At 70.7% G+C, this 227,385-nt stretch carries 209 protein-coding genes and 4 pseudogenes (1 of these 213 cut by a window edge); 94 read left to right on the top strand and 119 right to left on the bottom strand.

Annotation, left to right across the window (positions count from 1 at the left end; all coding sequences use genetic code 11):
* Positions 1–187: the 5' portion of a pectate lyase gene (locus tag ACZ6S4_RS01095; RefSeq protein ID WP_465472910.1), read on the bottom strand. 533 nt of this gene lie to the left of the window's left edge; the window shows 187 of its 720 coding nt (coding positions 1–187); the start codon lies at positions 185–187; its stop codon lies off the left edge, out of view.
* 421 nt (positions 188–608) lie between these two features.
* On the opposite strand from ACZ6S4_RS01095, the gene ACZ6S4_RS01090 reads away from it, so the two are divergent.
* Complete coding sequence (locus ACZ6S4_RS01090; RefSeq protein WP_465472909.1) at positions 609–1,052, top strand: hypothetical protein; 444 nt, start codon at positions 609–611, stop codon at positions 1,050–1,052.
* 334 nt (positions 1,053–1,386) lie between these two features.
* Positions 1,387–1,974: a GIY-YIG nuclease family protein gene (locus tag ACZ6S4_RS01085; protein ID WP_465472908.1), complete on the top strand. Its 588-nt coding sequence runs from the start codon at positions 1,387–1,389 to the stop codon at positions 1,972–1,974.
* Between the two features lie 91 nt (positions 1,975–2,065).
* Here ACZ6S4_RS01085 and ACZ6S4_RS01080 read toward each other — a convergent pair whose 3' ends face one another.
* Together ACZ6S4_RS01080 and ACZ6S4_RS01075 are read right to left on the bottom strand one after the other, a co-directional pair.
* On the bottom strand, positions 2,066–2,410 hold the full coding sequence (locus ACZ6S4_RS01080) for a GNAT family N-acetyltransferase (RefSeq protein WP_465472907.1): 345 nt from the start codon (positions 2,408–2,410) through the stop codon (positions 2,066–2,068).
* A 19-nt stretch (positions 2,411–2,429) separates the two neighbouring features.
* Positions 2,430–2,927, bottom strand: a complete 498-nt coding sequence (locus ACZ6S4_RS01075; RefSeq protein ID WP_465472906.1) for an NUDIX domain-containing protein — start codon at positions 2,925–2,927, stop codon at positions 2,430–2,432.
* A gap of 704 nt (positions 2,928–3,631) precedes the next feature.
* On the opposite strand from ACZ6S4_RS01075, the gene ACZ6S4_RS01070 reads away from it, so the two are divergent.
* The gene (locus ACZ6S4_RS01070; RefSeq protein WP_465472905.1) at positions 3,632–7,507 is read left to right on the top strand and encodes a ThuA domain-containing protein; all 3,876 of its coding nucleotides are present in this window, start codon (positions 3,632–3,634) and stop codon (positions 7,505–7,507) included.
* 281 nt (positions 7,508–7,788) lie between these two features.
* On the opposite strand, the gene ACZ6S4_RS01065 is transcribed toward ACZ6S4_RS01070, so the two are convergent.
* The 5 genes from ACZ6S4_RS01065 to ACZ6S4_RS01045 all read right to left on the bottom strand — a co-directional run bounded on the left by ACZ6S4_RS01065 (position 7,789) and on the right by ACZ6S4_RS01045 (position 11,347).
* Positions 7,789–8,832 (bottom strand): hypothetical protein, encoded by a 1,044-nt coding sequence (locus ACZ6S4_RS01065; protein WP_465472904.1) that lies wholly within the window; start codon positions 8,830–8,832, stop codon positions 7,789–7,791.
* 211 nt (positions 8,833–9,043) lie between these two features.
* The gene (locus ACZ6S4_RS01060; RefSeq protein ID WP_465472903.1) at positions 9,044–9,808 is read right to left on the bottom strand and encodes an ABC transporter permease; all 765 of its coding nucleotides are present in this window, start codon (positions 9,806–9,808) and stop codon (positions 9,044–9,046) included.
* Complete coding sequence (locus ACZ6S4_RS01055; RefSeq protein ID WP_465472902.1) at positions 9,805–10,620, bottom strand: ABC transporter ATP-binding protein; 816 nt, start codon at positions 10,618–10,620, stop codon at positions 9,805–9,807. The genes ACZ6S4_RS01060 and ACZ6S4_RS01055 overlap by 4 nt, the downstream gene beginning before the upstream one ends.
* Positions 10,617–10,997, bottom strand: a complete 381-nt coding sequence (locus tag ACZ6S4_RS01050) for a DUF1048 domain-containing protein (RefSeq protein WP_465472901.1) — start codon at positions 10,995–10,997, stop codon at positions 10,617–10,619. Before ACZ6S4_RS01050 ends, ACZ6S4_RS01055 begins: the two co-directional genes overlap by 4 nt.
* A gap of 2 nt (positions 10,998–10,999) precedes the next feature.
* Positions 11,000–11,347: a PadR family transcriptional regulator gene (locus tag ACZ6S4_RS01045; protein ID WP_465472900.1), complete on the bottom strand. Its 348-nt coding sequence runs from the start codon at positions 11,345–11,347 to the stop codon at positions 11,000–11,002.
* 189 nt (positions 11,348–11,536) lie between these two features.
* Here ACZ6S4_RS01045 and ACZ6S4_RS01040 point away from each other — a divergent pair, with 189 nt between their 5' ends.
* From ACZ6S4_RS01040 to ACZ6S4_RS01030, 3 genes are read left to right on the top strand one after another with little or no spacing between them, the layout of a single operon-like run.
* Positions 11,537–12,958 carry a glycoside hydrolase family 16 protein gene (locus ACZ6S4_RS01040; RefSeq protein WP_465472899.1) on the top strand — a complete coding sequence of 474 codons (1,422 nt, stop codon included), beginning with the start codon at positions 11,537–11,539 and terminating at the stop codon, positions 12,956–12,958.
* Positions 12,955–14,277 carry a glycoside hydrolase family 16 protein gene (locus ACZ6S4_RS01035; protein WP_465472898.1) on the top strand — a complete coding sequence of 441 codons (1,323 nt, stop codon included), beginning with the start codon at positions 12,955–12,957 and terminating at the stop codon, positions 14,275–14,277. The genes ACZ6S4_RS01040 and ACZ6S4_RS01035 overlap by 4 nt, the downstream gene beginning before the upstream one ends.
* Positions 14,278–14,304: 27 nt before the next feature.
* The gene (locus ACZ6S4_RS01030; RefSeq protein WP_465472897.1) at positions 14,305–20,343 is read left to right on the top strand and encodes an RHS repeat-associated core domain-containing protein; all 6,039 of its coding nucleotides are present in this window, start codon (positions 14,305–14,307) and stop codon (positions 20,341–20,343) included.
* 16 nt (positions 20,344–20,359) lie between these two features.
* On the opposite strand, the gene ACZ6S4_RS01025 is transcribed toward ACZ6S4_RS01030, so the two are convergent.
* A complete protein-coding gene (locus ACZ6S4_RS01025; protein WP_465472896.1) occupies positions 20,360–22,525 on the bottom strand; it encodes an AfsR/SARP family transcriptional regulator in 2,166 nt (721 codons plus the stop codon).
* 152 nt (positions 22,526–22,677) lie between these two features.
* Between ACZ6S4_RS01025 and ACZ6S4_RS01020 the strand changes: the two are divergent.
* A pseudogene (locus tag ACZ6S4_RS01020) lies at positions 22,678–23,878 on the top strand (ROK family transcriptional regulator).
* Between the two features lie 132 nt (positions 23,879–24,010).
* On the opposite strand, the gene ACZ6S4_RS01015 reads toward ACZ6S4_RS01020, so the two are convergent.
* Positions 24,011–24,367, bottom strand: a complete 357-nt coding sequence (locus tag ACZ6S4_RS01015) for a VOC family protein (protein WP_465472895.1) — start codon at positions 24,365–24,367, stop codon at positions 24,011–24,013.
* A 239-nt stretch (positions 24,368–24,606) separates the two neighbouring features.
* Entirely contained in the window at positions 24,607–25,227 is a 621-nt protein-coding gene (locus ACZ6S4_RS01010) for a GNAT family N-acetyltransferase (protein WP_465472894.1), read from the bottom strand.
* Between ACZ6S4_RS01010 and ACZ6S4_RS01005 the strand changes: the two genes are divergently transcribed.
* A complete protein-coding gene (locus tag ACZ6S4_RS01005; protein ID WP_465472893.1) occupies positions 25,214–25,753 on the top strand; it encodes a barstar family protein in 540 nt (179 codons plus the stop codon). The genes ACZ6S4_RS01010 and ACZ6S4_RS01005 overlap by 14 nt on opposite strands.
* A gap of 172 nt (positions 25,754–25,925) precedes the next feature.
* On the opposite strand, the gene ACZ6S4_RS01000 is transcribed toward ACZ6S4_RS01005, so the two are convergent.
* Both ACZ6S4_RS01000 and ACZ6S4_RS00995 read right to left on the bottom strand, forming a co-directional pair.
* Positions 25,926–26,657: an ANTAR domain-containing response regulator gene (locus ACZ6S4_RS01000; RefSeq protein ID WP_465472892.1), complete on the bottom strand. Its 732-nt coding sequence runs from the start codon at positions 26,655–26,657 to the stop codon at positions 25,926–25,928.
* Complete coding sequence (locus ACZ6S4_RS00995; protein ID WP_465472891.1) at positions 26,654–27,151, bottom strand: RNA polymerase sigma factor; 498 nt, start codon at positions 27,149–27,151, stop codon at positions 26,654–26,656. The genes ACZ6S4_RS01000 and ACZ6S4_RS00995 overlap by 4 nt, the downstream gene beginning before the upstream one ends.
* A 564-nt stretch (positions 27,152–27,715) precedes the next feature.
* On the opposite strand from ACZ6S4_RS00995, the gene ACZ6S4_RS00990 reads away from it, so the two are divergent.
* Complete coding sequence (locus tag ACZ6S4_RS00990; protein ID WP_465472890.1) at positions 27,716–27,967, top strand: barstar family protein; 252 nt, start codon at positions 27,716–27,718, stop codon at positions 27,965–27,967.
* Between the two features lie 152 nt (positions 27,968–28,119).
* Here ACZ6S4_RS00990 and ACZ6S4_RS00985 read toward each other — a convergent pair whose 3' ends face one another.
* Genes ACZ6S4_RS00985 through ACZ6S4_RS00975 form a run of 3 tightly spaced genes read right to left on the bottom strand, consistent with a single transcriptional unit; the run spans position 28,120 to position 31,058 of the window.
* Complete coding sequence (locus tag ACZ6S4_RS00985; RefSeq protein ID WP_465472889.1) at positions 28,120–28,737, bottom strand: YdcF family protein; 618 nt, start codon at positions 28,735–28,737, stop codon at positions 28,120–28,122.
* A gap of 9 nt (positions 28,738–28,746) precedes the next feature.
* Positions 28,747–30,696: a hypothetical protein gene (locus ACZ6S4_RS00980; RefSeq protein ID WP_465472888.1), complete on the bottom strand. Its 1,950-nt coding sequence runs from the start codon at positions 30,694–30,696 to the stop codon at positions 28,747–28,749.
* Between the two features lie 2 nt (positions 30,697–30,698).
* Entirely contained in the window at positions 30,699–31,058 is a 360-nt protein-coding gene (locus ACZ6S4_RS00975; protein WP_465472887.1) for a hypothetical protein, read from the bottom strand.
* 810 nt (positions 31,059–31,868) lie between these two features.
* On the opposite strand from ACZ6S4_RS00975, the gene ACZ6S4_RS00970 reads away from it, so the two are divergent.
* Both ACZ6S4_RS00970 and ACZ6S4_RS00965 read left to right on the top strand, forming a co-directional pair.
* The gene (locus ACZ6S4_RS00970) at positions 31,869–33,209 is read left to right on the top strand and encodes an ATP-binding protein (protein ID WP_465472886.1); all 1,341 of its coding nucleotides are present in this window, start codon (positions 31,869–31,871) and stop codon (positions 33,207–33,209) included.
* Entirely contained in the window at positions 33,206–34,345 is a 1,140-nt protein-coding gene (locus tag ACZ6S4_RS00965; protein ID WP_465472885.1) for a tetratricopeptide repeat protein, read from the top strand. Before ACZ6S4_RS00970 ends, ACZ6S4_RS00965 begins: the two co-directional genes overlap by 4 nt.
* Positions 34,346–34,476: 131 nt before the next feature.
* Here ACZ6S4_RS00965 and ACZ6S4_RS00960 read toward each other — a convergent pair whose 3' ends face one another.
* Entirely contained in the window at positions 34,477–39,816 is a 5,340-nt protein-coding gene (locus ACZ6S4_RS00960; protein WP_465472884.1) for an RHS repeat-associated core domain-containing protein, read from the bottom strand.
* 260 nt (positions 39,817–40,076) lie between these two features.
* Positions 40,077–41,270, bottom strand: a complete 1,194-nt coding sequence (locus tag ACZ6S4_RS00955; protein ID WP_465472883.1) for an MFS transporter — start codon at positions 41,268–41,270, stop codon at positions 40,077–40,079.
* A 92-nt stretch (positions 41,271–41,362) separates the two neighbouring features.
* Here ACZ6S4_RS00955 and ACZ6S4_RS00950 point away from each other — a divergent pair, with 92 nt between their 5' ends.
* Entirely contained in the window at positions 41,363–44,023 is a 2,661-nt protein-coding gene (locus ACZ6S4_RS00950) for a hypothetical protein (RefSeq protein WP_465472882.1), read from the top strand.
* A gap of 3 nt (positions 44,024–44,026) precedes the next feature.
* On the opposite strand, the gene ACZ6S4_RS00945 is transcribed toward ACZ6S4_RS00950, so the two are convergent.
* Entirely contained in the window at positions 44,027–44,356 is a 330-nt protein-coding gene (locus tag ACZ6S4_RS00945; protein ID WP_465472881.1) for a VOC family protein, read from the bottom strand.
* A gap of 52 nt (positions 44,357–44,408) precedes the next feature.
* Here ACZ6S4_RS00945 and ACZ6S4_RS00940 point away from each other — a divergent pair, with 52 nt between their 5' ends.
* Complete coding sequence (locus ACZ6S4_RS00940; RefSeq protein WP_465472880.1) at positions 44,409–44,915, top strand: TetR family transcriptional regulator; 507 nt, start codon at positions 44,409–44,411, stop codon at positions 44,913–44,915.
* Between the two features lie 52 nt (positions 44,916–44,967).
* Here the strand turns inward: ACZ6S4_RS00940 and ACZ6S4_RS00935 are convergent, their stop codons facing one another.
* Positions 44,968–46,980: a DUF4153 domain-containing protein gene (locus tag ACZ6S4_RS00935; protein ID WP_465472879.1), complete on the bottom strand. Its 2,013-nt coding sequence runs from the start codon at positions 46,978–46,980 to the stop codon at positions 44,968–44,970.
* A 142-nt stretch (positions 46,981–47,122) separates the two neighbouring features.
* Between ACZ6S4_RS00935 and ACZ6S4_RS00930 the strand changes: the two genes are divergently transcribed.
* Together ACZ6S4_RS00930 and ACZ6S4_RS00925 are read left to right on the top strand one after the other, a co-directional pair.
* The gene (locus ACZ6S4_RS00930) at positions 47,123–48,103 is read left to right on the top strand and encodes an MsnO8 family LLM class oxidoreductase (RefSeq protein ID WP_465472878.1); all 981 of its coding nucleotides are present in this window, start codon (positions 47,123–47,125) and stop codon (positions 48,101–48,103) included.
* A gap of 21 nt (positions 48,104–48,124) precedes the next feature.
* Positions 48,125–48,484: a TM2 domain-containing protein gene (locus tag ACZ6S4_RS00925; protein ID WP_465472877.1), complete on the top strand. Its 360-nt coding sequence runs from the start codon at positions 48,125–48,127 to the stop codon at positions 48,482–48,484.
* Here the strand turns inward: ACZ6S4_RS00925 and ACZ6S4_RS00920 are convergent.
* Both ACZ6S4_RS00920 and ACZ6S4_RS00915 read right to left on the bottom strand, forming a co-directional pair.
* Positions 48,462–50,102, bottom strand: coding sequence for a hypothetical protein (locus ACZ6S4_RS00920; RefSeq protein WP_465472876.1), 1,641 nt, complete (start codon positions 50,100–50,102; stop codon positions 48,462–48,464). The genes ACZ6S4_RS00925 and ACZ6S4_RS00920 overlap by 23 nt on opposite strands.
* A gap of 18 nt (positions 50,103–50,120) precedes the next feature.
* The gene (locus tag ACZ6S4_RS00915) at positions 50,121–50,324 is read right to left on the bottom strand and encodes a hypothetical protein (RefSeq protein ID WP_465472875.1); all 204 of its coding nucleotides are present in this window, start codon (positions 50,322–50,324) and stop codon (positions 50,121–50,123) included.
* Between the two features lie 73 nt (positions 50,325–50,397).
* Between ACZ6S4_RS00915 and ACZ6S4_RS00910 the strand changes: the two genes are divergently transcribed.
* On the top strand, positions 50,398–51,444 hold the full coding sequence (locus ACZ6S4_RS00910; RefSeq protein ID WP_465472874.1) for a flavin-containing monooxygenase: 1,047 nt from the start codon (positions 50,398–50,400) through the stop codon (positions 51,442–51,444).
* A 21-nt stretch (positions 51,445–51,465) separates the two neighbouring features.
* Here ACZ6S4_RS00910 and ACZ6S4_RS00905 read toward each other — a convergent pair whose 3' ends face one another.
* The gene (locus tag ACZ6S4_RS00905; RefSeq protein WP_465472873.1) at positions 51,466–51,600 is read right to left on the bottom strand and encodes a hypothetical protein; all 135 of its coding nucleotides are present in this window, start codon (positions 51,598–51,600) and stop codon (positions 51,466–51,468) included.
* Between the two features lie 321 nt (positions 51,601–51,921).
* On the opposite strand from ACZ6S4_RS00905, the gene ACZ6S4_RS00900 reads away from it, so the two are divergent.
* A complete protein-coding gene (locus ACZ6S4_RS00900; protein WP_465473479.1) occupies positions 51,922–52,500 on the top strand; it encodes a hypothetical protein in 579 nt (192 codons plus the stop codon).
* Positions 52,501–53,617: 1,117 nt separating this feature from the next.
* A complete protein-coding gene (locus tag ACZ6S4_RS00895; RefSeq protein ID WP_465472872.1) occupies positions 53,618–53,923 on the top strand; it encodes a hypothetical protein in 306 nt (101 codons plus the stop codon).
* Between the two features lie 12 nt (positions 53,924–53,935).
* Here the strand turns inward: ACZ6S4_RS00895 and ACZ6S4_RS00890 are convergent, their stop codons facing one another.
* Positions 53,936–55,252 carry a TolB family protein gene (locus ACZ6S4_RS00890; protein WP_465472871.1) on the bottom strand — a complete coding sequence of 439 codons (1,317 nt, stop codon included), beginning with the start codon at positions 55,250–55,252 and terminating at the stop codon, positions 53,936–53,938.
* A 997-nt stretch (positions 55,253–56,249) separates the two neighbouring features.
* On the opposite strand from ACZ6S4_RS00890, the gene cspE reads away from it, so the two are divergent.
* Together cspE and ACZ6S4_RS00880 are read left to right on the top strand one after the other, a co-directional pair.
* A complete protein-coding gene (gene cspE, locus ACZ6S4_RS00885; protein ID WP_184995226.1) occupies positions 56,250–56,453 on the top strand; it encodes a transcription antiterminator/RNA stability regulator CspE in 204 nt (67 codons plus the stop codon).
* A gap of 256 nt (positions 56,454–56,709) precedes the next feature.
* Complete coding sequence (locus tag ACZ6S4_RS00880; RefSeq protein ID WP_360823499.1) at positions 56,710–56,991, top strand: hypothetical protein; 282 nt, start codon at positions 56,710–56,712, stop codon at positions 56,989–56,991.
* Between the two features lie 163 nt (positions 56,992–57,154).
* Here the strand turns inward: ACZ6S4_RS00880 and ACZ6S4_RS00875 are convergent, their stop codons facing one another.
* The 3 genes from ACZ6S4_RS00875 to ACZ6S4_RS00865 all read right to left on the bottom strand — a co-directional run bounded on the left by ACZ6S4_RS00875 (position 57,155) and on the right by ACZ6S4_RS00865 (position 59,063).
* Positions 57,155–57,292, bottom strand: a complete 138-nt coding sequence (locus ACZ6S4_RS00875; RefSeq protein ID WP_465472870.1) for a hypothetical protein — start codon at positions 57,290–57,292, stop codon at positions 57,155–57,157.
* A gap of 73 nt (positions 57,293–57,365) precedes the next feature.
* Positions 57,366–57,803: an ATP-binding protein gene (locus ACZ6S4_RS00870; protein WP_465472869.1), complete on the bottom strand. Its 438-nt coding sequence runs from the start codon at positions 57,801–57,803 to the stop codon at positions 57,366–57,368.
* Positions 57,804–58,928: 1,125 nt separating this feature from the next.
* The gene (locus ACZ6S4_RS00865; RefSeq protein WP_465472868.1) at positions 58,929–59,063 is read right to left on the bottom strand and encodes a hypothetical protein; all 135 of its coding nucleotides are present in this window, start codon (positions 59,061–59,063) and stop codon (positions 58,929–58,931) included.
* Positions 59,064–59,281: 218 nt separating this feature from the next.
* On the opposite strand from ACZ6S4_RS00865, the gene ACZ6S4_RS00860 reads away from it, so the two are divergent.
* Entirely contained in the window at positions 59,282–59,455 is a 174-nt protein-coding gene (locus ACZ6S4_RS00860; protein WP_433728255.1) for a hypothetical protein, read from the top strand.
* 42 nt (positions 59,456–59,497) lie between these two features.
* Here the strand turns inward: ACZ6S4_RS00860 and ACZ6S4_RS00855 are convergent, their stop codons facing one another.
* Both ACZ6S4_RS00855 and ACZ6S4_RS00850 read right to left on the bottom strand, forming a co-directional pair.
* Entirely contained in the window at positions 59,498–60,841 is a 1,344-nt protein-coding gene (locus tag ACZ6S4_RS00855; protein ID WP_465472867.1) for a ricin-type beta-trefoil lectin domain protein, read from the bottom strand.
* 30 nt (positions 60,842–60,871) lie between these two features.
* Positions 60,872–64,426, bottom strand: coding sequence for a ThuA domain-containing protein (locus ACZ6S4_RS00850; RefSeq protein ID WP_465472866.1), 3,555 nt, complete (start codon positions 64,424–64,426; stop codon positions 60,872–60,874).
* Positions 64,427–64,728: 302 nt separating this feature from the next.
* Between ACZ6S4_RS00850 and ACZ6S4_RS00845 the strand changes: the two genes are divergently transcribed.
* From ACZ6S4_RS00845 to ACZ6S4_RS00825, 5 genes are read left to right on the top strand one after another with little or no spacing between them, the layout of a single operon-like run.
* Positions 64,729–66,237 carry a sugar ABC transporter ATP-binding protein gene (locus ACZ6S4_RS00845; RefSeq protein ID WP_465472865.1) on the top strand — a complete coding sequence of 503 codons (1,509 nt, stop codon included), beginning with the start codon at positions 64,729–64,731 and terminating at the stop codon, positions 66,235–66,237.
* The gene (locus tag ACZ6S4_RS00840; RefSeq protein ID WP_465472864.1) at positions 66,237–67,211 is read left to right on the top strand and encodes an ABC transporter permease; all 975 of its coding nucleotides are present in this window, start codon (positions 66,237–66,239) and stop codon (positions 67,209–67,211) included. Before ACZ6S4_RS00845 ends, ACZ6S4_RS00840 begins: the two co-directional genes overlap by 1 nt.
* A 2-nt stretch (positions 67,212–67,213) precedes the next feature.
* Positions 67,214–68,188 (top strand): ABC transporter permease, encoded by a 975-nt coding sequence (locus tag ACZ6S4_RS00835; RefSeq protein WP_465472863.1) that lies wholly within the window; start codon positions 67,214–67,216, stop codon positions 68,186–68,188.
* Complete coding sequence (locus tag ACZ6S4_RS00830; protein WP_465472862.1) at positions 68,185–69,369, top strand: substrate-binding domain-containing protein; 1,185 nt, start codon at positions 68,185–68,187, stop codon at positions 69,367–69,369. Before ACZ6S4_RS00835 ends, ACZ6S4_RS00830 begins: the two co-directional genes overlap by 4 nt.
* 4 nt (positions 69,370–69,373) lie before the next feature.
* Positions 69,374–70,270, top strand: a complete 897-nt coding sequence (locus ACZ6S4_RS00825; protein ID WP_465472861.1) for a sugar phosphate isomerase/epimerase family protein — start codon at positions 69,374–69,376, stop codon at positions 70,268–70,270.
* A 118-nt stretch (positions 70,271–70,388) separates the two neighbouring features.
* On the opposite strand, the gene ACZ6S4_RS00820 is transcribed toward ACZ6S4_RS00825, so the two are convergent.
* The 6 genes from ACZ6S4_RS00820 to ACZ6S4_RS00795 all read right to left on the bottom strand — a co-directional run bounded on the left by ACZ6S4_RS00820 (position 70,389) and on the right by ACZ6S4_RS00795 (position 77,899).
* Positions 70,389–70,583, bottom strand: a complete 195-nt coding sequence (locus ACZ6S4_RS00820; RefSeq protein ID WP_465472860.1) for a hypothetical protein — start codon at positions 70,581–70,583, stop codon at positions 70,389–70,391.
* A gap of 344 nt (positions 70,584–70,927) precedes the next feature.
* Positions 70,928–71,797, bottom strand: a complete 870-nt coding sequence (locus ACZ6S4_RS00815; RefSeq protein WP_465473478.1) for a carbohydrate ABC transporter permease — start codon at positions 71,795–71,797, stop codon at positions 70,928–70,930.
* A 35-nt stretch (positions 71,798–71,832) separates the two neighbouring features.
* Complete coding sequence (locus tag ACZ6S4_RS00810) at positions 71,833–72,891, bottom strand: ABC transporter ATP-binding protein (RefSeq protein ID WP_465472859.1); 1,059 nt, start codon at positions 72,889–72,891, stop codon at positions 71,833–71,835.
* On the bottom strand, positions 72,888–74,213 hold the full coding sequence (locus ACZ6S4_RS00805) for an ABC transporter substrate-binding protein (protein ID WP_465472858.1): 1,326 nt from the start codon (positions 74,211–74,213) through the stop codon (positions 72,888–72,890). Before ACZ6S4_RS00805 ends, ACZ6S4_RS00810 begins: the two co-directional genes overlap by 4 nt.
* Positions 74,213–75,067, bottom strand: coding sequence for a carbohydrate ABC transporter permease (locus ACZ6S4_RS00800; protein WP_465472857.1), 855 nt, complete (start codon positions 75,065–75,067; stop codon positions 74,213–74,215). The genes ACZ6S4_RS00805 and ACZ6S4_RS00800 overlap by 1 nt, the downstream gene beginning before the upstream one ends.
* A gap of 21 nt (positions 75,068–75,088) precedes the next feature.
* Positions 75,089–77,899 (bottom strand): WD40/YVTN/BNR-like repeat-containing protein, encoded by a 2,811-nt coding sequence (locus ACZ6S4_RS00795; protein ID WP_465472856.1) that lies wholly within the window; start codon positions 77,897–77,899, stop codon positions 75,089–75,091.
* A 251-nt stretch (positions 77,900–78,150) separates the two neighbouring features.
* On the opposite strand from ACZ6S4_RS00795, the gene ACZ6S4_RS00790 reads away from it, so the two are divergent.
* Together ACZ6S4_RS00790 and ACZ6S4_RS00785 are read left to right on the top strand one after the other, a co-directional pair.
* Complete coding sequence (locus ACZ6S4_RS00790; protein ID WP_465472855.1) at positions 78,151–78,693, top strand: RNA polymerase sigma factor; 543 nt, start codon at positions 78,151–78,153, stop codon at positions 78,691–78,693.
* Positions 78,690–79,667, top strand: a complete 978-nt coding sequence (locus ACZ6S4_RS00785) for a hypothetical protein (RefSeq protein WP_465472854.1) — start codon at positions 78,690–78,692, stop codon at positions 79,665–79,667. Before ACZ6S4_RS00790 ends, ACZ6S4_RS00785 begins: the two co-directional genes overlap by 4 nt.
* A 29-nt stretch (positions 79,668–79,696) precedes the next feature.
* Here the strand turns inward: ACZ6S4_RS00785 and ACZ6S4_RS00780 are convergent, their stop codons facing one another.
* From ACZ6S4_RS00780 to ACZ6S4_RS00720, 13 genes are all read right to left on the bottom strand, one after another.
* Complete coding sequence (locus ACZ6S4_RS00780; RefSeq protein ID WP_465472853.1) at positions 79,697–80,959, bottom strand: outer membrane protein assembly factor BamB family protein; 1,263 nt, start codon at positions 80,957–80,959, stop codon at positions 79,697–79,699.
* A 117-nt stretch (positions 80,960–81,076) separates the two neighbouring features.
* Entirely contained in the window at positions 81,077–81,553 is a 477-nt protein-coding gene (locus tag ACZ6S4_RS00775) for a hypothetical protein (protein WP_465472852.1), read from the bottom strand.
* A gap of 49 nt (positions 81,554–81,602) precedes the next feature.
* The gene (locus tag ACZ6S4_RS00770) at positions 81,603–83,177 is read right to left on the bottom strand and encodes an FMN-binding glutamate synthase family protein (RefSeq protein ID WP_465472851.1); all 1,575 of its coding nucleotides are present in this window, start codon (positions 83,175–83,177) and stop codon (positions 81,603–81,605) included.
* Between the two features lie 58 nt (positions 83,178–83,235).
* On the bottom strand, positions 83,236–84,351 hold the full coding sequence (locus ACZ6S4_RS00765; RefSeq protein ID WP_465472850.1) for a GTP-binding protein: 1,116 nt from the start codon (positions 84,349–84,351) through the stop codon (positions 83,236–83,238).
* Between the two features lie 21 nt (positions 84,352–84,372).
* Complete coding sequence (locus tag ACZ6S4_RS00760; protein ID WP_465472849.1) at positions 84,373–85,230, bottom strand: anchored repeat-type ABC transporter permease subunit; 858 nt, start codon at positions 85,228–85,230, stop codon at positions 84,373–84,375.
* 1 nt (position 85,231) lies between these two features.
* Positions 85,232–85,960 carry an anchored repeat-type ABC transporter ATP-binding subunit gene (locus ACZ6S4_RS00755; RefSeq protein WP_465472848.1) on the bottom strand — a complete coding sequence of 243 codons (729 nt, stop codon included), beginning with the start codon at positions 85,958–85,960 and terminating at the stop codon, positions 85,232–85,234.
* Positions 85,957–86,856, bottom strand: coding sequence for a choice-of-anchor M domain-containing protein (locus ACZ6S4_RS00750; protein WP_465472847.1), 900 nt, complete (start codon positions 86,854–86,856; stop codon positions 85,957–85,959). The genes ACZ6S4_RS00755 and ACZ6S4_RS00750 overlap by 4 nt, the downstream gene beginning before the upstream one ends.
* 11 nt (positions 86,857–86,867) lie before the next feature.
* Positions 86,868–88,400 (bottom strand): anchored repeat ABC transporter, substrate-binding protein, encoded by a 1,533-nt coding sequence (locus ACZ6S4_RS00745; RefSeq protein ID WP_465472846.1) that lies wholly within the window; start codon positions 88,398–88,400, stop codon positions 86,868–86,870.
* Positions 88,401–88,465: 65 nt separating this feature from the next.
* Complete coding sequence (locus tag ACZ6S4_RS00740) at positions 88,466–89,104, bottom strand: choice-of-anchor M domain-containing protein (RefSeq protein WP_465472845.1); 639 nt, start codon at positions 89,102–89,104, stop codon at positions 88,466–88,468.
* Positions 89,101–89,751 (bottom strand): choice-of-anchor M domain-containing protein, encoded by a 651-nt coding sequence (locus ACZ6S4_RS00735; protein WP_465472844.1) that lies wholly within the window; start codon positions 89,749–89,751, stop codon positions 89,101–89,103. Before ACZ6S4_RS00735 ends, ACZ6S4_RS00740 begins: the two co-directional genes overlap by 4 nt.
* A gap of 68 nt (positions 89,752–89,819) precedes the next feature.
* The gene (locus ACZ6S4_RS00730; protein ID WP_465472843.1) at positions 89,820–91,316 is read right to left on the bottom strand and encodes a TIGR03773 family transporter-associated surface protein; all 1,497 of its coding nucleotides are present in this window, start codon (positions 91,314–91,316) and stop codon (positions 89,820–89,822) included.
* A complete protein-coding gene (locus ACZ6S4_RS00725; RefSeq protein ID WP_465472842.1) occupies positions 91,313–92,371 on the bottom strand; it encodes a WxL protein peptidoglycan domain-containing protein in 1,059 nt (352 codons plus the stop codon). Before ACZ6S4_RS00725 ends, ACZ6S4_RS00730 begins: the two co-directional genes overlap by 4 nt.
* Before the next feature lie 70 nt (positions 92,372–92,441).
* Positions 92,442–93,911, bottom strand: coding sequence for a choice-of-anchor M domain-containing protein (locus ACZ6S4_RS00720; RefSeq protein WP_465472841.1), 1,470 nt, complete (start codon positions 93,909–93,911; stop codon positions 92,442–92,444).
* Positions 93,912–94,097: 186 nt separating this feature from the next.
* On the opposite strand from ACZ6S4_RS00720, the gene ACZ6S4_RS00715 reads away from it, so the two are divergent.
* From ACZ6S4_RS00715 to ACZ6S4_RS00695, 5 genes are read left to right on the top strand one after another with little or no spacing between them, the layout of a single operon-like run.
* Positions 94,098–94,649 carry an RNA polymerase sigma factor gene (locus ACZ6S4_RS00715; protein WP_465472840.1) on the top strand — a complete coding sequence of 184 codons (552 nt, stop codon included), beginning with the start codon at positions 94,098–94,100 and terminating at the stop codon, positions 94,647–94,649.
* Positions 94,646–95,524 (top strand): zf-HC2 domain-containing protein, encoded by an 879-nt coding sequence (locus tag ACZ6S4_RS00710; RefSeq protein ID WP_465472839.1) that lies wholly within the window; start codon positions 94,646–94,648, stop codon positions 95,522–95,524. The genes ACZ6S4_RS00715 and ACZ6S4_RS00710 overlap by 4 nt, the downstream gene beginning before the upstream one ends.
* Positions 95,521–96,216: a hypothetical protein gene (locus ACZ6S4_RS00705; RefSeq protein WP_465472838.1), complete on the top strand. Its 696-nt coding sequence runs from the start codon at positions 95,521–95,523 to the stop codon at positions 96,214–96,216. The genes ACZ6S4_RS00710 and ACZ6S4_RS00705 overlap by 4 nt, the downstream gene beginning before the upstream one ends.
* Positions 96,213–97,028, top strand: a complete 816-nt coding sequence (locus ACZ6S4_RS00700) for a hypothetical protein (protein ID WP_465472837.1) — start codon at positions 96,213–96,215, stop codon at positions 97,026–97,028. The genes ACZ6S4_RS00705 and ACZ6S4_RS00700 overlap by 4 nt, the downstream gene beginning before the upstream one ends.
* Before the next feature lie 45 nt (positions 97,029–97,073).
* Entirely contained in the window at positions 97,074–98,015 is a 942-nt protein-coding gene (locus tag ACZ6S4_RS00695) for an ABC transporter ATP-binding protein (RefSeq protein ID WP_465472836.1), read from the top strand.
* On the opposite strand, the gene ACZ6S4_RS00690 is transcribed toward ACZ6S4_RS00695, so the two are convergent.
* Both ACZ6S4_RS00690 and ACZ6S4_RS00685 read right to left on the bottom strand, forming a co-directional pair.
* Positions 98,003–99,661 carry an esterase/lipase family protein gene (locus ACZ6S4_RS00690; protein ID WP_465472835.1) on the bottom strand — a complete coding sequence of 553 codons (1,659 nt, stop codon included), beginning with the start codon at positions 99,659–99,661 and terminating at the stop codon, positions 98,003–98,005. The two genes, ACZ6S4_RS00695 and ACZ6S4_RS00690, sit on opposite strands and share 13 nt — an antisense overlap.
* Complete coding sequence (locus tag ACZ6S4_RS00685) at positions 99,658–100,077, bottom strand: hypothetical protein (protein ID WP_465472834.1); 420 nt, start codon at positions 100,075–100,077, stop codon at positions 99,658–99,660. Before ACZ6S4_RS00685 ends, ACZ6S4_RS00690 begins: the two co-directional genes overlap by 4 nt.
* A gap of 287 nt (positions 100,078–100,364) precedes the next feature.
* On the opposite strand from ACZ6S4_RS00685, the gene ACZ6S4_RS00680 reads away from it, so the two are divergent.
* Positions 100,365–100,499, top strand: coding sequence for a hypothetical protein (locus ACZ6S4_RS00680; RefSeq protein ID WP_465472833.1), 135 nt, complete (start codon positions 100,365–100,367; stop codon positions 100,497–100,499).
* Positions 100,500–100,531: 32 nt separating this feature from the next.
* Here the strand turns inward: ACZ6S4_RS00680 and ACZ6S4_RS00675 are convergent, their stop codons facing one another.
* Both ACZ6S4_RS00675 and ACZ6S4_RS00670 read right to left on the bottom strand, forming a co-directional pair.
* A complete protein-coding gene (locus ACZ6S4_RS00675; protein ID WP_465472832.1) occupies positions 100,532–101,242 on the bottom strand; it encodes a cation efflux transmembrane domain-containing protein in 711 nt (236 codons plus the stop codon).
* Positions 101,242–101,571, bottom strand: a complete 330-nt coding sequence (locus tag ACZ6S4_RS00670; protein WP_465472831.1) for an ArsR/SmtB family transcription factor — start codon at positions 101,569–101,571, stop codon at positions 101,242–101,244. Before ACZ6S4_RS00670 ends, ACZ6S4_RS00675 begins: the two co-directional genes overlap by 1 nt.
* 50 nt (positions 101,572–101,621) lie before the next feature.
* Here ACZ6S4_RS00670 and ACZ6S4_RS00665 point away from each other — a divergent pair, with 50 nt between their 5' ends.
* Complete coding sequence (locus tag ACZ6S4_RS00665) at positions 101,622–102,857, top strand: alpha/beta fold hydrolase (RefSeq protein WP_465472830.1); 1,236 nt, start codon at positions 101,622–101,624, stop codon at positions 102,855–102,857.
* Between the two features lie 114 nt (positions 102,858–102,971).
* Here the strand turns inward: ACZ6S4_RS00665 and ACZ6S4_RS00660 are convergent, their stop codons facing one another.
* Positions 102,972–104,057 carry an LCP family protein gene (locus ACZ6S4_RS00660; RefSeq protein WP_465472829.1) on the bottom strand — a complete coding sequence of 362 codons (1,086 nt, stop codon included), beginning with the start codon at positions 104,055–104,057 and terminating at the stop codon, positions 102,972–102,974.
* Positions 104,058–104,060: 3 nt separating this feature from the next.
* The gene (locus tag ACZ6S4_RS00655; protein ID WP_465472828.1) at positions 104,061–104,627 is read right to left on the bottom strand and encodes a polysaccharide deacetylase family protein; all 567 of its coding nucleotides are present in this window, start codon (positions 104,625–104,627) and stop codon (positions 104,061–104,063) included.
* Between the two features lie 328 nt (positions 104,628–104,955).
* On the opposite strand from ACZ6S4_RS00655, the gene ACZ6S4_RS00650 reads away from it, so the two are divergent.
* Positions 104,956–105,618, top strand: a complete 663-nt coding sequence (locus ACZ6S4_RS00650) for a DUF7919 family protein (RefSeq protein ID WP_465472827.1) — start codon at positions 104,956–104,958, stop codon at positions 105,616–105,618.
* Here ACZ6S4_RS00650 and ACZ6S4_RS00645 read toward each other — a convergent pair.
* The gene (locus ACZ6S4_RS00645; protein WP_465472826.1) at positions 105,611–106,528 is read right to left on the bottom strand and encodes a LysR family transcriptional regulator; all 918 of its coding nucleotides are present in this window, start codon (positions 106,526–106,528) and stop codon (positions 105,611–105,613) included. The two genes, ACZ6S4_RS00650 and ACZ6S4_RS00645, sit on opposite strands and share 8 nt — an antisense overlap.
* Before the next feature lie 162 nt (positions 106,529–106,690).
* Here ACZ6S4_RS00645 and ACZ6S4_RS00640 point away from each other — a divergent pair, with 162 nt between their 5' ends.
* Genes ACZ6S4_RS00640 through ACZ6S4_RS00630 form a run of 3 tightly spaced genes read left to right on the top strand, consistent with a single transcriptional unit; the run spans position 106,691 to position 108,322 of the window.
* Positions 106,691–107,392 carry an SDR family NAD(P)-dependent oxidoreductase gene (locus ACZ6S4_RS00640; protein WP_465472825.1) on the top strand — a complete coding sequence of 234 codons (702 nt, stop codon included), beginning with the start codon at positions 106,691–106,693 and terminating at the stop codon, positions 107,390–107,392.
* Between the two features lies 1 nt (position 107,393).
* The gene (locus tag ACZ6S4_RS00635; protein ID WP_465472824.1) at positions 107,394–107,768 is read left to right on the top strand and encodes an SgcJ/EcaC family oxidoreductase; all 375 of its coding nucleotides are present in this window, start codon (positions 107,394–107,396) and stop codon (positions 107,766–107,768) included.
* Complete coding sequence (locus tag ACZ6S4_RS00630; protein WP_465472823.1) at positions 107,765–108,322, top strand: NADPH-dependent FMN reductase; 558 nt, start codon at positions 107,765–107,767, stop codon at positions 108,320–108,322. The genes ACZ6S4_RS00635 and ACZ6S4_RS00630 overlap by 4 nt, the downstream gene beginning before the upstream one ends.
* Here the strand turns inward: ACZ6S4_RS00630 and ACZ6S4_RS00625 are convergent.
* Positions 108,220–108,765, bottom strand: coding sequence for an ATP-binding cassette domain-containing protein (locus ACZ6S4_RS00625; RefSeq protein ID WP_465472822.1), 546 nt, complete (start codon positions 108,763–108,765; stop codon positions 108,220–108,222). The genes ACZ6S4_RS00630 and ACZ6S4_RS00625 overlap by 103 nt on opposite strands.
* A 182-nt stretch (positions 108,766–108,947) precedes the next feature.
* A complete protein-coding gene (locus tag ACZ6S4_RS00620; RefSeq protein WP_465472821.1) occupies positions 108,948–109,292 on the bottom strand; it encodes a putative quinol monooxygenase in 345 nt (114 codons plus the stop codon).
* 189 nt (positions 109,293–109,481) lie between these two features.
* Between ACZ6S4_RS00620 and ACZ6S4_RS00615 the strand changes: the two genes are divergently transcribed.
* Both ACZ6S4_RS00615 and ACZ6S4_RS00610 read left to right on the top strand, forming a co-directional pair.
* Positions 109,482–111,089, top strand: coding sequence for a cellulase family glycosylhydrolase (locus ACZ6S4_RS00615; RefSeq protein ID WP_465472820.1), 1,608 nt, complete (start codon positions 109,482–109,484; stop codon positions 111,087–111,089).
* 364 nt (positions 111,090–111,453) lie between these two features.
* Entirely contained in the window at positions 111,454–111,762 is a 309-nt protein-coding gene (locus ACZ6S4_RS00610; RefSeq protein ID WP_465472819.1) for an STAS domain-containing protein, read from the top strand.
* A gap of 194 nt (positions 111,763–111,956) precedes the next feature.
* Here the strand turns inward: ACZ6S4_RS00610 and ACZ6S4_RS00605 are convergent, their stop codons facing one another.
* Positions 111,957–112,208 (bottom strand): hypothetical protein, encoded by a 252-nt coding sequence (locus tag ACZ6S4_RS00605; protein ID WP_465472818.1) that lies wholly within the window; start codon positions 112,206–112,208, stop codon positions 111,957–111,959.
* Positions 112,209–112,335: 127 nt separating this feature from the next.
* Here ACZ6S4_RS00605 and ACZ6S4_RS00600 point away from each other — a divergent pair, with 127 nt between their 5' ends.
* Positions 112,336–113,241 carry a DUF5996 family protein gene (locus ACZ6S4_RS00600; RefSeq protein ID WP_465472817.1) on the top strand — a complete coding sequence of 302 codons (906 nt, stop codon included), beginning with the start codon at positions 112,336–112,338 and terminating at the stop codon, positions 113,239–113,241.
* 28 nt (positions 113,242–113,269) lie between these two features.
* Here ACZ6S4_RS00600 and ACZ6S4_RS00595 read toward each other — a convergent pair whose 3' ends face one another.
* A complete protein-coding gene (locus tag ACZ6S4_RS00595) occupies positions 113,270–114,565 on the bottom strand; it encodes an MFS transporter (RefSeq protein WP_465472816.1) in 1,296 nt (431 codons plus the stop codon).
* Between the two features lie 127 nt (positions 114,566–114,692).
* On the opposite strand from ACZ6S4_RS00595, the gene ACZ6S4_RS00590 reads away from it, so the two are divergent.
* The 4 genes and pseudogenes from ACZ6S4_RS00590 to ACZ6S4_RS00575 all read left to right on the top strand — a co-directional run bounded on the left by ACZ6S4_RS00590 (position 114,693) and on the right by ACZ6S4_RS00575 (position 117,099).
* Entirely contained in the window at positions 114,693–115,637 is a 945-nt protein-coding gene (locus ACZ6S4_RS00590) for a LysR family transcriptional regulator (protein ID WP_465472815.1), read from the top strand.
* Positions 115,616–115,972: an SAM-dependent methyltransferase gene (locus tag ACZ6S4_RS00585; protein ID WP_465472814.1), complete on the top strand. Its 357-nt coding sequence runs from the start codon at positions 115,616–115,618 to the stop codon at positions 115,970–115,972. Before ACZ6S4_RS00590 ends, ACZ6S4_RS00585 begins: the two co-directional genes overlap by 22 nt.
* Positions 115,918–116,184, top strand: a pseudogene (locus ACZ6S4_RS00580) (PadR family transcriptional regulator); the annotation flags it as partial. The gene ACZ6S4_RS00585 and the pseudogene ACZ6S4_RS00580, both read left to right, overlap by 55 nt.
* Positions 116,185–116,511: 327 nt before the next feature.
* A complete protein-coding gene (locus ACZ6S4_RS00575) occupies positions 116,512–117,099 on the top strand; it encodes a hypothetical protein (protein ID WP_465472813.1) in 588 nt (195 codons plus the stop codon).
* Between the two features lie 3 nt (positions 117,100–117,102).
* Here ACZ6S4_RS00575 and ACZ6S4_RS00570 read toward each other — a convergent pair whose 3' ends face one another.
* Entirely contained in the window at positions 117,103–118,149 is a 1,047-nt protein-coding gene (locus tag ACZ6S4_RS00570; RefSeq protein WP_465472812.1) for a DUF5937 family protein, read from the bottom strand.
* 99 nt (positions 118,150–118,248) lie between these two features.
* Between ACZ6S4_RS00570 and ACZ6S4_RS00565 the strand changes: the two genes are divergently transcribed.
* Together ACZ6S4_RS00565 and ACZ6S4_RS00560 are read left to right on the top strand one after the other, a co-directional pair.
* Positions 118,249–119,358, top strand: a complete 1,110-nt coding sequence (locus tag ACZ6S4_RS00565; protein WP_465472811.1) for an MFS transporter — start codon at positions 118,249–118,251, stop codon at positions 119,356–119,358.
* A 299-nt stretch (positions 119,359–119,657) separates the two neighbouring features.
* A complete protein-coding gene (locus tag ACZ6S4_RS00560) occupies positions 119,658–120,398 on the top strand; it encodes a hypothetical protein (RefSeq protein ID WP_465472810.1) in 741 nt (246 codons plus the stop codon).
* Positions 120,399–120,402: 4 nt separating this feature from the next.
* On the opposite strand, the gene ACZ6S4_RS00555 is transcribed toward ACZ6S4_RS00560, so the two are convergent.
* Genes ACZ6S4_RS00555 through ACZ6S4_RS00535 form a run of 5 tightly spaced genes read right to left on the bottom strand, consistent with a single transcriptional unit; the run spans position 120,403 to position 124,668 of the window.
* Positions 120,403–121,047: a nucleoside/nucleotide kinase family protein gene (locus ACZ6S4_RS00555; protein ID WP_465472809.1), complete on the bottom strand. Its 645-nt coding sequence runs from the start codon at positions 121,045–121,047 to the stop codon at positions 120,403–120,405.
* The gene (locus ACZ6S4_RS00550; protein ID WP_465472808.1) at positions 121,044–121,913 is read right to left on the bottom strand and encodes a sugar phosphate isomerase/epimerase family protein; all 870 of its coding nucleotides are present in this window, start codon (positions 121,911–121,913) and stop codon (positions 121,044–121,046) included. The genes ACZ6S4_RS00555 and ACZ6S4_RS00550 overlap by 4 nt, the downstream gene beginning before the upstream one ends.
* A gap of 18 nt (positions 121,914–121,931) precedes the next feature.
* Positions 121,932–122,675 (bottom strand): ATP-binding cassette domain-containing protein, encoded by a 744-nt coding sequence (locus tag ACZ6S4_RS00545; RefSeq protein WP_465472807.1) that lies wholly within the window; start codon positions 122,673–122,675, stop codon positions 121,932–121,934.
* Positions 122,672–123,652 (bottom strand): ABC transporter permease, encoded by a 981-nt coding sequence (locus ACZ6S4_RS00540; protein ID WP_465472806.1) that lies wholly within the window; start codon positions 123,650–123,652, stop codon positions 122,672–122,674. Before ACZ6S4_RS00540 ends, ACZ6S4_RS00545 begins: the two co-directional genes overlap by 4 nt.
* Complete coding sequence (locus ACZ6S4_RS00535) at positions 123,649–124,668, bottom strand: substrate-binding domain-containing protein (RefSeq protein ID WP_465472805.1); 1,020 nt, start codon at positions 124,666–124,668, stop codon at positions 123,649–123,651. The genes ACZ6S4_RS00540 and ACZ6S4_RS00535 overlap by 4 nt, the downstream gene beginning before the upstream one ends.
* Before the next feature lie 132 nt (positions 124,669–124,800).
* Here ACZ6S4_RS00535 and ACZ6S4_RS00530 point away from each other — a divergent pair, with 132 nt between their 5' ends.
* The 6 genes from ACZ6S4_RS00530 (at position 124,801) to ACZ6S4_RS00505 (ending at position 134,338) form a co-directional block, all read left to right on the top strand.
* The gene (locus ACZ6S4_RS00530; RefSeq protein WP_465472804.1) at positions 124,801–125,997 is read left to right on the top strand and encodes an ROK family protein; all 1,197 of its coding nucleotides are present in this window, start codon (positions 124,801–124,803) and stop codon (positions 125,995–125,997) included.
* Between the two features lie 526 nt (positions 125,998–126,523).
* On the top strand, positions 126,524–128,782 hold the full coding sequence (locus ACZ6S4_RS00525) for a galactose-binding domain-containing protein (protein WP_465472803.1): 2,259 nt from the start codon (positions 126,524–126,526) through the stop codon (positions 128,780–128,782).
* A gap of 318 nt (positions 128,783–129,100) precedes the next feature.
* Positions 129,101–131,374 carry an ATP-binding protein gene (locus ACZ6S4_RS00520; protein WP_465472802.1) on the top strand — a complete coding sequence of 758 codons (2,274 nt, stop codon included), beginning with the start codon at positions 129,101–129,103 and terminating at the stop codon, positions 131,372–131,374.
* A 38-nt stretch (positions 131,375–131,412) separates the two neighbouring features.
* Positions 131,413–131,829, top strand: coding sequence for a LuxR C-terminal-related transcriptional regulator (locus ACZ6S4_RS00515; RefSeq protein ID WP_465472801.1), 417 nt, complete (start codon positions 131,413–131,415; stop codon positions 131,827–131,829).
* A gap of 164 nt (positions 131,830–131,993) precedes the next feature.
* Complete coding sequence (locus ACZ6S4_RS00510; RefSeq protein WP_465472800.1) at positions 131,994–133,220, top strand: epoxide hydrolase family protein; 1,227 nt, start codon at positions 131,994–131,996, stop codon at positions 133,218–133,220.
* A 98-nt stretch (positions 133,221–133,318) separates the two neighbouring features.
* The gene (locus ACZ6S4_RS00505; protein WP_465472799.1) at positions 133,319–134,338 is read left to right on the top strand and encodes a redoxin domain-containing protein; all 1,020 of its coding nucleotides are present in this window, start codon (positions 133,319–133,321) and stop codon (positions 134,336–134,338) included.
* A 463-nt stretch (positions 134,339–134,801) separates the two neighbouring features.
* Here ACZ6S4_RS00505 and ACZ6S4_RS00500 read toward each other — a convergent pair whose 3' ends face one another.
* The 5 genes from ACZ6S4_RS00500 to ACZ6S4_RS00480 all read right to left on the bottom strand — a co-directional run bounded on the left by ACZ6S4_RS00500 (position 134,802) and on the right by ACZ6S4_RS00480 (position 142,188).
* Positions 134,802–135,197, bottom strand: coding sequence for an ATP-binding protein (locus ACZ6S4_RS00500; protein WP_465472798.1), 396 nt, complete (start codon positions 135,195–135,197; stop codon positions 134,802–134,804).
* A 55-nt stretch (positions 135,198–135,252) separates the two neighbouring features.
* On the bottom strand, positions 135,253–136,485 hold the full coding sequence (locus tag ACZ6S4_RS00495) for an MFS transporter (protein ID WP_465472797.1): 1,233 nt from the start codon (positions 136,483–136,485) through the stop codon (positions 135,253–135,255).
* 339 nt (positions 136,486–136,824) lie between these two features.
* Positions 136,825–138,426, bottom strand: coding sequence for an ATP-binding cassette domain-containing protein (locus ACZ6S4_RS00490; RefSeq protein WP_465472796.1), 1,602 nt, complete (start codon positions 138,424–138,426; stop codon positions 136,825–136,827).
* Positions 138,407–139,351, bottom strand: a complete 945-nt coding sequence (locus tag ACZ6S4_RS00485; RefSeq protein ID WP_465472795.1) for an ABC transporter substrate-binding protein — start codon at positions 139,349–139,351, stop codon at positions 138,407–138,409. The genes ACZ6S4_RS00490 and ACZ6S4_RS00485 overlap by 20 nt, the downstream gene beginning before the upstream one ends.
* Positions 139,352–139,404: 53 nt before the next feature.
* Positions 139,405–142,188, bottom strand: coding sequence for an ATP-binding protein (locus tag ACZ6S4_RS00480; protein WP_465472794.1), 2,784 nt, complete (start codon positions 142,186–142,188; stop codon positions 139,405–139,407).
* Between the two features lie 216 nt (positions 142,189–142,404).
* Between ACZ6S4_RS00480 and ACZ6S4_RS00475 the strand changes: the two genes are divergently transcribed.
* From ACZ6S4_RS00475 to ACZ6S4_RS00465, 3 genes are all read left to right on the top strand, one after another.
* On the top strand, positions 142,405–142,557 hold the full coding sequence (locus ACZ6S4_RS00475; RefSeq protein ID WP_465472793.1) for a hypothetical protein: 153 nt from the start codon (positions 142,405–142,407) through the stop codon (positions 142,555–142,557).
* A gap of 41 nt (positions 142,558–142,598) precedes the next feature.
* The gene (locus ACZ6S4_RS00470; protein WP_465472792.1) at positions 142,599–144,302 is read left to right on the top strand and encodes a cholesterol oxidase substrate-binding domain-containing protein; all 1,704 of its coding nucleotides are present in this window, start codon (positions 142,599–142,601) and stop codon (positions 144,300–144,302) included.
* A gap of 88 nt (positions 144,303–144,390) precedes the next feature.
* Entirely contained in the window at positions 144,391–144,795 is a 405-nt protein-coding gene (locus ACZ6S4_RS00465; RefSeq protein ID WP_465472791.1) for a hypothetical protein, read from the top strand.
* 2 nt (positions 144,796–144,797) lie between these two features.
* On the opposite strand, the gene ACZ6S4_RS00460 is transcribed toward ACZ6S4_RS00465, so the two are convergent.
* The 6 genes from ACZ6S4_RS00460 to ACZ6S4_RS00435 all read right to left on the bottom strand — a co-directional run bounded on the left by ACZ6S4_RS00460 (position 144,798) and on the right by ACZ6S4_RS00435 (position 154,817).
* The gene (locus ACZ6S4_RS00460; RefSeq protein WP_465472790.1) at positions 144,798–146,522 is read right to left on the bottom strand and encodes an ABC transporter ATP-binding protein; all 1,725 of its coding nucleotides are present in this window, start codon (positions 146,520–146,522) and stop codon (positions 144,798–144,800) included.
* Positions 146,523–146,555: 33 nt separating this feature from the next.
* On the bottom strand, positions 146,556–147,275 hold the full coding sequence (locus ACZ6S4_RS00455) for a sulfotransferase-like domain-containing protein (protein ID WP_465472789.1): 720 nt from the start codon (positions 147,273–147,275) through the stop codon (positions 146,556–146,558).
* The gene (locus tag ACZ6S4_RS00450; protein ID WP_465472788.1) at positions 147,275–147,478 is read right to left on the bottom strand and encodes an MbtH family protein; all 204 of its coding nucleotides are present in this window, start codon (positions 147,476–147,478) and stop codon (positions 147,275–147,277) included. The genes ACZ6S4_RS00455 and ACZ6S4_RS00450 overlap by 1 nt, the downstream gene beginning before the upstream one ends.
* Positions 147,475–153,441: an amino acid adenylation domain-containing protein gene (locus ACZ6S4_RS00445; RefSeq protein WP_465472787.1), complete on the bottom strand. Its 5,967-nt coding sequence runs from the start codon at positions 153,439–153,441 to the stop codon at positions 147,475–147,477. The genes ACZ6S4_RS00450 and ACZ6S4_RS00445 overlap by 4 nt, the downstream gene beginning before the upstream one ends.
* 187 nt (positions 153,442–153,628) lie before the next feature.
* Positions 153,629–154,462 (bottom strand): metallophosphoesterase family protein, encoded by an 834-nt coding sequence (locus tag ACZ6S4_RS00440; protein WP_465472786.1) that lies wholly within the window; start codon positions 154,460–154,462, stop codon positions 153,629–153,631.
* A 13-nt stretch (positions 154,463–154,475) separates the two neighbouring features.
* The gene (locus ACZ6S4_RS00435; protein ID WP_465472785.1) at positions 154,476–154,817 is read right to left on the bottom strand and encodes a winged helix-turn-helix transcriptional regulator; all 342 of its coding nucleotides are present in this window, start codon (positions 154,815–154,817) and stop codon (positions 154,476–154,478) included.
* Between the two features lie 139 nt (positions 154,818–154,956).
* Between ACZ6S4_RS00435 and ACZ6S4_RS00430 the strand changes: the two genes are divergently transcribed.
* The 3 genes from ACZ6S4_RS00430 (at position 154,957) to ACZ6S4_RS00420 (ending at position 157,106) form a co-directional block, all read left to right on the top strand.
* Positions 154,957–155,814, top strand: a complete 858-nt coding sequence (locus tag ACZ6S4_RS00430) for an NAD(P)-dependent oxidoreductase (RefSeq protein WP_465472784.1) — start codon at positions 154,957–154,959, stop codon at positions 155,812–155,814.
* Positions 155,811–156,683 carry an NAD(P)-dependent oxidoreductase gene (locus ACZ6S4_RS00425; protein ID WP_465472783.1) on the top strand — a complete coding sequence of 291 codons (873 nt, stop codon included), beginning with the start codon at positions 155,811–155,813 and terminating at the stop codon, positions 156,681–156,683. The genes ACZ6S4_RS00430 and ACZ6S4_RS00425 overlap by 4 nt, the downstream gene beginning before the upstream one ends.
* Positions 156,684–156,752: 69 nt before the next feature.
* Positions 156,753–157,106, top strand: a complete 354-nt coding sequence (locus ACZ6S4_RS00420; RefSeq protein ID WP_465472782.1) for a hypothetical protein — start codon at positions 156,753–156,755, stop codon at positions 157,104–157,106.
* A 19-nt stretch (positions 157,107–157,125) separates the two neighbouring features.
* On the opposite strand, the gene ACZ6S4_RS00415 is transcribed toward ACZ6S4_RS00420, so the two are convergent.
* A complete protein-coding gene (locus tag ACZ6S4_RS00415; RefSeq protein ID WP_465472781.1) occupies positions 157,126–157,287 on the bottom strand; it encodes a hypothetical protein in 162 nt (53 codons plus the stop codon).
* A complete protein-coding gene (locus ACZ6S4_RS00410) occupies positions 157,284–157,463 on the bottom strand; it encodes a hypothetical protein (RefSeq protein ID WP_465472780.1) in 180 nt (59 codons plus the stop codon). The genes ACZ6S4_RS00415 and ACZ6S4_RS00410 overlap by 4 nt, the downstream gene beginning before the upstream one ends.
* A gap of 571 nt (positions 157,464–158,034) precedes the next feature.
* On the opposite strand from ACZ6S4_RS00410, the gene ACZ6S4_RS00405 reads away from it, so the two are divergent.
* Together ACZ6S4_RS00405 and ACZ6S4_RS00400 are read left to right on the top strand one after the other, a co-directional pair.
* The gene (locus tag ACZ6S4_RS00405; RefSeq protein WP_465472779.1) at positions 158,035–158,580 is read left to right on the top strand and encodes a YybH family protein; all 546 of its coding nucleotides are present in this window, start codon (positions 158,035–158,037) and stop codon (positions 158,578–158,580) included.
* A gap of 114 nt (positions 158,581–158,694) precedes the next feature.
* Positions 158,695–160,689: a sensor histidine kinase gene (locus ACZ6S4_RS00400; RefSeq protein WP_465472778.1), complete on the top strand. Its 1,995-nt coding sequence runs from the start codon at positions 158,695–158,697 to the stop codon at positions 160,687–160,689.
* A 24-nt stretch (positions 160,690–160,713) separates the two neighbouring features.
* Here the strand turns inward: ACZ6S4_RS00400 and ACZ6S4_RS00395 are convergent, their stop codons facing one another.
* Both ACZ6S4_RS00395 and ACZ6S4_RS00390 read right to left on the bottom strand, forming a co-directional pair.
* Positions 160,714–161,400, bottom strand: a complete 687-nt coding sequence (locus tag ACZ6S4_RS00395) for a FadR/GntR family transcriptional regulator (RefSeq protein ID WP_465472777.1) — start codon at positions 161,398–161,400, stop codon at positions 160,714–160,716.
* Between the two features lie 9 nt (positions 161,401–161,409).
* The gene (locus ACZ6S4_RS00390; RefSeq protein WP_465472776.1) at positions 161,410–162,591 is read right to left on the bottom strand and encodes an MFS transporter; all 1,182 of its coding nucleotides are present in this window, start codon (positions 162,589–162,591) and stop codon (positions 161,410–161,412) included.
* A gap of 184 nt (positions 162,592–162,775) precedes the next feature.
* Here ACZ6S4_RS00390 and lon point away from each other — a divergent pair, with 184 nt between their 5' ends.
* The 3 genes from lon (at position 162,776) to ACZ6S4_RS00375 (ending at position 167,368) form a co-directional block, all read left to right on the top strand.
* Positions 162,776–165,028: an endopeptidase La gene (lon, locus tag ACZ6S4_RS00385; protein ID WP_465473477.1), complete on the top strand. Its 2,253-nt coding sequence runs from the start codon at positions 162,776–162,778 to the stop codon at positions 165,026–165,028.
* A 77-nt stretch (positions 165,029–165,105) separates the two neighbouring features.
* A complete protein-coding gene (locus ACZ6S4_RS00380) occupies positions 165,106–165,906 on the top strand; it encodes an Fpg/Nei family DNA glycosylase (RefSeq protein ID WP_465472775.1) in 801 nt (266 codons plus the stop codon).
* Between the two features lie 25 nt (positions 165,907–165,931).
* Positions 165,932–167,368 (top strand): MFS transporter, encoded by a 1,437-nt coding sequence (locus ACZ6S4_RS00375; RefSeq protein WP_465473476.1) that lies wholly within the window; start codon positions 165,932–165,934, stop codon positions 167,366–167,368.
* Between the two features lie 6 nt (positions 167,369–167,374).
* On the opposite strand, the gene ACZ6S4_RS00370 is transcribed toward ACZ6S4_RS00375, so the two are convergent.
* From ACZ6S4_RS00370 to ACZ6S4_RS00355, 4 genes are all read right to left on the bottom strand, one after another.
* Positions 167,375–168,586 carry a PQQ-dependent sugar dehydrogenase gene (locus ACZ6S4_RS00370; protein WP_465472774.1) on the bottom strand — a complete coding sequence of 404 codons (1,212 nt, stop codon included), beginning with the start codon at positions 168,584–168,586 and terminating at the stop codon, positions 167,375–167,377.
* Positions 168,544–168,867: a hypothetical protein gene (locus ACZ6S4_RS00365; RefSeq protein ID WP_465472773.1), complete on the bottom strand. Its 324-nt coding sequence runs from the start codon at positions 168,865–168,867 to the stop codon at positions 168,544–168,546. The genes ACZ6S4_RS00370 and ACZ6S4_RS00365 overlap by 43 nt, the downstream gene beginning before the upstream one ends.
* A gap of 52 nt (positions 168,868–168,919) precedes the next feature.
* The gene (locus ACZ6S4_RS00360; RefSeq protein WP_465472772.1) at positions 168,920–170,269 is read right to left on the bottom strand and encodes an MFS transporter; all 1,350 of its coding nucleotides are present in this window, start codon (positions 170,267–170,269) and stop codon (positions 168,920–168,922) included.
* An 80-nt stretch (positions 170,270–170,349) separates the two neighbouring features.
* On the bottom strand, positions 170,350–170,973 hold the full coding sequence (locus tag ACZ6S4_RS00355) for a TetR/AcrR family transcriptional regulator (protein WP_465472771.1): 624 nt from the start codon (positions 170,971–170,973) through the stop codon (positions 170,350–170,352).
* Positions 170,974–171,036: 63 nt separating this feature from the next.
* Between ACZ6S4_RS00355 and ACZ6S4_RS00350 the strand changes: the two genes are divergently transcribed.
* Positions 171,037–171,849: a class I SAM-dependent methyltransferase gene (locus ACZ6S4_RS00350; RefSeq protein ID WP_465472770.1), complete on the top strand. Its 813-nt coding sequence runs from the start codon at positions 171,037–171,039 to the stop codon at positions 171,847–171,849.
* A 67-nt stretch (positions 171,850–171,916) separates the two neighbouring features.
* Positions 171,917–172,045: a hypothetical protein gene (locus ACZ6S4_RS00345; RefSeq protein WP_465472769.1), complete on the top strand. Its 129-nt coding sequence runs from the start codon at positions 171,917–171,919 to the stop codon at positions 172,043–172,045.
* A 181-nt stretch (positions 172,046–172,226) separates the two neighbouring features.
* Here the strand turns inward: ACZ6S4_RS00345 and ACZ6S4_RS00340 are convergent, their stop codons facing one another.
* A complete protein-coding gene (locus ACZ6S4_RS00340; protein ID WP_465472768.1) occupies positions 172,227–172,901 on the bottom strand; it encodes a LysR family transcriptional regulator in 675 nt (224 codons plus the stop codon).
* Between ACZ6S4_RS00340 and ACZ6S4_RS00335 the strand changes: the two genes are divergently transcribed.
* A complete protein-coding gene (locus ACZ6S4_RS00335; RefSeq protein WP_465473505.1) occupies positions 172,889–173,134 on the top strand; it encodes a hypothetical protein in 246 nt (81 codons plus the stop codon). The two genes, ACZ6S4_RS00340 and ACZ6S4_RS00335, sit on opposite strands and share 13 nt — an antisense overlap.
* The gene (locus ACZ6S4_RS00330) at positions 173,098–173,409 is read left to right on the top strand and encodes an SDR family NAD(P)-dependent oxidoreductase (RefSeq protein WP_465473475.1); all 312 of its coding nucleotides are present in this window, start codon (positions 173,098–173,100) and stop codon (positions 173,407–173,409) included. The genes ACZ6S4_RS00335 and ACZ6S4_RS00330 overlap by 37 nt, the downstream gene beginning before the upstream one ends.
* Here the strand turns inward: ACZ6S4_RS00330 and ACZ6S4_RS00325 are convergent.
* Positions 173,311–174,174, bottom strand: a complete 864-nt coding sequence (locus ACZ6S4_RS00325; RefSeq protein WP_465472767.1) for a CE1 family esterase — start codon at positions 174,172–174,174, stop codon at positions 173,311–173,313. The genes ACZ6S4_RS00330 and ACZ6S4_RS00325 overlap by 99 nt on opposite strands.
* An 81-nt stretch (positions 174,175–174,255) precedes the next feature.
* On the opposite strand from ACZ6S4_RS00325, the gene ACZ6S4_RS00320 reads away from it, so the two are divergent.
* Genes ACZ6S4_RS00320 through ACZ6S4_RS00305 form a run of 4 tightly spaced genes read left to right on the top strand, consistent with a single transcriptional unit; the run spans position 174,256 to position 177,582 of the window.
* Entirely contained in the window at positions 174,256–174,840 is a 585-nt protein-coding gene (locus tag ACZ6S4_RS00320; protein ID WP_465472766.1) for a TetR/AcrR family transcriptional regulator, read from the top strand.
* Complete coding sequence (locus ACZ6S4_RS00315; protein ID WP_465472765.1) at positions 174,837–175,856, top strand: NADPH:quinone reductase; 1,020 nt, start codon at positions 174,837–174,839, stop codon at positions 175,854–175,856. Before ACZ6S4_RS00320 ends, ACZ6S4_RS00315 begins: the two co-directional genes overlap by 4 nt.
* A gap of 6 nt (positions 175,857–175,862) precedes the next feature.
* Positions 175,863–176,339 carry an SRPBCC family protein gene (locus tag ACZ6S4_RS00310; RefSeq protein ID WP_465472764.1) on the top strand — a complete coding sequence of 159 codons (477 nt, stop codon included), beginning with the start codon at positions 175,863–175,865 and terminating at the stop codon, positions 176,337–176,339.
* On the top strand, positions 176,332–177,582 hold the full coding sequence (locus tag ACZ6S4_RS00305; RefSeq protein ID WP_465472763.1) for an endo-1,4-beta-xylanase: 1,251 nt from the start codon (positions 176,332–176,334) through the stop codon (positions 177,580–177,582). The genes ACZ6S4_RS00310 and ACZ6S4_RS00305 overlap by 8 nt, the downstream gene beginning before the upstream one ends.
* A 5-nt stretch (positions 177,583–177,587) precedes the next feature.
* Here the strand turns inward: ACZ6S4_RS00305 and ACZ6S4_RS00300 are convergent, their stop codons facing one another.
* Positions 177,588–178,493, bottom strand: coding sequence for an aminoglycoside phosphotransferase family protein (locus tag ACZ6S4_RS00300; protein ID WP_465472762.1), 906 nt, complete (start codon positions 178,491–178,493; stop codon positions 177,588–177,590).
* A gap of 22 nt (positions 178,494–178,515) precedes the next feature.
* Between ACZ6S4_RS00300 and ACZ6S4_RS00295 the strand changes: the two genes are divergently transcribed.
* Positions 178,516–178,749: a hypothetical protein gene (locus ACZ6S4_RS00295; RefSeq protein WP_465472761.1), complete on the top strand. Its 234-nt coding sequence runs from the start codon at positions 178,516–178,518 to the stop codon at positions 178,747–178,749.
* Positions 178,750–178,762: 13 nt separating this feature from the next.
* Here the strand turns inward: ACZ6S4_RS00295 and ACZ6S4_RS00290 are convergent, their stop codons facing one another.
* A complete protein-coding gene (locus ACZ6S4_RS00290; RefSeq protein ID WP_465472760.1) occupies positions 178,763–179,002 on the bottom strand; it encodes a helix-turn-helix domain-containing protein in 240 nt (79 codons plus the stop codon).
* Positions 179,002–179,580, bottom strand: coding sequence for a DUF2975 domain-containing protein (locus ACZ6S4_RS00285; protein WP_465472759.1), 579 nt, complete (start codon positions 179,578–179,580; stop codon positions 179,002–179,004). Before ACZ6S4_RS00285 ends, ACZ6S4_RS00290 begins: the two co-directional genes overlap by 1 nt.
* Before the next feature lie 143 nt (positions 179,581–179,723).
* On the opposite strand from ACZ6S4_RS00285, the gene ACZ6S4_RS00280 reads away from it, so the two are divergent.
* Both ACZ6S4_RS00280 and ACZ6S4_RS00275 read left to right on the top strand, forming a co-directional pair.
* The gene (locus ACZ6S4_RS00280) at positions 179,724–180,401 is read left to right on the top strand and encodes a DUF4253 domain-containing protein (protein WP_465472758.1); all 678 of its coding nucleotides are present in this window, start codon (positions 179,724–179,726) and stop codon (positions 180,399–180,401) included.
* A 128-nt stretch (positions 180,402–180,529) separates the two neighbouring features.
* Positions 180,530–181,120: a dihydrofolate reductase family protein gene (locus ACZ6S4_RS00275; protein WP_465472757.1), complete on the top strand. Its 591-nt coding sequence runs from the start codon at positions 180,530–180,532 to the stop codon at positions 181,118–181,120.
* A 261-nt stretch (positions 181,121–181,381) separates the two neighbouring features.
* Here the strand turns inward: ACZ6S4_RS00275 and ACZ6S4_RS00270 are convergent, their stop codons facing one another.
* Both ACZ6S4_RS00270 and ACZ6S4_RS00265 read right to left on the bottom strand, forming a co-directional pair.
* Positions 181,382–181,975 (bottom strand): hypothetical protein, encoded by a 594-nt coding sequence (locus ACZ6S4_RS00270; protein WP_465472756.1) that lies wholly within the window; start codon positions 181,973–181,975, stop codon positions 181,382–181,384.
* Between the two features lie 162 nt (positions 181,976–182,137).
* Positions 182,138–182,303, bottom strand: a pseudogene (locus ACZ6S4_RS00265) (response regulator); the annotation flags it as partial.
* 240 nt (positions 182,304–182,543) lie between these two features.
* Between ACZ6S4_RS00265 and ACZ6S4_RS00260 the strand changes: the two are divergent.
* Positions 182,544–182,864, top strand: coding sequence for a hypothetical protein (locus ACZ6S4_RS00260; protein WP_465472755.1), 321 nt, complete (start codon positions 182,544–182,546; stop codon positions 182,862–182,864).
* Here ACZ6S4_RS00260 and ACZ6S4_RS00255 read toward each other — a convergent pair.
* From ACZ6S4_RS00255 to ACZ6S4_RS00245, 3 genes are read right to left on the bottom strand one after another with little or no spacing between them, the layout of a single operon-like run.
* A complete protein-coding gene (locus tag ACZ6S4_RS00255) occupies positions 182,858–183,511 on the bottom strand; it encodes a response regulator (protein ID WP_465472754.1) in 654 nt (217 codons plus the stop codon). The genes ACZ6S4_RS00260 and ACZ6S4_RS00255 overlap by 7 nt on opposite strands.
* Positions 183,508–184,575 (bottom strand): sensor histidine kinase, encoded by a 1,068-nt coding sequence (locus ACZ6S4_RS00250; RefSeq protein ID WP_465472753.1) that lies wholly within the window; start codon positions 184,573–184,575, stop codon positions 183,508–183,510. The genes ACZ6S4_RS00255 and ACZ6S4_RS00250 overlap by 4 nt, the downstream gene beginning before the upstream one ends.
* Entirely contained in the window at positions 184,572–184,943 is a 372-nt protein-coding gene (locus tag ACZ6S4_RS00245; protein WP_465472752.1) for a hypothetical protein, read from the bottom strand. Before ACZ6S4_RS00245 ends, ACZ6S4_RS00250 begins: the two co-directional genes overlap by 4 nt.
* A gap of 89 nt (positions 184,944–185,032) precedes the next feature.
* On the opposite strand from ACZ6S4_RS00245, the gene ACZ6S4_RS00240 reads away from it, so the two are divergent.
* Positions 185,033–185,878: a PHP domain-containing protein gene (locus tag ACZ6S4_RS00240; protein WP_465472751.1), complete on the top strand. Its 846-nt coding sequence runs from the start codon at positions 185,033–185,035 to the stop codon at positions 185,876–185,878.
* Between the two features lie 22 nt (positions 185,879–185,900).
* On the opposite strand, the pseudogene ACZ6S4_RS00235 reads toward ACZ6S4_RS00240, so the two are convergent.
* The 4 genes and pseudogenes from ACZ6S4_RS00235 to ACZ6S4_RS00220 form a co-directional block, all read right to left on the bottom strand.
* A pseudogene (locus ACZ6S4_RS00235) lies at positions 185,901–186,728 on the bottom strand (SDR family NAD(P)-dependent oxidoreductase); the annotation flags it as partial.
* 52 nt (positions 186,729–186,780) lie between these two features.
* On the bottom strand, positions 186,781–187,524 hold the full coding sequence (locus tag ACZ6S4_RS00230) for an SDR family NAD(P)-dependent oxidoreductase (protein WP_465472750.1): 744 nt from the start codon (positions 187,522–187,524) through the stop codon (positions 186,781–186,783).
* Between the two features lie 50 nt (positions 187,525–187,574).
* Entirely contained in the window at positions 187,575–188,057 is a 483-nt protein-coding gene (locus ACZ6S4_RS00225) for a hypothetical protein (protein WP_465472749.1), read from the bottom strand.
* 14 nt (positions 188,058–188,071) lie between these two features.
* On the bottom strand, positions 188,072–188,977 hold the full coding sequence (locus tag ACZ6S4_RS00220; RefSeq protein ID WP_465472748.1) for an NAD-dependent epimerase/dehydratase family protein: 906 nt from the start codon (positions 188,975–188,977) through the stop codon (positions 188,072–188,074).
* Between the two features lie 127 nt (positions 188,978–189,104).
* Between ACZ6S4_RS00220 and ACZ6S4_RS00215 the strand changes: the two genes are divergently transcribed.
* The gene (locus ACZ6S4_RS00215) at positions 189,105–189,854 is read left to right on the top strand and encodes an SDR family oxidoreductase (protein ID WP_465472747.1); all 750 of its coding nucleotides are present in this window, start codon (positions 189,105–189,107) and stop codon (positions 189,852–189,854) included.
* A 144-nt stretch (positions 189,855–189,998) separates the two neighbouring features.
* Here the strand turns inward: ACZ6S4_RS00215 and ACZ6S4_RS00210 are convergent, their stop codons facing one another.
* Positions 189,999–190,883 (bottom strand): sigma-70 family RNA polymerase sigma factor, encoded by an 885-nt coding sequence (locus tag ACZ6S4_RS00210; RefSeq protein WP_465472746.1) that lies wholly within the window; start codon positions 190,881–190,883, stop codon positions 189,999–190,001.
* A gap of 372 nt (positions 190,884–191,255) precedes the next feature.
* Between ACZ6S4_RS00210 and ACZ6S4_RS00205 the strand changes: the two genes are divergently transcribed.
* Positions 191,256–193,967, top strand: a complete 2,712-nt coding sequence (locus ACZ6S4_RS00205) for a tetratricopeptide repeat protein (RefSeq protein WP_465472745.1) — start codon at positions 191,256–191,258, stop codon at positions 193,965–193,967.
* 52 nt (positions 193,968–194,019) lie between these two features.
* Here the strand turns inward: ACZ6S4_RS00205 and ACZ6S4_RS00200 are convergent, their stop codons facing one another.
* Positions 194,020–195,333, bottom strand: coding sequence for an endo-1,4-beta-xylanase (locus ACZ6S4_RS00200; protein WP_465472744.1), 1,314 nt, complete (start codon positions 195,331–195,333; stop codon positions 194,020–194,022).
* Between the two features lie 99 nt (positions 195,334–195,432).
* Between ACZ6S4_RS00200 and ACZ6S4_RS00195 the strand changes: the two genes are divergently transcribed.
* Positions 195,433–196,602: a PQQ-binding-like beta-propeller repeat protein gene (locus ACZ6S4_RS00195; protein WP_465472743.1), complete on the top strand. Its 1,170-nt coding sequence runs from the start codon at positions 195,433–195,435 to the stop codon at positions 196,600–196,602.
* Between the two features lies 1 nt (position 196,603).
* Here the strand turns inward: ACZ6S4_RS00195 and ACZ6S4_RS00190 are convergent, their stop codons facing one another.
* Together ACZ6S4_RS00190 and ACZ6S4_RS00185 are read right to left on the bottom strand one after the other, a co-directional pair.
* Positions 196,604–197,527: a hypothetical protein gene (locus ACZ6S4_RS00190; protein WP_465472742.1), complete on the bottom strand. Its 924-nt coding sequence runs from the start codon at positions 197,525–197,527 to the stop codon at positions 196,604–196,606.
* 76 nt (positions 197,528–197,603) lie between these two features.
* Entirely contained in the window at positions 197,604–198,332 is a 729-nt protein-coding gene (locus tag ACZ6S4_RS00185) for a DUF5984 family protein (protein WP_465472741.1), read from the bottom strand.
* 101 nt (positions 198,333–198,433) lie between these two features.
* Between ACZ6S4_RS00185 and ACZ6S4_RS00180 the strand changes: the two genes are divergently transcribed.
* Entirely contained in the window at positions 198,434–198,955 is a 522-nt protein-coding gene (locus tag ACZ6S4_RS00180) for a 2'-5' RNA ligase family protein (protein ID WP_465472740.1), read from the top strand.
* Positions 198,956–198,981: 26 nt separating this feature from the next.
* Positions 198,982–199,467: a DinB family protein gene (locus tag ACZ6S4_RS00175; RefSeq protein ID WP_465472739.1), complete on the top strand. Its 486-nt coding sequence runs from the start codon at positions 198,982–198,984 to the stop codon at positions 199,465–199,467.
* Between the two features lie 270 nt (positions 199,468–199,737).
* On the opposite strand, the gene ACZ6S4_RS00170 is transcribed toward ACZ6S4_RS00175, so the two are convergent.
* From ACZ6S4_RS00170 to ACZ6S4_RS00155, 4 genes are read right to left on the bottom strand one after another with little or no spacing between them, the layout of a single operon-like run.
* Positions 199,738–200,136: a hypothetical protein gene (locus tag ACZ6S4_RS00170; protein WP_465472738.1), complete on the bottom strand. Its 399-nt coding sequence runs from the start codon at positions 200,134–200,136 to the stop codon at positions 199,738–199,740.
* A complete protein-coding gene (locus tag ACZ6S4_RS00165; protein ID WP_465472737.1) occupies positions 200,126–203,062 on the bottom strand; it encodes an AfsR/SARP family transcriptional regulator in 2,937 nt (978 codons plus the stop codon). The genes ACZ6S4_RS00170 and ACZ6S4_RS00165 overlap by 11 nt, the downstream gene beginning before the upstream one ends.
* A 9-nt stretch (positions 203,063–203,071) precedes the next feature.
* Complete coding sequence (locus ACZ6S4_RS00160) at positions 203,072–203,479, bottom strand: VOC family protein (RefSeq protein ID WP_465472736.1); 408 nt, start codon at positions 203,477–203,479, stop codon at positions 203,072–203,074.
* Entirely contained in the window at positions 203,476–203,964 is a 489-nt protein-coding gene (locus ACZ6S4_RS00155; protein WP_465472735.1) for a nucleoside deaminase, read from the bottom strand. The genes ACZ6S4_RS00160 and ACZ6S4_RS00155 overlap by 4 nt, the downstream gene beginning before the upstream one ends.
* Before the next feature lie 96 nt (positions 203,965–204,060).
* Between ACZ6S4_RS00155 and ACZ6S4_RS00150 the strand changes: the two genes are divergently transcribed.
* Complete coding sequence (locus ACZ6S4_RS00150) at positions 204,061–204,714, top strand: TetR/AcrR family transcriptional regulator (protein WP_465472734.1); 654 nt, start codon at positions 204,061–204,063, stop codon at positions 204,712–204,714.
* A 33-nt stretch (positions 204,715–204,747) separates the two neighbouring features.
* Here ACZ6S4_RS00150 and ACZ6S4_RS00145 read toward each other — a convergent pair whose 3' ends face one another.
* The gene (locus tag ACZ6S4_RS00145; RefSeq protein WP_465472733.1) at positions 204,748–205,623 is read right to left on the bottom strand and encodes a hypothetical protein; all 876 of its coding nucleotides are present in this window, start codon (positions 205,621–205,623) and stop codon (positions 204,748–204,750) included.
* A 10-nt stretch (positions 205,624–205,633) separates the two neighbouring features.
* Positions 205,634–206,134 (bottom strand): RNA polymerase sigma factor, encoded by a 501-nt coding sequence (locus ACZ6S4_RS00140; RefSeq protein ID WP_465472732.1) that lies wholly within the window; start codon positions 206,132–206,134, stop codon positions 205,634–205,636.
* A gap of 190 nt (positions 206,135–206,324) precedes the next feature.
* Here ACZ6S4_RS00140 and ACZ6S4_RS00135 point away from each other — a divergent pair, with 190 nt between their 5' ends.
* Positions 206,325–206,930, top strand: coding sequence for a response regulator transcription factor (locus ACZ6S4_RS00135; RefSeq protein WP_465472731.1), 606 nt, complete (start codon positions 206,325–206,327; stop codon positions 206,928–206,930).
* Positions 206,931–206,939: 9 nt separating this feature from the next.
* Here the strand turns inward: ACZ6S4_RS00135 and ACZ6S4_RS00130 are convergent, their stop codons facing one another.
* From ACZ6S4_RS00130 to ACZ6S4_RS00120, 3 genes are read right to left on the bottom strand one after another with little or no spacing between them, the layout of a single operon-like run.
* Positions 206,940–207,326, bottom strand: a complete 387-nt coding sequence (locus ACZ6S4_RS00130; RefSeq protein WP_465472730.1) for a histidine kinase — start codon at positions 207,324–207,326, stop codon at positions 206,940–206,942.
* Entirely contained in the window at positions 207,251–207,844 is a 594-nt protein-coding gene (locus ACZ6S4_RS00125) for a hypothetical protein (RefSeq protein WP_465472729.1), read from the bottom strand. The genes ACZ6S4_RS00130 and ACZ6S4_RS00125 overlap by 76 nt, the downstream gene beginning before the upstream one ends.
* A gap of 38 nt (positions 207,845–207,882) precedes the next feature.
* On the bottom strand, positions 207,883–208,044 hold the full coding sequence (locus tag ACZ6S4_RS00120; RefSeq protein ID WP_465472728.1) for a hypothetical protein: 162 nt from the start codon (positions 208,042–208,044) through the stop codon (positions 207,883–207,885).
* A gap of 119 nt (positions 208,045–208,163) precedes the next feature.
* On the opposite strand from ACZ6S4_RS00120, the gene ACZ6S4_RS00115 reads away from it, so the two are divergent.
* Both ACZ6S4_RS00115 and ACZ6S4_RS00110 read left to right on the top strand, forming a co-directional pair.
* Positions 208,164–209,327 carry an epoxide hydrolase family protein gene (locus tag ACZ6S4_RS00115; protein ID WP_465472727.1) on the top strand — a complete coding sequence of 388 codons (1,164 nt, stop codon included), beginning with the start codon at positions 208,164–208,166 and terminating at the stop codon, positions 209,325–209,327.
* A 46-nt stretch (positions 209,328–209,373) separates the two neighbouring features.
* Entirely contained in the window at positions 209,374–209,964 is a 591-nt protein-coding gene (locus tag ACZ6S4_RS00110) for a TIGR03086 family metal-binding protein (protein WP_465472726.1), read from the top strand.
* Positions 209,965–210,008: 44 nt separating this feature from the next.
* Here ACZ6S4_RS00110 and ACZ6S4_RS00105 read toward each other — a convergent pair whose 3' ends face one another.
* The 8 genes from ACZ6S4_RS00105 to ACZ6S4_RS00070 all read right to left on the bottom strand — a co-directional run bounded on the left by ACZ6S4_RS00105 (position 210,009) and on the right by ACZ6S4_RS00070 (position 218,287).
* Positions 210,009–211,046, bottom strand: coding sequence for a HAMP domain-containing sensor histidine kinase (locus ACZ6S4_RS00105; RefSeq protein ID WP_465472725.1), 1,038 nt, complete (start codon positions 211,044–211,046; stop codon positions 210,009–210,011).
* A gap of 20 nt (positions 211,047–211,066) precedes the next feature.
* Complete coding sequence (locus tag ACZ6S4_RS00100; protein WP_465472724.1) at positions 211,067–211,735, bottom strand: response regulator transcription factor; 669 nt, start codon at positions 211,733–211,735, stop codon at positions 211,067–211,069.
* A 34-nt stretch (positions 211,736–211,769) separates the two neighbouring features.
* Positions 211,770–213,515: a serine hydrolase domain-containing protein gene (locus tag ACZ6S4_RS00095; RefSeq protein WP_465472723.1), complete on the bottom strand. Its 1,746-nt coding sequence runs from the start codon at positions 213,513–213,515 to the stop codon at positions 211,770–211,772.
* 120 nt (positions 213,516–213,635) lie between these two features.
* Positions 213,636–214,199, bottom strand: coding sequence for a TetR family transcriptional regulator (locus tag ACZ6S4_RS00090; protein WP_465472722.1), 564 nt, complete (start codon positions 214,197–214,199; stop codon positions 213,636–213,638).
* 150 nt (positions 214,200–214,349) lie between these two features.
* Positions 214,350–214,688, bottom strand: coding sequence for a DUF4387 domain-containing protein (locus ACZ6S4_RS00085; protein ID WP_465472721.1), 339 nt, complete (start codon positions 214,686–214,688; stop codon positions 214,350–214,352).
* Positions 214,681–216,060: an acyclic terpene utilization AtuA family protein gene (locus tag ACZ6S4_RS00080; protein ID WP_465472720.1), complete on the bottom strand. Its 1,380-nt coding sequence runs from the start codon at positions 216,058–216,060 to the stop codon at positions 214,681–214,683. Before ACZ6S4_RS00080 ends, ACZ6S4_RS00085 begins: the two co-directional genes overlap by 8 nt.
* Before the next feature lie 5 nt (positions 216,061–216,065).
* Positions 216,066–217,007 (bottom strand): NAD(P)-dependent oxidoreductase, encoded by a 942-nt coding sequence (locus tag ACZ6S4_RS00075; protein ID WP_465472719.1) that lies wholly within the window; start codon positions 217,005–217,007, stop codon positions 216,066–216,068.
* 11 nt (positions 217,008–217,018) lie between these two features.
* Positions 217,019–218,287, bottom strand: a complete 1,269-nt coding sequence (locus ACZ6S4_RS00070) for an MFS transporter (RefSeq protein ID WP_465472718.1) — start codon at positions 218,285–218,287, stop codon at positions 217,019–217,021.
* A gap of 95 nt (positions 218,288–218,382) precedes the next feature.
* Between ACZ6S4_RS00070 and ACZ6S4_RS00065 the strand changes: the two genes are divergently transcribed.
* The 7 genes from ACZ6S4_RS00065 to ACZ6S4_RS00035 all read left to right on the top strand — a co-directional run bounded on the left by ACZ6S4_RS00065 (position 218,383) and on the right by ACZ6S4_RS00035 (position 227,272).
* Positions 218,383–219,072: a GntR family transcriptional regulator gene (locus ACZ6S4_RS00065; RefSeq protein WP_465472717.1), complete on the top strand. Its 690-nt coding sequence runs from the start codon at positions 218,383–218,385 to the stop codon at positions 219,070–219,072.
* Entirely contained in the window at positions 219,069–220,163 is a 1,095-nt protein-coding gene (locus tag ACZ6S4_RS00060) for a tartrate dehydrogenase (protein WP_465472716.1), read from the top strand. The genes ACZ6S4_RS00065 and ACZ6S4_RS00060 overlap by 4 nt, the downstream gene beginning before the upstream one ends.
* A 234-nt stretch (positions 220,164–220,397) precedes the next feature.
* Complete coding sequence (locus ACZ6S4_RS00055) at positions 220,398–221,237, top strand: MEDS domain-containing protein (RefSeq protein ID WP_465472715.1); 840 nt, start codon at positions 220,398–220,400, stop codon at positions 221,235–221,237.
* Positions 221,234–222,190, top strand: a complete 957-nt coding sequence (locus ACZ6S4_RS00050; RefSeq protein WP_465472714.1) for an anti-sigma factor RsbA family regulatory protein — start codon at positions 221,234–221,236, stop codon at positions 222,188–222,190. The genes ACZ6S4_RS00055 and ACZ6S4_RS00050 overlap by 4 nt, the downstream gene beginning before the upstream one ends.
* A 665-nt stretch (positions 222,191–222,855) precedes the next feature.
* On the top strand, positions 222,856–224,355 hold the full coding sequence (locus ACZ6S4_RS00045) for a S8 family serine peptidase (RefSeq protein ID WP_465472713.1): 1,500 nt from the start codon (positions 222,856–222,858) through the stop codon (positions 224,353–224,355).
* Positions 224,356–224,422: 67 nt separating this feature from the next.
* Positions 224,423–226,018, top strand: a complete 1,596-nt coding sequence (locus ACZ6S4_RS00040; protein WP_465472712.1) for a tetratricopeptide repeat-containing diguanylate cyclase — start codon at positions 224,423–224,425, stop codon at positions 226,016–226,018.
* Positions 226,019–226,090: 72 nt separating this feature from the next.
* Positions 226,091–227,272 carry a S8 family peptidase gene (locus ACZ6S4_RS00035; RefSeq protein ID WP_465472711.1) on the top strand — a complete coding sequence of 394 codons (1,182 nt, stop codon included), beginning with the start codon at positions 226,091–226,093 and terminating at the stop codon, positions 227,270–227,272.
* Positions 227,273–227,385 lie beyond the last annotated feature (113 nt).

Genomic DNA, 227,385 nt, shown 5'->3' with positions numbered 1-227,385 from the left:
GGCCGCCGCTGCCGAGTGCGCCGGAGCCGATGTAGCGCTTGCCGCCGCCGTCGAAGGTGCCGGTGACCTTGATTGACGCGGTGACCTGCACATCCGTCGCGGCTGACGCCAGGCCTACCGTCGCAACAGAGCCGGCCATGGCCGCGGCCAGAACTGCGGCACCGATGAGCACGCGTGGTCTTTTCATGGGGACCTTTCGTGGAGCCTCCACCTTCGATGAAGGCGGGACGGAACCGTCGTCATCGCAGCTCGCGGGTTCGTGCGGATGATGCCGACGGTCTGGAGGAGGACATCTCCAACCTGACATGCTCATCGATACGCGTCAATGAATATGGTTTGCAGCTTTGTTGCAGGATTGCGATGGTTGGCTGCCCTCGCGCACCCGGCAATCTGTAGTGGTCAACAGGGCGCGGGAGGTTGCCCGACGAAGGCAACTGATGTCGACGAGGGGCGCGACCTGACCCGCCTCGGCTGTCTTCAGCGGTCGGCGGGCTGGGGTCCTTCTGCACGTTGAGGAACCGGCGACAGCCGGGCCCGCCACGTAGAGATTCAGCTGGTTCGCGTTCTGGATCTCCCGCTGATCTACTTCTCGTACGGGCAGCTCGTACATGGACTACCGGGAGTCCGGTTTCTGGGTCCGTGACTACCAGGCAGAAGTGTGGCTCTACCTGCTGGCGCGAGAGGCCGAACGGATCTCCACACCCCCGGCATGGCTCAGTGCTGCCTGTGCTGACTGGGAGACGCAAGCCACGGCCGGCTTCATGGGATGTGTGTCATCCCGCCTGGACAATCATCTCGGCACTGAATCCGAGCGTGTCGCGGTTGTGATCGACCTGTCCGAGCGGGTCCTCCGGCAGCTGCGCGAGTGGTCGCCGGCCGTCCCGAAGGCCCTTGTCAATTCCTTCGGCACGGGAGGCGAGGAGGAGTCGTTTCACTCCGACCTGCCTACCGGGCCATTGCTGGCATGCGGTTACGCCTTCATCCGCCTGCTCCGGGGAGAGTTCCCGCCTGGTCATGCCGGATGGGCATCGGAACCTTCGCACCATAAGTGACTCCCCGCATGGGCCGTTCCCCGCGATCAGAGGCCGGTCAGCGACTCGACGAGTCCGACGCCGAGTAGAAGACAGCTCGGCCACCATTGCCGGCCATCAGCTCGCCGATGGTGACCCGGTCCGGCTACGACACCGGTACGACAATCGGCCGGAGCACCCGCGGACGTGTTCCTGCTGAAGAAGCTGAAGCCGACCTCGCGAAACCGCAGGAAGCGGACCATGAGTTGCGATTGGCAACGGCGACTTCGAGGTCGTGGCCAGATCGACCAGCAGGCTGTGTAGTCGCCGGCAGTCGGCTCGGACGATGCCGCCCGGGACGCCTAGCATCTCGGTGATGACCACTTCCGGAACACGACCCGACGACGTTCCGACCGAACCCGCACGATCCGAGGAGGCCCTCCGGCTGCTGTCCGACGTACCGCTCGGACTCGACGTCGCCGTCAAGCGACTCGGCCGCGGCAGCGGCGTATACGCCTGGTGGGCGGCGCCATCCATCTTTCCCGATCTCCCAGGTCCGCCGAACGGGGCCGCCCCGTCGCTGCGGCTGTTGTATATCGGCCGAGCCACCAGCCTGCGGGGCCGGATCCTGCGCAACCATCTTCGGCGTTCGGGCAGCTCTACCCTGCGCCGTACCCTTGCCGGGCTTCTCGTCTCGGAGAGCTACTCGACGACTTGGACCGACCGTGTTGTCCTCGTCCCGGCGGACGAGGCACGGCTGACCGCCTGGATGTCCGCGCATCTGCAGTTGACCTGGGCCGAGTGCCCGGAGCCGGCAACCATCGAGTCCGAACTGGTCCGGCGCCTGCACCCGCCACTCAACGTATCCGGAGTCGACCCCGAACACGTTCAGGCGGCCGTGGTCGTCGCCAAGGACAGATACAACACCTCGGCCCGTCCGGGCGAGTCCTCGCAGACGCCGTAAGCAGTCGCCTGATGCGCGGGCATATACCAACGCGCGCTCATGCCGATGGCAGTGTGCGCTCCGAGAGCTTGATCGGCTGTCGGCGCACGGTTCAGCAGGTACAGCGCGAAGGGCTCATCGTTGATGGGAATGTCTTCGCTGTGCCGAAATCCGAGCCGCTCCATGACCCGAGTTCATCGAAGGCGAATGCAAGACCCGCTCGGCCGATCTCGGTGGCGTAGCCCTGTCCCCAGAACCTGCGGTGCAGCGCCCAGCCGAGTTCCAGCCGCTCTCGGCCGTCGACATGCTTGCGCGACAAGCCTCCGCGCGTCCAAAGGCCGTACCACTCGGTCACCGCGGGATCGGCGTACAGGGCCAGCAGGTCATCGGCGTGCCTGACGTCGATCGGTTCGAGGCGAAGCCGAGCGGTCCGGCGGATCTGCGCGCGTGCCGTCACGCCTCTCAGGACTTCGTCGCTAAGGGCTGATCCCCTGTACAGCGCGGCCGTCCTCGAGATACCGCACCCGTTTTGTCTTCCAGGCGGCGCGTACCCGACGTCGGACCGGTCCGCTGAGCAGAGGCAGCGCCGTGTCGATCGGCAGGATCCGGCTTTCGGCGATCTCGACCGGCTGGATGACCACCGTGTCCAGGACGGCATCGTCGAAGACACCGCAGTCGAAAAGGAACCGCATACCACCCGGACGGTCGGGCCGTGGGCGCAGGAAGTCCACGCATACAAGCCGCCCCGTGGTGACGTCGAGGCCGCACTCTTCCCTGGTCTCGCGGCGACACGCCTGCCAGGGTGACTCGCCGATCTCGACGATCCCACCCGGGATCGTCCAACCGCCCTTGTACGTCGGCTTCAGGATCAGCAATCGGCCCTTGCGGCCCCGTACCAGAGCTCCGGCAGAGGCCGGGATGGTCGGGAGTGCGAACGTCAGCTCGGGTAGCTCACCAGCGTTGACGTCGCTCATGGCGATCATGCTAGAGCCGGCGCGACCGATCGGCCATCCGCCGGGCTTGAGCTGACGACTCGCTGAAGCCGGCCGAAGGTCAACTCGCGCGGTCAGCCGCGAGCTCACCTCAGCTCGCGCCGGCCGCCGTGACTGGCCAGGCGCATGCAGAGGCTCGGGAAGCGCTTTCCAGCAGCATGGTGGAAATCGTGCCCGAACGGGTCAATGTGGCGCGCGCCCGTGCCGCACCCCCGTCTGCCGACTACGGATCATCGACAGACCCGCCATGACCAGGAAATCCTCTCCGGATCGCTCCTTCGATGACCGCCGCGCGCTCCCCGATCAGGGCGAACTGCGGCAGGTGGATTTCACGGCGATCGATGAAACCGTTGATGGACGATGACGAATCTGTTAACTTTTTCCCACCTCGATGGGAAAGCGCTCTCTCGCGAGATCGAGGTCAAGGAAGACGACGGCACTGCACCCCGACCAGTCGCCGTCAACAGCCGCCGACGTTCACCCGACCCCCACCCCATCCCCCAGCACGGCGCCGCGCGACCTTCCCCGAGGCGCGACGTGCCGACGACTCTCCACCGCCGGGACAGACGCGGCACCGCCATGCGCGTCCCGGGACCTGCCCGCGGGGGTCGCCCACCGCGGCCCACGTTCGAGACGTGATCGGCGCACGTCTCGGTTGCTTCCTCACGAGAGGTACCCAACCGATCATGATTCGCAGAGTGCTGCTCATCGTCGCCCTTGTCCTGGCCGGGATGGGCGTCAACGTCGCCCCGGCATTCGCCGCCGACTTCTCGGTGCTGATCTTCAGCAAGACCGCGGGGTTCCGGCATGACGCGATCCCCGCAGGGATCACCGCGATCCAGCAACTGGGCACGCAGAACAACTTCACGGTCGAGGCGACCGAGGACGCCGCCCAGTTCACCGACACGAACCTGGCCAGGTTCAAAGCCGTCATCTGGCTGTCCACGACTGCCGACGTGCTCAACGCGACCCAGCAGGCCGCGTTCGAGCGCTACATCCGCGCCGGCGGCGGCTATGTCGGCGTGCATGCCGCTTCCGACACCGAATACGACTGGCCCTGGTACGGCAACCTCGTCGGCGCCTACTTCGCCGGCCACCCCGCGATCCAGCCGGTCACCGTCCGCATCGAGGACACCGCCCACCCGTCCAACGCGGGTATCCCGGTGAACTGGAACCGTACCGACGAGCTGTACAACTACCGCACCAACCCCCGCTCACAGGTGCACGTCCTCGCCAATCTCAACGAGGCCACGTACACCGGCGGCACCATGAACGGCGACCACCCGATCTCGTGGTGCCGGGCCTACGACGGCGGCCGCTCCTGGTACACCGGCCTCGGTCACACCCAGGAGAGCTACACCGAAGCCAACTTCCGCACCCACCTGCTCGGTGGCATCAAGTACGCCGCGCAGAACCTCGGCAACTGCTCGGTGCAGGCCCCCGCCGGCACGTTCAGCCAGGTGAACCTGGCCAAGGGCGTGGCGGAGACCGGTGAGCCGATGGGCCTCACCGTGCTGCCCAACCGGGGTGTGCTGCACACCTCGCGGAACGGCGTCATCCGGTACACCGACGTCAACGGCAACACCAAGGTCGCCCTGACGCTGCCGGTCTACAGCCACGACGAGGAGGGTCTGCAGAGCATCAAGGCCGATCCGAACTTCGCCAGCAACCACTGGGTGTACGTCTACTACGCGCCACCGCTCAGCACGCCGGGCGGCGACGCTCCGTCGACCGGCACGGCGGCGCAGTTCGCCCCGTTCAACGGCTCCAACAAGCTGGCCCGGCTCACCGTACGGGACGACAACACGATCGACCCGGCCTCGCTGGTGACGATCCTCGACGTGCCGACCAGCCGCGGGCTGTGCTGCCATGTCGGCGGTGACATCGACTTCGACGCCGCCGGCAACCTGTACCTGTCCACCGGTGACGACTCCAACCCGTTCGACTCGGCCGGCATGGCGCCGCTCGACGAGCGGGCCGACCGCAACCCCGCCTACGACGCGCAGCGCACCTCGGCCAACAGCAACGACCTGCGCGGCAAGGTGCTGCGGATCAAGCCTGGGGCGACGGGCGGCTACACCGTCCCGGCCGGCAACATGTTCGCCCCGGGCACGGCGAACACCAGGCCCGAGGTGTACGCCATGGGCTTCCGTAACCCGTTCCGGATGAGCGTCGACAAGGCCACCGGGGTCGTCTACCTCGGTGACTACGGCCCTGACGCGGGCTCGGCCGACCCGCAGCGCGGGCCGGCGGGCACCGTATCGTTCGAGCGGATCACCCAGCCGGGCTTCTACGGCTGGCCGTACTGCTCCAACTACAACACCCCCTACCAGGAGTTCACGTTCCCCAGCGGGCCGTCGTCCGGTCCGTACGACTGTGCCGGTGGGCCGACGAACAACTCGCGGAACAACAGCGGCATCACCAAACTGCCGCCGTCGCAGGCGGCCTGGCTGCCCTACGGCGGGCAGGGGCCCTGGCGGCCCGAGCTGGGTGGGGGAGGACCCATGGGTGGTCCGGTCTACAACTTCAACCCGGCCCTGGCCTCTGATGTGAAGTTCCCGGCTTCCTACAACGGGAAGGTCTTCCTCGGCGAGTTCACCAGCCGCTGGATCAAGGCGGTCACCTTGAACGCCAACGGTACGGCCGGCGCGATCGAGCCGATCCCGTGGTCCGGTACCGCGATCATGGACATGGAGTTCGGCCCTGACGGCGCCCTGTACGTGCTCGACTACGGCACCACCTGGTTCGGCGGCGACGACAACTCGGCTCTCTACCGGATCGAGTACAACACCGGCGGCAACCGGGCACCGATCGCGCAGATCGGCGCCACCCCGTCCTCCGGCGCGGCGCCGCTGGCCGTGCAGTTCAGCTCGGCGGGCAGCAACGACCCGGACGGCGACCCGATCACGTACGCCTGGGACTTCACCAGCAACGGCAGCACCGACTCCACGGCGGCCAACCCGACGTTCACCTACCCGGCGAACGGCGAATACACCGCGACGCTGACGGTACGCGACAGCGGCGGCAGAACTTCGACGGCCAGTACCGTCGTCGGGGTCGGCCGACCATCCATCCAATTGATCACGCCGGCTGACGGATCGGTGTACCAGCCCGGTGACCTGGTGCCGTTCGAGGTGCGGGTCACCGATCCGATCGCCGGCACCATCGACTGCGACCGGGTCGTGCTGAACTACGTCCTCGGCCACGACAGTCACGGTCACCCGATCACCAGCAAGACTGGCTGCACCGGGTCGATCCAGACCACGGTGGACGGTGAGCACGACGCCGGCGCGAACATCTTCGGGGTGCTCGCCGCCGTGTACACCCCGGTCAGCGGGGCCGCGGTCCAGGACCAGCACGTGCTGCAGCCGCGGACCCGGCAGGCCGAGCACTTCAGCACCATGAACGGGGTCCAGGTCGCCGCCAAGGCCAGCGCCCACGGCGGCAACGCCATCGGGTACATCGAGAACGGCGACTGGATCTCGTTCACGCCGTACAACCTGGCCGGCGTCACCGGCATCAAGGCGCGGGTCGCCTCGGCCGGCGTCGGCGGCACGCTGACCGTGCGGGCCGACTCACCGACCGGCCCGGTGGCCGGCACGGTGCAGGTCGCCCCGACCGGCGGCTGGGAGACGTGGGCCGACGTCACGGGGACGATCAACCCACCGGCCGGTACGCGCGAGCTGTACCTGGTGTTCACCGGCGGCGCCGGATCGCTGTTCGACATCGACGACTTCACGTTCACCTCCGGTGGCACCACGCAACCGCCGTCGGGGAACCTGGCGTTGAACAAGCCGGTGACGGCGTCGAGCACGGAGTCCGGCACCTTCCCGGCCTCGGCCGCGGTGGACGGTTCGCTGACCACCAGGTGGGCGAGCACCGCCGGCGATCCGCAATGGATCCAGGTGGACCTCGGCCAGTTGACCTCCGTCGACCGGGTCAAGCTGACCTGGGAAGCGGCCTACGGCTCCGCGTACCAGATCCAGACGTCGGCGAACGGGACCACCTGGACCACGGTCCGGACGGTCACCGGTGGCGACGGTGGGGTGGACGACAACACCGCGCTGGGCGCCACGGGTCGCTACGTGCGGATCAACGGTACGGCCCGCGCCACCGCCTGGGGATATTCGCTGTTCGAGTTCGAGGTCTACGGTGGCGGCACCACGCAACCGCCGCCGGGGAACCTGGCGATGAACAAGCCGGCGACCGCGTCGAGCACAGAGGCGGTCGCCTACCCGGCCTCCGCCGCGGTGGACGGCTCGCTGACCAGCAGGTGGGCGAGTGCCTTCGCCGATCCGCAGTGGATCCAGGTGGATCTCGGTCAGTCGTACCCCATCAATCGGGTCAAGCTGACCTGGGAGGGGGCGTACGGCTCCGCGTACCAGATCCAGACGTCGGCCAACGGCACGACCTGGACCACGGTCCGGACGATCACCGGCGGTGACGGCGCCGTGGACGACAACACCGCGCTGGCCGCCGCCGGCCGCTATGTGCGGATCAACGGCACCACCCGCGCCACGGCCTGGGGCTACTCGCTGTTCGAGTTCGAGGTCTACAGCTGATCGGGTAGGCCGCGCACGATGGGGCGGGGGGGGGGGGGGGGGGGGGGGGGGGCGGGGGGGGGCGCGGGGCCGCGCCCCCCCCCCCCCCCCCCGGGCGACCTCCCCCCCCCCCCCCCCCGACACCTCCACACCCACCCCCACACCCCCCGCTGCCGCTTGTGTTCGCTTCCTGTGACCCGCCGCTGTCTACACCGGGCCGGGCCCCCCGCCCGCGGCCGGCCTCGCCCCCCCCCCCCCCCCCCCGCCCCCTGGTCCGTCCCGGCCATCGCCGGCTCAGCGCACTAGAAGGTGAACTTCGCGCCGGCCGCGGACAGGCCGTCCGACGAGCCCACCAACGCCTGATCCGGCGCCTCGGGCAAGCCCCGCGGCGCCGCCTCGATCTGGCCGGTGGACAGTCGCGCGACCCGCACGTCGGCGAAGTCCGCGTCGCCGACCAGGTCGAACAGCCGCACCACCAGGGCGTCGTCGCCCTGCCAGAACACGGGCTCAGCGCGCCGGTCCGGCGACAGCGGGATCCGGCCGAGCTCGGGCCCGGTCGTTGCGCGCCGCGGGTCGAAGACCCGGAATATCTGGTCCGACCCGTCCTGCGTGCAGCTCAGCACCTTGCCGCCGTTGCTGGGCGGGGCCGTGCGCGGCAGTGTCTCGCAGGGATCGCCGGCCGGCAGGGGGTGCCAGCTGAGCATCCTGCCGTCCCGGTGCACCACGGCCACGCCCGCCTGCTCCTCGGCGCCCGCCCCGTCCGTGCCGACCAGCAGGGTGTCGTCGCCGGCCCAGCTCGCCCAGTGCCCGTACCGGTCGCCGATCCGGAGCTTCCGGCGTTGCATCGTGCCTGCGCGCACGTCGACGAGGACGAGCTCGGTGAAGCCGTGCTCGGACTTCAGGCCGTCGGTCGGGGTTTCGAACACCGGCAGCGCCAGCCAGTTGCCGTCCGGCGACCACACCGGGATGACCGCGTCACCGGCGATCTCGTGGTACTTGTCCGGACCGACGCCCGAGGTCGGCGTGATCCGCAACAGGCTCGTGACCCCGTCCCGCGTGGCCACGTCGGTGTAGAGCCGCAGATCCGGCGACACCGAGGCGACGGCGCCGCCGTCCACCTGCCGGTACCGCCCCGCCGCCGGATCGATCACGTACCACTTCTGGCCGGCCGCGTAGGCGGTGACCAGGCGTGGGCCCGCGGGACCCGCGGGGAGCTCCGCGACCGGACCCGCGACGGGGTCGCGCAGCTGCACCACCGAGATCGGTACGCCGACGCCGGCCACCAGGAGCAACACCACGGACAGGCCGATCCGCCGCCGGCGCCGGGTCTCCGCGATCGGATCCATACCTACCTCCACACCCACAGACGCCGTTTCGAGCCGAATCGTTGCAGGGATGATCCACCCGTCGGCTCGCTCCACGAAATCGAAGGATGGCGGCGGCCTACAGCGTGCCGGCCGGGCCGTCGCCGAGGCCGGGGTCAAGAGAGCCGACCCGTGGCGCGAGATGACGATGGCGCCGCGTCCATTCGGATGCGGCGCTGTCGTCGTGCGGTCGCTAGCTGATCTTCTTGCGGTAGATCGCTGTCGCCGAGGCGTAGGCGATCACGAGGATGCCGGCGCACCACGCGAGGGCGATCCAGATGTCGTTGCCGACGGGTTGCTGGGCGAACAGCAGGCGGACGGTGTCCACGATGGACGTCACTGGCTGGTTCTCGGCGAACCAGGCGACCGGGGCGGGCATCGAGTCGGTGGGGACGAAGGCTGAGCTGATGAACGGTAGGAAGATCAGCGGGTAGCTGAATCCGCTCGCGCCGTCGATGGTCTTGGCGGACAGTCCCGCGATCACGGCGATCCAGGTGAGGGCGAGGGTGAACAGGATCAGGATGCCGGCGACCGCGAGCCAGTCGACCACGGAGGCGCCGGTGCGGAACCCCATGATCAGCGCGACGCCGGTGACGATCGCGATCGAGACCAGGTTGGCGACGAGCGAGGTCAGGACATGCGCCCACAGTACGGAGGGTCGTGGGATCGGCATCGACTGGAAGCGCTCGAAGATGCCGCCCTGCATGTCCAGGAAGAGGCGGTACGCGGTGTAGGCGATGCCGGATGCGATCGTGATGAGCAGGATGCCGGGGAGCATGTAGTTGATGTACGACTCGTCGGAACCGGTGTTGATGGCGCCGCCCAGCACGTACACGAACAGCAGCATCAGCGCGACCGGGGTGACCGCCGTGGTGATGATGGTGTCCGGGCTGCGGAGGATGTGACGCAGTGAGCGGCCGGTCAGGGTTCCGGTGTCGCTGAGGACGTGGGTGGTCATCGGGATTCCTCTCCTGCGGACACGGTGTGGCCGGCGGTGTCGGAGTCACCCGTGTCGCCGACAAGGGTGAGGAAGACGTCCTCGAGGGTCGGCTGCTTCTCGACGTACTCGACCTTGGCGGACGGCAGCAGCTGCTTCAGTTCGGCGAGGGTGCCGTTCTGGATGATCGTGCCTTTGTGCAGGATCGCGATGCGGTCGGCGAGTTGCTCGGCCTCGTCGAGGTACTGCGTGGTCAGCAGGATGGTCGTGCCGCCCTCGGCGAGCTGCTTGACCGTCTGCCACACCTCGATGCGGGCCTGCGGGTCGAGCCCGGTGGTCGGCTCGTCGAGGAAGACGATCGGCGGGTTGCCGATCAGGCTCATCGCGATGTCGAGTCGCCGGCGCATGCCGCCCGAGTACGTCGCCGCCCGGCGGTGGCCGGCATCGGTGAGCGAGAAGCGGGCGAGCATCTCGTCGGCGATCGTCCCGGGGTTCTTCAGGTGGCGGAGCTTCGCGACCAGTACGAGGTTCTCCCGGCCGGTGAGCACTTCATCGACTGCGGCGAACTGGCCGGTCAGGCTGATCGATCCGCGTACGTCGGCCGGAGCCGAGGAGACGTCGAAGCCGTGCACGGTCGCGGTGCCGGTGTTGGCCTTCAGCAGCGTCGACAGGATCCGTACCAGCGTGGTCTTCCCGGCGCCGTTCGAGCCGAGCAGAGCGAAGATGCTCCCCGCGGCCACGTCGAAGTCGACGCCCCGCAGCACTTCGAGGTCCTTGTAGGACTTCGTGATGGCCCGCACCCTGATCGCGGGTTCGCGCGTCGTGGTGGTCATGCGCTCTTCTCCTCGCCGTTGTCACCGGCGGCGGCGTCGATCGCGGTCCGGAGGCGCTCGCGTTCCTTGTCTATCCACTGCTTGCCGGAGTACGCCTGCAGGAACGTCTCGGCGAATTCGACCGGGTCGTCGCCGACGATCGCGCGGACCGGGGTGCCGTCGGCGACCGCACGCTCCCAGAGGTCGGCGAAGTCGCCGAACATCGTGATCAGCGTGTCGCCGTCCAGGATTCCGCCCTGGTACATGAAGTACCGATGAAGTGCCTTGGCCGCGGTGCGATAGGGCTCCGGCAGAGCCTCGATCCGGGCCATGTGCTGCTTGTACTGCTTCTTCTGCTCGAGCGACCCGACGAGCGTCTCGATCCACTTCGCGGCCATGCTCATGCTCCTTCGTCGTGGTGGTTGTCGGTGTGGCGCAGTTGTTCGATGCGTTCCGCGAGGACGGTCCAGGTCCGCCAGAACTCGGTGAGCTGGTCTCGGCCCTTGGCGTTGAGCGAGTACACCTTCCGCGGGGGCCCTTTCTCGGAGGGCACCTTCTCCACGTCCACCAATCCGCGCTGCTCGACGCGGACGAGCAGGGCGTAGATGGTGCCTTCGGCGATGTCTGAGAAACCCTGGTCGCGCAGCCACGCGGTGATCTCGTAGCCGTACGCGGATTTGCGGGCCAGGATCGCCAGGACGATGCCCTCGAGCGTGCCCTTCAGCAGCTCCGTCATCTGGTTGCTCACGGGATGTCCTCCTCGCCTATTCAGTGTCACTGACTACCGGTAGACAGTAACACTAGGTACCGGTACCTAGCAATGCTGAATACCAAGGACTTCAGGCGGCCACCGCCCCCGCTATACGCGGGCGTGTAGGCCGGCGTGTAGCGACTGCCGAGACACTCTGCGCGGCATGCATCCGCGGGGAGGACAGTCGTGAATATTCCGAGGTGGCGTACGGGTTTTGCCGCCCTTGCGGCGGTGATGGTCGGTATGACGGCAGGCGGCATCGCCGCAACGGCCGCGGTCCGGCAGACGACCGGCGACGGGACCGGAACGGTGGTCAACACCTGCGGCAATCCGGTGCTGGACCGGGACCTGACCGGCTGGGGCCGGCACGGCACCGGCGCGGCACCGTCGCGGGTCGCGGTCGCCGGGCACGTGGTGGCGGACTTCGCGTTCGCCCAGCCGGGCAGCAACGGCGTGAACCCGGAGCTGTACCTGCCGCAGAAGGGGGTGTCGCCGGGCGAGCGCTGGACGTTCGCGATGGACACCTGGGTCAGCGGCGCGGCGGCCGCGACCACGGTCGCCATGCAGGTCGACTGGTACACGGCGGCGGGGGATTATCTGGGTCACACCGAGGGCACGCCGGTGCCGGTGCCGGTCAGCGCCGAGGAGCGGTGGACCCGGGTGGCCGGGGACTTCACGGTCCCGGCGAACGCGGCGCGCGCGAACGTGACGGCCCAGCTGACCGCGCCGGCCGGGATGACCTGGACGTCGACGGCCTGTGACTACCGCCCGGCGGGTGGTCCGGAACAACCCACGACCACCCCGTCCACGACAACCCCGCCGACGACCACCCCGCCGACGACCACCCCACCTACGACCACCCCACCAACGACCGAGCCGCCGGCCGAGGGGGACACGGCGGCCGGACGGTTCGGGTGGGGGGCACCACTGCCGGCCTCCGACGAGTTCGATTACGGCAGCGCCGCCGACCCGGCGGTGCCCGATCAGACGAAGTGGAGCCTGGCCGGCGGAGGTGTCGGCGGCTGCGGCAAGGGCCACGTCGGCAACGGGCGGCGCTGTGACAAGAACACCCGGGTGCTCGGCGGGATCGCCCGGATGACCGGCGAGGCCACCGGCGACACCGGCTGGCTGGGCAGCAAAGTGGCCCAGAGGTACGGCCGCTGGGAGGTCCGCGCCCGCTCCCAGGCGACGAGCAGCGCCAACAGCAGCCGCCAGTACCACCCGGTGCTGATCACCTGGCCCAAGGACCACCCGTGGCCGGAGGGCGCCGAGTACGACTACCTGGAGAACAGCGCGCCGGGTGAGGACTGCGCCGGGGCGTTCCTGCACTACCCGAACCACGAGCCGCGCCGGCAGGAGCACGCGTCGAAGTGCGGCGTCGACCTGACCAGGTGGCACAACTTCGGCTTCGAGTGGACACCGCAGCACCTCAAGGGCTATATCGACGGGGTCGAGTGGTTCAGCTACAACCGCGACTGCGTGCAGTGCGCGCCGGGCCGGATGCGCCAGACCATCCAGCTCGACAACTTCTTCGGCGCCGACCTGCAACCCGCGGTGTTCGAGATCGACTTCGCCCGGGTCTACGCCATCGCGGGCGTCTCGCAATGAGCCGCCGGGGATGGACCTCCGCGATCGCCGTACTCGCCGCCCTGCCGGCGCTCGGCCTGGCGGTGGCGAACAACGTCACCACCGGCAGCAACGTGTCGACCTGCAACAACCCGGTGCTGAACAAGAGCCTGGCCGAGTGGGGCGCGATCCGCGGCCCGGCTCCGGTCCGGCAGGCGATCACCGATCACGCCGCCGCGCGGTCCGCCTTCGCGCAACGCTCGTCGGCGGTGCTCAACCCCTCCTTCTACCTGCCGCAGCAGCCGGTGCGGGCGGGGGAACGGTGGACTCTCGCGTACGACGTGCAGACGACCCAGGCCGGCCGCGCCCGCGTGGAGGTGGACTGGTACTCCACCCCTGAGGGCGACAACAGCGGTTACCTGGGGCACGTCAACGGCGCCTGGACCACGCTGCCGGGCGGGGCCGGGTGGATCCGGGTGGCCGAGGAGTTCACCGCACCCGCCGGGGCGGCCCGGGCCAACGTGCTCGCCGACGCCGAGTTCACCACGACCGGCGCCACGCTGCTGGCCACGGCCTGCGACTACCGTCCCGGCGCGGTCGCGGGCCCGGCCACCCCGGCGCCCACCCCGACCACCCCGGCGCCGGAGCAGCCCACCACCGCGGCCCTGCGTCACGACTGGGGCGCCGCCCTGTCGGGCTCGGACGAGTTCGACGTCTCCGGTGCCGTCGACACGCAGCGCTGGCAGCTGCCCACCGGCGACGAAGGCGGTACCTCCGGCTGTGCGGCCGGCCCCGGTGGAAACGGCCGCCGCTGCGCGAAGAACGCGTCCGTCTCCGGCGGTGTGCTGACGCTCTCCGGCGAGGAGAACGGCGACACCGGGTGGATCCGGCACCGCACCGACCGCCGGTACGGCCGCTGGGAGATCCGCGCCCGTTCCCGCAACGCCGGCGACTCCGGTGCCACCTACCGGGTCCGGCACGCCGTGAGCCCGTCGTCCGGCAACGTGGCCACCGACGGCGACTACGGCTGGGTCGAGTACGCCAACCCCGAGACCACCTGCCTGGGCGCGTTGCTGCGGTACCCGGCCAGCCCCACCGGCGACGTCGTGTACCGGGAGCGCTGCCCGGTCGACGTGACCGAATGGCACCACTACGCGTTCGAGTGGACGGCCGCCGGCCTGGCCGGCTACGTCGACGGCGCCGAGTGGTTCCGCGTCGCCGATGGCGCCGGCCCCGGGGGGCGCCTGAACGTGCAGGCCATGCCGTCCGGCGCCCTCATCGCCCAACTGGAGAACACCACCGGCGACGACGGGCTTCGCCCGGCCGCGCTGGAGATCGACTGGATCCGCCTGTACGCCTGATCGGCACCGTTACTCCGGAGGCCCGCTGTGTCCGACCGTGAAACGCCGCCCACGTCCGAGACCCGCATCTGGTCGTACGTCAACGAGCGGTACAGCTCATTCGTACGACGGCTCGCTCTTCTCCTGGTCCTGATCCTTGCGGCCGAAGGCCTGCAAGGAGTCATCGCCGAGCCGGCCGCGGCCGCACCGCCGCCGCCTCCGCCCGCGCCGGTGTGTCCCGCGAACCGGCCCGATCCGGTGTCGGCGATGGTCGCCGCCCGGCTCTGCGGCAAGCGCGTCGCCGTCGCCGCGCAGACCACCGGGTCGGTGCGGGTGTTCGCGAACCCGGCCGGCACGTTCACCCGCGAGCAGTCTCTGCGCGCGGCCGGGTCCACGCGTGCGCGCGCCGCGCAGCAGAGCCGGCACTCGTGGAGCATGGTCGATTCGGCGACGCCGAACACCTCGGTCTACAACGGATCGCAGGACGCCGAGATCGGCAGCCCCAACAGCGGTACGAACCGGCGCCGCTCGTTCTTCAACCTCAGCCTCGACGGCCTGGCCGGCCAGCAGGTCGTCGCCGCCACCTGGAACCTGCGGCAGACCTCGACGGCCGGCTGCGACACGCGGCCGTTCGAGGTGTACCGGACCAACTGGATGACGTCGTCGTGGACGTGGGCGTACCAGGAGAACCCGGCGAACGTGGTCTGGACCAACAACTACGGCGGGTTCGACCCGCTGGTCGCGACCGTTTCCGGCGCCTGCGCGGCCGGGCCGGTGCCGGTGGACGTCACCCGGGCGGTGCAGTTCGCGGTGGGGCAGAAGTGGACGTCGGTCTCGTTCGGGCTGCGCACCCCGGCGGCGTCCGAGAACGACCCCACGTACCACCGCGAGTTCGCCAACGACCCCACCCTGACCGTCACTTACGGCACGGTGCCGTCGGTGTCCGCGCCGTCGACCGTGCCCACCACCGCCTGCCTCACCGGCGCGTCACGGCCGGCCATCGCGTCGCTGACGCCGACCCTGCGCGCCACGGTGACCGGCACGGCCGGCGCGCCGGTGCGGGCCCGGTTCGCCTGGCAGAAGACCGACGGTACGGGGGCCGGGGAGCTCACCACCGAGCCGGGCGCGTCCGGGTCGATGTTCGCGGCCACCGTGCCGCAGGGCCGGCTCGCCGAGGGCGTCGCCTATGCGTGGCGTGCCCGCGGGGACAGTGACGCCGGTGCGGGGCCGTGGGGTCCGTGGTGCGAGTTCACCGCGGACGGCGGCGCGCCCGGTGTGCCGTTCGTGTCCTCGCCGCAGTATCCGGCCGACGACCAGTGGCGCGGCGGTGTGGGGCAGCCCGGATTGTTCACCTTCACTCCCGCATCCGGCACCACCGATCTGGTCGCGTTCGTGTACTCGCTGGACACCGACACCACCTCCACGACGCTGGCCGCCACCGGCGCCGCCACGGTGAGCATCACGCCCACCCAGGAAGGGGCGCGGACCCTCACGGTGCGCGCCAAGGACCAGGCGGGGAACCTGTCCGCGCCGCACACCTACCGGTTCAACGTCGGGCGGGCGGGCCTGATCGAGCCGCAGCCGGGGGCCGTCGCGGTCAAGCGGATGCGGATCGCGGTGACCGGTGAGCCGGGCTACACCAAGGCCACCTTCCGGTACCGGCGCGGGCCGGGTGCCCCGGAGGCGGATATTCCGCTGGTCAATCTGCGCACCGCGGCGGACGGGCCGGTGACCGCGCCGCAGCCCTTGGCCGGGCTGGGCGGATATGCGGTGTGGAACGCGCGGGACACCCTCGGGGCGGTCGGCGGCGTGGTCGAGGTCCGGGCGCGCATGGTCACCGATACCGGGAACAGCTACGACACGGCCTGGGTGCGGGTCACGGTCGACCCGAACGGCGACGGAGCGGCCGACTCCGAGATCGGTCCGGGATCGGTGAACCTGCTGACCGGCGACCACACGGTCACCGAGACGGACACCGACGACGCGGGGCTGACCGTCAGCCGGACCGCCTCGTCGCGGGAGCCCCGGGACGGCTGGGTGCCGCAGGGGGAGCGGCTCAGCGTCAACCAGCGCCAGGTCGGCACCGATGTTGCCGGGTTCACCGGCCGGTCGGCGACGATCGCCCGCAGCACCGCGCGCGGGCACGACAGCGGCGACTCGCTGCTGGTGACGCCGGCGTCGAGCGGCAGCAGCACCGACACCTACGCCGACGTGGGCGGCGACACCGGTGGGCTGCGGCTCGGGATGCAGGCCGGCCGGGCGTACCGGATCACGGGTTGGATCTTCGTGCCCGCGGCGACGGGGCTGAACCCGGCGGGGGCGCACGGGCTGCGGCTGGTGCCGTGGGTGCGGACGCCGGGCGGCGGCTATCAGGCGGTGCCGAGCGCGCCGGCGGCCTACGTCGACGGGTGGCAGGAACTGTCGGTCGACGTGAGCGTGCCCGCGGATGCGACCGAGGCGTTCGTGCGGTTGTACAACGGGTTCGCGACCGGCTCCGGCAAGCAGGTGTTCTTCGACGACCTCTCCGTCACCGAGATCGTGGCGCCGTTCGGCCCGCAGTGGCGCGGCGGCACCGCGGACGGCGAGTCGGACGTCGACTGGACGACGCTGGCGTTCCCGGAGAAGAACCTGGCCAAGGTGAGCCTGCTGGACGGCAGCTGGATCACGTTCTCGCAGCACGCCGACGGGACGTTCACGCCGGAGCCGGGCCAGGAGGGGCTGACGCTGGCCCGGGTGACCGATGACGCGTACCGGCTGACCGAGACCGACGGCACGGTCGCCGAGTTCACCCGGCAGGGCGACGTGCTGGCGGTCAGCGCCACCTGGACGCCGGACGCGAATTCCACGTCGCGGACGGTCTACACCGTCGGCAACGGCCGTGCGCTGATCAAACGGGTGATCAACCCGGCCGCGCCGGGCGTCGGCGACTGCGCTGCCACCACTCCCGCGGTCGGCTGCGACGTTCTGGAGTTCGACTACGCCACCGCGACGACCGCCACGGCGTCGGCACCGGGCGACGTGGCCGACCGGGTCCGGGCGGTGAAGTTGTGGAACTTCGACGGCACGGCGATGGTCGCGACCGACATCGCGCGGTACCGCTACGACGCACAGGGGCGGCTGCGCGAGGCCTGGGACCCGCGGGTCAGCCCGGCGCTGAAGAAGACCTACGAGTACGACGGGGACGGACGGCTGACCACGCTCACGCCGCCGGGGCTTCAGCCGTACCGGTTCGACTACGGTGGCGGCTCGGCGGCAGACCCGAACCAGGGCCGTCTGCTGCGGGTGCGCCGGCCGGCGCTGGTGCCGGGATCGCGGGACCAGGTGGACGGGGAGACGACGGTCAGCGTCGTCTACGACGTGCCGCTGACCCGGGCGGCCGGCGGGCCGCACGACATGGACCGGGCCTCGGTCGCCCGGTGGGCGCAGGCGGAGCTGCCCACGGATGCCACCGCGGTGTTCGGTACGCAGGACTCACCGTCGGACGGGTACCGCTTCGCCACGGTGCACTACCTGAACGCCTCGGGCCAGCAGGTCAACGAGGCGACACCGGGCGGGCACATCGACACCACCGAACACGACCGGTTCGGCAACGTGGTCCGCTCGCTGGAGTCGACGAACCGGATGGTGGCCCTCGGTGAGCTGGCCGGGGCCGGGGAGCTGAACCTGCCGGCCGACACCGGCGAGCGGGCCCGGCTGCTGTCGACGACCACCCGGTACAGCGCCGACGGCGTCGACGAGCTGGAGACGCTGGGCCCGGTCACCGTGATGGCACTGGCCGAGGAGCTGCGGGACCCGACCGGGGCCCGGCCGACGCTGGCGGCCGGCACGCAGGTGGTGGCCCGGGCGCACACCGTCAACACGTATGACGAGGGCAAGCCGGACGGGGCGACCTACCACCTGCTGACGACATCACGACAGGGCGCGCAGATCACGCCGGGGCGGCCGGACGCGGACGTGACGGTCGACCGGACCGGGTACGGCGCGGAGAAGGGCGGCACGTCGGGCTGGAAGCTGCGCAAGGCCACCAAGAACGTGGACGACGCGGGCGGGCTGGCGCTGACCACGTACAGCGCCTTCGACGAGACCGGCCGGCTGACCGGCACCTGGGGTGTCGGGGCGACCGGCGACGACGTGCGGACCAAGCGCAACGTCTACTACACGGCCGGCGCCAACGAGGCCGATGCGGCGTGCGGCAACAAGCCGCAGTGGGCGGGCAGGCTGTGCACCCGCCGGGCCGCGGGCACGGTCACCGGGCACGACCCGGACCGGATGAGCAGCGTGCTGCCGGTCACGCGGATCGAGGGCTACCACCGCTTCGGCGGGGAGTCGGTCGTGACCGAGACCGCGGGCGGCACGACCCGCCGCACCACCACGACGTACGAGGCCGACGGGCGGGTGCGGTCGGAGTCGGTCACCGGTGACGACGGCACGAAGGCGGTGCCGACGGTCACCACCGAGTACGACCCGAACACCGGCGAGGAGCTGCGCACCCGGACGGCGGACGCGGTGATCCTCGACGAGCAGGACACCCTCGGACGGCCGCTGACCTACGTCGACGCGGACGGGGCGGTGACCCGGACCCAGCACGACCGGCACGGCCGGATCGTCAAGGTCACCGACCCGTCGGGGGAGCGGACCTTCGCGTACGACCGCAGCATCGAACCGCGCGACCTGCTCACCTCGCTGTACGACTCAGGGGCGGGCACGTTCACCGCCCGGTACAGCCCGGACGGGCAGCTCGTGGAGCAGACGTACCCCGGCGGTCTGGTCCGGCGGGACACGCTGGACGCGTCGTTCAACCCGGTGGGGCGTTCCTACACCCGGCCGGACGGGGCGGCGGTGTACGCCGAGACGGTCGTGGAGAACTCGCGGTCGCAGTGGACGTCGCACACGTACACAGGTGGGTTCAAGGCGTACGCGTACGACGGGGCCGGGCGGTTGTTGCGGACCCGGCAGCAGGACCCGACGGGGGGGTGCACGACGCGTGGCTACACCTATGACGACCGTACGAACCGGACGGCCAAGCGGACCTGGGACAACTGCACCGGTGAGGGTACGGCGGAGACGGTGACCCACACGGTGGACTCGGCCGACCGGTTGGTCGACGCGGGTTACACCTATGACGAGCTCGGGCGGACTCTCACCACGGCGAGCGGACTGAAGCTCGACCACCACGTCAACGACATGGTGGCGGCCCAGACTCTCGGCGACGACCGCAAGCGCTGGACGCTGGACCCGGCGATGCGCGTGCGGGCCACCGCCACGGACAAGCGTGTCGACGGCACGTGGCAGGCGACCGGCACCAGCGTCAACCACTACGGCGCCGACGGCGACGAACCGGCCTGGATCGGCGAACCGGGCGCGGTCACCACCCGGCTGATCTCCGGGCCGGACGGCGACCTGGCCACCATCGCCGGTGATGGTCAGGTGGAGCTTCAGCTGGCCGGCCTGTCGGGCAGCGTCGTCGCCACCGTGAACACCGACCTCACCACGCCCGAGCTGTTCGACTACGACGAGTACGGCCTGCCGGCCGCCGGCCAGAGCCGCGAGCGGTACGGATGGCTGGGCGCGAAGCAGCGTTCCAGCGACACGCTCGACGACACCGTGCTGATGGGTGCGCGGGTCTACGCGCCGGGACTGGGCCGCTTCCTGACGGTCGACCCGGTCGAGGGCGGATCGGCCAACGCCTACGACTACGTCATCGGTGACCCGGTCAACAAGCTCGACCTGGACGGGCGGGCCTTCTGGATCCCGCTGATCGTGGCGTGCCTGAGGTTCTGCAAGTACATCGCCCGCGGCGCTCGCTTCGTGGCCCGCCAGGCACCCAAGGTCGTGCGCTTCGTGCGCCGCCAGGCTCCCAAGGTCAAGCGCTTCGTGGCCCGCCAGGCGACCAAGGCCAAGAACTACGTCAAGAAGCAATTCACCAAGAAGAACCTGCGCTACAAGCTCATGCTGCGGGCGGTGAGCCTGACCCTGGTGAGCGACGTGGCGCAGGGGAAGCGAGGGGCCCGACGGTCGAACAAGTCCCGGCCGAAGTACGTCAAGAAGAAGTCGAACAAGGTGTACCGCCCGCCCCTGCGGCGCTGACGCCCAGCTCACGGCATCAGGCAGGCCTTAGGCCCTGATGTGCTCGACCGGCGACCCGACGTCTCATCACGACGTCGGGTCGCCGGCGGCCGCGTACGTCGAAGTACTTCTCCATCCGCTGCACCAGGTCGAACGCCGCCTCGTCGTCGCCGGCCTCGCCCGCCTGCCGGATCAGCGCCTGCACCGCCGCCTGCTCCGCGTCGAACCAGGCGAGTGGGTCATCGCTCAGGTCGGCAAGTACATGATCGACGTCCGGCCGGGGCTTACGGCCGGGGACCGCGGCGAAGCACGGCCCGGGCAACCCGTCCGACAGCCGCTCCGCGATCGCGAGCCACCCGCCCATGCCCCGTCCGAGGGCGTTCCGGAACGCTTCCGGCGTCTCCTCCGCCCGGGCCCGGCCCTGCGCGAACAGCCGCACCAGATCATGGAAGCGGTACCGCGCCTGCCCGGCGACGTCGATCCCCACCGGCGTCAGCAGATGCGTGTCGACGAGGGTGTCGAGGTCGTCCTGACCCGGCTCCGACAGCAGGCCGGCCAGCCAGGCCGGGAAGTCCGGCACGTCGAACACGCCGAGCAGCCGGAACAGCCGGCGGGCCGAGGGCGCCAGAGCGTCGTAGCTCAAGGTCAGCGACGCGCGTACCTGAAGGTCGCCGATGTGCAGCCGGTCGAGCCGGCCCTGCTCGTCGCGCAGCAGCCCGACCAGGTGCGACAGCGTCCACTGCGGACGCGATGTCAGCCGCGCGCCCGCGATGCGCACCGCCAGCGGCAGGCCGTCGCAGAGCCGGACCACGTCCGCGGCGGCGTCCGGGTCGCGGTCGACCCGGGTGTCGGGCAGGATCCGGGCCAGCAACCGGACGCCCTCGTCGCCGCGCAGCACGTCGAGCCGGGTCCAGCGGACACCCGCGATGCCGGGCAGCCACCGGCGGCTGGTGAGCAACACGGCGCACCCGGCGGTGCCCGGCAGCAGCGCCTGGACCTGCTGCTCGGATCCCGCGTTGTCGAGCACCACGAGCACCCGGCGCCCGGCCAGCATGCTGCGATACAGCTCGCCGCGCTCGGCGGGATCCAGCGGCACCGCGGAACCCGGCACGCCGAGGGCGCGCAGGAACCGGCCGAGGACCTCGGTGGCGGTGTGCGGGGATGGGCCGGTGCCGGCCAGATCGGCGTACATCTGCCCGTCGGGGTAAGCCGGTGCGATGCCGTGCGCGAGGCGGACGGCGAGCGTGGTCTTCCCGACGCCGGCCATGCCGGTGATGCCGGCGACGGTGAGTGCGGTCGGCTCGGTGCCCGGCGACAGCACCTTGTGCAGCTGCCGCAGTTCTTCCTCACGGCCGGTGAAGTCGGCGACGGCGGGCGGTAGGTGCGCGGGCACGACGCGGGACACCGGGACCCGGGCCTGCTCGGCAGGATCGTCGGACAGCATGCGCCGATGAAGCTCCTGAAGCTCGTGTCCGGGGGCGACACCCAACTCGGTGCGCAGCGTTGCCTGCAGAGAGGCGTATGCGGCCAGCGCCCGCGCCCGGGCCCCGCTGCCGTGCAGTGCCCGCAGATAGTGGCCCCAGAGGCGTTCCCGCAGCGGATGCTCGGCGACGGCAGCCGCCAGGTTGGTGGCCAGCGCGGCGTGTTCGCCGAGTGCCAGGCGTGCCTGGGCGTGGTCCTCCAGCGCGGTCAGGCGGGCCTCGGCCATCCGGGCCGCTTCCGCGGCGAACCACTCCAGCTCGCTCAGGTCCTCCATCGGCGGGCCGCGCCACAGGGCGAGCGCCTGGCCGAGCCGGTCGGCGGCCCGCACCGGCCGGTCGTCCTGAAGAGCGCGGCGGCCCTCGGCGGCCAGAGCGGCGAAGAGCATCACGTCACAGTCACCTTCGGCGACATCGAGCCGGTAGCCGCTTGTGGCCCGCGTGAGCCGCCGGCCGCCGGCCCCGCCGGCCGCATCGAGTGCGCGGCGCAGAGCCGAGACGTACGAATGCAGGTTGGCGCGCGCCGACGCGGGAGGGTCCGCACCCCACAACGCCTCGATCAGCTCGGTGGTGCGCACCATGCGGCCGGCCCGCAGCAGCAGCACGGCCAGCAGCGCGCGTTGCTTGCGGCGGCCCACCGTGACGAGCTCACCGCCAGGGCGGCGCAGTTCGAGACGGCCCAGCAGACGAAAGCGCAGGGAGAGCTTCGCGTCCACTGTATACATTCGGCCTTCTTCGCACTCTGTCGGCTCGTGACGGGGCACACAACCGCCAATCGCCGCGACCGCCGGCGACCTGTAAGCGACCATGACATGCGCACCGCCCAGGCCCGGCTGGACGGCAGGTTCCTGCCACGCCTGACCTGGCCGGATCGTCGATCCGTCACTGCCCAACGACGTCTCGCCGGCGATCGCCGGCGCCGGGTCGCCAAGACGGTCCGGGCCGCCCCGGTCTGCTCCGTGCACTCAACGAGCAGGCCGCACTCCGGGCGCTGCTCGCCGAGGGGGACCGTGACGCGCGCCCGGATCGCGCAGCTCACCGGCCTGTCCAAGGTCACCGCTTCGAGCCTGATCGAGAGGCTGGAGGCACGCGGCCTGGTGACGAGCGTGGGCACCACCGACGGCTCGCGCGGCCCCAACGCCGTGACCTATTCCCTGGTCCCGGACGTCTGCTACGCCGTAGGCCTCGAGGTCGGCCCTGACCGGATCGTGGCCGCGACTGTGGACATGACCGGGCGCGTCGCGGGCCGTGTCGAGCTCGAGGTCGTTCCGGACGATCCGGTCGCGGTGGTCTGCCTCGCCGTGCAGACCACTGTCGAGGAAGCCGGCGTGCCGCTGGACCGGGCCCGGCAGATCGTCGTCGGTGTTCCCGGCCTGGTCGACCCGGTCACGCGCGACCTGCGGTTCTCCTGCATACCCTATGTGCCCGCCTGGGCCGGCCGGTGGCGTTCGAGAACGACGCGAACGCTGCCGCGCTCGCCGAGGCGCGGCTGGACGCGGCCGCCGGCGTCGCGAACTATCTGCTGGTCTCCCTGGCCGTGGGATCGGCCTGGCCCTGGTGATGGACGGTGTCCTCTGTCGCGGTGCCACCGGTGCCGCCGGTGAGCTGGGGTTCCTGCCCGTGCCCGGGGCGCCCGTGGAGATGACCACCACGAGGGACGGCTCCCTGGGTGGCTCGTTCCAATTGCTGGTGGGCGCCGCGAACGTCCTGAAGATCGCGCGTGACGCCGGCAGCGCCGCCGATGCCGTACGCCGGGCCTCGGCGATGGGCCCGGACGGGGCGCCGGTTCTCGAGGAACTGGCCCGGCGGGTGGCCCTGGGCATCGGCGGACCCAGCGCCGTGCTCGACCCGGCACTGGTAAACCTCGCCGGCGACGTGGGTCGAGCCGGCGGCGAGACCCTGGCCCGACCAGTGGAACTGGCGGTTGCCCGTATGGTCCCGGTCGTGCCCAAGGTGGTGACCACGGCGGTGCGTACCGTCCCGTGCTGCACGGAGCGTTGCTTTCCGGCCTGGACATGGTGCACCAGAAGGTGCTGGGCCTGGACGGTAATTCGTCCATCCTTGTCGATTCGCCCTGACCGGCGCGGCGCATCGCGCCGGAGATGAGGGCGTCCGACCGAGATGTAGGAGAGCGGGCCCATCTTCCGCTGAGCCGGCCGTGCAGCAAGTTCGAAGAGCGTGACCGGAGTGGCGTGAATAATTCTGGGGCCCTATGCCCAGCAAAGACAGAACGGGTGACCGACCGGGTCCGCGTATACTCGATAATCCGGACCCTGATGCGGCAACCGAGATGCGCCGATCTTGAGAGCTTCTGCCTCGGCCTGTTCGATGTCCTCAACCATCACATCAATGTGGAACTGCTGGGGACGTTCAGGATCAGGCCATTGCGGTTCTCTGAAGTCTGGCACGCGCTGGAAGGCCACACGGTGACGATCTGCGCCGTCCCTGATCACAACCCATTCGTCGTCCTCCCGCTCTACCTGCATGCCGAGCAACTGCGTGTAGAAGCTGGCCAGCGCTCGGGGGTCGGGGCAATCAATCACCACATGCTCGTAACGTCCGATCATGAGGTACGTCATACCCGCCGGTTGCCGAAGTTCAACCTCCAATACTCCGCCCGAGGCGTCGACGCCCACCGTAGCGACATCGGGCTCCAACGTCGACGCCCGTCGGAGTCTCACCGTCCTGTACGCCTGCTCGGCGACAGCTTCGCGCAGGCGGCGGTGCCATGCTGACTGCCCAGAATCCGCAACTGCCGATGAGAGTGCACCCGATAATGCCGATCGTTGAGCCGAGGGCACGGGTGCTAGTAATTCAGGTTTCGTGTCATGACCCGCTCCACGATTTGAGCATCGTTGGGATGCGGTTGGTATTCATCGGTGCCGCGAAATCCGTGACGCAAGTACAAGTGCTTCGCCGCGATGTTGCCTTCCGCCACCCAGAGATCAACCCGCTTGTGGCGGTTCTCCCGCGCCCACGTCAAGACTTCGCCGATGAGTAGACCACCCACACCGCGCCGGCGCCATTCCGGAGCTGTCCACATGCTGTACAGCTCAACCGCCCCGTTCCGATCTTCGGGGATCCAGGCGCCCACCATCCCTGCGGTGTCGCCGGCCACCACCTTCAGCCCCTTGCTCGGATCGAGCCAGTCGCGCCAGTCCTTCTCGTGGTAGCTCCGTTCCTTCTCGAGCGAGGAGGCGAAGGCGTACGGGGCCTCGGCAAGTGCGGCCAGTCTGGCCGTGCGCCACGCTTGCCAATCGTCCGGATTGAGGCGGCGTACGGGCACGTCCATGTTGTTGATCCCTTCGGTCGATGCGCCGACGTTAAGAGCCACACCGACGCACTGCAACCGACTATCGGCAACACCGAACGCCCCTGCACGGCTTGGCCAGAGGGTGGTGGATAGTACGGGCATGGCGGTCTTCACGGAGGAAGAAGAGGAACGAGGGCGCATCGACTGGGAGGTGCTCCACGACGGCGGCGTGGGCGCATTCCAGGCGGCGAAGGCGTTCGACGGCGCTATCCGTGACTTGCGCGATCGTGGTTATGGTGTCGCGGAGGTGTCGGGCCGGACGTCATCAGCCCGACCCGTCGGCGCCCAGTCGCATCCGGCACCGGCTGATGCGCACTATCAGCCGGCCCCGTTTCTGACAGACCTGCTCAGCCAGGTCTCGATGCGCTACTGCGGATGGTCGGCCAAGAACCTCGATGCGTTCTGTGACACGCTCCGCTACATCGACTTCGCCGGGGTGACCGGGTGGGTCCTTGCCCTGCGGGACTTTGACCGGTTCTTCGAAGCCGATGCCCGATGGGCGGCCGGTGCGATCGACGTGATCGCGCAAGTTTCACGTGAGCACTTGATGCGCGGCTATCGGCTCTTAACGCTTCTGCACGCCGAGGGCCAAGCTGTAGACCTTGGAAAGATCGGCGGGTTCAAGGTGTGGTGGCAGTAGCGGCGGTGTCCCACTCACATGCCGCCGAGCGTGCGCCGGCGGGTGGACGGCGTCACGCCGTGTCACGCCGATCGGGTCGACCGAGCGTCCGCTCGTGCCGAGAAGAGTGCGTCACGACAGCTCGGCGTCGGCGGAACCCGACCTTGGAGATTGTGACTCACGGAATGCTGCATCACTGCTGGGATGAGTCAGTCCCAGCGTTCTGGTCGGCGAATATCCGCTCGGCCACTTCGCGCATGGTGATCCGGTGGTCCATCGCGGTCCGCTGCATCCACTTGAACGCCTCCGGTTCGGTCATTTGGTACTTCGTCATCAGTTCGCCCTTGGCCCGTTCCACCGACTTGCGGGTTTCCAGCCGGTCTACCAGCGCCTCTACCTCGAACTCCAACGCGGCCATCTCCGAGAACCGAGACAACGCGATCTCGATCGCCGGCAGCAGGTCGGACTTCTGAAACGGCTTCACGAGATATGCCATCGCGCCGGCCGCCCGAGCCCGCTCTACGATCTCCCGCTGGGAGAACGCGGTCAGGATCACTACCGGCGCGATCCTTGCCGTGGCGATCCGCTCGGCCGCAGCCAATCCATCCATGATCGGCATCTTGATGTCGAGGATGACCAGGTCGGGTGCGAGGTCCTCCGCCAGCCGCACCGCAGTCTCGCCGTCACCGGCCTCACCGACGACGTCGTAGCCGGCTTCGACGAGCATTTCGGCGAGGTTGAGCCGGACCAGCGCCTCGTCCTCGGCGATGAGAACCCGCCTGCGCTCGGCGCCCGCCCGCGTGTCGGTCCCGTACCCGGCGAACAATTGACGCCGACCATCCGCGAGATCGATGACATCGGCGATACTCGCCTGGATGGACTCATCCGCTCGGCGGAGCAGGGCGTCGAGCTCGTCGTCGTTCATGACGAGCCACCTCCCCCCTTGGTGGCGAGTCTGCGCTTCAGAGTCTGTCGCGCCTGGTACAGATTCGATCGTACGGCGTCGACGGATAGCCCGGTGAGGTTCGCGATCTCCTTCGGCTCGTAACCGTCGTAGCACCAGGCCATCACCTCACGCTGCCGTGGTGACAATGCGGCGAGCGCGTCGAGCACCAGTTCCTCCTCGTCCTTGAGGCGCATCTCCTGGAACGCTGGCCGCGGGAGCCACGCCGGCGAGGAAATCGCGCGCTGCCATTCGCCCACACGGCGTTCGCACTGGTGAACGTGGTAGCGCAACGACGTTACGCGGACCCAGGCGCGCGGCGAGTCGATCGCCTTCCAGTGCCGCACCGCCTCAAGGAACGCCTCCTGGGCCGCGTCCCAACTCTCCTCCCAAGTGGCACCCTGCTTGCGGAGGAAGAGCAGCACACGGGTGAACTCGGCGTCATAGAAGGCACGGAATCCAGGTGGTTCACTCACGCGTACGCTCCTGATCGGCAGACCGCCTCGCTGCGTAGATGACGGTCGCCAACTCAATCACCGCGCCGGCGAGACCGCAGACCGCGGCCACCACAAGCATCGTCGCCTCCGCCATGATTCTCCATTCCCTGTCCAGGTGCCGTCGACAACGGAGAGGGAGACGAACTCATGATCGTGAAACGTCGGTCCAACCGGCGGTATCTCGCAGTCGCGACGTAAGCCAAGCGGAGGATGCCCAGCAGACCCAGCGCGAGATCACCCGCCACAGCGCCGCGCAACATCCCTGCCGCCGGCCGCGCGTGCCGGCTCACCACCAGCCGCCAGCACGGCCGTCGCCGCTCACGCCTATCCCGCATCCAGGATCAGACCGGCGAGCTTCGCAGCCTGCGACCAGCCACGACGCTCAGCGTGCGCGAGATACGTGGACGTCCGAAACGGACAAGTGGCTGAGCGCCACACTCATCTGCCGCCGACAGCGTGTGACCGTGGGCAGGAGCCGCTCGCGTGGCCGATAGCATCCTCGGGTGCGAGTAGTCCTTGATGGCAACCGGGTAAAGTCCGAGCGTGACTTGCGCCGCGCGCTGGCGACCTTTGCTTGAATTCGGCCCCTACTACGGCGCGAACCTGGACGCGTTGTGGGATCGGCTGAGTGCCGACGTTGAGCGGCCTGTCCACCTGCATTGGGCAGCATCCGGCACCAGCCGCGCCGCGATGGGCCCGCTGGCGTTTGACCGCATCGAACGGATTCTCCAGAAGACCGTCGAACAGGACGCTGCCTTCAAACGGGCCGATCGCTTCACGTACGAACTCGGGTAGCGTCCCAGCACTGGTCAACGCACTCTCATGCCGCCGATAAAGCGCGGCACCGGCTGACGCTCGCCTGTCTCGTTCGCATGAGGGGCCTGTAGGTGGCCGGCCCGAGTATCAGAACGCCGAGGCTGGGGGCGATCGTGGCCTCCTGAGCGGGCTCAGAAGTAGGAGCGCTTGCCGAGGATCTGTGCGGCGCGCCAGATGTGCCGGGCCCGCCGTTCCGCCGTCTCGATTCTCGGCTCCGGGTCGTCGGGCAGGCCGGTCAAGATGATGCGGCTGACCAGCGTAACCAGCGGGCTTTCTCGGCCGGGCCGCTGCTCCGGGACGACCACGCCGACGTAGCCGCGGCGCAGGGTGCGCGGCGCGATGATCGTCATCATCCGGTTCAGGTGGTGCTGCTGCGCGACGATCGCGACCGGCCGGTCGTCGCCGAAGAAACCCTCGATTTCCGTACGAAGGAAGTTCGTTACCGTGTCGATGGATCGGCACTCTGCAGCGATGGACTCGCCCGGCACACCCTGCCGGACCAGCTCGGCTTTCATCATCTCCGCCTCGGGCAGCCCGTCTCGACGGTCGACCGGCGTCTTGTAGCCGGAGCACACGACGCGCCCGCGTGCCGGGCCGGCCACCTCGTCGAAGAGTTGACGGGCCACGGTGAGCCGGTCAAGTGCCTGCTCAGGCAGCCCGAAGCCGGTTGCGTCGCGACCCCGGCCGGGCACTAAGACGTGCGCGACGTCCCGCAGCTCCGCCGTCCCGGGAAGGATCTCCAAACCCATCCCGCCACGCTAGCGCCCGCGGTTGTACATCGCTGCCAGGCAGGCGCGCAGACGATCATGCCGGAAGATGTAGTGGTTGCCGTTCTTCCGCAACACGCCTGAGTAGTGACATACCTGCAGAAACGTTGGGAACGCCCACGGTAGCCGGTCGCGTAGGTAGAGCCAAAGATGTGCGATCTTGAACGGTGCCCACTGATTCCAGAAGAACACCGCGGCCGCGACCCCGACCGGCAGCGCGGTCAGGCTCCAGAAGGCCCTCGGCGGGTGGAACATCGGCGCGAAGATCAGGTAGCCGCTCCCGAGGGTGATAGTGGCCAGGGCCATCATGCCGATGCCGGAGCGCCGGTCGTTGTTGATCACCTTGAGCGGGTCGGCAGTGCGGGCGCCGGTGCCCGCGTCCACCTTCGGCAAGGACCGCAGGACCCGCGCCGAAAGCCGTCCGCCGCCGTATCCGACGGTGAGGCCGAGCAAGGCGGCGACCAATACCCAGCCGATGAACGGCCGCATGGTCAGACCCAGCCACCAGTCGGCGGCGTTCGTCGGCCACCACACCGCTCCGGTCGCGAGGTAGCAGGTCGCGGCGAGTCCGGCACCCATGACGAGCTTGCGGGTGTGGTCCTGAAGATCACCGTCTTTCTGTCCTTTGCCCGCAGTGAACAAGTAACCGATACGGGTGGGGTCGTCCGGTGCTTTCCACCGTCCGACTGAATAGCCACGCGCGTATGCGAAGCCGAACAGCACGCCGGTCAGCAGAAAAAGCGCGACCGTGGCGGGTGGCAACACCCCGCCGAGCAGCGCTGCGGTCACCCCGAGAAGCACGCTGCCGGCCAGCCCGAGGCGATACATCGGCGCGAACTGGCGAAGCTGCCAAAACGCGATGGCTTCGGTCGACTTCCGGGAGCCGAGGAACCCGAGCCAATGCTCCGCCTCCGCCGGAATGAAGCCGTCGGACGGCGCGTCGTCGCCGTCCGGTCGAGCGGCGACCCGGGTGAAGATGGCGGTGATCGTTCGTTGCAACAGATGCTGCTCGACATCTCCGGGCGTCCGCAGCTCGAGCAGATCGGTGACCCGGCCGGTGTATTCGTCCTCGACCGCATACACGGTCTTGGCCAGCCAGGCGTTCAACGGCTTTGACAGCGCCGTACGCGCGGCGGGGGCAGCGGCCAGTCCGCTGGAGAGCGCCTCCCAATTCGGCCGGGCCAGCGGCGGCACCTTGAGCAGCAAGAACCGGCCTACCTCGTCCGCGCCGACCGGGTCGAGTTCGATGACTGCGGCGTCGGGAACGGCGTTGTCGAAGTACCGCGAATTGGCCGGCGTCCGAACACCGGTGAGCACCGCCCGCTTGCCCGCGGTGAACTGCCGGAGCGCCTCCGACGCCAGGCGTTGTGTGCTGGGGCCGACCTCGTCGAAGCCGTCGAAGATGGGGACCAGTCGCCCCTCGACGATATCCTGGAGCGCCCTGAGGTGCTCCGTGTCGTGTAGGCCGTATTCGTCGCGCAGCATTCCGGAGATCCAGACCGCGAGCCGCTGCCGGGTCGGCATCCAGGAGCGCAGTCGGAGCAGCACGGATGGGCAGTTCTCGGCGTCCAGGCGGTGCATCAGCGAGTACGCGAGCGTCGTCTTGCCGGACTGTGAGTCACCGAAGATCACCAGGCGGCCACCACCGCAGATGTGCCGGGCCAAGTCGGCTTCTTCGGCCAGCCCCCCTTCTTCATCGCCGAGCTGGTGCCATGGCACCAGCATCTGCCCCCAGTCGACCAGAGCCCGAAGTTCGTTGTCGGCGTAAGCACGGAACTTCTTGGTGAGCGACGCCGCGATCTCGGCTTCGTCGGGCACCCGCTGCGACGGCGGATAGAAGTACTGACGAATACCACCGTGGACGATGCCCGAGATGGCGATTCCGCCGTCGCTGGCCGTCGCGTTCCCCGACTGCTCGACGGAGGATCGCGGGTCGTTCACCGTCAGCCGAGATGCTCGATGCCGGTGTTGGCCACCGACTCCGGTCCATCGGCCCGGGCGTCACCGGATCGGATGACGCTGGCGGGACCCGCCGAATTGCCACCACGGACGCCGGTGTTCGCACCGCCGCCACCGGCTGCCGTCGCGTTCCCCGAGTCCTCGACCCAGGCGGCGACCGACGGCGGCGATGAGGGCAGCAGGTGCGGGCCGAAGAGAGCCACCAGCGCGACGACAACGCCGATCGTGCTGGCCAGCTTGTCAGCCTGGTCGAGGCCGACGATGGCAAAGTAGACAATGAGACCGGCCAGCAATGCGGCGAAAACGATGCGACCGGCCAGGATGACGAGACTACGGCGGGACATAGGTACGAAGTCTACTAACCGTCGTCAACAGAAAGTGATCATGTAATCACCCGATCTTTCGGCGCTGATCGTCACACATCGACTCGCGATTGGGGAGAGCAGCGGCGCCCGGGCTCGCCGCACTCCAAGCGTGGATCGGGACCGGATTGGCTCTCGGACGCGTTACAGCTGGGCCGACATCGGAAAACCCGTCGGCTGGCGGCCGGAGGCGCTCGCCCGCCGAAGTGCCGTCCCCACTCTTTCGGATGAATTAGCCCCCGCTTTCGCTGTCGCGCAACCAAGTCACGCAGCGTTACGGCGGCACCTGGAGCACTCACCCGCGTCGGTTACGAATGACCCTTCAACAGGGAATGCGGTTCTTGTTCTGCCGGGTATGGTCCACGTGTTTCCGCTGGTCAGACGACTGTCCGCTGGCCATTCCGTAGAAGGCTCCCGATATCTGGGAGCTTTTCTGCTCCTATGGTAAGGACCGTGTGTCACATACGTCGTACGTCGGAGATTCTGGCAGGGCATCTGATCTGGTCGGGCTTAATTGCCACGAGCCCGCTGAGTCCGCGCCGCCTTCCCGCCACCGGATGGGTGCTGACGAGGGGCCCGAGGGCGCTCTCGGTCGCTTTCTCGCTGTGCATGTGGCCGCCTCGGCAAGGGTATTCACGACGGTGAATCACCAATACTAGGGTGGCTGGTACGACAGCCGCCGAGCGTGACCTCCGACCCTCCGGGATCGCGGCCGGCCAGCTTCCCAGCGGGCGGGTGAACCACTGATCACTTGCTGGCCGGAGCCGGGCCTTCCCGTATCCTGCTCGGGCCATGAGCGACGACGCCCTGATCACCAGCCTCACCGCCGCCCTCGACGCGCGGCCCGACGACCTGACGCTGCGCTTGCATGTCGCCGGGGTGCTCATCGGCCTGGGCCGGGCCGCCGACGCGGTGCCGCACGTCGGGCTGGTGCTCGCGCGGGATCCCGGTAACCAGGCCGCGCAGGAGCTCATGCGGAGCGCCCTCACGGCGACCGCGCCGGGCGCGGGGACACCCGTCGGGAAGCCGGGGCATGAGCCGGTCGTCCCGCCGGCGGCCACGACTGCCGATCCGGGTACGCACCAGGACGGGACGCCTCCCGCGCAGGACGACCCGCTGGTGGCGTATGAGCACGAGCTGTCCGATGTCGTGCCGCCCCGCTATGTCACCGCGGAGAAACCGTCCGGCGTCCCGCCCGTGCCCAATCCCGCAGGTGACCTGCCGGAACCGGTCCGGGGAGATGGCGACCGGCAGTTCGACGTCGAGTCGTCGAAGGTGCGGCTGGCCGATGTCGGCGGCATGGACGCCGTCAAGGAACGCCTCGAGCTCTCCTTCCTGGGCCCGCTGCGCGACCCGGAACTGCGCAAGCTGTACGGCAAGAGCCTGCGTGGCGGCCTGATGCTGTACGGCCCGCCCGGCTGCGGCAAGACGTTCCTGGCGCGTGCCGTCGCCGGTGAGATGGGCGCCCGGTTCATGTCGTTGTCCATCGTCGATGTCCTGGACATGTGGATCGGCAACTCCGAGCGCAACCTGCACGAGCTGTTCCAGACGGCGCGGCGCAACGCCCCGTGCGTGCTCTTCCTCGACGAGGTCGACGCCCTCGGCCAGAAGCGGTCCCAGACCCACTCCAGCGCGATGCGTACCGTGGGCAACCAACTGCTCGCCGAGCTGGACGGCATCGACGCCGACAACGAGGGGGTGTTCGTGCTCGCCGCGACGAACACGCCCTGGCAGGTCGACCCGGCGTTGCGCCGGCCCGGCCGGCTCGACCGGATGGTGCTGGTGCTGCCGCCGGACGCGGCCGCCCGGGACGCGATCATCCAGCTCAGCCTGCGCGACCGCCCGATCGCCGGCATCGACCTGCCCAGGATCGTCGCGGCGACCGAGGACTTCTCCGGCGCCGATCTGACCCACCTGTGCGAGACCGCGGCCGAGTACGCGATGGCCGACTCGATGCGCAGCGGCAAGATCCGGATGATCGGGCAGCCCGACTTCGACCGGGCCCTGGGCGAGGTCCGGCCGTCCACCGGCCCGTGGTTCGCCACGGCCCGCAACGTCGCGATGTTCAGCAACGAAGGCGGCGCCTACGACGACCTCGTCACGTACCTCAAGGCACGGAAGCTGCTGCGGTGACCGCACCGACGCCGCTCGAGGAGATGGCGTCCCGAGTCCGGCACCTGCTGGCCGTGGGTCGCCCGGACGACGCCGCGCCACTGGTCGAGCGGCACCTCGCCGAGCACCCGGACGACGTGGTCGCGCTCGTCCTGCTGAGCGTGTGCCGGCACGCCACCGGGCGCCACGACGAGGCCATCTCGGTGGCCGCCCACGCTGCCGGACTGGCGCCGGAGTTCCCGCTCGCCCACCGGCAGCTCGCCGCCCTGCTGATGGAGACCGGGCGCGTCCGTGAGAGCCTCGCCGCGGCGCACACGGCACGCGAACTCGACCCCGAGGATCACCGCAACGAGCTCGTGATGGTGTACGCGCTGCTCGCGGCCGGTGGCACCGGCAACATCGCGGCCGCCGACCGGGCCGCGGTACGGGCGCGGCAGCTCGCGCCGGAGGACCCGATGGTGTACGTCGCCGAGGGTGACGTACAGCGCCGCATGGCCCGGTTCGGCGCGGCCCGGACGGCGTACGAGCGCGCCTTGGCCCTGGCCCCCGATGACCCGGTCGCGTTGTCCTCGCTGGCGGAGCTGGACGCCGGCCGCGGGTACGCGCTGAGAGCATCACCGTTGCTGGCCGCGTCACTGGCTGCCGCGCCGACCGACGAGTCCGTCGTGCGTACGGCCACCCGCAGCGCCCGGGCGGCGCTCTGGCTGATCACCGACCTCGCCAGCCTGATCCTGGTGGCCACCTCGCTGGCCGCGATGGCACTGCGGTCACAGGTGGACGGCCCGGCCGGCGTCGGGGCGGCCGTGGTGACGGCCGGAAGCGGTATCGCCGGCGCGGCGGCGTACCTGCGGTGGCGGCTGCGGGCGCTGTCCGGCCCGGCCCGTGTGCTGATCCGCCAGAACCTGCGCCGGCCGACGTTCGCGGCGGCCGCGCTCCGGGTGGTGGTGACAGCGGTGGCCGCGGTCCTGTTCGCGATCGACCCCGATCCCGCCGGGGCCGGCGGTGTCAAGGTGTTCGCCATGCCGGCGACCTCTCTGCCGTTCATCCTGCTGGTGCTGCGGGCCCGCAACTGGTTCGCCCGCGAGGTGTCCTGGCTGGTCCGCCGGGGTTGGTTCAGGATGGCCGCGGGCCGCCGGGAAACCGCACCGTCGGACTGACCTGACGACCGTGCCTTGCCGGCTCCGCGCCGACGATGTCGCGGGTGAAACAACGCGTCATCCGACTTGTCCGCCCGACCGGTGGCGCGGCCCGGATGCCCGGGGACCGCGCCACCGTGTCGCGGGAGCCCTCAGCCGGAGAGTGCCCAGGTCGCCGCGGCACCGACCCCGAGGACCAGGGCGATCTCGGGAGCGAAGAAGACGGCTGCCGCCACGCCCACCACGCCGACCGCGGCCAGGCCTACTTGGCCCGGTGTAATCCCGGCGGGCTGCTGGCTGGGCCGGTCCCCGGGCCGGTCCGTCGGCGCGGGCGGCCGGGACGCTCTGGGCGACGGCACCTTGGGATCGTAGATCCGCCGGTGGTAGATCATGCCCTTGGCGTTCGCTGCCACGGACGGCTTGCCCGCCGCCCCCGTGGCCGCCATGCTGTTCCACCAGGGATAGGAGAAGATCAACAGAGTGCCTCTCCCGTCTCTCTGACTGGCCGGGGCGATGTCGGGACCCTTCTGCACGTTGGGGAACCCGGCGACCGCGAGGCCCGCCACGTAGCGGTTCAGCTGGTTCGCGTTCTGGATCTCCCGCCTCGGATTGTCGTACGAGATGCTTTCCTGCTGGTAGGACCCGGGCTTGACCTCCCACACGTAGGTCAGTTGCTCACCCGCCTTGACGACGATGTCCGGATAGCCGTTTGCGGGCACTCCCGCGCCCGGCAGATAGTTCACGGTCGGGACCTTGATCCGGCCGATCCTGCCGGGGAAGTTCTGGCGGCCCTCGACGTCCCCGTAGACGTTCTCCCTGCCGTATCTCTGGTCGAGTTGCACCAGCGCGAGCTTCAGGGCGGGGTCGTGGTCATGCTCGTACTTGGCGCCGGAGGGGTCGCGGAGAATGGTGGGGCGGCCGTCGACGTAGCTGTACGTGCTGATCGCGGGCGTTCTCGGGGACGCCGTGACCGGGTCCTTGCCGCCGAAGCGGCCGGTGTCCGGGTCGTAGGTGCGGGCCGGGAAGGAATACCTGTCGCCGAGCTGCGAGTCCCGGTACCCGCCGGTGAAGCCCAGCTTGTTCTCCGAGCCGGGCACGGTGAGCGCGTCCGCCGTGCCGTTGTCGCGCGGATTGCCGTACGGGTCGTAGTCGTACGCCGCCAGCGTGGAGCCCGCGGACGAGATGACGTTGCCCACCCCGCCCAGGAAGTCGAGCGCGTACGAGTCGGCGTGGCCGCTGCGCATCGTGGCCACCGGCAGCTCGCCCGGTCCGAAGAGATAGCCGCGGGAGTTGGTGCTGGTGCCGCCGTAGTTGATCGTGTCGAGCGCGAGCTGCGGTACGTCGTTGTTGATGTCGTAGCGCCAGCTGCGGCTGGTGATGTCGTCGTCGGAGCCGGAGGTCGCGCTCAGCCGCAGCCCCTGGGCGTCGTAGTCGAAGCTGACCTGCTTGCCGCCGACGGTGGCTGTCGCCATGGTGTGGTCCAGGTTGTACGTGAACCGGCTGCCGCCCGAGCGGGTCATGTTGCCGCGCCCGTCGTACTCGAACGCCACGGTGCTGCTGCCGGTGGTGGCCGACAGGAGCTGGTCCGCCGGGTCGTACGCGTAGGTGGTGGTGCCGGTGCCGGCGGTGCCGGTCAGCGTCTGCGACGTGCGGTTGCCGACCGCGTCATAGGCGTACCTGACCGTGTCGGAGGAGACGGCGCTGCAGCTGCTGACGTTGTAGCAGGCTGCGGTGACCCGGTTCAGCGGATCGTAGGAGTAGCCGACGGCCTGCGAGTCCGTACCCCGGGTGGTGGTGACGGTTGTCGGGTTGCCCACCGGGTCGCGGACCATCCGGTAGCGGGCCACCACGGCGCTGCCCGCGGCCGTTCTCAGGTCGGTCAGGCGGCCGGCCCGGTCGTAGGTGCGGGTGGTCTCGGCGCCCGGCATGGTGGTCCGGGTCTGCTGCCCGGCCACGTCGTAGCCGAAGGTCCAGCTCGTGGAGCCGTCGGCGGTGAGGCCGGTCATCCGGTTGTCGGCGTCGAACGTGGCGGTCAGCTTCGTGCCGTCCGGCCAGGTGCGCGACGTGACGTTGCCGTCGCCGTCGTAGCCGTAGGTGAAGCTGCCGTCGTCGCGTCCGGCCCGGGTCAGGCGCCCGTTCGCGTCGTACGCCATGGTCCGTATCCCGGCCGGATCGGCCATGCCGGTCATCCGGCTCTCGGCGTCGTAGCCGTAGGCGTAGATCAGGCCGCCCGAGCGCTGGTCCTGCCCGACGTGCCGGTTGAGGATGTCGTACGTGTTGACGATGCTGCGCTCGGCGGCGGAGGAGGACCCGGGCGCGGTGTAGCGGACCAGGTTGCTCTCCGCGTCGTACGCGTAGGCGCCGACCCGTCCGTTGCCGTCGGTGACCGAGGCGACCCGTCCGAGCTCGTCGTACGTGTACTCCCCGAGGTGCCCGTTGGGGTCGGTGCGCCGCACGAGGTGCCCCGCCACGTCGTACGCGTACCTGGTCGTGGCCCCGCCGGGGGCCACCACGGTGGTCAGCCGGTCCGCCTGGTCGTAGGTGTAGCCGGTGGCGTTGCCGTTGCGATCGGTGTTGCTGACGACCCGGTTGTTCGCGTCGTAGCCGAACCTCATCGGCGCGCCGAGCGGGTCGACGGCCGAGGTCAGGTTACCCGCCGGGTCATAGGTGTACCGGGCCGTGTAGTCGTCCGGGCTGGCGCCGGAGGCGTTGCCACGGGCCTCGACGGCGGTGACCACGCGGCCGTCGTCGTCGTACGTCCAGGTGGTCCGGCCGCCGGTCGCGGAGGTCCGCGCGGTCGGGTTGCCGGCGGCGTCGTACTCGGTGCGCTGCGCGCCGCCGCGCGGGGCGGTCACGACCGTCGGCTGGCCGTCCTTGTCGATGGCCACCGAGGTGGTCCCGCCGAGCGGGTCGACGGTGGAGACGGCGTTGTGGTTGTTGTCGAAGCGGGTGGTGGTGACCTTGCCGAACGCGTCGGTGCTGGTCGTCGCCCGGTTCAGCTCGTCGAAGCCGGTGTCCTGGGTGACGAACCCGCCGCCGGGGTACGGGTGCCGGACGCGTACCTGGTTGCTGTTGAAGTCGTACGTGTACGTGGTCGTGAACGGCGCCGGGTTGGCTCCGCTGATGTTGCCGCGCGGCGACACGACCCTCGCCAGATTGCCCCGCGAGTCGTAGCCCATGGTGGTCTTCCCGCCGGCGGCGTCGGTGACCGCCGAGCGCCGGCCGGCCGCCGTGTACGCGTACGTGGTGCGGTTGCCCTGCGGGTCGATCACCGCGGCGGTGCGGCCGAGAACGTCGAGATACTCGTACGTGGTCTCGCCGCCCTCGGGATTCGCCGAGCGCGACAGTTGCCCGAGCGCGTCGTAGTCGGTGACCCAGGGGTTTTGCTTGCCCGGGTCGAAGGACTGCCGCCGCCGGTCCAGCGCGTCGTAGACGTACCGGGTGGTGTAGTCGGCGGGGTCCGCTCCCGCCGCCGTGCCGCGCGGGTCGGTCTCCTCGACCGGGCGCCCCGATCCGTCGTACCGGTAGGCGGTTTTGTACCCGAGCGGCGACGTGCGCGAGGTGAGGTTGCCGGCCGCGTCGTAGGCCATGGTGGTCTTCTTGCCACGCGGGTCGCTGACCGCGGTGGTCAGGCCGCGGTCGTCCACCGAGATGACCGTCGCCTTGCCGGCCGGTGTGGTGATCTTGGTGAGTTCGTCGAACGCGGTGTAGCCGAAGGTCGATGTCTGGCCGAGCCCGTCGGTGTGTGCGGTCAGGTTGTTGTGCGGGTCGAAGGTGTTGCTGACCGTGTAGCCGAGCGGCTCGGGCGCGGTCATCCTCGTCAGGTTGCCGGCCGCGTCGAAGCCGGAGACCAGCTGGTTGCCCTTGGCGTCGACCAGCAGCGTCGGGTCGACCTGCCCGTTGTAACGCTTGTTGGTGGTGTCCCCGTTGCCGTTCTGGCTGTACACCAGCACGTTGCCGCGGTATCCGTCGTAGAAGTTCACGCCGTCCGGGTCGACGGTGCGCGCCTCCTGCTTGGCGGCGTCCCACGAGAAGGTCGTCAGTTTCCCGTACGCGTCGGCCTGGCTCGCCACCCGCCCGTTCGCGTACGCGGTGGTGACCTGGGTGCGCCCGGCGGGGTCGATCACCTCGGTCAGCAGTGCCCCGGAATAGGTGTAACGCCAGACGCTGCCCATCGCGTCGGTGACCGAGGTGAGCTGCTGGTTCGTGTAGCCGTACTCGGCGAGGCGGCCGTCGGGCAGCGTGATGCGGCGGATCAGACCGTCGGTGCCGAGAGCCACGGTGACCACCCGCCCGGCGGCGTCGGTGATCGTCCACGCCGTCGACGTGTAGCTGACGGTCGTGCCGTTGCCGCGCGGATCCTTGACGGAGGTGAGCCGCCCGGACCCGTCGAAGGCGTAGGTGATCTGTTCCGGGGTGACCAGCTTCCAGCCGCTGCCGGACGCGCTCAGCGTCGAGCGGATCGCGGGCGGCCGCTTGTAGGAGCCATCACTGTTGCGCTGATAGACGACTTGGGCGCCGTCGTCGGCGCGTACGGTCACGGCGGTCTGGCCGGAGGCGGGCGGGATCACGCGTACGTCGTAGCTCCAGGCCCAGCCGGCCCCCAGCGACCCGGCCCCGGTGGTGCCGGACGAGTAGCGCCGCACCGCCTGGAACGGCACGCCGAATCCGGCCATCCGCAGGTCGCTGTAGCCCAGGGTGAAGGTGCCCGTGCCGGTGTTCACCCCGGAACCGCGAACCGCCTGGGCGCCGTCGGACGGCGCGAGGGCATTGCCGCAGGAGCAGCCCGCGGCCTGCGCGGCGGGCAGGGCCGGCGGCAGGGCGGTCGTCCGCGCCTTCGCGGTGCCCGACCGGCCGGAGACGATCCTGGTCCCGGATTTCGTGGTGACGGTGACGGCGACGGAGTAGTCGCGCGCGTCGGTGAGCGTCCAGCCGTCCGCCGCGCCGAACGTCCGGCAGAACTGCCGCGGCGTGGTGCAGCGGGTCAGATCGCCCGCGGGGATCGACGCCGACTCCTGCGCAGTGCCGGTTGTCGAGTCGTAGACGGTCGCCCGCCAGGTCTGCCAGCTGTCGATGTCGGACGCGTCGGCCTCGAAGTAGAGCACGAGCGACGTGTCGGCCATCGCATAGCCGGACCGCAGCAGCAGGTCGTAGGCGCCGGGCCCGCTGGCCGACGCGGCCTTGCTCGCCGACTTCGCCGTCGTCTGCCGTTCGGCCGCCGAGAGGCGCCGGGGCTGGCCGGCCGCGTCGAATCCCGGCGGTACGGGAGGAGGCCGATTACCCAACGGCAGGCCGTGGTCGGGACGGGAGGACGAGGGCAGCGCCCGCTCGACCGGACCGGGCCCGGGCGGCACGGCTTGTGTTGTCCTTGTGATGGGCTCGGGTGCCGGCGCGGCGGTAGCCGGCGCTACGAACAGGAACGGGACCGTCAGCAGCGCGACGGTCGCCGAAAGCAGCCAGACGGATCTGCGCCCGGCATCGGTCATGGACATCGGCTTCACTCCCTGGAGACGACTTTCGATAGAAATCAGTCGATGCTCTCCATGCGGGGATGCGAAGTCCACGTGGGTGGCCTGAACCGGCCAGTCATTTCGTCGGACAGTGCGGGGTCGGCTTCGGCGACGGCGCGGGAGACGATCAGCGCGCCGACCATCTGGGGGAACAGTGGGCGAACTTCCCGTCATCCAGCGCCACGTTCGGTCAGCCGCGTGAACCCGGCCCGGATCGTCAGCCCGCCTCGGGCAGGGCGGCTCTACGGCCGGCTGACGTCCGGCCGCTGACGGGTCAGGTTCACATAAAGGGGTACGGCCGTGATCAGCGTCCCGACGCCCGCCGTGATGTAGGCGGCGCGGTAGCCGACCTGCTCCACCACGAATCCCGCCAGCAGCACTCCGAGCAGGAAGGCTCCGGTGCCCGCCCCCTCGAACAGGGCGAACACCGTGCCCCGGATCCGGTCGGGGGTGCGGCGCTGGAGCTGGGAATGGACCGCCACCAGCAGCATGCCGCTGCCGAAGCCGCCGACGGTCATCAACGGCGGCACCGCGGCGAACCACGGCGACAGCGGTACGGCGACCATGCCCGCACCCATGACGATGCGGCCGGCGAACAGCGCGCGCGGTTCCGTGGCCGCGGACAGCCGCCGGCCCCCCAGCCATCCGCCCAGCACCAAGCCGGTCGCCCAGCCCGCGTTCATGAGGTTGTAGCCGAGCACCCCGGCGCCGAAGTCGTCGGCGAGGATGGGCTCCGCGACCATGGCGAAGCTCGTGGTGACGTACGCGGCCACGGACGACGCCAGCACGAGGTGGATGCCGGGCGTCGCGCGGATGTGCCGGGCGGCCTCGGTGAGCCATCGGTTGCGGTGCGGCTGATGGTGGCGGCGGGTGTGGCGGCGCAGGGGAACCCACAGTACGAGTGCGGCCGAGATCAGGAATGAGATCGCGTTGCAGGCGTACACGAGCTGGGGGTCGCCGAAGGCCAGCAGCGGGATCGCCAGGATCGGCCCGGCGGCCCGGCCCAGGTTGGCCGCGGCGGCGAGCAGCCCGTTGGCCCACGACAACCGGTCCTCGCCGACCAGCTCCGGCACGGCCGCCGCGGAGGCCGGCAGGAACGGCGCCTCCGCCAGGGCGGCCAGCGCGGCGAGCGCCACGATGGCCGGTGCCGGCCAGCCCAGTGCCAGCAGCGCGAAGCAGAGCGCGGCCAGGCAGTCCGAGGCGATCATGACCCGCCGGCGGCCGAGCGTGTCCGCGAGCACCCCGGCGAAGGGCAGGAACACGCTGCTCACCGCGGTGGTGCTGATCAGGACCGCGGTGATCCACAGCGCGGAGCCGGTCAGCGCGTACACCTCGTACACGATCGCCGCGGAGGCGGCGCCGGTGCCGATCATGGACGCCAGACGGGCGCCGGCGAGCCGGCGCACCGGCCAGATCGGACGGTCCGCGGAGGTCATCCGGTCACCGCGGGCGGTCCGATCATCCGAACACTTTACGTGATCGGGACTGCGCCGATCCGCTACGCTGATCCGGCTGACGAGGGAGGAATGTGGATCTCGAACGCCTGTTCGCCGTGTCCTCGGGGCCGGCCATCACCTCCAACGCCGTGTTCACCAACCGCGTGGCCGAGCTGGCCGCCTTCCGGTCGGCCGTGCAGCGCGTCGCCGCCCTGCGCCGCGGATCCAGCCGCCTGACCGAGGACCTGAGCCGCGGCCGCGACAACGTCCTCGCCTTCTACGGCATGGGCGGCATCGGCAAGAGCACTCTCTCCCGGGAGCTGCAACGCCGCTTCGACGAGGGTGAGGTTCCGGTGGCCGAGCGGCGGGTCAGCGCCCGCGCCGACTTCGCCGATCTGTCCACGTTCGACCCCGAGGTCATGCTGCTGCGCCTGCGCGGCTGCCTGGGCGGGCTCACCGGCGAGTTGCCCGCCTTCGACCTGGCCTTCTCCGCGTACTGGGAACGCAAGCACCCGGGCCAGCCGCTCGCCGAGTTCCTCGATCGGCGCTCCGCGATCGGTGCCCTCGAGGACAAGGCGAAGCTGTCGGACACCATCCAGTCCGGGCTCGACGCGTTCCTGGGCGGCACCGGCCTGGTCGGCGCGGCCTGGCGGCTCGGGACGCTGGTCAAGGACGGCGTCGCGGCCCGCCTCGCGAAGGCCGCCGTGCTGCGCGACTGCCCTTTCTTCGAGCCGCTGATGACCGAGACGCAGCCCGACCGGGCCCGGCAGTTCCTGCCCGCGCTGCTCGCCTGGGACCTCGAGCGGTTCCAGCGCCGGGACGACGCCGACGTGGCGATCTTCCTGGACACCTGGGAGACGGTGCAGGCCCAGCGCCGCGAGCCCGGCGGGGTGGAGGACGCGCTGAGCCGCCTCGTCTACCTCATGCCGAACGTGCTGTTCGTCGTCACCGGCCGCTCGCAGCTCAGCTGGGCCGACCCCGAGCGCGCCGTGGACCTCAAGTACGCCGGCCCGCAGTGCTGGCCCGGGCTCGACCTGCGCGGCGGCGCCCCCGACCAGCGCCTGCTGGGCGCCCTGTCACGCGAGGACTGCGAGCGCTACCTGCGCCAGCGGCTCGTCGTCGAGAGCGGCCCGGCCATCCCCGGGCCGATCCGCGAGCGCATCATCGCGGGCTCGGAGGGCCTGCCGCTCTACCTCGACCTGTCCGCGGAGCACTTCGACTCGCTGTCCGGGCGCGGTACCCCGCAACCCGAGGACTTCGGATCCAGCCTTCCGCACCTGGTCACCCGCGTGATCCGCGATCTGGACGGCGCGGAGCGCCAGCTCCTGCGGGCCGCCGCGCTGGTGACGGGGTTCAACCGTGACCTGCTGCACGCGGCCGTGCCGGAGCACCGCGACGCGGCCATCCATCGCTTCACCGCCCGGCACTTCGTCCGCGAGGAGCGGGTGGGCTGGCTGCGGCACTCCATGCACGACACGCTGCGGGCGTCGGTGCGCGAGTACGACTCCGTGTCGGGTGACCCCTGGTCGGCGCAGGAATGGCGGGAGGCGGCCGAGCGGATCGTCGAATTCTTCCGCCGGGAGATCGCCGAGGACGTGGCGGGCGGCACCACCGCGTACCGCAGCCGCCTGGTCGAGGCCTTTCTGGACGCCGCGCAGCTCGCCCTCGAGTTCAGCCTGCCCGCCGACTGGCTGCTGAACGTCGCGAAGACCGTGTGCGCCCTGGGCCAGTGGCAGGTGCTCCAGCGCCTGGAGTCGCTGCCACAGGCTCCCGGCTCGGCCGGCAACCCCGTCGTTCTCGGGTGCCGGGCGGCGTACCGGCGGGACGTGGCCGGACTGGACGAGGCACTGGAGCTGCTCGACCGGGCCCTCGCCGAGCCGGCGCCGACCCCGGACACCACGCTGTGGCTGGAGCTGGAACGCGCCGAGGTGCTGATGCGCCTGGACCGCAACGCCGAGGCGCAGACGATCCTGGAGCGGCTGGCCCGCCGCTCGGACCTCTTCGGCCGGCGGGCCCGGCACTGGCGCGCCATCCTCGACGAGCGGGCCGGACGCTTCCCCGCCGTGCTGGGGTGGGCTGCCGGCGAGGACGGCGACACCCCGGATGACCGGCGCGCGGTCGCGAGCATGACCGGGTTCGTCCGGCTCGCCAACGCCGAGTTCGAACGCGCCGCCGAGCAGTTCGCGGTCGCGGTGCAGGCCGCCCGCGAGGGACGGCTCCCACCAGCGGAGGCGCTCATGCGCGAGCATCTGGCGTGGGCGACGGCCTGGTTCGACCCGGCGGCGGCCCGCGGGCTTGCCGCGGAGGCCCTGGAGCTCAACCGGCACATCGGCAGCCCCATCGGGACCGCCCGCTCGCTCGCGGCGCGCGCGCTGGCCGGCGTCGGCTCCGAGCCGCCGGCCGACGTGCTGGCGCGCACCCGGGAGAGCCTGCGGCTCATCGAGCGCACCGGCTATCGCGCCGACGCCCTGCACCCGCTGCTCGTGGAGCTTCTGCTGCACTGTGTGACCGGGGACGCCGCGGCCGCCGCCGCGGTGCGGGGGCGCATGCTCACCCTGATCGCGGACAACGAGACCCACGTGCACCTGCGCGATGTCACCGCGTGGTGGACGGGCGAGCCCGGCCCCGCCACGACCGTGGCCTGGCTGGACGGCGAGGAGAACGCCCGCCGCCGCTGGTCCGCCGTGCTCATGGAGCGCCGGGACACCTACGCCCGTGATGGGTCGGCTGTCTCGGCCCGGCCCCGGGAATGATGCTTACGCCTCGACCTGATCGAAGACGTACGCAACGTTGCCGGCCGGATCGTGGAAGCCGGCCACCGACCCTCCGGGGATCGGCCGGGGAGCCATAACGACCTTGATCTGCGGCCGTTCGGCGAAGAACGCCGGCACGCTGTCGACCTTGTACATCGGACCGGCGGGATCACCGCCTGCGACGACCATGATCTGCGCTTTCCGGTCGGGCAGGTGGAAAGCCACGGTGTTCTCGCCCTCTCGCCAGGCCTCATCGAGGCCGAGCGTGTCGCGGTAGAAGGGCAGGGCCGTGGCCAGGTCGGGGACTGGGGCAAGGAGGAAGGTCAGCTGCATGACGGCTCCATAACCGGGTTACGCTATTACCGAGCCTGACTATAGTCAGGTCGTGCGAAGTTGGATACCAGTCCCGGGAACGACCAAGGCGCGCCTCGTCGAGCAGGCACTGGCCGAATTCGGAGCGCGAGGCTTCGCCGCCGTCGGGGTCACCGAGATCGCCCGCGGGGCCGATGTCACGATCGGCTCGCTGTACCACCATTTCGGCAGCAAGGCCGGCCTGTACACCCTGATCCGCGAGGATGTCGAGCAACGCGTGCTCGACCGTATGGAGGGTGCCGCCGCGATACGCCCGGACGAGCTCGGCGGCGTCCTGCTCGTGGGCTTCGACTATCTCGTACGGGCCGGGTTCGCGCGGCTGCTCGCCGAGCCGCATCCCGAACGGTCCGCCGACCCGATCGAAGCGTTCCTCGCCGCGCTGGCTGACCGCGACGGGGCCCCCGTCAGCCGGATTCTCATCGCGGCCTGGCGCGCCGCCCTCGACGCGGCAGCCGACGCGGTGGGGCACGGCCGGGACTCCGCATCCGTACGCCGCGCCCTTCATCAGCTGATCCGCTGACCAGCGGGGTCACCGAGGGCGGAGCTCCGGTGCGGAACCGGAGCTCCATCACTCATCGGCGTTTCTTGGGCAGGTCGAACTGGTCGGCGGCGCGGCAGTCCTTCTGGCTTCCGATCGCGGCGGGCCCCAGTTCGGCGAGGGCTTCGCGGGCCCGTTGCCGGCCGAGGTTCCAGGCGTACCAGGGGTCGGCGTCCTCCAGGTCTTCGGCGATCCAGCTGAGCGTGCACCGCCGTACCGGATCGGGCAGTTTGGTCAGAGCCGGGGTCGCGTCGGCGGACAGAGCCCGCAGGTACCAGGCGTCGATCTTGCCGGAGCCTTCGTAGCGGGCCGCGTTGCGGCTGGCCACATAGCCCTCGGGATTGAGGGCGGCGAGACCGAGCAGCATCAGCACGGCGAGACCGACGGTGGCTCCGGGGATCCAGCGGCCCTGCCACTTGAGTCCGGCGACCGCGATCAGCATGAAGATCACGCCGAGCAGCAGCTCGGAGGCCATCACGAAGATCCGCTCACCGGTGAAGCTGTAGACCCGCTGGTACTCCCACATCCGCGACAGCGCGGACGCGACGATGATGACGCTCAGGGCGCAGAGCAGACCCAGCAGTACGCGGAGCAGCACCCGTTCCACCGGCTGGTCCCGTTTCGCCCAGCGGGCCAGGCTCGCGATCAGCGCAAGGGACAACAGCGTGACCGCGACCAGCTGCCAGAAGCCGCTCCGGGCGTACTGCGAGTAGCTGAGCCCGGCCGTCTCCAGCACGTGCCGGCTTCCCCCGAACAGCACGGTGAACTGCACGGCGACGAAACCGCCGAAGAGCAGCACGAGCGCGGCGCCGGCCGGCGCCCACTCGATCAGGCCGAATCTGCCCTTGCCCTCGGTGTCCAGGCTGGACGTCGCCGGCGGTGCGGCCAGCGTGTAGATCCCGGAGACGGCGAGCAGGCCACCGGCCGCGGCCAGGAAGATCCACTGGAAGATCGAGCCGATGCTGAGATCGGGGATGGCGTCGTCCAGCAGCTGGGAGAACGCGACGTCGGCGGACGACAGCAGCGCGCCGAAGACGAGCAGCACCACAGCGGTGAGGGTGACCGAGAAGACTATTCGCCGGGCGATTCCCGGGTTGCGGCCCGCTTTCAGGTGCCTGCGGACCCACGGGATGCCGGCGAGTGCGGCGTACGGGGCAGCCACCAGGCTGAACAGGATCGACCTGATCCGGCGGCCGCCGACGATCGCCAGCGCGGTGCAGCCGATCGCGCCCAGCACGCTGAACGTCACCAGCCACCACGCATTGCGGAACGCCGGGATGAGCAGCAGGGCAAGCGCTGCCACGGCCCAGCCGGAGCGGAGCAGCCGCTCCCGGCGCGGCAGACCGGCGGATCTCCGGACGGCGAACGCGACTCCCAGGGTCAGCGCCAGCCAGCCGAGGAACCAGCCGATGCCCACCCGGTCCAGCGGCAGGAAGAGCAGGAAGCCGAGGGCGCCGGCGAGCACGCCGGCCGGGACCGCCCAGCCCTGGGATTCCTTCGGTCCGGGCCAGTGCTTTTTGCGGAACGTCTGCCACGCGGTCGGCGGCCGCTCGTACGTGCCGAGCGGGCGCGGCGGGTACCGGGGCGTGTGGGTCTGCGGACGCTGAGGAGCCGGTGGCAGAACCTTCGTCGGCGGGGCGGCCGGAGGTGCCGTGGCCGGGCTCTTGGCGGCTGCCGGAGCGGCCGCAGCCGGGGTGGTGATGGCTGGGGTGGTGACGGCCGGCGCTGCCGCGGGTTTGTCGGGTTGGCCGGCCGGTTCGGTGGCGGCCGGTTTGGTGGCGGCCGGTTCGGTGGCGGCCGGTTCGGTGGCGGCCGGGACCGGCGCCTCCACGGGAACCATCGGCACGAAGATCGCGTATCCCCGCGTACCGGGCGGGACCAGAACCGGGATCGCCCATGCCGGTTCCCCTTCGGCCCCCGGCCAGACCAGCGGCGGGATCGCCTCGGTGGGCGGCATGACCAGCAGCTGGGGTGCCGGCGGCGGCCCCTCGGGGGCGGCCTTCGCCGCCTTCGAGGGATCAGGTTGTTTCGGTGGCAGATCCGCCACTGCGCCCTCCTGGGTTGATCGGTTCGGCCCGCGGCGGGCCGATCGCGCGGCATTTCGTACGTTGGAACGGGTCCGTATCGCCGCGACGACGGGAGAGTAGCGTGCGGGAACAAGAATCGCCCGCACGGACGCTGGCACCGGTGTGATCAACGCCGACGTTCGACTCTCGCTGCTGGACCGGTCACGCACCCGTAGCGGCGAAACAGACGGTGCGGCGCTCCGGGGCACCGTCACTCGCGCGACGCGGGCCGAGCACCTCGGCTATCACCGCTTCTGGGTCGCTGAGCACCACGGGGTCCCCGGGATCGCGGGCGCCGCCCCGGCACCGCTGCTGACCGCCGTCGCCGGCGCCACGACGGTGATCCGGCTCGGCTCGGCCGGTGTCATGCTGCCGCACCACCAGCCGCTCGTCGTCGCCGAGCAGTTCGCCACGGTGTCCGCCTTCGCCCCGGGCCGCGTCGACCTGGGGCTGGGCCGCTCGCCCGGGTTCACCGCGCCGGTGCGCCGGGCCCTGCGGCAGACCGACGGCGACTTCGCGGCCGACCTGGCCGAGCTGCGGGACTTCCTCACCGGTACGGCGGAGATCACCTTGCACCCGCAGCCGGAAGAACCCATCCCGCTGTACGTGCTGGCCACCGGAACCGGCCTGCGGATCGCGGCACGACTGGGCCTCCCGGTGATCGTGGGCGGCCCGCTGCTCGGCGCGGACGGTGCCCAGGCGCTGGCCGACTACCGGCGTACCTTCGAACCCTCCGCCCAGCAACCCGAGCCGTGGCTGGCGATCAGTCTGGACGTGCTGGTCGCCGACACCGACACGGAAGCCGCCGACCTGCTGCTGCCCGAGGCGTGGGCGATGGCCCGCAGCCGTACGACCGGAGTGTTCCCGCCACTCGAACCGGTGGCTGCCGCCCGCGCCGCCGCCCGGACACCGCGCCAGCAGCAGTACGTCGACCAGATCACCGCCGCGGCGATCACCGGCACACCCGACCGGGTGGAACGCAACCTCACCGAGTTGCTCGACCGCACCGGAGCCGCCGAACTGGTCGCCACCGGCAGCACCTTCGACCGCGACGCTCTGCACGCCTCGGACGCCGCCCTGGCCACGATGTTCTCCCGCCCCTGATCCCGGACTATCGTTGCGCCGATGAGTTCGAGCGCGCCGCTACCCGGATCCGGCCCGGTCGCCCTTCCTGGCTGGCAGCGGTACACCGTGCTGATGGCCGAGGCGGACTACCGGTCGGTCAAGAAGGACCCCCGGGTGGCGTACGCGTTGTGGTGCGTGGGCGGCATTCTCGGCGGGCACCGTTTCTACCTGGGCGACACCGGCCGGTCCATAGCGATGCTGTTCACCTTCGGCGGGCTGGGCGTGTGGACGCTGCTCGACGTGTTCTTCGTGGGACGCCGGGTGCGGGCGGTCAACCGGTCACGCCGGTCAGCCATCATGGCCCGGTACGGCATCGTCGAGGATCTGTCCGATGCCCTCAGGACCGGGCGTCCCAGCTGACCTCACGCGGGCCGTCGAATCGTCCCTCCGTCACTGACATCAGCACCTCCGTGCGCACCGACGTGCCGCACGCCGGGCAGGCGCCGATCAGTGTGGCCGCGTAACCGTCCTCGAACTCGCGTACCCGGTCCTCGTCGCGATACGTCCACGCGGGTGAACCCTGCACCCGCGCCGATGTGCCGCAATCCGGGCACGGCACGTGCAGCAACGCGTCCGCCGGCTGGAGGTGCGGGCCGACGGCAGCCGATCCGTGCAGCCGGAGGACGACGGCGCGGCCCCGGTGAAAGCGCACGCGTAGCAGGTCGGGACCCTCGGTCAGCAGGCGACTCAGCGGTCTCGGCGGCAGCGGGTCCAGACCGGCGCGAATCTGCCGGGCCGTGAACAGGTGGGCCAGGCGCAGCAGATCCGAGCCGAGGTCGACGGCCAGCGCGCGCCGCAGGTCGCCCTCGATGGCTGCGTGCAGCAGGTCGGCGGCCGGCCCGGTGCCGAACCAGTCGTGCTCGATGATCCACTCCGCGGCGGTGTGGTCGTCCGGTGCCGCCAGCCACGCCGCCAGGCCATCCGATTCCACGGCACTGTCTGATTCCAAGACACTGTGCGCCCAACCCAGGACGGCGCGGAGAAGCCGCGCTTGCTGCACCGGGTCCAGGCCGTCCGCCGGATCTTCCAAGGGGTACGCGGACCGCTCCCAGCGCGGCAGCCGGCCCAGAATGCCGAGCAGTTCGCCGTCCGTCGCGCTGCGGTGCAGACAGTGCAGTGGCTCCAACAGTTCGGGTGCGTATTCGAGCAGGTGGGGGAACTCGGCCAGGTTCGCCAGGTGCGCCTCGTCGTCGACGACCAGGATCCGGGAGGCGACCGCCGCAACGACCCCAGGGCTGTCGATCAGGCGCAGGCGCCGGGCCGCCGTACGCCCCACCCAGCCGTCGTCGGCAAGGTATCCCAGGAGCGCCCGGAACACATCGTCGGTCAGTGGTCGTGCGACCAGCGCCTGTACGTACTGCTCCCGGACCTCACGTACCGTCTCGACGCGCGCCGCGGCGACGAACGCCGGCGTGTCCCGCCACTGCGACTTCCGGACGGCGGCCCGCCGTACCTCCGCGCTCACGTCGGTCAGCGCCCGGTGGGCGTCCTCCGGGCCGAACCGGGAACTTCCGCGCAGCGCCTCGAGCCGGACGGTCGGCGAGGGGTCGCCGAGGAAGCGGCGGTTGAGCTCCACGGGACGGTCGAAGGGAGAAACCGCCCGCAGCGCCCGCAAACGGAGCCGTTTCTCGCTGCTCGTCTCCAGCTCGCGGCGCACCGGCTCGGCGTCGGGGCCGAGGAAGTACAGCAGCCGGCCGACGCGGTCGTCGTCCTCGGCCAAGTCGGTGACAGCCCGGCCGATCCGTTGGTCGGCCGGGGCATGCCGGCGCAGGACGGCGGCCAGGGCGCCCGCCGCGGCGTCGCTCACGTTGTCCCAGCGCTCGGCCACGCCACCCACCGTCTGCACCTCGGCACCGTCGTGCAGCGCCAGGTCGAGCAGCTTGCCGATGACCTCGGGCCCACCGTCGCGCGCGGCTCTCCCGACGGCCAGCAACCGGATCATGTCATCCGGGTCGTCCAGGTCTTCGGCGAGCGACACCCCACGACGATAGGCCCTTCACAGCTGCGGTATCACCCGCAGGACGGTGCCGGTCGCGGTATCGATGACCACCAGGAGCCCGCCACCGCGGGCGTACCGCGGGTCGCTCAGCAGAACCTCCGCCAGCGGCCCGTCGACTTTCACCTCGGCGTCACGCAAGGACGGGCGACGGAGCTCGGCCGCTTTCGCCCGCGCGATGGCGATGAGATCGGCATCCGTCACAGGTCCAGTCTAGTTGCGTGCCCGAAGCGGAATCTGAAACTTGTGCGGCGGAAGCCGGTCGTACGCTTGCTTCATGATCACGACCGTGGCGGTCATCGGGGGCGGTCAGTCCGGCCTGTCGGCGGCTTATCACCTGCGGCGGCGCGGCATCGACTTCGTCGTGTTCGACGCCGAGGAGCGGCCGGGCGGCGCTTGGCAGCACCGGTGGGAGTCGCTGCGGATGGCCACCGTCAACGGCATCTTCGACCTGCCCGGCTTTCCGAGGCCGCCGCTCGACCCCGACGAGCCGAGCCGCACCGCCGTGCCGCGCTACTTCGCCGACTTCGAGCGGGCCGCCGGCCTGGCCATCGAGCGGCCGGTCCGGGTCACCGCCGTACGCCGGGCCGACGCCGACCCGGACGGCGACCTGATCGTCGAGACCAGCACCGGCGTCCGGCAGGTGCGCGCGGTCATCAATGCGACCGGCACCTGGACGAACCCGGTCCGCCCGCACTATCCGGGCCAGGAGACCTTCGCCGGCCTTCAGATGCACACCCACGACTACGTGTCGGCGACTCGTTTCGCGGGCCTGCGGGTGGCGGTCGTCGGCGGCGGGATCTCGGCGGTCCAGCAGCTGGAGGAGATCTCCCGGGTGGCGACAACCTTCTGGTACACGCGCCGGGAGCCGGTCTTCCGCGACGGCGCGTTCGAGCCGGAGGTGACCGGCCGCGAGGTGATCGGCAAGGTTATCGCCGACGTCGAGGCGGGCCGGCCGACCGGCAGTGTCGTCTCCTACACCGGCCTGCTGTGGACGCCCTACGCGCTGGCGGCCAAGGAGCGTGGGGCCCTGGAGCGCCGCCCGATGTTCACCGAGATCAAACCCTATGGGGTACGCGAGGCCGACGGCTCCTTCACCTCGGTTAACGCCATCCTCTGGGCCACCGGCTTCAAGGCTGCCCTGGCGCACCTGGACCCCCTGAACCTGCGCAACGAGCGGGGCGGGATCCGTCTGGTCGGCACCCAGGTCGCCGGCGAACCCCGCGTACACCTGATCGGTTTCGGCCCTTCGCAATCCACCGTCGGCGCCAACCGGGCCGGGCGGGCCGCGGTCGCCGCCCTCAGCCGACGCCTGAGCGGCTGACGAGGGCGGCCGAACCGGGAGTCACTCGGGTTTGGTGTCGTCGCCGGCCTCGGACGCGGGCCGTAGGCGCTGGTGCGCGAGCGGGCTGGCCCGGGTGAGCACGTCGATCTGTGCCGGGTTGGAGAGCGCGACCACGGAGTCGATGAACGTCTGCATGGTGACGTTCTCGCTCTTGATGAGGTGCGCGCCCGGGTCGTTCAGCCACGGGTGGTCGGTGAGGTTCTGGGCGATGACCGGTGCGAGCCGTTCGGCGACGTCGTGCCATCCATAGACACTGGTTGATAGATCGACACGGAGATGTCATTCTGGTTGGGAGCGCTCCCAGCTGCTTGCGGCCGGGCAGGCGCAGCTTCGGCCCAGGACGTTGCCGGTCGTTCCGGGTGCAAGTCTCAGCGCGCCGCAGGGCCCGGCCTGACACGCCGAATCCTCCCGGTTCGGTCTGCCAGCCCACCAGCACGGCGACGAGGAGAAGTGATCATGGGTTTCCGGGGCTTCGCGAGTTGGTACCGAAACCGCTTCGTGTGGGTGGCGGTGGTCCTGCTGATTTCGTTCGGTGCCGTCATCTTCACAAGATCGGCCGGTCGCGAGGCAGAGCCGGAAGGGCTGCAGGCGCAGATTGTGGCCCGGATGCGAACCACCCTTGAGCAGTCGAAGCCCGAGCAGCACAACCACACCGGGCATGGTGGCCAGCAGGTCGCAACCGACGCGAACGCGAAACCGGAAGTCGTCTGCGGAGTCCGCGTCTACGGCTACGAGCCGGCCGAGGTCACCGCGCTCGCCGACGTCCGGACGGTCTACGGTTTCCACCTCTGTGGGGTCGCCGAAAAGAAGCGCGCGTGGGATGGGGCGGTGAAGCTCGCCGGTCCGGTGATCGTGGACATGTCCACCCAGCCGGCGGGCATCCAGGTGGTCGAGGCGACCGAGAGCGTCAGGTACATCGACCGGCTGCGGCAGATGTTCCCGGCAAAGTATGCGGAACTGGCGACCAAGGAGGCCCTGCCCGACTCGGAACTGGCCGACCTGCGCCGCCGATACGACGACGCAGCCGATCTCTGACCACGCCGCGCGGACGACACGGAATTCGCACCCAGAGCGCCACTGAGGCTGCGTCATCTGCCCTCGGGGCAGCCGTCGCCGGCGGCCGCGCCGCCTTCGGAGGAGTCCGCGAGCGCCGTCGGGCCGTCGGCGGTGCTCCTCGGCGGCGACGATGCCGGGACGGCGCTCGACGAGCGACTGCTTCCTTGGGCGCTCACCGGATGGCCGGCTGGTGGCGGTCAAGATGTTGCGGGCCGAGCACGCCTGGGACGCGGAGTTCCGGGGGCGCTTCCGCAGCGAGGTCAACCGGGCCCGCGAGGTACCCGGCTTCTGCACGGCGGCGGTGCTCGACGGCGGTGTGGTGGTGGCTTACGCGGCGACCGGGCGTACCCGTTCCGGGCGGATTCCCCGGCACGCTGGCCAAGGATCCGGCCGAGCGGCCGTCCGCCCATCAGCTGCTCGACCTGCTGCTGGAGGCGGAGACCGGGGGAGCGCTCGCCCAGCGGCCGGAGCTGCTCACGGCCGCCGAGGCGGCACAGCACACGGGCCGGGTGCGGCCTTCCGGCGTACGGGAACCGGCCGCGGCCGTTCATCGGCGGGTGAGCCGCCTGGTCGCCGTGTCCGCGGCAGCGACGGTCGTGTGTGCCGGCATCGGGATCGCGTTGTCGCGCGATCGACTGGATGAGGCGCTGGCGTCGTTCAGGTCCAGCTCGTCGCCGTCGGCGTCGCGGCCCGTGGCGTCGGCCGCGCCCAGGTCGATGGTGGCCGTCCCGGGGAAGGCCCGGATCCAAGGGCCGGGGCCGTCCGACCATCTCGACCGGCGCGAGCGCGTTCCAGGTCGGGCAGACGCACCGGACCGGCATCACCGTGCGCGACGGTACGGCCCAGGTGACGGTCGATGGCACGCCCGGTCGATCTCCGGTCGCCGGTGGTGGGTCGGCCGGCACGCTTCACCGATCCGACGACCGGCTCCAGCCAGTCGATCGTGGAGCTCTACTCGTACGATCCGGTCGCGCACCACGCTGACCAGGATCGGCAACCGCTGACCCGGTTCCGTCGAGGAGCCTCTGGGGCAATCGGAGATCTGGGGCGCCCCCATGACGCATCATGGCGACGTCGCAACGAACGGAGAATGGCAGTGAGCACCGATGACAACACTTACGTACGCGATCAGAATGCCCGGGTCGATCCGATCTTCACTCTCGGGATGATGACCGTCGCGGGTCTGCGAGAAATTCTCGCCGACCTGCCGGAGGATGCCGTTGTGGTCGTCGCGAGGGACGGAACGGATGGGCATGACTGTTCGCCGCTGGCCGATGTGGAAGAGGGCTGGTACTTCCCGGCAGCCGGCGACTCCGCTCCGCTCGGGCGCGACGCCGACGGCAATGTCCACGAGCCCGGCCCTGGTGACTTGTACGCCGTGCTGCTCCGTCCCGCCCGCTGAACGGCATCGAAATCAGCGCGGAACACCGCCCGAGTAGCTGCGGAGGTACACCGCCTCGATGCCGCGGGCGGGTTCGGGCAGGAGGTTCGTCGCCGTCGACACGAAGGCGACGCGCCGGCCGTGCGCATCGATCGCGGGGTCGTTGCTGTCGCTGTCGGCCTGTCCGCCCGTGGCCGGCACGCTCGCCCGAGTGCTGCGCCCGGTGCGCAGATCACGGATGAACACGTCGGCGAGCTCATTGGTGTCGCCCGCCACGATGGTGGGGTCCGGCGACACGAAGGCGGCGTAGCGTCCGGTCGCGCTGAGTGCCGCCTGGCCGCTGCCCATGCTCAGCTGCTCACCGGTACGCGAAACGCTCACCCGGCGGGTGGTGCCGAGCCGGCGGTCCCGCAGGAACACGTCCGGAACGTCGTTGACGTCCCCCGGGACCAGGTTCGACCCACTCGACGTGAACAGGACGTACCGGCCACCGGCGCTGACCCCGCCGACGTTGCTCTCCCCGTTGGCCGGTACGCCGTCGCTCGACCTGCTGACCATCGTGGTCGTACGGGTCCGCAGGTCACGCAGGTAGATCTCCCATTGCCCGGTTACGCCGTCGGTGGCGAGGTTGCCGGAATGCGAGGTGAAGGCCACGTACCGGCCGTCGGCGCTGACAGCCGGCTCGTAGCTCTCAGCGTCGCCGGGGTGGCCCTCGCTGGACACGCTGACCTGCTCGATGCGCGCGGTGTCGCGGCGCCAGACGAAGACGTCGGAGGTGTCGTTCGTGTCGCCGGGCAGAACGGGGTTGCGACTGGTGAACGCGATCACGCGGCCGTCGCGGCTGATCGACGGGTTGTCCGCGTACGGCGCGTAGGGCGCGCCTCCGCCGGCCGGCGGAATCCGTACCGTGTCGCCGGTCCGCCGGTCGTGCAGATAGATGTTGCCCGTCGGGTTGGGATCGCCGGCGATCACGTTCGTGGCCAAGGACACGAAGGCGATGTAGCGACCGTCGCCGCTGATGGTGGGCTGGTAGGTCGCTCCGTCGAGTTGCGTGCCGGTGTCGGACAGGCTGACCCGGCTGATGACGCCCGTGCGGACGTCGCGGACGAACACGTCCCAGGCTCCGTTGGTGTCCCGGCGGACCAGGTCGGACGCGGCTGATGTGAACGCCACGTAGCGGCCGTCCGCGGAGATGGCCGGCTCGTTGCTGAAGTTGTCGGGTGCTCCTCCGGCCAGAGAAGTGCTGACCCGGATCGTCGTCGCCTGGGGGATGGCTGACGCCGGCGTGCCCCAGGCGCCGGCGATGAGCGAAACGACTGCGGTAGCGGCAGCAGTGGCACGAGAGCCCATGGTCATATCCCTCTGTCCGAGGACGCGGCGACCTTCCCTTGGAGACTGTCCACCCTGTGCCACCGATGGGGCAACAGCCGATGGGCGGTGGTTGCGCACACCGAGACGGTCATCGATTCCGTGCCGAAGCGGGCGCCCGGCGCCGAGAAAATCTATGTCCAGATCACTAGACAAGCTCGGTGGACCTGGCTAACGTTGTGCGGGTTGACAGCAGAGATCGCCGAAGACGCAGACGATCTGACCGAGCGTTAAGCAGGGCCCGGATGTTCTCGCGGCTCGCTCGGCCCGGCGGTGAGTTCGTGTCACCGCAACCTTGAGTAAGGCAAGGGCACGGCAAGACCCCGGCGTAAGTCCAGGTCGGGGCACATCAGGCGGGGCCGAGGCTGGTTCAGGGTTCCGCTTGGCAGAGCGTCCGTCGCACGTGTGCGGGGCCACGAAGTCGCGTGGGGCTTCGACACCGGCGGACAGCACGACACCAGTGGAAGTGAGAAGCAGAGGAAAGGGAGGGCCGAACACCGTTGGATCGCCCGCCACCAGCCCGTCATTTCAGCTGGGGTGGACACCGCAGTCTCCATCGAACGAGAGGTGGTCTCCGGTCACGCTTATGCGATCCTCGCACCCGAAACCGTCATTGGCGGTAGGTGCGGATACGACAAGCCGACGTACCTGTCGGTAGATGGTGTTTCTGACCTGTAGCCCTGGGCCCCGGCGCTTTCGCGCCGGGGCCCTCGTCATGTCTCCGTTCCGCTCGGCAGGTGGGCATCGCCGTTACTCCCGCTACCAGCCGCCCACCGGCTGCTCGGACATCGACAGAAGATCATGTGCTACGGTTGCCGAGTTGCAGTTTTGATTTCCGTAGACGTTTTCCGGCGCCTGATGGGTTATCCAAAACCCTTCGGGCGCTTTTCGTTTTGGGTGTCGGTTTCGACGCAGGTAATCAACGCGGCGGCGTCAGAGTCCGCACAGTGCGGCCTCTACAGCCTGCGAAGGAGCAGATATGACTACAGGTACCGTGAAGTGGTTCAACGCCGACAAGGGCTTCGGCTTCATCACCCCGGACGACGGCGGCGCTGACGTCTTCGCCCACTTCTCCGCCATCGCGACGAGCGGCTACCGCAGCCTCGACGAGAACCAGAAGGTGGAGTTCGACATCACCCAGGGCCAGAAGGGCCCGCAGGCGGAGAACATCCGCCCGCTCTGACCCGTGCTCTGCGAACGGCGGCCCTGTGGTTCAGCGGGCCGCCGTTCGACGTTTGACGCTTCCGGCACAGCATCATGCCCGGCGTCCGAAGGATCGGCCCGTGGGCGCTCGGGTCCCCGGGTTGACTGACGGCTCACCCGGGCGCGCGTCCAGCCGGTAACAGGCGGACGCAGACATCGAATCTTGTTGGCTTGACTGACTGCCAGGCCGCACGGACCGTGGGTGCACGGCGTTTTCCCCCCGAAGGTTGATGACTATGACGACGACGTACTCAGGCCCTGCGAGGCTGACCCTGGCTGACGGCGCGTGCATTTCCGGCATGGCCTCCCTCAGCACCAACCAGCGCGGAGGACTCGACGGATGGGGCGGCACGTTCCGTCCGGACGAGATCACCACAGACCTTCGCGACGCGGTCGAAGGGCTGCAACTGGAACTGCCCTACGATCGGGTGGGGACAGTCGCCGTCACCGGCATGCGCAAGCTGCTCGCCACGCAGCTGTTGATTTCGCTGGCCGGACGGGGTCCGGCACCGTTCTGACAGTGCGACGCACGGCATCAGCCGCGGTGATGCGCCGGCGCTGGTCATCCGTACGGTGACCGACGCTTCCCTCCGGTTGAGGTAACGTCGTCCCGTCGGGACAGTCATTCTGATTCCGGCATCGCTGCTCCGCGGGCGACCGTCGGCAGGTCCGCCTGGAGCCTCATCCGGCGTCCGTCGCAGCCGCCCGCACCCTCGTCGCGCGGGCATGCCGGCTCCAGAGCCTCGCCCGGGCGAACTCGAGCTCGTCGGCCCGCAGGGCGACCTCGAGGAACGAGGCCGGGGCCTGCCGCTGGTGCACAGGGTCTCGACCGCGTGGGGCGTCGTGCCGACGCGTCACGGCAAGGTGGTACGGGCGACGGTGATGTGAGGGGTCACGCCGCGGGGGAGTGACCGTGCTCGGTCAGCGGTATTTCCATCATCAGTTCGACCCGTGTGCCGTGCTTCGATGAGATCAACCGGACTGCTGTGCACACCGAGAAGGCCAGCCAGAGTCCGCGCCCGTCCACGGCTGCGGCAGCCGGCCGCGGCGCGTGGTGGCGATCGACCCGGTCGGGCAGGCCCGGTCCTTCGTCACTGATGAGGCAGGTGACACTGCGGCCGACCAGGCTCAGGCGCACAGTTCCGCGGCCACCACCGTGCTCGATGGCGTTGCCGAGCATCTCGCCGACAGCCAGCGTCAGGTCACACGTACGCTCTCGGGACATGTCGGTCCGGGACAGCCAGCCGGCCACCGCCCGCCGCACCGAGGTGAGGGCGTCAAGGTCAAAACCTGAGTGGTACGAAGCCAGCGGTGCGGGTCGCGTCCTCACTCGTCGTCCGACGCTGTCGCACAGTGCTGATGACGCATGGGACCTCCTCAACGTACCTGACGGTGCGCCACCGGGGTCCAGAGCGGCCGAGCTGTGCGGAACAGGCTCGATACCCGAAGACTACGCCGAGACTTGCACCACCGCCCGGCGTGAAGGCGCGGGTGTAGGTGAGCGTTCGCGGCGATCGTGAGGAGGGCTTACGGTGTCTTCATGGATGCCGCTGGAGACACCGATTGTGCCCGGTGCGGTGGCCCGGTGGTCGTCGCCGATGAGTCGAGCCATCCGTGCGGCGTCTGTGTACAGCATGGCCGGTGTGCAGCTTGCGGTGTGCGGCTGTGGCGGCTGCTGGATGGGTTGCGCGTGCCGGTGACCGGCTCGCGTGGCCGATGGACGGCCGCTGCCGTCGGCATCGGGCATGCGGTCTCCCGTTTGTCCCACCGCGCGGACCGTGCGACGCGTCCCGGCGTCCGCCCGGGTCAACGTGTGGACCGCCGCCGGCCGTGACCGGTGCATCGATCATCTGAGGCAGGCCACGCGTGGGCCGAGGTGGCAATCGCGGTGGCCGCGTCGCGGCACCGTCCGGACGTAGCTGCGTGCGGACCGGCGAGGCCGGCGGTGTGAGCCGGTGCGGTCGCCGTCCTCGGCCTTCCACCGGAAAGTGACAACCCGCGCCGGGAGACGCGCGGCCGCGTCGATTGCGCGTAGGGGTCGGTCATGGATCGGTGGGCCGGTTCACCGGCGAGCCGGCGCCCACCGGGCGTGCTGCCCTGACCTGATCACCGAGCCCGGCACCGCCCAGGAGCTGACCCACAACGCGGGCAACGGTCGCCGCGTTCTTCGCGATCCTGTTCACCGGCCGATACCCCCGGCCGATCTTCGACTTCAACCTGATCCTCGGCCCGAACCGGTGGGCGGTTCATGGCCTCTCGCGCTCACGCCCGTACCGTGCAGGTCAGCGCCGGGCACCTGTCACTGATCACTCAGCCGGGGCCTGTCAGCGACCTCATCATCAGGCGGCACGCGCCACGGACTGACCGCCGGCCGTTCCGCATTCGACCACCCGCCGGGCCGTTGAGGGCCCGGCGGGTGTCCGCCGCATCCGGACTACGGAGCGACCGTGCCGCGTCAGCGCTTGGTGGACAAGATGTTCGAGGAGTGCCCGTTCTGCTCGTCGCGCTTCAGGCGCTTCGCCGTCTGCTTCTCCTTGATCGTCTTGCCCTTCTTCTTGACGTTCGCCTTGGTCGTCGAGTCCTTGGACATGATCGAACCTCCTGGAACAGGTCGGTGAACGTGCAGCGTGGTACCCGCGCTGACCCTACGCTGTTTCCGCTGCTGCCAGCGGTGGCAGTACATCGCCTCGTCAGACCATCGACCGCAGCCCGGGACGACCCGAAGCAGGCGTAGTCTTGGTGCTGTCGCTCCAGACCTCGGCGGCTCCGATCCAACGCCGGCGGACGCGACCCTGGGAAGAGCAGACAATGATCATCTCCAAAGCCCTCGTGCTCAGCATTCTCCGCGAGCGCGGGCAGAACGACCGAGCGAACTTCGTCGACCGCGAGCTACCCGAACGCATCGACTCCGCGCAGCACGGGGGACTGCTGGCCACGCTGCACCTCGATCCGAGCAAGCTGGCGGCCGCAGATCCGGCGTGACGAGGCGGCCCCGGCATCGCCGGGACCGCCACTCGGTGAACGCTAGGCTGCGGCCCAGCGTTGGTTGGCGCCGCTATGACAGTTCCAGACGATGACCGCGGAGCCGTTCGCGGTGCCGGCGCCGTTGACGTCCAGGCACAACCCGTTCTGACCGTTGCTGATCGTGCCGTTGCTGGTGCGGTTCCACTGCTGGTTGGTGCCGCCGTTGCAGTCCCAGATCTGCACCCGGGTGCCGGCTGCGGCGTTCGCGGGCACGTCCAGGCACTTGCCCATCACCCGCAGAGTCTGCCCGTTCTGGGTGAACTGCTGGTTGGGGTTGGTGTGGCAGTCCCAGATCTGCGTCTGTGCACCGTTGGCCGTGCTCGCCCCGCTGACGTCCAGGCACCGGCCGGAACCCTCGTTACGCAGCCGGTTGCCCGTCGGGTTCGGCGGGGCAGTGGTCGGATCCGGCGAGGGACCGGTGCCTTGGAACTGCGCGAAGAACCGCCACACCTCTGCCTTGGTCCAGGTCCGGACGCCGTCCTCACAGCCGGAGCACCCGTCGACCGGACCCGGCCCGTGGCCACTGTCGTAGGCGGCCCACTGCACCGGGTATCCCGCCCGGCAGGCGTAGAGCGTGGTGACGTGCTGCCCGCTGCCCTGTGACGGTTCGCGGGGGCTCTGCGCGGAGCAGCCGTTGTTCCGGACGAACGTGTCACGCAGTGCACGTCCCTGGGAGATGTTGAGGACGTTGTCCGAGATGCCGTGCAGGCCGAAGTACGCGATCGGCTGCGTGCCGCCGCTACAGCCGCTCAGCTGCGCGCCGGAGTAGACCGCGACCGCGCGGAAGACGTTGGCCCGGGCGCACGCGAGGGCATAGCTCATGCCGCCGCCGTAGCTGAACCCGAGGGCGAAGCGCTGCGTCGTGTCGACACAGAGGGCATCGTCGATCCGCCGGATCATGTCGTCGACGAAAGTGACGTCCTGCCCACCGGAGTTGGCCCAGCCGTTGCCGTTGCCCTGCGGCGCGACCAGGATCGCGCTGTTGTTCGACTGCTCCTGCATGCCGTAGTAGGACCAGGTGCTGCCGCTGGTCCCGCCCGAGGCGACGTCGTTCATGGTGCCGCCCCGCCAGTGGAAGGCGAAGATCAACCGGTACTGGTTGTTGCTGTTGTAGTTGGCGGGGACCCGCAGGATGAAGCTGCGATTCTGGCCGCCGCTCTGAATCGTGTGCGTGCCGCTGTTCAATCCGGGGGCCTTGCCGCACCCGGCCGTCGCCGCGAGGGCGACGGTATCGGCGGCCGCGGCCGCCAGCCGGATTCCGGCGGCCCCCGCGCCGGCGAGAACCAGGGTCGCGGCGACGGCTATCGGCGTACGCCATCTGTGCCGATTGTTGCCCTGTCGCATTGCTGCGTCCTTTCCTTTTGATGAGATGGGCTATGCGGCGGTGAATCGCCACTGCTGATTGGTGCCGCTGTGGCAGCTCCATTGCAGAAGGCGTGCGCCGTCCGTCGTGGCCGCGCCGTTGACGTCGATGCACAGTCCGCTGGGGACGCTCTTGACGGTGTACACGCCCGCGGTACCGGTCGCTGTCACGAGGAACTTCTGCTGGTTGCTGTTGTTGCACGTGAACTGCTGCAGGAACGCGCCCTGAGCGGTGGAGCCGCCGATGAGGTCGAGGCACTTGTTGCTGTGTCCCGCCTTGAGGTAGACGGCACCGCCACCGGCGTCGACGGCTTGCCACTTCTGGTTGTTGCCGCCGGTCGCCGCCCACTGGACGATCTGGGCCCCGTCGGCGGTGGACGCGGCGCTGACGTCGATGAGCTTGCTGCTGTGCTGGGCCGTGACGGTCCAGGTGCGGCCGGCCACCCCGCCCGGGTCGGGCGCACCGGTCCCCACGCCGCTGCCGCCGAAGGTGAACGAGTCGACGTCGAACAGGCTGGTGGTGGAGCCTTTGAAGACCATGTACAGGGTGTGGGATCCGGCCAGGGCGGTGGTGGTGACCGCCGCCGTGGACTGGTAGTTGTCCCAGCCGCCCGTGTTGGGCACCGGCGTGGTGGCCAGCAGCGTGCCGGTCGGTGAGCCGGCGCGCAGCTCGATCGATCCGCCGCTGTTCGGTGACGACAGCCGGTAGCTGACGCTGGTGATGCCGGACAGGCTCATCGGGCCGAACGCCACCCAGTCGTTGTTGGAGACGTCGCCGATCCGCTTGCCGCTCTCCGCTGCGGCCTGCTCGACGACCCGTACGCCGGACTGGCTGCTGTAGTACTCCGCCTGCTTGTGTTTGGGCTGCAGGACTGCCTGGGCGTAACCGGTGAGCGGGCTCGCGCCACCGGCACCGCCGTCGTCGGTGTAGCGGGCCCGCAGGACGTAGTACAGGTTGGCGCCGTCGGGGTGCCCGCCGAGCAGGTCCGTGGCGATGGTCCCTGAGCAGCCCGGATAGTCGGTCGTCTCGTGCTGGTGGTCGTCGTGGCCCAAGGCCGGGTTGACCAGGACCTTGGTGCAGTCGACGGGTGCGCCGCCCGGATCGGACACGGTGACCGTGTACGGGACCCGGTCGCCGAAGTTGAGCATCCCGCCGTTGGCCGGCACGGTGATCGTGACCACCGGTGCGGTGTTCCCGACCGTGATCTGCACGTTCGCGAAGGACGCCTTGCCGGTGTTGTCGGTGACCCTCAGCTGAGCGGCGTAGTTGCCGTTGGCGGTGTAGACGTGGGACGGTCCGGCCGCCGTGGAGGTGGTGCCGTCGCCGAAGGTCCACAGGTAGCTGAGGGTGTTGCCGGGATCGGGATCGGTCGTGCCGGCGCTGCTGAACTGCACCGTCAGGGGCGCGTTTCCGCTGGTGGGCGTCCCTGTCGCCTTGGCGATCGGGGACCGCCCGCCCTGGATGTAGTCGATCCGGTAGAGGCCGGAGTCGTTGTTGCCGCCACCGAAGTTCGAGCCCCACTCCAGCACGTACAGCGAGCCGTCCGGGCCGAACTCCAGGTCCATCGGCTTGATGAAGTTGCCCGCGGGCAGGAACGGGTTGGTCCGGGTGACCGCCGAGGCGGAGTCGAAGTGCACTTCCTTGATGTAGTTGCGGGTCCATTCGTAGAAGAAGTGGACACCGTCGTAGTACGGCGGGAACTTCGTCGCCGACGGGTTGGCGGCGTTGTAGCGGTAGACCGGTCCGCCCATCGGGCCCGACCCGCCCGAGCCGAGCTCCGGGAACGTCGGTGAGGTGCCGTAGCCGTACCACATGTTCGGGGCGACGACCGGCTTGAGACTGGTCAGGCCGGTGTTGTTGGGCGAGTTGTTGACCGGTGCCGCGCAGTTGAACTTCGCGCCGACGACGCCGGTGTCCGGGTTGAACGGCGCGTACGGCTGGTTGTTGCCGTGGCAGAACGGCCAGCCGTAGTTGCCCGGCGCCTTGATGACGTTGAGCTCGACGAGCCCCTCGGGGCCGCGGTTGGTGGTGCCGCCACTGCGGTCGGGCCCGTAGTCGGCCAGGTAGACGTGGCCGTTGGCCGGGTCGATCGAGAAGCGGAACGGGTTGCGGAAGCCCATCGCGTAGATCTCGGGCCGGGTCTGTGCCGTGCCCTGCGGATAGAGGTTGCCGGTCGGGACGGTGTATCCGCCACCGGCCGAGGGCCGGATCCGCAGCAGCTTGCCCCGCAGGTCGTTGGTGTTGCCCGCGGTACGCGCGGCGTCGAGGTTGGCCTTGCCCGAGCGCCAGTCCAGCGGCGCCCAGCCCTGCCAGTTGGGGTCGAGGTTGGGCGGCGTGTCGTCACCGGTTCCGATGTAGAGGTTCCCGTCCGGCCCGAACTCGAGGTAGCCACCGGTGTGCCCCGGTTCCGGGAAGGTGCGGTCCCGGTACGCCGGGATGTCGATGATCGTCACCTGGCTGGACAGGTTCAAGGTGTCGCCGGTGAGCGTGAAGCGGGAGACCCGGTTGACGTCTGTCGTACTGGCGGCCGGCGAGTGGTACAGGTACACGTAGCCGTTGCTGGCGAAGTTCGGGTCCAGGGCCAGTCCGGTGAGGCCGTCCTCGCCGCCGGTGTAGACGCTCAGCGTGCCGGCGGTGACGGTGCTGTTGGTGGCCGGCCGGAAGATCTTCACCTGGCCGGCGCGCTGGACGTAGAGCACCCGCCCGTCGGGGGCGACCGCGAGCGCCATCGGGTCGGCGGTGTTGTCGTCGAGCGTGCGCTTCTCGAAGTTGCTCCAGACGGTGCCGCCGCAGTCACCGGGCTCGGTGCCGGCCGCCCACTTGACGCCGCCCAGGACGTGGTTGCGGAAGGCGGTCTCGCTGTACGACGCGATCGCGTGACCCATGCCGGTGGCCCAGACCCGGCCGCCGGCGGTGTTGCGGCACCAGGAGATCGGGTGATCGGGCCCCATCGCCCGCGGGCCCGGGTTGTACGTCCGCTCGTCGGCGGTGACCAGGACGTGGACGTCGCCGCGCGGGTTGCGGTCGAAGTTGTACCACTCCTCGCCGCGGTTCCAGCGGTCCGGCAGGCCGGCCGTCGACGGGTGGTTCTTGTCGGCGACGACGGCGGTGCCCGGCAGCACGCCGGGGGAGTGCTCCGGCATGTGCGCGCCGGCGTTGACCGTCTGGTCCCACCACGGGTATTCGGCCTCGATGCCCATGTCCACGGCGTTGTGGACGGCGACGATGCCCTTGCCGGCGGCCAGGAATCCCTCCACCGCCTGCCGCTGGGCCGACGTGGTCCACACCATGCCGGAGGTCTGGAACATGACGAGCACGTCGAAGGTGGCCAGGTTGGCCGGGGTGAAGGCGGTGGAGTCCTCGGTGTGCACCACTTCGAAGTTGTTGGCGGCAGCCTGTTCGGTGAACATGGCGACGCCCGCGGGGATCGAGTCGTGGCGGTAGCCGGTGGTCTTGGTGAACAGCAGAGCGCGGAACGCTGGGGCCGCTGACGCCGGTGGAACGGCGACCGCGAACGACAACAGCAGACCCGCTATCGCCCCGATGATCAATGTGCTGCGACGCATGCCGTCTCCTGTACTGGCGGGGGAAGGGGCTGACGACCACGGGCACGCGGCGCCGTCCCTCGGACGGTCCGGGCGTTGCCGGGCGTACCGAAGGCGTGCGTGTGCCGGTCAGGTCGTCATGCCGTCCGCCGCGACGGGCTCGGCCAGCATGCGTTCAGCCATTGCTGAAAGTCAATACGACTACAGCTGGACCAATTCCATTACACATTTTTGTGGGCTGATTTTGTCGAAAGGAACATCTACGCTGTCGACCAATTCCACTATTGATCCATTCTGCTGACCAAGCATCGTTGGGGCCGCTGATGTCTGACGCTCTGCCGTCGCCGCTGCTCGCACTGAAGGGCATCGGTAAATCGTTCCTGGGCGTGCGCGTCCTCGACGGGGTGGACCTCGATGTCGTACCGGGCGAGGTGCATGCCGTCGTCGGCGAGAACGGCGCCGGCAAATCCACGCTCATGAAGATCGTGTCCGGCGGGTACGCGCCCGACGAGGGCACGATCGAGCTCGCCGGCGCGCCAAGACGGTTCAGCGGCCCGCGCGACGCCCAGCGGGCCGGGATCGGCATCGTGCACCAGGAGTTCAACCTGCTGCCGGAGCGCACCGTCGCCGAGAACGTGTATCTGGGCCACGAACCCGTGCGCCGCGGGCTCGTCGACCGCCGGGCCATGCGGGAGCGCACCGCCGAGCTGCTGGCCTCGATCCGGGAGAGCTCGCTGCGGCCCGGGTCCCGGGTGGGTCGTCTCGGCGTGGCCCGGCAGCAGATCGTCGAGATCGTCAAGGCGCTCGCCCTCGACGCGCGGCTGCTCATCATGGACGAGCCCACCGCCGCCCTGGCCGACAACGAGGTGGAGCGGCTCTACGCGCTCGTCCGGCGGCTGCAGCAGCGGAGGATCGGCGTGCTGTACGTCTCGCACCGCCTCAAAGAAGTCTTCGACCTGGCCGACCGGATCACCGTGCTCAAGGACGGCGGCCTGGTGACCACCGTGAAGGCCGCGGAGACCGACCCCGACCGGCTGGTACGGCACATGGTCGGCCGCGACCTGTCCAGCTACTACCCCGACCGGGCCGCGCCGGACGAGCCCGGTCCGGTAAGGCTCGCCGTCCGCAACGGGGGCAACCGCAAGCTGCGGGACGTCGATCTGCGGTTGCGGGCCGGTGAGGTGCTCGGCGTCGGTGGCCTGCAGGGCTCGGGGCGCTCGGCGCTGGCTCGCGCTGTGTTCGGCGCCGCGCCGTTCACCACCGGCGAGGTCACGCTCGACGGCCGACCGGTCCGGTTGCGCTCGCCCCGCGCCGCGATGCGCGCCGGCATCGCCTACGTGACCGAGGACCGCAAGGGCGAGGGCATCGTCGCCGGGGCGTCGGTGCTCGACAACGCACTGCTGGCCGGGCGTGCTGTGCTGCCCACCTGGCGGGGCCGCGCCGCCCGTACCGCCCGGGTCCGCGACCTGCTGGCCGCCGTCGACGTGCGGGCCGCCACGGAGGACCAGGAGATCCGCTTCCTGTCCGGCGGCAACCAGCAGAAGGTCGTCCTGGCCCGGTGGCTGGCCCTCGGGCCCGGGATCCTGCTGTTCGACGAGCCGACCCGGGGCATCGATGTGGGCGCCAGGTCGGCGATCCACGACCTCGTCCGCCGCCTGGCCCGCGACGGTGCGGCCGTACTCATGATTTCGTCGGAGCTGCCCGAGCTGCTCGGGATGAGCGACCGGATCATCGTGCTGCGCGACGGCCGGATCGCCGGCGAGCTGCCCGCGGGCGCGACCGAGGAGGACGTCCTCACCCTCGCCCTCGGCGCTGTGCCGGCGGCGGCCTGATGAGCACCGCGCTGACCCTGCCGGCCCGGCGGACCGCGCCCGGCGTCTTCATCGCCCTGGCCCTCACCCTGGCGGTCGGCTGGCTGGTCGTCACCATCGACGGCGGCCAGCTGTTCAGCCAGCCGACGACGGTGAGCCTGTTGCACGTCGCCGCCGGTCTCGGGCTCGTCGCCGTCGGCCAGACCGTGGTCATCATCGGCGGCTCGCTCGACCTGTCCGTGGCGTACGTGGTCAGCCTCAGCACCCTGGTCGCGGCGGAGGCCATGGCCGGCAGCAACGCGGGCCTGCTGCCGGGTATCGCGCTGGCGCTCGGGGTCAGCGCCGCGATCGGGTTGCTCAACGGCGTGCTCGTCACCAAGGCGAGGATCAACGCGTTCATCGCGACCGTGGGCGTCGCGCTGCTGCTGAAGGGCTACCTCGACAACGGCTACGACGGCCCGGCGGGCCGCACCGCGCCGGTTCTCGTGCAGAGCCTCGGATACCAGCGCATCGGCCCGGTGCCCGTGTCGTTCCTGCTCCTGCTGGCCGTCGCCGCCGCGACCTGGGTCGTCCTCACCCGTACGCGCTTCGGTCACCATCTGATCGCCGTCGGCGGTGACCCGCAGGTCGCCCGGCTCTCCGGCGTCCGCAACGACCGGGTGCTGATCACCGCCCACGTGCTGTGCTCGCTCTGCGCCGGTCTGGCCGGCATCTATCTCGCCGGCCGGCTCGGCTCGGGCGCGCCGCGGGTGGGCACCGAGGGACTGTACGACCTGGAGTCGATCGCCGCGGTGGTCCTCGGCGGCACCGCCCTGGCCGGGGGAAGCGGTGGCGTGGCCGGCACCGTCGGTGGTGTGCTGCTGCTGGCCAGCATCGACGCCATCCTCAACCAGCTCGAGGTCGACGCCTTCGTCAAGCAGGTGATCCGCGGCGTGATCATCATCGCGGCCGTCGCCGTCTACGCCCGGCGGGCCCTGCGCAAGGCGGCGTCGTAGCCATGCGGCTGGCTGAACGGAGCCGGCTACGCCTCGGTGGCCTCGTACCCATCCTGGTGCTCCTCGCGGTGTTGCTGGTGCTGCTCGGCATCCGCCAACCCGACTTCCTCTCCCCGCCGTCGCTGATGTCGTTCCTCGGCCGTTCCGCGCCGCTCATCCTGCTCGCCGCGGGTCAGTACTTCGTGATCGTGGCGGGCGAGTTCGACCTGTCCGTCGGCTCTCTGGTCACCGCGCAGGTCGTCGTGGCCGCCCGGCTCATCGACAGCGCTCCGTCGCGTACCTGGCCGGTGATCCTGCTGCTCCTGGCGTTCGGCGCAGCTGTCGGTTTCGTCAACGGCCTCATCACCACACGGCTGCGGGTGTCCTCCTTCATCACAACCCTGGGTATGTACCTGATCCTCGTCGGCGCCGTCTACCTGTGGTCCGACGGCGCCCCGAAGGGCGGGCTCTCCGAGGAGTTCCGCCGGTTCGGCCGGCGCGCGTTCGAGGACGTGTTCCTGGTGGGTCGCTTCCCGTACGCGTTGCTGATCCTGCTGGCCGTGGCCGCGCTGGCCGTGCTGCTGACCCGTTCCGACTTCGGGCGGACCCTGGTCGCGGCCGGCGGCAACCCGCGGACCGCCGAGCTGAGCGGGGTACGGGTCCGGCACGCCAAGACCCTGGCGTTCGTGCTGAGCGGACTGGCCGCCGCGGTCGCCGCGATCCTCATCGGCGGGTACAGCGGTGTCTCCTTCCAGGCCGGCGCCGGTCTGGAGTTCGGCGCCATCACCGCGGTGGTCCTCGGCGGCGTCGCCCTGGGTGGAGGCCGCGGTTCGGTCGTCGGCGCGATGCTCGGTGCGCTGACCCTCGAGACGCTCTTCACGCTGATGAATTTCTACGGCGTCTCCGGCGCCCTCAGATCGACGGTCCAGGGCGCGATCATCCTGCTCGCCGTGGCCGTCTCGGCCATGCGTTCCGTTCCAGCTAAGGGGATCCAGTGAGACGTTCCACAGCCGCCGTGGCGATCGGTGCCGTGCTGGCGCTCGCCGGTTGCGCGACCGACGAGCCCACCGCCGTTGCCTCGGGCGCCGCGTCGCAAGCAGCCGGGCCCGGTACCGGGGCACAGTCGAAGTTCTTCGTTCAGGCCGACTACGACAAGGAGCTCGCCCTGCTCGGCGCCACCCCGACCGGGCCCGCCGGCAAGCCGTGGGAGCAGGTGCTCGACCCGAGCATGGTGGAGACCGCCAAGTTCAAGAAGCCGGGACCGTACAAGATCTGCTTCTCGAACGCGGGCCTGAACAACCCGTGGCGCCAGGTCGGCTTCAAGACCATGCAGGCCGAGGTGGAGACGCACGGGCGCCTCATCGAGCAGTTCGTCCACGTCGACGCCGAGGGCAAGGACCAGAAGCAGATCGCGGACATCAACGACCTGCTGGGCAAGGGGTGCGACGCGCTCATCGTGTCGCCGAACACCACCGCCACCCTGACCCCGGCCGTCGAGGCCGCCTGCGCCAAGGGTTTGCCGGTCATCGTCTTCGACCGCGGCGTCGACTCGACCTGCCCGGTGACCTTCATCAACCCGATCGGCGGCTACGGGTTCGGCCACGTCGCGGCCGACTTCATCAGCAAGCGGATGAAGCCGGGCGGCAAGGTGCTCGCGCTGCGCATTCTGCCCGGCGTCGACGTGCTGGAGACGCGCTGGTCCGCCGCCAAGGTCGCCTTCGACAAGGCCGGCGTCGACGTGATCGGCGTCGAGTTCACCGACGGCGACCCGGCCAAGACCAAGAAGATCGTCAACGACTACATCCAGCGGTACGGCACGATCGACGGGGTCTGGATGGACGCGGGAGCGGTCGCGGTCGCCGCGGTCGAAGCGTTCGTCGACGAGGGCCGGCCGGTGCCGCCGATCAACGGCGAGGACCAGCTCGACTTCCTTGAGACGTGGAAGGACAAGAACCTCACCGCCATCGCGCCCACCTATCCGACCTATCAGTGGCGTACGCCGATCATCGCCGCGTTGCGCGTCCTCAACGGCGAACCGGTGTCCAGCCCGTGGAAGCTGCCGCAGCCGACCATCACCCAGGACAACCTGGGCCGGTACATCGATGCGGACATGCCTCCGCTGCACTACGCCGTGTGCGGCTGCACGGACCTGCCCGGCTACCCGCAGCGCTGGAAGTAGCCGGTTGTACGCCATCGGTGTCAACCCGTGGGTGTGGGCCTCGCCGGTCGACGACGAGGCCCTGGCCGAGCTCGTGCCCCGGATCGCCGCGTTCGGCTTCGACGCGATCGAGCTGCCGCTCGAGCAACCGGGTGACTGGGACCCGGTCCGCACCCGCGACCTGCTGGCGGCGCACCACCTGACCGCGGCCGGCGTCTGCGCGGTGACCCCGCCCGGGCGTGAGCTGGTGGCGGCGCCGGCCGCCGTGGTCACGGCGACCGTGGCGTATCTGAAGACCTGCGTGGACAACGCCGCCGTCCTCGGGGCGCCCTGCGTCGGTGGCCCGGTGTACGCATCGGTGGGGAGGACCTGGCGCATGTCCCCGGCGGACCGGACGGCTTGTTACGCGGACTTCCGCGAGGCCTTGGCGCCGGTCGCCGACTACGCCGGCGAGCGGGGCGTGAGCATCGGCGTGGAGGCGCTCAACCGCTACGAGACCAGCGTCGTCAACACCGTGACGCAGGCGCTCGAACTGATCGACGGGCTGCCCGCGAACGTGGGCCTGATGATCGACACCTATCACATGAACATCGAGGAGTCCGACCCGTACGTGATCCTCGGCGTCGCCGGGCCCCACATCAAGCACGTCCAGGTCAGCGGCACGGATCGCGGAGCACCCGGCAGAGACCACTTCGACTGGTCCCGCTTCTTCAGTGCCCTGCGCGCGACCGGATACCGGGGCGCGGTGTGCATCGAGTCGTTCACCGCGCTGAATGATGCGATCGCCACCGCCGCGTCGATCTGGCGCCCGCTGGCCCTCTCGCCGGACCGGCTGGCCCTGGACGGCCTGATGTACCTGCGATCGGTCGACCGGCGCATGGATCGACAGCCATCACTTGACGTGAACGGAAACTCACATTAACGTTTGCGAAGACATCATACGTCATACGCTCTCGTGGGGCGGTTCCTGGGCGGTCACGCCGACCCGTCTGGTGATTGCTCCGCGAGAGCCAACTTGCCCGCCGGCACCGGGCCCCGACTCAAGCAGGCGCGACGCGGACCACCGCGACGGTCTGGGCGAGGTCCCGATCGCCGCAGGCGGCGGGCCGGGTGGCCAGGTTGCCCCGTACGGTCACCTTCTCGCCCGGGCTCAGTGCCGCAGCCTTCGGCCCGGTCAGTGCCCACCGGCGCCGGCCGACCACCAGCATGGTGCAGTCACCCGAGCGCTCGACCACGCCCGTGAGCGTCCGGGTGCCCCAGGGCAGCGGGCCCGGCACGTCACCGGAGGGCGCCGGGGGAGCCGCCGGTGTCCCGGGCCGCGACCGCGGCGGTGTGCTCCGCGGCGCAGCGCCGGTGGACTCCGGAGCAGCAGGTTCGGACGACGGAGCCATGTGGGGAGTGGCCGGCGCAGACGAGGAACCGGCACTCGGCTGCGCACCAGGCAGGTCGTCCGAGGGCCCGGCCGAACTGCAGGCTGCGGTCTGCCACAGCAGACCGATCACGCTCACGACAACTGTTGCCCTGCGCATCATGGGAGGCACCTCCAGTGCTGGGACGCGACCCGCCCGCGGCCCGTTCCTCACAAGCGGTAGAAGGCACGGTAACGCCGGATCAGCCGCCATTGGACCACCACCGCCGCCACCGTCAGCAGGATCATCACCAGGGTCGCGGCCGCCGCGTAGCCATAGCGCAGATACTCGAAGCCGTTGCGGTAGACGAACAGCGACAGGTACGTGGTGGCGTACGGCGGTGGTCCGCCGTCGGTGACCACGAGCGCCGGCACGAAGGTGAAGTGCAGACTCTGCACGGCGTCGCGTACCAGCAGAAGCCCCAGCACCGGTGCCATCAACGGCAGGGTGACCCGGCGGAACACGTCCCAGCCGGTGGCGTCCTCCAGGGCCGCCATCTCGTAGACGTCGCGGGGCAGCGCCCGGCGCGCGGCCAGCAGCACCACGAACGTCTCGCCCATCGTGAACAGGCTCATCGCGATGATCGCGGCCCGGGCATCGGCCGGGTCGGTGAGCCACTGCGGCGGTGTGCGCCCCAGCATGGTCAGGCCGTTCTCGCCACCGCTGCGCAGGACCTGGTTGATCGGGCCGTAGAGCGGATTGAGCAGCCACAGCCACAGCAGTCCGTAGGCGATCTCCGGCACGGCGGTCGGCAGCATCGCCGCGCTGCGGGCGCTGCCCACCCCGAGCGCCCGGCGGTGCAGCAACAGCGCCAGGCCGAGCGCGAAAAGCACCCGCAACGGTACGGCGACCAGCGCGAACACCACCGAGTTGGTCAGGGCCACCCGGAAGATCGGGTCGTGGATCAGCTCGCTGAAGTTGCCGAACCCGGCCCACCTCGGCGGACGCAGCAGGTCGTACTCGGTGAAGGCCAGCGCCAGCGTGATCACGGCGGGCAGCAGGATCAGAGCCAAGAGACCGATCAGGTACGGCGTCAGCATCATCACCAGCTGACGGCGTGAACGCGAGTCCGGTCTCATGACGGGCTGTACCGCAGTCCACTGTCGGCGTGGAAGACGTGCACGTCCGCCCAGCGCACGTCCGCCCGTACCGCCGCGCCCCGGGCCGGCCGCCGATCAGCCGGCACCCTCGCGACGAGCCGTTGGCCACCGGTCAGAACGAGGTACGCGTACGCGTCCTCACCGACCACCTCGACCCGGTCCACGACGGCGGCGTTCCCGCCGGCCTCGTCGGCGGCGCCGTGCAGCGTGACGGCCCCCGGCCGGAACCCGATCTCCAGCTCCTCCGCTCCGGCCGGCCCGGGCGGGGCGCTGCCGGAGGGGGTGAACGGTCCCGACGCGGGGAGCAGGTTCATCGCCGGCGAGCCGACGAATCGGGCGACGAACGCGCTGGCCGGGCGGTGCCAGATCCGGTCGGGGGTGTCGATCTGCTCGATCCGGCCGTCGCGCAGCACGGCGATCCGGTCGGCGAGCACCAGCGCCTCGGTCTGGTCATGGGTGACGTGGACCATGGTCGCGCCCAGCCGGTCGTGCAGGGCGCGCAGCTCGGTGCGCATCTCGGTGCGCAGTGCGAGGTCGAGGTTGGACAGCGGCTCGTCGAGCAGGAACAGGTCCGGTTCGCGCACCAGCGCCCGGGCCAGCGCGACGCGTTGCCGCTCGCCGCCGGAGAGCTGCCCGGGCCGCCGCTCCAGCAGGGCCGCGCAGCCGACCGATTCGGCTGCCGCCCGGGCCCGTTGCCGGGCGACCACGCGCGGGGTGTCGCGTACCTCCAGGCCGAAGGCGATGTTGTCGGCCACGCTCAGGTGCGGGAACAGCGCGTAGGACTGGAAGACCATCGACACGTTGCGCCGGCCGGGGCGCTCGGTGGTGACGTCGCGCCCGGCGATGTGCACGCGCCCGGCGGTGACCGGTTCCAGGCCGGCCACCACCCGCAGCACCGTCGACTTGCCGGCCCCCGACGGCCCGAGCACCACCAGCAGTTCGCCGTGGGCCACGGTCAGGTCGATGCCGCGCAGCACCGGGGTGCGCCCGTACGCGGCCGAGACGCCCTCCAGCAGCAGCCCGGGATCGCTCACCCGTGCTCGCCGCGGGCGAACAACGGCCGGGTCTGCTCATCGAGATCACGGATCACGTCGTCGAGTTTGTCACCCCGGTACAGGGCGTTCTCCAGGATGCCGCCGGTGGCGTCCTCGATCTCCGGCCAGGTCGAGACGGTGGGCAGCGCCCGCACGGTCGGGATGGCGTCGAGGAAGACCTTGGCGCTGCGCGGCGGCTGGGCCGGGCCGAGGAACGCCGCCGAGGTCGACACCGCGATGTGCGAGGGCACGGTACGCCCGGTAGCCGCGATGATCTTCTGCCCCTCCGCGGCGATGGCGAACTCGAGGAACCTCCAGGCGGCGTCCTTGTTCTTCGACCCCCTGGTCATGCAGTACGCGTCGGAGTGCAGCACGCCGACCTGCTTGCGGTAGACCGGCAGCGGGGCGACGTCCCACTCGAAGTCGGTGATCGTGCGGAACGTGGTGGTGGCCCGGCGCGAGCTCAGCACCATGGCGAGGCGGCCGTTGGCGAACCGCGACTCGTCGTCCTCGGCCTCCACGTCCTCGTCGGTGGGCACCACGCCGTACGCCAGCCGCAGGTCGACGAGATTCTTGAGGGCTTCGCGAGCGGCCGGGGTGTCCAGGGTGAGCCGGGTCGGCCGGGCCGGGTCGTCGACGATCTCACCACCGTTGGACCAGACGAACGGGGCGAGCCGAATGATCGACGGCTCCACGCCGAGGCCGTACAGGGCGGGCCGCTGGGCGGCACCCTCGCTCTCCGTTCCCTTGATCACCCGGCCGGCGGGGTCCCGGGTCATCGCGGTCGCCGTGGTGATCATGTCGTTCCAGGTCCAGCCGGCTTTCGGCTCGGCCACGCCGTACTTCTGGAACAGGGTGCGGTTGTAGTAGACCGCGAGGCTGGAGACGTTCTGCGGCAGGCACAACTGCTTGCCGCCCCACTTGAAGGCGTCCATCGCCACCGGGTAGTAGTCGCCCGGGTCGATCGCCGGCGAGTCGGCGATCCGGCCGTCCAGCGGCTCGACGACGTCCTTGGCGGCGAACTGGCCGTAGAAGCGGTAATTCATCAGGAACACGTCCGGCGGGGCGCCGCCGGCCACCGAGGTGGCCAGCCGGGCCAGCAGATCCTTGCGGTCGCTGGCCTCCACCAGCTGCACGTCGGCGCCGGGCCGGGCCTTCTCGTACGCGTCGACGAGCGTCCGGTAGGCGGCCAGTTCCTCGGGGGCGCCGAAGACCAGCAACCGCACCGGCGCGCCGGCCGACGACGTGGACCCGGAGCCACAGCCCGTACCGGCGAGCATGGTGCACAGCAGCAGCGCCAGCAGCGCCTTGAGTCTCATCATCAGGTCCGTTCCGTCGGATCGTCGTGACGCAGGAATCGCCGCTGAGCCAGCACGAAGACGGCCAGCGCCGGTGCCGTGGCGAGCACCGCCCCGGCCAGGAAGACCGGGAAGTTGGTCGGGTCCAGCACCGACAGTGAGCGCAGCGCCAGCGGCAGGGTGAACAGGTCGCGGTCGTAGACGTAGACCAGGGGGTCGAGGAAGTTGGACCAGGTCAGCACGAACGTCAGGGCAGCGAGCCCGGCGGTCACCGGGCGGACCAGCGGCAGCGCGACCCGCCACCAGATCCGCACCGGCGAGAGGTCCTCGATGAGGCAGGCGTCGTAGAGCTCGCCCGGCAGCGCCCGGAAGGCCAGGTAGTACACCAGCACGTAGAGCGGCGAGGTGCCGAGCAGAGCCGGGGCGATCAGCGGCACCAGGGTGTCGGTGAGCCCGAGCAGCCGGAAGATCGCGAAGCGGGGCACGAGCAGGGCGGTGGCCGGCACCATCAGCGCGACGAGCGAGGCGGCCACGACGGTGGCGGTGACGCGGGGAGCCAGCCGGGCGAGGGCGAAGCCCGCCAGGGCCGCGACCAGCACGCTCAGCGGCACCGCGACGGCCGCCACCAGGACCGAGTTGAGCGAGGCGCGCAGCAGGCCGCCGAGCGCGGCGGCCTGCTGGTAACCGGCGGTGGACACCGGATCGGGCACCAGCTGCGGTGTCGGCGACGGCGGCAGCCCGGGCTGCGTGAACGATCCGGAGATCAGCAGCAGCAGCGGCGGGACGAAGACCAGGACGACGAAGACCGCGCCGAGGGTGCGCCAGGCGCGGCCGGCTGCCGCGGGCAGCGGTGAGGGGCCGCGCTTGCGGCCCCTCACCAGGTTGTCTCCGATGGCCGGCTACCGGAGCGACAACTGCCAGGCGCCGAGGCCGTGCGAGGCCGCGTACAGCACCCGCTCACCCGGTACCACGGTCAGTCCGGCGACCTCGACGTTCGGCATGCCGGTGGCCGCCTTGGCCCAGGTCGTACCGTCCCTGACCAGCCGCAGGACGCCGAAGTCGGAGGAGGCGTACAGGTCGCCGGTGACGTCGTCGCGGACCAGGTCCGTGATCGGCTGGTCGCCGAAGTTGTACGACCGGTCGGTCCAGGTCGCGGCGCCGGTGGCCGGCACCCGCACCTCGAACGCGTGCCCGGGCGTGGCCGGGGTGTTCGAGGAGAACCCGCTGTAGGAGACCCACGCCCGGGCCGGGTCGGCCGGGTCGATGTGGATGCTGGTGACGAACCGGTTCGGGGTGGTGGCGGTGTCGATCCGGGTCCAGGTGACCGCCGAGGCCGGCTCGGCGTCGACGTTGCGGCTCACGAACACCCGGCCGGTGCTGGTCGCGGCGTACGCGGTCGAGGAGTCCGAAGCCACCCGCTGGACCACCGAGACGGCGCCGCCGGCCCGGTCGCCGAGGGTCGCGGCGGTCAGCTGGGTGGTGCCCAGCGGCTCCCAGTCGCCGCACACCTCGTCGAAGGTGCCGGTCCAGCTGTTGCAGATCTCGTTGGCCTCTTCGATGCTCCGGTCGCCGAGGCCGAAGGTCTTGGTGCGGTACACGGTGCGCGCGGTGCCGGCGAACATCGTGCCGCTGACCTTCGGGTCGTTGATGACCGGGGCGTAGAACAGCGTGCCGGGCTGGCCGAAGATCGGGTCGGAGATGGTGATCCAGCTGCCGATGTCGCCGTTGTTGAAGTTCACCTCGGGCGAGGCGTCGAAGAAGGTGTGGAACCGGAACTCGGGCCGGCCCACGTCGAAGCCGGACGCGCCGCCGTCACCGATCATCGTGTTGACCCAGCGCTTGCGCTGACCCTTGTTCTCCCACGTGCCGTTGTCCTGGGTGCCGCCCTGCAACAGCTTGGGGTCGTGCGGGCTGGTCGACAGGCTGATGAACTGCAGCGTGGTCATGCCCTTGTTGATGCCGGTCAGCTTGGCCGGGATCTTCGACAGCATCTGCCGGCAGCGCTCCAGCTCGGCGGCTGTGGTGAACTCCCGGTCGGGGTTGTCGCACCAGCTCGACCGGTTGACGAAGGTGCCGCTGGAGCGCATCACGCCGCCGTCGTTGGCCTCGAAGAACTGGTACGGATTACGCGGGTGGGTGATCAGCGCGTGCTGGTCGGGGTGCAGGCCGTTGGGGTGCAGCTCGTCGGTGCCGTCGAAGGTCATGTCGGTGCCGCTGACCCCGGCGTCGGTGGACAGCACGACCGCCCGCTTGTGGGCGATGGTCTCGCCGTAGACGTACGAGCCGCCGGTGTAGACGATGTCCGGGTGCCCGGCCGGGGTGTGCACGAACAGGTCGTACCAGCACTGCCCGGTGCACTGGTTGTAGGTGGCGTAACCCGGGTCGGCCGGGTTCGAGCTGGTCAGGTCGGCGAAGGCCGGGGTGCCGGTGGCCACGTCGTCGCTGCGGAACAGCCGCGAGTACGGGGTGCCGGTGTTGCCCTCGTGCACGTACATCCGGGTCTTGCCGCCGGGCAGCGCGGCCACGTCGATCGCCGCGCGGGTCTGGATCACGGCCGCGTTCAGCGAGGGCTTGATCTGGGTCCAGGTCGCGCCGGCGTCGGGGGAGCGCCAGACACCGCGGGCGTAGGAGGAGGCGTAGACGACGTCGGAGTCACGCGGGTCCAGCTTGACGTGACGCACGCCGCGCGGCGAGCAGGTCGCGGTGTTGGCGAACTCCGCGGCGCTGCCGGTGCACTGGGCCGGGTCGGTCGAGCCGTTGTGGATGAACCTCCAGCTCGTGCCGCCGTCGGTGGACTTGTAGAGGCCCCACTTGGCGGCGTCCGGCACCGGCCGGGTCACCCCGGTGCAGCAGGAGCTCGACATGCCGCGCAGGGCGGTGGTGGTGGCCACGTACAGCGTCTTCGGATCGCCCGGCTTGATGGTGATCTCGCCGATGCCCTTGCCGTCCAGGGCGTCCTTGCCCAGCGGGCCCTTCCAGGTCACGCCGCCGTTGGTCGACTTGTACAGGCCGACGCCGGCGACGCAGCCGGAGCCGCAGATGTTCGCCTCGCCGGTGCCGGCGTAGACGGTCAGCCCGGTGCGGTCGTTGCGGTCGATGCGGACCGAACCGGCGGCGTTGATACCCAGCGGCCCGCCCAGGTAGAACCACTTGGGCTCGGCGGCCAGCACGTTCAGGGTGGCCCAGACGCCGCCACCGGCCGGGGTGACATAGGCCCGGCAGAGCAGGTTGTTGCAGTCCGGGGCGATGTCGATGGAGGTGACCCGGCCGCCCGCCACGTACTCGTTCGGCACGTAGTTGAACGAGTTGCGGAACTCGGTGAACGGGTACAGCGCCTCGCTGGGGCCGACGTTGGTCCACTTCCGGGCGGCGGCGCCGCGCAGGTTGCCGACAGCGCGCTTCTCAGCGGCCGCGTACGCCGCCTTCGACCTGTCCATCTGCTCGACGGAGATGGTGGCGGCCGGGTAGGCCCGTTCCAGGAACTCCTGCTGCCCGGCGACGCCGGGACCGTCCGGCGCCATGCCGTCGTTGCCCGGCACGGCCTGCAGCAGCTTCTGGTTGTGGGCGCCGAGCGCGCCGGGCATCTCGCCGCCGACGGCCACGGGAACCGGTACCTCGGCACCGGCGAAGTGGATCCCGGCGGCGCCGGTGGTCGCAAGAAGGGCGAGAACGGCAAGGCCTATGGAGAGCTGGCGAGGTCGGCGTTTCACGGGGTCCTCCGCACAAGAAGGCAACACTGCAGCACGGAGCCCTGATTGACTACCGTCGCTGGCAGCGGTCCAGGTTGGAATATCGCAGAGGGCCCACCCGTGGGCAATGCCCGACGGGAGAATGGAACCAGGCATGGGGATATTCGCATGTGTCCGATACGTTGCTCACCGGACACTTGCCTGAACACTCTTTCCGGTTCCGGCGAAGTAAGGGTGTGATGCACCCTGTGGAACAACCGGGCACCACGGGCTTGGATGCCGACGCTCACCTCGTCGAGCGGGACTTCACGGCGATCTTCGACCGGCACTATCGCACCATCTACGCGTACGTGGCGCGGCGGCTCGGCCCCGATCTGGCCGAGGACGTGGCGTCGGAGACGTTCCTGACCGCGTTCGATCGTCGGCATGCCTTCGATCCGGCCCGCGGTGACGCGCGGCCCTGGCTGTTCGGGATCGCCTCGAACCTGGTTGCCCGGCACGTCCGGGCCGAGTTGCGGCGCTACCGGGCGCTCGCCCGGGCCGGCGGGCAGCAGGCCGGCGAGGCCGACGGCCACGCCGACGCGGTCGCGGGACGGCTCGACGCGGCGGCCGTGCGGGGCCGGCTCGCCGAGGCCCTGCGGCGGCTGCCGGAACCGGTACGGGCCGTCCTGCTGCTGGTCGCCTGGGCCGGGCTCACCCAGCAGGAGGCCGCCGAGGCGCTGGGCATACCCGCGGGCACGGCCAGGTCCCGGCTGCACCGGGCACGACAGGACATGCGGCAGGCGCTGGGCGCCGAGATCGAGGTGGACGAATGATGGACGAGATCAGCATCCTGCGGGAGACCTTCGGCCCCGACCCGGAGCCGTCCCCGGCGGCCGAGCAGCGCGCCCGGAACGCCTTGCGGACCCGGATGGCCCCCCGGACCCGGGCCTCGTGGCGTCTGCGGGTCCCGATGGTCGTCGGTGTCGCCACGGCGGCGGCCGTCGTCGCGGCGGTCGCGATCGGCAACGCCGGTGGCGGGACCAGGGTGACGCCGCCGACCTCGGAGCAGCGGCCGGGCCACACCCAGGCGGTCGCGACCGTGCCGTACCTGCGCCCGGTCAACGCGGCACAGGTGCTGGAGAACGCGGCGTGGACGGTGGAGCAGGAGAAGTGGACCGATCCGGCCCCGACCCGGTTCATGTACGTCGAGACCCAGGAGATGCGCAACCCGCCGGCGTACGAGCAGAAGGCGCCGAACGGGGCGCTGCTGCCCGGCAAGGCCGAATACCGCAAGGTCCAGATGTGGAACCGGATCGACGGCCAGGTGCAGGCGTCGATGCGCAAGGGCAAGCTGGACGTGCTGCGGCAGGGCCAGGACGGTACGTATTTCGCCTTCGTCCCCTGGTCGCAGATCGTCAAGCTGACCACGCCCGAGGCGATCGCCGCGTACCTGAAGCATCCCGAGGGCGGGGTGATGGCGAGGCCCGACGCCCTGGCCGGCCAGTACGTGCTGCCGCCCGAGGTCAAAGCGGCCATCTTCCGCTACCTCGCCCAGCAGCCGGGCATGAAGGTGAACCCGGACGCGGTCAACCTCGACGGGCGTCCGGCGATCGGGCTCGGCCGGTTGGTGGAGGGTTATCTGTCGCAGGAGCTGCTGTTCGACAAGCAGACGTACACGCTGATCGGCGAGCGTCTGATCGCGGTCGAAGACGAGCGCGGCACCGGCGACGGGCGCAAGGGTGACCTGTACCGACAGGTGATCTATCGCAAGACGGCCATCGTCGACCGCCCGGGCGAGACCGGGTAGGCCCGAGCGCTCGGCCGGCTGCGCCGGGTTCAGCCGACGTCGGTGACGGTCAGCCGGCCGTCCGTCGTACCGCAGATCAGGGTGTCCGCGACGGCCGTGCAGCCCTGCGGGCCGACGGCCTCGACGATGCCGCGCAGCTGCAACCCGCCGGTCGCCAGGTCGATCCGGCCGGCCGCGGCCCGGCGCCCGTCCGGGGCCACCGGGCGCAGGTAGTACCCCGGGACGGAGCGGACGGCGTCCCGCACGGCGGTGCCCGCGCCGAGGGACAGCACGACGGTGCCCGTGGCGGTGTCGATCAGCGCATACCCGCTGTGGTCGCCGCTGGCGGCCAGCACCCGGTTCTGCCCGATGACCGGTACGGCGTCGACGAAGCCGGCCGCACGCCAGCGGGCGGCGCCGGTGTCCGGGTCAAGCCCGACAGTCGCGGTGCCGTCGGTGAAGCACAGCACGACGCCGCACGCGCGGGCCGCCGGCCCGGTCACGATCTCGTCGGTCGCTGACTGCGCGTACCGCCAGCGCTGCCGCAGGCTGTCCAGGTCGTACGCGGTAACCACCGCCCGGTCGGTCTCCATCCGGTTGACGAACAGCAGGCCGGACTCGGCCACCAGGCCGTTGCGGACGGGTACGCCGCTGCCGTTCTCCACGCGGCCCTGGGACAGCAGAGCTCCGTCGCTCAGGCGCAGCACCTGGACCCGGCCGTCCGGGGTGGCGGCCACGATCCGCTGCCGTTCGGGACCGACGACCGCCCAGGTCTCGTCACCCTCGATCGCCCGCGACCAGATCCGGCTGCCGTCGGCCATCCGTACCAGGACCAGCGTCCGGTCCGGCTGCCTGAGCAGCGCGGTCCCGGGCGTGGCGGACACGATGTCGCCGGGCAGCCGCCACATCTCTGCCCCCGTACGCGGATCGAGCGCGACCGTCCCCTGCAGCAGGATCGGGACCAGCACCGCACCGGGCACCCGGGCCGTCATCCGGCCGCGCGGCCGCGGCAGCCCTTTCGACCAGCGGACCGCCCCGCTGCCCAGCTCGTACGCCGTGACCTGGGAGCCCACGTTGATGGACTGGACGAACACCGTGTCGCGGGCCGCGTCGGCCAGGCTGGTCGGACTGAAGGCGACGCTCCACCGGGGCCCGATCACGGCGGACCCGGAGACAGCCGAGCCGGTGAGCGTCGCCGCACAGAGCACGACCACGGCGGCCGCCGCCCAGCGCACGACGACGCGGTGATCAAGAACGCGTCGTGCCGGCGCCCTCGCGGCGGAGCCGGGATCACCCAGCTCGATGATGGTCATGACGATCTCATTCCCTCATCCAACACCCCGGCGTTCACGCACCGGTACCCGTCGACCGCACGGTTGGGCAGTATGCGCCACGGCCGGCGCGTGAGAGCAGCGCCGGCCGTCGTCGGATCACACCGAGCGGCGTTGCTCGTGGGCGTCGGTGGGGTCACTCTCCAGCGGTGCGTCGGTGGGATCGTCGCTGCGGTCGACCACGGGCATGTGCTGTTCGATGACGTCGGCCTCGGCGGCCTCCATCGGTACGGCGTCAAGGTCGAGGTTCGCCGTGCTCATCGTCGGTGATTCGTCGGTCGAGCCGGCTGCCGCGGCGCCGGCGGCAGCTTTCGGGCGTCGGTTCCGCGGCCGGCGCGGCTTGTCACTGGTGGCCGCCGGGGCTGGTCGCTCGATGGGGGCCACCTCGGCCGGCGGCACGGCTACGCCGGCCTCGGGCTGAGGCAGAACCTGTGGTTTCTGCTCGGCTGACGGCCCGCCGGGGCGGGCGCTCACTGTACGGACGGCGGCGGCGATCCGTTCGTACTGCTCTCGCCCGGCGCGCGCACCCAGCACGTACCCCGTGGCCAAGCCGGCGGCCAGTTTGACGATTCTCATGTGAAGGTTCTCCATCTACTCGGTCGTGGGTCATGATCAGGCCTGTGGCTCATGGCATCGCCGAGCGTGACGGCGGGGCGGTGCCGCCCTGCGGTTCGCTCACGTGCATGAGTGCGGCGATGGCTGACCGGTCCGCCTCCGACGGCAGACCCCAGCCGGGCTCATAGCCGTACACCTGGTCCAGGCCGGTGGCCGCGGTGCGGCCGTCGAGAATCTCCACGGAGCCGGTATCGATCAGCCCGGGATGTTCGACGCCGCACGCTTCGGCGACCTTGAGCAGGTCGCGGCGCAGGGTCTTGATGTAGTTGGCCGCGCGCACGCTCTTGAGCGCGGGGTCCAGTCCTCGGGTGAGCCAGGGGTTCTGGGTGGCGACACCGGTCGGGCACGTGTCGGTGTGGCACTTCTGCGCCTGGATGCAGCCGATCGCCAGCATGGCCTCCCGAGCCACGTTGACCATGTCGCAGCCGAGCGCGAACGCGACCACGGCGTTGTCGGGCAGCCCGAGCTTGCCGGCGCCGATGAACACCACCTGCTCGTGCAGGCCGCGCTGGGCGAACATGGCGTACACCCGGGCGAAGCCGACCTGGAACGGCAGTGACACCGTGTCGGTGAAGATCAGCGGCGCCGCACCGGTGCCGCCCTCACCGCCGTCGATGGTCACGAAGTCGACGCCGCGCCCGGTCGTCGCCATCAGCGAGGTGAGCTCGTCCCAGAAGTCGAGGTCGCCGACCGCCGACTTGATGCCGACCGGCAGGCCGGTTTCCGAAGCCAACAGTTCCACCCAGTCGAGCAGGCTGTCGGTGTCGGCGAACTCGGCGTGCCGCGACGGGCTCACGCAGTCGACGCCCTGGGTGATGCCGCGGGTGGCGGCGATCTTCGCCGACACCTTCGCGGCCGGCAGCAGCCCGCCGAGGCTGGGCTTGGCGCCCTGGCTGAGCTTGATCTCCAGGGCGCGCACCGGGGCGCCGGCCACCAGATCCTTGAGCCGCCGCAGGTCGAAGCGGCCGTGCTCGTCGCGGCAGCCGAAGTACGCGGTGCCGATCTGGAAGACGAGATCGCCGCCGTGCCGGTGGTACGGCGACAGCCCGCCCTCGCCGGTGTTCTGCAGGCAGCCGGCCAGCGCCGCGCCCTTGTTCAGCGCTTCGATCGCGTTGCCGGACAGCGCGCCGTAGCTCATGCCGGAGATGTTGACGACCGAGGGCGGCCGGAACGCCCGCGCTCGGCCGCGGGCTGCGCCGAGGACCTTGGCGCACGGTACGGACGCCTCGTACCCGGCCGTCGGCGCCGACTGGGGCACCGCCCGCCCGAACGTGCGGTGCTTGATGATCGGATACCCAGGGGTGTATTCGATGTCGTTGTCGGTCCCGAAGCCGAAGTAGTTGTTCTCCTTCTTCGCCGACGCGTAGACCCAGCGCCGCTGATCGCGGGTGAACGGCCGCTCCTCGTTGTTGCCGGCCACCACGTACTGCCGCAGCTCGGGACCGATGGCCTCGATGAGGTACCGGCCGTGGCCGATGACCGGGAAGTTGCGCAGCAGGGCGTGGTCGCGCTGCAGCAGGTCACGGACGGCGACCGCCGCCAACGCTGACACTGCGGCCGCCGCGGCGCCGATGCCCACCTTCATGCCGGATCATGTTGCCTCCAGCACGGATGCTAAACAGCCACTGGCCAACCACTCGTGGTCAGGAGTGTCCGGTTCCCGTCCGGGTCGGCATCGGATAGGCGCGGCCGAACGGATCCGGTAGTTCCCGCCAGGCGTCCGGTCCGCGGGAGAGCTCCTCGTCGGTGAGCAGGCATCGGGTGATGGTCCGGTGCAGGCGTACCGGGTCGAGGTCGATGCCGATGAAGGCGAGGCTGTGGTGCCGGTCGCCGTAGTAGGGGTCCCAGTCGACGGCGGCCGCGAGGCGGCGCTCGGCGTCGACGGTGTCCCAGTGCTCATCGGGCACGTCTGCGAGCCATCCGCCGGCCGGGCCGAGGCTCAGGCCGCCGGCGGATTCCCAGGTCATGACGAGGTCGGGGCGGCTGGCGAGCCAGACGTGCCCGCGGGAGCGCAGCACCCGGCCGGTGATCTCGTCCAGGGCGTCATGCAGCCGTCCGGGGTGCAGGGGCCGGCGCGCGCGGAAGACGCAGGCGGTCACGCCGTGCTCGGGGAGGGGTTCGTGGACTCCCACGGCGTACCCGCGCAGGCCCCGGGTGAGCGGCGCGACGGGTTCGAGCCGTTCGGTCACCGGCAGGCGCGCATCCTCGAGGTTGCGATGCTGCGACCACGGCGCGATCCGGCGCAGGAGCACGCGCAGTTGCTCGGTCTCCCACGCGTCGTCACCGTCGGCCTGTCCGATGAGCAGGACGGTGTCGGCCTGTTCCAGTTGCCGGGCCACCAGGTCGCCGATGCTGCGTCCGTCGGCGGGGTCCTGGTGCGGGTCGATCGCGTGCAGGACTGTCTCATCGGTGAGGCCGTCCAGCAGGAGGTCGGCGGGCACCACGGTGGTCACCTGCACTGTTCCCGGTCCGGGGCGCGCCCGCCGGGCGGTGCGGATCTGGTCCGGTTCGATCGACTCCGGCAGGATGACGAGCAGGCCGGGTCCGTCGTCACGGGACGATTCGGCGTACAGATCGGCCAGCAGGGCGGCGGCGGGGTCGCCGCCGGCCGGAATCTCGCCGCGATCGCATCTGCTCAGCACTCCGGGCCGGATGGCCCGGTAGTGCAGCAGCCGCAGGCCGGGGTGGTCGGCCAGCAGCGTCCGGGCCGCTTCGGCGGTCGCGTGCGGCCAGAAGCCGCACAGCATGGCAACGAGCACGGTTACTCCTCAGTGCCGGCGTCAGGTGCGTGAAAGGGACAGGCGGGCGAGCACACCGTGGCGTGGTGCCACGAGGTTGGCGACGAGGAAGGCCGCGGTCAGAGTGAGCACGATGGTGCCGCCGACCGGCAGGTCCCAGGACCACGAGAGGTAGAGGCCGATCACGGCGCAGCCGGCGCCGATGGCCGGGGCCAGCATCATCATCGCGCTCAGCCGGTCGGTGAGCAGCCGGGCGGTCGCCGCCGGGGTGATCAGCAGGGCGAGGACCAGGATGTTGCCGATGGTCTGCACGGCCATCACCACCGCCAGGGTGACGAGCACGTAGAGCAGCAGGTCCAGCCAGAAGACGCGCAAGCCGAGGGCGCGGGCCATCTCCCGGTCCAGGGTGACGGCGACGAACTCCTTGTGCAGGAGCAACACGGCGAACAGCACGGCGATGGTGGTGCCGCCGACGACGTACAGGTCGCGGTCGGGGATGCCGGTGATGGAGCCGAACAGGAACTGCTGCAGCGATCCGGCGTAGCCGGGCGCCCGCGAGATGATCACGATGCCGAGGGCGAACGCGGCGACGAAGAAGATCCCGATGACGGAGTCCTCCTTGAGCCGCCGGTTCTGGGCGAACACGGTGACCAGCAGGGCGGTGACCACGCCGGCGACGGTGCCGCCGACGACCAGGCTGCCGGAGAACAGGAACGCGATGGCGAGCCCGGGAAACACCGCGTGGGCGACGGCGTCGCCGATGAAGGCCATGCCGCGCAGCACGACGTAGCAGCCGACGACACCGCACATGATCGCGGCGAGGGTGGCGATGATCAGCGCCTTGGGCAGGAAGGCCAGATCCGGATTGGCCAGGTCGGCGAGGAACTGCAGTGGGGACACGTCACGCTCCGGCCGGCGTCAGGGAGAGGGCTTTGAGCAGGTGGCTACCGGGGCCGACCTCGAAGGTCTCCATCCAGACGGCCGGGTCCTTGAGGTCAGCCGCGGGGCCGGTGGCGATGACGGTGCGGTTGAGCAGGATCAGCGTGTCGCAGGTGTACGCGGCAGCGGCCAGGTCATGGGTGGCCATCACCACGGCCCGCTCCTTCGCCAAGGTGGTGAACAGCTCGGTGAGGTTCTCCTGGGCCGGCATGTCGAGACCGGTGAACGGTTCGTCGAGCAGCAGCACCGGCGGTGACACCACGAGGGCGCGAGCCACGAGCACCCGCTGGCGCTGGCCCCCGGAGAGCTCGCCGACCGGACGTTTGCGCAGGTCGGTTAGTTGTACCCGGTCGAGGGCGGCCCAGACGGCCTGCCAGTGGGCCACGCTCGGGCGGCGGAACAGGCCGATCCGCCGGACCAGGCCGCTGAGCACGGCGTCCTCCACGCTGGCGGGAAAGTCCCAGCTGAATTCGTGACGCTGGGGGACGTAGCCGGCACCGGAGCTGATCACCGTTCCGCCGCGCAGCGGGATCAGCCCGAGAGCAGCGCGGATCAGGGTGGTCTTGCCGGCGCCGTTGGGGCCGAGCAGCGCGGCGAACTCGCCGGTGTCCACACGCAGGTTCACGTCCCGCAGTACGGGCCGGCCACCGAGGTCGGCGTTGACCGCGATCATCTCCAGAGCGGCGGTCATCGGCCGGCCTCGCGTTCGGCGCGACGGCGCACGGTGGCCTGCCGCCAGATCAGCACCGCGATGAGCAGAGCGGCCAGTAGGCCTCCAGCGGCCAGGGCTGGGAGGTAGCCCGTACCCGAGGAGGTTTCGCCGGCCGCCGGTGCCGCGGCCGGGGCCGAGCCGGACGGCAGTGGGGCGGTGAAGGCGGCGTTCAGCGCCTTGTCCGGGTCGGTGGCGTCGCCGACGGCCAGGCGCAGGACGGTGCTGCCGCTGACGGTGGAGCCGTCGGCCAGATCGGCGGAGATGTCGACGGCGACCAGGTACGTGCCGGGTTGGCTGAAGACCCAGTTGGCGTGGGTGTGGGTGTTGGTCTCCACCCAGATCGGCTGTGGGTACGGCTGGGCCGAACTCCAGAGGACCTGCGGGGCGCCGAGATTGCCGGCCTGCAGGAAGACGGTGACGTCGCCGGGTCCCTGCACGCCGCGCAAGGACATGGTGACACCGCGGTCTATCGCGTCGAGGACGCCGGGATCCTGGGTGTTCCAGCCGATCCAGACGACGCCCTGCTTCTCGGTCTGCGGGACGACGTGCACCTCGGCGCCAGGCCGGGCGCCGAGGAACGCGTAGGCCTGGTCGTCCGGGACCGGCTGGCGGGCGGTGTCACGCACCCGCAGGACGGTGTCGGCCGGTTCCCGCCACACCGAGGGGACGGCGTGGTCGTCGTGGATCTGGATGGTCCACTTGCCGTCGCGGTAGCGGGGACCGATGTCGACGTGGCCGGTCTCCAGGACGGCCCGGCCGATGGCCTGGCCCTGGTTCGCGTCAAGCGTCTGGTCCGGGCCGCTGCTCGGTGGGGGCACCGTCGGCGTGGTGGCGAGCAGGGCGGCGGTGACCGCCGTGGCGATGTGGGTCAGCAAGAGAGGTTTCCTCAGGTCAGGCAGCGGTGGAGGGAGTCGGCGTTGAAGCGCATCATCGCCACGTAGGTGGTCACCCGGTCGTCGAAGGCGTCGCCGTAGATGTCGCAGACCCGCACGTCGTTCTCGCGCGCCACCTCGACCAGCGTCGATGGGTGGGCACGCAGGTTCGGTTCCAGGAAGACCGCTCTGACGTGCAGGTTGCGCAGCGTCTCGGTGAGCCGGCGACGGTCGGCCAGGCTCGGCTCGACCGCCGGGTTTCCGGTGACGAAACCGGCGACCGGGATGCCGTACGCCTTCGCCAGGTAGGCGAAGGCGTCATGGGTGGTCACCAGATGCCGGTTCGCCGCCGGCACCGCGTCGATCCGCTGCTGGACGTACGTGTCGAGGGCGCTGAGCTCGGTCAGGTACCGATCGGCATTGGCCCGGAAGTCGGCGGTGCCCCGCGGGTCGGCGGCGATCAGGCTGTCGCGGATCAGTTCGGTGTAGGCCTGGGCGTTGCGGACGTCCTGCCACAGGTGGGGGTCGATCTCACCGTGCACGTGCCGGCCGAGGACGGCCTGCGGCAGTTGATGGATCTGGGTGCCGGGCCGGCCGAGGAACCGGAAGCCGGGCCCGGCGGGCACCTCACGCAGGGCTTTGGCCGGGACTTCGATCACCGTACGGGTGGGATCGTGCCGCTGTCCGCCGTGCTCTTCGTCGGCCAGCAGAACGATCTCTCCGGTGTCGATGTCGGTGGTGACGTCGGTGTGGCCGTCGCGCAGCACGGTGGCACCGGCGATGACCGAGTGCGGGTCGACGCCCACCGCGAACGTGAGGGTTTGTGCAGCGATCCGTACCGGTCTGCTGTCGGTGGTCACTGCCAGTTCGGCTCGTAGCGTCAGCCGATAGACCCCAGGTTCGGTGAACGCCCAGCTCATATGGGTATGGGCGGCCGGCGGCAGGTTCATGGTGTCGTCGCGGTAGCCGTTGGTGGGGTCGAAGCCGTCGCCGGAGTCCAGGAAGGTGTCCGGATTTCCGAACGACTCGGTGAGGTACGCGATCATCCGGCCGGGTCCCGTGACGTTCGTCGCGGAGAGGTGGATGTCGGAGGAGCGGGTGACGCCATGGCGTTCACCGCCGCCCTGGGCGCGCAGGCCGAGCCAGACGGTGTCCAGGGAGACGTCCTCGACCAACGGGATGATCTCGGCGGCGTACTTGGTGGCCCCCTCGGCCAGCGAGATCTGCTCGACGCCGTCGGGCAGGTTGGCGTCCAGCGCCTTGATCACGCTCTGCGCCTCCAGCAGCAGGTAGTTGCTGAAGGCGACGTCGGCGTAGACGATGTTGCGCACGTCGCGCAGGGTGGGCTCGTAGGCGTGCGCGTCGGCGTTGTCGGGGACGATCGCGTCGACCAGCACCCGGTCGCCGCCGACGTTGCGGACCAGGTCGGCGAGGAGGCCGGTGGTGGTGACGACCTGGACGCGGTGATCGGCGTCGGTGAGGGCGGGCGGCGCCGCGCATCCGGCGAGGGCGAGGGCGGCCAGCAGCGCTACCGGCTTTCGGGTCATCAGTATTCTCCCAGGTGGGCCCGCTCCAATTTCGGTGGAGCGGGCCCACCCTGCTCACGGCAGCGTTACGGCAGGACGGTGAAGGTGAAGGCCTGCACTCCGGTGGTGATGGTCGCTCCGGTGGACAGCAGCTTGCCGGTCACCTCGAAGTTGACGGTGTAGGTGCCGGCCTGGGTGAAGCCCCAGCTGGCGTGGGCGTGCGCGTTGTAGGTGACGGTCCGGGTGTCCGGCAGGCCGTCGCTGGAGTCGAACAGCCTTGTCGGGGTGCCGGACGAGACGGTGTAGACGCTGACGTGCCCGGGGCCGCTGAAGCTGTTCAGCCGGAACGTCACGGAGTTCGCCTGGAAGACGCCGGAGGGAACCTCCGTGGTGTTCCAGCCGGCCCAGAGCAGCCCGCTGGTGTTGCCCTGCGGCAGCACCCAGGCGGTACCACCCGCGCTGCCGAGGAACGACCACGCGCTGCCGGCCGGCACGGTGATCTTCGCGGCCGCCGGCACCTGGAGGACCACGTCGGCGGGGGCGTGTTCGACCAGAGCTCCGCTGGTGCTGTCGCCGACGTTCAGGGTCAGCGTGCCGGGGGCGGTGTAGTCGACGTCGAGGACGTCGACGTGGCCGCTGGTCAGCGTGGTGGCCGCGTACGCCGGGGATCCGGCCGCCACCACCAGGGCGCAGGAGAGCACGGTTGCGGTCAGGATGCGCTTCACGGCTGCACCACGACCTTGTAGACGGCCGCGCCGGAGGTCACGGTGGTGCCGTCGGTCAGCGTTCCGGTGGCCTTGACCTTGATGAAGTAGACGCCGGCCTTCGAGAACGCCCAGCTGGCGTGCAGGTGCGAACCGGCATCGAGGGCCACCGCGTCGGGCAGGCCGTCAGCGCTGTTCACCAGAACGTCCGGATTGCCGACCGCGTCCTCGGTGAAGACCGCGAGACGGCCGGGGCCGTTGACCTTCTGCACCGCCAGAGTGACTGTGTCGCCGGCGAAGACGCCGGCTTCGATCTCCTCGGTGGCGATGCCGGGCCAGAGCAGCTCCTCGTTCTGGATCTCGGGGAGGATCCACGTCGGGGCCCCGGCGGTGCCGAGGAAGCCGAAGGCGGGATTGTCGGGGACGGTGGTCCGGGCGGCCCTCTTGACGAGGAAGACGACGTCGTCGACCTCGCGTTCCACGTCGGGTTCGACGGTCTCGTCGTGGACGCCGATCTCCAGGGCGCCGTCCTCGTAGGTGAGGTCGACGATGTCGACGTGGCCGGCGCTCAGCACCACGGTGTCGGCGGCCTGGGCGGGCAGGGCGGTGCCCAGCAGGGCAGCGGCGAGGAAGCCGCTGCCGAGCAGCAGTCGAAGCGGTTGACGCAAGGGAGTCTCCTCAAACTTGTCCGGAACCGATGAACCGGATACCCAAACCTTAATGGTTTTCATTTTCATTAGGAAGGGTCTGGAGTGGACACGTGACGAGCCTCGCCACGTCGGCGCCGGGTGAGCAGGACGATGGCCGTTCCCGCGGCGAGCAGTAGTACTCCGCCGGCGGCGATGGTCGTGATGTTCGCGCCGGTCCGGGCCAGCAGGCCGCCTCCGCCGTTCTGGCCGGCGGACCCCTTGCCGGCGGCGCTGTCCGTCCCGTTCCCGGCGCCGGCGTCCGTCGAGTCGCCGACCGCGAGGGTGAGCGTCCTGGTGTCGGACACTGTCTTGCCGGCGGTTGTGGTGGCGGTCATGTCGAACGTCAGCTGGTAGGTGCCGGCTCTGGTGAAGGCCCAGTTGCCGTGTGCGTGGGTGTTCGGCGCGATGCCGAGTCGCTGCGGCAGGGACTTGTCCGAGTCGAAGATCACCTCGGGGGTGCCGAACGAGCCGGTGCGGAAGAGCTTGAACTTGCCGGGTCCGCTGACCTTCTTGAGGCGCCAGTTGACAGTGCCTCTGGTGCCCTTGACCAACGACTCGTGCTGGGTGTTCCACCCGGGCCAGACGATGCCGGACTGCTGGGACTGGGGTAGCAGGTACACCTTGTCGCCCGCCCTGCCCAGGAACGCGTATCCAGGGCCGGCCGGCACGTCGATCCGGGCCTTGTCGGTGACCTTGAGCGTGACGTCGGTCAGTTCGCGCCAGGTAGGGGGAGTCGTTGTGTCGTCCTTGAGGCGGATCCGTAAAGCACCGCCACTGAGCTGCGGTCCCATGTCGACGTGCCCGTCGGAGATCACGCGCCGTCCGCTCGCCGGCGTGGTGGCGGCCGCGGCGGCTGTCGGAGGGGTCGGGGCGGCGGCGCGAGCGGGTGTGGTGATCCGGGGTACCGCGGTGGCCTGAGGTGCGGCAAGCGGCCGGGCAGGAACCGAGACGGCGTAGACGGCCTCGTCCTCGAGCGTTCGCGAACCGGCGCGCGCGGTGGCGCGCAACGTCACGCGGTACTCACCGGTGGCGTCGAACAACCAGACCACGCCGCCCAGCCGCTTCTCGGCGGGCAATCGTGCGCTGGTCCGGCCATCGCTGTCGAGCAGCAGGGTGGGGCGTCCCCACTCGGACAGGGTGTAGGCCGCGAAGGACCCGGGCCCGTCGACTGTGAGCAGGTCCAGCGTCACCGCGCCGCCGGCGACGTCGTCGGCGTCGATCGCGGTGGTGTCGAACGTGGAGAACGGTGAGCCGTCCTGCAGGGACCACACCGGTGCGCCAGGCCGGCCGAGAAAGGCGAAGGCGGGATCGTCGGGGACCACGCCGACGGGGGAGCCGGAGGCGGTGAACCGCACTGACTGCGGGTCGGTGACGGCTCGGCTCTCACTCCGGAAGCTCATCCGGAGCTTGCCCGACTCCACCGACAGCGCGACGAGGTCGGCGCCCTCGGCCTGTGGTGCACCGGGCGCCGCGACAGCCGGCGCACCGGCGGTCAGCGCGACCGCGAGCGTAGCCGCGGCGACGGCGACGGTCCTGCGGATCATGTGCTGCCTTCCTTCTCCAGGGTTGAGGTCTTTTCCGCTGAGCTCGCTTGGTCGCGGCCGCGCTGTTCGGCGGCGGCGAGGGCGTTCCGCATCCGGCGCGTCCGGCGGCGCCGGGTGTGCAGCCAGGCGGTGAGCAGCGCGGCGACAAGCGTCAACAGGGCCAGTTGCGGCCACGGCACCAGCCAGAAGGTCCGGGTGGAGTGTGCGCGGACGGGGGCGGGATCGATCGCTCGCCCGTCGACCGGCCCAGGCGTGATGTCCACGCTCAGGCGCTCGCGGAACAGCGGCGGCACCGCGTCGAGGGCAGTGGTGACGCGCAGGGTGCCGCCGGGCAGGATCTCCGGGATCGCGGCCGCTGCGGTGGTCCGGCCGCCGAGCCCGAACGGCCCCTCGACCCGTACGGCGGGGCGCCCCTCCAGGCGTACGTTGCCGGTGTTGCCGATAGTGAACGTGGCGGTGACGCGCGGCAGCCGCAGCGGGTGCCACGACGTCGCGGCATTGATCTCGACGTCGGTGATGCTGAGCGCGGGCTGCAGGGGCCCGGTGACGCGCAGGTAGACGCGGGCACCGACGCGATGGTCCACGGAGACCTGGTTGCCGTCGGTGGCGTCGGCGAGGATCGAGGCGACCACTCCGGCCGCGTGGTCGCCCGGTGTGGCGTTCGCCGGCACGGTCACGGTGAACGGCACGACGATCCGCGACGACGCCGGCAGCGTGAGCCGCTCCCGCGCGACCTTGATCCAGCTTCCGGCATCGGTGGCTCGGGCGTTGCCGGCGCGCAGGTCGAAGCCGCCCGTCGCGGTCGTGTAGGCGTCGTTCGGGTAGAGGCGCAGGGTGAGCGGGCGCTTCGAGTGGTTGGTGACCGCGACGTGGTCGGTGATGCCGGCGCCGGGGTCCAGTTTGTAGTTCAGGGCCGGTCGTCCGTCCGGTCCCTTCGGGCCGGACGGAGCGACGGACCAGGTCAAGGAGTCGTCTCCTGGGGCGGCCCGGGCGGGCGCCGGGAAGGCAACGAGGGCTGCGACGGCCAGCAGGGCCGCGGTGGTACGCGTACGCATGAGGGGTCTTTCGCCTCGGTCGCGGGACGGCGCACGGCCGCCCCGCGACGTCGTGGGATCGCGGCCGGGCTCAGATGGCCGTCAGGGTCAGGGTGCCGGTGTAGCTGCCGGCTGCCGTGTCGGTCGGCACGCTGAGCTTCAACGTCGCGTCGAGCTGGGCGGTGCCCAGGCCCTTGCCGCTCGACGCCGTGGCCAGCACTGCACTGCCGCCCAGCCCGGTGTGCGGCTGCACGGTTCCGTACGGGTGCGAAACCGGTCCGGCCACCACACCCTGTTCGCTGCCTTGCGTGGTGATGCCGGGTGTCCAGCCGAGGTAGCCGCCCGTGAAGGTGGTGCCCTCGTCGCTGCGGAATCCGTCGGCGACCTGGCCGGACGCGGTCCAGCCGGGCCGTGACGCGCGGGTGTCGGTCACCGTGACGGGCCCGAGAGCGCCGGTGCTCTCCCATCGGTCACCGGCCGGGGACAGCGCGGCGGCGGGCAGGGCAACGGTACGGTTCCCGGGATCGACACTGATCACGAGTGCACCCTCGGATGCGTTGATGGTGGCGGTCACCGATTTGGCGGTGCTGCTGCCCTCGGCCGGGAATGCCACCCACAACCAGACCTCGGCGCTGCTGGCCGCGACCGTCTGGCCGTCATAGAGCCTGGCGATGTACTGACTGCCGTTGAGGGCCCGCGTCGCGGTGAAGCTGTACGACGCACCGGTCTCGCCCTCGACCGGCGAGAAGTCGTCCGCGCCGGGCTTCTTGCTGAACCACTGGTACTTCGTCAGCGCGCCCTGCGGTGACTGCACCGCCTGCAGCGTGACGGCATCGCCGGGCTGGTACTCGCCGTCCGACATGCCGGTGATGCTCAACGCGAGGTCGCCGCCGCCGGACTGGAGGTCACCGACCACGAACTTGTAGTCCACCGGGCCGGTGGACAACGTCGTGCCGTTGGCGAGGGTGGCATCGGCCTGGAACTTCAGCATGTAGGTGCCGGTCGCGGAGAACACCCAGCCGGCGTGCGCGTGGGTGTGCACCGGAACGTCCAGGCGATCGGGCAGGCCGTCGTTGCTGCGGAACTTGATATTGGGCGTACCGAGAGAGTTGGTGTCGAACAGCGTCACGTCGCCGGGGCCGTCCACGCCGACCAGGCTGAGCGACACCTTGTCACCGGCGAACACTCCCGAGCCGAGGGTGGTGGTGTTCCAGCCCGGCCACAGCAGGTTCGAATCCTGGACCTGCGGGAGCATCCAGATCTTGCTGCCCGGTTGACCAAGGAAACTGAACGCCGGCAGATCGGGCACGGTCGTCTCGGCAGCGGGCAGCACCTGGAACGTCACGTCGGCCGGGTCGCGTACCGCCGCGGGGCTCACGGTGTCGTCCTTGACCTTGAGCTTCAACGCACCGTTCTCGTAGTGCACGTCCACCGCGTCGGTGTGGCCCTTGCTCAGCACCACCGGGTCCGCGGCGAGCGCGGGGGAGGCAGGGAAGAGGGTGGCCGTGGCCAGGGTGAGACCGGCGATGGTGGACGCGACCCGTACGGAGGGTCTCTTCATGCACCGCTTCCTTTCTGGACGATTGCGCTTAATGAAAACGATTCTCATTTGCTAGAGGAAGCTAGCACGCGGTCGTCCGTACATGAAAACGATGTCGCTTTTCATCTTGATGCGGTGCCGCGGCCCGGACCCGTCTGAACCTTTCGCCACGGCGGCTGCTACCCACCTGGAGGAGGGGGTGAGCGGATGGAACCGGCCAGTGACGACGCTTTGCTGCGGTCGATCGCGGCCGGTGACGCCGCCGCGCTGTCCCGGCTCTACCAGCGGCACTCCGGCGCGCTCTTCGGCTATCTGCACCGGCTGGCCGGCGACCGGATGACCGCCGAGGAGATCCTGCAGGACACGATGCTCGCGGTCTGGCGGTCGGCCGGCGCCTTCGAGGGGCGGGCGAAGGTGACGACGTGGCTGTTCGGCGTCGCCCGCCGCCAGGCGCACAACCGGTTACGCGGCCGGTCCGCGCCCGAGCCCGCCGGCGCCGACCTGCCCGACCCGCCCGATCAGGGTGCCGGCCCGGAGGACCTCGCGATCGCGGCGGCCGGCGGGACCTCGGTGGCCGCCGCCATCAACCTGCTCCCCGCCCATCACCGGGACGTGATCGCGCTGGTGTTCGTGGCCGGCCTGCCGCTCGCCGACGTCGCCGAGGTGCTCGCGATCCCGGTCGGCACGGTCAAGAGCCGGCTGCATCACGCCCGGGCCGCCGTCGCCGCGGCGCTCACCGCTCAGGAGGTGCCCGAATGAAGGACCTGTTGCCCGCGTACGCCGCCGGCTCACTCTCCGGACCGGACCGCGACCGGGTCCGCGCGCATCTCGCCGGCTGCCCGCGCTGCCGCGCCGACCTGGCCTCCTGGCAGGCCCTCGCGGTGGCCGCCGCGCCGATCGCGACGCCGCCGGACCCGGCGTTGCTGGTGCGGACGGTGCTGAGCCGCAGCGCCATCGAACCCGGCATCCGCCGGCCCCCGCGGCGGATGCGGCACCTCGTCGCGCTGGTCGCGGCCGAGGCGCGGCTGATCCGGCCGGCCGCGCCGATCGCCTCGGCACTGGTGATGGCCCTCGGCGCGGGACTCGTGCTGCTGCGGACCACGGCCGGTGCGGACCTGATGCTCTCCCTGATCGCGCCGATCGTCGCCGCCGCGGGGGTCGCGGGCACCTACCGTTCCCGCCGCGATCCGGCCGCCGAGCTGCTCGCCGCCACACCCACGTCCGGCCGCCTGCTGCTGCTCATCCGCATCGCGCTGGTGTTCGGCTACGACCTGGTGCTCGCTCTGGGCGCGTCCGCGCTGCTGACCGCCACCGGCGCGGCGGGCGCGGACGGCCTGAACGAGCTCGTCGGCGCCTGGCTCGGGCCGATGGCGCTGCTGTCCTCGGTCAGCCTGGTGATCGCCGTCTTCCTCGGGCCGGACGCGGCGCTGGGCACGGCCGTCGGGTTGTGGGCGGTGCGGGTGCTGGCGGGTGGCGTGCTGGTCCCCGACGACTGGCCGGCCGGGGCCATCATGGAGGTCTGGTCGACGACCGCGCCGGTGCTCCTGGCCAGCGCTGCCCTCGCGACAGTCGCGGTGGCGATGTCCGGCCGCGGTGAACCTCACGGCGGCCGACGCGCTACCCACCCGATGTGAGACCACTGACCCTCTGGCGGTACGAGATGCGCCGGGCGGGCTGGGCAGCCTTCCTCGGCCCGCCCATCGCCCTCGTCCTCGGCATCGCGGCCGCGCTCGCGAATCCGCAACCGAGCGACCCGGCCACCGCCCGCATCCTGCTCGGCGCGCTGGAGATGGCGGTACCGCTCGCTGCCGCGGTCGCCTGTTCCTCCCTCGTCGGCCGGGATCCGGCCCGTGAGCTCCAGCTCGCCTCGCCGACGCCGTACCGTGTCACGCTGTTGCGCCGGATGATCGTGACGCTCGGCTGGACCGCGGCGGTCGCCGCCCCGGCGGCGGTCGTTCTGATCGCGACCGGCTGGTGGGCCCGCTGGCCGGAGAACCACGGCGCGTTCGCCGGCCAGCTCACCTGGCTGGCGCCGACCCTGGGCCTGAGCGGGCTGGCCTTCGCCGCGGGCGCCGTCTTCCGCAGCCCGGGCGCGGCCGGCGCTCTGGTCACCTCGGTGTGGGCGATCCAGCAGTTCTTCGCCGGCTCGGCGCAGGCGCACCTGCCGGGCCGGCTGCTCTACCTGTTCGCGACCACCCGGGGCGCGGCGCCCGGCGACTGGACCGCGAACCGCCTGACGTTGCTCGGCGCGGGCGCCGCGCTCATCGTGTTCGCCCTGCTCCTGCTGGGCCGCTCGGAACGCCTCATCGGCGAGGAGGACGAATGACCACCTTTGTTGCCAGCCTGCGGTACGAGTTCTGGATGCAGGTCCGCAAGCGGACGGTGTGGATCGTGCCGGCCCTGATCCTGGTGCTGTTCGTGCTGATCGGGGGCAGCCTGCTGCGGGACCTGTTCGATCCGGGCGAACGGCCGGTTGATCCGCGGACCGCCGTGGTCGGCCTGGCCGTCCAGCTCCACGCGCTGCTGTCGATCGGGTTCGGCTGCCTGCTCGCCGACCGGCTGATCCGCGACGACCGGCTGCGGGTGGCGTCGATCCTGGAGGCGACGCCCGCCTCGCCGAAGGCGCGTCTGCTCGGCAAGTACGTGGGCGCCGGCGCCGCGACGGCCATCCCGATCTCGGTGGCGTACTTCGGCTTCGCCGCGGCGTACGCGGTGGACACCGGGCAGCCCCGGGCGCTGGGCTGGGCACTGGCCGCCTTCGCGGCGGTGTTCGTTCCCGGCCTGCTGCTCGTGGCCGCGTTCGCGCTGGCCGCGCCGCTGGTCATGCCGGCGCCGCTGTTCCGTGTCCTGTTCGTCGGCTACTGGCTGTGGGGCAACCTGGTCTCGCCGGACATGATGCCGACGCTCGCGCGGACCGTGATCCACCCCCTGGGCGGCTATCCGCTCGCCGCGCTGTTCGACTTCCACGGCATCGACGGGCAGGAGACGTGGGCCGGCCCGATACCCGGCGCGACGCTCAACGCCCTGCGGCCCGACCCGACGCCGGCGCTGGCCTGGCTGTCCATCGCCCTGCTGTTGATCATCGCCGCCGCCGTGCTAGCGGGCGGCCACGCCCTGCGCGCGCGCCGCATCCGATAACGAGCCCCCGTCCGACAACGACAACGACAACGACAAGGAACTCCCATGCGAATCGAGATCTCCGGCCTGACGAAGACGTACCGCGGTGGGGTGGCCGCCATCGACGGCCTCGACCTGGCCGTGCCCACCGGGATGTTCGGCCTGCTCGGCGCGAACGGCGCCGGCAAGACCACGCTGATGCGCATCCTGGCCGGCATCGTCCGTCCGACGTCCGGCCGGGTCACCGTGGGCGAGCACGACCTCGGCACGGGCGCGGGGCGGACCGCTGTACAGCGCGACCTCGGCTACCTGCCGCAGGACCTCGGCGTCTACCCCGACCTGACCGCCCGGCAGTTCCTCGACTACGTGGCGCTGCTCAAAGGCATGGACGACCGGACCGCCCGGCGCCGGCGGGTCGGCGAGCTGCTGGAGGTGGTGGCGCTGACCGAGCACGCGGACCGGCGGCTGCGCGGCTTCTCCGGCGGCATGCGGCAGCGGGTCGGCATCGCCCAGGCCCTGCTCGCCGACCCGCAGCTGCTGATCGTGGACGAGCCGACCGCGGGCCTCGACCCGGAGGAGCGGATCCGGTTCCGCACGCTGCTGTCCCAGTTCGCCGGCCGGCGCACGGTCCTGCTGAGCACGCACATCGTCGACGACATCGGGCAGACCTGCCGGGAGGTGGCGGTGCTCGCCAAGGGGCGGCTCATCTTCCGGGGCACGGTCGAGGAGCTGACCCGCCGCGCCGAGGGGCAGGTCTGGTCGGTCGTCACGGACGGGCCGGCCCCGACCGAGGGGACGGTGGTGTCCGCGCTGCCGCACGACGACGGCATGCGCTACCGGATCGTGGCACCGTCCGCGCCGAGCCCCGGGGCACGTCCCCTGGAGCCCGGTCTGGAGGACGGCTACCTCGCGGTGGCTGCCGGTCGCGGTAACGCCGCGCGGCAGCCGGCGCCGCCAGAACGCCGGCCGTGCCCGGATGGGCCGGTCGACCCGGGTCACGGCTGGTAGCCCTCGCCGGTCCATCGGTAGATCTGGCTGGTGATCGTGCCGCCGGCGCAGTCGGGCTCGCAGTCGTTGGCGAATTTCTCGATCTCCAGGGTGCCGTCGCCGTTCGCATCCTTGTGCTCGGCGTAGTAGAACGGCCCTCTGTAGTCGTCCTCCGGCGGCAACGTGGTGAAGTTGTCGAAGCCGCCGGTTTTCGGCTGCAGCACGATGACACCGTTGTAGCGGCCGGGGTTGTAGTCGAGGAAGAAGTGGCCGGCTTTGTCAGGCGCGGGTTCGGCGATCGACAGCTCGTACCAGTCCCCGCCGAAGTGATGCCAGCGGACCTTGCCGGAGCGGTCGGTGACCACGATGTTGGCCTCCCGCACCTCCTCACCGGCCGACAGCGTGGTGATCAGGTTGACCTGACCCCAGCTCGGATGCGGGAACGACACATGGTCGGTGATCCGGCACGCCGACTCGCAGGCGCCCTGGCGGCGCAGGTCCGCCGGAGTCGGCAACGGCGCCGGGTCGTACCGGTGCAGTTCCTCGGCGGCCGCGCCCAGGATCTCCGCGGAATGTTCCAGCAGGGTGGCCTCGTGGATGTGGAAGCAGGACCCGGTCAGCCCGAGCCATACGGGAATGTCGGTGTTGCTGTCGAGCCGCATGCCGACGGTCTCCAGCAGGGTGTTGGCACGTACCTTCAGGGCAGCCGCGGTGAGCCGGCACTCGGCGACCTTCTGCGGGTGGTCCCCGGAAGTGGCGGATCCGCGGCCGACGACCAGGTCACCCAGGTCGACGGTGCCGGTATCGAGCCAGAACAATCCGGCGACGCCGGACACGACGGCGCTGCTGGTCAACGTTTCGACGCGTACGCCCGCCGGCCACTTCGACAGTTCGCGCAACTCGGCGCTGCCCGGCACGAAGGCTCGTGAGGTGGCCAGGAACTCCTGCGCGGCCCGCAGCCAGACACACGGCTCCAGTGCGGCGAAACGCTTGTCGGCACACGCCGTCAGCGTCAGGTACAGCAGATCCCGCAGGGTCCTCGACCGGCGGTCCAGCTTGGCGGCCGCGTCCACACCGTCGCGCACTGCGGTGCCGAGTGCGGAGAGCCAGGATCCCTCGTACGGTGTGCCGACCGTGATCACGAGCCCGGTCGCCTTGCGCCGCGCGGTCGACCCCGGCGCATCGGTCAACGCCCACCGTGCGATGAGCCCGCCCATCGAATGCCCGACCACCACGGCAGGGTGTCCCGTATAGGCCTGGTCCTTCGCCACGCAGTCACTGACTCGCAGAAACGCCTCTCCGCCCCCGCCGGCGTCGGTGAACCAGCGACGGGCGGTCTTCGAGTAGTCGACGGTGTAGACGGCTGCGCCCGGCAAGGCCTGAAGGTTGCCGAGAATGCTCCGCTTCACGGTGGGCCGGTCCAGTGACCGCGCCGTGTAGACGGTCGGCTTCGACCACATGCCCGCGTTGCTGATGAATCCATGGACCAGGATGATCGGCGTGTACTTGCCGTCGGCGTGCGGCCGCGCCGCGGAAACTCCGTCGACCAGCGCCGCCTTCTTCACCGGCGCACAGTCCGCCGGCGCGGCCAGGGCCGGCGCAGGAGCCAACCCACCCGGCACCATCACCACCAGCGCGGCGACGGCCGCGAGCAGCCGGCGCCTCACGGCACCACCTTCGCGTACGTGCCGGAGATCCGCCACGCGCCGTCCTCGAAGACCATGACCACCGAGAACTGGCGTGCTGTCCCGCCGCCCGGTGCGGTGGCCGCGGCGTCCATCGAAGCGATCGCCCCGGTCCGATGCCAGGTGCTCCGGTCCGGCTCCACCACGGCGCCGGCCGGCAAGGCCTTGGTGAGATCCAGCCCTTCCGCCCGCAACGAACCGGACAGCGCGCTTTCGTCATTCGCGGCGAAAGCGGCCGGTAACGCCCGGATCAACGCCGCCGCGTCTTGCTGATCCTGCGCTTCGGTCCGGCTTGCGCCGGGTGCCGGCGGCTCCGGATCGTGGTCGTCCTTGACGAACCACCACAATCCACCGCCGGCGAGGAGCGGCACGGCCACCGCCGCGAGGGCGACGCGCAATCTCGTACCCGTCATGCGATGACGCTAGCCGGGTAACCGGCGTCGCCGACTGGGCGAGAACGGCCGTGTCATCCAGCCGATCGGGCGACCCCCATCGAGCGCCCAGCCGGGCGTACGAGCGGCTGCCTACAACGCGCCGGTGACCGATGCCGCGTCTGTGGCCTTGTCTGACAGCGAGCGGCGGGCCTGCGCCGAGGCGGCTGTCGTGGTCTACGCGGACCGGGGCCTCAGGCGACCGGCTCTCCTACCTGCCGATCGGCAGATTCGAGTACCTGGACCGCGTGTGAGTGACCACCGCCGCCGGACCCGGCCACGGCGCGGTGATGTGTGACGCCGTCGAGGAGCTGAGCCGCGGTGGTGACTCTCGGCTGCGGACCGCCGCGGGCAAGCTGCGTCACCTCGTCCAGGCGACGGCGCCATGACGAGGCCAACATGACCTCGATCGACCAGTAAGTTACCGCTCGCCGGTGCAGCAGCCGTCGTCGCAGGTCTCGGCCTTGCCTGCTGCGGTGGCGGCCGGCGGGCCGGGTGCGCAGCAGGCGTCACCGCGCCAGGCTTCGCGGCCTTCCTTGACGGCGACGGCGGCGATGGCCAGCGCGGCGACGGGGTCGGCCCAGCTCCAGCCGAACAGGCTGTTGAGCAGGAGTCCGGCGAGCAGGACCGCGGACAGGTAGGTGCAGAGCAGGGTCTGCTTGGAGTCGGCGACCGCGGTGCGGGAGCCGAGTTCCCGTCCGGCGCGGCGCTGGGCGTAGGACAGGCCGGGCATGACCGCGAGCGAGACGGCGGCAAGGGCGATGCCCACGGTGGAGTGCTCGGCCTCGGCGCCGCCCAGCAGGGATCGCGCCGATTCGACGGTGACGTAGGCGGCGAGGGCGAAGAACGAGATCGCGATGATCCGCAGTGCGGTCTTCTCCCGGGCTTCGGGGTCGTGGCCGGCGAACTGCCAGGCGACCGCGGCGGCGGAGGAGACCTCGATGACCGAGTCGAGGCCGAAGCCGATCAGCGCGGTGGAGTCCGCGGCTCGGCCGGCACTGATCGCGATGACGGCCTCGATCACGTTGTAGGTGATCGTGGCGGCGACCAGCAACCGGATCCGGCGGGCCAGCACGCCTCGGCGCAGCGGGTCCGGACCGGCGGGGGTGATCGGCAGCAGGGGGAGGCTCATCAGCAGCAGTCCTCGTCGGCGGCGTCGGGGCAGGCGGCCGGGTCGACGGCCAGGACCAGGCCGAGCAGGTCGTCCAGGGCGTGCCGGATGCGGGTGTCGGCGAGTTCGTAGCGGGTGCGCCGGCCTTCGGGGGCGGCGACGACCAGGCCACAGCCGCGCAGGCAGGCGAGATGGTTGGACAGGTTCTGCCGGGTAGCCCCGAGCAGGACGGCCAACTCGGCCGGATAGCCGGGGCCGTCGCGCAGCGCGAGCAGCAGCCGGGCCCGGGTCGGATCCGACAGGGCGTGGCCGAAGCGGGCGAGGACTTCGCCGTGCGTCACCGTCTCCATGGCGCCGACCATACAGCTATCGCTGTATTCAGCAGAAGATGTATCAAGCGATGTCGTACGATCTTGGCGTGCTGCTGATCGACCATGTCATCACCGTCCCGCTCGACCACGATCGTCCGGACGGGCGAACTATCGAGGTGTACGCGCGGGAGATCGTGGCCGCGGACGGGCGCGATCTGCCGTATCTCATCTACCTCCAGGGCGGACCGGGCCACGAGGCGCCGCGACCGTCGTCCCGACCGATGTCGCCGTCCTGGCTCGAGCGGGCACTGCGGAGTTTCCGGGTCGTCATGCTTGACCAGCGGGGCACCGGACGTTCCACGCCCTATGGTGCTCCCGGCCCGGACGCGGCAGCCGACGCCGAACGGCTGATCCTTTTCCGGGCCGATGCGATCGTGCGGGACGCCGAATGTCTGCGGGAGCATCTGGGCGCCCGGCAGTGGAGTCTGCTCGGCCAGTCCTTCGGGGGATATTGCTCGCTGCGTTATCTGTGCGAGGCACCGGACAGTCTCCGCGAGGTGTTCTTCACCGGTGGCCTGCCGCCGGTCGGGCGTCCGGTCGACGAGATCTACTCGGCCACCTTCGACACGATGCGCATGCTGAACCGTCGATACCACCGCAGGTTCCCGCAGGACGCCGCCCGGCTTCGAGAGCTGCTCGACCGCTGCGACGCGGGTGAGGTACGGGCTCCCGACGGTGCCCCGATCTCCCGGCGCCTGATCCGCACCATCGGCCACCACCTGGGCATGGACGGCGGCGCGGACAAGGTCCATCACGTGCTCGAGCTGGACTTCGCCTCTTCCGCGTTCCGGCACGATGTCGCCGCGATGCTGCCGTTCGAATCCCGCAACCCGCTGTACGCGATCCTGCACGAGTCGAGTTATGCCGACGGCGGGGCTACGCGGTGGTCGGCCGAACGGGTTCAACCCGACGACTTCGCCGGCGAGTCCCTCTTGCTCACCGCCGAACACCTCTACTCCTGGCATTTCGAGGACATGCCGAGCCTGCGGCCGTACCGCGATGTCGCCGCGGCCATCGCGGAGCATGAGTGGCCACGTCTCTACGACGCCGAGCTGCTGGCTCAGGTCGACGTGCCGTGCGCTGCCGTGATCTACGCGGACGACCCGTACGTCCTCCGGCAGTTCTCGGAAGAGACGGCCGACCTCTTGCCCGGCATGCACCGGTGGCTCACCGATGAGTACTTGCACAACGGGCTGCGCACCGACGGCAGCCGCGTGCTCGACAGACTGATCACGCTGACCCGGGATCTTCCTGGAGGTCGATGACGACCTTGCCGTGCACGTGCCGCCCCGGCTTTTAGCTCGACCGCGGCGCGGATCTGGTCGACCGGGATCGGCGCGAATCGACGGAACATGACCGGATCGTCCTCGGCCAGCCGTTCAGCGACCGTGCCGTACGTCGTTGGGTGGGTGCTCACGCACGTAGTCATCAAGCCGCCCGCCGCGCAGCGCGGCGAACAGTTCTCGGCAGCGCGCTGAGTCGGGCACCATCACCGAGCCGATTCCGGGTACGTCCCGGTTCTCCGCGATCGGCAGCGTCATGAACGTGAGGTCGTTGGCGCGCAGGTGGCGAAGCGTGAACGCGAGGCGTTGCACCGGCATCCGCCGGTCCACGGTCAGCATGCCGGCCGCGGTACGTACCAGCCGGTCCAGTTTCCGCGGGTCGGTGAGCAGGTTCTGGTCGGCCGCCTTCTCGGCCACCGCCCGCAGGTATTGCTGGTGTCGCCGGGACCGGTCGAGGTCGTCGCTGGGCAGGCCGCGGCGCTGACGTACGTAGTACTCGGCGAGTTTGCCGTCGAGGTGCACTTTGCCCGCGGGGAATGCGACGCAGCGCCGGGACCGGCCCTGCGGGTCGGTGCACGGTGCCGACGGGTACGGGCTGTCCTCGGGCAGAAAGCGGTAGGAGTCGACGCTCTTCTTGTCGATGGTGACGTCGACGCCACCGACCAGATCAGTGATCTTGCGGATGCCGGCGAAGTCCACGATGACCGGCCAGTCGATGGTGATACCGCCGAATCGGTTGAGTGTTCGGACGAGCCGGGGCGTGCCACCCCAGGCGAAGGCCGCGTTGACCTTGTTCCGGGATCCGCGCTCGCCGTCGGCTGTGGCGATCGGCAGGTACGTGTCGCGCGGGATGGAGATCACGTAGGCCCGGCCGGTCGACGCGGGGATGTGGACGAGGATGACGACGTCGCTGCGCCCGTCACCCGGTTCGCCTTTGGTGCGGCTGTCCGAACCGATGAGCAGCAGGTTCAACGGTCCCCGTACCTTGGGCGGCTCGGTCCGAGCGCCCGCGGAGGGGGCCGGTGCGGGAGGCAGCAGGTCGGCCCGGTCGACTGCGTCCTCGTAGCGGCCGGACAGCGTTCGCAGCCCGGCGACGCCGGCTACCGACCCGGTGACGAGCACGGCGAGAACTACGGCGAGCACCAACACCCAGCGGCGTCGCGGGAAACGGCTTCCGGCCATCGCTCACACCCCCACGAATCGGTAGCCGGTGTCGATGAGTACGGGCAGGACGCTGCGCAGCGCACGTACGGTCTGCGACCGGTCGCCGCCGCCGTCATGGGTGAGCACGATCGACCGGTTGCCGACCTGGTCCAGGATCTTCGCCCGGATCCGGGCAGCACCGGGGTTGTCCCAGTCACGCGGGTCGACGTCCCACGCGATCGAGGTCTGCCCGAGCGTCGCGCACACCTCGAAGACCGTGCGCGACCAACTTCCGTACGGGGCCCGGAAAAGCGCGGGTATCCGGCCGACTGTCGTGGCCACGGTGTCCACGGCCCGGCCCACCTCGGTCCGTACGCGTCCGGCGGGCAACCGGCTGAGGTCCGCGTGCGACCAGGTGTGAGTACCGACTGCGTGTCCGTCGTCGACGATGGACCGCACCAGGCCGGGATGAGCGGACGCCCGCTGTCCGATCACGAAGAAGGTGGCCTTGACGTGGTGCTTCCGCAGGAGTCGGAGTACCTGCGGTGTGTACGCCGGATCCGGGCCGTCATCGAAGGTGAGCGCCACGACGCGCGAGCCCTTGTCCACTGACCTGACCGGTACGACGTACCGGGGCTTCTTCTGAACCGGAGTGCGAGGCAGTCCCGTCGCGGAGGGTGATGGTGGTTTCGGCGAGGGCCGGACCGCGACCGGAGGGAGCGCGGGCGGTTCCGGCTGCGGCTCGGCGCAGGCGCTGAGCAGGGACAGACCGCCGAGGGCGAGAAACACCCGCCTGCCTCCGGTCATCCGTTGTTGCGTCATCGACATCACCTCCGGCCCGCGCGGTCGCCGCAGTGGGAGCGACGGTTCGTTCGCGGCGTATCGAAGTGTGCTGACGCGATGTCAGGAACTGATGAGGGCTCTAATATCCGGGGTGGTGGAATACTTCGACCTGACGCCGTACGAGTATCTGAGTTCCGCACTGCCCGCGACCGCGGTCGGCTGGCTCGGCAGTGAACACGGCGTGCAGGGCGGCACCGCGAACCCACTGACTGCCGCCGAGCTCAGGATGCTCCGGGCTGCTTCACCGCGCGTCGGCAAGGTGACCATGGGCTGGCACGCGTGTGAGTTCTGCGAAAACGCCGAAGGCAACGGCGAGTACCGGTACTACCTGCCGGACGGTCGCATCTTCGCCGCGCCGACCCTGTTCCTGCATTACGCCGAGCAACACGGTTACCGGCCGCCGGCGCAGTTGCTGGACGCCTTGGCCGACCCGGCGCCGCTGCACTGGGATCGGCGCGCGGACCACCTGTGCCGGGTGCTGCTCGATGAGAACGCCGACATCGCAGTACGCGCGGAAGCAGCTGTCGGACTGGCGTGCTGGGACGACCGCCGGGCCTATGAGGCGCTGTGGATTTCCATGCGGGACGAGGACCTGCTCGACTGCGCGGGCGACGAGATCGGGCGCTCGCTGACAGCCTTCTCCGGACGCGCGTACGCGAAGGACCTGACCGCCGTGACCCTGCACACGATGGTGCAGTTCGGCATCGAGAAGGCAGCGCAGGACGACTATCGAGTCTTCCTGCGAACGTTCAGCTGACGCGGTACGGGTCGTCCGGTGGCACCCAGGCGCCGGGCCTGTCGAGGCCGCACCCGTCCACCGAGCGGGTCAGCGCCGCGACGAGCGCTCGCACCGCGGGTCGCTGCTCGGTGCGGCGGGAGACCAGCGACCACGTCCAGTACGGCGCCGGCCGCGTGATCGGGCGGGCGACCAGGTCGGCCGGCACCGGGGTGGTCTGGCCCTTCGGGCAGTTCACCACCGGCCGGCGCAGGCGGCGTACGTGGTCGAAGAACGCCGGACCGGTGATGCCGCCGTCCGAGATGGCCACCGTCCGGGCGCCGGTCTCCTCGGCCAGCGATTCGGCCCAGCGGTTCCACGACGACCAGCTGACCTCGTCGGCGTCGATGAGCACCACGGTGTCGCGGGCGCGGACCGGTTCGGCCGAGGTGCCGGTGCTCACCGCGTACAGGCGGTCGGCGCCGAGCAGGCGGGCGTCGAGGTCGTCGTCGCGCACCGTCGTGCTGGGCACCCAGCAGATCGCGAGATCGATGCTGCCGTCGACGACCCGGGCCGCCTGCGCGTGCGACGGCAGCACCCAGGCGTCGACCAGCAGCTGGGCGGTGCCGGCGGCGCGTTGTTCCAGGTCGGGCGGCCGCCAGTTGACGTAGCCGAGCCGCACCGGCTCGGACGACGACAGTCCTGACGCCGTACGCCTGAGGTCGTCGGCCTGCTCGAGCAGCGCCCGGGTCCGCGGGAGCAGCACCGTGCCCGCCGCGGTCAGCGCGACCGAGCGCCGGTCGCGGTCGAACAGCCGGGTGCCCAGGTCGCGCTCCAGCGCCTTAATCTGCTGCGACAGCGACGGCCCGGCGATCCGCAACCGGTCCGCGGCCCGGGCGAAGCTGAGCTCCTCGGCGACCGCGACGAAGTAGCGAAGCTGACGAAGCTCCATCCGGGCAGCATAAACGCCTGATAGGCGCAGCCTCCCAGCCGGGAGGAAGTCAGTCGTGGCAACCGGCGGATCGCGACCGATGCTTCAGCCAGATCCGGTTCACCTCAGCCAGATCAAGTTCACCTCAGCCGCATCAGGTTCACCTCAGCCAGAAGGAGCATCATGACCAAGGTTGCTGTCGCCACCGGAGCCTCCCAGGGCATCGGCGCCGCCACCGTCTCCGCCTACCGCAAGCTCGGCTACCACGTGGTCGCCAACTCACGCGGGATCACGCCGTCCGGTGATCCGGGGGTGCTCGCCGTGCCGGGTGACATCGCCGATCCGGCGGTCGGCGCCCGGATCATCGAGGCCGGCCTGGCCGAGTTCGGCCGCATCGACACGCTGGTCAACAACGCCGGCATCTTCATCGCCAAGCCGTTCGCCGACTACACGGCCGAGGACTTCGACCAGGTCACCGGGATCAACCTGCGGGGCTTCGTCACCATCACCCAGCGCGCCGTCGCGGCGATGCTGGTCCAGGGCGGCGGGCACGTCGTCACGGTCACCACCAGCCTCACCGACCACGCCAACAGCAGCCTGCCGTCCGCGCTCGCCTCGCTCACCAAGGGCGGCCTCAACTCGGCGACCAAGGCCCTGGCCATCGAGTACGCGACCCGCGGCATCCGCTTCAACGCGGTCTCGCCCGGCGTCATCGCGACCCCCATGCACCCGGCCGAGACCCACGAGTTCCTGGCCGGCCTGCACCCGGTCGGCCGGCTCGGCGCGATCAGCGACGTCACCGACGCCATCGTCTTCCTCGAGAACGCCCCGTTCGTCACCGGCGAGATCCTGCACGTCGACGGCGGCCAGAGTGCGGGGCACTGACATGACGGTCCTGCCGAACCTGCTCGACGCCTGGCAGCGGGCGATCGACGGCCACCACCCCGAGCAGGTGGCCGCCCTGTTCACCGAGGACGCCGTCTTCCAGGGTCTGCACCCGTACAGCATCGGACGGGCCGGGGTGCAGGAGTACTACGCCGCGCAGCCGGCCGGGATGACCGTGGCGTACCGGATCCTGCAGACCCGCGAGCTCGCCGACGACGTCGAGCTGGGCTGGGTCACGGCCGAGTTCACGTTCGTCGACCGGCCCCCGATCGCGGTCAATCTCACCGTCGTGGCGCGCCGGGCCGAGGGCGCCTGGCGGATCGCCCACTACCACGTCTCACCACGGATCCCCGCGAAGGAGAGCACCCCGTCATGACCCGCATCGGCATCATCCTCGGCAGCACCCGCCCCAACCGCAACGGCGAGCAGGTCGCCCGCTGGGTGCTCGACGTCGCCAAGCAGCGCACCGACGCCGAGTTCGAACTGGTCGACCTGCGCGACTACCCGCTGCCGCACCTCGACGAGCCGGTCCCGCCGTCGATGGGCCAGTACCGCAACGACCACACCAGGCAGTGGGCCGCGAAGATCGCCTCGTTCGACGGCTTCGTCTTCGTCACCCCGGAGTACAACCACAGCACCTCGGGCGTACTGAAGAACGCCATCGACTACCTGTACGCCGAGTGGAACAACAAGGCCGCCGGCTTCGTCTCCTACGGCTCGGTCGGCGGCGCCCGGGCCGCGGAACACCTGCGGCTGATCGCCGGCGAGCTGCAGATCGCGGACGTACGCCAGCAGGTCGCCCTCTCGCTGTCCACGGAGTTCGAGAACTACACCGTGTTCAAGCCCCGACCCAACCAGGAGCCCCAACTCACCACTTTGTTGGACCAGGTGGTGGCCTGGAGCACCGCCCTCGAGCCGCTGCGCAAGTAAGGCGGTGCGGCCGCCGTCATAGTGCCGCGACGCGGCGGCACTATGACGGGGCCACGGCCGGTCCGCGCTTCGCCCGCTGGATCTGCTCGTAGACGTGGGTCCGCAGCTGAGTGAACCGGGCGGAGCGGCAGTTCGACATTGCCCCGGACCGTCAGCCACGGGTAGAGGCTGCGGCCGTACTCCTGAAAAACGACGGCCATGGCCGGACTCGGACCCGTCACCGGCGATCCGTCCATCTCCATGAGGCCGCTCGTCGGCCGGAGCAATCCGGCCAGGCATTTCAGGAGCGTGGTCGTTCCGCATCCGGAGGGCCCGACGACGCACACCAGTTCGCCGTGACTCATCGTGAAACTGAGATCCCTGATCGCCTCGATGTCGCCCGCGGCGGTGGCATAGACCTTCCGCAGATGCTCGACTCTCAGCAAAGGGCTCCCGTCAGGCACGGGTGATCTCCTTCATTCCGTGCCGAGCAGGAGCACGGCCACCGGAATCAGCACCGGCGGCGGATCGCCCGGAACGCCAGCAGTGGCTCGAGGGTTTCGGGCAGCCGGCGGAACCGGCCGATCGTGACGCCGGCGGCGACGCCGAGGACGATTGATTCTCCGGGCCGGCCGATCGGCGCGGGTCAGGCGACGACGCGCGTGTGCTGGACGGCGGCAGGCCCGGCGACGTACCGGCCGATCGCCGCGCGCCACTTGGCGAAGTCCTCGGTGCCGCGGTAACGCTCGTGTGCCGCGAGGTCGGTCCATTCCACGAGAAGGACGAAGTTCGTCGGCGTCTCGACCCCCTGGGTGAGGCGTGCCGAGAGCATTCCCTCGGCCGGCCCGATCGCCGCAATGCTCGTGGCGTGTGCTTCCGCGAAGTCCTTCTCACTGCCCGGCTTCGCGGTCAACTCGGCGATTTCGAGAATCATGGTCATCGCTCCACATTCTTTCAGGCTCCGGCGTCCGGAGGTGTGGACGGTGGTCATGACGACGGTCCTGAGATCCCGAATCGACTGGATGTCCCGAACTCTACACGATGACGTCGCGGTGCGACATCACGTGGATGAACGTCCCGGCAGCTGATGGACGACTGTCGATGTCTGCGGTACTTTGGCTGGTAAGTCAACAAAGAAGTCGCACCTTAAAGGCCCCGCTACCGTACGAGAGGGACGTCTATGAGTTCGAAAGCGAGGAAGGCCGGGCTCGCACTCCTTGCCGCCACGCTGGCCTTCGCCGGCACGGTGTACGGCGTGACGAGGCCGGCCTCGGCCGACGTCGTGGCCCAGCTGAACGGTTCACAGCTGGTCGCCGACATGGGTGCGGGCTGGAACCTGGGCAATGCGCTCGAGGCCAACAACAACGGCATCCCCAGCGAGACGGCGTGGGGAAACCCCGTCGTGACGCAGGCCCTCATCGACCGGGTGCGGGCCTCGGGATTCAAGACGATCCGGATCCCGGTCTCCTACATGGGGCACATCGGGGCCGGCCCGAACTACACGGTCAACGCCGCCTGGCTGAACCGCATCCAGGAGGTCGTCGACTACGCCCACAAGCAGGGCCTCTACGTGCTGATCAACATGCACGGCGACGGGTACAAGACCGTCACCGGGTCCTGGCTGATCTGCGATGCGGCCGACCAGACCACGATCAAGGACAAGTACCAGAAGGTCTGGCAGCAGGTCGCGACCAGGTTCCAGAGCTACAACGACCACCTGATCTTCGAGTCCATGAACGAGAACTTCGACGGGCAGTACGGCAACCCGACCCAGCCGTGCTACTCGAACATCAACGCCTACAACCAGATCTTCGTGGACACCGTGCGCCGTACCGGCGGGACCAACGCCTCGCGATGGCTGCTGGTGCCCGGCTGGAACACCAACATCGACCACACCGTGGGCAGCGGCTTCGTGATCCCCACCGACCAGAACCGGTCGTCGTCCATCCCGGCCAACGAGCAGCGCATCATGATCTCGGTGCACTACTACGACCCCTGGGACTTCGCGGGACAGGAAGACGGCACCATCACGCAGTGGGGCGCGGGCGCGACGAACCCCGCGAAGAAGTCGACCTGGGGACAGGAGGACTTCCTGGACGGGCAGCTGAAGAAGACGTACGACAAGTTCGTCACCCGCGGATATCCGGTGTTCGTCGGTGAGTACGGCTCGATCGACAAGACGACGTACGACTCCACGAACAACCGCTACCGCGCGGACTACGCACGCGCCGTGGTGGCGACCGCCAAGAAGTACGGCGCAGCCACCGCCTACTGGGACAACGGCTGGAACGGCCAGCACGGCTTCGGCCTGTTCGACCGCAGCTCCGTCACGGTGACCCAGCAGGGCATCATCAACGCCATCATGAGCGCCGTCGGCGGCAGCCAGCCCACCACCCCGCCGCCGACCACGCCGCCCACCTCCACACCGCCCACCACGCCACCCACCACCCCGCCGACCACCAGCCCGGGCGGTGCCGGCGCCTGCCGGGTGAGCAGCACGGTCAACGCGTGGAGCACCGGCCTGACCGCCAGCATCGCCATCACCAACACCGGCACGGCGGCCATCAACGGCTGGACCCTGGCCTTCACCCTGGCCGCCGGACAGAGCATTGTCTCCGGCTGGAGCGCGAGCTACTCCCCGGCCACCGGCAGGGTGACCGCGACCAACGCCGGCTACAACGGCACCCTGGCGCCGGGGGCCTCGGCCTCCATCGGCTTCCAGGCCAACCACACCGGCAACGCCGCCGCTCCCACCGGTTTCACCCTGAACGGCACCACCTGCAGCTGACTCACCACGACGGGCCGGGCGCCGCTTTGGCGGTCCCGGCCCGTCGTGCGTCCGCTTGCGAGCCCGCTGGAGCGGCGCCACCAGCGCACCAGTCCGCCGTTCGCGGCCGACGGCTGCACCGTCGTTAAGCAGGGAGCCGATAAGGGGCACTTGCTGCAAGGCTTCAGATCAGGATCCTAGGATGCCTTACCGGTGGAGCCGTGCAGCACAGACTCTCCACGGCCTCGCTGCGTCAGCCATGGCCGTCCTGCGGTAGTCCGTCGGCCTGCACCGCGATGTATCTGAAGTCGATCATCGCCGACCGCCTGAACTGCGGCTACATTGACGGAGCACAGCTCACCGACAGGGAGGATGCGGACCGGCCATGATCGTGAGTGCCGCCGGCACCGACAATGGTGTGGTCCGGCTGAGTGTCGCCGGAGAGATCGACATGGCTACCGTCGAAGATCTCGAAAGGGCGATGAACGATGCCATCACCGCGGACGGCACAGCCCACGTGACCGTGGACATCGCTGAGGTGACTTTCTGTGACTCATCGGGCCTGGCCGCATTCGACAGGAGCTACTTCCTCGCCGGCCAGCGCGGAGTCTCGTTCCGGCTGACCAGCCCGCAACCCGGCGTCCGCCAGGTTCTGCAGATCACCGGTCTGCTGGAGACGCTGACCCAGCCATGAGATCGTCGACTCGGCGCATGTCGCGCATACCCGGCGCCGGCGAGGTGGGCGGGTGGCGGCGGTGCCGAGTCAGGCGTCGTGGACCGTACGGTGTGCGACCGGGCGCCGGCGTCAGCGGGGTCAGTCGTCAGCGAGGGTCGGGGATCAGACGCGTTTCGGTGACTCCGAGAGCGGGCGCGGATCCGCTGATCGGCCTAATCCGCGGCACGGTGGCGCCCACCGCTGCCTGGCCTGGAAGGGTCCGTGCCGCGTTCTCCGTGGGTCAGCGGGATGCGCTTGACCGCTTGGTCGGTGGGTTGCCCGCCGACGGAATCCTTGTTGATCCATTCGTGGGGGGCAGCGGACACCTCGGTGCGCAGATCTGACAGCCAGTGTTCCAGGTCGTCGCTTGTTCGGTCCGGACCAGCAGGCGCGCTGCTTGAGCCGGGGTCCTCGATGGCGCTCATCGCGGCGCACGCTCCGATCGGTCGGGTGCGGTCAGGGCGAGAGTAGCGGGCTTGCGCGAGGCGCTGCCCGCACCGGAGGACTGACGCACACGAGCCGGCGGGGTTCCGCGTGTGCCAGGCTGGCGCGATGCGAGACGACAAGCAGTGGCCGCGGCTGCGGGTGGGGGACTGGGCCGAAACCCGGGACACGCTGCACATGTGGCTGCAGATTGTCGGAAAGATCCGGATGGCGCACGCGCCCGCGGTCAACCACTGGTGGCACGTCACGCTGTACCCGAGCGCCTGTGGGCTGACCACGTCGCTGGTGCCGTACCGGGACGGCGGGTTCGAGATCGAGTTCGACTTCCTCGACCACCGGCTGCACCTGCGCACCACCGACGGCCGGCACCGGGCCGTCGCGTTGGACCCGAGATCCGTCGCCGTGTTCTACCGCCAGACCATGGACGCGCTGGCCGAGCTGGACGTGGCGACGACCATCCACGCCGTGCCCAACGAGGTGGAGCGGGCCGTCCCGTTCGCCGAGGACGAGGTGCACGACGCGTACGACCGGGAGGCCGCGCAGCTGTTCTGGCGGCAGTTGCTCCGGGCCGAGGGGGTCCTGGGACGGTTCCGCTCCGGGTTCGTCGGCAAGGCCAGCCCCGTGCACTTCTTCTGGGGCGCGATGGACCTGGCGTACACGCGTTTCTCCGGCCGCATCGCCCCGCCGCACCCCGGCGGTGCGCCGAACTGCCCGCCGTCGGTGATGCGGGAGGGCTACTCGCACGAGCTGGCCAGCTTCGGCTTCTGGCCCGGCGGCGGCGAGGAGGGCGCCTTCTACTCGTACGCCTACGTCGAGCCCGCGGGTTACGCCGAGCGGCCGGTCCGCCCCCAGCCCGCGTACTACGACCGCGACCTGCGGGAGCTGCTGCTGCCGTACGAGGCCGTGGCCGGTGTGAAGGAGCCGGACGCGGTGCTCACCGAGTTCCTGCGTTCCTCCTACGAGGCCGCCGCCGACCTCGGTGGCTGGGACCGCCGGGCGCTCGACAGGCCCTGACCGGCTGACGTCGGCGTCCCGCGCGTCATCAGTTCCCAGGAGGGTGTCGCCCCACCGTGGGACCTGCTGTCTGTGGCCGGCAACCGGCTGTTGTCGGCTGTCGGACCGGTGTGGCTTCCGGCCTGGGGCGGCGCGGCAGCAGGAGCGGGCTGGCGAGGATGAGCAGTCCCGCGGTGGTGAGGGCGGTGCGTGGACTGGTGGCGTGGGCCAGCAGGCCACCGAGCGCGCTGAGGATGGCGATGGCTGCGCTACTGCTGATCGACCAGGCCGTGAGCGTACGGGCGATGCGGTCGTCGGCGGTGTGTTCGAGGCGGTAGGTCGCGAGCACCGGGTTGAACAGGCTCATGCTGACGATGATCGCGAGTTCGACCACGATCACCGTGGCGAGACCGGCAGCACCGGGCTGGACGAAGGCGAGGCCGATCAGCCAGACCGCGCGTAGCGTGCCGACGGTACGCAGGATGCGATGCTGGCCGAAGCGGGACACCACACGAGGGGCCAGGCGCGAGCCGAGGAGCCCGCCGAGGCAAGGCGCCGCGAAAGCGAGGCCGTACTGCCAGGGCGTGAAGCCGAGCTCGCCGAGCAGGAGCACCGCCAACAGTGGCTCACTGGCCATGATCAATCCAGCGACGAGCAGCTGGTTGAGGTAGAGCGCCCGCAGACCGGGATGGCTCAGCAAATGCCGCCAGCCGTCGAGCAGCTCGCCGGCCCGGACCCCGCGCTTGCCGGTGCGCCGCGGGAGTGCTTCCCGGCCGCCGATCGCCGTGAGACCCAGCGCGGAGAGCAGATAGCTCAGCGCGTCGGCCACGACGGTCGTGACCGGCCCGAACAGACCGATCGCCGCGCCGCCCAACGGCGGCCCGACCGCGATGGAGCTCCACGTCGTCGACTCGAATCGCGCGTTGGCCACCAGCAGGTCGTCCGGACCGACGAGCGCCTTGAGAAAAGCGCCGCCGGCCGCGGTGAACGTGATTCTGGCCGCGGCGACCAAGGCCGAGACGACCAGCAATTGCACGAACGTGAGCCGGCCGGCAGCGTAAGCCAGGGGGATCGTCAGCATGGCCGCGAACCGGGCCAGATCCATCGCGATCATCACCGGTCGCTTGCGGCGGAACTCCACCCATGGCCCGAGCGGCAGAGCGATCAGCGCACCGACCGCCGGACCGACCGCGGCCAGTGCGGATACCTGCGCGGGGCCGGCGTGCAACACCAGCACGGCGATCAGCGGCAGGGCGCCGAACCCGAACCCCGAGCCGTAGGCGCTGACCGCGTACGCCGCCCACAGCCAGCCGAACTGCCGGCCCAGGGTTCGCCTCGCCGCCAATCCGCACCTCCCGCTCAGGGCAACTCGCCGTTGACCGCTGGGAGCAAAGCAGGGCCTGACCGGACCGATCAAACAACCGAGCCGGTGGCGAGCCACAACCGGACGTTGTGTGGGTACGGTTCAGCGCGTGGATCTCGACGCCGTACGCACGTTCGTGGCCGCCGCGGATGCCGGCCAGTTCCAGGACGCCGCCGCCGCGCTGTCGATCACCCAGCAGGCCGTGTCGAAGCGCATCGCCGCACTGGAGAAGGATCTGCAGGTCCGGCTGTTCACCCGCACTGCCCGCGGCGCCCAGCTCACCATCGACGGCCAGGCATTCCTGCCCCACGCGCGGGAGCTGATCCGGGTGGCAGCGCGGGCCGACGCCTCCGTTCGGCCCGGTCGGCGAGCCCTCCGCGTCGACGTGCACAGCAGGCGAATCGCTCCGGCGGTGCTGTTGCAGGACTTCCACCGTACGTATCCACGGATCGAGCTGGACGTCGTGACCCTCCTGGACGCCGATGTGCATGCCGCGACCGCCGCCGTCGAGGCGGGGACGATCGACGCCACCTTCCACGCCGTCACCGTCCCCGCGCACCGATTACCCCGAGCGATCAGGACCGCGCGGGTGATCGACGAGCACCACGAAGTACTTGTCGGGCCACGCCATGTCCTCGCTGACGCCGTCGCCGTCACGCCCGCACAACTGGCCGAACACCGCATCTGGATGCCCGGCCTGGCCGCCGGCACCGAATGGGCCGGCTACTACGAGGAACTCACCGCCGCGTTCGGCCTCACCATCGACGTGGCCGGCCCGGTCTTCGGCAGCGAGGCACTGATGGCCGAGATCGCCGACTCCGCGCAACTGGCGACCTTCATCGGCGAACGCACCCGGTACCTGTGGCCGGACAGCTACGATCTGCGGCGCATACCGGTGCGCGACCCGGCGCCGGTCTATCCGATGTCCCTGATCTGGCGCGACGACAACCCGCATCCCGCGCTCGGCACCCTTCGCGACTACCTCAGCTCCAGGCGAACGCACACATCCGGCGAGAACGTGTGGATGCCGGGATGGGCCCAGCCGTCCGGCTAGACGTCATGAGCGCCCGGCGGCTTCTGAGTACACTCTGTCCGTCGGCACTCACGCCCGGCGGGGCGGATGTGCCGCTCTCCAACCGGTCCGTGCAGAACACCCACGAGGTGGCGCAACGGCTGAACCCGCGGGCCAGAGTCCTCTACGTCGACAACGATCCGATGGTCCTGACCCACGCGTGTAGGTCTTCGGTATCAACGTGTTCCGCCATGGCGTCCGACAGTGGCGTGTCGCTCATTCCGCGACCGTACTCAGCCGACCCGCGCTCGCGGCCCAGCCGCTGCACGGATACGGGATCGTCCAGGCGGTGTCGGCGCTGTCCGACGGCGAGGTGACGTTGCGGCCGGGCACCCTCTACGGGGCGCTCGACCGGCTCGGCCAGCAGGGTCTGATCGCGGTGGACCGGGAGGAGCCGGTCGACGGCCGGCTGCGCCGCTACTACCGGCTCAGCGACGGCGGTGCCGCTGCCATGGCCGAGCAGGCCGAGCGCCTGCGCCGCCGGGTGGCCGCCGCCGACGAGCAGCTGCGCCCGCGGCAGCGCCGCCCCCTCGTCGAGCCCGACTGGACCCGCCGCCGACAACGACTGCCCCGTCCGGTAGCTGCCGAGCCGACACCCGTCAGCGGCGCGATGATGCACGAGGAGGGCTTCTCCTTCGGGCCGACCGCCGAAACCCTGCTCGCGCTGCGCGTCTCGGAGTGGCCGCTCGTCTCGGTCCAGAGCCTGCAGTGGCTGTGGATCTGGGGCTTCGCGGTCGTCGCGGTGGCTGCCGTGCTCGCCCGCCGGGGCGTCGAACGGGAAAAGCTGGTGCCCACGGCCGGGTGATGCTCGCAAGCGCAGCAGCCGGGCGGGCGACGGCCGTGAGACCGTTCCCGAGTGATCACAGTCCCGGCGGGCAGCACGCTCCTGCTGCGGTGCCCAGGGGAGCAGCCGCTGGCGCTGATCGTGCTGACCGAGGTGAGCGCGGCCTTCGTCGCTGAGCTGCCCCCGATCCCGGTGCTCAGCCCCGACGGCCCGGGCCTCCGCCGCTTCGGCGTCCTGGAACTGGTCAGCAACGCCGGCGTCACCTGGATCGAGGCGGAACTGCGCGACGGCGTTCTCACGCACTCCGGTGAAGCACCCACCGACGTGGTCCAGCGCCGCGGTGCCGCGCGGCGTCCCGGCACGTACGCCGCCACGGGCACCGCCCAGCTCGACTCGGAGCCGGGCCGGCGGCTGGTGGCGGTGTCGGGCCAGGTCGAGGACGTGTCCACCAGCGGCCTGCTGCTGCGCGCGACGCCGGCCGACAGCGTCCACCTGCCGCCCGGCATCGTGCGAAGTCTGCTGCACATCACCATGCCGTGGGGCGACATGGCGGTCACGGTAGCGACGATCGACCAGCGGGCCGACCAGTTGCGGGGCACGTACGAGTGGATGTCCCCAGCCAACGAGGCCGCCCTGCGGGCCTTCTGTTCCGCGCGCTGATCCTCAGCGCAGCAGCACGGCGATGAGGTCGGCACCCAGCGCCGCCGTCACCGACAGATCCAACTGATGGCTGACGTAGCGCCCGCGCCGTGTGGTCACGGTGAGGCCGGCCTTCTTGAGGACGGCCAGATGCCGCGAGACCTCCGGTGTGCTCAGGTGCCACGCTTCCGCCAGCTCACCCGTGGTCCGCGGCCCACGCGCCAAGGTCCGGCAGAGCCTGAGCCGTACGGGATGGGCAAGCGCATCGATCCGCCCCCGCACCACGTCGAGCGGCACCGGGTCCTCGGTCGCGGTGGGGTACTGCACGACCGGCCGGCGACCCGGCGCGTGGACGGTGAGCAGGTGCGGGCGGCCGAACGCCGTGGGGATGAAGGTCAGCCCGTCCTCGGCGCTGGTCCAGTTGTCCTGCAGCTTGTCCACCACGATGCGCGTCTCCGACAGCGTCATCGCCGGGGACATCGCCGCGAGCGCCGCACTCAGCCCCTGCTGCTCGTGCAGGTCGGCCATGCGCCGCGCGTCGACCGCCAGCATGAAGGCGATCCGGCGCCACGCCTCACCGAAGAACTCCTCGACGCAGTCCTCCAGCAGGCTCCGGACGCGTACCCGGACCGGGCCGGGATCGTCGAGCAGCTGTTCGGCGAAGGCGGCCTGGACCGGGCCGCGAGCCCGCGCAAGGTCTTTGAGCCGCTCCGGTTCGCTGCGGCGGAACGACAGCCGGGAGCATCCGCAGGTGGTGATGAGCGCGGCCGCCACGTAGTCCTCGTCGCTGAGCGCGTCGACGTCGTCGAGCTCCTCGGTGAGGGTCGGGCGCGGGTGGGCCGGCACCAGGAAGTCGGCGCGCGACGAGCTCCACAGGAACTCGGCCTCCAGCAGCCGGTCGGTGAACGACGGTTTGCACCCCGCGAGGACGCCGGCAGCCCAGGGCTGCAACGCCGGGTGATGACCGGGCGCGGCCAGCACGTGCAGCATCGCGCCCAGCTCGGCCAGCGGCGACGCGGCGAAACGCAGGCGCTCGGCGGGCAGGCCGGTGATGTCGATGGTCAGGGCCACGTCGCTATTGTGGCGCTGCTTGCGCCGTACGCCCGCATCAGTTGACGCAAACCGTCAATCCGCGGGCCACCGCGGCCCGCGAGGCCGACGCTCGTCGGCATGTTCTCGCGTCGCTTCGCGGTCGCCCTGGCGGTGGATGCCCTCGGCTCCGGCCTGCTGCGGCCTTTCCTTCTCCTGTACGGCCTCAGCGTGCTCCACCTGTCGGCGACCTCCGCCGGCCTGGCACTGACCGCCGGCCTGCTCGTCGGACTCGCCGGCATCCCGCTGCTCGGCCGCTGGATCGACGCGGGCGGCCGCCGGGCACCGATGGCGGCGACGATGCTGATCCGCGCTGTGGGCATCGTGGTGCTGCTGCTGGGCCACGGCCTGCCCGGCTTCCTCGCGGCCGCGGTTCTGCTGGGCGCGGGCAACCAGGCGCTGCCGACCGCGCAGGCGGCACTGGTCACCGCGCTGACCGACGGCCCGGCGGACCGGGTGCTCGCCCTGGCCCGGACGATCCGCAACGCCGGGCTGGGACTGGGCGCACTCATCGCTGTCGTGGCCGCGGACTCGCTGCGCCTGCTCGCTGCCGTCAACGGCATCGGCTATCTCGTCGCCGGCGTGCTCATCCTCTCCCTGCCGCGTCCCGTACCGGCCCGGGCGCCGGTCGGGGACAGCACGGGCGTCGGCATCGGAGCCCTGACGTGGGTGAACCTGCCCTACGCGCTGTGCTTCGGCGTCCTGGAGGTAGCCCTTCCGGCGCTGCTGATCACCCGGATGGACGCGCCCCCGGCCTGGTCGGCCGCATTGTTCGCGGGCAACACCGTGCTGGTCGTCGCGATGCAGGTGCTGCTGGTCGTCCGGCTGCGCCGGCTGCCCCGCCGCAGCGTCCTGGCGGCCGCCGGCGTGGTCCTGGCCGCGTCGTACCTCGGGTTCTGGGCGGCCGAACCGGCCGGCCCGGCGGCGATCGCCCTGGTCGCGGTGCTCTACACCCTCGGCGAGATCCTGTACGCGGGAAGCGGCACCGCACTGGTCGCGGCTGCGGCACCGCCGGGGTTGCTCGGCCGCGCCCTGGCCCGGTGGCAGCTCTCCACCGGGTTCGGCAATGCGGCCGCCCCGGCTGTGCTGACGACGCTGTTGACGGCGGGCCCAGGTCTGCTGTGGGTGACGCTGGCCGGGACGACGCTGGCGGCCGCCGCAGCGGTCCGCCGCTGGGCACCGGCGGTCTGAGCCGGCGTACAACGCACTCATGCCCGACTGCCGGCCGCTCTGTCCAGTACGCGGCTGCGAACTCCTGGCAAGATCAGCTCACTCACCGTGCGTAACGTTGCAGGCGCCGACAAATGGCGCCGGCCATCAGACCGAGCGTATTGGTCAAATAGCTGACGGTAAGTGCATCGTCCGGCCCATATTCGGCCAGCCAATGCGCTGCGACCTTCTGTAATCGTTTCGCGTTTCGCCGGTCATGCAAAGATCAGAAATGCAACATGAATGCGGCTCGGTGTTGACGTGCGGGCGAAGATACAGCGGTGATCGATGAATCTTACGAATGGGCTCAGCCGCCTTCGCGATTGACCACCCGGTCGCACCGGGCCGATAGCCGTCCCGAGCGTGGGGGCGCCATCCAGGCCCTGGATCACGATGTTCTCATCCGCCGTTCGCTGGAGATCTCGTCCAGCTGCTTCACCACGATCATCAGCATCCTGCAGGGCGTCGCGCTGGCGATCCTCGCCGACAACACCTTCAACGATCCCTCACCGCTCGCCTACTTCCACAGCGTCTGCCTGGCGTTGGTGCTGGTCGGCGTCTTCTACACCTACGTGAACATGAGCATCATGCTCCGCTGGGCGCCGTCCTTCCTGGACTCGTTCATGCCGTTCATGATCGCGGGACTCGAGATACCACCCGCCTATTTCCTCGGTCAGGTGGCGGCCTGGAACACCTGGCTCGGAATGCTCTGGCTGGGCGCGGCTACCGGCTTCTACGTCAACATCAAATGGTCACCGGCCTCGCACTTCGGCAAGGAACCCAAGGCGCACCGCATTTTCCACCGGATGTATCACGAACTGATGCTCACCTCGCTGGGCTGTGGACTGGCCATGGGCTTCTTCGGCATCACCGCGCATCTGTACCCGGCCGCCGGCCCATGGCTGGGTGTCGCCGGCGTCGTCACGGTGCTGGCGACGATGGCGATATTCGTGGCTCGTTCGGAGATCAGGTCCTCGCAGATCCACGCCCGGTTCGGCGTCCACCGGCCGCCCTTCAACTGACGGATCAGCCGGCCGGGGTGCCGATCTCGCGGAGCACGCCGGCCGGCACGATCAGGTCGGCGTGCTCGCGGGTGGCCGCGATCAGCGCGGCGTTGCGCTCGTCGGTGCCGGTCGCCCAGGCGACCGCCGCGGTCCGGTCCTTGCCGAAGCGCACGTGCCGCTCCACCAGCCGGTCCAGCCGGGTGCGCGGGTCCAGATCGGCGTACCAGACCTCGTCGAGCAGCGGACGCACCCGCTCCCACCCGCCGGTACGCAGCAGCAGGTAGTTACCTTCGGTGATGATCATCCGGGCGCTTCTGGGCACCGGGATGGCCCCGGCGATCGGCTGCTCGATCACCCGCTCGAATCCGGGTGCGTAGACGACGTCGTCGGTGTCCTCGCGCAGCCTCCGCACCATCGCCGCATACCCCAGCACGTCGAAGGTGTCGGGCGCACCCTTGCGGTCCCGGTTCCCGAGCCGGTCCAGCTCCACGTCAGACAGGTGAAAACCATCCATCGGTACGTGCGCCACGCCGTGTCCGAGCGCGGCCGTCAGCTCCTTGGCGAGGGTGGTCTTGCCGGCGGCGGGCGGCCCGCTGATGCCCAGGATCGCCCGCCCGCCGTCCTTGCCGAGCGCCCGGGCGCGCGCCACCAGCTGTTCGAAGGTCACGCCGGCCCGGCCGTGAGCTGGTTGGCCATGAACGCGCGGGCGTGCCGGGCCAGGTCCTCGCCGTCGGTCCACAAGTTGCGCCAGATCGCCAGGTCGTTGGAGAGCCCGGCGGCCACCACGGCCGACGAGAACGACTCGAAGGTGATCGGGCCGGTGTAGCCGATGTCGTGCAGGGCGTGGAAGAACGCGCCGAAGTCCAGGTGCCCGGAGCCGAGGTAGCCGCGGTGGTTCTCGCCGATGTGCACGTACCCGAGCCGGTCGCCGACCGCGTGCACGGGGCGGACGAGGTCGTCCTCCTCGATGTTCATGTGGTACGTGTCCAGGTGGATCAGCACGTTGGCCGCGCCGATGTCGTCGGCCAGGCGCAGAGCGTCGTGCGCGGTGTTGATGACGTTGGTCTCGTACCGGTTGCAGATCTCCAGCCCGAGCGTCATGCCGTGGCTCGCGGCCTCGGCGGCCAGCGTGGTCAGCACCGCGATCACGTTGGTGCGGCCCTTGGGGCTCAGCGGAGCGCCGTACTTGCCGAGGGCGCTGTAGAGCGCGCCGGTGAAGTGGGTGCCGCCGAGCTGCTGGGTGATGGTCAGCGAGTCGTGCAGCAGCTTCGCGCCGCGCTCGACGACCGCCGGGTCCTCGCTGGAGACGTCGGCGTCGAAGGCCAGGCCGCGCGAGCACGCCACCTGGAGGCCGTGCTGCTCCAGCAGTTTCCGGGTTGCCGGCACGTCCAGGTTGAGCGAGTCGTGCAGGGAGAACTCGAGCAGGTCGAAGCCGGTCTTGGCGGTCTGGGCGACGGCGTACTCGACCGAGGCGGGGGAGGTGTCGCCGGCCCAGACGAGCGCGTGCACACCGAGGGGGTTACGCAGTTCCATGTCTTTGACTGCTTCCTGTCAGGCGGTCTTGGCGCCGGTGATGAGGGCGACGATTTCCTCGCCGGTGGTCGCGGTGGTGCGGCGGCCGCCGACGCAGCGGCCGGCCCGCATCACCCAGACCTGGTCGCTGAGGTTCAGCACCTGGGCGAAGTTGTGGCTGATCAGCAGCACGGCGTGGCCGTCGTCGCGCAGTTTGCGGATCAGGTCCTCGACCCGCGCGGTCTCCTGCACGCCCAGCGCGGCGGTGGGCTCGTCCATGATCACCAGCCGGGACTCGAAGCCGGCCGCCCGGCAGATCGCGACGGCCTGGCGCTGCCCGCCGGAGAGCCGGCGGACCCGGCTGCGCACCGCGGGCACGTTGACCGCGAGAGTGGAGACCATGCGCTGGGCCTCGCGCTGCATGCCGCGGCGGTCGAGCACGGCGAGAGGGCCGAGCTTGTGCACCATCTCCCGGTTGAGGAACAGGTTCTGCCACACCGTCAGGTCCTCGACCAGTGCGAGGTTCTGGTGCACGGTCTCGATGCCGGCCGCCCGGGCGTCCTCCGGCGAGCGGAAGTGCAACTCCTCGCCGTCCAGTGAGATGGTGCCGCTGTCGGGCCGGTGGATGCCGCAGATGCAGCGCACCAGGGTGGACTTCCCGGCGCCGTTGTCGCCCACGATGGCGGTGATTTCGCCGGCCCGCAGGGCGAGGGAGACGTCGACCAGGGCCCGGACGCTGCCGAAGGAGAGCGAGACGTTGTCGACGGACAGCAGTGTGCTCATTTCTGGAACCTCGTCAGCAGGGCGGCCAGCACCACGACGATGCCGACGGCGAGCGGTTGGTAGAACTGCGAGACGCCGAGCAGGGTGAGGCCGTTGGTCAGCGCGGTCAGCAGCAGCGCGCCGATCACCGGGCCGCTGATGGTGCCGCGGCCCCCGAGCAGGCTCACGCCGCCGAGCACCACCGCGGCCACGGAGTTGAGCAGGAAGGACGTGTTGGACGCGGGTTCCGCGGCGCCGACCCGGGCGACCAGCAGAATGGCGGCGAGGCCGGCCAGCAGCCCGGAGATGCCGTACACGGCGATCTTGACGCGGGCGGTGCTGATGCCGGTGGCGGTGGCGGCCTCCGCGGAGCCGCCGGTGGCCAGCAGGTGAGTGCCGAAGCGGGTGTGGAACAGCATCCCGTGCGCGATGACCGCCACCACGGCGGCGATGATCACCATCCAGCCGAAGATGCCGATGCCGCCGGTGGAGAGCCGCAACAGGAAGGTGTCGATCACGGTGACCGGCTTGCCGTCGGCCAGGACCAGGGCCGTGCCGGAGGCGGCCGACAGCATGCCCAGGGTGACGATGAAGTCGGTGATCTTGCCCCGGGCGATCAGCAGGCCGTTGATCAGGCCGGCCGCGGTGCCGGCCACGATCGCCGCCAGCATCGCGCCGACCAGGCCCCAGCTCGCGTAGGTGGCCCCGAACACCACCGCGGCGAGGGTCATCACGGACGCGACCGAGAGGTCGATACCGCCGGTGGCCACCACGAACGTCTGACCGACGGCCAGCACGATCAGGATCGCCGAGGCGACCAGCATCGAGGAGATGTTGCCGGTGCTCAGGAACGTGGGGTTCGCGATCTGAAAGATGATCACGAGTGCGATCAGGCCGACCAGCGCGGCCCACTCGGCCCAGAAGCTGAGGTCCTTGAGCCGGTGGCTCCAGGGTTCGGTGTCGCGCGGGGCGGCGACGGCGGTGGTCACGGTGCTCACGAGCCGATCAGGGTCTTGAACGGGTCGGCGTAGTCGCCGAACGGCTTGGGCGTGGTGGCCAGCGCCTGGTCCGCGTTCTCCTTGGTGACCAGTTCGACCGGCGCTTCGACGTTGGCCGGCAGGGTCTTGCCGGCGGCGGCGGCCTGGCAGGCCTCCATCCCCATGAGACCGATCGCGTACGGGTACTGCGCGACGACCGCGTCGATGCCGCCGTTCTTGACCGCGGTGAGGGCGTCCTTGTTGCCGTCCACACTGATCACCTTGATCTTGCCCGTCTTGCCGGCGTTGGCGATGGCCTGGGCGACGCCGAGTCCCATGTCGTCGTTGGCCACGAAGAATCCGGCCAGCTCGGGCTGGGCTCGCATGATGTTGGTGGCCTGGGTCAGGGCCTCCTGGCGCTCCCAGTTCGCGGCGACGGTCTGGACCAGCTGGAGCTTGCCGGTGATGCCCTTGGTGAAGCCGTCGATCCGGGCGCCGCTGGTCACGTCGCCGGCGATGCCGCCGATCGCGGCCACCTTGGCATCGGCGGGCACCAGGGTCACCATCTGGGCGCCGGCCTTCTCGCCCGCGGAGGTGTTGTTGGTGCCGATGTAGGTCGCCGGGGTGGCGTTGGCCGCCTTGGCGGCGGCCGGGTCGACCGGGCTGTCGATGTTGACGATGGTCTTCTTCTTCGCGGCCAGCTGAGCGATGCCCTGAATCAGGTTGGTGCCCGAGATCGGGTTGACGATGTAGCAGGAGAAGTCCTGCCCGGCCAGCGCGGTCAGCTTGTCGGCCTGCCCCGTGGTGTCGGTGATCGAGGTGGCGGCCTGCACCGTCGGGGTGACGCCGGCCGCGGCGCCCTGGTCCTTGAGTCCCTGCTCCATGGACTGGAAGAAGGGGTTGTCCAGGCCCTTGATCACGGCGGCGACCTTGGCGGGGCCACCGGCCGAGCCGGCGTCCGAGGAGCCGGAGGAACAACCTGCGAGCAGGAGCAAGGCAGTGGCCGTCACTGCTGTGTATGGCGCTGTGCGGGACATCGGGCGGTCCTTCCGTACTGCATCGGACGTGTGTCGGGGGTGTTTCGCTTGATTAGATGCTCGACTTATAACTTCTGTCAAGCAAAAGTTTTGGCACTTCCGTACAGTGACTAGGCGTAATAGGATCGCCGCGTGAGCATCAGCCCCCCGGTCACCGGGGTATCAGCGGCGGGACTCGGCGAGATCCTCGGTCTGTTCCGCACCCAGCCGAGCCTCACCCGCGCCGACGTCATGCAGCAGACCGGCCTGTCGCGTTCGACGGTCAACCAGCGGCTCGACGCGCTGCTCGCCGCCGCGCTGGTCGTGCCGAGCGGGGAGGGCGCGCCCACCGGTGGACGCCCGGCCGGCCGCTTCACCTTCAACGCCGAACGCGGCGTGCTGCTGGTCGTCGACATCGGTGCGACCGGCATGCGGACGGCGCTGTGCAATCTGCGCGGCGAGGTGAGCGTCGAGCGGGAGCGCCCGATCGACGTGGCCACCGGCCCGCAGCCGGTGCTGACCGCGGCGCAGGAGATGTTCGCGGAGCTGCTCGACGGCGCCGGGCGGACGGCGGCGGACGTGCACGGCATCGGCATCGATGTGCCCGGACCGGTCGACTTCGACAGCGGTCAGGTGGTCAGCCCGCCGATCATGAGCGGCTGGGACCGCTACGACATCCCCGGTTGGTTCGCCGGCCGCTACGACTGCCCGGTGCTGGTCGACAAGGACGTCAACGCGATGGCCTTCGGCGAGCACCGCAGCATCTACCCCGACGTCAAGCAGCTGTTGATGCTCAAGGCCGGCACCGGCATCGGCGCGGGCATGATCATCGGCGGCGAGATCTACCGCGGCGCGGACGGTGCGGCCGGCGACATCGGCCACATCCAGCTCACCGTCGACGACGCCGAGAGCGAACCGGTCTGCCGCTGCGGGAACACCGGCTGTGTGGAGGCGTACGCGGGAGGCTGGGCCCTGGTCCGCGACCTGCGCGCGGCAGGGCATGACGTGACCACGGTCGACGACGCCGTCACGCTGATCCGTACCGGTGATCTCACCGCGGTCCGGCTCGCCCGCAGGGCCGGCCGCATCCTCGGCCACGCGATCGCCGACTCGGTCAGTCTGTTCAACCCCCGGGTGGTGGTGATCGGCGGCCAGCTGGCCCGGATCGAGGAGCAGCTGTTCGCGGGCATCCGCGAAATGGTCTACCGCCGCTCACTACCGCTGGCCACCCGTAACCTGCAGATCGTCGCGACCAAGCTGGACACCCGCTCGGGCCTGGTCGGCCTGGCGCTGCTGCTGGCCGACGGCATCTTCGCCCCGGGCCGGGTGGAGTCCCTGATCAGCCGCTGACGGCACCACGGCGGTGGATCGGTCCGGCGGTGACCCGGCCCCCGCCGGTGTCGCGTGGCCGGCCGGTGGATGGATCAGCCGAAGCCGCGGCACCGCCCGGCCCGGGGTTTCAGCGAGGAGCGGGCGATTGCCGGCCGGTCGGGATCTGGCCCGGCTGGCGGATGAATGCGGCGCCGATTCGTGCCGTGGTCATTCCAGCATGCGTTATTGCTGCTGGAATGCGTAGTCAGGAATCGCGGAAACACGGCCCAGCGGGGCGAAACCGGAGGCGGATTTCTGCCTGGATGCTCACCGTCAAGAATCGACATGGCGGACGAACCGGACTTAACGCGCTGGATAACAATTTCCCGGACCCTTTCTTGAATGTCGTTCAACCAATGGTTTGTTGCCGGGATATTGACGGGCCGCAACACGGAAGTAACAATTGCCGGAGAGCGCTCTCTGCTCCGCGTCGCTCAGTCCTCCCCCCGCCCCGCTGTACGTCTGTCCCCACAGGCGTGCGGCAACCCTTCCGACAGGTAGGCACATGACATCCCCGACACTCACGTCCCCACCGCCACCGAAACGCCGACACCGCGGGCGGGTGGTGCTGAGCGCCGTCCTCGCCGCGGCCCTCGGCACCACTGTCGTCTCGATCGCCACCAACGCCAGCGCCGCGGACATCCCGGTGTCGCAGGGCAAGCCGGCCACCGCCTCGTCCGTCGAGAGTGCCGCCTTCCCCGCGGGCGCCGCCGTGGACGGTGACGCCGGCACCCGCTGGTCCAGCGCGTTCGCCGATCCCCAGTGGCTGCAGGTCGACCTGGGCAGCACCCAGTCGATCAGCCAGGTCGTGCTGAACTGGGAGGCGGCGTTCGCCTCGGCCTTCACCATCCAGGCCTCGCCCAACGGCACCAGCTGGACCAACATCACCCCGGTCACCGCGGGCAAGGCCGGCATCCAGACCCTGAACGTCACCGGCAGCGGCCGGTACGTGCGGATGAACGGCACCACCCGGGCCACCCCGTACGGCTACTCGCTCTGGGAGTTCCAGGTCTTCGCCGGCGGCACCACGCCGACGCCCACGGTCACCCCGACCCCCAGCGGACCGGCCCTGCCGACCTCCGACACGCCGGACCTGGGCCCGAACGTGCGGATCTTCGATCAGGGCACGCCGGCGTCGACCATCCAGTCGGCGGTGGACCAGGCGTTCAACGCGCAACTGCGCGGTCGGGCTGCGCAGTTCGGCACCCAGCGCCACGTGTTCCTGTTCAAGCCCGGCAGCTACGGCCGGGTCTGGGCCAACGTCGGCTTCTACACCACGCTGGCCGGTCTCGGCCTCAACCCCGACGACGTGACGATCAACGGCGCGATCAACGTCGACTCCGGGTGGAACTACGGCGACGAGAAGAACGCGACCCAGAACTTCTGGCGCAGCATGGAGAACCTGTCGATCGTGCCCGAGGGCGGCACCAACCGCTGGGCCGTCTCCCAGGCCGCCCCGATGCGCCGGGTGCACATCCGCGGCAACCTGACCCTGGCGCCCTCGAACCAGGACAACGGGCAGGGCTACTCCAGCGGCGGCTACCTGGCCGACGCCGTGGTCGACGGCACTGTGTCCTCCGGTTCCCAGCAGCAGTGGTACACCCGCGACAGCCGGATCGGCCGCTGGGAAGGCGGCGTCTGGAACATGGTCTACTCCGGTGTCCAGGGTGCCCCGCCGAACGCGTTCCCGAACCCGCCCCACACCACGCTGGCCACCACCCCGGTCTCGCGGGAGAAGCCCTTCCTGTACGTCGACAGCGCCGGCCTCTACCGCGTCTTCGTGCCGGCCCTGCGGCGCAACTCCGCCGGCGCCAACTGGCCCAACACCGCCGGCTCGTCGATCCCGATGCGGGAGTTCTACGTCGCCAAGCCCAGCGACAGCGCCGCCCGGATCAACTCCGCCCTGGCCCAGGGCCTGAACCTGTTCTTCACCCCGGGCACCTACTCGCTCAACGAGACCATCCGGGTCACCCGCCCCAACACCGTGGTGACCGGCATCGGGTTCCCGACCCTGATCCCGACGGGCGGGGTCGAGGCCCTGAACGTCGCCGACGTCGACGGGGTCAAGGTGAGCGGTCTGACCTTCGACGCCGGTACGACCAACAGCCCGACGTTGATGAGTGTCGGCCGGGCCGGGGTCCACACCGACCACGCCGCGAACCCGATCAGCCTGCAGGACGTCTTCTTCCGGATCGGCAGCAGTGTCCAGGGCCGGGCCACGACCACCCTCGCCGTGCACAGTGACGACACGATCATCGACCACATCTGGGCCTGGCGGGCCGACCACGGCGGCGCACCCACCGGCTGGACGGTGAACACCGGCGACACCGGTCTGCTCGTCAACGGTGACGACGTCCTGGCCACCGGCCTGTTCGTCGAGCACTACCAGAAGTACGAGGTGATCTGGAACGGCAACCGCGGCAGGACGATCTTCTTCCAGAACGAGAAGCCGTACGACGTGCCCAACCAGGCCGCCTGGATCGGGCCCCGCGGTAACGGGTACGCCGCCTACAAGGTCGCCGACACCGTCACCGACCACGAACTCTGGGGCGGCGGCTCGTACGCCTACTTCAACGTCAACCCCGCCGTGCGGGTGGACCGAGCCTTCGAGGTGCCCAACCGGGCCGGCGTCCGGCTCCGCAGTGTCCTCACCGTTTCCCTCGGCGACGTCGGCACCATCGCCAACGTCGTCAACGACACCGGTGGCTCGGTTCCCAACCCTGCCGGCAACACCACGCCTCGTAACGTCGTGGCGTACCCCTGACCCTGACAGCTGACGCAATACCGACGTGAACCCGGCGGCCACCAGTGCAACGTGCACCGGTGGCCGCCGCCGTCCGGTATCTGATTCGGGTCGTCCCGCGAGTGAACGACCCCCGAAGGCCGCCAGCCGAATTGCGGCACATCGACACGCCGGTGGGGGAGGCGTAACCTCTGCCCGTGGAGGTCGGCGGCCAACGCTCGAGCACGTCGGCAACGCGGATACCGCGGTTGCCGCCCGCTCCGCGCTCCCACGTCCACCGCCGTCAGTCCTCACCGTCGACGAAGTGCTGACAGCGGCGGCACCTTTGGGCGGCCCTCGGTGACGGACGGACGCACCCGACTACGCGGCCGCGCGAGCGAACGCGCGCAACTTGACGGCCTCGTCTCGACAGTCCGGCGTGGCGCGAGCCAGTGCCTGGTACTGCGCGGCGAATCCGGGATCGGAAAAACTGCGCTACTGCAACATCTGGTCGCGTCGGCGTCGGATCTGGCGGTCGTGCGAGCAGTCGGGATTGAATCCGAGATGGACCTGGCCTATGCCGGCCTGCATCAGCTTTGCGCTCCGCTGCTCGACAGATTGGGCAAGCTGCCCGCGCCGCAACGGCAGGCCGTCGAAATCGTGTTCGGTTTGAGCGCCGGGCCACCGCCGGACAGGTTCCTCGTCGGGCTTGCGATGCTCAGCCTGTTCGCGGCGGCGGCCGAGGAGCGCCCCCTGCTCTGCGTTGTCGACGATGCGCAGTGGCTGGACCAGACCTCGAGTCTGACGCTGGCATTTGTCGCCCGGCGGCTGCTGGCGGAGCCGATCGGGATGGTGTTCGCGACTCGCGAGCCGGGCGAAGAGCTCCGGCGGTTGCCCGAACTGGAGGTTCGGGGCCTTCCCGACCAGGACGCCCGCGCGCTGCTCACGTCGGCAGTGCGGTTCAAGTTGGACGAGGCCGTCCGGGACCGGATCGTGGTGGAGACACGAGGGAATCCGCTGGCTCTGCTCGAACTTCCGCAAGGCTTGACCGCCACGCAGATCGCAGGCGGCTTCGGCGCCCTGGAGGCGCAGGCGATGACCGGACGGATTCAGGAGAGCTTCGTCCGGCGTCTTGAGCTGCTCTCCAGCGACGGTCGCCTGCTGTTACTGGTCGCGGCGGCCGAGCCCGTAGGAGACCCGGTGCTGCTGTGGCGCGCTGCCGAGCGGCTCGGCATCACGCCGCCGGCAGCGGACGCGGCGCAAGCGGAGGGATTGCTGGCGATCGGCGAACGGGTGACGTTCCACCATCCGCTCGCCCGCTCAGCGATCTATCGATCGGCGACATCGATCGAGCGCCGCTCGATCCACCAGGCACTGGCGGAGGTCACCGATGCCGACGCTGATCCCGACCGCCGTGCATGGCACCTCGCCGCCGCCGCCGCCGGACCTGATGAGCAGGTTGCCGTCGAACTCGAGCGCGTGGCCGACCGGGCGCGAACCCGTGGCGGGCTTGCCACCGCCGCCGCGTTCCTGCTACGCGCCGTTGCTCTGAGCAGCGAACCGGGCCAGCGTGCCAATCGAGCTCTGGCTGCTGCGCAGGCCAGTTCCCGGGCCGGCGAGCACGACACGGCATTACGGTTGGTCGCCATGGCGCAGGCAGGGCCCCTTGATGCGCTTCAGCGGGCACGGGCCAGCAGGATCCGCGCTCATATCGCCTTGAGCGCTGGTCGCTGGGCCGAAGCGCTCCCGTTGCTGCGCGAAGCCGTCGCGAGGATGGCGCCTTTCGACGTCGACGTCGCGCGGGAGGCTTACCTGACTGCCTGGGGCATGGCAGGGATGGCAGAGGACCACGCCGCACAAGACGTCATTGTGGAGATCTGCCGCGGGGTCCAGGCGCTGCCCCCGACGCAAGATCCTCCGCGCCCACGAGACCTGCTCCTCGACGGTTACGCCCGGCTGATCATTGATGGCTTCACGGCCGCGACACCGGTACTGCAGCAAGCAGTGTTCGCGCTCACGGACATGCCGGCAAAGGACATCTTGCGTTGGGGCTGGATGGCCGTCGGCGCTCACAACGCGCTCTGGGACAACGAAGGCTGGTACGCCGTCGCCACCAGAAATGTCCAGGTCGTCCGCGAGGCCGGTGAGCTCGCGGCGCTGCCGGGCCAGCTGACCTACCTGGCGATGGCAACCGCCTGGACGGGAAACTTCGCGGAAGCCGAGTCACTCATCGCGGAGATCGACAGCGTGACTGTAGCCACCAGCAGTCCTGTGCCGCCCTACGCCGTGCTCCGACTTCGCGCCCTGCAGGGGCGGGAGGACGAGGTATCCGCCCTGATCGAGCGCTTCGGCGCGCAGGGCACGCCAGGCGTCCGGGCACTCTGGGCGAGCGCAGTCCTGAACAACGGTCTCGCCCGGTACGCGCAACCGTGTCAGCAGCTCAGGTGGCTGTCTCGGAGAACGCACCTCATCACTGGGTCTTCGTATGGCTGCTGCCGGAACTCGTCGAGGCGGCCATGCGCGCCGGCGACGTCGGCCTGGCCCGCGAGGCGCACGCGCGCCTGGCTCAGGCAACCCAGACGCTCGAGGGCGACTTTCCACTTGGCATGCAAGCCCGCTGCCAGGCGCTCCTGAGTGACGGGGACGCCGCTGACCGGCTGTACCGTGAAGCGGTGGAGCGGCTGAGCCGTACCCAGCTGCGCCCGGAAGCCGCTCGCGCTCACCTGCTGTACGGGGAGTGGCTGCGCCGGGAGAACCGCCGGACAGACGCGCGTGCACAACTGCACGCCGCCCATGAGATGCTGGTTTCGATCGGGATGGACGCGTTCGCGGAACGCGCCCGCCGGGAACTCGCTGCGGTGGGCGAACACGTCCGCAAGCGGGCGGTGGGCACACCCGACGACCTGACTCCCCAGGAACGGCAGATCGCGCGACTCGCGAGGGACGGGCTGTCCAACCCTGAGGTGGGCTCCCGGCTCTTCCTCAGCCCCCGCACCGTCGAATGGCACCTCCGCAACGTCTTCACCAAGCTCAGCATCCGTTCCCGGCGGGAGCTGGCCGACGCTCTGGCGGCCCCGGACCGGGGTTGATGATCCGGGGCATACGTGCCGGCGAGCAAGCATCCGGTGAGCTACCCCCGGGACCAGCCCCGTGAGTGTTCCCGGCACCGGTCCCAGGGTCACGCACGGGGGCGAAGCAGCGGTACGGCGCGCAGGCTTCGTGTCGAAGCAACCCACTGAGACAGGAGCCCGACATGTCAGCCACGACCGAAGAGACAACCGCTGCCACCGCCATTCGGCCGTTCCAGGTCCCGACCACCTCCAGGACCGGCCTCGAGGCACTGCGTGCCCGCATCGCCGACACCCGCTGGCCTGACCCCGAGCTGGTCGCCGACTTCTCGCAGGGTGTGCAGCAGACGGTGATGCAGGAACTGGCCCGCTACTGGGCCACCGACTACGACCTGGGCAGGTGCGAGGCGAGGCTGAGCGCCCTGCCGCACTTCGTAACCGAGATCGACGGGTTGGACATCCACTTCATCCACGTCCGCTCGCCGCACGCGAACGCGCTGCCGGTCATCGCCACGCACGGGTGGCCCGGCTCGGTCATCGAGCTGCTGAACATCATCGACCCGCTGACCGATCCCACCGCGCACGGCGCGAGCGCGGCGGACGCGTTCGACCTGGTGATCCCGTCGATGCCGGGCTACGGGTACTTCGGCAAACCGCGGGATCTCGGCTGGAGCCCGGACCGCATCGCGCATGCCTGGGACGTGCTGATGAAGCGCCTGGGCTACACGGGATACGTGGCGCAGGGCGGTGACTGGGGTTCGATCGTCGTCGACCTGATGGGGGTGCACGCACCCGCGGGCCTGCTCGGCATCCACACCAACATGGCCGGCGTGGTCCCCGCGGAGATCTCGGCGTATCTCGCGCGTGACGTGTTCGGTGCCGCCGGACCGCCGCCGTCCGGGCTGTCGGAGGAGGAGAACCGCACGTTCGAACAGCTCAAGTTCTTCTTCGAGAACGGTGTCGGGTACGGCGTGCAGATGGGTACGCGTCCGCAGACGATGTACAGCCTGGCGGACTCGCCCGTCGGGCTGGCCGCCTGGATGCTCAACCACGACGCGTCCAGCTACCGGGACATCGCGGCCGCTTTCGCCGGCAAGCCCGTCGGCGGTCTGACCCGCGACGAGGTGCTGGACAACATCACGTTCACGTGGCTGACGAACACGGGAGTCTCCTCCGCACGCCTGTACTGGGAGAACACGGTCGGCTTCTTCGACGCCAAGGGCGTGACCGTCCCGGCCGCGGTCAGCACGTTCGCACACGAAATCTACACCGTTCCGCGCAGCTGGGCGGAGCAGGCCTACCCCAACCTCATCTACTTCAACGCGCTCGACAGGGGCAACCACTTCGCCGCCTGGCAGGAGCCGGCGCTGTTCGCCGCCGAGCTGCGTGCCGCATTCCGGTCACTGCGCTAGCCGGCCGACAGCTATCTCTCCCGGCGGAATCGGGGTGGTCATGGCCACGTTGCTCGCCGGGAGACCAGGCGGACTACAACGAACGTCAGGGGTCTGTCATGACAGCACGCTGGCCGGCGCCCGCCGGCCTCCACACGTCCTCCGCTCGACTGCCCGTCGAGGGCAAGCTGCCTTCCTTCGACGGCGCGACCGGATGGCTCAACACGCCGCCGCTGACGACATCCGATCTCATCGGCAAGATCGTCGTCGTCAACTTCTGGACCTATACCTGCATCAACTGGCTGCGCCAGCTGCCCTACCTCCGGGCGTGGGGTGAGAAATACGCCGATCATGAGCTGATGGTGATCGGGGTGCACACCCCCGAGTTCGGATTCGAGCACGACCCGGACAACATCCGGCGTGCGATGCGGAACATGCGGATCGACTACCCGGTCGTCATCGACAACAACTATGCGCTTTGGCGGGCGTTCGACAACCACTACTGGCCCGCGCTCTACTTCGCCGACACCCAAGGAAGCATCCGGCATCACCACTTCGGCGAAGGTGAGTACCAGCAGTCGGAGATGGTCATCCAGCAGCTGCTGGTCGAGGCGGGAACGACCGACCATGACCATGAACCGACACCGGTCGAGGCCCGCGGGACGGAAGCCCCGGCCGACTGGGCCACCCTGCGATCGCCGGAGAACTACACCGGCTACGCGCGCACGACAAACTTCGCCTCTCCCGGCGCCATCCGGCCGGGCCAGGATCACCACTACCTCGCCCCGCCGAAACTGCGGCTCAACCACTGGGCTCTGTCGGGTGACTGGACAGTGGGGGATCAGGCGGCCAGGCTGGGCAACGCCGGTGGGCAGATCGCCTGCAGGTTCCACGCCCGCGATCTCAACGTGGTCATGGGACAAGCCGGGACGGGCACGCCGATCTCAATCCGGATTCTGCTCGACGGGAAGCCACCCGGCCCGGATCACGGAACCGACGTGGACGAGCACGGCTTCGGCACGCTTGACGAGCAGCGGCTGTACCAGCTCGTACGGCAGCACGGACACATCACCGACCGCACTGTCGAGATCGTGTTCGCCGCTGCGGGCGCCGAGGCCTACGCCTTCACCTTCGGGTAGGCCAGGACGCTGCCGAGACGACGTGCGACGCTCGCCATCACGACAAGTCGGTGCGGCCGGATGGCTCAGAACTGAGCCACCCGGCCGCAATGTCGAGCGGTGCAACGCGTCTGCCAGGGTGGCAGCCGGCCGGCCGTGACGGTGTCAGGCAGGAGTGAGTGAGCCGCGGCCGGACGGTCGCCGGCACGGGGCCAGGAAGGTGGTCAGCGCGGGACGTCAACGGCTTCGTCCGGCAACCGCTGACGAACCGCTGGACCGAGGCTGGGAGCGACCGCATCGAGCAGGCGAGCGGCAGCATCGTCGGACAGCCGGTCGACGCTCAATGACGGAAGCCCAGCGACCTCCGGGGGGTGAGGCGACCCCGGGACGAATGGCGGCCAGCAGGACAATCGATTCGGACTGCAGACGACGCGCCACGAAGGCGGGGACATCGGCGCTCGACCGATCCAGCCAGTGTGCGTCCTCAGCGATGATCATCAGCGGCGACGTCGGCCAACAGGTTCAATACCGCCAGGCCGACCAGATAGGCGTCCGGCACCTCCCGGTCGGTCATTGCCAGCGCCGCCCGCACCGGGTCACGCTGCGGCATCGGCAGCACGTCGATACTCGTGCGGATCGGATAGAGGATCTGATGAAGACCGGCGAAGGGCAGGTGCACCGCTGAGTCGGCACCGATTGTGGTGAGTACCCGCATGCCGGCCTCGCCCGCCAGTGCTGCACTGCTCGCCAGCAGGACGGTCTTACCGATGCCCGCATCGCCTCGTACGAGCAGCGCACCTCCCTGGTTGTGGACGGCGTCGATCAGCTCGCTCAGCCGTGTGGTCTTGGACTCCCGGCCGATCAGCGCTACGGGTCTCATGTGGGACCTCGGCCGTATCGCATGCGCACAACCTCTGCGAATAGTTGTCAGCGGGCTAGTGGACGCCGATGCGCGGGATTGCCGGGAAGCCGGCAACGATGGCCGCTGCCAGTAACGCCGGCAGGGCCAAACCGTAGAACCCCGCCGCCATCGGCAGGCGTTCTGCGATCAGCCAGCCTCCATATACCGGTCCGAGGATGCCGCCTAGCCGGCCGACACCGAGCGCGGCTCCCATGGCGGTACCTCGATGCAACGTCGGGTACGACGCTGCGACATGGGCATACACGAGGAACTGGGCGTTGACCGAGCCGGCACCCACGATCGCCACCAAGGCATAACCGGCCAGTATCGGCGGGGCCTGGGCGAGCAACGCGAAGGCCGCACTCGCCGAGACGAACGATCCGAAGATCACCCATCGCCCGCCGAGCCGATCGGCCAGCCGCGAAGACGTCAGCGAACCGGCAACGACGCCCACGTTGAGTACGAGTAGGAAACCCAATGACGGGCCGAGGTCGTACCCGGCTCGATTCATCAGTAGTGGCAGCCATGTGTATGCGCCGAACAAGACCAGCAGACTCAAGAATGTCGCTGTCCAGAACAATATTGTCCGGGCTACGTAGTCGTGGCTGATCAGCAGCAGCCAAGACTCCGCGCGGGTGGATCGCCGTCCGGCGGATTCCTCGCGGGCTTTCAGGAACTCTTGCGACTCGGGCAGCCAGCGCAGCAACATCGGGATGAGCACGACAGCAGGCAACACGCCGACGAGGAACATGGCACGAAACCCGTTGTCGGCCAATACGATCGCCGCCAATGCGCTCAGTGCCCCGCCGACTCCGATCCCACCGAACACCACTCCTTGATACAGGTTGCGGCGACCCGGTGGCGCGAACTCGGTTACGAATGCCGCGGCGGTCGGCAGCAGGACGCCGGCGCCGAGCCCGACCAGTAACCGGCCTGCCCCGAATATGAGCGGCGTAGGAGCTGTCGCGCACACCGACGTGCCAAGACTGAAGACCAGGACGCCGTTCATCAGCACCGGCCTGCGCCCACGGCTGTCAGCGAACGAGCCGGCCAGAATCGCGCCGAACAGCATCCCGACCGGGGCCACCGACCCCAGTATCCCGATCTCGCGCTCGCCCAGCGCCCACGCGGTATGCCCGAGCAGCGCCGGAACGGCCGCGCCGTACACCACGATGTCGTAGGCCTCGAGGATGAGAACCGCCCAGCACAGCGCCAAAGTGACGCGCCGACGCCGCCCGACCGACGGTCCCGATCCCAACCTCGTCACGAGCCCACCCTCCGTGACATCGAAACCAGTCCGGCACCGCTTGGATCGCGCGCAAGAGCGGCCTGGATCGCCGGCTGGCACCGATTATCGAGGTGGGCGACCCACGACGCCAGAGGCGGCAATGTGCGACGGGCGGACCGCAGCGCGAGCGTGACCAGCTTCAGCAACTATCCCTTGCTCGGCCGGTCAGCGGGTCACGACAAACCTGGGCGGCTGAACGGGAAACCGCAATGCCGGCCCTTCGGTCCACTCAATGAGAGTTCGTACGCCGACACCTGGGACTCACCATGAAACAAATCCGACACCTCCAGCCGGGTGCTGAACCGGACCGCCGCCGTCTCAGTCCGCATCAGTGAGGTCGGCCTGGAGGCGGTCGTACAGGGCGCGGAAGTCGGCCCGGGCCATCAGGGCCCGCTGATCACGGGGGCGGCCGTACGGGATCTCCACGTCGGTCCGGACACCGCCCTGCGCGACGGTGACGACCCGATCGGCCAGGACCAGGGCCTCAGTGAGGTCGTGGGTCACGAACAGGACGGTCTTGCGGTGTTCCTCGTTGTCCCAGATGTCGAGGAACATGTCCCGGATGGACGAGCGCGTGAGAGCGTCCAGAGCAGCGAACGGCTCGTCCATCAGCAGCAGCTCCGGGTCGGACGCGAGCGTCCTGGCCAGCGCCACCCGCTGGCGCATGCCTTGCGACAGCTGCGACGGATATCGGTCAGCCACCGAGGACAGGTGCACGAGATCAAGCATCTGGAGGGCGCGCGCGTGCCTGACCGGCGCCGTACTTCTCCGCAGCTCCAGGCCCAGCTCCACGTTGCGCCGGGCGGTGCGCCAGGGCAGGAGCGCGTCGCGCGCGAACATGTGGCCGACGTCCGCCCGTCCGGCCCGTGGGGGTCCGTCGAACACGGTGATGTCCCCTGAGGTGATCGGGGTGAGTCCGGAGGCGACGTTGAGCATGGTCGACTTGCCCGCTCCGCTGGCCCCCACGATGGCGACGAACTGCCCGCTGGGGATGGTCATCGAGAAGTCGCTGAGCACGCGGTGCGGCGGCGACCCGCGCAGGGCGAACTCCACCGAGACCGAGCGGAACCGCACAGAACCCCGGCCGGTACGGGGCGTCGAGGGCGCGCTTACCGGCCCTGGTGGGGTGGACCGGCTGCGGATCTGAGCACGGTCGGCTCGCTGCCACCCCAGTAGGGCGCCTTCGAGGGCGCCGACGAGCATGGTCAGGATCGAGGTGAAGATCGCGAGGATCGTCAGGAGTGCGTAGACCGGGGCCATCGACAGCGTGGCCGAGTACGAGGTGATCAGCTGGCCCACACCCGCCCGGGAGGCGATGATCTCGGAGCCGACCACGCCGAGCAGCGCGAAGACCATGCCCAGCCGCAGCGCCGTGACGATGGCCGGGATGGCGACGGGCACGTACAGCTTGCGGAACAGCTGTGACCGTGACGCACCCAGGACCAGGCACACCTTGAGGTACTCCTCGTCGGTGCTGAGCACGCCGCTGCGCGCGTTCATCAGAAAGATGAAGAACGCGATGCTGAACCCGAGGGCGATCTTGGAGCTCTGCCCGATGCCGAACGCGACCAGGAACACCGGCGCCAGGGCGATGCGGGGCATGCTGTTGACCGCGTTGAGGTACGGCGCCAGCACGGCCCACGCCCGGGGCAGCATGCCGAGAAGGACGCCGAGCGGGATGCCCACGACGGCCGACAACGCGAGCGCCACGAGGGCCGCGCTGATCGTCGACCACAGGTTCGGCCAGAGCACGCCCGACTGGTGCAGCTGGAGCCCGGCGTCCCAGACGGCCCGCGGGCCGGGCAGCAGGACCCGGCTGACGACGCCGAGCTGGTGGACGAGGTACCAAAGCCCGATCCCGACGGGCGGCACGGCGACCCGCCACAGCCACACGGCCCGATCATGCCGTCGCGCAGCCATCGACCACATACTCGGAGAAATCCGGCGTCGTACGGTCGGGGGTGAACTCTGCCTGATGGCGCCAGTTCTCCTCGTTGAGAGGCGGGATGTTCACGACCGGGGTCTTGTACCTGTCCCACAGGGCTCTCGCCTGCTCAGGATCCGCTCCGAGGCCGAGGTGGGCGAACGCCTGCGGCCCGGTGTCCGGCTGCTGCTCGAGTGCCTTGACGCCCTGATTGAGCGCGTGGCAGAACTTCAGCACCGTGTCGGGATGGTCGTCGGCCCAGTCGCAATTGGCGACGGCGACCGACTGCCAGAAACTGCCCAGGGGAGTGTCCGGTCCGGCGAGGTCCACCAGCTTGTCGAAGGCGGTGCCACCGGCCTGGAGGTTGACCTCGAGCTGCGGGTACGACATCGACACGTCCACCTGCCCGGACGCGAAGGCGGAGGCGGCGGCCGCGCCCCCACCGATCGCCACCCACTTGACGTCGGTGTCCGGGTTCAGGCCGGCCTTGGTCAGCAACGACCGGAGCACCAGCTCCTGCGAAGCGCCGCGGGCAGCGACACCGACCGCCTTTCCGCGCAGCTGGGTGAGGACCTCGGGGTAGGGCCGGGTGGTGTCGAGGTGGAGGCCGGTCTGCGCGATCACCCCGTAGGCCGCCCCCTGGGTCGGGCGGAGCACCCGGGCACAGGCGCCGTTGCTGATGGCCCCGTACAGCTGGGCCGGGCCGAGGTTGGCCACGTCGAAGTCCCCGCTCACCAGGCCCTGCAGGATCACCGTTCCGGACGTCGCCCAGGTGGGCGAGAACGTCAGCCCCTGTTGCGCGTAGAGGCCTTTCAGCTCGGCCACGGCATACCCGGTGGCGCCCTGGTCCCGGACGCCCGCGAAGGAGACGGCCGCGGTGCGGCTCTCCTCGGAGCCGCCACACCCGGCGGTCCAGGGCATGGTTGACAGTGCGAGGAGCAGGACGACCCGGCAGAGGCCCGGCCGGATGGCCATCACACCGGCCCTCGCGCCGGGGCATGACTCGGCAGAGCCTCCCTGAGTCCCCGCCGCGAGGTGATCTCGAGCTTGGTGAACACCTTGCGCAGGTGCCACTCCACCGTTCGGGCGCTGATGAAAAGTTCCCCCGCGATCTCCGGGTTGGTGCGGCCGTCCCGGGCCAGTCGCGCGATGTGCTCCTCCTGCGGGGTCAATTCCGTACGGTCGGCGACCTGTCGGCGGCGCACGTGCTCTCCGGTGGCGAGCAGCTCCCGGCGGGCCCGTTCGGCGAAGCCGTCGGCCGACACCGCCACGAACATGTCGTGAGCGGTCCGCAGGTGTTCCCGGGCCTCGCCACGCCGGTTCTCCCGGCGCAGCCATTCGCCGTACACCAGCTGGGCGCGGGCCAGCTCGGTGCGGACCCCGGCCCGCCCCAGCTGGTCGATCGCCTCCCGGAACAGGCGGTCGGCCGTGTCACCGTCGCTGAGCATGGCCCGCGAACGCGCCGCGATGCCCCGGCCCCAGCCGTGCTCACCGGGGTTCGCCGTGGCCTCGAACTCCTCCAGCGCCGCGACGGCCACGTCCCGTTCCCCGCAGCGGACCGCGGCCTCGATGCGCTCGGGCAGCATCCAGGCGCCGACCAGCAATCCGGGCGCCTTCGGGTCGGCCGGTCGAGCAGCCGCCATCGCCTCCGGATACCGTCCCGTGCTGTTGTGCAGGATCGCGGTGCACCACCGTGCGTGATCCACCCCGAGCCCCTCGCCCCGGCTGATCGCGTCCTCGGTGGTCGCCGCGAGGAGGGCGGACGCGCTCTCGGTCTGCCCCCGATAGCCGGCGAGCAGCATGGCCCCGTACGGCGCGATCCGGGTCCCGGTCGCTTCCGTGACCGCGTCGTGCTCGGCCGTCAGCCGGGCGGCCGCCTCGAAGTCGCCCCGCCACGTCGCGACGAGGGCCAGCCCGCTCAGGGGAGTGGGCAGTACGGCGAGCGCGCCCAGCTCACGGGCGAGCATGGCCTGCCGGCTGTTCACCGCGCTCCAGCTCTCCAGGTCCCAGACCGCCGCCGCAGCCGTTGCGGCCAGGGCCCCATGGTGAAGCCAGTTCTCGGCGGGAAGGTCGCTGACGAGCAGGGCACCCAGCGCGTCGCGGAGCATCGGCTCGGCGGCTGCCCGGCCGTCCGTGGCCAGCACGAGCAGCGCTTCCAGGATGCGGCCGAACGGGCGCAGCGGAACATCCGGTCGCGGACCGGCCCGGGCCGCCCGGGCCACCTCGAGCAGGCCGCCGCCGGGCCGGGCGAGATACCCCGCGAACATCGCGGCATGCCAGGCATCCGAATAGGTCCTGCGCGACAGGGCCGTGTCCAGGCGTTCCAGGCGCCCGGCCGCCTTGACCAGCTGAAGTGGCGCATCGCCGCCGGCGTCGGACGCCGACGCCACCTGCCCGCGCAACAGCGCGATGCGAGCCCCGGCCAGCTCGTCCGGCGCCTCCGACTCGGCCGCCGCCAGCAGGGCCAGCGCGGTGTCGAACGCCCCGGCGCGGAGGTGCAACCGTACGGCGGCCAGTCTGCGCTCGAACCGTACGGCCGGCTCGAGCGTCAGGCCCGCCGAGCGTTCCAGCAACGCGGCGGCCGCGGCGAACCCGCCGCGCGCCTGGGCCCGGTCCGCACTTCGCTCGAGCTCCACCGCGACTTCCTCGTCGGGACCCGAGCTGGCCTGGGCGCGGTGCCAGGCGCGGCGATCCGCGTCGGCGACGGCGTCGAGAGCGTGCGCCAGCGCCTCATGGGCCGCGCGGCGTTCCTCCACCGAAGCGGATCGGTAGACGGCTGATCGGACCAGGGGGTGCCGGAACCGGACCTGGGCGCCGACCTCGAACAGGCCATCGGTCACCTCGGGCCAGGCCGCGTCGAAGCCGATGCCGAGACGGGTCGCAGCCCGCCAGATGGTCGTGGCGTCCCCGGTGCTGTCGCAGGCGGCCAACAGCATGAGCTGCTGCGTCGCGGCTGGGAGCGCCCGAAGCCGTCCGGCGTAATGGCTCTCCAGGCCCGCAGCCGTTCCGCCGGCCGTCGGCAGCCCGAATCCGGCGGCGAGCTCCGCGGGGCTCATGCCGCGGGGCAGCTCCAGCATCGCCAGTGGGTTACCGCTGGTCTCGGCTACGACCCGGTCCAGCACGCCCGGGTCGAGCCGTCCCGGCACCACGGTGGACAGCAAGGCCCGCGCGTCCGCACCGGAAACGCCGCCCAGCGACATCACCGGCAGGCCGGCCAGCTGACGTCGGTCCGCTCCCGATCCGTCGTCACGGACGGTGAACACCATGGCCACCGACTCCGCGGCGAGCCGGCGGGCGACAAAACCGAGGATCTCGCTCGAAGCCCCGTCCAGCCATTGCGCGTCGTCGACCAGGCACATCAGCGGCCGCTTACCGGCCACCTCGGCGAGAAGGCTCAGGGTGGCCAGACCCACGAGGAAACGGTCCGGCGCGGGGCCGCCGGCGAGTCCGAATGCCGTACGCAACGCTGACTGCTGCGGCTCCGGAAGTGCCTCGAGGTGGCCCAGCATCGGTGCGCAGAGGTGGTGCAGGCCGGCGTACGCCAGCTCGACCTCGGACTCGACACCGGCAATCTGCGCGACCCGGAAATGCGGGAGCGCTCGCCGGGCCACATGCCGCAGCAGAGCGGTCTTTCCCAGCCCGGCCTCTCCGCGGATGACCAGCGCGGCACTCTGACCGGCTCGCACATTCTCGCAGAGGCGGTCCAGCTCTCGAAGCTCATCCTTCCGGCCGTGGAGCTGCACAGAGTCGCCGGACACCTGGCCAGCATAGTAGGAGATCCACCGGATGAGGCAGGGCAAAGAGGGGCAGCTCACGCCCGGGGCAGGGGCCATGCTGACGCACCGGGCGGAACGGACCATGCTGGCGCCGGCCGCCGCCGTCGACGCGGACTCCACGATCACCGACGAGCAGAGCAGCCGCATGGCCCAGGACCGCGCCGACGCGGGCGCGACTGCCGGGCCTCGCTCGAACGCGTGCTCGACCTGCACGGCGCGAGCGGCTTCCGCACGATCAGCGCGCTGCGCCGGTTCTGGCTGGACGTGCCGGTCGCGAGCCGCCATCCGCAGCTCAACCCGTACCTGGCTGTCAAGGGCTACGGCCGCGCCCTGACCGCCAGCGTCGGCTAGATCGAAGTGCGGACGCCGTCCGGCCGGTCCACGATGGTCGGATGACGCAGCCGTTGCCCCGACGCCGGATGCTCACCGCTTCTGCCGGCGCGCTGGCCCTGGTCTGGATGCCGGTCCCCCGGGCCGAGGCGCCGGCCGACGCCGACTGTCCGGTTCCGCCGGACTTCCCGGCGGGTGTGGAGCACTACCGGCAGAGCTACCGGAACTGGGCGGGCGAGCTGCGGGCCGACGACATCTGGACCGCGGTCGCCCGCACCGCGCAGGACGTGGTGACGTTGGCCAACTGGGCGCATCGGCACGGGTTCGCGCTGCGCCCGCAGGGCTTCCGGCACGGCTGGGCACCGCTGACCCTGACCGCGGGCACCGATTGCGCGAGCCGCGTCGTGCTGGTCGACACCCGTCGCCTCGACGCGATGGAGCTCGGTGGCCCTGGTGCCGAGCCGGGCTCCGCGACCGTACGCGTCGAGGCGGGCGCCGGCCTGGAGGCGCTGCTCGGCTTCCTGGAGGCGGCCGGCTACGGCCTGACCGCCACCCCGGCGCCCGGTGACCTGTCGGTCGGCGGCGCCCTGGCGGTGGACGCCCACGGCACCGCCGTGCCGGCCGATGGGGAGGTCCGGCCGCCGGGCACCACCTACGGTTCGCTGAGCAACCTGATCCTGCGGCTGACCGCCGTGGTCTGGGACCCGGGCGCCGGCGCCTACGTCCAGCGATCCTTCGAGCGGACCGACCCCGATTGCGCTGCGCTGCTGACCAACCTCGGGCGTGCGTTCCTCACCGAGGTCACGCTGCACGCCGGGCCGCTCGCGCGACTGCGCTGCGTGAGCAGGGTCGACATCCCGGCGGCGGAGCTCTTCGCGGCGCCCGGCGCCGGGGGCCGCACGCTGGAGAGCTTCATCGCGGCGACCGGACGGGTCGAGGCCATCTGGTTCCCGTTCACCGCTCGCCCCTGGCTGAAGGTGTGGAGCGTCAGCCCGCAGCGGCCGCCGACGTCGCGCCCGGTCACCGGGCCCTACAACTATCCGTTCAGTGACAACGTCCCGTCGCCGGTGGCCGACCTGGCCGGGCACATCCTGGCCGGGCAGTACGAGCTGGCCCCGGCGCTCGGCCAGGCCCAGTACGCGGCCACCGCGGCCGGGCTCCGCGCCACCGCCTCGGCCGACCTGTGGGGCGCGGCCAAGAACCTTCAGCTGTACGTGCGCCCGACGACCCTGCATGTCCACGCCAACGGCTACGCGGTACGGGTCCCACGCTCCGGCGTTCAGGCCGTCGTTCATGCCTTCACCGAGTTCTACACCGCACAGTTGCTGGCTTATGCGTCCCGCGGCCGGTTCCCGGTCAACGGGGCGGTGGAGATCCGGGCGACCGGCCTCGACGACCCGGCCGAGGTGGCCGTCCCCGGCGCGCAGGCACCGGCCCTGTCGGCGCTGCGGCCGGACTCCGCCCACCCGGCTGGGAAGGTGGCGGTCTGGATCGATGTGCTGACGTTGCCCGGTACGGCCGACGCCAACCGCTTCTACCGGGAGGTGGAGCGGTATCTCCTGACCGCTCACCCGGGCACGCGGGTGGAGTGGTCGAAGGGATGGGCCTACACCGATCAGGCGGCCTGGCAGGATCCCGACGTGCTCGACCGTGCCGTGCCGGCCTCCTTCGGCCCCGGCTGGCACACTGCCGTTTCGACGCTGGACCGGCTGGATCCGGCCCGGGTGTTCAGCAATCCGTTCCTCGACCGGCTGCTGCGGTCCTGATGCGCTGCTCGACTACTGTGCAGGCGTGGCCGAGTCCGTTGATCTGTCGAGCCCGGCCCTGCGCCGGAAAGCGCTCCGGAGGGTGGACGTGGATGACCCCCGTCCGCACCACGCGCTGCTGCGGGAGATCTTTGACCTCGAGAGGGCCTGGCGCGAAGGCTCCGACAGCGGCGAGAGCGACGAGTTCGAGCAGATCTACATGGCCGCCTTCCTGCTCTTCCGGATCGGCGATCCCGCGGACGCGCCCCGGCTGTATGCCGCCAAATTCCGCACCGGCGACATGGATCTCGGCATCGGCTTCGACGCCCAGGCCATCTTCGGGGCCGGCCGGCACGAGACGCTGCGATGGCTGGCGGCGAACGGCTACACCGACGAGCACGCGCACCTGACCGAGTGGTTGTCGCACTCGGAGGATCCGCGCATCGAGGACTGGGCCCGGCACGTCCGCGAGTACTTCTACTCACCCGAGGGCGTACTGCTGGACGAGCCCTGATCTCACGCGGTGAGGGCGGCGTACCGGCCGCCGACCGACACCAGGGTGTCGTGGGTGCCCTGTTCGAGGATGCGGCCGTGGTCGACCACGGCGATCTGGTCGGCGTTGCGCACGGTCGACAGCCGGTGCGCGATCGTCACCGTGGTGCGCCCGCGGGCCAGTTCGTCGAAGGCCCGCTGCACGGCCCGCTCGGTGGAGGTGTCCAGGGCGCTGGTGGCCTCGTCCAGGACCAGGATGCGAGGGTCGCGCAGCAGCGTCCGGGCGATGGCGATGCGCTGCTTCTCGCCGCCGGAGAAGCGGTGCCCGCGGGAGCCGACGACGGTGTCGTACCCGTCGGGGAGCCCGGCGATCACGTCGTGGATCTGGGCGGCTCGGGCGGCCTGCTCGATCTGGGCGTCGGTGGCGTCCGGGCGGGCGTACCGGAGATTCTCCCGGACCGTGGTGTGCAGCAGGTAGGTCTCCTGGCTGACCAGCCCGACCACCGAAGCCAGGTCGGCCAGGCGCAGGTCGCGAAGGTCGATGCCGTCGATGGTGATCCGGCCGGCGGCCGGATCGTGAAACCGCACGATCAGCGCGCCGATGGTGGTCTTGCCCGAGCCGGTCTCGCCGACCAGCGCGAGGGACGTGCCGGCCGGCACGTCCAGGCAGACGTTGTCGATCGCCGCCGTGCTGCTGCCGGGGTAGCGGAAGGTCACGTTCTCGAAGCGTAGGTGCCCGCGGACCGGGCGGGGCAGCTCGACCGGCTGGGCCGGGTCGTCCACCTCGACCGGCAGGTCCAGGTATTCGAAGATGCGCCCGAACAGCACCTTCGAGGTGCTCAGCGAGACGCCGACGTTGAGCAGGCCCATCAGCGGCCGGAAGAGCCCGGCCTGCAGAGTGGTGAAGGCAACCAGCGTGCCGATGCTCAGGGTGCCGGCGGTCGGCGGCAGTCCGGCGCTGAGGTAGATGATCGCCGGGATGGCGGCGAAGATGATGCTCATCGTGGCCATCCGCCACCGGCCGGCCAGCTGCGAGCGCATCTGCAGGTCGATGAGGCGGGTCGAGGACAGGCTGAACCGCTCGACGAGCGCGGCGCCGGCGCCCATGGTCTTGCTCAGCTGGGCCCCGCTGATCGACAGGCCCTCCTCGATGGTCACGTTGAGGTCGGCCAGCTCGGTCTGGCGCAGGGCGGTGATCTCCTTGCGCATCTTCGCGACCCGCCGGCTCAGGTGCAGCGCCGGTGGCAGCACGATCAGCGAGACCAGGGAGAGCTGCCAGGACAGCGCGACCATGGCGATCGCGCTGGCCACCGCGGTGGTCAGGTTGGAGGTGATCGACGCGGCGGTCGAGGTGACCACCGACTGCACGCCGCCGACGTCGTTGGTGATGCGCGACTGGATCTCGCCGGTGCGGGTGCGGGTGAAGAACGCGACGGACTGCCGCTGCAGGTGGGTGAAGACGTCGATCCGCAGCTGGTGCACGACCCGCTGGCCGACGGTGGCGGACATCCACGTCTGGACGACGCCCAGTGCGGCGGTCACCGCGGCGACGGCCACCATGCCGGTGACCAGCCAGGCGAGCAGCGGGACGTTCTTCTCCGGCAGTGCGCGGTCGATGACCTCGCGCAGCAGGAAGGGGGAGGCCATGCCCAGCACGGAGGACGCCATGATGAGCCCGGTCACCACGGCCAGGCGCAGTCGGTGCGCCTTGAAGAGCCGGGCGATGCGGCGCAGCGGGACGTCTTGCAAAGAGCACAACCTTCCGTACGGGATGAGCCGAGGTTAACGGGCCGCCCACGCCCGCAGGAACTCGTAGTGCGGCAGGTGGCACCGGTAGCACTCGGCCAGCTTCGGGTTGTTGTCCACCGTGTCCGCGTACGTGCGCTGCGGTTCGGTGAAGCCGGAGCTGTTCGCGACGTCGCGGTGCCAGGGCCGGGTCCGGCTCCAGACGCGGTGGTCGCCCGGCTGCCAGGACAGCGCCGAGGCCAGGAACGGTATCCCGGCGTGCTCGCAGTAGCGCCGGATGACCTCGCCCGGTGTCGCGATCAGCGCCTCGGCCTCGACGACGTGCGGGGTGGCCCCGGACGCCTCCCTGACCCGGCGGGCGAGCTCGGCCTGGTGGCCGTAGCCCACCTCGGCACAGACCATGTCGGGGTTCATCGCGTAGTGCGAGGCGATCACCGACCGGGGGTCGCGGATGATGAACGTGTGCCGGCCGGTGGCCGGGATGTCCTCGCCGCCGTTGCCGAGGTAGTCGTACTCGGTCGTCTCCTTGACGAAGACCCGCCGGTCACGCGCCCGCTCGTCGAGCAGCTTCAGCAGTTCGGCGTGGCTGGTGGCGGTGGCGTCGCCGACCGTTGCGTGGCCCTGCACGACGATGCTGGAGAACGGTTCGTGGTAGACCTCGTGGTCCCCGCGTTCGAGCATCATCCGCAGGAACGCCGTCGATCGGGACCGCGGCGTTCCCCAGAGGAAGAGCAGGCCGGACCGGGCTGCCGGCATCACACCGGCCCGGCCAGGCCGGCGGGACGGATGTCGGTCCACTCCCGCTCGATGTAGCTCAGGCAGGCGTCGCGGCTGTCCGGGCCGGACACGGTCCGCCAGCCCGCCGGCACGTCGATCGTCTCCGGCCACAGCGAGTGCTGGTTCTCGTCGTTGACCAGCACCAGGTACGGCGTGTCGTCGCGTTCGAAGGGGTTGCTCATTCGGCCGGCCTTCCGGTGGTCGTCGGCGCGCTGGGGGAGCGGTCGAGGTGCTCGGCCACCCGGGCGCCGATCATTTCCAGCACCTCCGCCCGGGCCAGCTGCCGGTGCAGGTATTTCAGGACGAGGACGTCGATGTGGCCGGTGACGTACCGCTGCCACATCGGGGAGAAGTACTGCTCGGGCGTTCGCGCCGCGGCTGCCTCGACGAACAGGACGTCGCCGTCGAAGAGGCCGAACTCGTGGTTGTCCACGAGCTTGATCATGTTTTCGTAGAAGTCGACGATCGCCCGGCCCTTCTGCCGCATCAGGAACGAGTAGGGGCCCTGACGCTGCCGCAGCTGGTCGTAGAGGGCATCGCCGGTCAGCAGGTGCCGCTGCTCGGCGGGCACGTCCAGGTCGAAGTGCCGCGCGACCGCGTTCAGCCGGGCCACCCGGGTCGCCCGGCGGTGCGGGGTGGGCCGGGAGTCGAGCATCGCCAGCAGCTGGATCCGCTGGCCGTCCCGCTGCAGCTGCACGGCCATCTCATGGACGATCTCGCCGCCGGCGCACAGCCCGAGCAGGTGGTACGGACCCTCCGGCTGGACAGCGCGGATCTGCTGGACGTAGTCGGCGGCCATCGCGGTCAAGCTGGCCGGCATCGCGTCGCCGGGGCGCAGGCCGCGGGCCTGGACGCCGTACACCCCGACGTCCTCGGGCACGGCGTTGACCAGCGGGTAGTAGAGCCAGCTCAGGCCGCCGAGCGGATGGACGCAGAACAGCGAGGTGGTCCCGGTGTGCGGCCGCAGCGGCACCAGCACGTCCAGCGCCGCGTCGTCCGGCCCGGCCGCGACCCAGCCGGCCAGGTTCCGCGCGGTCGGCACGGCGGCGACCACGAGCGGGTTGACCGGTACGCCGAACTCCGCCTCGATGGCCCGGCTCAGCCGCTCCACGGTTTCCCGGCCCCCGCCGAGGTCGAAGATGTTGTCCTCGGCGGCCACCTGGCCGACCTCCAGCGCGTCGGCGACCAGCCGGCGCATCCGCTGCTCGATCTCCGCGGAGCCGCTGGGCGCCGCGAGCGTGGGCAGGCCCTCGATCAGGCCGGCCAGGTCGGCCAGCGTCGCGCTCTCAAAGACCGCGCGGAACGGCAGATCCACCCGCAGCACCGACCGGATCTGATTGACCAGCTGCATGGCCAGCAGCGAGTGCCCGCCCAGGACGAAGAAGTTGTCGTCGCGGCCCGCGCGGGGGACGCCGAGGATCTGCGCCCACAACCCGGCCAGGGACTGCTCCACGGCGCCGACCGGCTCGACGTAAGGCCGCTTGGCCGCGTCGCCCGGGTCCGGCAGGGCGAGCCGGTCCACCTTGCCGTGCACGGTCAGCGGCACGGCGTCCAGCACCACGAACACCGACGGCACAAGATGATCGGGTACGGCGGCTGCCATCTCCCGGCGCAGCACCGCCACGTCCGTCGTGGAGTCGGCCACCACGTACGCGATCAAGCGGGCGTCGACGCCGGTTCCGCGTACCGTGACCGCGGCCCGGCGTACCCCGGAAAGTGCCGCCGCCGCGGCCTCGACCTCACCCAGCTCGACCCGCACGCCGCGGATCTTGACCTGGTCGTCGTGCCGGCCGAGGAACTCGATCGCGCCGTCGGCGCGGCGTAGCCCCCGGTCGCCGGTGCGGTACATCCGCTCGCCGGGCACGAACGGGTCCGCCACGAACCGTTCCGCGGTCAGGCCGGGCCGGTTGAGGTAGCCGCGGGCCAGCGGACGTCCCGCGATGCAGATCTCACCGGGCACGCCGGCCGGCAGATGCTCGGCGTCGGCCCCGAGCACATAGACCCGGGCGTTGGGGATCGGGCGGCCGATGGGAACCGTGCGGCCGTCGTCGTCCGGCCGGCAGTCCCAACTGGTCACGCCGATCGCCGTTTCGGTCGGCCCGTACAGGTTGTGGAGCCTGGTGCCGGGCAGCGCCTCGAAGAAGCGGCTGCGCAGGCCCAGCGGAAGGACCTCCCCGCCGGCGATGACGTGGCGCAGGCTGGTGCACCGCTCGGCGCCCGGCTCGGCCAGGAACATCTCCAGCATCGACGGCACGAAGTCGGCCAGGCAGACCTCTTCGTCGCGGATGACCCCGACGAGGTAGCCGCTGTCGCGGTGCCCGTCGGGCCGGGCCATCACGACGGTCGCCCCGCAGGTCAGCGGCCAGAGCAGCTCCCAGACCGAGGTGTCGAAGGTGACCGGGGACTTCTGCAGCACGCGGTCGCCCGGGGTCACGGCGAACTTCTCGGTCATCCAGGCGAACCGGTTGCCGATCGCGCCCCGGACGTTCACCACGCCCTTCGGCGTCCCGGTGGTGCCGGAGGTGTAGAGGACGTACGCGGTGTCCTCGGCGGTCACCGCGACCCCGGGGTCGTGCTCCGGCTCCGCGGCCAGGGCGGTGGCCTGCTCGTCCAGGCACAACAGCAGCCCGGGGTCCTCGGGGAGCCGCGGCCGGACCGGTTCGTGGGTGAGCACCACGGCGGTGCCCAGATCCGCGATCATCAGCGCCCGGCGGGCGGCGGGCAGGTCGGGATCGAGGGGAACGAACGCGCCGCCGGTCTTCATCACGGCGAGGACGGCGATGACCAGGTCGAAGCCGCGTTCCATGCTGATGCCCACCAGCACGTCCGGTCCGGCGCCGGCCCGGATCAGGCGGTGGGCCAGCTGGTTCGCCCGGCGATTGAGCTCCTCGTACGGCAGGGTCCGGCCCTCGAACCGTACGGCCGGCGCGGCCGGCGTCTCCCGGGCGTGGCCCTCGATGAGCTGGTGGATCCATGGCCCGGTCCGGTCCCGGACGTCGCCGGCGCTCGCCTGCGCGGCCACCCGGCGCTCGTCGGCGCTCAGCAGCGGCAGCCGGGCGATCGGCTTTGCGGGATCGGCCACGGCCGCGGCCAGCAGCCGGCCGAGCATCTCGATCATGCGCTTGGCGGTGTCCCGGTCGAACAGGTCGGCGGCGAAGGTCAGCTCACCGCCCATCCCGGCGGGCCGTCCGCCGGCGTCCGAGAACTCCACGAACTGGAAACTCAGATCGAACTTGGCCGACCCGGAACCGACCGCGACACGTTTCATGTCGACGCCGGTCAGGTCGAGCACCGCGGTCCGGCCGACCTGCAACGCCACCATGACCTGGAACAGCGGGTGCCGGCCCGGCACCCGGGCCGGGTTGAGCACCTCGACCACGCTCTCGAACGGCACGTCCTGGTTGCTGAACGCCGCCAGGTCCTGCTCGCGCACCCGGGTCAGCAGTTGCTCGAACGACGGATCGCCGGTCAGGTCGGCCCGCAGCACCAGGGTGTTGACGAAGAAGCCGACCAGATCGTCGAGGGCCTCGTCGACCCGTCCCGCGACCGGCCAGCCGAGCGGGATGTCGGCACCAGCACCCAGCCGCGACAGCAGCGCCGCCACCGCCGACTGGACCACCATGAAGACGCTCGCGCCGTTGCGGCGGGCCAGCGCCACGAGACTCTCGTGCACGTCGACCGGCACCTTCAACGGCACCGAACCGCCCCGGTACGTGCCCACAGCCGGCCGGACGCGGTCGGTGGGCAGCGGCAACTCGTCGGGTACCCCGTGCAGCAGGTCCGTCCAGTACGCCACCTGGTCGCGGGCCACCTTCACCGCGTCGCGCTGCCACAGGGCGAAGTCCGCGTACTGCACCGGCAGCTCGGTCCACTGCGGCGCCTGCCCCGCGCGGCGCTGCTCGTACGCCTCGCTGAAGTCGCGCATCAACGGCTCCATCGAGGAACCGTCAGCGGCGATGTGGTGCAGCAGCAGGACCAGGGCATGGTCGCCGGGTCCCACCGTGAGCAGGTGCGCCCGGAACGGCAGGTCCCGGGTCAGGTCGAAGCGGCGCTGGACCAGCCCGTCCACGGCCCGGCCCAGCTCCGTGGCCTCGACCTCGCCCCGGACCAGCAGCGGACCGACGTCGGCCATCGGCACGACCCGCTGCTGGGGCTCGCCGTCCAGCAGCGGGAACACCGTACGCAGGGGCTCGTGCCGCCGGACCACGTCGGTGACGGCCGCGTGCAGGGCGGCGATGTCGAGCTCGCCGGTCAGCCGGACGACGACCGGGATGTGGTACGCCGTGTCGTTCGCGCGCAGCTGCGCGGTGAGCCACAGCCGCTGCTGCGGGTACGACAGCGGCACCACCGCCGGGCGGGTCCGGCGGCGCAGCACGGGCCGGGTCCCGCCCTTGAGGACCGACACCCGCCGGGCCAGCTCGGCCAGGTTCGAGGTCTCGAAGAGGTCCCGGACCGGCAGCTCGACCTTGAGCACCGACCGCACCCGGTTGACCAGCTGCGTGGCCATCAGCGAGTGCCCGCCCAGAGCGTAGAACTCGTCATTGCGGCCGACCCGGGGCACGCCCAGGATCTCCTCCCACAGCCGGGCCAGCGTCTGTTCCACCGCGCCCACCGGCGCCGCGTACTCCCGCTCGTTCCCGGTGGTGCCGGGATCGGGCAGCGCCTGGCGGTCCACCTTGCCGTTCCCGGTCACCGGCAGCGCGTCCATCAGCACGAACACCGACGGCACGAGATGGTCCGGGACCACCGCCGCGAGACGTCGCCGCAGCGTCCCCACGTCACGATGGCCGGCCTCGGTGACCACGTACGCCGTCAGCCGCCGATCCGCGCCGGCGCCGTGCACCAGTACCACCGCCTGATCAACTCCGGCCAGGCCCATCAGGGCGGCCTCCACCTCGCCGGGCTCGACCCGTACGCCGCGGATCTTGACCTGCGCGTCAGCGCGGCCGACGAACTCCAGCTGACCGTCGGCAAGCCGGCGCACCACGTCCCCGGTCCGGTACATCCGCTCCCCGGGCGGGCCGAACGGATCGGCCACGAACCGTTGGGCCGTCAGGGCCGGCCGGCCGGCATAGCCGCGGGCCACCCCGGCACCGGCCAGGTAGAGCTCGCCGGTTGCTGCCTCCCGCAGGAGGTCGTCGAGCACGTAGGCCCGGACATGGGGGATCGGCCGGCCGATCGGCGGCGTCCCCTCCGCACCGAGGGGCTCGCTCACGGTGGCGGCGACCGTGGTCTCGGTCGGTCCGTAGGCGTTGAGCATCACCCTGTTACGGGACCAGCGGGCCACCATCGCGGGCGGGCAGGCCTCCCCGGCGACGACCAGCGTCACGCCGTCCGGCAGCCCACCACCGGTCTCCACCGCGGACAGCAGCGACGGCGGCAACGTCACGTGGGTGACGCCGCGGCTCTCGACCAGCTCGGCCAGCGCGCGGCCGGGCACCAGCCGCGATCCGTCCGCGACGACCAGCGTCGCGCCCGACAGCAGGGTCGACCACAGCTCGGACACCGACGCGTCGAAGCTGACCGAGGCGAACTGCAGGCGCCGCTTGCCCGGGCCGAGCCCGAGCAGGGTCCGCTGCGCCGTCGCCAGGTTCGTCACGCCGCGATGGGTCACCACCACGCCCTTGGGCCGGCCGGTCGAGCCCGACGTGTAGATCACGTAGGCGGCGTGCTCCGGCAGCAGCGGGGCGTGCCGCTGCGCGTCCCGGACGATGCCGGCGTCGTGCGAGGCGATGTCGTCGGCGGTCTTGGGGTCGTCCAGCACCAGCTCCGTGACGCCCGCGGACGCCGAGGGACGCGTGGCCGTCGTGGTCACCACGCTCCGCACCCGGGCGTCCGACAGCATGAACGCCGCCCGCGCGGCCGGGTACGCGGCGTCCACCGGGACGTAGCTGCCGCCGGCCTTCACCACCGCCAGCGCCGCGACCACGAACTCGATCGACCGGTTCAGCACCAGCCCGACCGCGACCTCGGGACCGACGCCCTGGGCGACCAGAACACGGGCCAGCCGGTTCGACCGCTCGTCCAGCTCCTGGAAGGACACCGTGGCGTCGTCGGCGACCACAGCCGGGTCGCTGCCGGCGCGTGCGACCTGCGCGGCGAACATCTCCGGCAGGGTCCGGGCCTCTTCGTCAGAGCTGATCAATGGCTCGTCTCCTCCGCTGTCACGCCGTCGTGCTGAGATCGTGCCAATCTGCTCTTTCGGCGTGGGCGGATCAAGATGAGACAAATCACCGGAAATAAAGTGCACAAAATAGGTCTGGAAAGAGTCCTAGGAGCGTGTGCGGTACAAAGTGGATTTGACGGTGGTCAAGGCAGCGAGCTGGGCGTACCTATGACCCGTCGCCGAGGATCCGGCGCATCGGCTGCGGGGGAGTGCCCCGACGGACCCACTCCCGTGGGTAACCGAGCGACACCTCTTCGAAGCGGACGCCGTCGTAGTGGGTTGTCCGGGGGATGTGCAGATGGCCGTAGACCGCCACGGTCGCGCGGTACCGCCGGTGCCAGTCCGCGGTCAGCTCGGTGCCGCACCACTGCGCGAAGTCCGGATAGTGCAGGACGTCGGTCGGCTCGCGGACCAGCGGCCAGTGACTGACCAGCACTGTGGACATCGCCGGGTCAATGGCGTCCAGCCGCTCGCGGGTGCGCGCCACCCGGTCCCAGCACCACGACTCCCGGTCCGGGAACGGCGCCGGATGCAGCATCATCTCGTCGGTGCAGACCACCCCGGCCTCGTACGCGCGGCGCAGCGACTCCTCCTTGCCGGTGACCCCGGGCACCCGGAACGAGTAGTCGTAGAGCAGGAACAACGGCGCCACGGTGACCGGGCCGCCCGGCCCCGTCCACACCGGATAATCGTCCTCCGGGGTGAGCACACCGTTGTCCCGGCACATCCGGACGAGCGCGTCGTAGCGCTCCACGCCGCGCAGCTGCACCGGATCGTTCGGGTGGGTCCACAGCTCGTGGTTGCCGGGCGCCCAGATCACCATGGCGAATTGATCACGCAGCCCGGCCAGCGTCTGCTCGACGTCGGCGAAGAGCTCGCCGACGTCACCGGCCACGATGAGCCAGTCATCCGGCGACTCCGGGCGCAGCCGTCCGGCGATCTTCCTGTTCCTCGGGTACGAGACGTGCAGATCACTGACTGCGAACAGGCTCCCCGTCATCGCATCGATCATGTCAGAGCTCTGGCGCGGGCCCCGGTGGCGGGTTGACGGCCTCGACGAGGCTGCCCTCAGCGGCGAGGCGCTTGACCCGCTGCTGCCCCCAGGAGCCGAGGGCGCTGAGGGCCTCGTTGAGGGAGATGCCGTCCGGAGTCAGCGAATACTCCACGCGGGGCGGCACCTCGCGGTAGATCTCGCGGTGGACCAGCCCGTCCTCCTCCATCTCGCGCAGGTGCTGGACGAGCATCTTCTCGCTCACTCCCGGCAGTCCCCGCCGCAGCTCACCGAAGCGCCGGACGCCGTAGGAGTTGAGCTCCCAGAGGATCAACGACTTCCACTTACCGGTCACCACGTCCATCCCGGCATCGATGCCACAGATGTACGGTCCACGCCTCGCGCCGGCTGCCATCGTCGCCTCCACACTTACCCGTTGGTAAGTACCGAACAAAATAGTGGGTACTTGCCGGCCCGACTGTACGGGCAAATCATCGGTACCCATGACCACATTCCTGGGTACGGGCGCGATGGGCACAGCCCTGGCCGCGACACTGCTGGACGCCGGCCGTCCCGCGGTCGTATGGAACCGCGACCCACGGCGGGCGCAGCCGCTGGCCGGTCGCGGCGCGATCGTCGCCGACACCGTCGAGAAGGCCGTCACCGGCGACGGCCCGGTCGTCGTCTGCCTGTTCGACCACCGCTCGGTCCACGACGTCCTGGGCCCGGTCGCCGCCGCGCTGACCGGCCGTGCCGTGATCAACCTGACCACGACCACACCCGCCGAATCGCGGGAACTCGCCGCGTGGGCCACCGGCCACGGCATCGCCTACCTCGACGGCGCGATCCTGGCCGTCCCCGACATGATCGGCGGCCCCGGATCGGCGATCTTCTACGCCGGCTCCGAGGCCGTCCTCACTGAGTACCGCGACCTGCTCGACCGGTGGGGCGAGAGCACCTTCTTCGGTGCCGACGCGGGGCTAGCCGCGCTCTACGACATGGCGATGCTCACCGGCATGTACACGATGGTCGCCGGCTTCCTGCACGGTGCGGCGATGCTTGCCGCCGCGGGCGTCCCGGCGGCCGAGTTCGCTCGGCGGCAGGCGCCGTTCCTGGCCGCCATGACCGGCGGCCTCGCCGGCTACGCGGCGACGGTCGACGCCGGGCACTACGCCGGCGAGGGCCAGAGCCTGCGGTTCACCGAGGCAGCCCTGGCCGCCCTGCTGCGCGCGAGCACCGGCCAGGGCGTCTCGACCGAGGTGCTGCAACCCGTGCACGACCTCGTCCGCCGGCAGATCACCGCCGGTCACGGCGATCTCGACACCGGCCGGATCTTCGAAGAAATGAGGACCACCCGATGAGCCAGGAACCTGTCACCGTGATCGGCCTGGGCCCGATGGGCCGGGCCATGGCCGGTGTCCTGCTGCGGGCCGGCCACCCGGTCACCGTGTGGAACCGTACGCCCGCACGCGCCGACGGCCTGGTCGAAGCCGGTGCCACCCGGGCGGCCACTCCGGCGGAGGCGGTGACCGCCGGCCCGCTCACCATCCTCAGCCTCACCGACTACGAGGCGATGTACCGGATCCTGGGCCGGGACCCGGACTTCCTGACCGGCCGTGACCTCGTCAACCTCAGCTCGGACACGCCCGACGCGTCCCGCGAGGCCGCGAACTGGGCGGCCGGCCACGGCGCACACTTCGTCACCGGCGGCGTCATGGTGCCGCCCCCGATGGTCGGCGGGCCCGGCGCGTATGTCTACTACAGCGGCCCCGGCGAGGTCTTCGCCGCCCACGAACCGGCACTGCGGTTGATCGGCGATCCGCGCTACCTCGGCGCCGATCCAGGACTGGCCCAGCTGTTCTACCAGGCCCAGCTGAACGTCTTCCTCACCACGCTGTCCGGCCTGCTGCACTCCACCGCCATGGTGACCGCGGCCGGCGTCCCGGCCGCCGATTTCCTGCCCGACGCCATGAAGATGCTCGCCGACGTCCCGGCGATGGCCGGCAGTGGCGCCGAGCTGGCGGCCAGCATCGCTGCCGGGCAACACCCGGGAGACCTCAGCACCGTCCTGATGATGGGGGCCACGGCCGAGCACATTCTGCGTACCAGTGAAAAGGCCGGTGTCGACCGCGAGCTGCCGGCGGCCGTCAGGTCGCACTACGACCGGGCTGTCGCCGCGGGTCACGGCACCGACGGCTGGACGGCCCTCTACGAAGTGATCAAGGCCTGATTTTTACCAAACCGGTTCAGCTGTCAGGTGTGGGAGACCCCCGTCGGGGGCAACAATGGATACATGTCTATGGACAGCGAAGATCCGGTTGCCTGCCCCGCCCGCATCACCCTTGACGCGGCACAGCTCGCCTTTTTCGGTGAGCTCCCGGTGCCGGCGCCGAGCGTGCAGTCCGAGCTGGGCTGTGAACTCGAACGGGGCCACTCGGGCTCCCACGCCGCCCTCGGCCAGCAGGTCGAGGAGACTATGTGGTGGGTCCAGTGGACGCTGAGCGCGTCCGAGATCAACCCGTACACCTGGTGCCCGGCGCGCCAGGATCCTGCCGTCGAGAGCCGCGACGACCTGGATTGCACTCTGTTCGTGGGGCATCCCGGCGGGCATTCGTCTCTCAAGCACGGCTGGCGCAGCAATGAGGCGGCCTGAAACGGTTCAGTTGTCGCCGTCAAGGTGTGCGGACTGCTTCGATCAGGTGCGGGCCGGGGCGGGCGATCGCCGCTGCGAACTGCGCGGCCGGTTCCGCGGTGGTCTCCGCGCGGGTCGCGGGCACACCCATGGCGTTGCTCCGCGCGACAAAGTCCAGCTCGGGCGAGGTGACGTCGATCATCGAGGCGAGCCGCGGCCGACCGGCGCACCACTGGCGGGCGGTGCGCCCTCGCGGGCGTGGGTCCACAGGGCGGACAGGGTGTACATGGCGAAGGAGGCCACGGACGGGCGGGCCCCGATGGACAGCACGTGGCGGACACCGTCCAGCTGCGATCGCACGTAGGCGAGCGGTGTCACCGCCGGAACACCCACTCCTCGGCGCAGCCAGGCCAGCCAGGTCGGGCAGAACAACGTGGCGCCGGCGCGGTCTGGGCGAACCGGTTGGCCGCCGCCAGGCCGTCCTCGGTGAGCGCCTCGCCGTCGAGCAGCAACGCCACTGGCCGGCCCGATCGAAGAATCGCCGAAGCCTCCGGATCGGCTGCCGGGCGGGCTCGACCGGCCGGCATCGCCCCTTCCGATCAGGACAGGTCAGCTCACGATCAGCGTCGCCACGCCGCCGCTGCCGAAGTCCGGAACTGTATCCGCGAGATCCAAGCTGAGGGGGTGCGGCGCGGCCTCCCTCGGCCACGCCGGTCTCCGTACCTTCGATTCATGGATTCGACTCGAAGGGCTGGACCGATGATGCAGCGGGTGAGGCCGTAGTGGGCGGCGCGTGCCTGACCGTGCTGCTCAGCGGGTGCTCCGGGGTGGCTTCCGGGGAGCCTGCCCTGAGTGCCCCGTCGCCGGCCGGTGCGGCGCACCCGTACGTGGGGATGTGGGTGACGTCCGACGGCCACACCCACCGCCGGGCGATGGAAGGGGAACCCGGATGAGTGGTCATTCAGTCCGGGCAGACGTCTCCGACGTCCGGGCACTGCACCTGCGGTGGCTGTGGGGCTGGGACAAGGAGCCGGGTGCCGGGCACTGGGATTTCCGTGAGATCCAGGGCTCGCACTACGACTGGGACCTCGACACGCTCCGGCTCTACGACGACATGGATCCGGAGCATCGGATCGTCCGCAGCGCCGCCGAATACCAGGCGATCTGGGAGCCGACGTTCAACGGCCTGCGCTCGGCGGTGCACCGGCTCGAGGACGGTCCGGAGATCATGCGGTCCGGGGACCTGGCCGTCTCGCGACTGGTGTTCATCGCCCGCCTCGTCGTCGCGGACGGCTCGGTCGTGGACATCCGCACCCACAACACGCTGGTCTGGCAACGGCTCGGCGACGACTGGAAGATCGTCGGCGACCACACGTCATCCCAGCCGATCCCGGCGGATGAGGTCGACCTGCTGCTGACAGCCCTTCCCGGGGCGCGCGACCGGCCCTCGCGCGTACGGGCAGGATCTGTCGTTTTTCCGGGCACCTTCGGCTGATTCTGAACCAGGGACTGTTCCGCCGAGTACTCATCTGGGAGCGATCCCAGATGCCGGGCCCGGGGACGTCCACCTGATCCACGGGCATGGAGCAACTGCCATGAATGAGGTCTCGTGGGGCGAAAACCGAGGTCCATCCGTTCCAAGATCATCCTGGTGCTGCTGGTGCCCGTGGCGGCGTTGACCGCGCTGTGGATCCTGGATGTCAACGCGTCGTTCGCCGACGCGACGGCGCTGCGGAACACCAACCACACCCAGGACAACGTCAGCTTGCCGTGCGACAAGATGGTGGCGGCGCTGCAGGCCGAGCGCAGTCTGTCCGTCGAGATCCTGGCGGTGGCCGGCGGAGACATCGCCGCGCTGCGGGCTCAACGGGCGGCGACCGACGCGGCGGTCGCCGAGTTCCGCGGCCTTTCCCGGCACTTCCGGGGCAGCGGCATCTCGGCCGACATCACCCGGGCCCGGATCGCGGACATGCTCGCGGCCCGCGACTCCCTGGTCCTGCTGCGTACCCAGGTCGACGCCGGGAGCATCACCCGGGCCGTGGCCGTGAGCGGGTACAACGGCATCATCAGCTACGCCTTCAGCGTGTCCACCGCGGCTGCCGTCTCCAGCGATCCGCTGGTGGAACGGGTCATGCGCACCTCGGTCGCCATGCGCCGGACCGGCGAGCTGCTCCACCAGGAGGACGCCCTGCTGACCGGCGTGACCTCGGCGGCCCGGTTCGACGCCGGGGAGCGTCGGCAACTGACCGAGATCGTCGGGGCGTTGCGCTTCCAGATCCCGGTCGCCGGTTCCACGCTGCCGGCGCCGGACCAGGCCGCCTTCAAGAGCATGCTCAGCGGCCCCACCTTCGTGGCGCTGCGGGCGGCCGAGGATCGCATCCTCCGGGACGAGGGTTTCGGCGGACCGGTGTCGACCACGCGGGCCGAGTGGAAGGCGACCTTCATCCCGGCTGTCCGTCAGTTCTACGACTTCCTGGCCACCGGCTACGGCAAGGCCGCGGAGTTCGCCGATGCGGAACGCGACCGGATCCTGTTCCGGTTCGGCATATCCGGCCTGCTGGGCCTGATCGCCATCCTGGCGTCGCTGCTCCTGTCGATCCGCATCGGCGGTTCCGTCGTACGGCGGCTGTCGGTCCTGCGCACAGCGGCGAACGAACTGGCCCATCGGCGACTGCCCGAGATGGTCATGCGGGTGCGGGCGGGTGAGCAGATCGACGTGGACGGCGACCCGCTGCGCCTGTCACTGGGCGACGACGAGATCGCCGACGTCGGGGCCGCGCTGAGCGAGGTGCAGCAGAGCGCGATCGACTCCGCGGCCGGCGAGGCCGCGCTGCGCTACGACATGAACAAGGCTCTGGTGAACATCGCCCGCCGCAACCAGACGCTGGTGGACCGGCAGCTCCAGGCCCTCGCCCAGGCGCCGGCCGGGGACGCCGCCGCGGAACGTGCGACGACCCGGGTCGAGCAGCTGGCCGTCCAGATGCGCCGGCACGCCGAACATCTCGTGATTCTCGCGGGCTCGGCGCGCAGCCGGCGCGGATTCGGCCCGGAGCCGCTGGCCCGGATCATCACCCGGGCGGCGGGCGAGGTGGAACACGCGGAACGGATAGAGATCGGCCTGCTGACGGACGCGGAAGTGCCGGAGCCGGCCGTGACCGACCTCGGGCATCTGCTCGCCGAGCTGCTGGAGAACGGTACGACGTTCTCCCCGCCCGACACGCCGGTGCGGGTGTCGGCCGAACGGGTCCCGGACGGCGTCACGATCGAGATCGAGGATCAGGGCCTGGGGATGTCCCGGTCCGTCCTGGACGAGACCAATCGCCGGCTGGCCGAGCCGCAGGAGTTCGACCCGGCCAAGAGCGCGCGACTCGGCCTCTTCGTCGTCGGTTTCCTGGCTGCTCAGTGGGGGATCGGTGTCGTACTGCGGCCGTCACCCCACCGCGGCGTCATCGCGACTGTGACGCTCCCGCTCGAGCTGGCCGTCCCGGTGGCCGCACCGGTCACAGCACCGGCCGGGGGAGCGCGCCGCTCCAACGCGGCCAAGCTGGTGGGAATGGTCGCCCAGGGCCGCCGAGGTACCCGGCGGGCCGTAGAGGACAGGTAAGGCGGGTGACGAGCGGCCACGCCGTCAGGACGGGGTGGACGGCTCGGCGCCCTGGATCATCGGCTGGAGCAGCGTCGACATGGTGGCCGCCGCGCGGTCGGAGTCGCCGTCAACGATCGCTTCGACCAGGTCGGTGTGCAGCTGGGCCAAGGCGTCCGTCTCGCCGGTCACGTCGTGCAGTTGCACCTCCTCGAACACGCCGAGCAGTCCCTCGTAGACCTCCTGCATCAGCGCGTTGTGGGTGGCGCCGACCACCGCACGGTGCAGCGCGGAGTCGGCGCGCACCCGCGCGTGCGCGTCGCCGCCGGCCCAGGCGTTCTGCCGCTCGTGCAGGAGCGCGACCAGGCGTTCGGTGTCGCCCTCGGTGCGGCGGACCGCGGCGATCCGGGCGGCCGCGGCGTCCAGCGCCAGCCGCAGCTCCAGGCTGTCGCGGCGGGAGGTGGCCGCGACCCGGCGGGACACCGACGAGCGCAGGTCGGACGTCGACACCACGAAGGTTCCGCGGCCCTGCTCGCGCCGCAGGATGCCGGCCTGCACCAGCGAGCCGATCGCCTCGCGTACCGTGTTGCGCCCGGCGCCGCTCCATTCGACCAGCTCGGACTCGGTCGGGATCTTGCCGCCCAGCGGCCAGATGCCGTCGGTGACCTGGGACCGGAAGAGGTCGGTCACGCGGGTGCTGAGGGCGGCGCGATCAAACATCGGGCGGGACACGGGTGCAGCCTAATCGGCGGGCGCGGGGACCGGCCGGCACGCGGCCCAGCCGGCGCCGAGGGTGATCAGCAGGGTGGCCGCCAGCAGCACGTACGTCGAGTTCCAGCCGTCGCTGAGCTGGTTGATCGCGCCGAGGGTCAGCGGGCCGACGCAGCCGATGCCGTAGCCGACGCCCTGGACCAGGCCGGACAGCCGAGAGGCGCTCTGCGGGTCGGCCGCGCGGGCGCCGATCAGGGTCAGGCAGAGCGGGAACGTGCTCACGCCCAGGCCGAAGGCGGTCGCCCAGACGAAGGCGCCGGCCGCCGGGGCCGTCAGCATGCCCCCGTAACCGACGCCCATCAGCGCGACGCACACCACGACGATCGGATAGCTGTTGCGCATGCGCTTGGTCAGCGGCGGCACCACGAAGGCGGCGATCAGGCCGAGCCCGGCGAACCAGGACAGCAGCAGCGCGCTGGCGGTCGTGCTCAGCCCGGCGTCCTCCAGCATGGCCGGGAACCAGGTCACCAGCGTGTAGACGTGCAGCGTGGTCATCGCCATCAGGCCGATCAGGCCCAAAACCAGTGGGGTACGCCAAAAGACGGGTGCCGGGGCCGGGGCCGGTATGGCCGGGGCGCGGGACCGGGGAACCGCGATGAACCACAGCACCGCCGCCACGGCGGTCACCACGGCCCAGGCGCCTGCTGCCGTACGCCAGCCGTACGCGTGGGCCAACGGCAGCGCGAGCAGCGGCGCGGCCAGTTGGCCGACCTGGAGCAGCACCATGTACATGGTGCTGACCGCGTTCAGCCGCTCCGGGAAGTGCTGCTTCACGATCGGGATCAGGATGACGTTGGACGCGCCGACCCCGGCGAAGGCGATCACGGTGGCGACGATCATGACGGCCGGGGACCACGCGACGGCGCGCAGCAGGATGCCGGCGGTGGTGGCGGTCACCGCGAGCGCGGCGGTACGTTCCAGGCCGAGCCGGCGGGCCAGGGGTGGGGCAGCGAACGCGGCCACCGCGAAACAGGCGGTCACGATCGTGCCGATGGCCCCGGCGACCAGCGGCCCGAAGTGCAGATCCTCGGCGGCGTCCCCGGTCAGCACGCTGAATCCGGTCACGGCCGTGCGCAGGTTGAGGGCGGTCAGGGCGACGGCGAGCAGGATGCCCCGGGCCAGCCGGGCCGGGGCGAGCGTGGTGGTGGACACCGGACCAGTGAAACATGGGATTATGGGATGAATCTAGAGCGAGTGATTTTCGCCTGCAGTGAACACCGGAAGATCGGGAACGGCCCCGAGGTTGAGCGCGACATACTCAACTTCTCGGAGGTACCGAGTGACCAGCAAGCGACTCCCCGTGTTGTTCCTTGACGACATCGTCCTGCTCCCCGGCATGGTTGTCCCGATCGAGCTGGATGAGGCCGCGCAGGCCGCCGTCGACGCGGCCCGCACCTCGGCCGGCTCCGAACTGCTCATCGCCCCGCGCCTCGAGGACCGCTACGCGACCCACGGCGTCGTGGCCAGCCTTCAGCAGGTCGGCAAGTCCCGCGGCGGGTCGCCCGCCGCTGTCCTGCGTACGGGCGTCCGCGCCAAGATCGGCGGCGGAGTGACCGGACCCGGTGCGGCCCTGTGGGTCGAGGCCGAACCGGTCACGCCCACCGCGGCCACTGAGCACGCCCGCGAGCTCGCCGCCGAGTACAAGCAGCTGGTGGTCTCGGTGTTGCAGCGCCGTGAGGCGTGGCAGGTCATCGATTCGGTCAGTGCCATCGACGACCCCGGCGACCTGGCGGACACCGCCGGCTGGGCGCCGTACCTGTCCAACGACCGCAAGCGCGAGCTGCTGGAGACTGCCGATGTCGAGGCCCGGCTGCGGTTGCTGATCGAGTGGACCGGTGACTTCCTGGCCGAGTCCGAGGTCAGCGACAAGATCGACAGTGACGTCCGCGAGTCGGTCGAGAAGCGCAACCGTGAGTACCTGCTGCGTGAGCAGCTCAAGGCCATCCGCAAGGAGCTCGGCGAGGGCGAGGCCGACGGCAGCGACGACTACCGCGCCCGGGTCGAGTCGGCCGAGCTGCCGGACAACGTCCGCGAGGCGGCGCTGCGCGAGGTCGGCAAGCTCGAGCGCGGCGGCGAGCAGAACCCGGAGGCGGGTTGGATCCGGACCTGGCTCGACACCGTCCTGGAGCTGCCCTGGAACGTCCGGACCGAGGACGCCGTGGACCTCGACGCGGCCCGGGCCGTCCTCGACGCCGATCACCACGGGCTGGACGAGGTCAAGGAACGCATCGTGGAATACCTCGGTGTCCGGGCCCGCCGCGAGTCCCGGGGCCTGTCGGTCGTCGGCGGCCGCGGCTCCGGCGCGGTGATCCTGCTGGCCGGGCCGCCCGGCGTCGGCAAGACGTCGCTGGGTGAGTCGGTCGCGCGCACGCTCGGCCGTAAGTTCGTCCGGGTCGCCCTCGGCGGCGTCCGCGACGAGGCGGAGATCCGCGGCCACCGCCGTACGTACGTCGGGGCGCTGCCCGGACGCATCGTGCGGGCCGTCCGGGAAGCCGGTTCGATGAACCCGGTCGTGCTGCTCGACGAGGTCGACAAGGTCGGCAGCGACTACCGCGGTGACCCCGCCGCGGCGCTGCTGGAGGTGCTGGACCCGGCGCAGAACCACACCTTCCGCGACCACTACCTCGACCTGGACCTGGACTTGTCCGACGTGCTGTTCATCGCGACGGCGAACGTGCTGGAGACGATTCCGCAGGCGCTGTTCGACCGGATGGAGCTCATCTCGATCGACGGCTACACCGAGAGCGACAAGGTCGCCATCGCCCGCGACTTCCTGGTTCCCCGCCAGCTGGAGCGGGCCGCACTGTCGCCCGGCGAGGTGACGGTCACCGAGGACGCTCTGCGCGAGATCGCGGCCAATTACACCCGGGAAGCCGGCGTACGGTCGTTCGAGCGCCTGCTGGCCAAGACGTTCCGCAAGGCCGCTCTCAAGGACCTGCCCGTCACCATCGGGCCCGCCGACCTCAAGGGCCTGATCGGGCGACCGCGGTTCCTGCCGGAGTCGTCCGAGCGGACCGCCGTGCCGGGTGTCGCCACCGGCCTGGCCGTGACCGGGATGGGTGGCGACGTGCTCTACATCGAGGCCTCGCTGCTGCCCGGTGACAAGGGCGGGCTGTCGGTCACCGGCCAGCTCGGTGACGTCATGAAGGAGTCGGCGCAGATCGCCCTCTCCTACGTGCGGGCGCACGCCGAGGAGTTCGGCATCTCCCCGGAGCAGCTGGATCACCCGATCCACCTGCACGTGCCCGCGGGCGCGGTGCCCAAGGACGGGCCGTCGGCCGGTGTCACCATGACCACCGCGCTGGTCTCGCTGCTGCTCGGCCGCAACGTGCGCGCCGAGGTGGGCATGACCGGCGAGGTGTCGCTGACCGGCCGGGTCCTGCCCATCGGCGGCGTGAAGCAGAAGCTGCTCGCCGCCCAGCGGGCCGGGCTCACCGAGGTGTACCTGCCGCAGCGCAACGAACCCGACCTCGACGAGGTACCGGCCGACGTGCTGAAGGCGCTGACCGTACACATCGTCTCTGACGTCCGGGAGATTCTCAGCTCGGCGCTGGAGCCCGTGTCCGCCGGCATGGTCGCGGCCGCCTGAGGGTAGTTGCCGTACAAAGGAAGCCGCCCGGGCGCTCGGCCCGGGCGGCTTCCGCGTCCGCCGATCGGGGAGAAACCATGCCGGAGCTGCCGGAAGTCGAATCGGCGCGGGCGGTCATCGAGCGGGCCGGCCTGCGCCGCGAGATCGTCGACGTGGACGACTCCGACACGTACGTGTGCCGTCCGCACCGGCCGGGCCAGATCCGCGCCGCGCTGGTCGGGCGGGCGCTGACCGCGGCGCACCGCCGGGGCAAGAGCATGTGGTGCGATGCCGGCGACGACGGCCCCGAGCTCGGCATCCACCTGGGCATGTCCGGCAAGATCGTGATCGCCGACCCGGACGGCAGCGAGATCGACGGCGGCGACTACTGGGAGGGCCGCCGCGGGCTCGGCGACTACCGGTGGGGCCGTTTCTCGCTGACGTTCGCCGACGGCGGCCGGCTGATGCTGGTCGACCCGCGCCGGCTCGGCCGCGTACGCCTGGACCCGCCGATCGCCTCGCTGGGCCCGGACGCGGCCACGATGACCCCGGCCGAGTTCCGGGCGGCGCTCGCGTCCGGCACGGCGCCGGTCAAGGCCCGCCTGCTCGACCAGGAGGCGATCGCCGGGATCGGGAACCTGCTGGCCGACCAGATCCTGTGGTCGGCGCGCATCAACCCCGGGCGCCGGGTCGACCGGCTCACCGCCGACGACGTCGACCGCCTGCTGCGGGCCACGCGCCGGGCCGTCCGCTCGGCGATCAAGGACGGCGGGGTGCACACGCTGGGGATCATCCCGTTCCGCATCCCCGGAGGCCGCTGCCCCCGCGACGGCGCGCCCATGGTCAAGAGCACGGTCGGCGGGCGGACGAGCTGGTGGTGCAGCCGGGAACAGGTCTGAACGGGCTCGCGTGGGGTAGGTGTTCATGGTGACGGAGAACAACGTGGGGCTGCGCTCCGCACGCGGCCCGGTCCTGCTCGCGGTGATGCTCTCCACCGCCCTCATCGCCATCGACTCGACGATCATCGCCACCGCGGTGCCGTCGATCGTCGACGACATCGGCGGCTTCACCGAGTTCCCCTGGCTCTTCTCCGTCTACCTGCTGGCCCAGGCCGTCTCGGTGCCGATCTACGGCAAGCTCAACGACCTGTTCGGGCGCAAGCCGGTGATCCTCTGGGGGATCGGGTTGTTCCTGGTCAGCTCGATCCTGTGCGGAGTGGCCTGGAGCATCGTGCCGTTGATCGTCTTCCGGGTGCTCCAGGGCCTCGGCGCCGGGGCGATCATGCCGACCACCATCACGATCATCGGCGACCTCTACTCGGTCCGCGAGCGGGCCAAGGTCCAGGGGTACGTGGCCAGCGTCTGGGGCGTCGCGTCGGTGGTCGGGCCGACGCTGGGCGGGGTGTTCTCCGAGTGGGTGTCGTGGCGCTGGATCTTCTTCGTCAACATCCCCATCTGCCTGCTGGCCGGCGCCATGATCCTGCGCCGCTTCCACGAGCGCGTCGAGCGGCGGCGCCCGGCCGTCGACTATCGCGGCGCGGCCCTGCTCGCGGCCGGTCTCACCCTGGTGATCCTGGGCGTGCTGGAGGGCGGACAGGCCTGGGCCTGGACCTCGCCGATCGGCATCGCAGTCCTCGGCGTCGGGGTGATCCTGCTGGTCGCGTTCGGCTTCGTCGAGCGCTCCGCGCCCGACCCGGTGCTCCCGCTGTGGATCTTCCGCCGCCGGCTGCTGCTCAGCAGCGGTTTCCTGGCGGTGGGCGTCGGGGCGATCCTGCTCGGCCTCAGTTCCTACATTCCCGTGTACGCGCAGGAAGCGCTCGGCACCGGCCCGCTGGTGGCCGGTCTCGCCCTGGGCGCGCTCACCATCGGCTGGCCGATCTCCGCCAGCCAGGCCGGCAAGGTGTACCTGCGCGTCGGCTTCCGCGGCTGCGCCCTGATCGGCTCGTCGCTGGTGGTCGGCGGGGTCGCTTTGTTGCTGCTGCTGGACCAGCGGTCCTCGGTCTTCGAGGTGGGCGCCTACTGCCTGGTCATCGGCCTGGGCATGGGCCTGACCGCGGCGCCCACGCTGATCGCCGCGCAGTCCAGCGTCGGCTGGACCGAACGCGGTGTGGTGACCGCGAACAACATCTTCCTCCGCTCGCTGGGCAGCGCTCTCGGCGTCGCGGTCTTCGGCGCGATGGCCAACGCGGTGGTCGGCCGCGGCGCCGTCGATCCGGCCCGGCTGACCGACGCCGTCCACCGCATCTTCATCGCCATGCTGCTGGTGTCCGTGGTCATGGTGGCGCTGGCCGGCCTGATCCCGCGCTCAGCGGACGCGGTGACCGAGGAATCAGCCACCGCGTCACCCGCTCCCGCGCGATAGTGCGGTTCAGCGGTTCGCCACCGCGGCACTCGAGGGTGGCTGGACGCGCTCGAAGTGCACTCGGTTCAGCCATCCCGGGAGGTCGCTGAGCACGTACAGCTCGCCGTGCACGTCGGTGCCGAACGCGGTCGGCTGGGTGGGGAAGCGGCCGATCGTGGCGGACTCGTAGCCGCCCCCGGGCTTGGGCCGCACGGCGAAGGCGAGGGTCGAGCAGTAGTCGCTCGCGATGTAGGTGCCCCGGGCCTCGGGGGTCCGCGACCCTCGGTAGACCACGCCGCCGGTCACCGAGCAGCTCTCCGTCATGAAGTGTTCGTACTCGAAGACCGGGTCGGTGTACTTCCCACCAGGCGTGCACTGCTGCGGGTCGAACACCGGGGTGCCCTCGCGGCAGGACCAGCCGAGGTTCGCGCCCCGCTGCGACGGGCGGATGTGGTCGATCTCCTCGACCAGGCCCTGGCCGACGTCGCCGATCCACAGCGAGTTGTCGGCCGGGTCGATGGAGAACCGCCACGGGTTGCGCAGCCCGTAGACCCAGATCTCCGGCCGCGCGCCCGCCGTACGGACGAACGGGTTGTCGAAGGGCACGCAGTAGGGCTTCGCCCCGCAGGCGCGGTTGACGTCGATCCGCACGATTTTGCCGAGCAGCGTGCCGAGGTCCTGACCGGCCTTGAACGGGTCGTTCGCGTGGCCGCCGTCGCCGAGCGACCAGTAGAGGTAGCCCTCGCGGCCGAACGCGACCTGGCCGCCGTTGTGGTTGCCGTACTCGGAGTGCTCCTGGGTGAGCAGCACCTGGAGCCGCTCCGGGGCGCTGAGGGGCACCCGGGCCAGGGTCAGCGTGCCGGCCGGCAGGCTCGTGTAGGCCACGTAGAGGATCCCGGTCCGCGCGAAGTTCGGCGCGGGCGTGATGCCGAGCAGGCCGCGCTCGTTGTCCGACGTGTCGATCCGGGCGGTCAGGTCGAGCACCGGCTCGGCCGCCAGCCCCGTGTCGGGATGGTAGGCGCGGACGGTGCCGTCCTTCTCGGCGATCAGCATCCGGCCGTCCGGGAGCCCGGTGATCGCGATCGGGCGCCGCAGGCCGGAAGCCACCTGTTCGGACACCACGGTCAGCTCGGCGAGGGGCGCCGCCCGGGTGTGGGACGGGCCGGCCGCGGCGATGCCCGGCACCGACACCGAGGTCAGCAGAAGCGCGGACAGGACCAGAACGAGTCGTCGCGACATATCGGCTCCTCGAGCAGAGTGGAGGACACAACCTGGGAGCGCTCCCACAATATATCGAGTTCCGCCGATGTCCAACGCTGAGGCCAACCGTTCTCCCGACATTGATGGAGCCGGGCAGGCCCTTCGTCGATGCGGCGCGCTTCGATCATGCCGTACCCGAAGACGACGCCCGGCGGATCGGGCGCCGCGGCGGCGATTTCGTTCGCCAGGCCCATGCCGGCCGCCCGGGCCCGGACGAGCGCGTCGAGCAGCTCGACGCGCCGCTGCAGCGACAATGCCACGCCGGTCGGATACTGGTGGGACGGCGTCCGCCGCCGTGGCGCCGGGTTCGGATCACCCTGTCACAGCCGTCTCGGGCGCGGCGGGCGCCGGCTCCTGCGTGTACCGGGCGCTGAGCCGCCGGTACGGCCGGCTGTTCAGCGCCGCCACGGTGGCGGCCAGGCCGATCACCCCGGTCAGCACGAACACCAGCGCGAGCCCGCGGTCCGCGCCCGTACCGAACCAGCCGCCGATCGTCCGGGCCCCGGCGCCGTCGGTCATGAACGGGATGACCACGAACTGGGCCACCGGCGCGATGAGGAACGCGGTCAGCGGGGAGGCGGCCTGCTCCACGCTCTGCGCGAAGCCGAACACCCGCCCCTGCCGCTCGTACGGCACCACCTTCTGCAGGATGGTCTGCTCGGCCGCCTCGGCGAACGGTACGGCCAGCATGTAGACGTACAGGCCGGCCGCCATCAGCCAGACCGAGGAGCGCAGCGGGAACAGCAGCGTCACGATCCACAGGGTGACGTTGACCAGCAGCAGCAACCGGACCGGGTTGCGGCTCAGCCCGGTACGCGCGATGAGCAGCCCGCCCACGATGAACCCGGTGCTCAGCACGCCCCACAACAGTCCCCACGCCTGCACCGAGACGAGAGACAGCCCGTACGCGTCCAGCAGTGCCATGAAGACGCCGCCGAGCAGGTTGTTGAACGCGGAGAACAGGATCAGCGCGGTCAGGCCGGGCACCTCGGCCACCACGCGGATCGTCCCGCGCAGGTCGACGCGGCGCTCCTCGCCGGCGGGCACCTCCACCGCCGGGGCGGGCACCGGCACCACCGCGAGGTGGACCAGGGCGAGGGCCAGGACCACCAGGGCCGGCGCGAGCACCCAGAACATGCCGTCGATCCCGACCAGGATGCCGCTGATCACCGAGGTGACCAGGAACGACGTGCCTGAGGTCGTGCCGACCAGCCCGTTGGCCCGGTCCCGGGCGTCCTCGTCGATCAGCACGGTCACCAGCGTCGGCAGGGCGATCGTACGGATGCTGCCGGCGATGACACCCACCATGAGCAGCAGGACGAACGCCCACAGCGTCACGCTGCCCGCATCGGTGAACGAGGCCGGAGGTGTCATCAGGTACAGGGCGAATGCGGCCGCGTACAGCAGGAGCGAGACGGCCGCGGAGACCTGCATCATCGTCTTCTTCGCGTGGTGGTCGACCAGGCTGCCGAACCAGATGCCGGTCAGCGCGGTGAGCACGAGGAACACGGCGGCCACCAGTCCCGTGGCGAAGACCGAGCGGGTCTGCAGGTACACCCAGAAGGTCACCGCGAACCAGACGGTGTAGTTCACCACCGACACCAGCAGCGTGCTCACCAGCAGGTGGAAGAACGTACGGCGGTGGCCCGTGATCGCGGTCATGGCCCGACGGTAGAACCTCGAGCGGGGTTCATGTCCACTCGTTTGCCGCCGGGAGCGCGGCCCGCCCGGGTTGACCGGACCTACTGGACCTCGTCGAGATTTCCCACGGCCTTGTCGCCGGTTCCGGCGACACCGCACAGCCGCAGCGCGCTTTCGGACAACATGAGGTACGCCTCGTCGACGGTGAGGTGCCCAGCGGCGACCTGGTCGGCTGCGGTGTGGACGAGTCCGATGATGGCGACAGCCAGCCAGTCGGCCGGAAGGGCAGGGTCGAAGTCCCGGGTGCGTTGGCCGCGCCGGATGACTCGTTCGAGTTGCCCGGTGCCGGCCAGGTGCGTGGCTTTGTTGCCGGGTGGGGTACGGGCCAGGGCCGTCGTGAGGAGGTATGGATAGCGGCGGATGAGCTGCCATCCGATGTCGAGGTACTTGCGTAGCGCTGCGGCCGGCGGGCCGGTATCGAGGCGTGCGGCATCGAAGGCGTCGACGGTCTCGGCTCCCGCGGCATCGATCAGCGCCGCGATCAGCGCGTCTCGCGACGCGAAGTGGGCGTAGACGGTCTGGCGGGTGACGCCGGCCGCGGTCGCGAGTTCTTCCATGCTGGCGTCCGGCCGCTCGCCGAGCAGCGTGCGGGCCGCGGTGAGGATGGCGTCGATGCTGCGCCGGGCGTCGGAGCGGCGGCGACGGGTCTCGGGCGCATCACTCATCACGTGGCAGGCTACCGGATCAGTATCCTTGACATGCTGTAAGAGTTCCTTAATCCTTACAGCATGTCAAAGTTCCAGCGGCAACGCGGGCCGGCGTCGCTCACCGACCCGGAAGGACCTCCCCGCATGACCGCCACGCCCGCACGCAGCCGCCCCTCCTACGGCATTGATGCGCCACCGATCCCGGCTCTGCTCGGCGCGGCAGGCGTCGCTTCCGCCTTGGCCGCCGCCGGCCGGCGAACCGGCCGAACCACTCTGGCCGTCACCAGCGCGGTGCTGCTCACCGGCACTGGCATCTACCTGCACACCACGCTGCGCGGCAAGCTGCGCGCCTGGGACGGCATCCTCGACCGGGCCGTCTTCCGGGGCGACGAGCAGGTGCTGGACATGGGTTGCGGCCGCGGTGCCGTACTGATCGCGGCAGCCCGCCGGCTCCCGCGGGGGCGGGCCGTCGGCGTGGACCTGTGGTCGGCGGACCAGAGCGGCAACCGCCCCGAATCCACCCTCGCCAACGCCGCCGCGGCCGGGGTCGCCGACCGGGTCGAAGTACGCGGCGGCGACATGACAGCGCTGCCCTTCCCGAACGATTCGTTCGACGTCGTGACCAGCGCGATGGCCATCCACAACATCTCGTCGGCCGAAGGGCGCCACCGCGCGCTGGACGAGGCGATCCGGGTGCTGCGCCCCGGCGGCCGGCTGCTCATCGCCGACCCCTCCCCGTTCGTGCGCAAGTACGCCGCGTACCTCGGACAGGGCACACTGCGCGGGCTCGGGCCCGGATACTGGTACAGCGGCCCCTGGCTCGCCGTCAGCCTCCTGCAATTCACCAACCGGGGCATCGAGCACGACCGGCCGACACCACCCCTCAGCGCCTGACACTTCCGCTGCCGCGCCGGGCAGCCGCTCATCGGCTACTTGTTTCACGAAAGTACGACCGCGGCCCGTGCTGGACAGGGCCGGTTCGGCACCGAACAGCGACGGCTACCAGGCCATGTTCGCCGCCGGCCGTAAGCACACCGACCGGATCTGGGCGGTCGAGGGCTGCAGCGTCCTCAACGACGACGCGACGTGAGCGCGTCCCGGCTCAGGACGGCAACGGCGCACCGGCGATCGCGCGGGCCTCGTAAAAAGCGCCGAGCGCACCGCGGAGGCGGGCCCGGTGAGACTGCCGATGCGGGCCAGCATCATCGAGCGGCCCGTGTAGCCGCGGTCGTCCACCTCGACGCAGACGACGCCGTCGGGCAGGGCGCCGGCTACGAGACGCGGCACGGTCGTGACCCCGAGCCCGGCGGCGACGAACCGAGCCGGGCCGACCAGTCACCGAGCTCGGCGACGACCCGCGGGCGGCCCTGGATCGTCGGCCAGGCCCCGAACTGCGGCTCACCGCGCGCGCCCCGGCCGACGATCCAGCCCTCGTCCGCCAGGTCCGCGACGGTGACCCGGTCGGCACCGGCCAGCCGGTGGCGCCGGGAGATCGCCAGCACCAACCGGCCGGCCGGCCAGACCTCCAGCTCGATGCCGGTCAGGTCGTAGTCGGGCCGATCCGCCCCGGCCACCAGGATCGCGAGGTCGAGGCGGCCGGCCCGCAGCCGCCGGATCTGCACCGGCGTCGAGGCCTCGAAGAACTCGATCCGGATGGCCGGATGAGTGGTCCGGACCCGGGCGATCGTGCGAGGTGCGAGCCGCATGGCGGTGGTGGGGAAGCCGCCCAGGGCGACCTCCCCGTCCAGCGGGGCCGACAGGCCGGCGACGTCGCGCTCGGCGGCGTCCAGCTGATCGATAATCGTCGCGGCCCGTGCGGCCAGGCGGTGTCCGGCCTCGGTCGGTTCGACGCCGCGCGGACCGCGCCGGAACAGCCGCGTGCCGGCGGCAGCCTCCGCGCAGTACTGGGGATGGACGTCCAGTTGACCCTGACGTGAGCAAGACATGGTTCATCACCGGTACATCGAGCGGCTTCGGCCGGCTGTGGGCGCAGGCCGCGCTGGAGCGCGGCGACCGGGTGGTCGCGACCGCGCGCAAGCCCGCGGCGCTGGACGACCTGGTCGAGCGTTTCCCGAGACGGTCCTGCCGCTGGAGCTCGACGTCGCCGATCGCGAAGGTGTCTTCGCCGCCGTCGACCGGGCGGTGCACCGCTTCGGGCGCGGGCATCTCCTGCAGGTGACCAGCGAGGGCGGGGTCCGGGCCTACCCGGGCATCGGCGCCTATCACGCGTCGAAGTGGGCGCTCGAAGGCATCTCGGAGTCCCTGGCCCAGGAGGTCGAAGGATTCGGCATCAGCGTGACCTGCGTCGAGCCCGGGCCGTACGCGACCGATTGGCTCTCCCGGGGCTCCCGGCACTCAAGGCCTTCGGCGCCCGGATGGGCTGAGCGCGAAGAACTCGGCGATCGCCTCGGTTGCGTACATGTCTGCGGCGGTCCGGCCCATCAGTCTCGGTGAAGGCGTCGCGCCGGGGATGGTGTGCCCTCCGCCGTGGACGGTGTAGAGGGTGACCGGCGCGTGCCCGTCCTGGCGGTAGTCGGTCCGGCTCACCGAGGTCCGGCCCGGCTGCCCGGCCCGGGGCGGCAGGTCGACGGTGACCGGCGGAGCGGTGATGCCGTTGCGGGCGGCGAAGTACGCGGCGGTGTCCGGTGCGGAGAGCATCGTGCCGCCGACCTTGAAGGCGAACCGGGCCCAGGCGGCCATCTGCCCGCCGCCGTACGGCACGATCCGGTCCTTGGTGCCGTGGAAGAAGAGCACCGGCTTCGGGACCACCGGCAGGCCGGGCAGCAGGAAGTTGTCCGGCGCGGGCTGCTGGGCCGCGATGACGGCGCCACCGTCGAGCAGGTCGGGACGCTCGTGCAGGAGCCGGATCACCATGCCGCCGCCGTTGGAGAATCCCGCCGCGTACACCGGGCGGCCGTCGCCGAGCTGTTCGACGGCTGCCTCGGCGAACGCCACGTCGTCGATGTTCTGCACCCGGGCCGGGAAGCGGCTGGCCTTGCGGGAGTCGTTCCAGTTGCCCCGGAAACCGTCGAGGTACGCGACAGCGGCCCCGCCCACGTGGTCGAACGCGTTGCCGGTGAAGGAGCGGAACACGCCGGCGTTCTGCGTGGAGCCGTGGAAGACGAGCAGCAGGCGGTCGTAGTCGCCGCCGGGCGGAGTGACCAGCGTGTACGTGCGGGGCCGGCCCGCCGCGTCGATCTCGCCCCTGGTGATGGTCATGAGCAGCCCCTCGCACGTAACGGATGAACTATCCACTTGACCGTAGCATGAAGTGGATGAGGTATCCGTTATCCTGCTCACGTGACGACCACCCGGATCCGCAAGGACGCGGCCCGCAACTGGCAGCACATCGTCGACACGGCCCGGCGCTTCGTCGACGACGGCGAGTCCCTGCGGCTCAACGACGTCGCCCGCGCGGCGTCGATCGGGGTGGCGACCGTCTACCGCCACTTCCCGACCCCGGAGGCCCTGCTCGAGACGATCGCCCGTCCCGGGCTGGAAGAGCTCGTCGCCCGGGCCGACCGCGCCGCCGCCGACGACCCGTGGGAGGCGTTCGCCGGCTTCCTGCTCGCCGGCATCGACGCCCAGCTGCGGGACGCCTCCATCCAACCGGTCTTCGCCGCCACGACGCACGCCCTGCCCGAGACCACCGAACTGGTCACCCGCCTGACCACGGCGACCGGCCACCTGCTCGACCGTGCCCAGGCCGCGGGCGTCGTCAGCCCCGACGTCACCCACGAGGACGTCGTCCGCCTGATGTGCGGCGTCGTCTTCGCCGCCACCGTGCACGCCACCCCGGACCAGCGCGCTCCGCTGACGCGGCGCTACCTGGACGTCGTTCTGACGGGCATCCGCACCGCCCGGCCTGGGAGAATCACGGCATGAAGGCCATCGTGTACGGCACCACCGGCGATCCCGACGTTCTTCAGCTCGCCGAGCGCGACCTGCCCACCCCCGCCCCCGGCGAGGTACGCGTCCGGGTCACCGTGTCCGAGGTCAACCCCACCGACTGGAAGACCCGCTCGGGCGCCACCAACTCGCTGCAGTTCCCCGAGGTCACGCCGCACCTGGACGGCGCCGGAGTGATCGAGGCGGTCGGCGAGGGTGTCGACCGGAGCCGGATCGGGCAGCGGGTCTGGCTGTACATGGCCACGGCCGGGCGCCCGACCGGCACCGCCGCCGAGTTCACCGTCGTCCCCGCCGGTCAGGCCGTGCCGCTGCCCGACGCGGCCGGGTTCGACGTCGGTGCCTCGCTCGGCGTACCGGCTCTCACCGCCCACCGCGCGCTGACCGTCGCCGAGGACGGGCCGCGGCGCCTGCGGCCCGGAGCGCTCGACGGCAAGGTCGTGCTCGCCGCGGGCGGGGCCGGTGCGGTCGGGCACGCGGTCATCCAGCTCGCCCGGTGGGCCGGCGCCACCGTCATCAGCACGATCAGCGGGCCGGAGAAGGCCCGGCTGGCCACCGCTGCCGGCGCCCACCCCGTGATCAACTACCGTGAGGGTGACCCGGCCGCAGGCATCCGGCGGATCGCCCCGGACGGCGTCGACATCATCGCCGAGGTCGCGCTCGGCGCGAACCTCGCCCTGGACCTGGCCGTGCTGCGCACCCGGGGCACGATCTCGACGTACGCCAACGACGGCGGCAAACCGGTCCAGCTGGACGTCCGGCAGAACATGATGCTCAACACGCGCTTCCAGTTCCTCGTCCTCTACACGGTGGGACCGGACGCGCTCGCCGCAGCCGCCGAGGACGTCGCTGCGGCCGTGGGTGACGGCGCTCTGCCGGTTGGCGAGGAGCACGGCTTGCCGCTGGTCCGCTTCCCGCTGGAGCGCACCGCCGACGCGCACCGGGCGGTGGAGCAGGGCACGGTCGGCAAGGTCCTGGTCGACGTGGCGTCCTGACGGCCGATGCCCGCACTCATCGAGGTCGTGACGGACATCCAGGCGACGGCCGGGGTGGTCTTCGACCTGGAACTGGACATGGACGTCCACGCCGCTTCCCTGGCCGCGAGCCGGGAGACAGCAACGACGAGCACCGGCAGGCGGGAAGTCCGGCTGGGGGACGAGGTCACGTTCCGCGCGCGTCACTTCGGCATCCTCTGGTCCATGACCAGCCGCATCACCGCGCACGAGCCTCCGCGTCGGTTCGTCGACGAGCAGGTCCGCGGTCCCTTCCACGCTCTGGTCCACGAACACGTCTTCGAGGATCTCGGTGGCGGGCGGACACAGATGATCGACCGTATGACGGTCACTGCGCCGTTCGGTCCGCTCGGGACCCTGGTGACCCGAGTGGTGCTCGCGCCCTATCTGCGACGACTGCTCGAGCAGCGCGCGGCCCACATCAAGCAGCTCGCCGAGTATCAGGAGGAACGGGACAGTGCCTGACGAGAGCATGCAGCACCGGATCGGCGAAGTCACCCTGACCGTGCTCGGGCCGGACCGGCGGCCGTTGTCCGACCGGGTCGTCACCGTGGCCCAGCAGCGACACGCGTTCCCTTTCGGCAACATCGCTTTCGACTTCGTGAGCCTCGTCGGTGGTCCGCCGCCCGACGCGGCCGGCCCGGCCTTCGGCGGCGCGACGGCCCTGAGCCTGGACCGGCTGGGCGACTTGTGGCTCAACCTGTTCAACACCGCGACCCTGCCGTTCTACTGGGGGCCATACGAGCCGCGGCGGGGCACGACCGACGTCGAACGGCTGACGCGAACCGCACGCTGGCTCGCCGACCGTGGCGTCACCGTCAAGGGACACCCGCTGCTCTGGCACACGGTGCAGCCACCGTGGCTGCTCGACCTGGACCTCGACGAGGTGGAACGGTTGCAGCGCAACCGGATCCGTGAGCTCGTCGGTGGATTCGCCGGTGTGATCGACCTCTGGGACGCCATCAACGAGGCCGTGATCATGCCGGTCTTCGCGAACGGGGACAGCGCCATCACCCGGCTCGCCCGGGCCCGGGGCCGTATCGCCATGGTGCGGATGGCGTTCGAGGAGGCGCGGACGGCCAATCCGGCGGTGACCCTCGTGCTCAACGACTTCGACCTCAGTTCGGCGTACGAGTGCCTGATCGAGGGGGTGCTCGAAGCCGGCATCCGGATCGACGCGATCGGGTTGCAGACCCATATGCACCAGGGGTACCGCGGTGAGGAGTACATGCGGGGCATGCTCGACCGGTTCGCCCGCTACGGGCTGCCGTTGCACCTGACCGAGAGCACCCTGGTGTCGGGGCACCTGATGCCGCCCGAGATCGTGGATCTCAACGACTATCAGATCCCGGACTGGCCGACGACGCCCGAGGGGGAGGCCCGCCAGGCCGACGAGGTCGTGCGGCACTACCGGTCGCTGGTGGCCCACCCGGCTGTCGCATCGATCAACTATTGGGGTCTCACCGACGACGGCGCCTGGCTGGGCGCGCCGGTCGGGCTGGTGCGCGCGGACGGCAGCCGCAAGCCCTCGTACGACGCGCTGGAAGGCCTCATCAAAGGACAGTGGTGGCTGCCGCCGACCGAGCTGCGGACCGGCTCCGACGGCACGGTGGTGGTGCGTGGCTTCTTCGGCGACTACACGGTGTCCGGAACCCCGTTCGTCATCCGCCCCGGTCAGGCCACCGAGACGGTGCACATCGACGCATAGCTCGGTCACATGCCTGTCAGGACGCGATCCAGGGCCGACCGGCCTGCGGGCCCCCAGTTCGGCTTGCCGCCGGGCAGGCCGCGGTTCCCGTTCTGGCCCATCAGCATCAGGAACAGGCTCTTCATGGCGGCCAGCCCGCGCGCCCGCCGGACCGTCGCCTCGTCCGCCCGGGCGTAGCTGTCGAAGAACCGCGAGGCGCTTCCCTCGGGCAACAGCAGCCAGGCAGCCCCGAGGTCCCAGGCCGGATCGCCGGCGAAGAGGGCGTCGAAGTCGATGATGCCCGCCAGTGTGCCGTCGGCGATGACGACGTTCGCGGGATGCAGATCACCGTGCACCCATACCGGTGGTCCCGGCCACTCGGGGGTCGCCACCGCGTCTTCCCACACGGCCCGGATGTCGTCCTCGGCAAAACCGAAGACGTCGAGGTCCACGGCCGCCAAGAAGTGCTCGAACCCGCCCCTGGAGTCCTTGGGATGGGTGCCGAAGTCCGAGGCACCCGGCGCGTCGGCGGGCGCCTCCACGTGCAGCGCTTTGAGGAAGGCCGCCAACGTGTCGGCCGCGTGGTCGCCGCGGACGATCGTCCCCTCGTCCAGGGGCGTGCCCTCGACCCAGGTCATGACCGTCCACATCTTTCCGAAGCGCTCGGACGGCGTTCCGTGGCGCACCGGAGCCGGGACCGGAAGCGGCAGACGTGGACCCAGCACGGGCAGCCAGCGACGCTCCTTGAGCTGCGGATCGGGGCTCGTGTCCATCCGTTGCATCCGGACGACCAGGTCGTTCCCGAGGCGCCACATCTGGTTTCCCCAGCCGCCCGCTACCTCGCGGATGGGCAGGTCGGCCAGGTCCGGGTGCTGCTCACGCAGCAGGTCGCGGACCAGATCTGCGCTGATCTCCATCTCGGACTCGATCACGGGAAGCGACGGTACCCGGGGCTTGCGACCCGACCGGCCTGAGGCAGACGGGCGGTCACCGGCTCTCGCCATCCAGGCGTTCGGAAGCCCGTACGGCCTGGCGGTCGTCGACCTGCCGGAGCCCAGCACCGAGGCGATCGGCGTCGGCGGTGTGGACACGTTGATCCGGAGCGGCGCGCTCACCGCGTTCGGTGTCACTGGAGGTCACATCCTCGGCGGCGGCTACGCCGTCGTGCTCGCGCCGCCGGTGAACTAGCCGGCTCAGGACACTACCTCCGGCTGCTGGTCCGGTCGCTGACCTCGAGGAGGTCGCCGGGCTGGCAGTCGAGGGCGTCGCAGAGGGCGGTCAGTGTGCTGAAGCGGATCGCCTTGGCCCGGCCGTTCTTGAGGATCGACAGGTTGGCCAGGGTCAGGCCCACCCGGTCGGCCAGCTCGGTGAGGGTCAGGCCCTTGCGGGCGAGCAGGGCGTCCAGGTGCAGGACGACGCGGTGTTGTTCCTCGGGTGGCATCAGATGACCGTGTCGAGCTCGGCGCGCAGGCCGCGGCCGTACCCGATGATCTGAGCGAAGGCCAGCAGCAGAAGGCCGAGCATCAGCCACCAGACGCTGAGGGTGTAGTCGACCATCACCATCCTCGCGCCGGGCGGCACCACGGTGGCGGCCAGCAGATAGCCGGCGATGCTGCGGACGATCTCGGAGGCGGCGCCGGCGATCAGGACGACCACGCCGAGGCGGCGCAGGCCGGTCGCGGTGGCCTGGGTGAACGGCTGCGTGGCGGTGATGCGGTCGATGAGGCGCAGGGCGTACCAGATGATCGGCAGTGTGCCGACCGCCAGCGGGAGCGGACCGATGAGCAGGTCGAGCCCGGTCTGGTAGCCGGTCGGCTCCTGGATCGACACGCTGACGGCCTGGATCCGCAGCTCGGTGGAGGGCTGCCCGACCGGCAGCGCCGACGGCAGCACGTCGAAGCGGCGGGTGGCCGGGCCGTCGAGCTGCAGGACCTGGCCGAGAACGGCCACGACGTCGGTCAGTATCAGCACCCAGAGGAAGCTGCGGATGCGGGCGAACGGGCGGTGGCGCTCGACCATGACCCATCTCCTTATCGATATTCGATGTATTGATAATCGATATCCTGCGCCGGTCTGTCAAGGGGAGACCGGGCGGCGCTCAGTGCGCCCGTCTAGTGGCGCCGCCCTGCGGAGGGGTCGCGGTCCATGACTACCTTGACGTGGTGGACAAGATCCTTCGAGTCGCCGGGCTCGGGAACCATCCGGCGCAACAGGTACGCATCCACGACGAGACGGTGATCGTGGTCCGCCCGGCCGGCGACGCCCAGCAGCTGCTGCGCTCCGCCCGCGCCGCCCTCCCGGATCACAATCCCGTGCTGGCTTTCGACAGCGACGCGGTCCTGGACCCCGACTTCCATCACGACAGCAGCCCGGGCGACCTGATCGCCTGGGCCCGGACCGCCGACGTCGATGCCGAACTGGGCCGCCTGCACAGTTTCACCCACCCTGATCGGGAGCTGATGGGCACCGGCGACGAGGGCTACCACCTCGACGGCTACGACGTGACCGGATACGGAGAGCCGGAACTGCTGGTCATCCTGCCCCGTCCGGAGCCGTGGGCGGCCTTCGCCTACCTGGATCCGTACGGCGGGTGGGGCACCCCGGGGGACCTGCTGCTGGCCGCGGCCCGCCGGTGGCACGAGCGGTACGGCGCCGCCCCGACCACGATCGGGCTGGCCAACGGCTTCACGGTGCCCCGGCATCCGGCGGACCTGGCGGACGCCGAACGGCTGGCGCTCGAACACGTGGCGATAGCAGGGCTGACCGCGCGGACCACGGTGCGGGCTTATGCGCGAGCTCTCCGGGAGCTGAACCAATGGTGTCTCTACAACCGCCCGTGACTCTTGGAGGAGAAGCGGTGGATCACGCCCAGTTCTGCGTACGGGATGTCGACGGGCAGCTCGCGGGCGAGGAAGGCGAGGATGACGACTGTTCAGGCCGCAGCCTCCGGCGTGCCTAGCCTGGCGTCATGACACAGATCATCCTGTACATGGCGATGTCCCTGGACGGATTCATCACCGGTCCCGGCGACAACGAGCAGAGTCCGGCCGGCGAGGGCGGCATGAGACTGATGGAGTGGCTCGGCCCCGGACCCACGGTCGACGAGTTCCGGCCGAGCAGCAGCGCCAGCCGGATCGTGTTCGACGAGTCGATGGCGACCGGCGCCGTCATCACCGGGCGGCGGACCGGTGACTTCGCCGGCTACTGGGGCGGCGACCATCACGACGGCGTGCCGATCTTCGTGCCCACCCATCGGGCCCCGGCGGACAACCCGTACGAGCGGGTGCACTACGTGACCGACGGCATCGCGGCGTGCGTGGAGCAGGCCAAGGCGGCCGCGGACGGCCGGGACGTCATGATGCACGGTGCCTACACCGCTCAGGAGTGCCTGAAGGCCGGACTGCTCGACGTTGTCGAGATCCAGCTGATGCCGGTCCTCCTCGGCCGGGGCCGGCTGCTGTTCGAGGGCCTGCCACCCGACCACATCGAACTGGACCTGGTCCGGACGTTGCAAGCGCCGAAGACGCTTCACCTGCGCTACGAGGTGAGGCGGGGATGAGCGCTACCGGGTGCGGCGAAGGGTCCGCGCACGAAGCAGCGGCTGGTAGGTGGGGGCGTGGTTGTGGTTGTCGCCGCGGCGCCGGGCCGGAACCGGACCCCGACCATCCCCGTTCCGGGCGCGAGAATCCCTCGCGTCAAACCCACGACGAGGGGTCTCCGTTCATTCCCGCCACGGGCTGAATCGTAGGTCCGTCGACGAAAAACGGATACGCCCGCGGAAGTCGGAGGGCTTCCGCGGGCGTATCCACTCGGGAGAGGGTCAGACGCGGACGCGCAGTGCCTCGAGGCTCAGCGACCGGCCGACGGTGCCGATCTCGACCTGGCCGCCGCGGCGGGAGCACTGCCAGTTCTGCCAGCCGATGTTCTGCACGTGGCCCTGGGCGCAGATGCCCGTACGGGTGCTCAGGCGCAGCGCCTCGAGCCGCAGGGACTGGCCCTCGGTCCCGACGGTCACCGTGTCGTTGCGACCGGTGCAGCGGGTGCGCTGCCACCCCTGGTTCTGCACGTGCGCCTGGGCGCACACCCCACCGGTACGGCGGGTCGAGATCGACAGCGCCTCGAGCCGCAGAGACTGACCCACGGTTCCGGCCAGTGCGGGCCGGCCGTTGCTGGAACAACGCCAGCCCTGCCAGCCGATGTTCTGGACGTGCGCGTTGATGCACACGCTGTTGCGGTCACGCCGCATGAACATCTTGGCGGCCGGGCTGAGCGCCGGCGCCTGGACGACTGCCGCCGGAGCGGCCGGGCTCACCGGTGCCGCCGAAGCGGTACCGCCGACAACGGGCAGAGAGATCGCGGAGACGGCCAGGCCGACCATCGCCGCCTTGCGGAGGAAGTTCGGAAACAATGCCATACCGAGAAGAGCCCGGACCCGACCGCTCATGACGCGACCCGGAGGCGATTTGTCGCGCTGTCACTCCTGCGGGCTATCACTTGTCGCTCCATCGGGTGAGAGACTCGGCAGGATCTGATGACCGAAGGAGTTCAAGGCCTGGCGACAGATGACCTCGACGGTGACGTCTTTGCCCAGGAACCCGCTGGCCCCGGCCTCGAGCGCGCGGGCCACGTACTCGTCGGTCTCGAACGTCGTGAGGATCAGCACGCGGGTGCCGGCCGAACGCTTCCTCGCCGTTCGCGGCCTCGGCCACGACTGTCATGTCGTCGCAGGAGTCGATCAGCATGCGGAACGTGGATCGTGACGACCGGGCGGACCGCGTGCTCGGTGACGTTGGTGAGGGCTTCCTGGACGATCCGGAAGGCGGTGAGCTCGACCAGCGGCGGTAGGCGCCGCGGCGTCCCGTCGCTGACGACGCGGACGTCGATCCCGGCCGCCCGGCAGGCCTCGACCAGTTCCGGGAGCTGGTCGAGGCCGGGCGCCGGGGTGGTGCCCGCTGGGCGCGAACCTGACTCTGGACCTGGCGGTGCTGCGCACCCGGGGCACGATCGCGACGTGCGCCAACGAGGGCGGACTTGCGGTCGAGCTGAACGTGGGGCAGAACATGGTGCTGAACACGCGCTTGCAGTTCCTGGTGCTCTACACGGCCGGCCCGCAGGCCCGCGCCGCAGCCGTCGAAGACGTCGCCGCCGCGATCCGGGACGGCGCCCTGCCGGTCGGCGAGGAGCACGGCCTGCCGCTGCTGCGCTTCCCGCCGCACCGCGCCGCCGACGCCCACCGAGCAGTGGAGAACGGCGTGGCCGGCAAAGTTCTGGTGGACCTCATGAAGGACAATCGCACTCAGTGAGCCAGTCCGGCGCGATACGCATAGACGACGAGCTGGGCGCGATCGCGCGCATCCAGCTTCGTCAGCAGCCGGCTCACGTACGTCCGCACCGTCGCCGGGCTCAGATGCAGAGCCGCCGCGATCTCGTTGTTGGAAAGGCCGGCCGCGACCTCGGCCAGCACATCGCGTTCCCGTTCCGTCAGGGCGGCCAGCGCCGTTCCGTCCACCGGGCGAGGTCCGGCGCCGACCGCGGCGTCCATCACCCGGCGCGTCACCGCCGGTGACAACAGGGCTTCGCCGGTTGCCACGAGCTTGACCGCGCGGCGCAGCTCGTCCGGTCCGCAGTCCTTCAGCAGGAAGCCGGCCGCGCCCGCCCGGATCGCGGCGAAGACGTTCTGGTCGGTGCCGTAGGTGGTGAGCGCGATGACCCGTACGGGGGAGAGGGTTTGATCTTGCACGATCTGCCGGGTCGCCTCGATGCCGTCGCAGACGGGCATCCGGAGGTCCATCAGCACGATGTCCGGCCGGTGCCGGCGGGTGAGCGCGACCGCCGCCACCCCGTCGGCGGCCTCGCCCACGACGGCCAGCGTCGGATCGCGCTCCAGGAGAGCGCGCAGGCCGGCCCGTACGAGTTCCTGATCGTCGGCGAGCAGCACCCGGACCGTCATGCGGCCGCCTCCGCGGGCAGCATCGCCGCCACGACGAACGTGCCGTCCGCGGCCCGGCCGGCGTGCAGGGTGCCGCCGAGCAGCGCCACGCGTTCTCGCATGCCTCGAAGGCCGTGTCCGCCCGACCTTGCTTCGGCCGCGCCCTCGTTGACGATGGTCAGCTCCAGCGACGACGGCCGGTAGCCGATGGTCAGCCGGACCGGATGTCCCGCCGCATGACGGCGGGCGTTGGTGAGCGCCTCCTGCACGATCCGGTACGCCGTCGAGTCCACCACCTGCGGCAGCGCGCGCTCGGTGCCCTCCACGACCACCTCCACCGGGGCGCCGCCGGTCAGCTCGCCGAGGCGGGCCAGCACGCCCGCCGGCGGATCCTCGTCGGCCCGCAGGGCCGCCAGCGTTCCCCGCAACTCGCGCGCGGCGCCGCCGCTGGCTTCCCGCACCCGTCGTACGGCGGTACGGGCCGCAGAAGTGTTGCCGTCCTCGATCGCCTCCGCCGCCACGTCCGCGTGCAGCGTCACCACCGAAATCGTGTGGGCGAGGACGTCATGCAGGTCCCGGGCGAGCGCCACCCGCTCGTGCTGCATCCGCCGGTCGACCTCGCGCGCAGCCCGGTCCGCCGCCTCGGCCCGCCACAACCTGCGGGTCCGCACGACGTCGCCGAGGAGGATCGCGGCGGCCATCACTGCGACGGTTGTGGGCAGCTCGTAGGCGTACAGGTAACCGGGGTCCTCCCCGCCCAGACTGCGCGCCACCGACGAGATCGCCACGAGCGCGGCCGCCGTCGCGGTCGCCCACCGCAGCCGCCCGGCCTCGGCAGCCGAGTAGAGGGCGGCCCCCACCGGCAGCGCGAGACCGATCGGGGGCAGCCCCAGCGCGTAATAGCCGAGCAGCCCGACGCCGGTCGCGACCAGCACGCCCACCGGATGACGCCGGCGCACCAGCATGAGCGCGCCGAACCCGGCCGCGAACAGATAGGCGACCGGGTGGACGCCGTCGCCGCGCACGTCGGCGGCGACCGCGGCGGCGACGATCACCGCGGTCAGGAGACCGAGCACCACGCTCACGAGGCCAGACTACGGCGGCGGATCAGCCAGGCGATCCCGCCGAGGGCCGCGCCCAGGAGCGCGTTGAAGATCAGAATCCCGACATAGCCGGGCAGCGGAATCGTCTCGGCCGACTCGAGGAACGGCTGCAGGGACCAATTCAGCAAGATCGCCCCGATCCCGTACGCGAGACCGGCCGCGAGCAACGTCTGCACCGGCTTCTCGACCTTGACGAGCACCGCCGCGGCGACCCAGCCGACGCAGATGAGCGCGGTGATCAGCAGGGGACCGAAGGGCTTGCCCAGTGGCCCCTCGTACGCGCCCAGAATGCTGAGCGCGGGACGGATGAGCGCCGCAAGTCCGAGCACGACGGCGAGACGCAGGTTCATGGTTCGTACGCTAGGCACCGGCGGCCGTCGTCGAATCCGCCCGGTGTTGACAGATGCCGCCAACACCCAGCGACACAACGGAGGTCTCAGTGCCTTTACCTGCTGACAGTCACGTGCACAGTGAGTGGTCGTGGGACACGGCGGTCGGCGACATGGAACAGACCTGCGTCCGAGCCGTAGAGCTCGATCTTCCGGCGGTCGCTTTCACCGAGCACCTGGACCACACCGTGTGGCGTGTCGCGCTGGAAGGCCCGTACGTCATGGACAACCTCACCCAGCTCGCCGACGCTGACGGGCTGTTGACGCCGCCCGCCTTTGATGCCGCCGGCTATCTGCAGGCGATCGAGCGCTGCCGGGAGAAGTTCCCGCAGCTGCGCGTCCTCAGTGGTCTGGAGCTGGGGGAGCCGCACCGCCACGCCGATCAGATCGCGCGGGTGCTGGCCGCGGGCCGGTTCGACCGGTTGCTCGGCTCGCTGCACACCCTGCCGGATCAAGGCGTCTTCGCCGAGCCCTGGGGCATCTTCCCGCACCGGGACCCGCACGACGTGGTGCGGGCCTATCTCGCCGAGGTCGCCGCGATGGTGTCGACCGGCGGGACGTTCTCCGTGCTGGCCCACATCGACTATCCGGTCCGCTTCTGGCCGGCCGGGCATGCCGGCCCTTTCGACCCCGCCGCCTTCGAGGACGAGTTCCGGCATGCGCTGCGGCTGACCGCGCAGTCCGGCCGGGCGCTGGAGGTCAACACCCGGCTGCCGCTGCACGCGACGGTGCTGACCTGGTGGCATGAGGAGGGCGGCGACGCCATCACCTTCGGCAGTGACGCCCACCTGCCGGCCTTGGTCGGACACGGCTTCGCCGAGGCCGCGCAGATGGCCGAGGCGCACGGCTTCAGACCCGGTGAGGGCCCCCACAGCTTGTGGGGACGGATCGATTGAGCGACACAGGGGGCGACGCGGCTCAGGCCGCCGGATGTCCCTGGGCCTCGGCGGAGAGGTCCTGCCAGTCGGCCCAGGTCTTGAGCCGGTCGGCGTACACCTGCTGCACCAGCGGGTAGAAGCCCTGGCCGAACAGCACCCGCAGCGGCGGGTGGTCGGAATCGACGATCTTGAGCAGTGCCTGGGCCGCGGCGGCCGGGTCGCCGGCCGGCTGGTTGCCCACCAGCGCGGCCAGGTGCCGGCGGAGATTGTGGTACGCAGGGTGGGCCCGGGCCATGTGACCGTTGGCCAGCGGATTCGGGTTCTTACCACCCCGGGTGGCGAAGCCGCCGGGCTCGATGATGGTCACCTTGACGCCGAAGTCCGCGACCTCGCCGGCGAGTGCCTCGTTCAAGCCCTCGAGGGCCCACTTGGACGCGTGGTAGGCACCGCCGAGCGGCATCGCGATGACCCCGGCCGCCGAGGACAGCTGGATGATGTGCCCCGAGCGCTGCTCGCGCAGGTACGGCAGCACGGCCTGGATCACCCACACCGCCCCGAACAGATTGGTCTCCAGCTGCTCCCGCAGTTCCTGCCCGGACAGCTCCTCGACGGCGCCGACCTGGGCGTAGCCGGCGTTGTTGACGATGACGTCGAGCCGGCCGAAGTGCTCTACTGCCCGCCGTACAGTCGAGAAGACCGCCGCCCTGTCGGTCACGTCCATCTCGAGCGGCAGGATCGCGTCGCCGTAGGCGGCGACCAGGTCATCCAGGCTTGCGGTGCTCCGGGCGGTGGCGGCGACCCGGTCGCCGCGGGACAGCGCGGCCGCGACGAACTCGCGGCCGAGGCCGCGGGACGAGCCGGTGACGAACCAGACCTGCTCATGGTGTTCCTTTCCTTCCGGTACGGCTTCGCACGGCGGTTCACCAGCCGACGGGGCCGAGGCGGTCGACGAAGATCCCGGTCGGCCCGTCGGCGTCGACGGTGGCGAGCCGGATGATCGAGTCGGTACCCTCGGTGACGGTCAGCTGGCCGGTGTGCCGGTTCATGTCGGTGGCCGCGAACTTGTGGTTGGCGATCTCGCCCGGGGTGGCGACGTTGAACTTGATGGCCGGCAGCGCCTGGGCGTACCGGAGGGTGATCATGTGCAGGGCCGCCTTCGACGAGCTGTAGGCGAGCTCGTGCATCTTCGAGACCGGCTGGTCCGGGTCGGTGACCACGGCGAAGGAACCGCCGCCGCTGCCCACCATCACCACGCGCGGGTTTTCGGCCGCCTGGAGCAGCGGAAGAACGGCGTGCGTGACCCTGATGGGGCCGTACACATTGGTCTCGTAGACGGCGTGGATCTCCTCGACCGTCGCGTCCGCGGGCGGAACCACGTGCCCCGGTGCGCCCGCGTTGTTGATGAGCACGTCCAGCCGGTCGGTGTGCTTGCGGACGACCCGTACGGCGTCGGCCACCGACTCGTCCGACGTGACGTCCAGCGGCACCATGACCACATAGGCGCCGCCGGCGGTCAGCTTGTCGGCGGCCGCTTGTCCGCGTCCCGGATCACGCGAGCCGAGGAAGACCGTCCAGCCTTGCTCGCCGAGCCGCCGGGCCGCTTCGTAACCCAGTCCCTTGTTGCCTCCGGTGATCAGCACCGAGGTCTTTCCCTTAGCTGTCATGCCATCCGTGACGAGAGGCAGCACCGGGTTGTAACAAGGTGTGGGCCGCCTCACGCACCGGCCCGGTAGGACAGGTACGTGACGGAGAGGAGCAGGGGACCCCACAACAGCGCCGGCAGGTAGCAGCTCACCATCAGCACCCACCACCCGGTGCCGCCGGTGAACCCCTCGACCGGGGCGACGAACAGCCGGCCCACCGCGAAGGTCCAGATGACGGTCAGCAGGATGCCGCCCACGGTCGCCGGCACGATCACCGCCGCCGGTGGAATCCGGCGGCCACCGAGCCACGGCACCCAGGCGGGCACGATCTTTCCCCACGGGCGGACGAGGCCGATGGTCAGCAACGCCAGCGCTTCGGTGAGCACGGTGAGGAAGAAGACCCACGCCGAGCCCCAGCCGGGGATGTCACTCGCCTCCAGCGCGGCCGGGCTGAATCCCATGCCGAACCCGAACCCCAGCACGGTCCGCCACACCCCCGACGGCAGGACGGTGAGCGGTACGAGGTGAGCGAGGATCACGGCAGTGCGGGTCACGGGCTCTCGCTGAGTCATCTGGCCCGGCCTGGTGCGGTCGTGATCAGACGCCATCCGTCGGTCCCGCCCCGTACCCGGGGAGTCCAGCCGCTCGCCTCCTGCAGCTTCCGGCTGCGGACGCGCTGGGAGCGGCTCAGGGGTTCCAGCTCGGGCGGGATCTCGTCCACCGCCGGCCGCAGTGCGTCGCGTCCGACGACGGCGGCCAGCGCGGCGTCGATCTCGGCACGGGTGGGCGGATCGTCGTCGGTCACGTTGTAGGTGCCCGCGGGCGCGATCAGCGCTGCGGCGACCGCGGTGCCGGCGTCGTCGAGCCAGAGGGTCGGCTGGTACGCGTTCCGCCGGCCGACGCTGGGGGAGATACCCCGGCGCGCGTTCTCGATGTCGGCCCGGGAGAGGTGGCTGTCCGGCCCGATGAACATGCCGAAGCGCAGGATGACTGTGTCCCCGGCGAAGAGCTGCGTGGCGTTGTTCTCGGCCGCGAGTGCCGCGGTGGTCGTGCCGCCGCCGGTCACCGGCGCGTCCTCGTCCACCCAGGCGTCGCCGCCGTCGGCATAGAGGAACGCGAGCGATTCCTGGAGCAGGCGCCCGGCACCCGCCGCCTGCGCCGCGCGGGCTGTCACGGCCGACGCCTCCCGGCGCAGGCGATCGTTCTCGTCCCAGGCACCGGGCAGCGCCATCCGGTCGGCCGGCGGAACGTGGGTGAGGAGGTTGATGACGATGTCCGCGCCGGCGAACGCGGACTCCAGTGCGGGCTGGTTGAAGACCTCTGCTTCGACGGCGCCGGCCCCGAGACCCTCGAGCAGCGATCGGCCGCGGGCCGATCGCGTGACGCCGGTGACGCGGTGGCCCCTGGCCAGCAGTTCCCGTACGGCACGCCGGCCGACAACGCCGGTGGCTCCGGTAATCACGATGTTTGGCATGTCCCCTTGACGAGGCGCCCGGGAAAATCGTCACAAGCCGGCCGGAATGTGTTGCCGGTCACCTGCTGTCACGTTTCGCCGGCCGGAATCGACCAGTGGTTACGACACCAGGTGGAAGGAAGAAACGATGCGCGTAGCAGTGGCCGGAGCAACCGGCCGGATCGGTTCCCTGACGGTGGCAGCCCTCGAACGCGACGGGCACGAGGTCCGGCGGATGAGCCGCGCCGAGGGGGTGGACGTCCGCACCGGAAGCGGACTGGAAGCGGTGTTGACCGGCGTGGACGCGGTGATCGACACGTTGAGCAGCACCGCCCCTGACCGGGCCGAGACCGTCGGCTTCTTCACGGCGACCACCAGGAACCTGCTGGAGGCCGGAGAGCGAGCAGGCGTACGGCACCACGTGGCGCTGAGCATCGTGGGCGTGCACAAGGTCGAGGGGAACGCGCACTACGCCGGCAAGCGGGCGCAGGAGGCCGCCGTGGAGGCGGGTCCGGTCCCGTTCACGATCGTCCCCGCGACCCAGTTCCACGACTTCCCGGCCATGGTCGCGTCCTGGTTCGAGCAGGACGGGGCGGCCCTGATCCCGCCCCTGCTGCTTCAGCCGATCGCACCCGAGGACGTGGCCGACGTGCTGGCCCGGGTCGCCGTCGGACAGCCGCAGGGCCGGCACCGTGACATCGCCGGCCCCGACACCCAGGACCTGGTCGACATGGCCCGGCGCACGCACATCGCGCAGGGCAAGACGGTCCGTCTCGTGCCGACCTGGCACAACGGCGTGTTCGACCAGTCCATGGCGGGCGACGTCCTGCTGCCCGGCCCCGACGCCGAGATCACGCCGACCAGCTTCGAGGACTGGCTCGCCGCCCTGGACGCGTGATCCGGCGCTTCCGCGTCGGTTACTTCCGCCTCCCGGTTCGCGTCATGTCCATGACGCGAACCGCCGAGAGGAAGGCGAAGACCATGACCGGTACGGGCCCCGACGAGATGGAGTCGGTGACCGGCCCGGCCCGGCTCGCTCCCCTCAACCTGCCCCGGCCGACCGCGGAAGGTCCATGGACGCGAGGCGCTCAGGGTCGGTGACGGACACCATCTCGATGATGCGACCGTCGGCCACGGTGCACGCCATGACACCCAGCGGCTTGCCGTTGCGGTCCGAGACCACAAAACCCGGCTCGCCGTTGACCAGCACCGGGTAGGTGCTCACCTGCGCCTTGACCCCGTGCTGGGCCCGGGCGGCGACCTCGGTCGCGCCCTGCCTGACGACAACCCCCCGACCGGTGTACGCGCGCCACGTCACGTCCGGGTCCAGCACCCGCAGCAGCCCGTCGAAATCGCCGTTCCGGGACGCCGCGATGAACGCGTCGACCACCGCGCGCTGTCTCTTCGGCTCGTCGGCGGCGTGGGGCCTGTCCTGCACCTTGCGGCGGGCCCGATGGGCGAGCATCTTCGTGGCGTCGGGCGACCGGCCGACGATCGGGGCGATGTCCTGGAACGGCACCGCGAACATGTAGTGCAGGACGAAGGCGAGCCGCTCGGCCGGGCGGAGCGTGTCGAGCACCACCATCAGCGCCAGCCCCACCGCGTCGGTGAGCAGCGCGTTGTCCTCGGGCGTATCGCCTGGGTCGGCGGCCACGATCAGTTCGGGCAGCTGGTCGGACGGCGCCTCCGGGCGAACTCTGCGGGAGCGCAGGACGTCGATGCAGACCCGGCCGACCACGGTGGTCAGCCAGCCGGCGAGGTTGTCGATGGCGTCAGTTTCCTGGCGGGCCAGCCGCAGCCAGGCCTCCTGCACCGCGTCCTCGGCGTCCGCCCGGGACCCGAGCATCCGGTAGGCCACCGTGACCAGCCGCTCACGCTGCGCCTCGAAGGCCCGCGCGACGGCTTCGTGCGCGTTCGATCCGGTCATGTAGACACCTTCCTCCAGCGCGTTCCGTCATGGACATGACGAGTGGCGGAGGACCGAGGTAACCGGTGGAGGGCAGAAGGGTCCGGCTGATTCTGGTTGGATGGGTTCCCGGAGGACCTGGGGGTGCGCCGGATCGATCAGTGCAGCACCCGGCCGCCGGCGGGAACTCGCACGCCGGCGGCCGGGCCTTCCTGATCTGCGCCCCCGTTCGTCGACCTCGCAGATAAGGAAAGTTGAGATCAGCATGAGCCCCTGCGGAGCCGGTGCCCCGCGCGTGACTGCGCCCGACTTTCTGGCCCTGGGCGTAACCGCAGGTTACGGGCGTACCGTGCGGAGTCCTGTGCAGGACTTCCCACCTGAGCACGTGACGGCATGAGTGGTCCGGTGTCCGCGAAGCGGGAGCTGAGGGACCGCTTCGCCGAGCTCTACCAGGCCGCCGGCAAGCCGCTGTACGCGACGGTGGCCAGGCACACCCGGTTCAACCTCGAGGAGGCCGGGGCGCCGGCCGCGAACATCGACAAACAGCGGGTCTCGAGCTGGCTCTCCGCGGCCGGCCCGATGACCCCGGACACCTTCGCCAAGCTGCAGGCGTTCGTTGCCGCCCTCACCGAACTGATCGGGAAGCGGCAGGCCACCGCGCCGGCCTGGAGCGAGCAGGACTGGCGGGCATTGTGGGAGCGGGCCCGCCGGCGCCAGCAAGCCGAGCCGGGCGCGTACCCGGGTCGTCGCCGGGCCGGTGACCGGCCGCCGGAGCGGGCCCGCTGGGTCCTCCCGCCGGACACGCTGGCCTTCACCGGCCGCACGGCCGAGCTCGACCAGATCACCGCGGCCGCCACCGGCGGCGTGGTGTCGATCCACGCGATCGACGGGATGCCCGGCGTCGGCAAGACGGCGCTCGCCGTGCACGCGGCCCACCTGCTCGCCGACCGCTTCCCGGGCGGCCGGATCTTCCTCGACCTGCACGCGCACACGCCCGGCCAGCAGCCGGCCGATCCGGCCGACGCGCTGGCCACCCTGCTGACCGCCGACGGGGTCGACCCGCGGTACGTGCCGGAGTCGTTGGACGGCCGGGCCGCGCTGTGGCGGGACCGGTCGGCGGCCAAGCGGATCCTGCTGGTGATCGACAATGCGGCCGGCAGCGACCAGGTCAATCCGCTGCTGCCCGGCAATCCGGAGTGCGCCGTGCTGGTCACCAGCCGGCGCCGGCTCGGCGACCTGCCCGGGCGGACCCGCCACCTCGCGCTGGGCCTGTTGCCGCTGGAGCAGGCGCGGACGATGTTCCTGCACCAGGCACCGCGGGCCGGCACCGAGCCGCTCGCCGCGGTCGACGAGGTGGTCACGCTGGCCGGCCGGCTGCCGCTGGCGATCTCCCTGCTGGCGAAGGTCTACACCGCGCACGCCACCTGGACGCCGGCCGACCTGCGGGCCGAGATCAAGGCCCGGCTGCTGACGCTGACCGCCGAGCACGCCACCGTCGCGGCCGCCTTCGACCTGTCCTACGACACTCTGCCGGCCGACCGGCAGGACTTCCTGCTGCACCTGGCGCTGCATCCGGGCATCGACGTCGACCCGTACGCGGCCGCCGTGCTCGCCGGCTGTGCGCCCGACGAGGCCGTGGACCAGCTCGACGCGCTGCACCGGGAGAACCTGCTCATCGAGGTCGGCTATCGCCGGTACGGGCTGCACGACCTGATCCGCAGCTACGCGAGGGCCCGCTCCGGTGACCTGCCGGAGCCGGAGCGGCGGGACACGCGGGACAGGGTGCTGGACTACTACCAGCACACCGCCACGGTCGCCGGTGGCCACCTGCTGCCGTACACCCAGCCCCGGCCGGCCGGGATCACCGTGACCTGGGCCGGACCCGAGCTGACGGGCAGCGTACGGGCGCTGAGCTGGGCCCGGGCCGAGCGGGCCAACCTGCTGGCCGCCCTGGCCGGCGCCCGGGCCGAGGATCCGGACCGCTTCGTCGGGCTGGCCGCCGGCCTGACCGGTCTGCTGCGGATGGACGGCCCCTGGGCCGACGCCCTGGCGATGCACCAGGCCGCGGCGACCGTCGCGCGGGACCGCGACGATCCCTGGGCGCAGGCGTACGCCCTGGTCTGTCTCGCGGACACGCAGCGCCTGCGCAGCGACTACGACAGCGCCGTCGAGGCCCTGCCGCGCGCCCTCGACCTCTACCGCCGCCTGGGCTCCCGGGGCGGCGAGGCCAACGCCCTGCTGCAAATCGGCATGGTGCGGTACTCCGTCGGCGATCACCCGAGCGCGGTGACGCCGCTCCAGGACGCCCTCGACCGCTACGTCGAGCTGGACGACCGCCGCGGCGAGGCCAACGCGCTGCTGCAACTGGGCATCGTGCGGTACATGGGCTCCGACCTGTCCGGTGCGGTCGAGCTGCTGAACCGGTCGCTGCGCCGCTCGCGCGAGCTGAACGACCTGCCGGGAACGTCGTCGGTGCTGACGGTCCTGGGTTACGTGCACCGGATCCGCGGCGATTACCCGGCCGCCGAGGCCGCGCTGACCGAGGCGCTGCCGCAATGCCGCGAGCTGGGCGACCGGCTCCGGGAGTCGAGTGCGCTCAACCACCTGGGCGCCGTGCTGCACCGCACCGGGGACCGGGCCGGCGCGGCGGAGGCGCTCGCCCTCGCCGTCGAGCGCAGCCGGGAGGTCGGCAGCCGGCTCGGCGTGGCCACGGGGCTGGTCTTCCTCGGCACCCTGCGGCGCGAGAACGGCGACCCCGCGGCCGCGATCGAGACCCTGACGGAGGCCATCGACCTGGTCCGCGACCTCGGCGTACGCGGCGGCGAGGCGGAGGCGCTCAACGAGCTGGGGGCCGCGTACCGGGATCTCGGTGAGCTGGACCGGGCCGCCGAGCATCACCGGCAGGCGCTCGGCCTGGCCCAGGAGATCGACAGTGCCATCGACGAGGCCCAGTCGTACGCCGGGCTGGGCCGCACCGAGCTGGCGGCGGACCGGCCGGCCGCGGCGGCGGAGCACCTGCGCACCGCACTCGCCCTGTTCACCAAGGTCGGCACGGGCGAGGCCGCGGAGGTGGCCGCCGAGCTCGAACGGCTCGACCCCCGATAACGCCGACGCCCGGGCCGGCCCCGATGGAGGGCGACCCGGGCGTCGGATCACATCACGAGGCGGTGCAGGTGGGTGACACGCCGACGGCGCTGCCGGAGCCCTGGAAGCCGAACTCCACCGACTGTCCGGCGGCGACCCGCCCGTTGTAGCTCACGTTGGAGAACTGCACGGCGCCGCTGGTGCCGGAGTTGGTGGCGTTCCAGCCGCTGGTCACGGTGGCGCCGCTGGGCAGGTTCAGGCCGACGGTCCAGCCGTTGATCGGCGCGGACCCGGCGGTGACGCGCACGGTGGCGACGAACCCGCCGTTCCAGGAGTTGAGCGACACCGCGGCCGAGCATCCGGCCGGAACCGGGGGCGAGCTGGCCGAGGCCGACGGCGAGACCGGCGGCACCGGCGGCGAGGAGACCGGCGGCGAGGAGACCGGCGGTGAGCTGGGCGGGGTCGTGGTGCCCCGGCCCTTGTTGAGCTCTTCGAGGACGGCCGTGTAGGCGGCCTTCTTCTGGTAGTTGCCGTTGCTCCCGGTGAACAGCAGGCCGCGCTCGGAGGCGCGCCACGACTCACTGTCGGCGATGCCCCAGACCGTGATGCCGGTGCACCGCGTGACGTTCAGGCAGGCCCGGACGACCTTGCGGTAGTTCTCCGCCTGTCCCTGACCGATGTCGTTGTTGCTGAGGTCGTCGTCGATGTCCAGCTCGGTGAGCTGCACCTCGACGCCGAGGTCGGCGAAGCGCTGGATGTTGGCCTGCAGGTCGGCGGTGATGATGCTGTTCGGGTTGTCGTTGAAGTGGCTCTGGAACCCGACGCAGTCGATCAGCCTGTTCGACCCCTGGCCGTACGCCCGGACGATGTCGTACAGCGCGTCGGCCTTCCTGTTCCGGCCGCCGCCCTGGACCGTCAGGCCCTCGACGTCGTAGTCGTTGATGCAGAGCTTGGTGCTCAGCCCGTTCTGCTGGACGACCTGCTTGGCCCGGGTGAAGGAGTCCCGGATGTAGTCGGTGTCGGTCGCGTCGAAGTAGTCGCCGTCGCCATTGGCGTCGCGGTCCAGGGTGTGCGGCCACTGGCTGCGGCGCGTCCCGGCGTTGTTGTCGGCCAGCGACTCGTTCACGACGTCCCAGTAGGCGATCTTGCTGCCCCAGCGCGTCAGCGCGTTACCGATGTACGTGTTCAGCGTCGACTGGTTGGCGCCCTGCAACTGCCCGGCCTGCGAGTACCAGACCATGGTGTGGCCGCGTACCACCATGTTGTTGGACTGCGCGAAGTTGACCAGCGTGTCCGCGTTGCCGGTGTTGCGCAGCGTGCCGTTCGCGTTGGCGATCGCGTCCGGCTTCATGTCGTTCTCGGGGGTGAGCTGGAAACTTCCGGACATTCGACGGTCGCTCGACCGGGTGAGCGCAGCGCGGGACAGCCGTCCATCCGGGACATTCCTCCCTACGGTGACCTTCTTGTCCCGTGCCGAGGAGATGCCGTGAAACGTCGTTACCTGGCGGTCGCCGTGATCGCTGCGATCAGCGCCACCGCCGGCCAGATCCCTGCATCGGATCCGGCCGCGGCGACGACCCCCGACGCCTGGGGGCAGGCCGCAGCCCACGCGACGGGCGACTACTACAACCCGGGTGAGACCCGGCTGACCCCCGCGACCGCCGGCAAGCTCAAGCCACGCTGGAACGTCCCGCTGGCCACCGCGACGTGCGCTGCCCCGGCCGCGCCCCTGGTCGGCGCAAATCGGCTGGTCACCGCGGCGGCGTACCGGATCAGCGGTCATGACGCGACCACGGGCGCGCTGGCCTGGCGGACACCGGCCACCACCAGGAAGACGAGCATCAGCCTCGCCGCGATCGTGGGGACCAGGCTCGTCGCCCAGTCCCGGGACTGCCGGTCCGGCAAGACCTATCTGAGCGCCCACGACGTGGCCACCGGCAAGGTCCTTTACCGCAAGCGGATCCCGGAAACCATGTACGGCCTGCTCGTCGACAAGGGCATCGTGGTCGGCAGCGTGTGGGACGCGCCGATCAGCAAATACGGCATCCGGGCGTACCGCATCGCCGACGGCTCGCGGGTATGGGCCCGGCCGGGCTCGATCGCCGGGGAGACAGTGGCCGCCGGCGGCAAGATCCTGGTGGTCGGCGACGACTCGACCGCCGCGGTCGACGTCACAACCGGCAAAGCGGTGTGGCCGGCCGACGCCGGTTGTCACACCCCGATCGGCGCGTCACCCGACGGCTCGACGTTCTACATGCGATGCGGGCCGGACGAGCGGATCCGCAGCGTCAACGCGGCCACGGGGGCCGTGCTGAAGACCTTCCCGGACCACGGCGGAACCTTCGGATTCGCCACTGATGGTGAACGGATCTACCTGCACACCTTCGCCGGCGAACTGATCGCCGTCGACGCGAACGACGGTCGCAGGGTCTGGATCGCCACCTTCACCGAGGACGCGCCCATCACGTTCGCGGTCGGTGGGGGAGTGGTGTACGGCTGGCGGGACACCGGTCACCCACTGGCGGCGTTCGAGACGCGTACCGGAAAACCGATCACGCTGGACGCGAAAACCTCGGCATTGCAGGGCGCACCGATGGTGGCCAACGGCCGGCTGTACGGCCGGACCGGGTCGACGGTGACCGCGTACGCGCCCTGAGTCAACGGCCTGCGGCCGCCATGACCGTGTAGGCCTCGCCGTCCACCGCGATCGGGTAGCCGAAGTAGGTGTAGCCGATGTTGTAGAGGGTGCCCTGCTCCCCGGCGGCGGTCTCGTCGGTGAAGGTGATCCGCAGCGTGGCCGTGTACGAGTCGCCGGGCTGCAGGCTCGGGTTGCCGTCGGTGTACCACCAGTAGTAGCTGTTGCTCGGGCCTGACACGGGGGTCCACTGGTCGCCGTCGAGGCGTTCGACGAGGACCTGCTCGTTGCCGGCGCGGTTGAGCGCCAGGCCGGGGCGCAGAATCGAGTACGCCAGCGGCGTCGTGTTGGTGAGCGACATCGTCACGACGGTGGGCGTGCCGACCTCGAGCTCGCCGGACCAGCCGGTGATGTCGGCCCGCGGCTCGACCAGGGCGATCCGGTCGGCCCTGCGGTCGATCGCGAACACGAAGCCGTCGCCGTCCAGCGCCTCGGTGGCGACCCGGACCGTCATCTTGTCGACGTGCGGGGCGCTGTCGGTGGGCCGGGTCGAGATGCGCAGCCGGATGGTGGCGGTGGCGTCCGCCTCGACTGCGGTCAGCGCGGGCGTGGTGGCCACCAGGGCATCACCGCGAACCTCATAGGTCAGCGGGCGATACTGCGCGCCGAACTGATAGCTGAGCACCAGCGTCTGGTCGAGCGGCCGCAGCGCGCTGCCGGTGACCGGCGTGATGGTCATCCGCAGCCCGACAGTCGACCGCGCGGTGCCGCCGGTGTTGACGACTTCGACCGGAACCTCGGCGGCGGTGAGCCCGGCGCCGACGACGGCCGGCGGGGCGAAGGAGACGTGCGGAGACGCGGCCGCGGCGGCCGGAGTGACGGGCAGCGCCACGGCGCCGGCCAGCAGCAGGGACGTCGTGGTGGCGCGCAGGACGGCCAGACGCATGTCGCAATACCCCCGTGTCGTGACAGATCTCCGGGACACCATAATGGCTTTGGTCGATACGTGCGCTCCCGTCGGGTCAGGGCGTGCTCTGCATGTCACCGAGGAGTTGGCGAGCGCCTTGACGGACGGTGGCCCAGTCGGTCGCCGGCGTGCGGCCGAGATTCCTGTTGAGCCACTGTGCGCGGCCTTGGTGTTCCTGCTGCAGGGTGTCGAGGTCAAGATCGACTCCGGGTGGTCCGCCGCGGCGTTGGAGCTCTTGAACCCGCTGGTGCATGGCGGTCATCAGCTCACGATCGAGCGTTCGCACCGCGTCGACGTAGGCCTCCGTCGGGACACTGAGCCGCTGGGTGAGGCCGATCTCGCCGTCGTCAACGTGCTTCCGGTCCACGGTGATCTCGTCGCGGTCGCCGTCGACAGTTCGCCAGAGCCGCAGATGGGGAGGGTTGCGCAGGTAACCGAAGTCGAGGTGGTGCCCGCTGTGCCAGTCCGCGGCGGTGACCACCGGGTGATCGGGGCCGTCGTCTGCCTCGGGGATGAGATCAAGCGGATCACACGCCCACTGCGCCGAATCGGTGGCGATGAAGGACTGCAGGTCGACGGGCACCACCTCCAGAACGTCGGGGGTCAGGACATTGACGTCCTCCCAGAGCCGGGCCAGGTAGTAGTCGACGTACGGATGCGGCTGCCCGCCGACCTCCAGCCAGTACCGGCCTTCCGTGAGCCCGAACCAGTGCAGCGACGGCCGGTCGCCGCCCCACGGCGACACCTCGTCCAGCGGGCACAGACGGAAACCGAACCTGATCATCGGACGAGTCTGCCGGACGCCCAGCTCCGGGTGGACCGTGGCCTCCCGTACCGCTGACACAATGGTCGTTTCGGCGCGCAGGGCGGAAAGGGCGTGACGTCGTGGCTTACGGAGTGGTGCTGAGGCCGGACGCGGAGACCTCGCGGTCGCTGATCGAGCTGTCGCACGTGATCGGGGACGGTCACGAGCCGCTCATGCTGCTCGGAGAGAAGGCACCCCCGCACGTCTCCGTCCTGCACGTGGACTGCGCCGAGGACCAGGCGGCGGGGATCGTCGCGGCTACCGCATCCCATCGGGGCCGGATCTTCCCGGCGACCATCATCGGCCTGCTGTACTCGGTGATTCCCCCTGGCGACTACTACGCCCCGACCGGCGGCTACTACTTCGGCCTGGAGATGGTCCGGAGTCCGGAACTGGACGCCCTGCACCAGGAGTTCCTGGGTCTCGGCCATCCGCCGTTGGGTCTGGTGGACCGGGACTACCGCCCCCACATCACCCTGGGCATGACCGCCGGGCCACCTTCGCAGCCGCCGTTCTCGAAGATTCCCACCGGGGTCATCCGGCTGACGATGTCCAGCGGCCCGGTAGGGCCTTTCGGGACCTTTCCTGACCTCGTCGAATAGCCGAGCCGAGCGTTATCCTGCTCGGCGTGGACCGGTGCGAGGAGTGCGGTTTCGCCTACACCACCGTTTCGGCGGCGGACCTGCCGCCCCGGCTGAAGGCGGCGGGCCCCCGGTTTGTCGCGGCCCTCGCCACGATCGACGATCCTCGTCGCCGTCCCGCCCCGTCTGTCTGGTCGCCGCTGGAGTACACCTGCCACGTCCGCGATGTCCTGCGCGTACAAGGTGAACGGCTGGCTCTTGCCCTGCGGACCGACGATCCGGAGATCGTGCCGATGGGCCGTGAAGAGCGCGTGACGCTGGACGCCTACAACACTCAGGACCCGCCGACCGTGCTGGCGGAACTGTCGGAGGCCGCGAGCCGGTTGGCGCGCGACTTCGACGCCCTGAGCCCACCGCAGTGGAGTCGTACTGCTGTCTACAACTGGCCGACGGTCGAGTCACGGACGATCCTGTGGCTCGGCCGGCACACCGTCCACGAGGTGGAACACCACCTGATGGACCTGACGGGCTGACCCCGCGACCATCAGGACGCGACCGGCGCGTTCTGGCTCACCCAGCGCCGGGTGCCCGGGCAGCCGTTGCCGCACTACCAGCACGGCAACGACAGCGGCTGGGACAACGCGACCACCTTCGACGCGGGCCGCGTACTGGAGACCGCCGATCTCACGGCGTTCCTGATCATTCAGCTGCGGGAGCTGAGCGGGCCCGCCGGGGGCCGGTCTGCGCGATCGGGCGTACAACTGGACCGCCGCCGTGTACCTGATCCTCGCCGCTCGGATGACCTAGCCGGCCGCTGCGGCACGCTGGTAGCGCTCGGCCAGCTTGCCCAGGACGGCCACCAGCTCGGGCGCGTCGGTCACGGTGAAATCGGCGTCGAGCATGCCCAGATAGAGCGCGAGCATCTCGGGGTGGTCCGCGCCCGGCGAGAAGGCGCACCGCTGGTTGCCGAGTTCCTCTATGTCCACCGGGATCGGCAGGCGGCTGCGGACGTGCCCCGCCGACGCCTCGACGACCACCCGAGCCCGGTACCGCCATGTCGCCTCGCCCACCCCGCGCGAGATCCGGGCCATGAGCTCCGGGTCCGGCGGCAGCGGCCGCGGCGGGAAACGCGGCCCGGTCGGCGTACGGGGATCCCTGCTGACCGAGGCCGAGCGCCTCACCGCGTTTCTGTCACCCGGCACGACCTGCGACATCGTGGTCGAGGCCGGCTGATGACGCCTGCCTGAGCAGCGCTTCGGCCTTCGCCTTGAGCAGCGGTACGGACGCCGCATCCGACGTGGACAGCAGAGTGTGCAACAGGGCCGTGGCACCGGGGGAGTCGCCGCCGGCCAGCAGCGCTTCGGCCAGCCGCAGATTCGCGAGGAAAACCCCGCGGGGGTCGCCCGCCTCGACCATGCGCCGCAGCGCCTCGCGCGCGTCGCTCATGGCGGCGGGCAGGTCGCCGCGCGCGCGTCGCAACCGGCTGTGGTGCACGAGCAGCCAGCCGATGCCGTGGGCGTTGTCGACGGCGTCGGTCACCTCGCGGGCCTGCGCGTACGTCGCGTCGGCCAGGTCCAGCTTCCCGAGCGAGATCGCGCAGTCCAGCTTGCGGACGAGCAGGGCGCGATGGCTGTCGTTGTTCCACAGCGCCTGAGTGTGGGCCAGAGCCCGCTCCAGCAGCGGCAGAGCCTCGGCCGGCCGGTCCTGCAGGACCAGTGTGTCGGCGTGGGTGCGCAGAGCCAGCACGATGTCGTCCGGGTCGCCGGTCGCGTACGCGATCGCGGTTGCCTCCTCCGCGTGCGCGAGGGCCGGCCGCCCCTGGAACATCCGGGCGAACGCGAGGCCGGTGAGGCTGTGCACGAGTTCGTGGCTCAGTCCCAGGCGGCGGAACACAGCGACCGATTCCTCGAACTCCACGGCGGCCTCGTCGAGGCTGAGGGACAGCAGGACATCCGCCCGGCTGCTCGCCTGCCGGCTGGCCACCCGTTCGTCCCCGGCCGTACGGGCGGCGTCCCGGACGGCCGCGCGGACCTGGACGATCTGTTCGTAGCCGCCGCGGATGGACAGGGGTGGAATGGTCAGGTCGGCCAGCAGCGCCGCCTTGTCGTAGCTGCCCAGCACGCACGCCTGCGTGATGGCGTACAGCAGCTGAGCCCGCTCGGTCTGCAACCACGCGCCCGGGTCGGCGGTCAGGGCCGCGAGATCCACCGGCGCCGCGGCGATGCCGTCCGGCAGCGGGTCGGGTGGCAGCCCGTCCTTGCGGTCCACCCGTACGTGCACGTGGTGCGCCAGCACCAGGAACGTGTCCAGCAGCCGCCGGTACGCGGCCCGCGTCACCTCCCGGTCCTCGCCGCAGGCCAGCTCCCGGGCGAACAGCGCGACCAGGTCGTGCGGCCGGTACCGCAGCTGCCCGGTCAGGTCCAGGCCGACCGGCTCGAGAAGCCCGGCCGCCATGAGCTGCTCGACGGCGCGTTCGCCGTCGCCGCCGTCGAGGACCGCGCCGAGCGTCCAGGCGGCGAAGGACTCGGCCGGCAGCAGACCCATCCGGCGCAATGCCAGCTGAACCGGGGCGGCCAGCCCGCCGTAGCCGACCGCCAGTTCGGACCGGACGGCCAGGTCCCCCACGGACAGCTCGTCGAGGCGCCGGCGCTCGTCCCGCAGCCGATCCGCCAGCGCGCGGAGTTGCAGGGTGGGCCGGGGCTGGAGCCGGGCGCCGATGATGCGCACCGCGAGCGGGAGTCGGCCGCACAGGTCCACCAGCTCCTCCGCTGCCGGCCGCTCGCCGGCGACGCGGTCCGGATCGAGGATCTCATCGAGCAGCGAGACCCCCTCCGCCACCGAGAACGGCTGCAGGCGGTGGTGATCGGCGGCGGGGAGCTCGTCCAGTGACCGCCGGCTGGTGATGAGGACGGCGGAGCCGGCGGTTCCGGGCAGCAGCGGCGTCACCTGTCCGGCGTCGGCGGCGTCGTCGAGCACGATCAGGACCCGGCGGTCGGCCACCCGTGCGCGGAACGTCGCCGCCCGCGCCGGCACCGAGCGCGGTTGAGTGCCAGGGAGCAGCCCGAGCGCGTAAAGCAGCTCGCCGAGCACCTCGGAGACGTCCCGAGGAGCCGCACCGCCACCGCCGAGGTTGACGTAGAGCTGGCCGTCCGGGAAACGGTCCCGGACGCGGTGCGCGACCTGCACGGCGAGCGCGGACTTGCCCACGCCGGCCACCCCGCTCACCACGACGATCGGCAACCGGGCCGGCTCGCCGCCGCTGGTCAGCGAGCCGGCGATGGTGGCCACCTGATCGGCCCGGCCGACGAAGTCGCCGATCGCCGGCGGCAGCTGGCACAGCGCCGTCGGGCTCGGCGCGGCGCTGCCGGGGGCGTCGTCGTCGAGCGACTCGCCGAGCAGGATCGCCTGGTGCACAGCGCGCAGCTCGGGCCCCGGATCCAGGCCCAGCTCGGTGCGCAGCAGCGCCGCGACGTCCCGGTAGACCTTCAGGGCTTCGGCCTGCCGTCCCGACCGGTAGAGCGCCCGCATGAGGTGGGCCCGCAGCCCTTCCTGGAACGGGTACGCCGCGACGAGCGCTCGCAGCTCCTCGACGACCGCCCGGTGGTGCCCGAGCGCCAGTTCCAGCGCGAACCGGCGTTCGGCCGTCTCGAGGCACCGCTCCTGCAGCTGCGGCACCTCTTCGCGATGCAGTGCCGCCGATTCCACGTCGGACAGGATCGGACCACGCCACAGCGCGTTCGCCGCCCGCAACGACTCGAGCGCGGCCGCCCGGTCGCCGTGATCCAGGGCCGTGCGTGCGCTTTCCAGCAGCTCGTCGAGCTCTTGTACATCGCCGGAGCCCAGTGGCAGGTCGATGACGTACCCGCCGCTGCGCGTGTGGATGGCGACGTCCGCGCCCAGCTGCCGGCGCAACCGCGCGACGTACGTCTGCAGGGCCGCGCGCGCCTCAGCCGGTGGTTCCTGATCCCACAACCGGTCGATCAGGACGTTCACCGGCACGACCCGGCCCGCGTGCAGCACCAGCGAGGCCAGGATGATCCGGAGCTTCGCCGCGGAGATGACGACGGGCACGCCGTCCCGCTGGATCTCCAGGGTGCCGAGGATGCGGAAATGGATGACAGCCGCCACTGACCCCCCTCAAGCAGGACCCGGGTCCGTCGGCTCCTCGAACAGGGTCAGGTGGATCGTTCCGGGCGCGTCCATCCGGGCGTTGAGCGAGTCCCAGGGCGTACGGGTGGGTGGCGCGACCGGCGTGGCCCCGGCCTCGATCGCGGTGCGGGTGGCCGACTCGCAGTCCTCGACCTCGAGCGCCAGGCGGAACCGGGGTGCGACCCGGCGCCCGACCTCGACATCGTCGATGAGCTCGATCTGCGCGGTGTTCGACAGCTCGAGGGTGGCCCGGCCCGCGTCCAGGATGGTCACCTCGGCGCCGCCTCCACCGGAGTAGGACTCCGCGACCGGCATCCCGAGCGCGTCGCGGAAGAACGTCACCGCCTGCTCGTAGTCCTCCGCGTGGACCACGAGGCGGAGCTGGCGGACCGTCATGCCGGCGCACTCCGCAGCGCGGCCCGGTGGTGCAGATCGCGCATGACGTCGAGCAGTTCGTCGGCCGGCCCGGAGACCGGGATGCCCGTGGTGACCGACTCGATGGGAAGCACGCGTACGGGTCCGGGAGCGAGCCCCCAGCCGGTGCGCCACTCGGTGAGCTGAACCGCGGACACCGCATAGACGATGCGGCCGAGCCCGACCCACGCGTGGGCCGCCGCGCACATCGGGCAGTGCTCACCGGAGGTGTAGACGGTACAGCCGGGCCGGGTCGCCGCGGGCACCTCCGTGGCTGCCCACCGGGCCAGGTCGAACTCCGGGTGTCTGGTCTCGTCCCCGCCGCCGGCGCGGTTGCGCTCCTCCCGTAGCAGCTCTCCATCGGGCCCGACCAGCACGGAACCGAAGGGGTCGTCGCCCGCGTCGAGCGCCTCGCGCGCCAGCTCGGCGCAGCGGCGCAGGTGCACCAGGTCGATGTCGGTCAGCAATTCTGGCCCCCGTTGGTTTCAAACGGAACGGAATGTATTGCTCCCTCGGGCACGCTAGCAGAGCAGCGCAACTTGATCCACTGCTAGCCTCGCCTGATGGCCGAGGAACAAAACCGCAGCTCCCTGAGCGGCCGCCGGGCCGAGGCGCAGCGCAACGACGGGCGCATCCTCGACGCCGCCCGTGCGGTGTTCCTGGCCGATCCGGAGGCGCCGATCGCGAAGGTCGCCGTGCACGCCGGGGTGGGGATCAGCGCTCTGTACCGGCGCTACCCCAGCAAAGAGCATCTCCTGCGAGCGCTGGCCGAGGACGGTCTCAACCGCTACATCGCCGATCTCGAAACGGCGCTGGCCTCCACCGACGCGCCGTGGGACACCTATGTCGCCTGTCTGGAACGCGTCGTCGACGGCCAGAGCCAGGCCCTGGCACAGCGGCTGGCGGGTACGTTCACCCCGACAGCCGAGCTCTCGGCTCTCGCCATCCGGGCCGGCAAGCTGGCCGATACTCTGTTCCAGCGGGTCCGGCGTTCCGGCGAGCTCCGTGGCGACATCTCCGAGGCCGACGTCACGCTGCTGCTGGAGATGATCGCTTTCATCGAGCTCCCCGGCGCCGATGGTGGTGCCGCCCTGCGTCATCGTTACCTCGCTCTGCTCCTGCAAGCTCTGCACGCTCCGGCCGAGGCGGCACTGCCGGGCCGCCCCGCGCGCCAGTCCGACCTGGCCGCCCGCTGGCGGACCGCGGGGACCGTCTGATCGGCGACGCACGGGGCTCCCGGTTCGGCTGCGCTAACGCGTCGGTGTGGGCTCGACCGGGACGTCGTCGTCGTAGTCCGGCGCCTGACCGTCCGGCGACGCCCAGATCACCACGACGCCACCGGCCAGCGGTGCCGTGTCGAAGATGATCCACGAGCCCGGCACCTCGGAGGCGGGAGCCTCCAGCGACTTCGGGCCGACCCGGTAGCTGGCCGTCTGCCCGTTCGCGCTCAGTAGCCGGCGTGCCTCGGACACGGGCTTGCCGACCAGAGCGTCCAGGGACGCCTTCTCCGTGGTGGTGAGGACGGGGGCATCGCCCTCGACGGATTCGCCGGGCAACGGCGTGCGGCCGAAGACGATCCGGGCGTGCCCGCGGTAGGAGAGCGGGACCCGGACGCCGACCGCGCAGTTGCCGTTGGCGGTGCAGTTCCCCGGGGCTTCCACCGGCTCGATCCCGCGGACGTCGTCCTCCTGGAAGACGACCCGGCCGACGCGCCCGGGCTCGGCGGCGGCCAGCGAGAGGTCGATGTCGAGCCCGTGCGCCGCCAGCTCCGCACGGTATCGCTGCGGGTCGGCGGCCGGGTCCTGGATGCGGATCTCCAGGTACTTGTCGCCGGAGGTGATCCGGAGGGTGGCGGCCCGCGCCGGCGTGGGCCCGGTCGGGCTCGACTGGGGCAGCCACAGGCTGACGGCCACCACGGCGGCGGCCAGGCCGGTCACCAGCGACGCACCGATGGCCAGGCGGACACCCCACGGGCGGCGGTGGGCCGACGGCGGCGTGGACATGACGCGGCGCAGCAGGTCGTCGGCGGCCGGGCCGGTCGGGTCGGCCGCGGTGTGCGGGATGTCGAGGTCCGGGGACAGCAGCTGGATCAGTCGATCGGGTTCGGTCATGGCGGGTTCGGTCATGGCGGGTCCTCTACTTCGTGATCGACGGTGACCGCAGCGCCGCGGCGAACCGGGTGCGGGCGCGGTGCAGGCGGATGCGGGCGGCGTTCGCGGAGCAGTCGAGCGCCACGGCAAGCTCCTCCGCGGACAGTCCCTCCCAGGCGACCAGGCGCAGCAGCTCCTGGTCGGCGGGGTGGAGAGTGGCGAAGGCCGCCGAGATCTCGGGAGGTGCCTCGGGCGCGGTGACTATGGCGCCGCCGAGCTCGTGCCGCAGCCGGGCGGCCAGGTCAGCAGTGCGCCGGTCCGCGCGGTACTGGTTGGCCAGCACGTTGCGGGCCACCCCGAACAACCAGGCGCGGCCGTTGCCGGGTGGGAGGTCGTCGAACCGTCGCCACGCGACCAGGAAGGTGTCCGCCACCACGTCGGCGGCCGTCTCCGGCTGACCGGTGCGGCGCAGGGCGTACCGCAGCAGATCCTGGTAACAGGCCCGGTAGAGGCGTTCGAAGTCGGCGGCATCGGATGTGCGGGCCAAGGCGGCTCCCTCAGTCGGTGACACCGGTCAGGTCCTGCCCGGCACCCCGTACATGTCTGTCGCCCCGGCACTATTTCATCGGAACTTCGCCGCCGGGTCGCGTGAGCGGGACGTCAGCGCGGCGACAGCGGGCGCCCGTATGCTTCGCGCGGTCCGACATGAGCCAGGGGCGTCCGGAAGGGGAGCCGCCGTGATCCGCGTGCTGCTTGCCGAGGATGTGCGCATGCTGCGCGAGGCGCTGGTCGGCGTGCTCAACCTGGCCGACGACATCGAGGTCGTGAGTGCGGTCGAGGCCGGCGACGCGATCGTGACCACCGCGCTGCAGGTCCGCCCGGACGTGGCCGTCATCGACATCGAACTGCCCGGCCTGGACGGGATCAGCGCGGCCGCCCAGCTGCACCAGTGGCTGCCGGACTGCAAGACCTTGATCGTGACCGGCGCCGCCCGCCCGGGCAACCTGCGCCGCGCCCTCGCGGCCAAGGTGGCCGGCTTCATGGGCAAGGACGCCTCGCCGGAGGACCTGGTCGCGGCGGTACGCACGGTGGCCGGCGGCGGCAAGGTCCTCGACCCGCAGCTGGCGTTCGCGGCGCTGGACGTGGCCGGCAATCCGTTGAGCGCGCGTGAGTGCGACGTGTTGCGGCTGACCGCATCGGGCGCCGAACCGACCGAGGTCGCCGAGCGGCTGGGCCTGTCGTACGGCACGGTCCGCAACTACCTGGCCGCCGCGGTCACCAAGCTGGGCGCCCGCAACCGGGTCGACGCGATCCGGATCGCCGGCGAGGCCGGCTGGCTGTGAGCCGGGCCGCTACCCGGCCTCGGCGACCACGGCGTCGGGCAACCGCCCTTCGGACCCACCGGTACGGATCTCGGCGACGAGGGTGAACCGGTCGCCCTGACGGTGCACCTCGAGGCGGCCGCCGGCCTCGCGCGCCCGCGACTGGAGGTTCGCCAGTCCGTTGCCTGCCGTAGCGCCCGGCGACGCGGACGAGACGCCGTCGTCGGCGAACGACAGCCCGGCCGGCTCGGCGGTGATGGACCGCAGCGACCGCAACGCCTCCTCGGCGACCTGGCCGGCGTCGTCCAGCCGGCTTCGCGCCGCGCTCGGATCGGTGCCGGTCAGCCGCCCACCGAGCTCGGCCTTGAGCGCGATCGCGGCGAGCTGGAACCCGAGCAGGTCATGGCGCCGGCCCACGACCACGGCCGGCGCACATGGAAGAGCACGACGCCGGCGACCGGGCCCGCGTACGGCAGCGCCGGCACGTTCTCACCCCCGACGACCGTGAACGCGCCGAGCAGCAGGATCTGCAGTCCGAGGGTCCACCGCCACCCCGGCGGCGCGCTGCCGGAGCGAGGCCGGACGTGGTGGAGTTGCAGCAGGCACAGCGGCATGACCAGAGCGATGATGCCGATCAGCCGGGGGGTGGAGACCGGTTCGAGGAAGGACCATGACGCCTGCGTCCGGGCCAGCGTGGTGACGAAGAGGTCGCGCTCCAGCACGGCCACGATCCACCACGCCAGCCAAGGCGCGGCGGCAACCGAGCGCGGGCTGCGTGTGCCGCCGGAACGGTGCGCCTGGACGGGTATCCGTACGTCGATCCCGCTCGTGGTGCCGGGCCCGGGCCCGGCCTGGAGCCGGCCGCCGAGCCGCTCGACCTCCTCGGCGATCCCGTCGGGAGCCGGCCGGCCGGGCTCGCCGCCGGTGAAGCCCACCCGCAGTCACGCCGCGCCGTCCAGCTCGATCCGGCAGCTCAGCGGGGGTGTGGCCGCCGGCCAGCACCTGCCCCGCCGGGGTCGAAGCCGGGGTCGTAACCACCCCAGGGAACGACCTCGAGGATGCGGTACACGCAGGAGAGCGCGACACACAGCACGACCGGGATCGTGGCGAGCCGGATCGGCCTGGACACGGTCACGAACCCGCCCCGACCGGTGTGCAATCTGCAGCCGAATTCGTGCGCCAGACACTACCTCGCAGCACTCGGCTCTGTGACCGTTCATGCAGGCCGAAGACGTTCACAGGGAGGCGATCGCCGTGCCCGATCCGAGCATCACCCCGTTCCGCATCGCGATACCGCAAGCGAGTCTTGACGATCTGGCCGACCGGCTCGCCCGTACCCGCTGGGCCGATGAGCTGCCCGAGAAGGAGGTCGTCGCCGGTGGCGCGGGCACCCCCGCCCCGGCCGGATGGGAGTACGGCGTCCCGGGCTCGTACGTCCGGGACCTGGTCGAGCGCTGGCGCACCTCGTTCGGCTGGCGGGCCCGCGAGGCCGAGCTGAACCAGTACGCGCAGTTCACGACCGAGATCGACGGGCAGCGGATCCACTTCGTGCACGTGCGTTCGGCCCAGCCGGACGCCGTCCCGCTCATCCTGACCCACGGGTGGCCCAACAGCTTCGTGGAGTACCTGGGCCTGGTGGGCCCGCTGACCGATCCGGCCGCGTACGGCCGGGCGGGGGCGCCGGCCTTCCACGTGGTCATCCCGTCGCTGCCCGGCTTCACGTTCTCCGGGCCCACGAGCGAGCACGGCTGGAGCGCGTGGCGGACCGCCGCCGCGTGGGCCGAGCTGATGCGGCGGCTGGGCTACGACCGCTACGGCGCGCACGGCAACGACGCCGGCGCCATCGTCTCGCCGTTGCTCGGTGAGCTGGACCGCGAGCACGTCAGCGGGGTGCACGTCACGCAGCTCTTCTCCTTCCCGCGCGGCGACGAGGGCGAGTTCGACGGGCTCACCGGCGAGGACTTCGGCGCCCTGCGGTTCGGCCAGGCGTTCTCCGAGCACGCCATCCACGACCGGTCCCAGCAGGCCCAGCCGCAGACCCTGGCCCACGCGCTGGCGGACTCGCCGGCCGGGCAGCTGGCCTGGAGCGGTCAGCTGTTCGGCACCGCGCTCAGCCCCGAGGACATCCTGACCAATGTGGCGCTGTACTGGTTCACCAACACCGCCGCCTCGTCGGCCCGGTTCTACTACGAGAACCACCGCGCCGCCCGCAACGCCGATCCCGCCGAGCCCACCACCGTGCCGATCGGCCTGGCTGCCTTCGCCTTCGACTTCCACGCCGTACGCCGGTTCGCCGAACGCGACCACCACAACATCGTCGCCTGGAACACCTACGACCGCGGCGGGCACTGGGCCACGCACGACGCCCCCGACCTGCTCGTCGAGGACATCCGCCAGTTCTTCGCGGCACTCACCTGACCGTCCGGCCCGAGCGCCGGGAAGAACCGATCGAGAGGGACCATCCGTGACTTTCACCGTACTCACCACCGCTCTTGACGCCCTGCGCCAGGTCACCGCCGGCGCCGTCGACTCCGACCGGCTCGACGACCCGACTCCCTGCTCGGAATGGACAGTTGCCCAGGTGCTCTTCCACGCCGCCGGCGACCAGCACGCCTGGGCGTCGATCGTCGGAGCCGGCTCGCTGCCGTCCTACGACCCGTTCGATCCGCCGCGCCGGCTCGACGCCGGCGTCCAGGACACGGTCACCAAGGCGATCGAGGCGGCCACCGGTGCCTGGGCCGGTGTCGACCCGGCGGCGGCGTCGGTGAGCACCCCGCTGCCGCCCGTACCGGAGCTGGCACCGGCTCTCGCGGCTGCCGCCTGCGCCCTCGACGCCGCCGTACACGCCTGGGACGTCGCGGTGGCGACCGGTCAGCCGACACCGCTGACCGACGCGCTGGCCGAGGAGCTGTTGCCGGCCGCGCGAGCGACGGCCGAACCGCTGCGCGGCTTCGCCTACGCACCCGCCCTGCCCGTGCCGGCCGGCGACGGCCCGGCCGCCACCCTGTTGCGCTACCTTGGCCGCGACCCGCTCTGGACACCGGCCGGTCACTGACCGGCACCGCCGGGGCCACCCCAGCCGGTGGCCCCGGGACGCGGTCAGCGGCGCAACGTCAACCGGAACGCGCAGCCGTCGCCGGCCGGGCCGGGCGAGACGAGGGTGAGCTCGCCGCCGTGCGCCAATGCCACCTGGTGGGCGATCGGCAGGCCGAGGCCGGTGCCCGCGACGTCCGTCCGGCTGCGCCAGAAGCGCCGGAAGACCTCCTCCTGCTCGGCGAGCGGGATGCCGGCGCCGTGGTCGGTCACCACCATGGCGACCTCGTACGCCGCCATCTCCACGGTGATCTCGACCGTGCTGCCGTCCGGGGCGTACCGGACGGCGTTGTCGACCAGGTTCGTCACTGCCCGCCGTACGGTGGGTTCGTCGAATGCGCACTCCGCGGCCTCCGGGCCGGTGACGGCCAGATCGATGGTCTTCGCCGCGGCGAGCACGGCGACGTCGTCGGCGACCGCACGGACCACGGCCATGAGGTCGGCCGGGCGGCGCGCGATCGTGCGCGCCCGGCCCCGGGCGTCCACCAGCAGCTCGTCGATGGTCGCCCGGAGGCGGGCGGCTGCCGTCGCGGTCTTCCGCAGCCCGTGCCGGTACACCTCGATCGATGGTTCGGGATGGGCGAGGAGCACCTCGGCGTTGGCCATCAGCACCGACAGCGGCGTCCGCAGCTCGTGGCTGGTCTCCTCGATCAGCCGGCGCTGCGTCTCGGCCGCCTGCTCCAAGCGGGCCAGCATGTTGTCGATGCTCGCCGCGAGCCGGACCACCTCTGTCGGACCCCGGTCGAGCCCGACCCGCCGGCTCAGATCGGCGGCCTCGATGTCCTCGGCGACCGCCCGGACCCGGTCGAGGTCGCGCACGGCCCGTCCGGCCAGGCCCCAGGCGAGCGCGGCGGCCACCGGTGCGAGGGCGAGCACCGTCCACGTCACCCAGGCCGACCGCTGCGCGGAGGTGCTGGTCACCAGCTCGTTCCCGGCGCCGGCCGCCTCGGCCTCGACGTCGCTCACCACCACCACCACGCCGAACAGCAGGAGCGCGGGCACGTAGCCGGCCAGGAACCCCAGCACCGCGATCCGCGTACGCAACGACCGCCAGCCCCGGCCCATCACGGCAGCAGCAACCGGTAGCCGGTGCTGGTGACCGTGACGATCAGCGGCGGTTCGCCGAGCTTGCGGCGGAGCCGGCTGAGGATCACCCGGACCGACGAGGTGAACGGGTTGGCGTTGGCGTCCCAGACGTGCTCCAGCAGCGTCTCGGCCGACAGCACCTCGCCCGGGTGGTGCATGAAGTACCGCAGCAACGAGTACTCCCGCGCGGTGAGGTCCAGCGGCGTCGTAGCCCGCCAGGCCCGGTGGGCGGCGAGATCCAGCGTCAGCTCGCCCACCCGCAACCTCGATCCGGCGGTGTCCTCGCGGCGGCCCAGCGCCCGCAGCCGGGCCAGCAGTTCGGCGAAGTGGAACGGCTTGACCAGGTAGTCGTCGGCGCCCGCGTCGAGCCCGGCGACACGGTCGGCCACCGCGTCGCGGGCGGTCAGCACGAGATGACGCCGGGGGCGGCGCAGGGACGGGTCGGCCGCGGCGCGCCGGACCAGAGCGAGCCCGTCGCCGTCCGGCAGGCCCAGATCGAGGCAGACCACGTCGTACGTCGTGGTGGCGAGCAGCTCCTCGGCGGCCGCGCAGGTCCCGGCCACGTCCACCGCGTACGCCTCGTTGCGCAGGCCCAGCGCGACGATCTCGGCCAGGTCCGGGTCGTCCTCGACCAGCAGGACGCGCATGTCACGTTCCCCTTCCGCAGGCAGTGTCGCGATGTCACCGGGACCGGCTCGCGGCTGTTGTCCCGGCCGGCCCGGAGACGGTCACCTTGTCGCCGGCGAAGTCGAGGGTCACGTCCGGCCCGGTTCCGGTCGGATCGTCCGGGCGGTACTTGTTGATTCCGACGGGCACCAGCGGCAGGGCCGGCGGTTGGGTCGGCAGCTCCGCCCCCGCGATGGTGCTGTGCTCGTCGACCGCGTACCAGCCGAGCCGCGGACCGTCACGGGTGGTCAGGGTGACGTACGTGCGCATCTCGCCGTCGGCGACGACAGTGCCACCGGCGGCCACCGCGGAGATCGGTCCGTACTCGGCCTCCACGCCCTTGCGCTCCTCGCGTCCCTCGTCGGTCCGCCCGGCGAGCATGGCGAGCACGCGCTTCTCGTGCTCGCGCAGGTCGTCGGCGGAGAAGCGGCCGCGTGGCGGGAACAGCGCCCCCACCGCGTCGGCGCCGCCGGCCGAGATCCTCGGCCGGTTGGCGGCCACGGCCACCTCGAACGACCCGCCCGTCTCCAGCCGGTACCTCCCGACGATCGCGGCCGGGTCAGCCCCCGCGGCCGGCGCGGTCGGCGTCGGCAGGGGATCGCCGGCCACCAGCGACGGTACCGTTGCGGCCAGCAGCTTTTCGGCCGTGAGCACCGATCGGTTGGACGACATCGCGATCACCTGGTCCCGCTCGGGGATCCAGAGGACCGCCACGTTGTGGCCGACGTCGCCGCCACCGCCGGCGATGGCCACGATCGGCTTGCCGTGCACCGTGGCGTCGAACGCCATCCAGCCGCCCAGCGTGTACGACCGGCCGTCGCCCACCGCGTACCCCGGATCTCCGGCGAGCCTGGCCGACCCGGGCGTGACGAGTCCGCCGCGGAACAGGGCGCGGGCCCAGGTGGCCAGGTCCCTGGTGGTCATCGCCAGCGAGCCGTTGCCCTCCGTCGTCCAGTACGGACCGGCGAAGTCGCGGGACCGGCTCGGTTCGCCGTCGTCGAGGTACCCGGCGGCGAAGGGCCCGGCAGGGGTCGGCCTGCCGTTCCAGAAGCCGCCGGTTACCGCACCGCCGGGCAGCGTGAGGACCTGCGTACGGGTGTAGTCGCGGTACGACTGGCCGGACACGGTGTCGATGATGATCGCCAACAGCGTGTACCCGGCGTTGGAGTAGGCGTCGCCCGTGCCCGGCGGGAACGTGAGCTTCAGCTTGTTGATCGCGGCGATCGCGCCGGCCCGGTCCAGCGGCTGGTCGTCGGCGCCGATCGAGCCGCCGATCCCGCTGGTGTGCAGGAGCAGCTGGCGTACCGTCGCCTTGGCCACCGGTCCGACGATCGCCGGCACCAGCTCGCCGGCCCGGTCGTCGAGGGACAGCTTGCCGCTCTCGGCCAGCTTGAGGATCGCGGTGGCGGTGAACGCCTTGCTGACCGATCCGATGCTGTACACCGTGTCGGCGGTGTTCCGGGCGCCGGTGGCATCGTCGGCCGTGCCGTAACCGGCGAGGCACTCGAACCGGCCACCGGTCGAGACGGCGACGGCGCCGCTGAAGCCGGCCCGCGCCCACGCGCCGAACGCCGCCTCCAGCTTGCTGTCACACTGCGGGTTCGCCGCGACGGTCGGACGGTCCGGCGCCGGGTCGTCGGCGGTGCAGCCCACCGTCACGGCCAGCATCGCGCCGAGCACCATCACCACCGTCGCCGTCCGGGTACGGCCGTTTCTCCGGCGGCCGGGCAGTCCCGACGCGGATAGCCATTGCCTCTTCATGCCGCGACGGTAGAAGCGGGGCTGAGAACGTGATGTAAACGGCCAGGCGCGCACAACCCGTACGCCCCGGGCGGCACTCTGCGGGCCCTTTCTGCGAGCCGAAGCCTCGGCCGAGGCCGATCAGGGGAGCCGCGTGGCCGTGGCCCGGCGCGGTCCAGTCCTGCTTTTCGGGGCCACGGGCACGATTGTGGCGAGGAGCGACATCACGGTCTCGGTGATAGTGGCCAGGTCGGTGTCGTCGCCCGCCAGCCACCGCCGGTAGGCCGTGCGGAAAACCTGGATCCCCACGTTCGCCGCGATTTCTGCGATGTCGGGGTCGATTCCGCGCCGGGTGAGGGCACCGCTGAGCCCGTCGGCCATCTGCTGCTGTTTGATCAGTTCCCGCTCCAGCAGTTGAGCGTTCGATGTGATCAGCGCGTCCCGCCGGTGCTGGACTTCCCGTGATCCGAGTTTCTCCCAGTTGAAACCGGCCAAGGTCCGGATCACCGCTCGGAGCGGCTCGGTGACGTCGGTCGTCTGAAGGAGCTCCTGGACGAGTGCCTCGTTGAGCGCGTCCGCCTCGGCGAAGAGAACTTCTTCCTTGTCCGGGAAGTACCGGAAGAAGGTGCGGGTGGTGACGCGGGCCCGGGTCGCGATCTGGACGGCGCTGGTGTCCTCGAACCCTTGCTCGTCGAACAGTTCCATGGCGGCCTGTTTCAGCCGCTCTTCACTACCGTGTTCCCACCGGGGCATGGCGCCAAGATACCTGCCCTGATGACCCGTCGTGACACCGCACGGGAGCTTCGCGAGACCCATGAGCGCGCCGCCATGGATTCGGGCCGCCGACTCTGCTGATCAGGTCGGGGCGGCCGGGAGCGGGAACAGCGCCAGCGGTACGTGGTGCTGGCCGGCGTGGATGTCGCGGTCGCGCAGGCTGCCCTGGACCACCGGCCGGGGGAAGGAGATCTTCACGACGTTCAGCTCGGGGATGCGGAAGATCTGGATGGTCTCCGCCGCGACGTCGTAGAGGCGGGCGATGACCGCCGCGTCCAGGTAGGCGGGATCGGCCACCGTGGCGTAACCGGTGGCGTCGCGCATGAACAATTCCATGGTGACCCAGAACGGTCCGGCGTTCTTCGAACGGACCTCCCGGGCCAGGTCGGCGATCGTCCGGGGGCGGGCGGGCTCAGACATCGCGGTCCTCCGGCAAGTTGAGGCGGAACAGGCTGGTGGGGGAGTCCACGTCCACGACGTGGTTGAGGACGAACTCGTACGCCGCCCCGCGCTCGGTCTCGGCCGGTGAGGTGGCGAAGGCGAGGCTGGGCAGGTAGTCCATGTCCGGGGTGGGCAGGTGCAGCATCAGCGGGTTGGCGATCTTCGCGACGGCTGTGGCCGTCTGCTGGTCCGCGGCGTTGACCAGCAGCATCACGCCGACCTCGCGGGGCGGCCCGGTGGCCGGGTCGAGGGCTTCCAGGACGGCGTCGTAGCCGTAGAGGCGGAGGTCGAAGGCGTACTCGTCGGGGCTCAGCTTGAGGGTCTGGCTGACCCATTCGGTGATCATCCGGCGCAGCAGCGCGGCCCAGGTGGTGATCTGGCCGAGGATGTGCGGGTCGCGGATGGCGGTGAACGACATCGTCTCGTACCCGGTGATCCGGGCGCCCTCCAGTTTGATGGTGTGCTGCTCGGCGGGTTCGAAGCGGGAGCCCTCGACGCGGACGCGCCGGTCGTCCAGGGCCCGGTAGCTGGCCTCGGCGACGTTGATGGTGCCGGCCGGCTCCCGCATGGAGTACGGGTTGACCGTCTCGTAGAGCATGTGCGCCGACACCGAGGTGGGGGTGCAGGCCACCGCCGGGTCGAGTGGTTCGATGGTGAAGCCGGTGGCGTCGATGGTGGCCAGGACGCCGCCGGAGCGGGGGTTGGTGGTGCACTGCCCGCCGCATTCGACGATCTTGGCGGCGTGCCAGGTGGGCCCGGCCGGCATGCCCGCCATGAGCGGATAGGCGGCGGCGACCGCGGTATCGGTGGCGCGCCCGGCCAGGACGACGTCGACACCGGCGGCCAGCGCCTCGACGATCGGTTCGTGGCCCATCATCCCGACGATGTGCCGGCAGCTCTCCAGGGTCGCCGGGTCGAGCTCGCCGGCCGGCGGCAGCGGGTGCACCCGCCCGGCGTCGAGGTGTTCCTTGAGGTCGGCGGCCTGCTGTTCGCTGTAGATGGTGGCCACCCGCAGGTTCAGCCCTTCCTCGGCCAGGATCTCGCGGGTGATGCCGGCGACCCAGTCGACGCCGGAGTCGGTGCCGCTGGTGCCGCAGGAGCCGACGATCAGCGGAATGCCGGCGGTCGCCGCCGCGCGCAGCAGCAGGCGCAGGTCGCGGGCGACGGCCGCGGCGGCGGTCTTGGCGGTGCCGGAGCCGAGATAGTACGGGCCGGAGTCGGTCGAGCCGCCGTCGACGGTGATGACGTCGGCGCCGAGGTCCAGACCACGGGTGATGGTCTCGGGCGGGAAGCCGCCGCCGAGCATGCCGCTGGGCGCCAGCACGCGTACGGAATCACGGGTTTCAGTCATGGTCCTCATCTCGGGGTCACGGGGTTGACGGCTGACCTGGGGTGGCCGGCCAGGGCGGCGACGAGTTCCCCGGCGCCCTCCAGCCCGGCGGCCAGGCGGGCCTCGGCGGTCTGCCCGGCCATGTGCGAACAGACGGTGATGCCGTCGACGCCCCGCAGGACGCTGTCGGCCGGTAGCGGTTCGACGTCCACGACGTCGAGGGCTGCGCCCGCCAGGCGCCCGGAACGGACCGCCTCGGCGAGGGCCGCGGTGTCCACGATGGGCCCGCGCGCGGTGTTGATGAGGTGGGCGCTCGGCTTCATCCGGCTCAGTGCGGCCGCGTCGATGAGGTGCCGGGTACGCGGGGTCAGCGCGGTGTGGACGGAGACGAAGTCGGACCGCTGCAGCAGCTCGTCGAGCGTGACCAGGACGGCGGGCGCGGGCAGCTCGCCGGTGCCCAGCACGGTCATGCCGAACGCCTGGGCGAGCGGCACCACCCGGCGGGCCACCGCGCCCCGGCCGATCAGCCCGAGGGTCTTGCCACGCAGCTCGTGCCCGTCGCGGCGGGGCCACCCGCCGGCGGCGACCCCGGCGGCCATCGGCACCAGGTTCCGGGCCTGGGCCAGGAGCAGCCCGATGGTGTACTCGGCCACCGCGTTGCTGTTGATGCCCGGCAGGTTGCTGACGCTGATGCCGAGCCGGGTGGCGGCCGCGACGTCGACGGAGTCGTAGCCGACGCCGGTGCGGACGACGGCGCGCAGCTCCGGCGCCGCGCGCAGCACCTGCTCCGACATCGGCTCGTTGGCGATCAGCGCGCCCGCGGCGCCGGCCAGGGCCGCGATCAGCTGCTCGGGCCGGCGGGGTCCCCGCATCGGGTCGTGCCGGGTGGTGAAGCCCTGCCGGGTGAGGAAGGTGTCCACCTCGTCGCCCGGGGTGAGGTAATCGGTGGTGATCAGAACGGTGGGCATCGGACTCCGTGTCAGGTGAGGATGGGGGTGCCGCGGTCCCGGTGCAGGCGACCGAGGCTGATGACGACCAGGACGGCCAGAGCGGCGAGGATCGCGATGTCCAGCAGCATCCAGTTCCAGCCGGTGAGGTCGACGACGGCGCCGATGAGGGCCGGGCCGCCGAAGCCGCCGAGGTACCAGGTGACCGCGTACAGGCCGGTGTAGGCGCCGAGCACCCGGCTAGACGGCGCCAGGTTCCACAGGGCGACCGCCGCGTTGATCATGAAGGCGGCGGCGCCGACCGCGGCGACGCAGAAGGCGATGACCGTCCCGGTGGCGGTCTGCACGGCGGCGCCGGCCGCCATCGCGGTGGCGAAGATGATCATGCCGACCCCCATGGTGCGCAGCCGCCCGTAGCGCTCGGCGCACAGCGCGGCCGGGTAGGCCGCCAGCAGGAAGGCGATGCCGCTGGGCAGGGTGAGCCCGCCGGCCTCACCGCGGGTCAGGCCCAGAGCCTCCATCCCGTACGGGGTGACCAGCGACCGGGAGGCGAACCACGCTCCGCCGAAGAGCAGGACGGTCAGCAGCAGCAGGAGCCGGCGGCGATCGCTGTCGGTGACCAGGTCGGTGATGACCCGGCGGAACGGCACCCGCGCCTCGTCATCAGCGGCGTCCGCGTCCTCGGCCAGCGCCGCCTGGTAGGCGGCCGACCGGCTGTCGCGGACCTTGGCGATCAGCACCACGGTGACGAGCAGCAGGATCACCGAGGGGATGACGAACGCGCCCCGGGGATGGTCGTCGATGACGAAGAGGCTGATCAGCGAGGCCACGATGATGGTCAGCGCGGCCGCGATCTTCACGGCGGCGTTGGCCCGGCTGCGCCGCTCGGGCGGCAGGAAGTCCGGGATCATCGACTCGGCCAGCGGCCGGATGGTGTTGACGACCAGCGCGTACAGGAACATCACGGCGACCAGGGTGACCAGCGACGTGGTCCACGGCAGGAACGCGAAGAGCGTCGCCGCCAAGGGCATGCCCACCGCGAGGTACGGCACCCGCCGTCCCCACCGGGTGCGGGTGTTGTCCGACCGGTTGCCGATCCAGGGCTGGATGAAGATGCCCAGCAGGTTGTCCATGCCCATCAGCAGGCCGACGACCGCCGCGCTCGTGACGTGCTCGCGCAGCAGCACGGGCACCTGGTTGTCATAGAAGTTCCAGGTCGACTCCTGCGCGAACAGCGTCAGGGCGATGAAGAACGTGATCTTCCGGTGGGACACCGTGCGGTCCCGCAGCGTAACGGCCATGTTGCCTCCACGTGTCGGGCGTCACGCTAATTTGCTATGGCAAACTCGTCAACAGTTGCATACAAACTTGCCATGGCAGACGGTAAAGTGCCCTCATGACTGCCACCCAGACGCTGTCCGACCAGGCGTACCGTCAGCTTCGCAGCGCGATAGCCACCGGCGAGCTCGCTCCGGGGGACAAGGTCACCGAGCGCGGCATGGCCGAGCGGCTGACGATCAGCCCGACCCCGGTCCGCGAAGCGCTGCGCCGCCTGGAGCTCGACGGGCTCATCGAGCGGATCGGCCCGCGTACGGTGCGGGTCGCCGCGATCCGCGACGCCGCCATCGACGACCTCGCGGAGGTGGAGGTCGGCCTGCGGGGCCTGGTGGCCCGCTTCGCCGCCCGGCACGCCACCGCCGCCCAGCTGGACGCCCTGGACGCGCTCCTCGACCGGGCCGACGACCTGCTGATCCTGCTGAAGGAACGCGGTCACCCGGGACAGCCGTCGGAACGGCACCTCACCGCGCTCCTCGACACCATGCAGAATTTCAACGACACCGTCGACGCCTGCGCCCACAACCCCGTCCTCATCCGGATGCTCGAGCAGAGCCGGGTGTTCTCCCGGCCCCAGCGCCGCGAGCTGCTGCTGCGCCGGGTGGCCGAGGACCAGACCTTCGGCCTGGAGCGCTACACCAGCCACCGCGCCCTGGTCCGCGCGCTGCGCGCCGGCGACTCCACCGCCGCGGAACGCATCGCCCTCGAGGACTCGCAGGGCGGGCTCGCGGCGCTGCGGGAGGCGCGATGACCGCGCATCGCATCGCCGTCATCCCCGGCGACGGCATCGGCAAGGAGGTCGTCCCGGCCGGGATCGAGGCGCTGCGGGCCACCGCCGACCACTTCGGGCTGCGGCTCGACTTCGACCACTTCGACTTCGCCAGCGCCGACCACTGGCAGCGGCACGGGACGATGCTGCCGCCCGGCTGGGAAGAGACGCTGCGCGCGTACGACGCCATCTACTTCGGAGCGGTCGGCTGGCCGGCGGTCGTCCCCGATCACGTGTCCCTGTGGGGCAGCCTGCTGCAGTTCCGGCGGGTCTTCGACCAGTACGTGAACCTGCGTCCCTGCCGGCTCATGCCCGGCGTCCGCAGCCCCCTGGCCGATCGGGAGCCGGGCGACATCGACTTCGTCGTCGTGCGGGAGAACACCGAGGGCGAGTACTCCAGCGTCGGCGGTCGCATCTTCGAAGGCACCGAACGCGAGACCGTGCTCCAGGAGACGGTGATGACCCGCGTCGGCGTGGACCGCGTCCTGCGCTTCGCCTTCGAGCAGGCGCGCCGCCGCCCGAAGCAGCACCTCACGTCGGCCACCAAGAGCAACGGCATCGCCATCACCATGCCGTACTGGGACGAACGGGTGGCGGAGATGGGCGAGCGGTTTCCGGACGTGCGGCTCGACAAGTTCCACATCGACGCGCTGGCGGCGCAGTTCGTGCTGCACCCCGACTGGTTCGACGTCGTGGTGGCCAGCAACCTGTTCGGCGACATCCTGTCCGACCTCGGCCCGGCCTGCACCGGCACGCTCGGCATCGCCCCGAGCGCCAACATCAACCCCGAACGCGAGCACCCGAGCCTGTTCGAACCCGTCCACGGCTCCGCCCCGGACATCGCCGGCCGCGGCATCGCCAACCCGGTCGGGCAGATCTGGTGCGGGTCGATGATGCTGGAGCACCTGGGCCACCCCGAAGCGGCGGCGCACCTGCTCGGCGCGGTCGAGGACGTCCTGGCGCACGGGCCGAAGGAGGCGCCGCTGACCCCCGATCTGCACGGCACCGGCACGACCGTCGAGCTGGGTCACGCGATCGCCGAACGGGTCCGCGAACGCCCCCGTAACGGGTGATCAGTGCACGAACGTCGCCACCGGCTTCCGGTCTCGACGAGGTACGTCGACAGCATGAGCCCGGTGTCCGGACCCAGATCGGTGGCGTTGTGCGGCGTGCGGGGCGGGATCAGGAAGCCGTCACCCGGGTGCAGAGTCAGCGTGGGGTGGTCGCGGATCTCCCTCCGTACCGTGACAAAACCTCCAGGAAGCCGGAAATCAGACAACTGCCCATCGGCACCGAACAGCCCGGCGATGACAAAGCTACTGTTGTCCGATGACCACTGCCGCGGTGTCCGGCACGTGAGCCGGGCCGACGCGGCCGGGCATGTGTGCTGGTCATATGACGACTATCAGCCGTTCGACGCCTACGCGCGGGACTTCCTGCGCGCGGGGCTCGAGGCCGGCGAGCGGGTCTGGTTCGTCGCGGGCCGGCACTCCGCGGAGACCGCGGACTGGCTCGCAGCTCGAGCGCCAGCATCCGTGCTCTCCTCCGAACGGGCCTATCCCGGCGGCCTGGTCGTCGACCCGGTCGCTCAGGTGGCCGCCTACACGGCCGCGACCGAGGACGCGCTGGCCGCCGGCTTCACCGGACTGCGCGTGGTGGCCGACGCGACGGCGTTCGTGCGCACCGACGAGCAACGGCACGCCTTCGCCCGGTACGAGTACGCGATCGGGCGCTACATGCGCACCGCCCCGATGCGTGCCGTGTGCGCCTACGACCGCCGTGAGCTCGGTGATCAGGCCGTTGCCGAGCTGGCGTGCATGCACGAGTCCAGCCACGCCGAAGGTGTGATGTTCCAGCTGCATCCGGGGGCGACGACCGCCGACGCGGTGCTCGACGGCGAGATCGACGAGTCGGTGGAGGAACTGTTCGCCGGCGCTCTGCGGCACACCGACCTGGCCCCGGCCGGTGGGGAGGTCGTGGTGGACGCCGATGACCTCGGCTTCATCGACCACCGGTCGCTGCTCGCCCTGCAGCGGTACGCCGAGACGCAGAAGATGACCGCCGTGGTCCGGACCCGCCTCGGTGCGGCCGAGCGCCTCGCCGGGTTGCTGGGGCTGGCCCACGTACGGGTGGAGGTGACCCGATGAGGACCGGTGCCGCCGCCGGGCACACCGGCTACTTCCACGAGGCGGTCTGCTACGACTCCGACGAGGATCTGCTGGCCGTGGCGGTCCCGTTCCTGCTGGGCGGCGTCGCGGCCGGCGAGCCCACCATCGTCGGGCTGGGCGGGCGTAATGCTGAGCTGGTGCGCGCGGCGCTGCCGGCCGGTTGCCCGGTCACGTTCCTGGAAGGTGGTGCGGTCTACGCGCGGCCGGCCGGGGCCATCCGGTCGTACCGCGAGCTGCTGGCCGACCACGTCGCCGGCGGGGCCGCGCAGATCCGGATCATCGGCCAGCTGCCGATGGAGGCGCTCGGCGTGACCTGGGACTGGTGGGCACGCTACGAGTCGGCCATCAACCACGCCTACGACGAGTTCCCGCTGTGGAGCATGTGCGCCTACGACACCCGGGTCACTCCGGAGGCCGTGCTCGCCGACGTGCTGCGCACCCATCCGCGGACGGCTCTGCCGGACGGCCGGCACGTTTCCAACAGTCAGTACACCGACCCGGTGCCGTACCTCAGCGAGCCCCGCCCCCCGGTGCCGGACCCGGTGCAGCAGACCGCGCCGCAGGCCGACCTGCTTGATCCCGGCCTGTCCGAGGCGCGCCGGGCCGTCCGTGACGCCGACCGGGGCCATCTGCCGGCCGAGGACGTCGACGACCTGATCGTGTCGGTCAGCGAGGCGGTGGCCAACGCGCACCGGCACGGCAGCGGGCCGGTGCGGATGCGGCTGTGGAGCGGCGCCGACCGGATCGTCGTCACAGTCACCGACTCCGGTGCCGGGCCCAAGGACCCGTTCGCCGGGCTGCTTCCCGCGGGCGACGGCAGTGCCGGTGGCCTCGGGCTGTGGATCGCCCACCAGTCGTGCAACCACGTCGCCCTGCACCGGCATCCGGAAGGGTTCACCATCCGGCTGACCGCCGGAAACCCGCGCCACTGAAGCCGTACGGGGTCAGCCGAGACCGCGGTGCCCCCGCCCGTGCGGGAACGCCTTCACGGCAGCCATCCCGCCCGTTCGAGGGTGTGCCACCAGGTGCGACGGATCTCGTGGGCGCCCCGGCGTTCGGCTCGATGACGCCGCAGAACCACAGGTCCCGGTTCGCCGGCCGCGGGTCCGGCCGGCCCGGATCGCCCGCCCGCGCGCCGTGGCCCAGGAAGTGTGAGTGCACGTCGGCGACCTGAGCGCCGTGCCGTCCGGCCACGGCGGCAGGCCGCACCCGGTACGGCGCCGGTCCCGTCGCTCGCGTCGTACACGGTGGTGATCACCGTGCGCGGGAGGTTGCCGGATCCGGCGCCGAGGTGGCGCAGGATCTGCTCGCCGCGCTCCGCGACCCGGGCGATGACGGCCTCGGCGGCCGCGCTGTCGCCGTACGTGCCGAGGTCCCGCCGGCGTAGACGTCGATGGACATGGAGTCACCCAGGGCGGTGTACAGAAGCTTCACGACCGCGGCTTGCCCATTCAGCGATCCGGTATTCGCGTCGTTCCGCCGGCCGATCGGGTGAGGAGCGGAACCCGACCGGCCACCTTTGCCGCAACTTGTTCACAACCGGCGTGATCCTGCCGAGCAAGTCGATCACATCGTCGGGACGTCGAAGGAGCCGCAGTTGAGGAAGACAGTCCGCCTCAGGGCCGCCGGGGCGGCGGCTGTGGTCACAGCGGCCGCTCTGCTCTGTCCGGGCACCGCGGAGGCCGCGATCACGACGACCTCGTTCACGGACTACGCCTACACCGCCACGGCCGCGACGCTGCCGGACGTGCGCCGGATCGTGCGGGACGACGTGGCGGCGGCCGCCGGGCTCACCGGCAAGGGCGTCGGCATCGCTCTCATCGACACCGGGGTCGTGCCGGTGGCCGGGCTCACCAGCGGCAACGTGGCGAACGGGCCCGACCTGTCGCTGGAGTCGCAGGTGCCGGGCCTGCTGCGCCGGGACACGTACGGTCATGGCACCCACCTGGCCGGCATCATCGCCGGGCGTGACGCCGCCGGGGGCACCTTCAAGGGGTTGGCGCCCGACGCCAAGCTGATCTCCATCAAGGTGGGCGCGGCCAACGGCGCGGTCGACGTCACCCAGGTGATGGCCGCGATCGACTGGGTGGTGGCGCACCGCAACGACGACCCGGCCAACCCGATCAAGGTGCTGAACCTGTCGTACGGCACGGACAGCACGCAGAGCTGGGTGAGCAGCCCGCTCAGCGAGGCCGTGGAGAACGCCTACCTGGCCGGCATCAGCGTGATCGTCGCCTCGGGGAACACCGGCGGCAACATTCTGAACCCGGGTTCCAACCCGTACATCATCACCGTCGGCGCGACCGACCCGCGGGGGACCACCAGCACCGCCGACGACACGGTGGCGGCCTTCAGCAGCATGGGCACCTCCCAGGACAACGCACCCGACGTGCTGGCCCCCGGCCGGTCGATCGTCTCGCTGCGCGACCCCGGCAGCTACGCCGACGTGAACTACTCCTCGGCGCGGGTCGGCGACCGGTTCTTCAAGGGCAGCGGCACCTCGCAGGCCGCCGCGGTGGTCAGCGGCGCCACCGCCGTGCTGCTGCAGAAGTACCCGACCCTGTCGCCGATGCAGGTCATGTGCTACCTGCGGGCCACCGGCACACCGGTCACCGGTTCCTACGCCCCGCAGATCAACCTGGAGACGGCGATCAGGTCCACGCTGACCGGCTGCGGCCAGAGCGGCAGCACCATCACCGGTACGGGCAGCATCCAGAAGGACCGCGGCTCGTCCCAGGTGACCATGGGCGACGGGGTCGCGCTGACCGGGGAGCGGGACATCTTCGGGCCGCTGAGCTCCTCGACCTGGGCTGCCGCGAGCGCCGCCCGGACCGCCTGGAACGGCGGGGACTGGATGGGCCGCCCGTGGACGGGGACCGGCTGGGCCAGCCCCACGGACGGCCAGGGCAACTGGTCCGGCAAGGCGTGGTCGGGCAAGGCGTGGTCGGGCAAGGCCTGGTCCGACCTGGCCTGGTCGGGACAGTCCTGGTCCGGTAAGGCGTGGTCCGGCAGCGGCGGCACGGCGCCGAACTGGAGCGGAGCGGCCTGGTCGTCGACCGGCTGGCTCACCGCCGGCGACAAGGGCTGGATGTCCTGAGTGAAAAGCACCTGAAGTGCAATCCGGTTCCCCTGCCGATTGCCCGGCGGTGGCCGATTCGGCTCCCGTGAGCACAACGGGCACGGGCGCTCCGGGCGCTGATCGGCGACGCACGTCGCCGGCGCCGGAGCTCGCCCGCCTGCTGGACGATCTCGAGACCTATCAGGGCCGTGACATCGAGGCCAACCTGGCTTCCGCGGCGGCGATCGAGCGGGCGGCCGGCGAGTGCGGCGAGACCACCCTGCAGCTGCGGGCCCGGCTGGTCCAGGCCGACATGGCCCAGCGCAACGGTGACCGCAGTGGGGCCGCGCAAGTGTTCCTGGAGGTCCACCGGCAGGCGCAGGACCTGGCCTCGCCCGCGCTGCTGGCCCGCAGCCACTTCCACCTGGCGCTGATCTACAACTACCTCGGCGATCACGCGGCGAGCCTGGAGAACGCGATCAGCGCCGTCGAGGTGCTCGACGAGCACGCCCCGCCGGGACTGCGGCTGATGTACCTGAACCGGCTGGCCAACTCCCTCGGCGATGTCGGGATGATCGACGCGGCGCGGGAACGCTACCTGCAGGCCGAGCAGCTGGCGATCGCGATCAACGACCTGACCCGGCGGCTGCTGGTGCTCAACAACCGCGCGTACACCGAGTTCCAGGCCGGCGAGCTGGCCGCCGCCGCGACGGTGGTCGAGCGCATGCGGGTGGTGGCGGCCACCCTGGGCCGGGAGTTCCTGATCATCGAACGTGACACCGTCGCCAGCATCCAGATCGGGCTGGGGGAGTACGCGGCGGCCGAGCAGACGCTGCTCTCGGTGCTGGACTCGCCGCTCTGGTACGAGGTGCACGACCTGGCCGAGGCCACCCTCACCCTGGCCCGGGCCCAGCGCTGTCTCGGTGCGCTGGACCGGGCCCAGCAGAGCCTCGACCGCAGCCGGACCCTCGGCGAGGAGCGGGAGCTCACCGGGATCCGGGTGGCCGTCATGGCCGAGCAGGCCGAGCTGTACGCGGCGGCCGGCGCGTTCGAGCAGGCGTTCTTCGAGTACAAGCGGTATGACGCCGCCCGGGAACAGCTGCGGTCGGCCCAGCAGGAGGCGCGGGCGCACACCCGGCAGGTGATGTTCGAGACCGCGCAGGCCCGTAACGACGCCGAGCGGTACCGGGAACAGGCGCTCCGGGATCCCCTGACCGGACTTCGCAACCGGCGCTACGTGGACGACCATCTGCCGGCCGCTGTCGCCCTGGCCGCCGAGACCCGTGCACCGCTCACCATCGCGGTCGTGGACATCGACCACTTCAAGCGCATCAACGACACGTTGTCGCACGAGGCCGGCGACGAGGTCCTGGTGGCCGTCGCCCAGGTGCTGCGCTCGGTGCAACAGGCGGTGTCGGACACCGGTTTCGTGGCCCGGATGGGTGGCGAGGAGTTCCTGGTCGTCCTGCCCGGCGTCGGTGCCGCACAGGCCGCCGGCCGGCTGGAGGAGCTGCGGGAAGCGGTTGACGGGCACCCGTGGCGGCCGGTGACCGGCGACCTGCCGGTGACGGTCAGCGTCGGGGCCACCTCGACCCAGGGCCATGACGCGCCGGCCGCCCTGCTCGCCGACGCGGACCGGATGCTGTACGCCGCGAAGGCCGCCGGCCGGAACCGGGTCATCGTGTTGCCCTCGACAGTCTGATTCACATGTGTCGATCCGCCTGCTAGCGTCACGTGACGTGGTTGCGTGACCACCCAGTGTGGGGAGGCTCAGGTGAGAACAGCCGTCCGTCGAGGCGCCGCCGCAGCAGGCGCCGTTGTCCTGTCGATCCTCGGATTGTCCACCGGTGCGCAGGCGGCACCGGCCGAGGCGGACGTCATCTCGGTAGCCGGGGCCGAAGTGGTGCCGGACAGCTACATCGTCGTCCTCAAGTCGGGCATTGCTCGGAAAGTCGCCACCGAGCACAACGCGGCCGTGCTCCACACGTACACCAAGGTCTTCAAAGGTTTTGCGGCGACGATGTCGGCGCGCCAGGCGCGGCAGGTGGCCGCCGACCCGGACGTCGCGTTCGTGCAGCCCAACGTGATCCACCGGATCTCCGAGACGCAGGCCAACCCGCCGTCCTACGGCCTGGACCGCATCGACCAGCGCAACCGCCCGCTGAACCAGGCGTACACCTACTCCACGACCGCGGCGAACGTGCGCGCCTACATCATCGACACCGGCATCCGCACCACCCACCAGGACTTCGGCGGGCGCGCGGCCAGCGGATACGACGCGGTCGACGGCGGTGCCGCCGACGACTGCAACGGCCACGGTACGCACGTGGCCGGCACCGTCGGCGGCAGCGCGTACGGCGTCGCCAAGGGCGTGCAGCTCGTCGCCGTACGCGTGCTCAACTGCGAGGGCAGCGGGACCACGGCGCAGGTCGCCGCCGGCATCGAATGGGTCACCGCCAACGCGGCCAAGCCGGCCGTCGCCAACATGAGCCTCGGCGGCAGCGCCGACACCGCCCTGGACAACGCGGTGAGCGCGTCGATCGCCTCCGGCGTCAGCTACTCGATCGCCGCCGGCAACGGCCTGTTCGGACTGTTCGCCCTGGACGCCTGCACCCAGTCCCCGGCCCGGGTGGCGACCGCCATCACCGTCTCCGCGACCAACAGCAGCGACGCCAAGCCGTCCTGGGCCAACCGCGGCACCTGCGTCGACGTGTTCGCCCCCGGCATCAGCATCACGTCGTCGTGGTCCACCGGCGACACCGCCACCAACACGATCAGCGGCACGTCGATGGCCGCACCGCACGTGGCCGGCGCGGCCGCGTTGTATCTGGCCGGTCACCCGGGCGACTCCCCGGCGCAGGTGCACAGCGCCATCGTCAGCAACGCCACCACGGGCGTGGTGACGAGTCAGGGGTCGGGCTCACCGAACCGGTTGCTTTATACGGGCGCGTTCTGAGCGTTCCAGCGGTGGGGGGGGGGGGGGGGGGGGGGGGGGGGGGGGGGGGGGGGGGGGGGGGGGGGGGGGGGGGGAGAGGGGAGGGGGGGGGAGGGGGGGTGGGATCGACCGCT

This window comes from Actinoplanes sp. NPDC051405, from assembly GCF_055586185.1.
The sequence above is the reverse complement of the archived record's forward strand: the minus strand, read 5'-3'. Positions and strand labels throughout refer to the sequence as shown.

Bases quoted from the DNA above. Each gene is read 5' to 3' on its own strand.
- ACZ6S4_RS01090 (WP_465472909.1), top strand. From the start codon at position 609: ATGGACTACCGGGAGTCCGGTTTCTGGGTCCGTGACTACCAGGCAGAA.
- ACZ6S4_RS01085 (WP_465472908.1), top strand. From the start codon at position 1,387: ATGACCACTTCCGGAACACGACCCGACGACGTTCCGACCGAACCCGCA.
- ACZ6S4_RS01075 (WP_465472906.1), bottom strand. From the start codon at position 2,927: ATGAGCGACGTCAACGCTGGTGAGCTACCCGAGCTGACGTTCGCACTC.
- ACZ6S4_RS01070 (WP_465472905.1), top strand. From the start codon at position 3,632: ATGATTCGCAGAGTGCTGCTCATCGTCGCCCTTGTCCTGGCCGGGATG.
- ACZ6S4_RS01065 (WP_465472904.1), bottom strand. From the start codon at position 8,832: ATGGATCCGATCGCGGAGACCCGGCGCCGGCGGCGGATCGGCCTGTCC.
- ACZ6S4_RS01060 (WP_465472903.1), bottom strand. From the start codon at position 9,808: ATGACCACCCACGTCCTCAGCGACACCGGAACCCTGACCGGCCGCTCA.
- ACZ6S4_RS01055 (WP_465472902.1), bottom strand. From the start codon at position 10,620: ATGACCACCACGACGCGCGAACCCGCGATCAGGGTGCGGGCCATCACG.
- ACZ6S4_RS01050 (WP_465472901.1), bottom strand. From the start codon at position 10,997: ATGGCCGCGAAGTGGATCGAGACGCTCGTCGGGTCGCTCGAGCAGAAG.
- ACZ6S4_RS01035 (WP_465472898.1), top strand. From the start codon at position 12,955: ATGAGCCGCCGGGGATGGACCTCCGCGATCGCCGTACTCGCCGCCCTG.
- ACZ6S4_RS01025 (WP_465472896.1), bottom strand. From the start codon at position 22,525: ATGTATACAGTGGACGCGAAGCTCTCCCTGCGCTTTCGTCTGCTGGGC.
- ACZ6S4_RS01015 (WP_465472895.1), bottom strand. From the start codon at position 24,367: ATGATCGGACGTTACGAGCATGTGGTGATTGATTGCCCCGACCCCCGA.
- ACZ6S4_RS01005 (WP_465472893.1), top strand. From the start codon at position 25,214: ATGGCGGTCTTCACGGAGGAAGAAGAGGAACGAGGGCGCATCGACTGG.
- ACZ6S4_RS01000 (WP_465472892.1), bottom strand. From the start codon at position 26,657: ATGAACGACGACGAGCTCGACGCCCTGCTCCGCCGAGCGGATGAGTCC.
- ACZ6S4_RS00985 (WP_465472889.1), bottom strand. From the start codon at position 28,737: ATGGGTTTGGAGATCCTTCCCGGGACGGCGGAGCTGCGGGACGTCGCG.
- ACZ6S4_RS00975 (WP_465472887.1), bottom strand. From the start codon at position 31,058: ATGTCCCGCCGTAGTCTCGTCATCCTGGCCGGTCGCATCGTTTTCGCC.
- ACZ6S4_RS00970 (WP_465472886.1), top strand. From the start codon at position 31,869: ATGAGCGACGACGCCCTGATCACCAGCCTCACCGCCGCCCTCGACGCG.
- ACZ6S4_RS00960 (WP_465472884.1), bottom strand. From the start codon at position 39,816: ATGTCCATGACCGATGCCGGGCGCAGATCCGTCTGGCTGCTTTCGGCG.
- ACZ6S4_RS00955 (WP_465472883.1), bottom strand. From the start codon at position 41,270: ATGACCTCCGCGGACCGTCCGATCTGGCCGGTGCGCCGGCTCGCCGGC.
- ACZ6S4_RS00945 (WP_465472881.1), bottom strand. From the start codon at position 44,356: ATGCAGCTGACCTTCCTCCTTGCCCCAGTCCCCGACCTGGCCACGGCC.
- ACZ6S4_RS00925 (WP_465472877.1), top strand. From the start codon at position 48,125: ATGAGTTCGAGCGCGCCGCTACCCGGATCCGGCCCGGTCGCCCTTCCT.
- ACZ6S4_RS00910 (WP_465472874.1), top strand. From the start codon at position 50,398: ATGATCACGACCGTGGCGGTCATCGGGGGCGGTCAGTCCGGCCTGTCG.
- ACZ6S4_RS00905 (WP_465472873.1), bottom strand. From the start codon at position 51,600: ATGCAGACGTTCATCGACTCCGTGGTCGCGCTCTCCAACCCGGCACAG.
- ACZ6S4_RS00900 (WP_465473479.1), top strand. From the start codon at position 51,922: ATGGGTTTCCGGGGCTTCGCGAGTTGGTACCGAAACCGCTTCGTGTGG.
- ACZ6S4_RS00890 (WP_465472871.1), bottom strand. From the start codon at position 55,252: ATGGGCTCTCGTGCCACTGCTGCCGCTACCGCAGTCGTTTCGCTCATC.
- cspE (WP_184995226.1), top strand. From the start codon at position 56,250: ATGACTACAGGTACCGTGAAGTGGTTCAACGCCGACAAGGGCTTCGGC.
- ACZ6S4_RS00880 (WP_360823499.1), top strand. From the start codon at position 56,710: ATGACGACGACGTACTCAGGCCCTGCGAGGCTGACCCTGGCTGACGGC.
- ACZ6S4_RS00865 (WP_465472868.1), bottom strand. From the start codon at position 59,063: ATGTCCAAGGACTCGACGACCAAGGCGAACGTCAAGAAGAAGGGCAAG.
- ACZ6S4_RS00860 (WP_433728255.1), top strand. From the start codon at position 59,282: ATGATCATCTCCAAAGCCCTCGTGCTCAGCATTCTCCGCGAGCGCGGG.
- ACZ6S4_RS00855 (WP_465472867.1), bottom strand. From the start codon at position 60,841: ATGCGACAGGGCAACAATCGGCACAGATGGCGTACGCCGATAGCCGTC.
- ACZ6S4_RS00850 (WP_465472866.1), bottom strand. From the start codon at position 64,426: ATGCGTCGCAGCACATTGATCATCGGGGCGATAGCGGGTCTGCTGTTG.
- ACZ6S4_RS00845 (WP_465472865.1), top strand. From the start codon at position 64,729: ATGTCTGACGCTCTGCCGTCGCCGCTGCTCGCACTGAAGGGCATCGGT.
- ACZ6S4_RS00840 (WP_465472864.1), top strand. From the start codon at position 66,237: ATGAGCACCGCGCTGACCCTGCCGGCCCGGCGGACCGCGCCCGGCGTC.
- ACZ6S4_RS00835 (WP_465472863.1), top strand. From the start codon at position 67,214: ATGCGGCTGGCTGAACGGAGCCGGCTACGCCTCGGTGGCCTCGTACCC.
- ACZ6S4_RS00815 (WP_465473478.1), bottom strand. From the start codon at position 71,797: ATGCTGACGCCGTACCTGATCGGTCTCTTGGCTCTGATCCTGCTGCCC.
- ACZ6S4_RS00805 (WP_465472858.1), bottom strand. From the start codon at position 74,213: ATGATGAGACTCAAGGCGCTGCTGGCGCTGCTGCTGTGCACCATGCTC.
- ACZ6S4_RS00785 (WP_465472854.1), top strand. From the start codon at position 78,690: ATGATGGACGAGATCAGCATCCTGCGGGAGACCTTCGGCCCCGACCCG.
- ACZ6S4_RS00780 (WP_465472853.1), bottom strand. From the start codon at position 80,959: ATGACCATCATCGAGCTGGGTGATCCCGGCTCCGCCGCGAGGGCGCCG.
- ACZ6S4_RS00775 (WP_465472852.1), bottom strand. From the start codon at position 81,553: ATGAGAATCGTCAAACTGGCCGCCGGCTTGGCCACGGGGTACGTGCTG.
- ACZ6S4_RS00770 (WP_465472851.1), bottom strand. From the start codon at position 83,177: ATGAAGGTGGGCATCGGCGCCGCGGCGGCCGCAGTGTCAGCGTTGGCG.
- ACZ6S4_RS00755 (WP_465472848.1), bottom strand. From the start codon at position 85,960: ATGACCGCCGCTCTGGAGATGATCGCGGTCAACGCCGACCTCGGTGGC.
- ACZ6S4_RS00745 (WP_465472846.1), bottom strand. From the start codon at position 88,400: ATGACCCGAAAGCCGGTAGCGCTGCTGGCCGCCCTCGCCCTCGCCGGA.
- ACZ6S4_RS00730 (WP_465472843.1), bottom strand. From the start codon at position 91,316: ATGATCCGCAGGACCGTCGCCGTCGCCGCGGCTACGCTCGCGGTCGCG.
- ACZ6S4_RS00725 (WP_465472842.1), bottom strand. From the start codon at position 92,371: ATGCGTACGCGTACCACCGCGGCCCTGCTGGCCGTCGCAGCCCTCGTT.
- ACZ6S4_RS00720 (WP_465472841.1), bottom strand. From the start codon at position 93,911: ATGAAGAGACCCTCCGTACGGGTCGCGTCCACCATCGCCGGTCTCACC.
- ACZ6S4_RS00715 (WP_465472840.1), top strand. From the start codon at position 94,098: ATGGAACCGGCCAGTGACGACGCTTTGCTGCGGTCGATCGCGGCCGGT.
- ACZ6S4_RS00710 (WP_465472839.1), top strand. From the start codon at position 94,646: ATGAAGGACCTGTTGCCCGCGTACGCCGCCGGCTCACTCTCCGGACCG.
- ACZ6S4_RS00700 (WP_465472837.1), top strand. From the start codon at position 96,213: ATGACCACCTTTGTTGCCAGCCTGCGGTACGAGTTCTGGATGCAGGTC.
- ACZ6S4_RS00695 (WP_465472836.1), top strand. From the start codon at position 97,074: ATGCGAATCGAGATCTCCGGCCTGACGAAGACGTACCGCGGTGGGGTG.
- ACZ6S4_RS00675 (WP_465472832.1), bottom strand. From the start codon at position 101,242: ATGAGCCTCCCCCTGCTGCCGATCACCCCCGCCGGTCCGGACCCGCTG.
- ACZ6S4_RS00670 (WP_465472831.1), bottom strand. From the start codon at position 101,571: ATGGAGACGGTGACGCACGGCGAAGTCCTCGCCCGCTTCGGCCACGCC.
- ACZ6S4_RS00665 (WP_465472830.1), top strand. From the start codon at position 101,622: ATGTCGTACGATCTTGGCGTGCTGCTGATCGACCATGTCATCACCGTC.
- ACZ6S4_RS00660 (WP_465472829.1), bottom strand. From the start codon at position 104,057: ATGGCCGGAAGCCGTTTCCCGCGACGCCGCTGGGTGTTGGTGCTCGCC.
- ACZ6S4_RS00645 (WP_465472826.1), bottom strand. From the start codon at position 106,528: ATGGAGCTTCGTCAGCTTCGCTACTTCGTCGCGGTCGCCGAGGAGCTC.
- ACZ6S4_RS00640 (WP_465472825.1), top strand. From the start codon at position 106,691: ATGACCAAGGTTGCTGTCGCCACCGGAGCCTCCCAGGGCATCGGCGCC.
- ACZ6S4_RS00635 (WP_465472824.1), top strand. From the start codon at position 107,394: ATGACGGTCCTGCCGAACCTGCTCGACGCCTGGCAGCGGGCGATCGAC.
- ACZ6S4_RS00630 (WP_465472823.1), top strand. From the start codon at position 107,765: ATGACCCGCATCGGCATCATCCTCGGCAGCACCCGCCCCAACCGCAAC.
- ACZ6S4_RS00620 (WP_465472821.1), bottom strand. From the start codon at position 109,292: ATGACCACCGTCCACACCTCCGGACGCCGGAGCCTGAAAGAATGTGGA.
- ACZ6S4_RS00615 (WP_465472820.1), top strand. From the start codon at position 109,482: ATGAGTTCGAAAGCGAGGAAGGCCGGGCTCGCACTCCTTGCCGCCACG.
- ACZ6S4_RS00610 (WP_465472819.1), top strand. From the start codon at position 111,454: ATGATCGTGAGTGCCGCCGGCACCGACAATGGTGTGGTCCGGCTGAGT.
- ACZ6S4_RS00605 (WP_465472818.1), bottom strand. From the start codon at position 112,208: ATGAGCGCCATCGAGGACCCCGGCTCAAGCAGCGCGCCTGCTGGTCCG.
- ACZ6S4_RS00600 (WP_465472817.1), top strand. From the start codon at position 112,336: ATGCGAGACGACAAGCAGTGGCCGCGGCTGCGGGTGGGGGACTGGGCC.
- ACZ6S4_RS00585 (WP_465472814.1), top strand. From the start codon at position 115,616: ATGGGCCCAGCCGTCCGGCTAGACGTCATGAGCGCCCGGCGGCTTCTG.
- ACZ6S4_RS00565 (WP_465472811.1), top strand. From the start codon at position 118,249: ATGTTCTCGCGTCGCTTCGCGGTCGCCCTGGCGGTGGATGCCCTCGGC.
- ACZ6S4_RS00550 (WP_465472808.1), bottom strand. From the start codon at position 121,913: ATGGAACTGCGTAACCCCCTCGGTGTGCACGCGCTCGTCTGGGCCGGC.
- ACZ6S4_RS00545 (WP_465472807.1), bottom strand. From the start codon at position 122,675: ATGAGCACACTGCTGTCCGTCGACAACGTCTCGCTCTCCTTCGGCAGC.
- ACZ6S4_RS00535 (WP_465472805.1), bottom strand. From the start codon at position 124,668: ATGTCCCGCACAGCGCCATACACAGCAGTGACGGCCACTGCCTTGCTC.
- ACZ6S4_RS00525 (WP_465472803.1), top strand. From the start codon at position 126,524: ATGACATCCCCGACACTCACGTCCCCACCGCCACCGAAACGCCGACAC.
- ACZ6S4_RS00510 (WP_465472800.1), top strand. From the start codon at position 131,994: ATGTCAGCCACGACCGAAGAGACAACCGCTGCCACCGCCATTCGGCCG.
- ACZ6S4_RS00505 (WP_465472799.1), top strand. From the start codon at position 133,319: ATGACAGCACGCTGGCCGGCGCCCGCCGGCCTCCACACGTCCTCCGCT.
- ACZ6S4_RS00500 (WP_465472798.1), bottom strand. From the start codon at position 135,197: ATGAGACCCGTAGCGCTGATCGGCCGGGAGTCCAAGACCACACGGCTG.
- ACZ6S4_RS00490 (WP_465472796.1), bottom strand. From the start codon at position 138,426: ATGGCTGCGCGACGGCATGATCGGGCCGTGTGGCTGTGGCGGGTCGCC.
- ACZ6S4_RS00485 (WP_465472795.1), bottom strand. From the start codon at position 139,351: ATGCCCTGGACCGCCGGGTGTGGCGGCTCCGAGGAGAGCCGCACCGCG.
- ACZ6S4_RS00470 (WP_465472792.1), top strand. From the start codon at position 142,599: ATGACGCAGCCGTTGCCCCGACGCCGGATGCTCACCGCTTCTGCCGGC.
- ACZ6S4_RS00455 (WP_465472789.1), bottom strand. From the start codon at position 147,275: ATGCCGGCAGCCCGGTCCGGCCTGCTCTTCCTCTGGGGAACGCCGCGG.
- ACZ6S4_RS00450 (WP_465472788.1), bottom strand. From the start codon at position 147,478: ATGAGCAACCCCTTCGAACGCGACGACACGCCGTACCTGGTGCTGGTC.
- ACZ6S4_RS00440 (WP_465472786.1), bottom strand. From the start codon at position 154,462: ATGACGGGGAGCCTGTTCGCAGTCAGTGATCTGCACGTCTCGTACCCG.
- ACZ6S4_RS00435 (WP_465472785.1), bottom strand. From the start codon at position 154,817: ATGGACGTGGTGACCGGTAAGTGGAAGTCGTTGATCCTCTGGGAGCTC.
- ACZ6S4_RS00430 (WP_465472784.1), top strand. From the start codon at position 154,957: ATGACCACATTCCTGGGTACGGGCGCGATGGGCACAGCCCTGGCCGCG.
- ACZ6S4_RS00425 (WP_465472783.1), top strand. From the start codon at position 155,811: ATGAGCCAGGAACCTGTCACCGTGATCGGCCTGGGCCCGATGGGCCGG.
- ACZ6S4_RS00420 (WP_465472782.1), top strand. From the start codon at position 156,753: ATGGACAGCGAAGATCCGGTTGCCTGCCCCGCCCGCATCACCCTTGAC.
- ACZ6S4_RS00415 (WP_465472781.1), bottom strand. From the start codon at position 157,287: ATGATCGACGTCACCTCGCCCGAGCTGGACTTTGTCGCGCGGAGCAAC.
- ACZ6S4_RS00405 (WP_465472779.1), top strand. From the start codon at position 158,035: ATGAGTGGTCATTCAGTCCGGGCAGACGTCTCCGACGTCCGGGCACTG.
- lon (WP_465473477.1), top strand. From the start codon at position 162,776: ATGGTTGTCCCGATCGAGCTGGATGAGGCCGCGCAGGCCGCCGTCGAC.
- ACZ6S4_RS00380 (WP_465472775.1), top strand. From the start codon at position 165,106: ATGCCGGAGCTGCCGGAAGTCGAATCGGCGCGGGCGGTCATCGAGCGG.
- ACZ6S4_RS00375 (WP_465473476.1), top strand. From the start codon at position 165,932: ATGGTGACGGAGAACAACGTGGGGCTGCGCTCCGCACGCGGCCCGGTC.
- ACZ6S4_RS00370 (WP_465472774.1), bottom strand. From the start codon at position 168,586: ATGTCGCGACGACTCGTTCTGGTCCTGTCCGCGCTTCTGCTGACCTCG.
- ACZ6S4_RS00360 (WP_465472772.1), bottom strand. From the start codon at position 170,269: ATGACCGCGATCACGGGCCACCGCCGTACGTTCTTCCACCTGCTGGTG.
- ACZ6S4_RS00355 (WP_465472771.1), bottom strand. From the start codon at position 170,973: ATGAGTGATGCGCCCGAGACCCGTCGCCGCCGCTCCGACGCCCGGCGC.
- ACZ6S4_RS00350 (WP_465472770.1), top strand. From the start codon at position 171,037: ATGTCAAAGTTCCAGCGGCAACGCGGGCCGGCGTCGCTCACCGACCCG.
- ACZ6S4_RS00340 (WP_465472768.1), bottom strand. From the start codon at position 172,901: ATGTCTTGCTCACGTCAGGGTCAACTGGACGTCCATCCCCAGTACTGC.
- ACZ6S4_RS00325 (WP_465472767.1), bottom strand. From the start codon at position 174,174: ATGACCATCACCAGGGGCGAGATCGACGCGGCGGGCCGGCCCCGCACG.
- ACZ6S4_RS00315 (WP_465472765.1), top strand. From the start codon at position 174,837: ATGAAGGCCATCGTGTACGGCACCACCGGCGATCCCGACGTTCTTCAG.
- ACZ6S4_RS00310 (WP_465472764.1), top strand. From the start codon at position 175,863: ATGCCCGCACTCATCGAGGTCGTGACGGACATCCAGGCGACGGCCGGG.
- ACZ6S4_RS00290 (WP_465472760.1), bottom strand. From the start codon at position 179,002: ATGCCACCCGAGGAACAACACCGCGTCGTCCTGCACCTGGACGCCCTG.
- ACZ6S4_RS00285 (WP_465472759.1), bottom strand. From the start codon at position 179,580: ATGGTCGAGCGCCACCGCCCGTTCGCCCGCATCCGCAGCTTCCTCTGG.
- ACZ6S4_RS00275 (WP_465472757.1), top strand. From the start codon at position 180,530: ATGACACAGATCATCCTGTACATGGCGATGTCCCTGGACGGATTCATC.
- ACZ6S4_RS00270 (WP_465472756.1), bottom strand. From the start codon at position 181,975: ATGGCATTGTTTCCGAACTTCCTCCGCAAGGCGGCGATGGTCGGCCTG.
- ACZ6S4_RS00255 (WP_465472754.1), bottom strand. From the start codon at position 183,511: ATGACGGTCCGGGTGCTGCTCGCCGACGATCAGGAACTCGTACGGGCC.
- ACZ6S4_RS00245 (WP_465472752.1), bottom strand. From the start codon at position 184,943: ATGAACCTGCGTCTCGCCGTCGTGCTCGGACTTGCGGCGCTCATCCGT.
- ACZ6S4_RS00230 (WP_465472750.1), bottom strand. From the start codon at position 187,524: ATGACAGCTAAGGGAAAGACCTCGGTGCTGATCACCGGAGGCAACAAG.
- ACZ6S4_RS00220 (WP_465472748.1), bottom strand. From the start codon at position 188,977: ATGCCAAACATCGTGATTACCGGAGCCACCGGCGTTGTCGGCCGGCGT.
- ACZ6S4_RS00215 (WP_465472747.1), top strand. From the start codon at position 189,105: ATGCGCGTAGCAGTGGCCGGAGCAACCGGCCGGATCGGTTCCCTGACG.
- ACZ6S4_RS00210 (WP_465472746.1), bottom strand. From the start codon at position 190,883: ATGACCGGATCGAACGCGCACGAAGCCGTCGCGCGGGCCTTCGAGGCG.
- ACZ6S4_RS00205 (WP_465472745.1), top strand. From the start codon at position 191,256: ATGAGTGGTCCGGTGTCCGCGAAGCGGGAGCTGAGGGACCGCTTCGCC.
- ACZ6S4_RS00200 (WP_465472744.1), bottom strand. From the start codon at position 195,333: ATGTCCGGAAGTTTCCAGCTCACCCCCGAGAACGACATGAAGCCGGAC.
- ACZ6S4_RS00190 (WP_465472742.1), bottom strand. From the start codon at position 197,527: ATGCGTCTGGCCGTCCTGCGCGCCACCACGACGTCCCTGCTGCTGGCC.
- ACZ6S4_RS00185 (WP_465472741.1), bottom strand. From the start codon at position 198,332: ATGATCAGGTTCGGTTTCCGTCTGTGCCCGCTGGACGAGGTGTCGCCG.
- ACZ6S4_RS00160 (WP_465472736.1), bottom strand. From the start codon at position 203,479: ATGACGGTCCGCCAGCTCCGCCTCGTGGTCCACGCGGAGGACTACGAG.
- ACZ6S4_RS00150 (WP_465472734.1), top strand. From the start codon at position 204,061: ATGGCCGAGGAACAAAACCGCAGCTCCCTGAGCGGCCGCCGGGCCGAG.
- ACZ6S4_RS00145 (WP_465472733.1), bottom strand. From the start codon at position 205,623: ATGACCGAACCCGCCATGACCGAACCCGATCGACTGATCCAGCTGCTG.
- ACZ6S4_RS00100 (WP_465472724.1), bottom strand. From the start codon at position 211,735: ATGCGCGTCCTGCTGGTCGAGGACGACCCGGACCTGGCCGAGATCGTC.
- ACZ6S4_RS00095 (WP_465472723.1), bottom strand. From the start codon at position 213,515: ATGAAGAGGCAATGGCTATCCGCGTCGGGACTGCCCGGCCGCCGGAGA.
- ACZ6S4_RS00090 (WP_465472722.1), bottom strand. From the start codon at position 214,199: ATGGAACTGTTCGACGAGCAAGGGTTCGAGGACACCAGCGCCGTCCAG.
- ACZ6S4_RS00085 (WP_465472721.1), bottom strand. From the start codon at position 214,688: ATGTCTGAGCCCGCCCGCCCCCGGACGATCGCCGACCTGGCCCGGGAG.
- ACZ6S4_RS00080 (WP_465472720.1), bottom strand. From the start codon at position 216,060: ATGACTGAAACCCGTGATTCCGTACGCGTGCTGGCGCCCAGCGGCATG.
- ACZ6S4_RS00075 (WP_465472719.1), bottom strand. From the start codon at position 217,007: ATGCCCACCGTTCTGATCACCACCGATTACCTCACCCCGGGCGACGAG.
- ACZ6S4_RS00070 (WP_465472718.1), bottom strand. From the start codon at position 218,287: ATGGCCGTTACGCTGCGGGACCGCACGGTGTCCCACCGGAAGATCACG.
- ACZ6S4_RS00065 (WP_465472717.1), top strand. From the start codon at position 218,383: ATGACTGCCACCCAGACGCTGTCCGACCAGGCGTACCGTCAGCTTCGC.
- ACZ6S4_RS00060 (WP_465472716.1), top strand. From the start codon at position 219,069: ATGACCGCGCATCGCATCGCCGTCATCCCCGGCGACGGCATCGGCAAG.
- ACZ6S4_RS00055 (WP_465472715.1), top strand. From the start codon at position 220,398: ATGACAAAGCTACTGTTGTCCGATGACCACTGCCGCGGTGTCCGGCAC.
- ACZ6S4_RS00050 (WP_465472714.1), top strand. From the start codon at position 221,234: ATGAGGACCGGTGCCGCCGCCGGGCACACCGGCTACTTCCACGAGGCG.